The 230686-nt window shown below is 59.1% G+C and carries 170 protein-coding genes, 1 tRNA gene, 1 pseudogene and 1 riboswitch (2 of these 173 cut by a window edge); of the genes and pseudogenes, 93 read left to right on the forward strand and 79 right to left on the reverse strand.

The genetic code is table 11. The features are described 5' to 3' along the window. The 4 genes from bamA to gdhA form a co-directional block, all read right to left on the reverse strand. Nucleotides 1-521: the 5' portion of an outer membrane protein assembly factor BamA gene (gene bamA / locus DSCA_RS23000; RefSeq protein WP_155318676.1), read on the reverse strand. The gene continues 2296 nt to the left of window position 1, outside the view; the window shows 521 of its 2817 coding nt (coding positions 1-521); the start codon lies at nt 519-521; its stop codon lies off the left edge, out of view. After that, nucleotides 518-4735: a translocation/assembly module TamB domain-containing protein gene (locus DSCA_RS23005; RefSeq protein ID WP_155318677.1), complete on the reverse strand. Its 4218-nt coding sequence runs from the start codon at nt 4733-4735 to the stop codon at nt 518-520. Before DSCA_RS23005 ends, bamA begins: the two co-directional genes overlap by 4 nt. An 88-nt stretch (nt 4736-4823) precedes the next feature. Next, nucleotides 4824-5372 (reverse strand): ferritin, encoded by a 549-nt coding sequence (locus DSCA_RS23010; protein ID WP_155318678.1) that lies wholly within the window; start codon nt 5370-5372, stop codon nt 4824-4826. A 270-nt stretch (nt 5373-5642) separates the two neighbouring features. Further along, nucleotides 5643-6992, reverse strand: coding sequence for an NADP-specific glutamate dehydrogenase (gene gdhA / locus DSCA_RS23015; RefSeq protein WP_155318679.1), 1350 nt, complete (start codon nt 6990-6992; stop codon nt 5643-5645). Nucleotides 6993-7245: 253 nt separating this feature from the next. Between gdhA and flgM the strand changes: the two genes are divergently transcribed. Next, on the forward strand, nt 7246-7563 hold the full coding sequence (gene flgM / locus DSCA_RS23020) for a flagellar biosynthesis anti-sigma factor FlgM (protein ID WP_155318680.1): 318 nt from the start codon (nt 7246-7248) through the stop codon (nt 7561-7563). A 263-nt stretch (nt 7564-7826) separates the two neighbouring features. Here flgM and DSCA_RS23025 read toward each other — a convergent pair whose 3' ends face one another. From DSCA_RS23025 to DSCA_RS23045, 5 genes are all read right to left on the reverse strand, one after another. Continuing rightward, the gene (locus DSCA_RS23025) at nt 7827-8183 is read right to left on the reverse strand and encodes a hypothetical protein (protein ID WP_155318681.1); all 357 of its coding nucleotides are present in this window, start codon (nt 8181-8183) and stop codon (nt 7827-7829) included. Beyond that, the gene (locus DSCA_RS23030; RefSeq protein ID WP_155318682.1) at nt 8180-9058 is read right to left on the reverse strand and encodes a mechanosensitive ion channel family protein; all 879 of its coding nucleotides are present in this window, start codon (nt 9056-9058) and stop codon (nt 8180-8182) included. The genes DSCA_RS23025 and DSCA_RS23030 overlap by 4 nt, the downstream gene beginning before the upstream one ends. A gap of 234 nt (nt 9059-9292) precedes the next feature. Next, nucleotides 9293-12235 (reverse strand): PAS domain S-box protein, encoded by a 2943-nt coding sequence (locus tag DSCA_RS23035; RefSeq protein ID WP_155318683.1) that lies wholly within the window; start codon nt 12233-12235, stop codon nt 9293-9295. Between the two features lie 168 nt (nt 12236-12403). Beyond that, the gene (locus DSCA_RS23040; protein ID WP_155318684.1) at nt 12404-15382 is read right to left on the reverse strand and encodes an insulinase family protein; all 2979 of its coding nucleotides are present in this window, start codon (nt 15380-15382) and stop codon (nt 12404-12406) included. Nucleotides 15383-15433: 51 nt separating this feature from the next. After that, a complete protein-coding gene (locus DSCA_RS23045) occupies nt 15434-15802 on the reverse strand; it encodes a hypothetical protein (RefSeq protein ID WP_231716254.1) in 369 nt (122 codons plus the stop codon). A gap of 524 nt (nt 15803-16326) precedes the next feature. Between DSCA_RS23045 and DSCA_RS23050 the strand changes: the two genes are divergently transcribed. From DSCA_RS23050 to DSCA_RS23075, 6 genes are all read left to right on the forward strand, one after another. Further along, nucleotides 16327-17112: a glycyl-radical enzyme activating protein gene (locus DSCA_RS23050; protein WP_155318685.1), complete on the forward strand. Its 786-nt coding sequence runs from the start codon at nt 16327-16329 to the stop codon at nt 17110-17112. A gap of 2 nt (nt 17113-17114) precedes the next feature. Next, a complete protein-coding gene (gene hypD / locus DSCA_RS23055) occupies nt 17115-19478 on the forward strand; it encodes a trans-4-hydroxy-L-proline dehydratase (protein ID WP_155318686.1) in 2364 nt (787 codons plus the stop codon). Between the two features lie 66 nt (nt 19479-19544). After that, nucleotides 19545-20249, forward strand: a complete 705-nt coding sequence (locus DSCA_RS23060; RefSeq protein ID WP_155318687.1) for a FadR/GntR family transcriptional regulator — start codon at nt 19545-19547, stop codon at nt 20247-20249. A gap of 197 nt (nt 20250-20446) precedes the next feature. Continuing rightward, nucleotides 20447-21409, forward strand: a complete 963-nt coding sequence (locus DSCA_RS23065; RefSeq protein WP_155318688.1) for an ornithine cyclodeaminase family protein — start codon at nt 20447-20449, stop codon at nt 21407-21409. Nucleotides 21410-21575: 166 nt separating this feature from the next. After that, on the forward strand, nt 21576-22613 hold the full coding sequence (locus tag DSCA_RS23070) for a proline racemase family protein (protein ID WP_155318689.1): 1038 nt from the start codon (nt 21576-21578) through the stop codon (nt 22611-22613). Nucleotides 22614-22670: 57 nt separating this feature from the next. Further along, nucleotides 22671-25754 carry an aminotransferase class III-fold pyridoxal phosphate-dependent enzyme gene (locus DSCA_RS23075; RefSeq protein WP_155318690.1) on the forward strand — a complete coding sequence of 1028 codons (3084 nt, stop codon included), beginning with the start codon at nt 22671-22673 and terminating at the stop codon, nt 25752-25754. Between the two features lie 23 nt (nt 25755-25777). On the opposite strand, the gene DSCA_RS23080 is transcribed toward DSCA_RS23075, so the two are convergent. Both DSCA_RS23080 and DSCA_RS23085 read right to left on the reverse strand, forming a co-directional pair. Further along, nucleotides 25778-26374: a class I SAM-dependent methyltransferase gene (locus tag DSCA_RS23080; protein WP_155318691.1), complete on the reverse strand. Its 597-nt coding sequence runs from the start codon at nt 26372-26374 to the stop codon at nt 25778-25780. Further along, on the reverse strand, nt 26371-26715 hold the full coding sequence (locus DSCA_RS23085; RefSeq protein WP_155318692.1) for a DUF6951 family protein: 345 nt from the start codon (nt 26713-26715) through the stop codon (nt 26371-26373). The genes DSCA_RS23080 and DSCA_RS23085 overlap by 4 nt, the downstream gene beginning before the upstream one ends. Nucleotides 26716-27024: 309 nt before the next feature. On the opposite strand from DSCA_RS23085, the gene wtpA reads away from it, so the two are divergent. From wtpA to DSCA_RS23105, 4 genes are all read left to right on the forward strand, one after another. Beyond that, entirely contained in the window at nt 27025-28005 is a 981-nt protein-coding gene (gene wtpA, locus DSCA_RS23090) for a tungstate ABC transporter substrate-binding protein WtpA (protein WP_155318693.1), read from the forward strand. Further along, the gene (locus tag DSCA_RS23095; protein ID WP_331457125.1) at nt 27998-28837 is read left to right on the forward strand and encodes an ABC transporter permease; all 840 of its coding nucleotides are present in this window, start codon (nt 27998-28000) and stop codon (nt 28835-28837) included. The genes wtpA and DSCA_RS23095 overlap by 8 nt, the downstream gene beginning before the upstream one ends. Continuing rightward, a complete protein-coding gene (locus tag DSCA_RS23100) occupies nt 28834-29865 on the forward strand; it encodes an ABC transporter ATP-binding protein (protein WP_155318695.1) in 1032 nt (343 codons plus the stop codon). The genes DSCA_RS23095 and DSCA_RS23100 overlap by 4 nt, the downstream gene beginning before the upstream one ends. A 1033-nt stretch (nt 29866-30898) precedes the next feature. Next, complete coding sequence (locus DSCA_RS23105) at nt 30899-31894, forward strand: aldo/keto reductase (protein ID WP_155318696.1); 996 nt, start codon at nt 30899-30901, stop codon at nt 31892-31894. Nucleotides 31895-32179: 285 nt separating this feature from the next. On the opposite strand, the gene DSCA_RS23110 is transcribed toward DSCA_RS23105, so the two are convergent. After that, the gene (locus DSCA_RS23110) at nt 32180-32776 is read right to left on the reverse strand and encodes a carbonic anhydrase (RefSeq protein ID WP_167527923.1); all 597 of its coding nucleotides are present in this window, start codon (nt 32774-32776) and stop codon (nt 32180-32182) included. Between the two features lie 616 nt (nt 32777-33392). On the opposite strand from DSCA_RS23110, the gene DSCA_RS23115 reads away from it, so the two are divergent. The 4 genes from DSCA_RS23115 (at nt 33393) to DSCA_RS32685 (ending at nt 38312) form a co-directional block, all read left to right on the forward strand. After that, on the forward strand, nt 33393-34253 hold the full coding sequence (locus DSCA_RS23115; protein ID WP_155318697.1) for an aldo/keto reductase: 861 nt from the start codon (nt 33393-33395) through the stop codon (nt 34251-34253). Nucleotides 34254-34517: 264 nt separating this feature from the next. Next, nucleotides 34518-37283 (forward strand): phosphoenolpyruvate carboxylase, encoded by a 2766-nt coding sequence (gene ppc / locus DSCA_RS23120; RefSeq protein ID WP_155318698.1) that lies wholly within the window; start codon nt 34518-34520, stop codon nt 37281-37283. A gap of 175 nt (nt 37284-37458) precedes the next feature. After that, the gene (locus tag DSCA_RS23125; protein WP_155318699.1) at nt 37459-37881 is read left to right on the forward strand and encodes a DUF4019 domain-containing protein; all 423 of its coding nucleotides are present in this window, start codon (nt 37459-37461) and stop codon (nt 37879-37881) included. Between the two features lie 203 nt (nt 37882-38084). Continuing rightward, nucleotides 38085-38312 (forward strand): GNAT family N-acetyltransferase, encoded by a 228-nt coding sequence (locus tag DSCA_RS32685; RefSeq protein ID WP_231716255.1) that lies wholly within the window; start codon nt 38085-38087, stop codon nt 38310-38312. Here the strand turns inward: DSCA_RS32685 and DSCA_RS33075 are convergent. Continuing rightward, complete coding sequence (locus tag DSCA_RS33075; protein WP_331457126.1) at nt 38274-38567, reverse strand: hypothetical protein; 294 nt, start codon at nt 38565-38567, stop codon at nt 38274-38276. The two genes, DSCA_RS32685 and DSCA_RS33075, sit on opposite strands and share 39 nt — an antisense overlap. Nucleotides 38568-39467: 900 nt before the next feature. Between DSCA_RS33075 and ltrA the strand changes: the two genes are divergently transcribed. From ltrA to DSCA_RS23150, 4 genes are all read left to right on the forward strand, one after another. After that, nucleotides 39468-40718 (forward strand): group II intron reverse transcriptase/maturase, encoded by a 1251-nt coding sequence (gene ltrA, locus DSCA_RS23135; RefSeq protein WP_197904649.1) that lies wholly within the window; start codon nt 39468-39470, stop codon nt 40716-40718. A gap of 327 nt (nt 40719-41045) precedes the next feature. Next, nucleotides 41046-41636: a LemA family protein gene (locus tag DSCA_RS23140; protein ID WP_155318700.1), complete on the forward strand. Its 591-nt coding sequence runs from the start codon at nt 41046-41048 to the stop codon at nt 41634-41636. Nucleotides 41637-41646: 10 nt separating this feature from the next. Continuing rightward, nucleotides 41647-42546: a TPM domain-containing protein gene (locus DSCA_RS23145; protein WP_155318701.1), complete on the forward strand. Its 900-nt coding sequence runs from the start codon at nt 41647-41649 to the stop codon at nt 42544-42546. 16 nt (nt 42547-42562) lie between these two features. Next, nucleotides 42563-43219 carry a TPM domain-containing protein gene (locus DSCA_RS23150; RefSeq protein WP_155318702.1) on the forward strand — a complete coding sequence of 219 codons (657 nt, stop codon included), beginning with the start codon at nt 42563-42565 and terminating at the stop codon, nt 43217-43219. Between the two features lie 13 nt (nt 43220-43232). Here the strand turns inward: DSCA_RS23150 and DSCA_RS23155 are convergent, their stop codons facing one another. The 8 genes from DSCA_RS23155 to DSCA_RS23190 form a co-directional block, all read right to left on the reverse strand. Then, on the reverse strand, nt 43233-44399 hold the full coding sequence (locus DSCA_RS23155; RefSeq protein ID WP_155318703.1) for a M20 metallopeptidase family protein: 1167 nt from the start codon (nt 44397-44399) through the stop codon (nt 43233-43235). Nucleotides 44400-44468: 69 nt separating this feature from the next. Then, nucleotides 44469-45761, reverse strand: coding sequence for a nucleoside recognition domain-containing protein (locus tag DSCA_RS23160; RefSeq protein WP_155318704.1), 1293 nt, complete (start codon nt 45759-45761; stop codon nt 44469-44471). Further along, complete coding sequence (locus tag DSCA_RS23165) at nt 45758-47926, reverse strand: acetate--CoA ligase family protein (RefSeq protein ID WP_155318705.1); 2169 nt, start codon at nt 47924-47926, stop codon at nt 45758-45760. The genes DSCA_RS23160 and DSCA_RS23165 overlap by 4 nt, the downstream gene beginning before the upstream one ends. Before the next feature lie 198 nt (nt 47927-48124). Then, the gene (locus tag DSCA_RS23170) at nt 48125-48892 is read right to left on the reverse strand and encodes an enoyl-CoA hydratase/isomerase family protein (RefSeq protein WP_155318706.1); all 768 of its coding nucleotides are present in this window, start codon (nt 48890-48892) and stop codon (nt 48125-48127) included. 267 nt (nt 48893-49159) lie between these two features. Continuing rightward, the gene (locus DSCA_RS23175) at nt 49160-50386 is read right to left on the reverse strand and encodes an aldo/keto reductase (protein ID WP_155318707.1); all 1227 of its coding nucleotides are present in this window, start codon (nt 50384-50386) and stop codon (nt 49160-49162) included. A gap of 382 nt (nt 50387-50768) precedes the next feature. Then, nucleotides 50769-52706 (reverse strand): 4Fe-4S binding protein, encoded by a 1938-nt coding sequence (locus tag DSCA_RS23180; RefSeq protein WP_155318708.1) that lies wholly within the window; start codon nt 52704-52706, stop codon nt 50769-50771. 261 nt (nt 52707-52967) lie between these two features. After that, nucleotides 52968-53948: a DUF362 domain-containing protein gene (locus DSCA_RS23185; protein ID WP_167527924.1), complete on the reverse strand. Its 981-nt coding sequence runs from the start codon at nt 53946-53948 to the stop codon at nt 52968-52970. Between the two features lie 161 nt (nt 53949-54109). Continuing rightward, a complete protein-coding gene (locus DSCA_RS23190; RefSeq protein WP_155318709.1) occupies nt 54110-55114 on the reverse strand; it encodes a DUF6599 family protein in 1005 nt (334 codons plus the stop codon). A gap of 379 nt (nt 55115-55493) precedes the next feature. Here DSCA_RS23190 and DSCA_RS23195 point away from each other — a divergent pair, with 379 nt between their 5' ends. Further along, complete coding sequence (locus DSCA_RS23195; RefSeq protein WP_155318710.1) at nt 55494-56546, forward strand: alkene reductase; 1053 nt, start codon at nt 55494-55496, stop codon at nt 56544-56546. A gap of 353 nt (nt 56547-56899) precedes the next feature. On the opposite strand, the gene DSCA_RS23200 is transcribed toward DSCA_RS23195, so the two are convergent. After that, entirely contained in the window at nt 56900-58705 is a 1806-nt protein-coding gene (locus tag DSCA_RS23200; protein ID WP_155318711.1) for a PKD domain-containing protein, read from the reverse strand. 290 nt (nt 58706-58995) lie between these two features. Beyond that, nucleotides 58996-60168: a CAP domain-containing protein gene (locus DSCA_RS23205; protein ID WP_197904650.1), complete on the reverse strand. Its 1173-nt coding sequence runs from the start codon at nt 60166-60168 to the stop codon at nt 58996-58998. A gap of 52 nt (nt 60169-60220) precedes the next feature. Here DSCA_RS23205 and DSCA_RS23210 point away from each other — a divergent pair, with 52 nt between their 5' ends. Together DSCA_RS23210 and DSCA_RS23215 are read left to right on the forward strand one after the other, a co-directional pair. After that, nucleotides 60221-60490, forward strand: coding sequence for a hypothetical protein (locus DSCA_RS23210; protein WP_155318712.1), 270 nt, complete (start codon nt 60221-60223; stop codon nt 60488-60490). 76 nt (nt 60491-60566) lie between these two features. Further along, nucleotides 60567-64166 (forward strand): GEVED domain-containing protein, encoded by a 3600-nt coding sequence (locus DSCA_RS23215; RefSeq protein WP_155318713.1) that lies wholly within the window; start codon nt 60567-60569, stop codon nt 64164-64166. 162 nt (nt 64167-64328) lie between these two features. On the opposite strand, the gene DSCA_RS23220 is transcribed toward DSCA_RS23215, so the two are convergent. The 9 genes from DSCA_RS23220 to DSCA_RS23260 all read right to left on the reverse strand — a co-directional run bounded on the left by DSCA_RS23220 (nt 64329) and on the right by DSCA_RS23260 (nt 75158). After that, nucleotides 64329-65189 (reverse strand): hypothetical protein, encoded by an 861-nt coding sequence (locus tag DSCA_RS23220; protein WP_155318714.1) that lies wholly within the window; start codon nt 65187-65189, stop codon nt 64329-64331. 292 nt (nt 65190-65481) lie between these two features. Beyond that, on the reverse strand, nt 65482-65844 hold the full coding sequence (locus tag DSCA_RS23225; RefSeq protein ID WP_167527925.1) for a PilZ domain-containing protein: 363 nt from the start codon (nt 65842-65844) through the stop codon (nt 65482-65484). 185 nt (nt 65845-66029) lie between these two features. Continuing rightward, the gene (locus DSCA_RS23230; protein WP_155318716.1) at nt 66030-66920 is read right to left on the reverse strand and encodes a hypothetical protein; all 891 of its coding nucleotides are present in this window, start codon (nt 66918-66920) and stop codon (nt 66030-66032) included. 49 nt (nt 66921-66969) lie between these two features. Further along, on the reverse strand, nt 66970-68799 hold the full coding sequence (locus tag DSCA_RS23235; protein WP_155318717.1) for a thrombospondin type 3 repeat-containing protein: 1830 nt from the start codon (nt 68797-68799) through the stop codon (nt 66970-66972). Between the two features lie 96 nt (nt 68800-68895). Continuing rightward, nucleotides 68896-70587 carry a hypothetical protein gene (locus DSCA_RS23240; protein WP_155318718.1) on the reverse strand — a complete coding sequence of 564 codons (1692 nt, stop codon included), beginning with the start codon at nt 70585-70587 and terminating at the stop codon, nt 68896-68898. 56 nt (nt 70588-70643) lie between these two features. Beyond that, entirely contained in the window at nt 70644-71510 is an 867-nt protein-coding gene (locus DSCA_RS23245; RefSeq protein ID WP_155318719.1) for a peptidylprolyl isomerase, read from the reverse strand. 15 nt (nt 71511-71525) lie between these two features. Further along, nucleotides 71526-72929 carry a HEAT repeat domain-containing protein gene (locus tag DSCA_RS23250; RefSeq protein WP_155318720.1) on the reverse strand — a complete coding sequence of 468 codons (1404 nt, stop codon included), beginning with the start codon at nt 72927-72929 and terminating at the stop codon, nt 71526-71528. A gap of 216 nt (nt 72930-73145) precedes the next feature. After that, nucleotides 73146-74000 carry a hypothetical protein gene (locus DSCA_RS23255; protein ID WP_155318721.1) on the reverse strand — a complete coding sequence of 285 codons (855 nt, stop codon included), beginning with the start codon at nt 73998-74000 and terminating at the stop codon, nt 73146-73148. 408 nt (nt 74001-74408) lie between these two features. Further along, nucleotides 74409-75158 carry an AfsR/SARP family transcriptional regulator gene (locus DSCA_RS23260; RefSeq protein ID WP_155318722.1) on the reverse strand — a complete coding sequence of 250 codons (750 nt, stop codon included), beginning with the start codon at nt 75156-75158 and terminating at the stop codon, nt 74409-74411. 1567 nt (nt 75159-76725) lie between these two features. On the opposite strand from DSCA_RS23260, the gene DSCA_RS23265 reads away from it, so the two are divergent. Beyond that, nucleotides 76726-77535, forward strand: coding sequence for a PEP-CTERM sorting domain-containing protein (locus DSCA_RS23265; protein WP_155318723.1), 810 nt, complete (start codon nt 76726-76728; stop codon nt 77533-77535). A gap of 91 nt (nt 77536-77626) precedes the next feature. On the opposite strand, the gene DSCA_RS23270 is transcribed toward DSCA_RS23265, so the two are convergent. Together DSCA_RS23270 and DSCA_RS23275 are read right to left on the reverse strand one after the other, a co-directional pair. After that, nucleotides 77627-78364, reverse strand: coding sequence for a rhomboid family intramembrane serine protease (locus DSCA_RS23270; RefSeq protein WP_167527926.1), 738 nt, complete (start codon nt 78362-78364; stop codon nt 77627-77629). 87 nt (nt 78365-78451) lie between these two features. After that, nucleotides 78452-80323 carry a bifunctional acetyl-CoA hydrolase/transferase family protein/GNAT family N-acetyltransferase gene (locus DSCA_RS23275; protein WP_155318725.1) on the reverse strand — a complete coding sequence of 624 codons (1872 nt, stop codon included), beginning with the start codon at nt 80321-80323 and terminating at the stop codon, nt 78452-78454. 268 nt (nt 80324-80591) lie between these two features. Between DSCA_RS23275 and DSCA_RS23280 the strand changes: the two genes are divergently transcribed. Next, complete coding sequence (locus DSCA_RS23280) at nt 80592-81803, forward strand: MalY/PatB family protein (RefSeq protein WP_155318726.1); 1212 nt, start codon at nt 80592-80594, stop codon at nt 81801-81803. Here the strand turns inward: DSCA_RS23280 and DSCA_RS23285 are convergent. After that, nucleotides 81793-82680: a DMT family transporter gene (locus tag DSCA_RS23285; RefSeq protein WP_155318727.1), complete on the reverse strand. Its 888-nt coding sequence runs from the start codon at nt 82678-82680 to the stop codon at nt 81793-81795. The genes DSCA_RS23280 and DSCA_RS23285 overlap by 11 nt on opposite strands. A 548-nt stretch (nt 82681-83228) precedes the next feature. Here DSCA_RS23285 and prxU point away from each other — a divergent pair. The 4 genes from prxU to DSCA_RS23310 all read left to right on the forward strand — a co-directional run bounded on the left by prxU (nt 83229) and on the right by DSCA_RS23310 (nt 86954). Beyond that, on the forward strand, nt 83229-83951 hold the full coding sequence (prxU, locus tag DSCA_RS32695; protein ID WP_231716257.1) for a thioredoxin-dependent peroxiredoxin: 723 nt from the start codon (nt 83229-83231) through the stop codon (nt 83949-83951). 331 nt (nt 83952-84282) lie between these two features. Next, nucleotides 84283-84528, forward strand: a complete 246-nt coding sequence (locus tag DSCA_RS23300) for a hypothetical protein (RefSeq protein WP_155318730.1) — start codon at nt 84283-84285, stop codon at nt 84526-84528. A gap of 205 nt (nt 84529-84733) precedes the next feature. Continuing rightward, nucleotides 84734-86419, forward strand: a complete 1686-nt coding sequence (locus DSCA_RS23305) for an ABC1 kinase family protein (protein ID WP_155318731.1) — start codon at nt 84734-84736, stop codon at nt 86417-86419. A gap of 157 nt (nt 86420-86576) precedes the next feature. After that, nucleotides 86577-86954 (forward strand): response regulator transcription factor, encoded by a 378-nt coding sequence (locus DSCA_RS23310; RefSeq protein ID WP_231716553.1) that lies wholly within the window; start codon nt 86577-86579, stop codon nt 86952-86954. A 66-nt stretch (nt 86955-87020) separates the two neighbouring features. Here DSCA_RS23310 and DSCA_RS23315 read toward each other — a convergent pair whose 3' ends face one another. Together DSCA_RS23315 and DSCA_RS23320 are read right to left on the reverse strand one after the other, a co-directional pair. Then, the gene (locus DSCA_RS23315) at nt 87021-88061 is read right to left on the reverse strand and encodes a fatty acid desaturase (RefSeq protein WP_155318733.1); all 1041 of its coding nucleotides are present in this window, start codon (nt 88059-88061) and stop codon (nt 87021-87023) included. 341 nt (nt 88062-88402) lie between these two features. Further along, nucleotides 88403-90355: a methyl-accepting chemotaxis protein gene (locus tag DSCA_RS23320; protein WP_155318734.1), complete on the reverse strand. Its 1953-nt coding sequence runs from the start codon at nt 90353-90355 to the stop codon at nt 88403-88405. Between the two features lie 274 nt (nt 90356-90629). Here DSCA_RS23320 and DSCA_RS23325 point away from each other — a divergent pair, with 274 nt between their 5' ends. The 5 genes from DSCA_RS23325 (at nt 90630) to DSCA_RS23345 (ending at nt 99232) form a co-directional block, all read left to right on the forward strand. Continuing rightward, entirely contained in the window at nt 90630-92660 is a 2031-nt protein-coding gene (locus DSCA_RS23325; protein ID WP_197904651.1) for a TonB-dependent receptor plug domain-containing protein, read from the forward strand. 98 nt (nt 92661-92758) lie between these two features. Further along, nucleotides 92759-93244, forward strand: coding sequence for a YfiR family protein (locus tag DSCA_RS33335; RefSeq protein ID WP_407924258.1), 486 nt, complete (start codon nt 92759-92761; stop codon nt 93242-93244). After that, a complete protein-coding gene (locus tag DSCA_RS23335; RefSeq protein ID WP_155318736.1) occupies nt 93244-96141 on the forward strand; it encodes a response regulator in 2898 nt (965 codons plus the stop codon). Before DSCA_RS33335 ends, DSCA_RS23335 begins: the two co-directional genes overlap by 1 nt. Further along, the gene (locus tag DSCA_RS23340; protein ID WP_231716259.1) at nt 96120-98261 is read left to right on the forward strand and encodes an EAL domain-containing protein; all 2142 of its coding nucleotides are present in this window, start codon (nt 96120-96122) and stop codon (nt 98259-98261) included. The genes DSCA_RS23335 and DSCA_RS23340 overlap by 22 nt, the downstream gene beginning before the upstream one ends. Before the next feature lie 479 nt (nt 98262-98740). Continuing rightward, a complete protein-coding gene (locus DSCA_RS23345) occupies nt 98741-99232 on the forward strand; it encodes a hypothetical protein (protein WP_155318737.1) in 492 nt (163 codons plus the stop codon). Nucleotides 99233-99369: 137 nt separating this feature from the next. On the opposite strand, the gene DSCA_RS23350 is transcribed toward DSCA_RS23345, so the two are convergent. The 4 genes from DSCA_RS23350 to DSCA_RS23365 form a co-directional block, all read right to left on the reverse strand. After that, nucleotides 99370-100374, reverse strand: a complete 1005-nt coding sequence (locus DSCA_RS23350; protein WP_155318738.1) for a PilZ domain-containing protein — start codon at nt 100372-100374, stop codon at nt 99370-99372. 72 nt (nt 100375-100446) lie between these two features. After that, the gene (locus tag DSCA_RS23355; RefSeq protein WP_155318739.1) at nt 100447-101157 is read right to left on the reverse strand and encodes a hypothetical protein; all 711 of its coding nucleotides are present in this window, start codon (nt 101155-101157) and stop codon (nt 100447-100449) included. Between the two features lie 233 nt (nt 101158-101390). Then, complete coding sequence (locus tag DSCA_RS23360; protein WP_155318740.1) at nt 101391-101927, reverse strand: ferritin-like domain-containing protein; 537 nt, start codon at nt 101925-101927, stop codon at nt 101391-101393. Between the two features lie 44 nt (nt 101928-101971). Further along, nucleotides 101972-102775, reverse strand: coding sequence for a methylenetetrahydrofolate reductase (locus DSCA_RS23365; RefSeq protein ID WP_231716260.1), 804 nt, complete (start codon nt 102773-102775; stop codon nt 101972-101974). 556 nt (nt 102776-103331) lie between these two features. Between DSCA_RS23365 and DSCA_RS23370 the strand changes: the two genes are divergently transcribed. Next, the gene (locus DSCA_RS23370) at nt 103332-103523 is read left to right on the forward strand and encodes a hypothetical protein (RefSeq protein WP_155318742.1); all 192 of its coding nucleotides are present in this window, start codon (nt 103332-103334) and stop codon (nt 103521-103523) included. Between the two features lie 77 nt (nt 103524-103600). Here the strand turns inward: DSCA_RS23370 and DSCA_RS23375 are convergent, their stop codons facing one another. The 5 genes from DSCA_RS23375 to uvrA form a co-directional block, all read right to left on the reverse strand. After that, nucleotides 103601-104071 carry an LEA type 2 family protein gene (locus tag DSCA_RS23375; RefSeq protein WP_155318743.1) on the reverse strand — a complete coding sequence of 157 codons (471 nt, stop codon included), beginning with the start codon at nt 104069-104071 and terminating at the stop codon, nt 103601-103603. Between the two features lie 38 nt (nt 104072-104109). Next, nucleotides 104110-104373, reverse strand: a complete 264-nt coding sequence (locus DSCA_RS23380) for a hypothetical protein (RefSeq protein ID WP_155318744.1) — start codon at nt 104371-104373, stop codon at nt 104110-104112. A gap of 124 nt (nt 104374-104497) precedes the next feature. Continuing rightward, the gene (locus DSCA_RS23385; protein WP_155318745.1) at nt 104498-104854 is read right to left on the reverse strand and encodes a hypothetical protein; all 357 of its coding nucleotides are present in this window, start codon (nt 104852-104854) and stop codon (nt 104498-104500) included. 86 nt (nt 104855-104940) lie between these two features. Next, the gene (gene hrpB / locus DSCA_RS23390; RefSeq protein WP_155318746.1) at nt 104941-107487 is read right to left on the reverse strand and encodes an ATP-dependent helicase HrpB; all 2547 of its coding nucleotides are present in this window, start codon (nt 107485-107487) and stop codon (nt 104941-104943) included. Between the two features lie 105 nt (nt 107488-107592). Beyond that, nucleotides 107593-110523: an excinuclease ABC subunit UvrA gene (gene uvrA, locus DSCA_RS23395; protein ID WP_155318747.1), complete on the reverse strand. Its 2931-nt coding sequence runs from the start codon at nt 110521-110523 to the stop codon at nt 107593-107595. Nucleotides 110524-110695: 172 nt separating this feature from the next. On the opposite strand from uvrA, the gene DSCA_RS23400 reads away from it, so the two are divergent. From DSCA_RS23400 to DSCA_RS23410, 3 genes are all read left to right on the forward strand, one after another. Continuing rightward, entirely contained in the window at nt 110696-111316 is a 621-nt protein-coding gene (locus tag DSCA_RS23400; RefSeq protein WP_155318748.1) for a DUF3786 domain-containing protein, read from the forward strand. A 168-nt stretch (nt 111317-111484) separates the two neighbouring features. Continuing rightward, the gene (locus DSCA_RS23405; protein ID WP_155318749.1) at nt 111485-112378 is read left to right on the forward strand and encodes an AraC family transcriptional regulator; all 894 of its coding nucleotides are present in this window, start codon (nt 111485-111487) and stop codon (nt 112376-112378) included. A 120-nt stretch (nt 112379-112498) separates the two neighbouring features. Then, nucleotides 112499-113377 (forward strand): class I SAM-dependent methyltransferase, encoded by an 879-nt coding sequence (locus DSCA_RS23410; RefSeq protein ID WP_155318750.1) that lies wholly within the window; start codon nt 112499-112501, stop codon nt 113375-113377. Nucleotides 113378-113386: 9 nt separating this feature from the next. On the opposite strand, the gene DSCA_RS23415 is transcribed toward DSCA_RS23410, so the two are convergent. The 6 genes from DSCA_RS23415 to DSCA_RS23440 form a co-directional block, all read right to left on the reverse strand. Continuing rightward, a complete protein-coding gene (locus tag DSCA_RS23415) occupies nt 113387-114289 on the reverse strand; it encodes an ArsA family ATPase (protein ID WP_155318751.1) in 903 nt (300 codons plus the stop codon). Between the two features lie 7 nt (nt 114290-114296). Continuing rightward, a complete protein-coding gene (locus tag DSCA_RS23420; RefSeq protein ID WP_155318752.1) occupies nt 114297-114599 on the reverse strand; it encodes a hypothetical protein in 303 nt (100 codons plus the stop codon). Beyond that, nucleotides 114596-115024 (reverse strand): hypothetical protein, encoded by a 429-nt coding sequence (locus DSCA_RS23425; RefSeq protein WP_155318753.1) that lies wholly within the window; start codon nt 115022-115024, stop codon nt 114596-114598. The genes DSCA_RS23420 and DSCA_RS23425 overlap by 4 nt, the downstream gene beginning before the upstream one ends. A 95-nt stretch (nt 115025-115119) precedes the next feature. Next, nucleotides 115120-116865 carry a carbon starvation CstA family protein gene (locus tag DSCA_RS23430; protein ID WP_155318754.1) on the reverse strand — a complete coding sequence of 582 codons (1746 nt, stop codon included), beginning with the start codon at nt 116863-116865 and terminating at the stop codon, nt 115120-115122. A 143-nt stretch (nt 116866-117008) separates the two neighbouring features. After that, entirely contained in the window at nt 117009-117410 is a 402-nt protein-coding gene (locus tag DSCA_RS23435) for a response regulator (RefSeq protein WP_155318755.1), read from the reverse strand. 357 nt (nt 117411-117767) lie between these two features. Beyond that, nucleotides 117768-118211: an Lrp/AsnC family transcriptional regulator gene (locus DSCA_RS23440; protein ID WP_155318756.1), complete on the reverse strand. Its 444-nt coding sequence runs from the start codon at nt 118209-118211 to the stop codon at nt 117768-117770. A gap of 300 nt (nt 118212-118511) precedes the next feature. Between DSCA_RS23440 and DSCA_RS23445 the strand changes: the two genes are divergently transcribed. After that, nucleotides 118512-119231, forward strand: a complete 720-nt coding sequence (locus DSCA_RS23445) for an AzlC family ABC transporter permease (RefSeq protein ID WP_155318757.1) — start codon at nt 118512-118514, stop codon at nt 119229-119231. After that, a complete protein-coding gene (locus DSCA_RS23450) occupies nt 119224-119565 on the forward strand; it encodes an AzlD domain-containing protein (protein ID WP_155318758.1) in 342 nt (113 codons plus the stop codon). The genes DSCA_RS23445 and DSCA_RS23450 overlap by 8 nt, the downstream gene beginning before the upstream one ends. Before the next feature lie 47 nt (nt 119566-119612). On the opposite strand, the gene DSCA_RS23455 is transcribed toward DSCA_RS23450, so the two are convergent. Both DSCA_RS23455 and DSCA_RS23460 read right to left on the reverse strand, forming a co-directional pair. Beyond that, entirely contained in the window at nt 119613-121007 is a 1395-nt protein-coding gene (locus DSCA_RS23455; protein WP_155318759.1) for a sigma-54-dependent transcriptional regulator, read from the reverse strand. Further along, complete coding sequence (locus DSCA_RS23460; RefSeq protein ID WP_155318760.1) at nt 121004-122488, reverse strand: two-component system sensor histidine kinase NtrB; 1485 nt, start codon at nt 122486-122488, stop codon at nt 121004-121006. Before DSCA_RS23460 ends, DSCA_RS23455 begins: the two co-directional genes overlap by 4 nt. Before the next feature lie 411 nt (nt 122489-122899). Between DSCA_RS23460 and pyk the strand changes: the two genes are divergently transcribed. Together pyk and DSCA_RS23470 are read left to right on the forward strand one after the other, a co-directional pair. Continuing rightward, entirely contained in the window at nt 122900-124324 is a 1425-nt protein-coding gene (gene pyk, locus DSCA_RS23465) for a pyruvate kinase (protein WP_155318761.1), read from the forward strand. Nucleotides 124325-124367: 43 nt separating this feature from the next. Continuing rightward, a complete protein-coding gene (locus DSCA_RS23470; protein WP_155318762.1) occupies nt 124368-125033 on the forward strand; it encodes a hypothetical protein in 666 nt (221 codons plus the stop codon). 152 nt (nt 125034-125185) lie between these two features. Here DSCA_RS23470 and DSCA_RS23475 read toward each other — a convergent pair whose 3' ends face one another. Beyond that, the gene (locus DSCA_RS23475) at nt 125186-125683 is read right to left on the reverse strand and encodes a hypothetical protein (protein WP_155318763.1); all 498 of its coding nucleotides are present in this window, start codon (nt 125681-125683) and stop codon (nt 125186-125188) included. Between the two features lie 122 nt (nt 125684-125805). On the opposite strand from DSCA_RS23475, the gene DSCA_RS23480 reads away from it, so the two are divergent. After that, a complete protein-coding gene (locus DSCA_RS23480) occupies nt 125806-126429 on the forward strand; it encodes a GNAT family N-acetyltransferase (RefSeq protein ID WP_155318764.1) in 624 nt (207 codons plus the stop codon). Between the two features lie 213 nt (nt 126430-126642). Beyond that, nucleotides 126643-128370, forward strand: coding sequence for an FAD-binding oxidoreductase (locus tag DSCA_RS23485; RefSeq protein WP_231716261.1), 1728 nt, complete (start codon nt 126643-126645; stop codon nt 128368-128370). 35 nt (nt 128371-128405) lie between these two features. Here the strand turns inward: DSCA_RS23485 and rbr are convergent, their stop codons facing one another. The 4 genes from rbr to DSCA_RS32035 form a co-directional block, all read right to left on the reverse strand. Further along, nucleotides 128406-128981 carry a rubrerythrin gene (rbr, locus tag DSCA_RS23490; protein ID WP_155318765.1) on the reverse strand — a complete coding sequence of 192 codons (576 nt, stop codon included), beginning with the start codon at nt 128979-128981 and terminating at the stop codon, nt 128406-128408. A 174-nt stretch (nt 128982-129155) separates the two neighbouring features. Continuing rightward, nucleotides 129156-129350, reverse strand: a complete 195-nt coding sequence (locus DSCA_RS23495) for a ferredoxin (RefSeq protein WP_155318766.1) — start codon at nt 129348-129350, stop codon at nt 129156-129158. Between the two features lie 170 nt (nt 129351-129520). Beyond that, the gene (locus DSCA_RS23500; protein WP_167527928.1) at nt 129521-130426 is read right to left on the reverse strand and encodes an adenylate/guanylate cyclase domain-containing protein; all 906 of its coding nucleotides are present in this window, start codon (nt 130424-130426) and stop codon (nt 129521-129523) included. Between the two features lie 193 nt (nt 130427-130619). Further along, nucleotides 130620-131015, reverse strand: coding sequence for a hypothetical protein (locus tag DSCA_RS32035; RefSeq protein ID WP_167527929.1), 396 nt, complete (start codon nt 131013-131015; stop codon nt 130620-130622). Nucleotides 131016-131292: 277 nt separating this feature from the next. Next, nucleotides 131293-131386, forward strand: a riboswitch (cyclic di-GMP riboswitch). A 67-nt stretch (nt 131387-131453) separates the two neighbouring features. On the opposite strand from DSCA_RS32035, the gene DSCA_RS23505 reads away from it, so the two are divergent. Next, nucleotides 131454-134570, forward strand: a complete 3117-nt coding sequence (locus tag DSCA_RS23505; protein WP_155318768.1) for a fibronectin type III domain-containing protein — start codon at nt 131454-131456, stop codon at nt 134568-134570. A gap of 141 nt (nt 134571-134711) precedes the next feature. Here DSCA_RS23505 and DSCA_RS23510 read toward each other — a convergent pair whose 3' ends face one another. Then, nucleotides 134712-135962 carry a thiolase family protein gene (locus tag DSCA_RS23510; RefSeq protein WP_155318769.1) on the reverse strand — a complete coding sequence of 417 codons (1251 nt, stop codon included), beginning with the start codon at nt 135960-135962 and terminating at the stop codon, nt 134712-134714. 293 nt (nt 135963-136255) lie between these two features. Next, the gene (locus DSCA_RS23515; RefSeq protein ID WP_331457127.1) at nt 136256-138289 is read right to left on the reverse strand and encodes an acyl-CoA dehydrogenase; all 2034 of its coding nucleotides are present in this window, start codon (nt 138287-138289) and stop codon (nt 136256-136258) included. A gap of 394 nt (nt 138290-138683) precedes the next feature. On the opposite strand from DSCA_RS23515, the gene DSCA_RS23520 reads away from it, so the two are divergent. The 10 genes and pseudogenes from DSCA_RS23520 to DSCA_RS23565 all read left to right on the forward strand — a co-directional run bounded on the left by DSCA_RS23520 (nt 138684) and on the right by DSCA_RS23565 (nt 152081). Beyond that, nucleotides 138684-139826, forward strand: a complete 1143-nt coding sequence (locus DSCA_RS23520) for an acyl-CoA dehydrogenase family protein (protein ID WP_155318770.1) — start codon at nt 138684-138686, stop codon at nt 139824-139826. Nucleotides 139827-139893: 67 nt separating this feature from the next. Further along, nucleotides 139894-141030 carry an acyl-CoA dehydrogenase family protein gene (locus DSCA_RS23525; protein WP_167527930.1) on the forward strand — a complete coding sequence of 379 codons (1137 nt, stop codon included), beginning with the start codon at nt 139894-139896 and terminating at the stop codon, nt 141028-141030. A 158-nt stretch (nt 141031-141188) separates the two neighbouring features. Next, nucleotides 141189-141854, forward strand: a complete 666-nt coding sequence (locus tag DSCA_RS23530; RefSeq protein ID WP_155318772.1) for a TetR/AcrR family transcriptional regulator — start codon at nt 141189-141191, stop codon at nt 141852-141854. A gap of 5 nt (nt 141855-141859) precedes the next feature. Beyond that, the gene (locus DSCA_RS23535; RefSeq protein WP_155318773.1) at nt 141860-142414 is read left to right on the forward strand and encodes a PHP domain-containing protein; all 555 of its coding nucleotides are present in this window, start codon (nt 141860-141862) and stop codon (nt 142412-142414) included. 205 nt (nt 142415-142619) lie between these two features. After that, nucleotides 142620-143768: a thiolase family protein gene (locus DSCA_RS23540; RefSeq protein WP_155318774.1), complete on the forward strand. Its 1149-nt coding sequence runs from the start codon at nt 142620-142622 to the stop codon at nt 143766-143768. Nucleotides 143769-143780: 12 nt separating this feature from the next. After that, complete coding sequence (locus DSCA_RS23545) at nt 143781-144962, forward strand: thiolase C-terminal domain-containing protein (RefSeq protein WP_155318775.1); 1182 nt, start codon at nt 143781-143783, stop codon at nt 144960-144962. A 117-nt stretch (nt 144963-145079) separates the two neighbouring features. Continuing rightward, nucleotides 145080-147764, forward strand: coding sequence for a long-chain-fatty-acid--CoA ligase (locus tag DSCA_RS23550; protein ID WP_155318776.1), 2685 nt, complete (start codon nt 145080-145082; stop codon nt 147762-147764). A gap of 145 nt (nt 147765-147909) precedes the next feature. Then, nucleotides 147910-148800, forward strand: coding sequence for a MaoC/PaaZ C-terminal domain-containing protein (locus tag DSCA_RS23555; protein ID WP_155318777.1), 891 nt, complete (start codon nt 147910-147912; stop codon nt 148798-148800). Between the two features lie 242 nt (nt 148801-149042). Beyond that, nucleotides 149043-150203: an acyl-CoA dehydrogenase family protein gene (locus DSCA_RS23560; RefSeq protein WP_231716262.1), complete on the forward strand. Its 1161-nt coding sequence runs from the start codon at nt 149043-149045 to the stop codon at nt 150201-150203. Between the two features lie 361 nt (nt 150204-150564). Continuing rightward, nucleotides 150565-152081, forward strand: a pseudogene (locus DSCA_RS23565) (acyl-CoA dehydrogenase). A 35-nt stretch (nt 152082-152116) separates the two neighbouring features. Here DSCA_RS23565 and DSCA_RS33000 read toward each other — a convergent pair. Next, nucleotides 152117-152527: a sigma-54-dependent Fis family transcriptional regulator gene (locus tag DSCA_RS33000; RefSeq protein ID WP_197904652.1), complete on the reverse strand. Its 411-nt coding sequence runs from the start codon at nt 152525-152527 to the stop codon at nt 152117-152119. Between the two features lie 35 nt (nt 152528-152562). Then, nucleotides 152563-153531 (reverse strand): sigma 54-interacting transcriptional regulator, encoded by a 969-nt coding sequence (locus tag DSCA_RS33005; protein ID WP_197904653.1) that lies wholly within the window; start codon nt 153529-153531, stop codon nt 152563-152565. 235 nt (nt 153532-153766) lie between these two features. On the opposite strand from DSCA_RS33005, the gene DSCA_RS23575 reads away from it, so the two are divergent. From DSCA_RS23575 to DSCA_RS23585, 4 genes are all read left to right on the forward strand, one after another. Beyond that, complete coding sequence (locus DSCA_RS23575) at nt 153767-154462, forward strand: cysteine hydrolase (protein WP_155318778.1); 696 nt, start codon at nt 153767-153769, stop codon at nt 154460-154462. A gap of 88 nt (nt 154463-154550) precedes the next feature. Continuing rightward, nucleotides 154551-155066 (forward strand): alpha/beta fold hydrolase, encoded by a 516-nt coding sequence (locus DSCA_RS23580; protein WP_197904655.1) that lies wholly within the window; start codon nt 154551-154553, stop codon nt 155064-155066. Beyond that, entirely contained in the window at nt 155009-155245 is a 237-nt protein-coding gene (locus DSCA_RS33340; protein WP_407924259.1) for an alpha/beta fold hydrolase, read from the forward strand. Before DSCA_RS23580 ends, DSCA_RS33340 begins: the two co-directional genes overlap by 58 nt. Before the next feature lie 379 nt (nt 155246-155624). Next, nucleotides 155625-156479, forward strand: coding sequence for an NAD(P)H-binding protein (locus tag DSCA_RS23585; RefSeq protein ID WP_155318779.1), 855 nt, complete (start codon nt 155625-155627; stop codon nt 156477-156479). A gap of 15 nt (nt 156480-156494) precedes the next feature. On the opposite strand, the gene DSCA_RS23590 is transcribed toward DSCA_RS23585, so the two are convergent. The 5 genes from DSCA_RS23590 to DSCA_RS23610 form a co-directional block, all read right to left on the reverse strand. After that, the gene (locus DSCA_RS23590; RefSeq protein ID WP_155318780.1) at nt 156495-158033 is read right to left on the reverse strand and encodes a class I adenylate-forming enzyme family protein; all 1539 of its coding nucleotides are present in this window, start codon (nt 158031-158033) and stop codon (nt 156495-156497) included. 183 nt (nt 158034-158216) lie between these two features. Then, the gene (locus DSCA_RS23595) at nt 158217-158462 is read right to left on the reverse strand and encodes a hypothetical protein (RefSeq protein WP_155318781.1); all 246 of its coding nucleotides are present in this window, start codon (nt 158460-158462) and stop codon (nt 158217-158219) included. A 240-nt stretch (nt 158463-158702) separates the two neighbouring features. Continuing rightward, nucleotides 158703-158777 (reverse strand) — tRNA-Val (locus DSCA_RS23600). A gap of 41 nt (nt 158778-158818) precedes the next feature. Beyond that, entirely contained in the window at nt 158819-159661 is an 843-nt protein-coding gene (cysQ, locus tag DSCA_RS23605) for a 3'(2'),5'-bisphosphate nucleotidase CysQ (protein WP_155318782.1), read from the reverse strand. Nucleotides 159662-159666: 5 nt separating this feature from the next. Next, the gene (locus DSCA_RS23610) at nt 159667-161403 is read right to left on the reverse strand and encodes an adenylate/guanylate cyclase domain-containing protein (RefSeq protein WP_167527931.1); all 1737 of its coding nucleotides are present in this window, start codon (nt 161401-161403) and stop codon (nt 159667-159669) included. 187 nt (nt 161404-161590) lie between these two features. Here DSCA_RS23610 and DSCA_RS23615 point away from each other — a divergent pair, with 187 nt between their 5' ends. Next, entirely contained in the window at nt 161591-162424 is an 834-nt protein-coding gene (locus DSCA_RS23615) for an AraC family transcriptional regulator (RefSeq protein WP_167527932.1), read from the forward strand. Nucleotides 162425-162537: 113 nt separating this feature from the next. Beyond that, complete coding sequence (locus tag DSCA_RS23620; protein WP_155318785.1) at nt 162538-163461, forward strand: DMT family transporter; 924 nt, start codon at nt 162538-162540, stop codon at nt 163459-163461. Here DSCA_RS23620 and DSCA_RS23625 read toward each other — a convergent pair. Then, nucleotides 163452-164426, reverse strand: coding sequence for a 4Fe-4S binding protein (locus tag DSCA_RS23625; RefSeq protein ID WP_155318786.1), 975 nt, complete (start codon nt 164424-164426; stop codon nt 163452-163454). The genes DSCA_RS23620 and DSCA_RS23625 overlap by 10 nt on opposite strands. Before the next feature lie 139 nt (nt 164427-164565). On the opposite strand from DSCA_RS23625, the gene DSCA_RS23630 reads away from it, so the two are divergent. After that, a complete protein-coding gene (locus DSCA_RS23630; protein WP_155318787.1) occupies nt 164566-165030 on the forward strand; it encodes a GNAT family N-acetyltransferase in 465 nt (154 codons plus the stop codon). A gap of 159 nt (nt 165031-165189) precedes the next feature. Here the strand turns inward: DSCA_RS23630 and DSCA_RS23635 are convergent, their stop codons facing one another. Both DSCA_RS23635 and DSCA_RS23640 read right to left on the reverse strand, forming a co-directional pair. Then, complete coding sequence (locus DSCA_RS23635) at nt 165190-166041, reverse strand: tetratricopeptide repeat protein (RefSeq protein ID WP_155318788.1); 852 nt, start codon at nt 166039-166041, stop codon at nt 165190-165192. A gap of 81 nt (nt 166042-166122) precedes the next feature. Further along, a complete protein-coding gene (locus tag DSCA_RS23640) occupies nt 166123-166935 on the reverse strand; it encodes a GntR family transcriptional regulator (protein ID WP_155318789.1) in 813 nt (270 codons plus the stop codon). Nucleotides 166936-167085: 150 nt separating this feature from the next. On the opposite strand from DSCA_RS23640, the gene DSCA_RS23645 reads away from it, so the two are divergent. From DSCA_RS23645 to DSCA_RS23665, 5 genes are all read left to right on the forward strand, one after another. Then, nucleotides 167086-169119: a urocanate hydratase gene (locus DSCA_RS23645; RefSeq protein ID WP_155318790.1), complete on the forward strand. Its 2034-nt coding sequence runs from the start codon at nt 167086-167088 to the stop codon at nt 169117-169119. 64 nt (nt 169120-169183) lie between these two features. Continuing rightward, nucleotides 169184-170737, forward strand: coding sequence for a histidine ammonia-lyase (hutH, locus tag DSCA_RS23650; protein ID WP_155318791.1), 1554 nt, complete (start codon nt 169184-169186; stop codon nt 170735-170737). Between the two features lie 211 nt (nt 170738-170948). Continuing rightward, a complete protein-coding gene (locus DSCA_RS23655) occupies nt 170949-171350 on the forward strand; it encodes a DUF2177 family protein (RefSeq protein ID WP_231716554.1) in 402 nt (133 codons plus the stop codon). 284 nt (nt 171351-171634) lie between these two features. Continuing rightward, nucleotides 171635-172792 (forward strand): CsgG/HfaB family protein, encoded by a 1158-nt coding sequence (locus DSCA_RS23660; RefSeq protein WP_167527933.1) that lies wholly within the window; start codon nt 171635-171637, stop codon nt 172790-172792. A gap of 89 nt (nt 172793-172881) precedes the next feature. Next, nucleotides 172882-174003: a hypothetical protein gene (locus tag DSCA_RS23665; RefSeq protein ID WP_155318794.1), complete on the forward strand. Its 1122-nt coding sequence runs from the start codon at nt 172882-172884 to the stop codon at nt 174001-174003. Nucleotides 174004-174076: 73 nt separating this feature from the next. Here DSCA_RS23665 and DSCA_RS23670 read toward each other — a convergent pair whose 3' ends face one another. From DSCA_RS23670 to DSCA_RS23680, 3 genes are read right to left on the reverse strand one after another with little or no spacing between them, the layout of a single operon-like run. Continuing rightward, entirely contained in the window at nt 174077-174634 is a 558-nt protein-coding gene (locus DSCA_RS23670; RefSeq protein WP_155318795.1) for a CsgG/HfaB family protein, read from the reverse strand. Beyond that, nucleotides 174600-176549: a redoxin domain-containing protein gene (locus tag DSCA_RS23675; protein ID WP_155318796.1), complete on the reverse strand. Its 1950-nt coding sequence runs from the start codon at nt 176547-176549 to the stop codon at nt 174600-174602. The genes DSCA_RS23670 and DSCA_RS23675 overlap by 35 nt, the downstream gene beginning before the upstream one ends. Before the next feature lie 36 nt (nt 176550-176585). Continuing rightward, nucleotides 176586-177545, reverse strand: coding sequence for a S1 family peptidase (locus DSCA_RS23680; RefSeq protein ID WP_155318797.1), 960 nt, complete (start codon nt 177543-177545; stop codon nt 176586-176588). Nucleotides 177546-178125: 580 nt separating this feature from the next. On the opposite strand from DSCA_RS23680, the gene DSCA_RS23685 reads away from it, so the two are divergent. The 8 genes from DSCA_RS23685 to DSCA_RS23720 all read left to right on the forward strand — a co-directional run bounded on the left by DSCA_RS23685 (nt 178126) and on the right by DSCA_RS23720 (nt 189253). Next, a complete protein-coding gene (locus tag DSCA_RS23685) occupies nt 178126-180021 on the forward strand; it encodes an FHA domain-containing protein (RefSeq protein ID WP_155318798.1) in 1896 nt (631 codons plus the stop codon). Nucleotides 180022-180272: 251 nt separating this feature from the next. After that, complete coding sequence (locus DSCA_RS23690) at nt 180273-182066, forward strand: CPBP family intramembrane glutamic endopeptidase (protein WP_155318799.1); 1794 nt, start codon at nt 180273-180275, stop codon at nt 182064-182066. 96 nt (nt 182067-182162) lie between these two features. Next, nucleotides 182163-184334, forward strand: coding sequence for a penicillin acylase family protein (locus DSCA_RS23695; protein WP_155318800.1), 2172 nt, complete (start codon nt 182163-182165; stop codon nt 184332-184334). Nucleotides 184335-184420: 86 nt separating this feature from the next. Continuing rightward, nucleotides 184421-184918, forward strand: a complete 498-nt coding sequence (locus DSCA_RS23700; protein ID WP_231716263.1) for a shikimate kinase — start codon at nt 184421-184423, stop codon at nt 184916-184918. 793 nt (nt 184919-185711) lie between these two features. Beyond that, nucleotides 185712-186128, forward strand: a complete 417-nt coding sequence (locus tag DSCA_RS23705; protein ID WP_155318801.1) for a secondary thiamine-phosphate synthase enzyme YjbQ — start codon at nt 185712-185714, stop codon at nt 186126-186128. 123 nt (nt 186129-186251) lie between these two features. After that, the gene (locus DSCA_RS23710; protein WP_155318802.1) at nt 186252-186554 is read left to right on the forward strand and encodes a hypothetical protein; all 303 of its coding nucleotides are present in this window, start codon (nt 186252-186254) and stop codon (nt 186552-186554) included. Nucleotides 186555-186596: 42 nt separating this feature from the next. Then, on the forward strand, nt 186597-187493 hold the full coding sequence (locus tag DSCA_RS23715; RefSeq protein ID WP_155318803.1) for a haloalkane dehalogenase: 897 nt from the start codon (nt 186597-186599) through the stop codon (nt 187491-187493). Nucleotides 187494-187594: 101 nt separating this feature from the next. Then, the gene (locus DSCA_RS23720) at nt 187595-189253 is read left to right on the forward strand and encodes a protein adenylyltransferase SelO (RefSeq protein WP_155318804.1); all 1659 of its coding nucleotides are present in this window, start codon (nt 187595-187597) and stop codon (nt 189251-189253) included. A 349-nt stretch (nt 189254-189602) separates the two neighbouring features. On the opposite strand, the gene DSCA_RS23725 is transcribed toward DSCA_RS23720, so the two are convergent. The 4 genes from DSCA_RS23725 to DSCA_RS23740 all read right to left on the reverse strand — a co-directional run bounded on the left by DSCA_RS23725 (nt 189603) and on the right by DSCA_RS23740 (nt 193903). After that, nucleotides 189603-190622 carry a hypothetical protein gene (locus DSCA_RS23725; RefSeq protein WP_155318805.1) on the reverse strand — a complete coding sequence of 340 codons (1020 nt, stop codon included), beginning with the start codon at nt 190620-190622 and terminating at the stop codon, nt 189603-189605. Nucleotides 190623-191034: 412 nt separating this feature from the next. After that, nucleotides 191035-192210, reverse strand: a complete 1176-nt coding sequence (locus tag DSCA_RS23730) for a M20 metallopeptidase family protein (RefSeq protein WP_155318806.1) — start codon at nt 192208-192210, stop codon at nt 191035-191037. Nucleotides 192211-192311: 101 nt separating this feature from the next. Continuing rightward, nucleotides 192312-193769, reverse strand: coding sequence for a sodium:solute symporter family protein (locus DSCA_RS23735; protein WP_155318807.1), 1458 nt, complete (start codon nt 193767-193769; stop codon nt 192312-192314). Beyond that, nucleotides 193766-193903, reverse strand: a complete 138-nt coding sequence (locus DSCA_RS23740; RefSeq protein ID WP_155318808.1) for a hypothetical protein — start codon at nt 193901-193903, stop codon at nt 193766-193768. Before DSCA_RS23740 ends, DSCA_RS23735 begins: the two co-directional genes overlap by 4 nt. On the opposite strand from DSCA_RS23740, the gene DSCA_RS23745 reads away from it, so the two are divergent. After that, complete coding sequence (locus DSCA_RS23745; RefSeq protein ID WP_155318809.1) at nt 193898-194308, forward strand: hypothetical protein; 411 nt, start codon at nt 193898-193900, stop codon at nt 194306-194308. The two genes, DSCA_RS23740 and DSCA_RS23745, sit on opposite strands and share 6 nt — an antisense overlap. Nucleotides 194309-194317: 9 nt before the next feature. On the opposite strand, the gene carB is transcribed toward DSCA_RS23745, so the two are convergent. Further along, nucleotides 194318-197518 (reverse strand): carbamoyl-phosphate synthase large subunit, encoded by a 3201-nt coding sequence (carB, locus tag DSCA_RS23750; RefSeq protein WP_155318810.1) that lies wholly within the window; start codon nt 197516-197518, stop codon nt 194318-194320. A 362-nt stretch (nt 197519-197880) separates the two neighbouring features. Here carB and DSCA_RS23755 point away from each other — a divergent pair, with 362 nt between their 5' ends. The 18 genes from DSCA_RS23755 to DSCA_RS23835 form a co-directional block, all read left to right on the forward strand. After that, complete coding sequence (locus tag DSCA_RS23755) at nt 197881-198495, forward strand: lysophospholipid acyltransferase family protein (protein ID WP_155318811.1); 615 nt, start codon at nt 197881-197883, stop codon at nt 198493-198495. A gap of 196 nt (nt 198496-198691) precedes the next feature. After that, complete coding sequence (locus DSCA_RS32705) at nt 198692-199231, forward strand: DEAD/DEAH box helicase (RefSeq protein ID WP_231716264.1); 540 nt, start codon at nt 198692-198694, stop codon at nt 199229-199231. Nucleotides 199232-199246: 15 nt separating this feature from the next. After that, nucleotides 199247-200383 carry a DEAD/DEAH box helicase gene (locus tag DSCA_RS23760; protein ID WP_231716265.1) on the forward strand — a complete coding sequence of 379 codons (1137 nt, stop codon included), beginning with the start codon at nt 199247-199249 and terminating at the stop codon, nt 200381-200383. A 287-nt stretch (nt 200384-200670) separates the two neighbouring features. Further along, nucleotides 200671-201441, forward strand: a complete 771-nt coding sequence (locus tag DSCA_RS23765; RefSeq protein WP_155318812.1) for an ADP-ribosylglycohydrolase family protein — start codon at nt 200671-200673, stop codon at nt 201439-201441. A 167-nt stretch (nt 201442-201608) separates the two neighbouring features. Then, entirely contained in the window at nt 201609-201851 is a 243-nt protein-coding gene (locus DSCA_RS23770) for a hypothetical protein (RefSeq protein ID WP_155318813.1), read from the forward strand. 24 nt (nt 201852-201875) lie between these two features. After that, nucleotides 201876-202640 carry a TatD family hydrolase gene (locus DSCA_RS23775; RefSeq protein ID WP_155318814.1) on the forward strand — a complete coding sequence of 255 codons (765 nt, stop codon included), beginning with the start codon at nt 201876-201878 and terminating at the stop codon, nt 202638-202640. 580 nt (nt 202641-203220) lie between these two features. Next, nucleotides 203221-204987: an HlyD family efflux transporter periplasmic adaptor subunit gene (locus DSCA_RS23780; RefSeq protein ID WP_155318815.1), complete on the forward strand. Its 1767-nt coding sequence runs from the start codon at nt 203221-203223 to the stop codon at nt 204985-204987. A gap of 211 nt (nt 204988-205198) precedes the next feature. Beyond that, entirely contained in the window at nt 205199-207343 is a 2145-nt protein-coding gene (locus tag DSCA_RS23785; protein WP_155318816.1) for an HlyD family secretion protein, read from the forward strand. 265 nt (nt 207344-207608) lie between these two features. Next, entirely contained in the window at nt 207609-209621 is a 2013-nt protein-coding gene (locus DSCA_RS23790; RefSeq protein ID WP_155318817.1) for a preprotein translocase subunit SecA, read from the forward strand. A 155-nt stretch (nt 209622-209776) separates the two neighbouring features. Continuing rightward, entirely contained in the window at nt 209777-210130 is a 354-nt protein-coding gene (locus DSCA_RS33345; RefSeq protein ID WP_155318818.1) for a four helix bundle protein, read from the forward strand. 103 nt (nt 210131-210233) lie between these two features. After that, the gene (locus tag DSCA_RS23800) at nt 210234-211103 is read left to right on the forward strand and encodes an efflux RND transporter periplasmic adaptor subunit (RefSeq protein WP_155318819.1); all 870 of its coding nucleotides are present in this window, start codon (nt 210234-210236) and stop codon (nt 211101-211103) included. Between the two features lie 72 nt (nt 211104-211175). Then, nucleotides 211176-211532 (forward strand): four helix bundle protein, encoded by a 357-nt coding sequence (locus tag DSCA_RS23805; RefSeq protein ID WP_231716266.1) that lies wholly within the window; start codon nt 211176-211178, stop codon nt 211530-211532. A 101-nt stretch (nt 211533-211633) separates the two neighbouring features. After that, entirely contained in the window at nt 211634-221674 is a 10041-nt protein-coding gene (locus tag DSCA_RS23810; protein ID WP_155318820.1) for a BspA family leucine-rich repeat surface protein, read from the forward strand. Continuing rightward, complete coding sequence (locus tag DSCA_RS23815; protein WP_155318821.1) at nt 221671-224658, forward strand: EAL domain-containing protein; 2988 nt, start codon at nt 221671-221673, stop codon at nt 224656-224658. Before DSCA_RS23810 ends, DSCA_RS23815 begins: the two co-directional genes overlap by 4 nt. Nucleotides 224659-224681: 23 nt before the next feature. Continuing rightward, a complete protein-coding gene (locus tag DSCA_RS23820; RefSeq protein WP_155318822.1) occupies nt 224682-225695 on the forward strand; it encodes an HDOD domain-containing protein in 1014 nt (337 codons plus the stop codon). Between the two features lie 124 nt (nt 225696-225819). Then, nucleotides 225820-227709 carry a TolC family outer membrane protein gene (locus DSCA_RS23825; protein ID WP_167527934.1) on the forward strand — a complete coding sequence of 630 codons (1890 nt, stop codon included), beginning with the start codon at nt 225820-225822 and terminating at the stop codon, nt 227707-227709. 398 nt (nt 227710-228107) lie between these two features. Continuing rightward, the gene (locus tag DSCA_RS23830) at nt 228108-229109 is read left to right on the forward strand and encodes a TAXI family TRAP transporter solute-binding subunit (protein WP_155318824.1); all 1002 of its coding nucleotides are present in this window, start codon (nt 228108-228110) and stop codon (nt 229107-229109) included. A gap of 183 nt (nt 229110-229292) precedes the next feature. After that, on the forward strand, nt 229293-230686 hold the 5' portion of the coding sequence (locus tag DSCA_RS23835) for a M14 family zinc carboxypeptidase (RefSeq protein WP_167527935.1). Its footprint extends 1045 nt past the window's final position; only the first 1394 of its 2439 coding nucleotides appear in the window; it begins with the start codon at nt 229293-229295; the stop codon falls past the right edge of the window.

Below are 230686 nucleotides of genomic sequence, written 5' to 3' on the forward strand. Positions count from 1 at the left end.
TAGCCTTCTCTCCGGTAGCGTTTCACGATGGCTGCCGCCTGGGCGGAAAGTTCCTCACGGGTAAAGGGGTCGCCCGGGTAGAGCGTCATCTGGTTGAGAATATCCCGTTCGAAAAGCGGATATTTGCCCCGGATACGGATATCCCTGACGGTTTGACCGGGCGTCAGGCTGAAGGTCAACGCTTCGCCATCGGGTGCGGTGCTGGAATCCACATGGATGGCCGAAAAACGGTGGCTGGACTTCAGGGCTGCGATCGCGGCCTCGACTGACGTGTCGGTCAGGCGGTCCCCGGGGCGGATGCGGATCAGGTGATTGGCTACGGCGGCATGGGATGCCTGCCGGTCCGGCGATGCATCGATGACCACGCGCACGCTGCTGACCACGGCACCCGTCCGGGCCGGGGCCACCGCCTTTTCTTCGGCAATGCCGTCCGCGGCGGAGGCCGGGGGCATCGGAAAAAAGAGAATGCCGAGAAGAAGTGCCAGCAGGCCGATTTTATTTTTTTTGTGCAATGGCTTCATCTGAACTCAATGCGAAAAACCAGTTCCGACCCGTATATGCCCTTGGTGTCCTGAAACCCACTGACCAGAATGTGTTCCAGCAGTTTATACTCCGTGATGGCCCGCTGGGTGATTTCGCCGTCTTTGGTTTCCACGGCGTACTTGACGGTCATCCGATCGGACAGGTGCTTGCCCACGGTCACTTTCACGCCCTCGGAATCCTGGCTGTCGTCGCTGCCGTTGGTTTCCATCTGCAGAATGTCGACCCCCGTTGCCCGTCTGATATCATCGCCGAGGGTTTCGGCAATCATTTCGGCCATGATCTGACCCGTCGTACGCTGGGCGCCGCCTTCACCGGCGGTCAGTTCCTGGGCGGTTCTGCCGAATAAAATCAACGAAAGAATGTTCGCATCGGTTTCCTCCGGTGTCGATGACAGTGTGATGTCCAGGTTGTCCGGTGTTCCCTTGAGCGCCAGGTTGATTTTCCAGGACCGAATTTGCGTCTGGCTTTCGATGTCGATCTCTGCTTCGGTCCGGTAGGGATTGACGAAATCGATGACGCCCTTTTTGACGTCGAAGGTTTTTTTCTGAAAGGTGACGGTGCCGGTCTTCACCTGGGCCCGGCCACTGACAATGGGGTGGGCAAGGCGGCCGCCGATTTTCAGATCGGGGCTGATTTCAAGCTGGGCCAGGTTGTTCTGCACCATAAAGGGTTCCCGGTGTCCCACGGCGATGTCCAGGCTGATGGTGTCGAAAAAGGGAACGGATGGGGGGCGGGTCGCCGGGGCGACGGCCCGCTGTCGCGTGGCGGCCATCTGCAGCAGGTTGATGTTCACATCCTTGTAGTACACACCCCCCAGCAGGACAATTTCTCCCCTGGCATGGGCAGACCGGTCCCTGCCCGTGATGCTGACATCGCCATTGAGAATAACGGTCAGTGTGTCGGGAACATCCAGCTGAAGGGATCGGGCATCGATGGCCAGATTCATCCGCCTCAGGGTGAATTGCTCATGGCCCAGGGTGCCATCGACGGAGAACGATCCCGGGCCCAATTGGCCGCGCAGGGCCTCGATGCGAATCGTGTCGGCCGTCAGGTGGATGCGGCCGTTGAGATTGTGAAGCTGTTGAACCAATCCGGGCACCGGCATGCCGATATTTTCCAGTTCGATCCGGGCATCGATCAGCGGAGCGTCCGCCCGTCCGTGTACTTCTCCCGCCAGGGCAACCGTACCGGTACTGCCGGCCCATTGATCGCCGAACCCCCTTGCCGCCGACAGGGGGATGCGGCCGTCGACGGTCATGTCGAGGCGGCCGCCGAGGCGGGCGTTGCCCTCCAGCCGAAGCCGGCCTGAATCGAGCAGCGCCATCTCGACCCCGGGAAAGGACAGTTCCCCTTCGGCCAGGCGGGCAACGATCCGGTCGGATCGGACCAGGGAGCTGTCTTCGAACAACAGGTGGAAGGCACTCAGGTCCACGCTGGCCGTCGCGTTGGCGGCGTCATGGATGCTGCCGGCGGCTTCCACCCGGCCGGTCAGGGTGCCGTGAAAGCCCGGTTTTCCCAAGGCCTTGAACCAGCCTGCGGTTTCGGTGCGGTCAAATGCCAGGCGGGCATCGAACGTCCCCTTGTTCAGGTCGCAGGCGGCATCCACGTCAAAATTCAATTTGCCCGTGGTGCGGACCTGCATGTCATGAAGGCTGAAGGAGAGGTGGACGTCATCGATGGGTTCGTCATTGATGAGCATGTCGGATACGGTCAGGCGACCCTCGATGTCCGGGTTGGTCATGTTTCCCTTCCCGGTGGCGTCGATGTGCAGCGTGCCTTCTCCGGGGAAAAAATCATGCAACCGCTGGATGCGGGCGGTGGAGACACCGGTCGATTTGACGTACAGGTCGATGCTTTTATCCAGTCCCACCGATCCGCCACCCGCAATCTTTTCGCCGGGGGCAACCGTCACGATGAACGGGTCCAGCCACAGGCGCCGGTCCTCCATGCGGGCGTCGAGGGCGATGGTTTCGATCGCCTGGCCGGCCAGATCGATCTGCCTGCCTTTGAGGGTCAACCGGCCGCCGGGCGATTCAAGACTGCCGTTCAACAAGGCGCTGAAGGTGAAATCGCCGCTTGCCCCTTCGAAAAAGTCTCCCGGGTCCAGGTGGTCTGATTCGGCGCTGAAGTCAATGGACGGGTCTTCGACCGGGCGCAGGGTTCCGGGGGCCAGCAACTGGATGCCGCCTGCCGCCTCGAGCGTGGAGGCCCGGTTGCGCAAGTGAAGTCGATCCACGTAGACGGTGCCGGCGTTCAATCGCATGCGTGCATCAGCATCGCCGATACGGATACCATCTGTGCCCAGGGCCCTGCCGCTGAGGGAAAGCGCGCCGGTCAGCATGCCCAGCGGGCCGTCCATCTGCAGACGGCCGTCGAGGGTGCCGCTTATCGCCGCGGATTTCAAAAAATCCCCGGGGGACAGGGTCTTCAGGGTGAGGGCCAGCGTATTGGCAAATTGGGGGTCGATGCCGCCGCTGCCGGGCAGCAGTCGAAGACGGCCGTTTCCTTGGATCCGTGAATCTCGATTCTGCAAGTTCAGGGTGGACAGGTTCAACCGGCCCTCATGGTCCATGCTGGCGTTGACCCTCAGATCTCCAATGACAACGGTATCGATGGTCAGGCCTTTCGATTCCAGGTCCACCGAAAACTGTGGCCGGTTCAAGCTGCCGTCCACGGTCAGTTTCGCCTCGCAGGCCCCATTGACGGACGGCATCCCCGCCACGGCCAGCACCCGGGAGAGGTCCTCCGCCGTCAAGGACAGTTTTCCGGCAAGCGTCTTTTCCGCCATCTGAAAGCGGCCCTCGCCGGACAGCTCGATACCGTCGGCAGAGAGGTTGAGGGGGGATATGGAAATCATGCCGCGCGCCACCCGGGCCGACAGGTTCATGTCGGCATCGACCGGGCGTTCCATGCCGGGGGCGAACAGGCCGCGTACCGATTCTGCCATTGTCATCCGGGCAGAGATTTCCGATGGGCGGATGCCGTTTCCGCTCACCAGGAGCCTTCCGGCCATTTTTCCGCCGATGTCGATATACGGTTTCAGCCATGGGTTGAGATCAGGGATGTTCTGGTCCAGTGTGATGGCGTAGGCGACGGCGTTTGCATCTGAGAGCGGCGCCAGGAAGCCGTTGGGAAAGGCTTCGCGCAGGTTTAGCGTTCCATTCAGGTTGACGACACCCTCGGCTAATTTCAGCGCTGCCGGTCCGATGGTTACCTGCCGGTCCTCAATCGCCATGGTCAGCTCAGCGTGCTCCAGCGGCTGACCGGCAATCCGACCGCCGCCAACCGCCAGGACAAGCCTGGCATCAGGATTGGCCACGGCGCCCTTCAATGTGAGTGTGGTGTTCACGGGGCCGCTGTGGTCTCCGGCAAGATTAAAAATGGCCTTTAGCTCCGCCAGGTGGCTTTCAACAGAAAGAAGGCTGTCTATCCGTGGTGTCGTATACAGCCTTTCCGCTGACCCGGATAGCCGCAAGGTGGTCCGGCCGGCAGTGACATCCAGGGCGGGCAGGCTCAGTTTGTCGCCATCCAGATGGGCCCTCAGGACGATGCGGGCCGGTTCCGGACGGATGCCGGCGCTGCTGAACCGGACACGGTCTGCCGCCAGTTCAAGGTTGCCGGACCGGGCCATGAGATTGCCGTCGGCACTGAGGGTGAGCCCGTTGACCTCCAGGTGCATGGCCGTGTCCGGGGAGCTGAATGTGAAGCGGCCATCGCCCAGCCGGGCTGATTCAATAACCACATTGAAGGGCAATCCGGCGCTGTCGGGCGCCGGCACTTCAGTTTTTTTGGCCCGATCGGGTGACACCAGGGCGGCGATCAGATTGACGCCGGTGGCCTCATCGACGGCCAGGTCCGCCCACGGGGCCTGAATCAGGGTGTGTTCCAGCCGGATTTCCCGGCGCCACAGGGACCATCCGTCGAGTTGCACGGCGATGTGGTCAACACCAGCCAGGGCAACCCCCTCTGAATCATGGAGCACAACCCGATACAGGTCCAGGCGTTGGCGGACGGGCGACAGCCGGTGCCTTAGGATGGTAATTGTTCCGGGGATTGCCGTGTTGATGCGCGCCTGCACCCATCGAAGGCCGTGGCTGGATTGGATCCAGAACAGGGCGCTGCAGAAAACAATGGCTGCCCCGGCCACCAGGACGGCGGATATCAGCAGTATGGATTTCAGCCCTGTTTTCATTGGGTAAGGAAATACCGCCTTTGGGCGATAAGGACAACCTCAAAAGGCGGTATGCGGGTATGGCAAAGGCGGTAGATGCACGACCGGACTATGCACCGGATGCGGCCATGGCCGACTCGATGCCCTTGCTGAAATCGGTGGGCATGTTGGCTGCCCGCCCGGCCAGTTCCCGATCCAGCATCATCAATCCCTGGGGGTTGTCCTTGATGAATTTGAGTTGGGCGATGATATCGTTGTCGTTTTCCTCTTCCTCCACCTGCTCGGTCACATACCACTCCAGAAAGATCTGGGACGCATGGTCTTTCTCGGCAATGGCCAGCTCCATGAGGTCGTTGATGGACCGGGTGATGAATTGTTCGTGGGCCAGGGTTTTGGTGAACATGTCCAGCGGGGATTCGAACTCAGCGGGTGGTTCCTTGATGGCGGCGAGTTTAACCCGGGCGCCCTGGCGCTGAATATACTCGTAAAACTTCATGGCATGAAGCATCTCTTCGTGGTACTGGACCATAAACCAGTTGGCAAAGCCCTTGAGCCCTTCCTGGCTGCAGTGAGCCGACATCGCCATGTAAAGGTAGGCCGAATACATCTCCCGGTTGACCTGCTCGTTCAATGCCCGGGTCATTTTATCACTGATCATGGATTCCTCCTTGTACGTTGGTCGTGTTTTTCCACGACCGGACCTGGTCCGGCCGGACTGGTGGGCGGACGTTCGTCCATGCAGGCTTTTCATTCCTGTCAGGTCAGGAGAATGTAATCACCGGGGGCGATCACTTCAAGAGCAGAGGAAGTTGCCGGTCGATCAATGCAAAGAGGAGAGTCATGCCTTTGCCGGCATGCCCCGGTTCCGCCACGGGAATGCCAACGGCAAAACGGAAAGGATTTTCGCGGTGGGGGTGGCGCGTCCCTGTCAGATGACCCCCTGGTCCAGCATGGCATCGGCGACTTTGACGAAGCCGGCGATATTGGCTCCGAGAAAATAGTTGCCCGGCCTGTCGTAGGCCTCGGCAGCGGCCAGGCAGGTGTCATGGATGCCTTTCATGATGATCTTGAGACGATTGTCCACCTCTTCGCCCAGCCAGTTGAGGCGGATGCGGTTCTGGGTCATCTCCAGCCCGGAAACGGCCACGCCGCCGGCATTGGCTGCTTTGCTGGGTGCATAGAGAATCCCCTTGTCCAGGAAAATATCCCGGGCTTCCAGGGTGCAGGGCATGCTGGCACCTTCGCACACCAGCTTGATGTTGTTGTTGATCAGGTGGTAGGCATCCTGTTTGTTGATCTCATTCTGGGTGGCACAGGGGAAAACGCACTGGGCGCGATGCTGCCACAGGGGGTTGGACGGCTGCTCAGGTGCTGCCGGCGTAAACACGGCGTGTGCATATTGGTCGATATATTCGCTGATTCTGCCCCGCCGCACATTTTTCAGGTGTTTGACGAATTCCAGCTTTTCCGCATCGATTCCCTGATCATCGAAGATGTGCCCCGATGAATCGGAGAAGGTGACCACGTGGGCCCCCATCTCGATCAATTTCCGGGCAGTGGCCTGGGCCACATTGCCGGACCCTGAAATCAGGCAGGTCTTTCCGGAGAGGCCGTCACTGCGGGTGGCCAGCATCCGGGCGGCGAAATAGACGCAGCCGAAGCCGGCCGCTTCAGGTCGGATCAGGCTGCCGCCCCAGCCCAGGCCCTTGCCGGTGAGCACGCCGGTGAATTGATTTCTCAATTTCCGATACATGCCGAACAGGTACCCGATTTCACGCGACCCCACGCCGATATCTCCTTCGGGCACATCCGTGTTTGCGCCGATGTGGCGGAACAGTTCGGCCATGAAGCTTTGGCAAAAGCGCATGACTTCTCCATCTGATTTCCCCTTGGGTTCAAAATCCGATCCACCGGCACCCCCACCCAGGGGCAGGGTGGTCAGGGCATTTTTGAAGACATGCTCAAAAGCTAAAAACTTCAAGATACTCTGGTTGACCGAAGGGTGGAACCGGAGTCCGCCTTTGTAGGGACCGATGGCACTGTTCATTTCTATACGGAATCCCCGGTTGACCCGAACCCGGCCCATGTCGTCCATCCAGGGCACCCGAAACGTGATAATGCGCTCAGGCTCCACCAACCGTTCGACAATGCCGTGGCGGCGGTATTCCGGGGCTTTTTCCATTACGGGCGCGACGCTGGTCATCACGTCGCCGACGGCCTGGATGAATTCATTCTCCTGATAATCTCTGGATTGGGTGCTTGGCGGAATGTCGGTCATATCGATACCCTTCGGGCCATAAAATGGTTTGGTCTGCTGAGCCTCGGACTGGCTTTGTTTTAGGCCATTGGTGTTGATTCTGCAAATCTTTTTTGGACCGGTCCGGTGTCGCGCGCACCTTTGAAAAACCAACCAGGTGGAGCTTCAATATCAAATAAATCAATGGGTTGAAACTTTTTTTGAAAAAAAACTATTGTTTTGCGGAAAAGTGGCCAATAATATAGTCATAAAAGTCCAAAAAGGAGTCGACCACATGAACATAAACGGCAGTGATCTTCAATCCAAACTCAACGTTTACCAGACCGCTCAGGTGCAGGGGAAAGAAACGGGCGCGGCTAAATCCGAGAACGCCGAAACGATCGCACCCCAGCATGACCGCGTCGCCTTGAGCACACGGGGCCAGTCTATCGCCGATGCCCAGAGGGCCGTCGCCTCAATCCCGGATGTGCGTGAATCGCTGGTCTCCCGGATCCAGACCGATATGCAAAATGGCACTTACGTTGTTGACAACCAGAAGGCGGCCGAAGGCCTGTTAAGGGAATCCATGGTGAATCAGGCAGCCATGGTGTAATTTTTTCCACCCTGTTCTCCAGCCATTGATAAAGGGAGACGGCCGCCAGGCCGGCTCCCTTTTTTTGGGCCCCGGTCACTTTCTATGTCGTGCCGCGGCTTTCGGGCCCGAAGGTCAGTTTTCTCCGGCCGCTTCAGGTTCATGGGCCGCTCAGGTCAGACACTCTGGAATGAAACCGTCTGCGGGTATCCGCGGCCGGTGCTCCTGCGCATCCGGTGATGACGATTCCTGCCGGCAAGCCGATGGTGTCCAGCGACGGTGCATCAGGCCGCATTGCTATCGCCAGCCGGCGGGTCATCACCGCCATGAAGGCGTTTCGGATTGTAGGTCTCGAAATCACCGGTGCCATAAAACGGGTACGGATGATCCTGGTCGTCCACCACCGTGATGTTGTAAAGGGTGCCTGGCGCTTCCGTTTCCGCCTTTGCCCGGGTGGCCTGCCACAACTTCCAGGCATAACGCCAGGCGGTCACATCCGAGTTCAGCGGAACCGCCTCCAGAGGGGGTGAGTAGACGGACTCGATCCCGGTTTCGGTCTGCCTTTGAAACTTGACACGGAAGCCCCTGGGTTTCCGAATCCATCCGTTCTGGATCACTTTCAGTCCCTCGGTAATTTTCATCTGTTCACCTTGTCAGGATTTTCTTCGTTTCCGGCCAATAAAAAATCGTTCCTCATTTCGTCGGCCGCTGCAATCGGAGCGTTCTCTGGATTGATGTGCAGGTCCAGCTGCGGGAAGGCGAAGCGGATGCCTTCCACGTCAAAGCGCAGCTTGGTTTTTTCCAACAGGTCACAGCGCGCCACCCAGTAATCTTTGTTGGCTACCCAGCAGCGTCCTCCCAGATCCACGCTGCTGTTGTTAAGGTTCATGACATACACCATGGGACCCGGTTTGGTGTTTACCCGTGCATCCTCGGTCATCACGGCTTCCATTACCCGCTTGGCTTTGATCAGATCCTGGTCGTACCGGATACTCACGTCGATTTTCACCCGTCGGGTCTGGGTAAAATGGTAATTGATGACGATGTCGTCGAGAATCTGGCGGTTGGGCACGAAAAAGGTCTTTCCGTCAAAAGTCCTCAAACGCGTATTGAGAAAGGTGATTGCCTCCACTTTCCCCAGCAGGTTGCCTGCCTTGACCGTGTTGCCGACTTTAAAAGGCAGTGCCGGGATGAAAGGCCGCAGAAAGATCGATATACCGGTGATGATGAGGGCGATAATGGTCAGCAGCCGGAGCAGGTTGATCGGTTTGGCCCCGAACTCCACCGCAGCGCCCATGATCACGGTGACGACAATAATGATGTAAAGCAGGTTGCACATCAGCGGTGCAAGCTTGCTTTCCGGGTACCATTTCCGCAACCCCTGACGTAACCGGTTGTGAATCCACCTTGCGGTCAGGAGGCCGAGGATCAGTATCGCCAGCGACAGCGCCATTTGCGTCCCGTGCTGTGTCATTGTTTCGCCGAGCCTCTGGAGTCGGGATAATTCGTTTTCCATAAAGGGTATTCTCCTCGGTGGTTGATGTGCTCTAAAATGCAATGATACGATGGTGGTGGTTCCGGCGGACGCGATTCGGCAGATAATGATGGATCCATTGGTTCGCTGTCAGGGCTATCCCTGGCAAATCTACTCTTTTTTCGATAGTTTAGAGATATTTCAGACGCAGGTCAAGATCTGGCTGAAATATAATGAAGCGGGTGTGCGGGATGGATGAGAACTTCAGCCCCGGTGTCAACCGGCGTCTTTGATGACCGTACGAAGTGTTTTCTGCAGCGCTTTCATTTGGAAGGGCTTGTGAATGAACCCGTCCGGAGGATCGATGTGGGCAAATCGGTCTTCGATATCCTTGCGTGTGTATCCGCTGGAAATGATGATTTTGGCATCCGGACGGATGATTCTGACCTGTTGCATGGTTTCCAGGCCATTCATGCCGGGCAGGGTAAAATCCAGCAGCAGGCAGTCGACGTGATCGGGATCCTTTTTAAGCATCTCCAGTGCTTCACGGCCGCAGGCCGCCTTTTTGACCCGGAATCCCAGGCGCTTGAGAAACTGGCTGCCGATATCCAAAACCATGGCATCGTCATCCACGATCATGACCGTTTTGTCGCCGAGCACCGGCGTTACCCCGGTGGATTCCGGCGCAGACGGCCTCGTGGAAATCCCCTGGATGGGGAACAGGGCCGTGAACACCGACCCTTCATTTTTTACGCTGCTGACCCTGACCGCACCGCTATGGGACCGGATGATGCCCATGACCGCTGCCATGCCCAGCCCGCGGCCGGTGAACTTGGTCGAAAAAAACGGGTCGAAGACGTTGCCCAGGGTTTCCGCGTTCATGCCGCAGCCCGTGTCGGCCACTTCCACATACGCATACATGCCTTCGGGCATCTCTTCCTCCAGGTAGGTGGTGGCCAGATAATCCCGGTCGCAGTGCATGGAACCGGTGGAGATGCGAACCCGGCCTTTTTCTTTTTCCAGCGCTTCGATGGCATTGGTGATGAATCCGGATATCATCTGTCGCATCTGGCCGGCGTCTGCAATCACCAGCGGCATCGGGTCGGCCAGGTCCAGATCCAGTTCCACATTGGCCATGTTGGTTTCGTCCATGTTTTTCAATACCGCATTGACCGTATGGGAAAGGTCCACCGGGCTGCTCTCTTTTTTCAACTGGCCGACATAGGTCAGCATCATGCCGCTCAGATCGGCCGCCCGCTGGGAGGCATTAATGGCCCGCTGGATGTTTTTGACGGAGGGCGACGGATCGGGCAGCTCTTCTTTGGCAAGCTCCAGATTGCCCAATACCACCATCAGCAGGTTGTTGAAGTTGTGGGCAATGGATCCGGCCATGGTCCCGAGGCTTTCCATCTTTCTGGCCTGCTGGAGCTTGTTTTCGATCTGGGCGCGATCCTGCTCGGTTTTTTTCCGTTCCGACAGGTCCCGGGAGATTCCCAAAACGGCGCGTGGACTGCCGTTCTCCTCTGCCATAAAGCCGGCGGTGACCTCCACGGGGATGAGGCTTCCGTTTTTGTGGACCTCTTCCAGTTCAAGGGTCATTGAATAGTTCTCGGGGTCGATGGTGCCGGCCATCACCCCTTCCATCGCCTCGTCCACCGTGCTGACCGCCCGCTGAAAGGCGTCCGGTGTCAGGTGCTGGTCGATGGTCATGGCCATGATTTCTTCGGGTGTATAGCCGGTGACCTTTTCCACGGACGGGCTGATATACTTCATTGCAAAGGTCTGGGCATCCATGATCCAGATTACGTCCATTACGTTTTCCGCCAGCAGGCGGTAGCGTTTTTCGCTTTGTTGTATCTGCTGGTAGGAACGGGCATTGACGATGCCGGTGGCGACCTGTGAGGCGATACCCGTGAGCAGGTTGACATCGCTGGCGGTGTGATTCCTGGCGCTGCCCCTGGCGTCTACAAAAAGAAGGCCCAGCGGTTTCCTTTTATGAATCAGCGGGACACAGATCAGGGAGTCGACCGACAGTTCTTCGATGATGGCGAGGCTGTTGGGCGTCATCTCATCGAATAGTTGACGAATATCGTTGACATAGACAGGCTTTCCCGTGTTCATCGACCTGATGAAGATATCGGACGCGTCGGAAACTTTGATGGGGACATCCAGGTCTTCGAGGAATCGGAGTTCCGCCGGTGAAAACCCATAGCTGTCGACGTAAAAAAGGCGGCTGCGGTCTTCGTTGCACAGGGCGATCAGCCCCCGGGTGAAATCCAGGTTTCGCGTCATGGATGCCAGAACGGTTTCGAGGAAGGTGTGCTCATAAGGGATGTCCGCCCCCGCCTGGCCGATCTCCTGAACGAGCCGGGCCCCCCGGTATCGGGCTTCGACCTCTTCCAGCAGGTGGCCGGCCGAATCACCCTGCTCCTTGAGAATCCCGGCCAGCTCTTTTTTTTCCAGCCGGCTGCCGAACAGGAAGATGGACAGGCACGCCATTGCCATGGCCTGGATCAACAGCGCCCAGGAGACCGTTGGCAGAAATGCAGCGCCTCCGATGGCAAGCAAGACGGAAATTGCCCCGGCATAGGCACCCGCCCGTTTCCAGACGGCTGAAGGCTGCTCCCGCCAGGATATCAGGTATCGGCAGGCGCCATCCCCGCGGTGGATGCATGCCGGATGGGTCACCCGTGCCGGCTGGCCGGTCAGCACCTCGCCCATTCCTTCGAATATGCCCATACGGTTTTCACACTGGAAAGGTTCTTCACGGATACCCGGCTGCACGGTGATGGTCACTTCCGCCTGCCCCTTGCCGGTGATGGTGGTTTTGCCGGAATGGGCTTTGGACCATTTGGGGTAGAGACGGTCGACGGCTTTGTACATGGCTTGGGGGGTAATGAACTGAAGGCCATAGTGCTTCAGCGTTCCCGTCGATTTCACCTGCAGCGCGTGCTGACCGACCTTGTAGGAAATTTTCGGGTCCCCCAGCGTGTCGTCCAGACATCGGTGAAAACGGTTGATCTGTGCCTGGGATAAAAAATGGCCTTCATCGTTGATGTGCAAACGGGTGAGTCCGCTGCAACCCAACAATGCATCGACGTCGACTTCCGCATGATGGGATTCCAGGTAGTGAATATAGTTTCCCAGAACGGCGCTGTTGTAAATGGGGGTCCGGTGGTCGATGCCGGGATGGTGCGGTGATGTGATGGATCCTGTCAAGCTCACATGCTCCCTTGAACGAATACGTCCAGCCGACCGCACCCGAAATGTGCGATCGAACCTCTGTTATCGGCACGGTGGCTGGAATCATGAGGAAAAATGAGGGTCTTCGGTCGAGCGGGAGGGGCCCAACGCGGGCCGCCGGCCGGTGCCGACGGCCTGCCCCGGCTATACGCTGTGAAGGGAAAGCGCCCGGCCCGCCAGCTTCCGGTTGGCGGCTTCAAGCAGGTCCCGGTTTGAAATGACGGCCACCGCCTGGCTGGTCCCGGCGGTGTCGAAATATCGATCGGCGACCGCCATTATCCTTTTGCGCGTCAGTTTCAGCAGCTGTTCCTTGTTGCGCATGCGCGTCTCGTCGGACAGGCCGATGATCCGGCGGTAAAAGGCTTTGCGGGCAGCCGGGCCCGGCGGGTCGGGCCGGTCAATTTCCGAGCAGACCTGCAAAATCGCCTCTTTGACATCCTCTTCGGAGAATTCCCCCGTGCGGATAAAGTCGGCCGCCCCCCGGTAGGCTTTCAGGGTTTCCACGATATGGGGATCCCGGTAGGAGCCGAAGCTGAACAGCCCGTCTTCTGCGTTGTACAGGGCGAATCCGCCGTAAGCGCCCCCTTTTTCCCGGATTTCCCGGTGCAGGTACATGGAACGTAATATCTTGGCAATTACCGACAGGGCGGGGCTGTCCGCATGGTCCAGGCGGACAGTGCGAAACGTCTGGGCCACGAACGAGACGGCCGTCGAGGTGCCCCAGCCTTCATTGGGATGGCCGGCCGCCACGCTCAACCGGGGCGCGGCGGTAAAACCGTCCGTTCCCCCGGCGGCCAGCGACCGGGTCAGGGTGCTGACGGGCTTTACGGCATTGTTCAGCATGGGCGCATTCCCGATCAGGGCGATGCGCACGTTGTCCCGGAAAAAAAGCGCACTGCCGATGGCCTGCAGGTCCGACGCCAGTTTCTGCATGTCGCCGCCGGCTGTGTCTGCCGCCACCTGTTTGATGGTGTGCAGCTGGTGGATGCCGCCCCACATCTCCTGAAGGTGGTTGGCGGGGGAGAAGTTCCGGGAGGCCATGGAGATGGCCAGGCGGTGGCCGTTATGGACCACGGCCGCCTCGAGACCGGCCCGGTACTCCAGGACCAGCTGGTGCAACCGCGTGCGGTCGGAGAAGTCGACCCGGCTCGTCAGTTCCTGAAGGATGTCGAACATGCGGTCCTGGTTGCGCTCCAGGCATTTGCCGGAAAAAGAGACGAAGGGCAGACAGTCGCCGCTGTCGTCAAACCGGGTGCGGGCGTTGGCGGAAAATCCAACGCCGCCGGTATACAGGTCCATGCGTCGGGCGATCCGGGTGTAGTCGCAGTCCCTGGTGCCGACTTTAGAGACGGTGTAGCAGAAAAAGGGCACCAGGGGCATCAATCGGCTGTCAATGTCGCCGGCGCCCAGTCCCCCCGAAAAATAAAAAATGCCCGATGTGGGTTGGTCGTAGGTCCATACCGGCGGCTGAAATGGCCCCGGCGATGGCTGGATGCGCTCCACGGCCGGGGGGATGTCCTCGCGCTGCAGGGTGGGCAGGCAGTCGAGGCTTTCCTGGGTTTCCTGAAGCTTTTCCAGGGCCGCCGCATCGTTCCGGATTCGAGCCAGGTCGGCTTCGTCCATGTCGGCCAGCATGCGGGTCAGTTCAGCCGCCACCCGCTGGTTTTCCCGTTCCGTCATGGACTGGTCCGGCGCCAGGGTGAAGCGGATCCGGTGGGGGTTGTCCAGAAAACTGCGCCGGATGCGATCCTCCAGAAACCGGCCGCCGGCCAGCGCCTGCCGGAGGCGCTTAAAATCCGTATCCAGCTGGAGCATCCGCTCCGGATCACCCCCGTGCATCCAGCCGGCCGATACACCGATCAGCAGTTTAATGCCGTACGGGTACGGGGTGTTGGTGATTTCTTTGCGGTGAAATTCGATCTGGTGGATGGCTGATTCCACCAGTTCCGGGTCGATCCCCTCCTCGGCCAGGGTGGTCAGGACATCCAAGACAATCGCCTCGACTTTTTCGGCGTCCGTTTCGGATACGTCTTTCAGGCCCACCGAAAACATGGTGTCCCGGTTCTCGGCGTCATAACCGGTGCCGTCGGACAGGGCGGTGCCCAGCTGGCTGTCCATCAGGGCCTTGCGCAGCGGCGATGCGGCGTTGCCGATGAGGACCTGCTCCAGCACCGCCGTCACCAGCACCTCGTAGGTGTCCTTGATATCGGCCAGCAGCCATGCCATGCAGGCCTGGTATTTTTTTGCGGGGTCTTCGCTGCGATCCAGCGGATAGGGATAGGTAACGGTCTTCGGTGCCGTCCACCGCGGTTGTGCGGGTACATCCGTTCTCGGATCGATTCGTGAAAACCGGGTCAACACCCGTTTTTCGATGACGGCCAGGTGCGCTTCGAGGGGCAGATTGCCGTAGGTATAGAAAAAGGCGTTGCTCGGGTGGTAGTGGCGCGCATGAAAATCCTTGAGCTGCCGGTAGGTGAGCGTCGGAATGACAGCCGGGTCACCGCCGGAGTTGTTGCTGTAGGTGGTATCCGGATAAAGGGCGTTGAGCATGGCGCGGACCATGACCTGGTCCGGCGACGACATGGCGCCTTTCATTTCGTTGTACACCACACCCTTGTAAACCAGCCGGGCGTCCGCCCCTTCGCCTTCCAGGTCCAGCCGATGCCCCTCCTGCTTGAAACTCAGCTCCTCGATGCTGGGGAAAAATGCCGCGTCCAGGTAGACGTCCATGAGGTTGTAGTAGTCCTTGCGGTTCTGGGTGGCGAACGGATACATGGTCCAGTCCGAGGCGGTGAAGGCATTCATGAACGTCGACAGACTGCGTTTGAGCATGGAAAAGAAGGGATCGCGTACCGGAAACCGTTCGGATCCGCAAAGGACCGTATGCTCCAGAATGTGGGCGACGCCCGTGGCGTCCGACGGAACGGTTTTGAAGGCGACGCCAAAGGTGTTTTCCTGGTCCGTATTGCTGATATGGAGATGCCGGGCGCCGGTAGCTTCGTGCTCCAGCTGGTAGAGCCAGGATTGGATGTCCGTGAGGTAGGCTGCTTTTTTTATCGTATACCCGCCCAGCCGGTCTCCGGCGTCGATGCCGGGGTTGTTCGCGTCCGTTTTGTGGTCCATAGAGATCTCCAGTGCCTGTGTTTGGGTTTTGGCTCGTCGGGGCGGGAACGCCTATTCCACGGCTTTGTAACTGCCGCGGCTGACCCGCGTGATTTTTCCCATTTTGTTCAGTCGGAAAATAATATTGCGCAGCTTTTTGTCATCGTAGCCGGTCTGCTCCCGGATCGCGGCAATGCCGATGCCGTTCTTGCTGCGCCGGATAAGCTCCAGAACGGTTTCGGTGGCGCTTTGGGGTGCTGCGCCGTTGCCTTTTCCCACCGTGCGCCGGTTTCTTGGAGGCAATGCTTTAATGAGCTTTTCCAGCCGGTCGAGTCGACCGTTGAGACGATCGATATCCCGTTTCGTGGGTATGTTGTAGTTGTGCATGAAAAATTTGACCATGGCATCAAAGCTTACCGGTTTTCCTTTTCTTTTGGTCATTGCAACCTCCATGGGCACATCGGGATGGGGACGGTTATCAATTTTATCGACATGGGTTTCCGTGGTTCCGTTTTTTACATCCATCCGCCTTACAGGCGAAACCACGACCGGGCAGATGGTCTGCCTTCCGCAACCCTGAAACCCATTTGGAGACGTGGCGCACAAATGACTGCACGGTCGGATAAGACATGCAGGCAAGCTAAGGGATAACAGCACCAAAGTCAATGGACAGGTCTTTTAATTGGCCGTGAATGCCAGATAATTAATATTATTCCAATATGTTGTCGATATGGTCGTCGGACTGCCGGCGTGGCCGGTTTTTCCGGCAAGCAGGCATCGGACACGCTGTTGTTCCGGACGTCATCCGGGTGGATTCCGGGGAAATCCGCAAGAAGCGGGACCGAAATGATATCAGGTGGTCTGAAGACCTGAATTGATGTTGCCTTTGGCGGCCGTCCTGATATAATGGCGGCCGTCACAGGTGAGGTGGCAGTCCTTCCAGACCCCGCACGCGGAGAAACGGCATGACGGTCGGCACCATTTTTAAAATCAAACGCTACGCCCTGCACGACGGGCCCGGTATCCGCACGACGGTTTTTTTCAAGGGCTGCCCGTTGTCATGCCGGTGGTGCCATAATCCCGAGGGGATCGATCCACAGGCCCAGACGATGTCGCGCCGCACAGCGTCCGGTGACATCGATGAAACCGTGGGAACCGTCATCGGCGTGGAGGCTCTCGTCAACGTGATCGAAAAGGATGTGCTCTTTTACGACGAATCCCGAGGCGGGGTCACCTTTTCCGGCGGAGAGCCGCTCGGCCAGCCCGCCTTTCTGGATGCGCTGCTGGCGGCCTGCAACCACCGGGACATCCATGCCGCGCTGGATACCAGCGGTTTCGCTCCGGCCGCCGTGGTGGACCGGGTCCTTCCCCGGCTCCAGCTGGTGCTTTTCGATCTCAAGATCATGGATCCGGACCGACACCGGCGCTACACCGGCGTATCCAATCGCATCATTCTCGAGAACCTGACGCGCATCGCCGGCAGCGGGACGCCGGTGAGAATCCGGATCCCCGTGATTCCCGGCATGACCGACGGAGACGGTAACCTGACGGCCATCGTGCGATTTGCAAGCACGCTGAAGGCCCTCGACGGCATCGATCTGCTTCCCTTTCATCGGATCGGTGAGGGTAAATACCGGCGCCTGGGGCTGGTGGACCCCATGGCCGGGGCGGCGCCCCCGTCACCGGCCCGGATGGCGGAAATCAAAGATTTTTTTGACCGTGCAGGTGTGGCGGCAACCATCGGAGGATGACCATGAACGAGCGAATCAACCGCCTGAGAACCCGGAGCATCGAGGCCCGACCCAGCCTGTCGGCCGAGCGGGCCCGGCTGCTGACCCGTTTTTACAAAAGCGGCGTTGCCCGGACCGCACCCGTTGCCGTGCAGCGGGCCATGGCCTTTGCCGCGATCATGGACAGCAAGCGGATCTATATCGGACCCGACGAACTGATCGTGGGAGAACGCGGACCGGTGCCCAAGGCCACGCCCACCTATCCGGAGGTGTGCATTCACAGCCAGCAGGATCTGGATATCATCGACGGGCGCCGGAAGGTGGCCTTCGCGGTTGACGATTCCGTTCGCCAAAGCTACCGCGAGGAGATCATCCCCTTCTGGAAGGGCCACTCCATCCGGGAGACGCTTTTCACCCACCTGCCGGAGGACTGGCAGTCCGCCTATGCCGCCGGCATTTTTACCGAGTTCCAGGAACAGCGCTCCCCGGGGCACACGGCCTGCGGGAACAAGATCTACCACAAAGGGATGCTGGACTTGAAGGCCGAGATTCGCGAATCGCTGGGCCGGCTTGATTTTTTCAACGACCCTGACGCGATGGACCGCAAAAACCAGCTGACGGCCATGGCCATGGCCGCCGACGGGCTGATCGGCTTTGCCCGCCGCCATGCCGAAACGCTCGATCAGATGGCCGATTCGGAACCGGACCCGGCGCGTAAAACCGAACTGATGCAGATGGCCGCCATTTGCCGCCGGGTGCCGGCCCATGCCCCGCAGACGTTCTGGGAAGCGCTCCAGGCGTACTGGTTCGTCCATGTGGGGGTCATTACCGAACTCAACCCCTGGGATGCCTTCAACCCCGGACGGCTGGACCAGCATCTCTTTCCGTTTTACGAGAAGGATCTCGCAGAGGGACGGTTGACCCGTGAGCAGGCCAAGGAGCTGCTGTGCGCCTTCTGGATCAAGTTCAACAACCATCCGGCCCCCCCCAAGACCGGTGTCACCGCCAAGGAGAGCAATACCTATGTGGATTTTGCCCTGATCAACATCGGCGGGGTGACGGCCGGCGGCCGTGACGCCGTGAACGAGCTGAGCTACCTGATCCTGGACGTGATCGAGGAAATGCGTCTGCTGCAGCCCTCGTCCATGGTGCAGCTCAGCAAGAAAAACCCGGACCGGTTCATCAAGCGTGCGCTCAGAATTGTGAGAACCGGGTTCGGGCAGCCCTCGATTTTCAACACCGATGCCATTGTCCAGGAACTGGTACGCCAGGGCAAAACCGTGGAGGACGCCAGGGAGGGCGGTGCCAGCGGCTGTGTCGAGGCCGGCGCCTTCGGCCGCGAGGCGTATTTTCTCACCGGTTACTTCAACCTGCCCAAGGTGCTGGAGATTACCCTGAACAACGGGACCGACCCGCGAACCGGCAACCGGATCGGTCCGCTTACCGGGGACCCGCGTGAATTTGAGACTTTCGAGGCGCTGTTCGACGCCTGGACCCGTCAGCTCCGGTATTTCATCGACATCAAGATCCGCGGCAACAACATCATCGAGCAGATCAACGCCCGCCAGATGCCGGTGCCGTTTCTCTCCCTGGCCATCGATGACTGCATCGCGACGGGGCGGGACTACAACGCCGGCGGTGCCCGCTACAACACGTCCTACATTCAGGGGGTCGGCCTGGGATCCGTGACCGATGCCCTCACGGCCCTCAAGGTGCACGTGTTCGACCGGCAGACCATCGGCATGGGTGAATTCCTCAAGATACTCGACGAGAATTTCGACGGCCATGACGATTTCCGTCGTCGGCTGCTTGACGAGACACCCCGTTACGGCAACGATGACGACAGGGCCGACGGCATCATGCAGATGGTCTTCGAGGCCTACTACACGGCGGTCAACGGCCGGCCCAATACCCGGGGCGGGGTGCACCGGGTCAATCTGCTGCCCACCACCTGCCACGTCTATTTCGGCAGCGTCATCGGTGCCCTGCCCGACGGCCGCAAAGCCGGGGCGGCCCTGTCCGAGGGCATATCGCCGGTGCAGGGGGCGGACCGCAACGGTCCCACGGCCGTGACCCGTTCGGCCGCCAAGATAGATCACATCCGCACCGGCGGCACCCTGCTCAACCAGAAGTTTCTGCCCCAGGTGCTGGCCGGCGACACCGGCATCACCAAGCTGGCCCACCTGGTGCGCACCTATTTTCGAATGGACGGCCACCACATCCAGTTCAACGTGGTGGACGGCGAGACCCTCAATCAAGCCAAATTGCATCCGGATGACTACCGGGACCTGATCGTCCGGGTGGCCGGGTACAGCGACTACTTCGTGGATTTGACAGAAGACCTCCAGGATGAGATTATCCGGCGCACCGGACATGAGGTGTTCTGAGAACATTTTTTGTTTGGTTATTGTTTTCTTCCATAAAAACAAACAGTTCAGAGATGAGAAAATAAATTGGCGTTCGAGACTATTCGCAAAAGCAGTGCACCGGAAATGGTGGCCGAACAGATTATCGAAAAAATTACCGCCGGAGAACTGGCGCCCAGCACCCAGCTTCCCTCCCAGCGGGACCTGGCCCGGATGCTGGGGGTGGGTCGGTCGTCGGTTCGCGAGGCCATCAACGCCCTGGTGGTGATGGGGTACCTGGAACCGCTGCAGGGCAAGGGGACCTTCATCAAAAAGGTGCTGCCCGACCATGACCCGGGTATCGAAAAACTCAAGTCCGCTTTTTCCGCCGGTTCCATTTTCGATCTGATGGAGGCGCGTGAACTGCTCGAGTGCCGTTCTGCCGCCCTGGCGGCAGAACGGGCCGATGCCGCCCAGATCCGGAAATTGAAAAAGGCCATGAGACAGGTGGCGGGGACGGAAAAGGATTACGCCATCTTTCTGGATGCGGACATCCGCTTTCACCAGGCCGTGGCCGAGGCGGCCAACAATGTGGTGCTGTGCGAACTGACCAAAGTGGTGCTCGAAAAAGTGGTTGCCCATCACCATCGCTTGAAAACGGCCCTGCTGCCGCCGGCCTACCGAGAGGTTTCCATCCGCACGGCTGCCCGCGTGGTGGACGCCGTGGACGTCGGCGATGCCAGGGGGGCCAGCCGCTGGATGGCCCGGCACCTGGATGCCATCCGGGATGAACTGAAAAACATTATTTCCTGACGGCAGACGGATGCCAGATGACCGATGACGGAAGTCGGAAGACGTCATTTTTAAAGGGGGCATTCAGGAATTGAGGAGTTGTCGGAGCGGCTACCAGCCGCCTTTGTTTTTCCGACATCAGGCATCCGTTTTCTGGCCTGCGACCCAAAAGAACCCGACGAACTTGGTAGTCTCACAAAAAAGGAGAAATTTTTCTCATGAAAATTCGTGTTCTCACGGCCGCGGACGTCCGCGCGGCCCTTCCCATGGAGGCAGCGATCGACGCCGTGGCCTTGGCATACGGACAGCTTTCCGCCGGCAAGGCGACCATGCCCCTGCGGTCCCGGTTTCACACCCAAAAAGGGGTGACGCTGCTCATGCCGGCCCATCTCCACGAGAGCGGCGACTTCGCGGTCAAGATCGTCTCCGTGTACGGGGACAACCCCAGGCTGGGGCTGCCTACGGTGGCGGCGACGGTGCTGGCCCTGGATCCGGAGACCGGCCTGCCCCTGGCCCTGATGGAAGGGGACAGCCTCACCGCCCTTCGCACCGGGGCGGCCGGCGGCGTGGCGGCGCGCTATCTTGCCCGGGCGGATGCCGCGACCGTGGCCCTGTTCGGCGCTGGCGTCCAGGCCCGCGCCCAACTAAAGGCGGCCATGGCCGTGCGTAGCATTGAGCGGGTATTGATTGTCGATCCCTTCGAAACCGCCGCCCGGCGACTGGCCGACGACATCTCCGGATGGACCGATGCACCCGAAGTCATCCTGGCGGAATCTCCCCAGGCGGCCGTGACCCGGGCCGATATGGTGCTGGCCGCCACCACGGCCACCACGCCGCTTTTCGACGGCAATGACCTGAGACCGGGCACCCACGTGACCGGTGTCGGCTCGTTCACCCCCCAGATGCAGGAGATCGACGCGGCCACCATTGGCCGGGCGCGGGTGGTCGTGGACCAGCGGGATGCGGCCATGGCCGAGGCCGGGGACATCATTATCGGCAAGGCGACCATCGATGCGGAGATCGGTGAGATCATCAATGGCGACCGGCCCGGCCGGCAGGACGACCGGGAAATCACCTTCTTCAAGTCCGTGGGACTGGCCGTGCAGGATGCGGTGACCGCTGCCGCGGTGCTGAAGGCGGCGGAGGAGAAGGGGCTGGGGACGGTGATCCAGATGTCGTAAGAACAGAAAGTCGGAAGACAGAAGTCCGTATCCGGAAGAAGATGATGTCGCTGCGCTTATCCTGTTTCAGACCACGGATTGTGCCAAAGGCGAAATCTTCCTTCTGAATTCTGGCTTCTCCCTTTTTCCCTGGGATGAACCCGGAACCCAAAAATGGAAGCAGAACATGCTAGAGAAAATGCAACAATGGAGAGCCCCCGACGACTGGCAGCGGATCACCACCATCGATGCCCACACCGGCGGTGAGCCCTTTCGCATCATCACCGGCGGCCTGCCGGCGCTGGAGGGCGACACCATCCTGCAGCGCCGGCGGTTCATGACCGAGCACCTGGACCACCTGCGAACGGCGCTGATGTGGGAACCTCGGGGCCACGCCGACATGTACGGCTGCATCATCACCCCGCCGGTGTCGCCCGAGGCGGACATCGGCGTGCTGTTCCTGCACAACGAAGGCTACAGCTCCATGTGCGGCCACGGCATCATCGGCGTGGCCACCGTGGCCATCGAGACCGGCATGATCGCTGCGGTCGAACCGGTCACCACCATGCGCATCGACGCCCCGGCCGGCCTGGTGACCGCCCATGCGCGGGTGGAAAAGGGGCGGGTTAAAAGCGTATACTTCCATAACGTACCCGCTTTTGTTATCACCACGGACCGGACCGTGGATGTTCCCGGCCTGGGCCCCGTAAGCTACGATATCGCCTACGGCGGCGCATTCTATGCCTTCGTGAAAGCGGATGACCTGAAGGTCACCACCACACCGAAGGACTTCAATGCCCTCATCGACAGGGGCATGGCGGTCAAGCGGGCCGTCATGGCCGCCGGTCCCATCCGGCATCCTTTCGAGGCCGACCTGAGTTTTCTCTACGGCACCATTGTCATCGGGCCGCCCCACAGCCACGGAGCCCACTCCAGCAACGTGTGCATCTTTGCCGAGGGCGAGGTGGACCGCTGCCCCACCGGTACGGGCGTCAGCGCCCGCCTGGCACTCCACCATGCGCGCGGGGAAATCGGCATCGACGACCCCATCGTCATCGAAAGCATCCTGGGCACCCGGTTTGCCGGACGGGTAGTATCGACGACCACCTTCGGACCCCACGAAGCCGTCATCCCCGAGGTCGAAGGCAGCGCCTGGATCGTGGGACGCAGTGAATTTCTCATGGACCCGGCGGATCCGTTGAAAGATGGTTTTATTTTTCGTTGACATGCAGGCCGTGATCCTAATGGATCACCGTGAACCCCCAAACCAGGAGTCCGTTATATGTCCGATCTGATGGCCCACGCCCCCCGGGTCAGTGAATCAGACGCCGTTGACCTGACCCGGCGGCTGTTCGACGTAAACACGCAGGCGACGGCGCTGCCCAGCGAAAGGGACCAGAACTTCCGGCTGCAGGATGAGAAGGGAGACCGGTTCGTCCTCAAAATTGCCAATGCCACGGAATCCCGTGAGGTGCTGGAACTGCAGAATCTGACCATGGCCCATCTGATCGAAGCCGGCAGCGGCCTGTTCGACGGATTCGATCCCTGTCCGCGGGTCTGCCATGCCCCGGGAGGAGAAGACATTCTCACCATCGACGGGCGCGGCGGGGCCAGCCATTTCGTGAGATTGCTCAGCTACCTGCCGGGCCGACCCTTTGCCGAGGTCAACCCCCACGACGGCGACCTGATGTTCAGCCTCGGTTCCTTCATGGGCCGTATCGACCGGGCCCTCGAGGATTTCGATCACCCGGCCGCCCGGCGGGCGTTTCACTGGGACCTGGCCTGCTGCGGTCGAGTGGTGGCTTCCCGAATGGACGCATTGGAACCCGGGTCGCGGCGGGAACGGGTTCAGGCCCTGCTGGACCGCTACCGGAAGGATACGCAGCCCAGACTGGCCGACCTGCGTACCAGTGTGATCCACAGCGACGGCAACGACCACAACGTGCTGGTGTCGCCCTGGGGCCGCTGGCACAACCGGGTCAGCGGGCTCATCGATTTCGGGGATATGGTCCACTCCCACACGGTCAATGAACTGGCCATCGCCTGCGCCTACGCCCTCATGGGCAAGACGGATCCCCTGGCGGCCGCCGTCCGGGTGATTGCCGGGTACCATAGTGCCCTGGCACTGGAGGAGGCGGAACTGGCGTTACTCTTCGACCTGATCTGCATGCGCCTGTGCACCAGCGTCTGCCACAGTGCGCACCAGATCCGGCTGGCGCCCCGGAACGACTACCTGCTGATTTCCCAGCAGCCGGCATGGGCTCTTCTCGACCGGTTGTCCGGCATCAGCCCCGAGTTTGCCGGAGCCCTGTTCAGGGATGCCTGCGGATTCGACCCGGTGCCCCGGCGGCACACCGTCGTCTCCTGGCTGAATGACCACCGGGACGCGTTCGCCCCGGTGGTGGACCCGTCGCTTTGGGCCGGCGACCCCGTCGTCCTCGACCTGAGTGCGAGTACCCCGCTGCTGGGTGCCGGACCGGAGAAGGACGATGCGGACGCCATGACGACCGTCATCTTCCGGGAGATGGAAGATGCCGGCAGTGCCCTGGGCATCGGCCGCTACGATGAAGCCCGGCTGATCTATACCTCCGAGGCCTTCAGGGTGGAGACGGATACCGCCCCCGAATACCGCACCGTTCACCTGGGCGTGGACCTGTTCGCCCGGCCGGGTGAACCGGTTCATGCCTTCCTGGACGGCCGGGTCCACAGCTTTCAGAACAACAGCGCCCGCCAGGATTACGGCCCCACCATCATCCTGGCCCACCAGACGGATGGCGGGGTTCCTTTTTTTTCCTTATACGGGCACCTGGCGGCCTCGTCGCTGGACTCGCTGGAACCGGGCATGACCATCCGCGCCGGCCAGGCGATCGGCACCGTCGGCGCCCGGGCGGAAAATGGCGGCTGGCCGCCCCACCTGCATTTTCAGCTGACGGTCGACCTGCTGGGACTGGCGGGAAACTTTCCCGGCGTGGCCCGGCCCAGCCAGCGGCGGGTGTGGACCGCCCTGTGCCCGGACCCGGCCGTGGTTCTGGGATTGGCAGCCGCGCCGGCGGCGGCCAACGTCCGCCCGGCCGATGAGATCATGGCCATCCGTCAGCGGCACCTGGGAAAAAACCTCAGTGTGGCCTACGACTCACCGCTCAAGATCGTGCGGGGCATGGGCGGATTTCTCTACACCGAAACAGGGCAGCCCTTCATGGACGGGGTCAACAACGTCTGCCACGTGGGCCACTGCCATCCCCGGGTGGTGGCGGCCGGCCAGCGGCAGATGGCGGTACTCAACACCAACACGCGCTACCTCCATGACCATATCGTGGAGTACGCCCGGCGGCTGCTGGACACCTTTCCCGATCCGCTGAGCGTCTGCTTTTTCGTGTGCAGCGGCAGCGAGGCCAACGAACTGGCCCTGCGCCTGGCGCGAACCTTTACGGGGCAGCGGGATATCATCACCGTGGACGGGGCCTACCACGGCAACACCCAGGGGCTGGTGGACATCAGCCCTTACAAGCACGACGGTCCCGGCGGACGGGGCGCGCCGGACTGGGTGCAGACGGTCGTCATGCCCTGCGGCTACCGGGGGCCCCACAAGGGCACCGGGAGGAAGACCGGCGCTGCCTATGCCCGCTATGTCAAAACGGCCGTCGACTGTATCGAAGCCGGCGGGCGCAGGCCGGCGGCCTTTATCTGCGAGAGCATGCTGGGGTGCGGCGGACAGGTGCTGCTGCCCGACGGCTACCTGTGGGCCGCCTTCGAGCACGTTCGGGCCGCCGGCGGGGTGTGCATCGCCGACGAGGTCCAGGTGGGTTTCGGCCGGGCCGGCACCCATTTCTGGGCCTTCGAGACCCAGGGGGTGGTGCCGGACATCGTCACCCTGGGCAAGCCCATGGGCAACGGCCACCCCCTGGCCGCGGTGGTGACCACGCCCGAGATTGCCGGGGCGTTTCACAACGGCATGGAGTACTTCAACACATACGGGGGCAACCCCGTTTCCTGTGCGGTGGGCATGGCCGTGCTGGATGTGATCCAGAGCGAAGGCCTGCAGGAAAATGCACGAACCGTCGGCGCCTACCTGCTGCAACGGTTGTCGGCCCTGAAGGAAACGTCACCGCTTGTCGGTGATGTGCGCGGGCTCGGGCTTTACCTGGGGGTGGAACTGGTGACCGACCACGAGACCCTGGCGCCGGCCACGGATCATGCCGCCTACATCTGCAACCGCATGAAGGACTACGGATTTCTCATCAGCACGGACGGGCCCCTGCACAACGTACTCAAGCTCAAACCGCCCATCGTTTTTTCCAGAAAGGATGCCGATGCCCTGGTCGATGCGCTGGAAAAGGTGTTTGCGGAAGACTGCCTCCACCGGTAGCCGTTGATGTCATCGCTTGCCAATTACGGGCGGAGGTGCGGCTGCTGCCCCTGCCCGCGCTGGAAGATCGAGAGGTAGGTGGCCGTCCCCAACGCGACGGTGTTGCGGCTCACAAAACCGAAGGGTTCCAGTAAACCGTTCAGTTCTTCCGCGGACAGGCGCACCTTTTCCGGCGGCCCCGGCGGGCCGGGCATCTTCTTGAATTCCACCACGGCCAGCCGGCCGGCCGGCTTCAGGACACGCACCATCTCTTCGAGCGTCTCCCGGTCGGTGCCGTCTTCGACCAGGTCGTGGAGCACCGTGGCCATGAGGCAGATGTCGACGCTGCCATCGTCCAGTGGCATTTTTCGGCTCACGTCACAGACGGCCGCCTCGATGTTGTCCAGGCCCAGCGAGCCGGCCCTGAGCCTGAGTTTGTCGATCCCGGCCTCCCACAGGTCCAGGGCAACCACCCTTCCCGATTCCCTGAGCTGGCGGGCGATTTCGATGGCATAGCTGCCGGCCCCGCAGGCCATGTCCAGAAGGACAATCGGACCGCTTAAATCCAAGGCGTTTACAAAAACAGTAAAATCGATGAGGTCGAAACTGCTCTTGCCGGCGGAAACGGGTTTGCGTGTCATGGTTCTCCTTTCGTTATTTGGACCACCACATCCCTGGGCAGCGCCAGTTTCGCGGCGACCTGCATCGCCTTGCAGATGGCCGCCGGCACCACGCACGCCTCGCAGCACCCTTTTTTCTGCAGGACCGGGCGGCAGACGGACAGGACCACGCTCTCGGCAACCGGCGTGAGTTCCTGGTAGGCGTCGATCGGGTTTCGTGCCTTGAGCAGTCCGGCCAGCTCCTGGATGGTTTCGCAGTCGCTGCCTATCCGGAGTTCGACGTTCATCCCGTCCCGGGTTTCGGCCGTAACCTTGGTTTTAAATCCGCAAACGCCTGCATCTACCTTAGCATGTGCTTTCATCGAAATCTTCCTTCGGTCTTGGGTGGTGAGTGGGGAACCCGTTCATGCCTGGCCTGGATGCACCCTATCGCGCCCGGCTGTCAAGATTATTTTAAACGGCCGCGGATCCTCAGGTGCCGAATACGGATCCGGCCGGCGCGGGTCAATCGAACACCGGTCACTTTTGGTCAGAGATCGTTGCTTTTGGAAAAAGTAACGAAATATAGCCCAAAATAATTTGACTCCCGGGAAGGGGCCCTTTAATGATGACAGTTTAAACGTCGGACCCTTATCCGATAATTTATCGACCTGTCATAAGGAGGAGAATCAATGCATTCGTCTAATTCAACACGCCTGTTCCTGCAAATCCTGACTGCCGTTGTGCTGGTTTTTTCAGTTACTGCCGCCACCGCCGCGGAAAAGGTGATCATCTTTCATGCCGGCAGCCTGACGGTACCCCTGGCCAGGATCGAAAAGGATTTCGAAGCGGCCAACCCGGGCATCGACGTCCTGCGCGAGGCCGGCGGCAGCACCAAAATGGCCCGCATGATTTCCGAACTGGGCAAACCGGCGGACATCATGGCGTCGGCCGACTTCAAGGTGATCGACAAAGCCCTGATTCCGGGTCACGCGGACTGGAACATCCGTTTCGCCACCAACCAGCTGGTGCTGTGCTATACGGACAAGAGCCGTGGCGCCGACCGGATCAACGCCGGGAACTGGACCGACATCCTGCAGAAAAAAGGAGTGGTCTGGGGGCATTCGGACCCCAACCTGGATCCCTGCGGGTACCGCAGCCTGATGGTCCTGCAGCTGGCCGAAAAATATTACAACGACGCCGGATTGTACGACCGGCTGATCGCCAACCGTCCCCAGAAAAACGTGCGGCCCAAATCCGTCGAACTGGTGTCGCTGCTCAAGACCGGCAACATGGACTACGCCTGGGAATACCTCAGCGTGGCCGTTCAGCACGAACTGAAATACGTTCAGCTGGACGACCACATCAACCTGGGCAACTACAAATATGACCCGTTCTACGCCCAGGCCCAGGTCAAGGTCACCGGCAAGAAGCCCGGCACCTGGATCACCCGCACCGGCAAGTCCTGCACCTACGGCATCACCCAGGTCAAGGACGCCCCCAATGCCGCCGGCGCCACCCGTTTCCTGGAGTACATGCTCTCCGCCGACGGCGGCCTGAAGGTGCTCGAGGAGATGGGCCAGCCGCCGTTCGTTCCCTGCCGGGTGACCACCCCGGCCGTGCGGGATGCCCTGCCCGGCAGCCTTGGCAAGCTGGTGGAGGTCCGTGAGTAGTCCGGTCCACAGCGCAGCCCTGCCCGGAAGCCGGCCCCGTCGCCAGCGGGGCCGGCGGGACCCGTTTCTCTGGCTGGCGGTCGCCAGCAGTGCCGTCATCGTGGCCTTCATCCTGGTTCCCCTGGTAGAGATGATGACCCAGCCGACCCTGGCTTCCCTCAAGGAATCCCTGATGGACCGGGATGTGGTCCGGTCCATCCGCCTCAGCATCGTCACCTCCGGGTCCGCGGCCCTCATCGCCCTGGTGTTCGGCACGCCCCTGGCCTACCTGCTGGCCCGGCGCCGGTTCCCGGGCAAGAAGATTCTGGAAAGCGTGATCGACCTGCCCATCATGATTCCCCACCCGGTGGTGGGCATCGCCCTTTTGAGCATCGCCGGCCGCAACCATCCCATCGGCCGGGTGATGCAGTCGGTGGGCATCGAGATCATGGGGACCGTCACCGGACTGATCGCCGTGCTGACCTTCGTGGGCCTGCCCTTTTACATCAACACGGTCAAGGCCGGCTTCGAGGAGATTTCGCCGCGGCTGGAGCATGTCTCCCGCAGCCTGGGGGCCTCGGCCGGCGGCACCTTCTTCCGGGTGACCCTGCCGCTGGCCTGGCGGCACATGGTGGTGGGCGTCATCATGTGCACGGCCCGGGCGGTCAGCGAGTTCGGCGCCGTGGTGATCGTGGCCTACCACCCCATGACGGCGCCGGTGATGATCTACGAACGCTTCACCGCATACGGCCTGAAGTACTCCCAGCCCGTGGCCGTGTGGCTGATCCTGGTCTGCCTGGTGCTTTTTCTGCTGCTGAGAATCTTCTCTCTGAAAGCCAGGAGGGGATCATGATCCGGATCGAGCGTCTCAGCGTCCGGTTGCCGGGCTTCTCTCTGGGGCCGGTGGATCTGGATGTCCGGCAGGGGGAGTTCTTCTGCCTGCTGGGGCCCACCGGATCGGGCAAGACGCTCATCCTGGAGTCGGTGATCGGCATCGTTGCGATTTCCGGAGGACGCATCCGGGTTTCGGACCGCGACGTCACCGGACTGCCCCCGGAACAGCGCGGCGTGGGCATTGTCTACCAGGACTGCGCCCTGTTCCCCCACCTGAGCGTGGAAAAAAACATCCATTACGGCCTGCGCTATCACAACGGTTCCAATTCGGACGGGCATGCCCGCTGCCGCGATCTGGTCGAGCGCCTGGGGCTGGCCGGTCTGCTGGACCGCTCGGTGACGACCCTCAGCGGCGGAGAAAAACAGCGGGTAGCCCTGGCCCGGGCCCTGGCCACGGCCCCCTCGGTCCTGCTGCTGGACGAACCCCTGGCATCCCTGGACCCCTGCTTCCGGGAGGAGATCCGCGACCTGTTCCGCAGCCTGCACCGGGAAACCGGGATCACTGTATTGATGGTGACCCACGACTTCACCGATGCCCACACCCTGGCCGAGCGGGTGGCCATCCTCCACGACGGCCGCATCGAACAGACCGGAACGGCGGACGCGGTGTTCCGGCGGCCGGCCACCGTCTTCGTTGCCGATTTCGTGGGCATGCGCAATGTCCTTCCGGCCCGCCGGCAAAACGGCGTCCTGACCGTCGACGGCCTGAACCTGGCCCTGCCCGCCCCAAACGGCAGTCATTGCTATGCCGCCATCCGGCCCGAGCATGTCCACCTGCAGCCGGAGAACCATGAAAACGGAGAAGCGGGGATTGCGGGCCGCATCCGTTCCATCGTCAACCAGGGCCTGTTTGCCGAACTGGCCGTGGATGCCTCCGGTGTGACCGTAAAAGCGGTCATGCTGACCAGTTCCCTCATGGAATTGGGATTCCGCCAGGGAGCGCGCGTCCATCTGCGCATCGATCCGGCGGATGTTCATTTGATCTGAAAACGGTTTCCCGCCGGAAAAGATAGCACACCAACAGGTACCACCAACTCATTCGAGATATACGCAGCTTTATTTTCCTTGCGCTGTCGCCGTATAGTTGTATTCTGTCGTCATCTGGACAAACTCGTGTTCATAATATCATATGGCACTGGGGGTGATAATATCACAAGCAATATCGGTGAAACCAAAGATTATCGATCAGTACAGGAACTCAGTCTCAAATTGATCGCAGCTGGTCTCAATAAGATGTCTATGGCTGATATCAAACTCTGGAATTGCAGTAGCGGGGCAGATTCAGGACCGAACATTTCCTACGCAAAGAAATTTGCCAATGATATGAGAAGTCGAGGTTATAATCTCTGCAAATTTTATGGGTACACTCAATCCATTTCTAGCTTTTATGAAGAAGGGCACAAGCGTGCGATTGGCCATAGATCAGGCGTGCTCAACTGGTTGTTGGGCCGGGGGGGACGATATTCTATGGGTCGCGCCAGCGATTACCGGGTAGAGGTATAGAAAGGTACTTCGATACAGGATGGCTATTAAAGTTTTGGGAGATTTTGCGGGACGGTCATGAAATTATGCGTTTCCATAGATTGCGCCCTGTACGGCAGTCGCAAACGGCTACAAGATCACCACATCGAAAACGACCCATATGTCCAGGTCAACGTCCTGATGGTCTGCGCTCATATTGGAGATTGAATCTTGAATCGGGTCGTGCTTAACTGAACACCTCTATTTATAAAAACGATGGCATTCGATCGCCGATGCACCCCGACGCGCTGCGATGATCGGGCGCCCCAACAGCGCAGCGATTATCGCTTCTCCCTCCTTGTCCGGGCTGTGGCCGATACCCGGACGGTCCGCAATGACGCCCGGTGGAGATGAAGCGGTCCATGAGGTGTTTCGCATACCATTTTAATTCGATCAGCAATCCATATCATTCTTCCGACGGCCTGCCCGCGCACCCGTTGCTGTCGATGGTCAATGGGGGACTATGGATCCAGTAACGGTTCAGAGTAAAGGAGGCGTTATGTTGTCACGAAATCTCGGACAATCAGGAATTTCAGTATCCGCCATTGGACTTGGATGCATGGGGCTTTCCGAGTTTTACGGGAAACCCACGCAAGCGTCGGAGGCCATCACACTGCTCCACCGGGCCGTCGATCTGGGCGTCACTCATTTTGATACGGCGGAAATCTACGGCCAAGGACACAATGAGCAACTACTGGGCAAGGCTTTTGCCGGACGTTGGGACCAAATTGTTCTGGCGACCAAGTTTGGTCCCCAACGGGACCCGGCCACGGGCGCCTTCGTGGGGGTGGACGGCTCTCCGGCCAATGTCCGGAACGCCTGCGAAAAAAGTCTTAAGCGTCTGGGTACCGAAAAGATTGACCTGTATTATCTCCACCGTGTTGATCCGGCCACGCAGATCGAGGATACAGTGGGTGAGATGGCCAGGTTGGTTCAAGAGGGCAAGATCGGGGCTGTTGGCCTGTCAGAGGCTTCAGCCAAGACGATTGAGCGGGCACATGCGGTTCATCCCATTGCCGCCCTTCAGACCGAGTACTCGATTTTCAGCCGTGATATTGAAAAGGACATACTCCCCACATGCGTGGCGCTTGGCATCAGCCTGGTGGCTTACTCCCCCTTAGGCAGGGGAATGCTGACCGGCCGCTACACCTCGGCCGGCGATCGACCCACCGGCGAGGATGATTTCCGGGCCCGGATGCAGCCTCGGTTCCAGCCGGGAAATATCGAGTCTAACCTCAAACTGGTGGCGGCGATCAAGGGGATTGCTGCCCAAAGAAGGTGCGTGGCCGCCCAGGTTGCCTTGTCCTGGGTGTTGGACCAAGGAGATCATGTTGTCGCCATTCCGGGCACGACCAAGCTCGCCAATCTCCAGACCAACCTGGGGGCACTTGAGTGTCGCCTCACAGAGGAGAATCGAAACACGCTCAATGAATTGGCAGATCAGGTGCTCGGGGATCGATATTCAGCTGAAGGAATGGCGTCGGTCAACCAGTAACGGTTGTCGGGAAAAAGTGGATCGGGCCATGGCAAAAAAAAGGGGGCAGGTCTTAACATCTTATCTCGCAGGCGTCGATAGCATTAAACCGATCGTCCGGAATAGGGCAAATCGCCGTGGTTGGCTGCTGCATGCGGCTTTTGAAAAAGAGAAGCACCGGCACGAAAGGCTATCGGTTTCGTGCCGGGGCAGATGTAGGAAGGTACTAACAGAACGGAAGCCGTAAGTTGCTTTTATTTTACACAAGCGGCATGCCAATTTTTATTACCGAAAGAGCCACATCGATTAAAGATAAATCACTTCTCCGGTATGAAAGTCGTAGAAAGCGGCAACAATTTTAACTTTATTATCCTTGACCCGGTCTGCTATTATTGGTTCCGAAGTTTCTATTTTCTTCGCCATTTGCCTGGCTAATTCTTTTGATGCGTTGTCAATGTCATTTCCTTCGGATTCCTTGACATGCTTTATGGCAGATTGAATTGCGGGAGTCAGCGTGGCAATATGTCCTTCCAGGGCAACCCCGCTGGCGACTGCCCCGACTGCGCCGCAACTGGCATGTCCCATAACGACAACAAGTGGTGTATGCAGATGAGAAACCGCGTATTCTATGCTTCCGAGCGTGTGATCACCAATTATGTTGCCCGCAACACGAACGACAAACAGATCCCCTAACCCCTGGTCAAAGATATCTACGGGGGGGACCCGGGAATCAGCACAGGTGAGCACTGTAGCGATGGGTTCCTGATGTGACAACAGTCTTTCCCGACTCTCCTTGCAGTGATTGGGATGTTCCAATTCTTCATTAACGAATCTTTCGTTTCCCCTCTTCAGTGTTTTGAGTACTTCATCTGCATTCATTCTTTTGGTTTGGAAGTCAGTCATTTTATACTCCATCGGATAAGCTGTAAAAGGATTGCAGCGCCAGAAGATCGTTATCGAGTCGAGTGTCATCACGTGGAAAATATTTAATAAAAACAAGGTATGGCATTCTTGAAAAAATGCAATTTTTTATTTTTTCCCGGCAATAACAGGGACGATTGTGCTTTCATGCCTGCGGCTGGACGGGGTTCGACCCGGCTCGATGACAATTGGTAAGGGGTTAGGTCAAAAACCGGGGTGTTTTTCGGCCTTAAATCGTTTTTAGGGTCGAAAATGAGCGGTTTAAGAAATCAGCGGCTAAAAGTCCGAATAAAGGGGTCTCGACATTTGACATTTTTAACTGTGGGGTAGTAGTTTGCAACTACTTGCCGCAATTGAAAGATGTGCCGGTGGATAGAACCCAAAAACAGATCAAAAACGGGTCATGTTGAGACCGGATTCCGTGGAGCATGTAAAATCTGCCCGTGGACCGGCCCAAAGCCCCCTGAGTCTATCCGGCGCGATAATAATTTTTCGCCCGCAAAAATTTTAAGATATAATCAGGCGGAATTGATTTTTGAAAATGTAAAGGGCTGCCCAAATAAGCAGTGCCATTTAAATTCTTCAGAAGGTGCTGAATATGAGCGAAAACATACCGACCTCCGTTAAACGATTCTCTCATACAATGCTGCCGGTCGTGGAAAAAACGGTATTTCGCATGGGCGTCGCCGGTTCCTACGGCATTGATTCCACGGATATCCGGTGGGCCGCCGAACATGGTGCCAATTACTGGGTCTGGGGACGGGGGTTCGGCAGGGTTACAGACGGAATCAGGGAGGTCATCCGGCATGATCGGGAAAACCACGTGGTCAGTATGCTGGGGTGGGGCTTTTTCGGATGGCAGGTGCGGCGGAGCGTGGAAAATGCCCTGCGAAAGCTGGATACAGACTACCTGGATGTCTTCAAACTGGGGTGGCTTGGGAGAACATCGATCTACAGCCAGGGAATCATCGATACCTTGTTGAAGCTCAAACGCGAGAAGAAGATATTGAGCATCGGTACCAGCATCCATGATCGGAAGCGGGCCGGAAGGCTGGCGCTGGACTCGGAGATCGATCTGTTCATGATCCGCTACAATGCCAAGCATCCTGGCGCCGAACAGGATATCTTCCCTCACCTGTCCAAGCGAAATCCAGCCGTCGTCGGCTATACCGCATTGGCCTGGGGACAGCTGATCAAACCGTTAAAAGGCACCGCCATGCCTTCCTGGCCGGGCAGGGTGGACTTCAATGGGCCGCCTCTTTCACCGGACCTTTGTTACCGGTTCGTGCTGTCCAGTCCACATGTCCACGTGGTGCTGACCGGACCGCAGAACCGGGAGCAGCTCCGCCGGAATCTGGATGCCATGGAGCAGGGACCATTGGCGCCGGATGAAATGGACTGGATCCGGCAGTACGGTCAATTGGTCAAATCGAAGAAAAGGCTCGATTACGTGAAATAGTCACAGCTTCATTATGTTCGATACCGATACCGATACCGATGCTGGGGTACACAGGGGGCATGAAGTTGTGCGTTCCCATCGATGGTGCCCTTTCCGGCAGTCGCCAACGGCTGCAGGATCACCCAATCGAAAAACGATCCATTCCTTATCGAAAAAAGTTTCATATCGACGCGACGCGATCCCGTGAAAAGTTGCCGATGTCCGGACCAAAACCCGTTCGTCAGCCCCTTCCAACCCTTATCATGAGCTGTGGGAAGAATGAGCATGGCCGAGAAAAAGACCACTACAGGCAAAAAACGGTCGCGGGGCATCACCGAGCCCCTGCAATACAAGATTGATCTCATCGGCCGTCTCGTGCGGCAGGTGGTGCGCCGGCAGGCCGGCGCCGACACCGCCCGAACGATCGAGGACCTGATGGATCTGTGCGAGGCCGCCGCCCGCTCGGATCAGTGGCGGACCCACACCGGCCTGCAGCCGCGCATCCAGGCCCTGGACCTGGATCAACTGGTCTGGATCTGCCGCGCCTTCACCACCTTTTTCCACCTGATCAACGAGGCCGAGCGTCAGGAGATCACCCGCATCAACCGCCTGGCGGCACAAAAGGAGACCCCGGAGCGCCCGCGCAAGGGGTCGATTCTCGAAGCGGTCCATCACCTCAAACAGCAGGGGATATCCGAACCGGACATGGATCTGCTGGTCCGCGAACTGGATATCGAACCGACCCTCACCGCCCATCCCACCGAGGTCCGCCGCGGGACGATCCTGTTCAAGCAGAACCGCATCGCCGGGTTGCTGGCGCGCCTTTCCCCGGACCGCGTCCTGTCCGGGCGGGACAGGGCCGACACCATCGACCGCATCGCCCACGAGGTGGCCCTGCTGCTGGTGACGGACGACGTGCGCCCGGATCGGCTGCGCGTGCAGGACGAGGTGAAAAACGGCATCTACTACCAGACCCATGCCATCTGGGAAACCCTGCCGCGCATCATCGGCGATCTGCGCGAGGCGCTGGGCACCTATTTCGACATCAGCGACCAGGCCCCGCCCTTTCTGCGTTTTCGGTCCTGGATCGGCGGCGACCGGGACGGCAACCCCTTCGTGACCCCCGCCATCACGGCCCGGACGCTGGATGCCCACCGCAATGCGGCCCTGGACAACCACCGCAAGGCCCTGGAGGCGTTATGGCAGGAGATGAGCATTTCATCGCTGCGGGTGGCCGTGCCCCACGCCCTGATGGAAGATATTCAGCACGAGGCCGATACAATCGCGCTGGATCCGGATGAGGTGCACCGGTACCGCTTCGAACCCTTCCGGCTCAAAATCGCCTGCATGCTGGAACGCCTAAAACAATTCAAAACCGACCCGGCCGGCGGTGCCTACAGCGTATCGCAATTCCAGGACGATCTCGCGCTGTTGAAAAACAGCCTGACCCACAGCGGGCTCGGGGCGCTTTCCGCCTACCGGAGCCTCTCCGATCTGATGGTCCGCAGCCGGGTGTTCGGTTTTCATCTGGCCGCGCTGGACATCCGGCAGCACAGCCGCGTCCATGAAGCCGTGATCGCGGAGCTGTTGAGGCTGTCCGGCGTCAGCGAGAACTACCCGGCCCTCGCGGAGTCGGAAAAAGTCGCCCTCCTGGAAAAAGAGCTGGCCAACCCGCGGCCGCTCTACCGCAATCGGGAAGACCTGTCGGATCAGACCGTCGAGCTGCTGGATGTGTTCAACCTGATGCGCCGGGAGATGCGCAGGGATGAAAAGGCCGTCGGTGCCTACATCGTCAGCATGACCCATACGGTGAGCGATCTGCTGGAAGTGCTGCTGCTGGCCAAAGAGGTCGGCCTGTGGCGTATGAAGGGCGGCGTGGTCACCACGCCGCTGGATGTGGTGCCGCTGTTTGAAACCATCGACGATCTTGAAGGGGCCGCGCCGCTGATGGCGTCCCTATACAACCATGCGCTCTACCGGCGTCATCTCAAGGCTCGCGGCGACTTCCAGGAGATCATGCTCGGCTACTCGGACAGCAACAAGGACGGCGGCTTCTGGATGGCCAACTGGGCGCTGCACAAGGGCCAGGAACGCCTGTCGGACGTCTGCCTGCAGAACAACATCAGGTTCCGCTTCTTCCACGGCCGGGGCGGCAGCGTGGGACGCGGCGGCGGTCGCGCCAACCAGGCCATTTTCGCCAACCCCGTCCAGAGCCGCAACGGCCGCATGCGCTTTACCGAACAGGGGGAAGTGATCTCCTTCCGCTACGCCCGGCCCTTCATCGCCCGCCGCCACCTGGAGCAGATCGTCAATGCCGTGCTGCAGACCGCCTACGACACCGAGTGCGACGTGGGCTGCAGCCCGCCCATGCAGGCCCTGATGGCGCGCATCGCCAGCCAGTCGATGCAGGCCTACCGCCGGCTCATCGACGATGCTCAGCTGTGGCAGTGGTACAAACAGATCACGCCCATCGAGCACATCGGCAGCCTGCCCATTGCCTCCCGGCCGGTCTCCAGGGTATCGGCCAGCGAGGTGCAGTTCGACGACCTGCGGGCCATCCCCTGGGTCTTCTCCTGGACCCAGACCCGTTATAACCTGCCGGGCTGGTACGGCGCCGGCACGGCCATCGCGGAGGAAATCGCCCACGACCCGAAAACCCTGGCACTGTTGCAGGAGATGTGGCAGAGCTGGCCCTTCTTCCGCACGGTGGTGGAAAACGTGCAGCTGGAACTGGCCCGCACCCGCATGGAGATCGCCCGGGCCTACAGCGGCCTTTCGGAGAAGCCGTTCCACGACATCATCGCAGCGGAATTTGAAAAGACCCGGGCGGCCGTGTTGAAGATCACCGGCCAGGAAAGGCTGCTGGACAACCACATGGCCATTCAGCAGTCCATCGTCCTGCGCAACCCGTACACCGACGTGCTCAACCTGATCCAGATCGAACTGCTCAAGCGCTGGGCCGCCAGTTCCGACAAGCCATCCATCCCCCTGCGCCAGGCCCTGTTTCTCAGCATCAACGGCATCGCGGCGGCCATGCAGAGCACGGGGTGAGGCCTGAAGGCGAACGGGGAATGCTGAAATGGCGTCGAGCCGCGGCAACTCCGAAACAGGCAAGAATACAAAAACCAGACGGTCAAGGGGGCTTCGGGTGTCCCGACGTTTCTTTCGGGCTTCAGTTCACAACCCCCTCGCTTGTCCGTTGGATGCAAGAAAGGAGTTCATACCGATGATCCGAAGATTGGCATATCTGGTTGCCATCGGGTTGATTCTCTCGGGCAGTAATACCTTGGCGGCAGATTCAAACAAGGAACTGCTCGCTCTTTCCGCCGCGGAACAATGGCTCACCATGGTTGACAGTGGAAAATATGACGACAGTTGGAAAGAAACCTCAGATTTATTCAGAAATGCGGTTCAGCTCGATCAGTGGGTGCAATCGATGCAGGCGATCCGAAAGCCGTTGGGTAAGCGTATTTCAAGAATGATGAAGACAACCGTCTACCAGTCCACTTTGCCCGGTGCGCCTGACGGTGATTACGTTGTCATCCAGTTCGATACCTCGTTTGAGAACAAAAAAGCAGCAGTTGAAACGATTACCCCGATGCTGGAAACGGATGGGGCCTGGCGAGTATCGGGATACTACATAAAATAAAAACCCAACCGGCCATTGCTGCGTATAGACGTTATTGGCGTCGTTTGAATTCGGTTACCACCCATGAAACGTTCAGCGTTGAGTCGCAATTGAATACCCAATCTTTTTATCTGGCATTGAAAAATTGCCGGGCTGGAATAACAACCTCGAACCTGTCGACCGGGTCAACGTCTTGATCGTCCACGTTTGTTTCGGAGATTGAATTGATCATAAGAAAAGATACCATTGCGGATAGTGAAGCCATTACCAGCGTCACCATCGCGGCGTTCAAAAACCATCCGGTCAGCAATCAGACCGAGCAATACATCGTCCATGCGCTGCGTGCCGCCGATGCCCTGACCGTATCGCTTGTGGCGGAGATCGATGGGCGGGTCGTCGGGCATATCGCTTTTTCACCGGTCGTCATTACCGACGGCACAGCCGAATGGTAAGGCCTGGGGCCGGTTTCCGTCCTGCCTGAACGACAGAAGCAGGGCATCGGCAAAGCCCTGATCAACGAAGGATTGTCCCGGTTGAAACAAATGGGCGGGCAGGGATGTGCGCTGGTCGGTGATCCGAACTACCATAATCGGTTCGGCTTCCGGAATTTCCCGGAACTTGTCTATGGGGGCGTTCCCCGGGAGGTTTTCCTGGCCCTGCCGTTCAACAAAGCGGTGCCCGAGGCGCAAGGCGCGGTCGTGTTCCATGAAGGGTTTTCGGCAACCGGCTTCCATTCACGGAAATGTTAGGTCGTGTTCATCCAGAAATAGGCAAATTGGGTCGAGATCTCCCGCTGGAAACCAGACGGGACAGGAACGCGCGCGAAAAATTTTACCGCCCCGTATAGATCACGGGATGCCCCACAGGCATATGGCTGATATTCCGAGGACAAAATTTTGAGCGCAACGCAGATATCGGACAAATTGGCCATTTATGGATGGGCACCAGGTAACCGTTACGCATTCCGTCTCCTAATCCAACCCATTCGGTCGAGGTGACACGATGTTCGCTGCAGTCGCTATTTCCATCGTGTGTGTTCTGTGCGCGATCATCCCATTGCATCGCGGCCGGAAGCCGCTCCCAGTGCGCCCGTGAGCGCACGATGTCAAAGAGGTGCAAGTCCTCTTCAGGCCTATCGCTCTCCGGGCCTGTAACCGAAGGTAACTGCGTCGCCGTGAGGCGGGGTGGGAAGCAACCGGAGGTGAACGACCAGTCCGTAGGATGACGAACTCGATTCGGCCGGGCGTTGCCGGCGAGCCTGCTTGGAGAATGGCGAAGCCTCTACCCGAAGAAAGGGGACCTGCCGAGCTAAGGGGTAGCGTGTTAAAGCTGGGACAGGGGGACGTCAGGTGGTTGGAGATGGAATGGTCGGAAGGCGTCGTGGGTAAAGCGGGGAGACCTGTCTGTGGGGTGATGTGGACAGGAGTCAGAGCCTTCATAGTACTGCAGCGGCGACTGTCGTGAGAAGCGCGGAGAGCAAACCCGTGCCGAGGGAAGGGAGGCAGGAAGGTGGATGTGTGAAATCCAGTAACAGGCAATGCACAAGCTACGTGTCGCCAGTGTCCCGTCGCGGCGGGACTAAACAAGGCACAGAAACCCGAAGTTGGGTGGAAGCCTCGATCTGGACAGAGCGCATGTTGGCGGCGCTGGAAAACGGCGTCAAAGGAGGCACATGGTTCAGCCTGATCGACAAGGTTGCCCGTCAGCGAACCCTTGAAATCGCGTGGCAGAAGGTCGCCGCAAACAAGGGGGCGGCAGGTGTGGACGGCCAGAGTATCGAACGGTTTGGGTACAAGGCGTCGGCTTACCTTGAGGAATTGTCGGAGTCGTTGAAACCGGGAACCTATCGCCCCCAGCCGGTCAAGCGCGTGGAGATCCCCAAGGGACCGGGTAAGACCCGCCCACTGGGAATTCCGGTGGTCAAGGACCGCATCGTGCAGACGGCGTTGAAGTTGGTGATAGAACCGATTTTCGAAAAGGAATTCGAGGAGACGAGCTTTGGCTTCCGACCGGGGCGCGGTTGCAAGAGCGCCCTTCGAGAGGTGGACCGCCTGATTAAGAATGGCTGCACCCATGTCGTGGATGCGGACCTGGCGAGCTACTTCGACACCATTGCCCATGACCGGTTGATGGCGCTGGTGGAAACGCGCATCAGCGACGGGCGGGTTCTCGACCTGATTCACGGGTATCTCAAACAGGATATCATCAGCGAGCTCAAGCGATGGACGCCGATTGGTGGCACGCCGCAAGGTGCGGTTATCAGCCCGCTGTTGGCGAACCTGTACCTGCATCCGCTGGACCGTCTGATGCGGTCCAAAGGGTACCGCATGGTGCGTTATGCCGATGACTTTGTCGTGATGTGCCCGAGCCCGGAGACGGCTCAATCGGCGCTGGCCGTTATAAACGCCTGGGTAGCGGCAAACGGTCTGACCTTGCATCCGGACAAAACCCACGTGGGGGATTGCACGGTACCGGGGCAAGGCTTCGAGTTTCTGGGATATCGGTTCGAGGCTGGAAGACGATGGGTCCGCCGCAAAAGTTTGAACGCCTTGCGGGATCGCATTCGGACCAAGACCCGGCGCACGCGAGGAAACAGCCTCAAACACATTATTGAGGACCTGAACCCGATGCTGCGTGGGTGGTTTGGTTATTTCAAACATGCGAATTCCAATGAGTTCAAATCGGTCGATGGATTTATCCGTCGTCGGCTTCGATCGGTGCTACGGAAACAGCAGAAGCGTCCTGGAATGGGTCAATGCCGTAAAGACCATACCCGCTGGCCGAATGCTTTCTTTGCTGAGCGTGGGCTTTTCACCATGACCGAAGCCCATGCACTGGCAAGCCAATCACGATGTTGAAACCACCGACTGGAGAGCCGTGTGCGGGAGAACCGCACGCACGGTTCGGAGGGCGGGGAGGGCGACGGCCCTTCCCGACCCCTATCGAATAACCGACCTGATTGAAAGATGTTTTCCCAGACGTTGAAATTTCCCTTTTCTGTTGTCGCCCACGTGACGTTATCCTGCCGTTTACCATGGCAAACCGGTTGTCTGCGAGATTCCCATGCTGACCTTTCGGGGTTGCCAAAACCGGCGATCTGTCGCACTATAAGGTCATCTTGTGCCGTGGGGAGGATTTCCCCGCGGTCTGACCGACAGTCCCATGCAATCCTCAAAGGAAATTCAATGCGCACATACATCAAATGGCTGATGATGGGGATCCTGTTCGCGCTGGTTGTCAGTGGCTGCGGCTACAATGCGCTGCAGCAGATGGAGGAACAGGTCTTCCGGTCCTGGTCGGACGTGGAGAGCAACCTGCAGCGGCGGGCCGACCTGATTCCCAACCTGGTGGCCACCGTCAAGGGATTCGCCGCCCATGAACGAGAGACCCTCCAGGCGGTGGTCGAGGCGCGGGCCAGGGCCACCAGCGTCCAGCTGTCGCCCAAGGATCTGGGCAATGCCCAGGCCATGCAGCAGATGCTGGATGCCCAGGGCGGGCTCTCTTCGGCCCTGTCGCGCCTGATGGTGGTCGTGGAGCGGTACCCGGACCTCAAGGCCAACCAGAATTTCATGGACCTGCAGAACCAGCTGGAAGGTACGGAAAACCGGATCAACGTGGCCCGCCAGCGCTACAACCAGGCGGTCGAGGCATTCAACGGCAAGATCCGCAGCCTGCCATACAGCCTTACCAACAGCCTGATCCTGCACCTCGAGCGCAAGGAATACTTCAAGGCCGAAACCGGTGCCGCCCAGGCGCCCAAGATCAATTTCGAGTAACCCCAGCGCCATGAACGCTCACAGGCTCCTGAAAACATGTGCTGCGGCGCTGCTCGCTGTGCTGCTGGCGTTCCTCACGGCCATTTCCGCCACGGCCCTTGACGTCCCCCGCCTCGAGGGACACGTCAACGACTACGCCGGCATGCTCAGCCCGGCCAGCGTACGGCAGCTGGAGGCGCTGCTGACCGACTTCGAGCAAAAGGAGTCGACCCAGATTGCGCTCCTGACCATTCCTTCCCTCAAAGGCGATTCGCTGGCGGATTTCTCCATCCGGGTGGCCGAGGCCTGGAAAATCGGCCAGGAGGGCCTGGACAACGGCGCCATCCTGCTGATCGCCAAGGCCGACCGCAAGATCCGCATCGAGGTCGGATACGGGCTGGAAGGCCGTCTGACCGATCTTCTCGCCGGGAGAATCATCCGCAATGTGATCGCCCCGCACTTTAAGGCGGGCGCCTTTGACCAGGGGATCGCCGCGGGCATCTCCGCCATGATCGATGTCGTGCGCGGAGAATTCTCAGCAGCCGAAAGCCCACCGCCGTCCCGTCCGAAGCGGACGGGCATTCCCCTTTTGCCCCTGTTGGCGATCTTCTTTCTGCTCAATGCCCTGGGCCGCGCCAGCCGAACGTTAGGGGCCGTGGCCGGCGGCGTCCTGGCACCGGTTGCCGGCGGGCTGTTCTTCGGCCTCGGCCCCCTGTTTCTTCTGGCGCTGATCCCCGTGGGTATCGCTGCCGGCCTGCTGGTCAGCCTGATCGGCGGACCGCTGTCCATGGGCCACGGCGGCATCCGCCGCGGCGGCGGGTACTGGGGAGGCGGGTTCGGCGGTGGCGGCGGGTTCTCCTCCGGCGGGTTTGGCGGTTTCTCGGGCGGCGGCGGGGGGTTCGGCGGCGGGGGCGCATCGGGCGGATGGTAGCCGGAGGAGAGTAAAAATGAAAAACCTGGCCGACATATTTTTATCCGAAGCGGATCACGGTCGCATCCGCACCGCGGTGGCGGCGGCCGAGAAGAAGACGGCCGGCGAGATCGTCTGCATGGTCGCTTCTTCCAGCTACCACTATCCCCTGGCCAACGTGCTCGGGGCCACGGCGACCGCCCTGCCCGTGTCGCTGCTGGGCACCCATTTCCTGGGGGCCTGGCTGTGGATCGGCAGCCAGAACATGTGGCTCTTTCTGGGCCTGTTCACCATCTGCTTCGCGCTCTTTCACTGGACGGTCGAACGACTCCCCGGCCTCAAGCGCCGGTTCATATCCCGGCGAGAGATCGACGAAGAAGTCGAAGAGGCCGCCATCAACGCCTTTTTCCGGCAGGGCCTCTACCGCACCCGCGATGCCAGCGGCGTGCTCCTGTTCATCTCCGTTTTCGAACACAAGGTGTGGCTGCTGGCCGACCGGGGCATTCACCAGAAGGTGCCCCAGGCCGAATGGGATGACCTGGTGGCCCAGGTCACCCGCGGCATTCGTGAGGGCCACCGCACGGATGCCATCTGCAGCGCAATCGAGGCCATCGGGCAGCGTCTCGAAGCCCATTTTCCCGTCAAGCCGGACGACGTCGACGAGCTGAAAAACCTGATTGTCGAAAAGCGGTGAAGCTGGACCCGATTTAGGGGTTTTCGAGCAGATCCAGCGCCGCCCGGCAATACGTCTCCACACCGGTGATCAGGATATCTTCGCTGAAGTCGAACCGCGGACTGTGGATGCCGGCATAGGCGTCGTTGCCGGCACCGAGGCAAAAATAGCAGCCTGCGGCTTTTTCCAGGAAAAACGACATGTCTTCGCCGCCCAGTGTCGGGTCCGGCACGACCACCCGGTCAAGGCCGACGACTTCGCCGGCGATCCGCGTCATCCGCTCCGCCATCCCGGCATCATTGATGGTCGGCGGGTAGCCCTGCTCGAATGTCGCTTCGTACCCGGCCCCCATTGAATCGCAGACCCCCTTGACCACCGTTTCGATGATATCGGGCCAGCGCCGCCAGGTGTCCGGCTCGAAGGTTCTGGCCGTCCCGGACAGGCGGGCCGTCTCGGGGATGACGTTGAAGGCGGTGCCCGCCCGAAAGCGCCCGACGGTGACCACCGTGGGCCGCAATGGATTCATCTGCCGGCTGACGATGCGCTGCAGGGCCGCCACCACCTGGCAGCCGACGTCCAGGGCGTCCACGCACTGGTGGGGCAGGGCACCGTGGCCGCCCCGGCCCTTGATGGTGATGTCAAAACTGAACATGGCCGCCATCAGGGCGCCGGCCCGGATGCCGATGGTGCCTTCGGGGATATCGGGCCAGATGTGGCAGCCCAGGGCGTAATCCACCCGGGGGTCGTCCATGACGCCGGCGTCGATCATGGGTTTCGCCCCGCCGGGCCCTTCTTCCGCCGGCTGGAAGACAAACTTGATATTGCCGCCGATCCGGTCCTTCAGCCGGTTCATGACCGAGGCGGTGACCAGCGCCATGGCCGTGTGACCGTCGTGCCCGCAGGCGTGCATGACCCCGGGGTGCTCGGACGCGAACGGCAGGCCCGTTGCTTCGTGGATGGGCAGGGCGTCCATGTCCGCCCGCACCAGCAGTGTCGGGCCGGGGCGGCCGGTTTCCAGGGTTGCCGTCACGCCGGTGCGGGCGATGCCGGTGGCGACCCGCAGGCCTTCTTTTTTAAGGTAGTCGGCCACATAAGTGCCGGTCTTCTTTTCCCTGAATCCCAGTTCCGGGATGCGGTGCAGGTCGCGGCGGGTGGTGACGATCCGCTCCCTGTACGAGTTAACCTGATCGGTGATGTTCATGGCAATGGGTTCCGTTTCCGAATATGGCGGTTGAAGGATGGCACGGGGCGTTTTCAGGTTGCGACAGGTCTAATTCAGAAACAACCAGCAGGCCAGGACGGCGAAGATCACCCCGGCCGCATCCGCCGTCAGGGCGGCGGCCATGGCGTGCCGGATCCTTCGCACCTGCACCGCGCCGAAGTAGACCGCCATGACGTAGAAGGTGGTTTCCGTGGATCCCTGCAGGGTGGAGACCAGGACACCCGTATAGCTGTCCGGACCGATGGCCGGGTCGTTGATGATCGATGCGAGGATGCCGTAGGCGCCGGATCCGCTCAGGGGCCGCATCAGGGCCATGGGCAGGGCCTCGGCCGGCAGGCCGAACCGCCCGGTGACCGGCGACAGGGCGCCCACCAGCAGATCCATGGCCCCGCTGGCCCGCAGCATGCCCACGGCCACCAGGATGGCCACCAGGTAGGGAATGATGCGCAGGGCCACCTGAAAGCCTTCCTTGGCCCCGTCCACGAACACCTCGTAGACCTTGACCCGCCGCACCGCGCCGAAGACGAGAAATCCTGCCATCAACCCCGGCAGGATCCATGGGGAGAGGGCCTTGCCGAAAAGGATGGCGCCGGGAATCAGCGACGCCAGGGCGACCAGCGCGACGATGCTGACCCAGAGCGGGTAGGCGCCCTCCGCCGCCGCCAGCGTGGATGCTTCCCCGGAATCGGTCACGGTGGATGTTTTTACCGAATCCGTTGCCCGCGATCGCTCCATGGGCACCAGCCGCTGGTAGAGTTTGGCGGCCACGATGGCCACCGCGGTGGAACCGATGGTGGCCAGCAGGGTGGTGGGCAGGATGATGGCCGGGTCGGCGCTGCCCGCCGCGGCCCGCAGGGCGATCACACCCGTGGGCAGCAGGGTCACACTGGAGGTGTTGACGGCCAGGAACAGGGCCATGGCGTTGGTGGCCGTTCCCGGCTGCGTGTTGAGGCGTTCCAGTTCCTGCATGGCCCGGATGCCGAAGGGCGTGGCGGCGTTGCCCAGCCCCAGGGCATTGGCGGAGAGGTTGAGAATCATGGCCCCCATGGCCGGGTGCTCGGCGGGCACCTCGGGAAAGAGCCGCACCATCAGCGGCCGGATCAGCCGTGCCAGGATGACCAGCATGCCCCCCGCCTCGGCGACCTTCATCAGGCCCAGAAACAAGGTCATGACGCCCACCAGGCCGATGGCCAGGTCGACCGCGCCGGCGGCCGATTCCACCATGGCGGTGGAGAGGGCCTCCATGGGCGAGGTCAGGTCCGCCGCCGGCTGGAAGGAGAACTGCTTCCAGCCGGCGAAGAGCACGGCGGCGAGGACGATGACCAGGAAGATCCGGTTCACGCGGCCGGACCGCCCTTTTCCGCATCACCTGACGGTTTGAGCAGAATCCGGGCGTCGACGACGCTCAGTCCCTCATGGTGAACGATGACCGGATTGAGATCCATCTCTTCGATCTGGGGATAGGCTTCGATGATTTCCGAGCAGGTCAACAGCAGGTTGATCAGGGCTTTTTTGTCGTGGGGGGTGTCGCCCCGAACGCCGTCGAGGATCGGGTGGGACTTGGTGTCCTCGATCATCATGCGTGCGGTCAGGCGGGTGATGGGCAGTACGCGAAAGGAGACATCCTTCAGTATCTCCACCATGACCCCGCCCAGTCCGTACATGATGACCGGGCCGAACTGGTCGTCGATCTTGGTGCCGATGATGACCTCTACGCCCGTCTGGACCATCGGGCAGACCAGCACGCCCTCGATGCGGGCGTCGGCCTTGAACGTCCTGGCATTCTTGATGATTTCCCGGAAGGCCTTTTTGACTTTTTCCTTGCCCGACAGGTTCAGCAGGACCCCTTTGGCGTCGCTTTTATGCAGGATGTCCGGCGAGGCGATCTTCAAGGCCACTTTGCCGCCCATGACCGCTGCCGCATCCGCTGCCTCCTGGGCCGTTCCGGCCAGTACATCCCGGGTGACCGCCGCCCCGTGAAGCCCGAGCAGCCGCTTGGCTTCGGGTTCGAGCAGGGCGGTGCGGCCCTGCCGGTAAACCGTATCGATGATCTTCCGGCCATCGGGCTTGGCTTTGGCGCCCCAGTTGAATACGAAGTTGGTTTTGGCGTGGTAGCCTTTCAGGTATCTGCCGTATTGGGCCAGCACGCCGATGGACTTGCAGGCCACATCCAGGCTGCCGAAAACGGGAATGTCATAGTAGCGCAGCAGGTCCAGGCTGTGGGGTTTTTCCGAATTGTAGAGGCTGTGCACCACGATGGCTTTTTTATAACGCCTGACCATTTTTCCCATCTGGTGGGCGGCATCTTCCTCCATCATGGCCAGGCTGGCGGCAAAGCGGATGCCGTAGCCGCCGAACAGGCCGACGATCAGCAGGCCGCCCACGTTGGGGTCGTTGAGGATGATCCGGGCGCAATCGGCGAAGATGGCCGGATTGTCGTCGGTGCCGCCGGCCACGTCGATGGGATTTCTCACCGCGGCGCCGCCGGGGAGAATGGCCCGCAGCTTGTCCTGGGTCTTTTTCTCCAGCTCTGGAATCTGGACTCCCAGGTCGGTGAGGGTGTCCGCCGCGATGGTGGCGTGTCCCCCGCCGTCGGCCAGGATGGCGATCCGGTTGTTTCTGATGGGCGGCAGACTGGAAAGGGATTCGGCGGCCGGGAAGAGTTCGTCCGAGTTCTCAATGACGATGATCCCGGCCCGCTCGAAGGCGCCCTTGGCCACCCGGGACATGCCCGCCAGGGCCCCGGTGTGGGAACCGGCGGAACGTTTTCCGGTGGAGGATCGCCCGCTTTTGAGCAGGACCACCGGCTTTTTTTCGGTGGTTTTGTAGGCCGTCTGCAGAAACTTGCGGCCATCGCGCATGCCTTCCACATACATCAGGATGGCCCGGGTGTCGGGATCATTTCTGAAAAACTCCAGATACTCGTGGAAGCGGATGTCCGCCTCGTTGCCCACGCCAACGTAGTAGGTGAATCCCTTGCGGCTTTTCAGTTTGGCTTCGGTGATCAGGGTCAATGCCATGTTGCCGCTCTGGGTCAGCAGGGCGATATCCCCCCTGGGGGAATCTTTCAACCCCACCAGGTTGAGGTTGTCTTTGAGGTTCATCATGCCGGAGGTGTTGGGGCCGATCAGGCGGATGTGATTGCTCCCGGCCGCCTCCAATACCCGGTTTTCCAGGGCTTTTCCCGTTGCCCCGGTCTCGCCGAATCCGGTGGCCAGGATGACGGCGCCCTTGACCCCCTTCTTGCCGCAATCCTCCAGGATCGCCGGAACGGTCCGCGCCGGGGTGGCAATGAGGGCCACATCCACATCACCCGGGATCTTTGAGACGGCGGTGTGGCACGCCAGTCCCATGATGCGGCTTTCCTTGGGGTTGACCGGGTAGATGGCGCCTTCGTAGCCCTCGTCCAGCAGGGTTCGAATGGTCTGGTAACCGCGTTTGGTGGGCACCTTGGATGCACCCACGACGGCGACGGATCGGGCGTTGAGGACATGTTCGAGAGACATCGTATACTCCTTTTGCAAGTGCCGTTTCACAGCAGGCATCTTTTGGCCCAGGTTGGGGAGAAATGGAAAGAATTCAGAAGTCAGGAGTCAGAATCCAGAATAAGGATTCCGCCGTTGGCTCAATCCTTATTTTTGATACGAAGAAGCGAAGCGACCGCAACATTCTTCTGGCTCCTGTTTTCTGACTTCTGAATTCTGTTATTCTTTCTTACGGTCTTCGAATTCTTTCAGCGACGACTGCCGCTCCTTGGTGGAAACGCAGGCCAGGCAGGCCTCCACCTCGAAGTCCATCAGGGCTTCCAGGCTGGTTTCGCCCATTGCCATGTTCAATCCCTTCTTGATCATCTTCAGGGAAAAGGCCGAGTTGGCGGCAATTTTGGCGGCCATCTCCATGACGGTTTCCATGAGCTCTTCCGCCGGCACGGCCCGGTTGACCAGCCCGATGCGCTGGGCCTCCGTGCCGTCGATATACTCACCGGTGAAGAGCAGTTCGCGTGCTTTCCCGGGCCCGATCAGATCCTGGACCAGGCGAAACGCCCCGCCGGTGACCGACGAGGTGACCTTGGCCTCGGGGCTGCCGATCTTGGCCGCTTCGGCGGCGATGCGGATATCGCAGGCCAGGGCCAGTTCATACCCGGACCCGATGGCATAGCCGTTGATGGCGGCGATGGTGGGTTTTTCAAACCGGATGATGGCCCGGGACGCCTCCTGGAGCGACACCAGGTAATCCCGGTAGTCCTCGATGGAGCGGGTTTTGGACTCCTTGAGGTCGGCGCCGGTGGAGAAGGCGCGCCCCTCTCCGGTGACGACCACCACCTTGATCCCGTCGTCGGCACGGGCATCGTCCAGGGCGGCCTGCATATCCAGCCATAGCCGCTTGTTCATGGCGTTGAGCACCTGGGGCCGGTTGAGCCGGATGACGGCCACGCCTTCCTGTTTGTGGTAAATGATACATTCGAGATCCATGGGTTACCCTCGGGTTGATATTGCTGTAAAAAAAAAGAGTTTCCGTTCATGGAACGTTGAAACTATAAATTAGAAATTTGGTCTTCATGCATTTTTTTTACTATTAGTTCCTGAACTCGTTTCATCTCTCCCCAATTTCTACTTTCCCATTTCAAGTTTCAATCCATGAACAGTTATAAAAAGGATTACAAGATGCGGTCTCCCTTTGCGCAAAAACACCCAAGGGTCAAGAGAAATCCATACCCTGGCATGAAAAAAACAGGTTGTTCAGGCCAATTCGCCGATTGCTTCTTTCATCAGCCGGGCGATGGGCAGCCGGCGGGGGCACCTGGCCTCGGCAACCGAGAAATCCGCCTGCGCCAGCTGCCGCCGGACGCTGTCGGGGATGGCGGCGAACCGTCTCCGGGCGTCATGGCTGTTCCCGTAACTGCGGGCATACATGAGACAGCGCATGACGTCGCCCACGGGAATATGGCCGGCGACGGCATTTTCGCAAATCCGGGTGCAGCCCGCGCAGTAGTGTGAGAAGGTCTCCCGGGCATAGCGCTCCAGGAAGTGGCGGTCGCTGCCGGTGAGCGAGGTGCGGTCCACGGCCGCGGCGATATTGGCCATGAGGATCGGCATGGTGGGCATCTGTGAACAGATGGCTGAAATCCTGGGATTTTCCCAGATCGCCTTGAGTTTGGCCTGCTTGTCGGTAAAGCCGCGGGTAACGAAGCGGCCGGCCAGTTCCAGATCCCGGGATGTGGCCGTGCCCACGGCGCCGCCGCCCTGGGTTTTCATGGCGGTCAGTCCGATGCCGGCGTCGGCGCAGGCCTCGACCGCGGAAATCATCTTTTTTTCATGCATCAGCCTGAAGTTGTAGGTCATCATGATGCCGTCGATCCAGTCCAGGCGGGCGGCGTCCAGCAGGCAGTTCTCCATGTTGGAATGGGTGGAAAAACCGAACAGCCGGATCCGGCCTTCCGCTTTCTGCTCCCTGGCCCACGCCTGCATGCTTTTGTCCATGGTGTCGGCGTCACGGATCGCGTGGACGAAGAACAGGTCGACATAATCCGTGTTCATCCGTTTCAGGGAGGTGGCCAGGTCCCGGCTCATGCCCTTTGGGTTGCGGGCGGTGGATTTGGTGACCAGGAAGATCTTCTCCCGGTGTCGGGGGTAGGCCTTGAAATACTGCCCGATCCCCTCCTCGCTGCGCCCGCCGCTGTAGATGTGGGCCGTGTCCCAGTAGGTGACCCCCCAGCGAATGGCCTGCTTGAGCATGGTCTGGTTGGAGGGGATGTCGAACATGCCCCCCAGGGACAGAATGGGGACCTCGACGCCGGAACGGCCGAAGGGCCGCGTGGGCATGCCGGCGGGCGCGGCGGCTTCGGCCGGGGCAGCGGCCCGGGAGTCGTTTCCCGGGACCAGGGGGGCCAGTGCGGCTCCCAGTCCGGCGGCGCCTGCGGACTTGATAAAGGATCGTCGGGAGAAACAATTCGGTTTGTTTTTCATGGTGTTACCTCCATGGATCAGCTTATCGCCATAAGGATTGGCAGTATTTTTCCTGCCAAGTCCGGACAAAAAGGAAAAACAAGCTCCAAATTTCAAATAAATCACAAGATAAAAATCTCAATTAAGATACAAAGCAACTGTTGTTTGCCATCATCGATAGTCGAATTTGTATCTGGCAATGGTGTAATGAAAATCCAAACCCCTATGGCGAATTGGAATGACCTTTCTTCAAGATCACAGGTTTAGGAATTTTGAATTTGGTCATTGTTATTTATTGGTGGCTTGTTTTTTGGGTATTGTAATTTGATCACCTGAACGTTTTCAAGCTGTTCACCGGTCATTGTTTTTCATATTCCTTCTCTCGTTCGTTGACCTTCGGTTATCACAGCAGCAGGCGATGGCGCCTCTGGCGGGTCTCGTTCTCCGCCGTCACCCGGATGGCCCGGCGGCCCTTGACCGGGCATTCGTGTTCGCAAACCCCGCAGCCGATACATTGGGCCGGGTCCACGTAGGGCAGCTGCAGGCGAACCAGCAGGGTCACAGGGTCTCCCCGGTTGGCCGTCTCTGCCGGCGGGGTGTCCGCCAGGGTGAGGCCGCCGGGACCAATTTCCGTGATTCTTGCAGGCGGCGTTCCGTGGCGTTTGCCCATGGAAATGAAGTAATCCCCGGTCGCAAACCGCTCGGCCGGCAGCGCCGGGCCGTCGACCATCAGCCGGCTGCCCGTCATGCCCAGGAAGCGCAATTTTCCGTCCAGGCGAACCGGCCGGAATGTTTCACGGGTGAAGATCGCCTTGGGGCTCACCGGGCAGTTTTCCTGGCAGACGATGCAGGGGCGGTCCATGGCCCAGGGCAGGCAGCGGCCCCGGTCGACAAAGGCCATGCCGATGCGGATGGGTCCCCGGGATGTGAAGTCGCCTTTTCCCAGCCGTTCGTCCAGGGAGATCGGCCGGATGGCGGCGGTGGGGCAAAGGTTGCCGCAGGCGATGCAGCCCTGCTGGCAGCCGCTGGTGCCCATGCGAAAGTCGAGCATCGGCGTCCAGAAGCCTTCCACCCCGGCTTGAAGGCCTGCCGGGTGGATCACGTTGGTGGGACAGACGCGCATGCACTGGCCGCACTTGATGCAGCGTTGGAGAAATTCCGTTTCCGGCAGGGATCCCGGGGGACGGATTACCGCCGGGTTCCAGGCCTCGCCGGTCATGCCCTCCAGCCGGGCCAGGGGCGCGGCAGCCAGGCCGGCCGCCAGGGCGGCCACAAATTCTCTTCGGTTGAGGTCCGGCACGGCCACTTCGCCGGCAGCCGATGGATACGGGTGATACCCCATCACGTCGTGACGGCAGCTGTCCATACAGTTCATGCACAGCACGCACTCGGCGGAGCGCATCACAGTCGCCGGTTCACACCCGCCTTCGCAGTGCCGGTCGCAGGCGCCGCAGGCCGTACATCCCTTGGCCCGCTGCCCGACCCGCCACAAGGCGTTTTTCCCCAGCAGCCCGAACAGGGCCCCCAGCGGACAGACGAAGCGGCAGTAAAAGCGGGGAACCGCCAGGTTGAGAAAAATCGTCGTCCAGAAGAGGGCACCCATGACGACGGCACCGGGGTAAATCCGGCTGGTGGTGGAGAGGGAGACCAGGCGCCCGTCCACCAGCGGCAGCAGGGTCAGGTTCACCGACCGGCAGAACAGGGGGACGGGATCCAGCAGGCCGGTCTGCAGGGATGCGGCCAGCCAGCGGGAGCCGTCGGTGAAAAAACCCAGAACCAGCCAGACCGCGGCGGCAACGGCAACACCGGTCACCCACCGAACCCCGGATATGGTTCTCAAAAAATGGACAACGGTGCCCACCAGCAGCAGGGCGGCAACGATTACGACAACCACCCATGGTGCGCCCACGGACAGGCGCAGCAACCGGCCGATCAGGTCTCCGGACGCGGCCCCGAGCAGAAAGACGAGAATTGCGTATTTGATGCCCTGGGCACGACGATACCGGTTGGCCGCAATCATTGCAGCGGTCCTGTGACCCCGGTTGGCCAGCCATCCCACGGCCTGGTGCAGGGCCCCGAAGGGGCAGAGCCAGCCGCAGAAAAAGCGGCCCAGCACGATGGTCAGGACCACGGTCAAAAGGCCCCACAGCAAACCGGCGTAAAGGGTGCCGGTGGCCAGCAGGGTGCCCAGGCCCACCAGGGGATCCAATTGGATCAGCCAGCCCACCGGCCATCCGCGCAGCTGCCACCATGCTTCCCCCAGGGTGGAGACGATGCAGAACCACAGGAAGAGGATGAAGAAGAAGATCTGGCTGATTCGTCTGGCGGTGACTATTCTCATAATAATGGTTCTACTATCATGAATGGAGTCATAAACGGGTTAGAGCGAAGATCCAATGTCGACCAAGGAACCGCAGAATGTTGAAGGAAGGAATTCTGTCTTCTCAAAAAACGATATCGCGAAACGATTCATTCCTTTAAAATTCGATATTCTGCGGTTCTTTTTTTGTAACTAAGTTGAGTTGTATACTCCCCGTCGGGGATTCAATCTTAATCGACAGCATTCCTTTATTTGACATTTTTCATTCGGCCTTTGTCATTGCTATACCTGTATCTCCTTTAGCGTCAGCGACCGGTAGTCGGCCGTGCCGGCGCCGATGCGTTCCGCCTTGGCGATAAAGGGCAGGTCCGCCGCCGTCCGGCCCAGGAGTCCCGCGCCGACGGCGTCGGCAGCCACCGGATCGGTGCTCACGATCAGGGTGCCGGTGGGTTTGAGGTCGGACAGGGATCCGCCGGTGGGCCCGTTGGTGGTCATGGATTGGATGCCGTCCAGCACCACCACCGTGGGCCTGATCATCATGGCCAGTTCCTGGATGACGGTGTGGACATCCTGGTGAAAGATGTTGCGTCGTCCGCCCAGCAGGCCGTACCAGTTTTTCAGGGTCATGGATGCACCGCTGCGATGGTGGTCTTTGACCGGGGCCATACCAATGAGGCGGTCCACCCGGGCCAGCGGTGCGTACAGCACCGGCCAGTCCCGGATCAGGCGGCCGCCTTCCAGGCTGAAGCGCCGAAACAGGGATTCACGGGGAAGCACGACCTCGGCCCCGGCCCGTCGTGCCGCCGCATCGATCCCGGTGAGGGCGAAGCAGGAGGTCGGGTCATTGATGGGATTGTCCGTCACGGTCACCGCGGACGCACCGGCATTCAGACAAAGCCTCACCAATGCTGCGACCAGGTCCGGATGGGAGGTGGCGCCCAGGCTTGGCGGCGAGGCAAAGGCGGCGTTAACCTTGAGCAGGACGCGTTCGCCGGGTTTGACAAACGCCTGCATGCCGCCCAGGGCCGCGAAGGCCTGCTCCACGGCGGCCGCTCTATCCGCCCCGCGGGCGATGCAGAGCCTGCCTTTCCCTTCGGCGATGGAGAAATCGGGGATCTGTACCGAAGACCGGTCGCCGGGAACCATTTCGGGTGCCCTGGCGTCATAAAAACCAATACCCAGGGCTCCGGCGGCAGCCACGGAGAGCCCCGCCCGGGTGCAGCGCCCGATGAACTCGCGGCGGTTGATCGTCGGCTCGGTCAAGATCGTCGCCCTCCCCCAGTGGCAGCGTCGGTATCGAAAATCACGTTTATATGCCGGGTGACACGGTTGTTGGGTATCTGGAAAGCAGGAATCATTAAATTCTATGTGTCAGGGACCTGCTGGTTTGGCGATCCCGATTCCGACCCGGTTTCCGTTTATCGTTACAACTTTTCCAGATGCGCAGCCAATCGTTCGGCCAGCGTTATGGCCGCTTCCAGGCTGCCGGCCTCGTGAACCCCAGCCAGGTAGCGGCCCCGGCTGAAGACGATTTCATGGGTATCGAAAAACTGCATGGCGGCGGCACCCTCGATGGGCACGGGGCCGGCAACGGCGATGGCGCCATAGGACAGTAATGTTTGCGAGTAGTCGGCCGCCAGGGCGGACGCGGCGTCACCGTCTTCCCGTTCGGAAACGAAGGCCGTCAATCGTATTCCGTCGATCAGGTAGTCACACCTGTAAATTCGGTTCAACTGCCCGTACCCGAAGGCATTGGCCGCAATCAGCCGGAGGCTGTCCGCTGCGAGGCCCGCTTCGGGGAACAGGCCGGCACCGGGTGCACGTGCCGTCGCCGCCCCGCCGTGAGATTCGGCGAAAGCCCCGGCCAGCCAGTTGACGGCCCGTTGAAGATCTTCGGATGCGTCCGTGCCGATCAATTCCAGGTAGAAGCGCGCGTGGGCCATGAACACGGCGTTGTCCGTTCGGTAACCATTGGGGATCCCGTCGGTGGCCCGGGCGCCCGTCCGGCGCTGCATGCTGAAAACGGAAAAAGCGTTTTCCGGCGTGCCCATGTCGTAGATGAACACTTCCACCCAGGCGCTGGCGGCGTCGTTTTTCAGGGCAAACCGCTGGGTATTCAGGGATACGAACCCTGAAGAGAGGTAGAGATCCGCACGTCCGTTGATTTTTTCGTACAGCGTGTCCGCATTGAACCGTTCCGGGGGAGAAAAGGGGGTGATTTCCGAGCCGGTGGTGTCGATGAGTGCCGGTTCATCCCGGACCCGGGACGGTTCGCGTCCATGGGATTCCGGTCGGAGGGCGACCACCGCCGGATTGATCTCAGACTGGCGCATCAGTACACCGGCGCCCACCACCACGAGAAGGGCCAGGACAGCCATGGAAATCCGGGTTTCCATTTTTCCCGGTTTTTTGTGTGCAGCGGTTTTCATGGGAATTACCAGGGTGGCAGACAGAAGCTTGCCGACGCCGTTCACCCTCCAATAGAAAGATTTTCAGGGCGTTTGTCAATGCAAGAAAAAAATAAGATTTGGAATGCCTTAAAATGGTCTTATTTTTTCGATTCAAGCAGTAAACCACGCACACTGGAGCACGGGCGAATCGGCTGGCGTCAACGCACTTGAAAAGGGGAACACCGGCCTTAAGCGCGGTGCGCGCCTAAAAGGGCACGGGGTCCTGCTGAAAAAGACAGCCGGCCCGCAACCGATCGCCGTGAGAGCGTCCATACCCGGAAAACCGACGGCGCTGATCCGGGCAACCTGAGGGATCGTGTTGCCGGTTGGCCTGGCATCCGGTTGACTCGGAGGTGAGATGACCCGCTTATTCGATCCGGTTCAGTTGGGAGAATTGTCACTGCCCAACCGTATTGTCATGGCCCCGCTTACCCGCTGCCGCGCCGGTGAAGGGCGGGTGCCGAACGACCTGATGGCCCGCTATTACACCCAGCGTGCCACAGCCGGGTTGATCGTCAGCGAAGCCACCTCGGTGGCACCGATGGGCGTGGGCTATCCCGACACGCCCGGGATCTGGTCGGCGGAACAGGTCGAGGGGTGGACGCGGGTGACGGATGCGGTGCACCAGGCGGGTGGCCGGATGGTCCTTCAATTGTGGCATGTGGGGCGCATTTCCGATCCGCTTTACCTCGGCGGAAGGCGGCCGGTCGCCCCAAGCGCCATTGCGGCCAAAGGGCATGTCAGCCTGGTACGTCCGCAAAAGCCCTATGTCGCGCCCCGTCCGCTGGAGGCCAATGAGATTCCCGGCATCATCGAGGCGTATCGCAGGGGTGCGGAAAATGCCCAAAAAGCCGGTTTCGACGGCGTGGAAATACATGGCGCCAATGGTTATCTGCTGGATCAGTTCCTGCAAAGTTCCACCAACCGGCGAACGGACGATTATGGCGGCAGTGTCGAGAATCGGGCCCGTCTGCTGCTGGCGGTCACCGATGCGGCCATTTCCGTCTGGGGTGCCGGCCGGGTCGGTGTGCATCTGGCGCCGCGGGGGGATGCCCATGACATGGGTGACGACGATCCGGCCGCCACCTTTGGTTACGTTGCCCGCGCTCTGGGGACCCGCGGCATCGCCTTCATTTTTACGCGTGAACACTTAAATGCACCCACCTTGACCCCCGCGTTGAAAAAGGCTTTCGGCGGCGGCCTCATCGCCAATGAACAGCTCACCAGGGAGACAGCGACGGACCTGCTGCGAAAGGGCGTTGCCGATGCTGCCGCCTTCGGCAGGGCCCACATCGCCAACCCGGATCTGGTTGCCCGTTTTCAGCAGAATGCGCCCCTGAATCGACTGGATACGGGGACCCTGTATGCATCGGGTCCCGAAGGGTACAGTGACTATCCGTTCCTGGAATAATTTTTGGGTCTCCCATGAAGACGCTTGCCCGGGGCCGACCCCGCTGTTTCGGGGCCGCGCGGTAAGACGCGGCACGCCGATCCTTGCGCAGGCTCCCGGAAAAATACGCGGTGTTGAATAAAACGCTCCTCCCCTGAAGCTGCCGGCGGTTGGAGATGCTTTCCGCTGCCGTTGGTGGGGGTGCGCCGCCTCAAAACCAGGCCCTGCCAGGAAGTCAAACCGGCTGCCTGATACGCAGTTGTCGTGTGGAAGGCGGATGCAAACAGGCTCCGGAACGACAACATCTCTGTCATTGCGGAGCCTGCATGAACCTGAAGACGATCACCGTGACGGGGTGGTTGTTTCGTCAGGCCTTAATAAGAATAGCGTATCACATACAAGACGCGTTTCGTCGTGTTTCCGGCAGTATCTTCGGCAGTGAGGGAAATGGCATTATAGCCGACGGCAACCGGCAGGGAGCCGACCGACCAGGAGGAAGTGCCGATGGCCGTTCCGGAACCGCCCCGTGAGTTGCTCCAGGATATGCTTTTGACGCCAACGTTATCGGAGGCGGTTCCCCGCAAGTCGATGGCGGAAGCTCTCGTGTAGATGGCATAGGACGTTGCGGGTGACGTGACGCTGATCACAGGCGGCGTGGTGTCGTCTGTATCCTGGTCATAGGCCAGCACCGTTACATCCACCGTGTCCGAATCGGTCGCCCCTTGTCTGTCCGTGACCGTTAAACGAAAGGTGAGTGTTTCGCTGCCGTTCACCCGGGGGGCTCTGACAACAGGGGTGGGTGAGGTGGATGAACTCGAGTTGTAAAGCGTCACAGGGCTTCCGGCGATTTGAGTCCATTTGCACCCGGCAAGTCCATCATCGTTGTCGAAAGACCCTCTGGCATCGAGGGTGAAAAGGGAATACTGCAGCACCTGCTGGTCTTCTCCGGCGTCCGCGTGGGGAGGCTCATTGCCCGAAGCGACATAGACGCTTACGTCAACGGTATCTCTTGCACCGTCATGGTCGGTGACGGTGAGGGTGAAGTTCAGCTCATCGCCTGCTGCGGTATCCGTTGGGGCCTGAAATCTCGCCCGTGACGAGGACGCATCCGACAGGGTGACCGGTGGGCCAAAGGTCTGACGCCAGTGATAGGCAGCGATGCCGCCATCGGTGTCGTATGACGATGCCCCATCCAGGACGACCTCGGTTCCGGCAGTGGCATCCAGACTTTCTTGATCCGCTGCGGCAACCGGCGGCCGGTTCACCCCGCGGATATTCACGATGCAGGCATCGGTCGCGGTTAACCCCCCATTATCGGTCACGGTCAATTCGAATTGGAGCGATACGCCGTCGACGCCGGCGGAAGGAACCTGGAAGGTGGGCCGGGCAGCGGACGGGTTGGGCGACGTTACCCTGGGGCCGTCAATCTGCTTCCATTGATAGGTGGCGATGCTGCCATCGGGATCAAATGAGTCATCGCCGTTTAACACCGCAGTCGCGCCCGCGCTGATGTTTTGATCCTCACCGGCGAATGCCTGTGGCGGTTCATTGTTCCAGGAGACATTGACCGTGCAGGTGTCCGTAGCGCGCATCCCTTCCTGGTCGGCCACCGTCAATTGGAAGACCAGGGTGGCGCCGGAGGACGATACCTCTGGTGCGGTAAACGTGGTCTCCTCGGCATTGGAATCCAGCAACGCCACGGCGGGGCCTCCAATCTGTTTCCAGTAAAAGGCGGAAACAGCACCGTCCGAATCGGTCGATCCGCACCCGGAGAGTGTTACCACGGCATTCTGCCCCACCGATTGATCAGGACCGGCGTCTGCCTGCGGTGCGATGTTCAGGGGATTGGATTCCGGGTCCCATCGGACTTCATCGGAGTCGGCGCTTTCGGCGCCCTGGGTATCGAACGCACGGACAACAAAGTAATGGGTCTTCTGCTCATCCAGACCGGGCAGGGTGCACGTCGTGTTCGTGCCTTCCCAGCACGGCTGCCTGTAGTCATAGGCGCTGCCGGCTTCACGCGTGAAAACCCGGTAGCCGGCAAGCAGGCGTTCAGAATTGGCATCCCAGGCCAGGCTGACATCGATCGATGCCCAAAGGCTCATCGGAAGAAGAAAAAGGGTTATTCCCAGGGCGAGACAAAACCAGGTACAACGGAATGCAGAAAAGAATCGTGACATGTTTTCCTTTTGTATTTGCAGGCAATTGGATTATGGGTTTCAACTGGTGACTGCACAAAGCAAGTGGCATACCAGTTTTCTGCCTGGTAGAAAAAGGGGCGCAGGAAAACAAGAACCTGTCGACATCATACTGCAATTCGCTGAATACGTTTCCCGGCGGGAAAACGCTTCCGGTCCATCATCGCCTTCGCCGGCACAAAAATGTAATCATCTCCGAACGGTGGGAAAAAATCGTAACCGCCGGTGCTGAATCGTCATGCTTTGAAAACCGGTTGTTTTTTGGGCTGACCTCAGTCGTTCAGCAGCAGGGGAAGCCAGGGCAAAGTACTGCCTTTCCGTGCCGGCGGCAGCTTTTCAAAAAGGGCCTCAATGGTATGATCCCGTTCAATATGGTCCAGCGTGCAGTTTTCGATCGGACCCGCGGATTGGCCATCGACCAGCACGTCCGCGATCCGGTATCCCGGGTCGGCCACGATGGTAAATACTGCCCTGGCGCCTGATTCAACGGTCACGATGCCCGAGGGTGATATGCGGCCATGGGGCCCCGCAACGGCCGAAATGGAATATCGCTGAACCGCATCACAGGCAACCACTCCCTGTCTGCGCCCGAAATCCTGGGTCCAGTAGTATCCATACCTGCTTGCCGCCGAATAGGCCAAGCCGACACCGATGTCACAAAAACTGCTGCTCAGGATGTTGGCCCGATGGCCTGCGCTGTTCATCCACCCTTCAACAACGGCGGCCGGGGTTGAATAGCCGGCCGCTATGTTCTCACCATAGGTGTACAAGGAATAGCCGGCCTGCGTAATTCGCTGCCCGGCGCTGCGCCCGTCCAGGCTCGTATGGCTGAAGTAGTCGTTCCGGGCCATGTCTTCCGAATGCCCGAGGGCGGCCGCATGCAGGCTGCTGTCCCACTGCAGCGGGCCGAGGTTGTAGATCTGGCGTTCGAGATTGACACCGGCCAGCACTTCTTCTTCCTCGCTCGAAGACCCTGCCAGCGCAGTCATGGCGCGAAATTCGATTTGCGGCGTGAGGATTTCCCTGACCAGATGCAGATCGCCCTCGATGTGGCGTACCTGATAGGCCAGGTTTTCCAGTTGAACCGTGCCTGTCAGCCGATTGTCCTGCAACACCAGTGTGGCTGTACCGCTCCCACCGGATGCAACAGATCCCATCCAGGCAAATCCATCGGCGCCATCGGCCTCGACACGATCCAGCATGACGGTCACCCCCACGTCCTCAAAAAAATTGAGTGACAGTGAACCGTATTGATCCGGGGCGAGCTTTTCGAATTGGATCCGCACCGGTCGCTGGCGGGCGACGATAGTGGGGTTTGCTGTTTCCCATGCGAAAGGGATCGGGATGGTGCTGTCGACGAAAAGATCCGCATCGCCGGCCGGCACCACGATTGGAAGACTGATCAGAAGCACCGGCAGAAGAATACACACTAATTTTTTTTTCATGGGTAGCGTCGCACTCCGGTTAATTGAATGGTCGCCGTTCTGAAGGCGATAAATGAACGCAGACAGAACACGTGAAAGCAAAAAATGCGCCTTTCCTGTGCTTGAAGGACAGGCCGGTGCGACGTCATGCATGACCCCGGAAAAAAGAAAGCTTGCAGAAAATGATTGTTGCCTTGTAGACTCCTATCCATTCGAATCGACCATCCGGGTGAAAACTGAACCGAATCGACCTGAACGTCAGCCGTGCCATCTCCTGTGCACTGAATCTCTTTTCCGCCTGGCCGGTATCTGCGATGCGCTTGCCGTAATACGTAAAAAATAAAAAATAGTACGATACTTGGTTCCGGTGCTGTCTGGCCTTTGACGACTCATCCAATCCGGTTTCGACGGGGGATCCCATGAAAAGGAAGCTGTCCTGCGGCATTCTCGTTGTTGGTATTCTTTTTTTGTCCAGTTCATGGAGCCTGGGTGCAAAAAAGCATTATTTACCCCATATGGAATCCGCCCGGTTACGGTTCAGCGCGCCGCAATCCGTTTCTTCTGCGGACCTGAGAGACGTTCTTGGCCTGTCTGCAAAAGGGCGCCTGGAATTACTGCAACAGATCGAAGATCGACGCGGCCGCTCCCACATGCGATATCAGCAGCTGTATAATGGAGTACCCGTATGGGGGCATCATATTCTTGTGACCGAAGATTCCGGCCGGCGGGTCAACAGCCTGCACGGCACCCTGGTCACCGGGATTGCCGATGATGTCGATCATCATTTCCTGCAGTCCATGCCATTCACCGCGCAGGAAGCCCTGGCGGAGATGAAAACCAGGCACGCGCAGCACCATTTGAAGGCAGGGGCGTCATGGCAGTTCAAGAATGAATCCAGCGAGAAAATGATCTTTGTCGATGACTCCGGTGATGCGCGTATCTGCTACGTCATTTCTTTCTTCGCCGATGTCCCGGAAGGAGGCAGTCCTGCCCGTCCGACCATTATCATGGATGCCATGACCGGAGAAATTGTCAAGGCGTTTGATGCCCTGGCCTATGCTGCCGCCGGCGGCCCGGGAGGAAACCTGAAAACAGGAAGATACGTCTACGGACAGGATTTTCCCCATTTTGAGGTCTCGTCGTCAGGCTCTCAATGCACCATGGAGACCGACGATGTGAAGACATGGGATATGAACCACGGCAATTCTGCACCCATCGTCCATTCATTCCAATGCTACGAAAACACGTACAAAGAAATAAACGGTGCCTTTTGTCCTTTGAACGATGCCCATTATTTCGGAGGCCTTACCCATGACCTGTGGGTCGAATGGTTCGGAAATCCCCCACTGCCTTTTCAGATGGTGCTGGGCGTTCATTACGGGAACGACTTTGAAAACGCTTTCTGGGGGGGAGACGCGGCTGTTTTTGGAGACGGCGCCACTTTTTTTCATCCCCTGGTCGGATTGAATGTCGTCGCCCATGAAATCGCTCATGGGTTCACGGAGCATCATTCCAACCTGATATACGACGGCGAATCCGGGGCCATCAACGAGGCGTTTTCAGATATGGCCGGCGAGGCCGCTGAATATTATCATCAGGGGGTGAATGATTTTTGGGTCGGTCATGATATCTGGAAGGGACCCGGGGCCTTTCGATACATGGATGACCCGCCAAAGGACGGGTGGTCCATCGACAGTCTCTATGATTATTATGACGGGCTGGCCATTCACTACGCCAGCGGATTGTTCAACAAAGCCTTCTACATCCTGGCGACCATGCCGGGATGGAGCACCCGGATGGCCTTCGAAATTTTTGCCGAGGCCAATCAATTCTACTGGGAACCCCTGACCGATTTTCATCAGGGGGCCCAGGGCGCAGTCGATGCGGCAGCTGCTCGGGGATATTCTGTCCAGGCGGTGAAAGACGCATTCGCGGCCGTCGATCTCTTCATCGATGCGCCGGCCCGGCCGCATGCTGATTTTTCATATGAACTCGACGAATTGACTGCCGCGTTTACCGACACGAGCACCTGCACCGGCTGTTCGATCCTCAACTGGCAGTGGGATTTCGGCGACGGCCGCAGCGCCTCGGTGCAGCACCCCGAGCACGTGTATGCGTCGGCCGGGACCTACACGGTAACGCTGACCGTCACCGACGGCAACGGGCAGCGGGACAGCATCTCCCGGGTTCTGAGCGTGTCGGACGACAGCGCGGATTACTGCCCCGCCGCCGGCCAGATGTACCAGATCCAGTGGATCGCCAATGTCCAGGTGGGCGGTTTTGAACGGGCGTCCCAGGCCAGCGGCTACTCGGACTTTACCGCCGATGTCATCGCTGTCCCGGCATCCGCATCCATACCGGTTGTGCTTTCCCATGGTCCTGCCGGATCGCTGTATTTCAGATCCTGGCGGATATGGGCGGACCTCAACCGTGACGGGGATTTCGATGACGCGGGCGAGCAGCTTTTCGAGGGGGCCGGCACCGGCCGGATCACCGGATCGATCACCCTTCCGGCCTGGGCGGCCGACGGGCGCACCCGCCTGCGGGTGGCCATGAAGCTCGGCGGGTTTCCCGACGCCTGCGGCACGTTCAACGCCGGCGAGGTGGAAGATTACACCCTGGCGATATCATCAACGGGTCCCGTGCCCACAGGACCGACGGCCGCGTTCGCTTACACGACGGCGGGCCTGTCCGCCGCCTTCACGGATCAGAGTACGGCCGTGGACGCCGGCATCACCGGCTGGCAGTGGGATTTCGGCGACGGCCGCAGCGCCTCGGTGCAGCACCCCGAGCACGTGTACGCGTCGGCCGGGACCTACACGGTAACGCTGACCGTCACCGACGGCAACGGGCAGCAGGACAGCATCTCCCGGGTTCTGAGCGTGTCGGACGACAGCGCGGATTACTGCCCCGCCGCCGGCCAGATGTACCAGATCCAGTGGATCGCCAATGTGCAGGTGGGCGGTTTTGAACGGGCGTCCCAGGCCAGCGGCTACTCGGACTTTACCGCCGATGTCATCGCTGTCCCGGCATCCGCATCCATACCGGTTGTGCTTTCCCATGGTCCTGCCGGATCGCTGTATTTCAGATCCTGGCGGATATGGGCGGACCTCAACCGTGACGGGGATTTCGATGACGCGGGCGAGCAGCTTTTCGAGGGAGCCGGCACCGGCCGGATCACCGGAGCGGTCACCCTTCCGGCCTGGACGGCCGACGGCCGCACCCGCCTGCGGGTGGCCATGAAGCTCGGGGGGTTTCCCGACGCCTGCGGCACGTTCAACGCCGGCGAGGTGGAAGATTACACCCTGGCGATATCATCAACGGGTCCCGTGCCCACAGGACCGACGGCCGCGTTCGCTTACACGACGGCGGGCCTGTCCGCCGCCTTCACGGATCAGAGTACGGCCGTGGACGCCGGCATCACCGGCTGGCAGTGGGATTTCGGCGACGGGCGCAGCGCTTCGGTGCAGCACCCCGAGCACGTGTATGCGGCCGCCGGGACCTACACGGTTACGCTGACCGTCACCGACGGCAACGGGCTTCGCGACACGATCTCCCAGGTTCTGAGCGTGTCCGACGATATCACCGGTTACTGCCCTGCCGCCGGGCAGATGTACCAGATCCAGTGGATCGCCAATGTGCAGGTGGGCGGTTTTGAACGGGCGTCCCAGGCCAGCGGCTACTCGGACTTTACCGCCGACGTCATCGATATCCCGGCATCCGCATCCATACCGGTTGTGCTTTCAGCGGGCCCCGCCAATTTCCTGTATTTCAAATCCTGGCGGGTGTGGGCGGATTTCAACCGGGACGGGGATTTCGACGACGCGGGCGAGCAGCTTTTCGAGGGGGCCGGCACCGGCCGGATCACCGGATCGATCACCCTTCCGGCCTGGGCGGCCGACGGGCGCACACGCCTGCGGGTGGCCATGAAGCTCGGCGGGTTTCCCGACGCCTGCGGCACGTTCAACGCCGGCGAGGTGGAAGACTACACCCTGGCGGTATCTGCTGCGGGCCCCTGACCGTCAGCGCACCGGGAGACGGTGCATTCAGCCGGGGGCCATTAAAGAAGAATCCTGTGCTTCGTTGCATCAGTGAAGGGATGTGCCTGCGAGGGGAAGGGAAGAAACGATTTCCCCTCGCAGGCGTTGCCGGCAGAATGGCAATCAGCCATCAATTGCTTCTCAGCTGCCGGTCTGGAGGCAGAAGTTGCCATAGTAATAGGTTCCGACGATGCCGATGTACTTCAGGATGATGTTGTCCGGACCATAGAAAATGTCGGTCGGGTTGGGGTTGACATAGATCTTCACCTGCATGATGTCACCCTGTTTGAGGGCGTACATGGTCTCACCCTGGGTGTTTTTCACACCGGTCTCGGGCATGACCATGATGACTCCCTCGCTCCACAGGGCCTTGGAGGTATAGAAGGCCTCGATCAGCGGAACGGGCGGATCCAGTCCGGGAAGCGGACGGGCATCCATGGTGAAGGGGGCGGTGAACCCCGGGGTGGGGTATTCGCCCGGCCAAGCGCTGACGCTGATGACGGGGTTCTGGTTGGGGGTGAAGAAGAGCTGTCCCCAGGGCGCCCGGTAGCGGCCGGTCTGCTCGGCGCTTTCCCACACGTCAAAGGTGTTGTGTTTCAGAACGCAGTCGTAGATGTTGAGGTTGATGTCGCTCTCGGGCTTCATCTGCAGGACGATCCGCCACTCGTAGGTGGCTTCGTTCCAGGCATCCGTCAGGGCGCTCAGGTAACCGAATTCACCGAAGCACGGATCCGGAAACCCCTGGCCGGCGCTGGTGAAAAACATTTCGCTGGCGCAGTAGGGGCCAAGGCAGGCAAATCTGAAATCACTGTAATCGTTGATCGGTCCGTACGGGCCAATATTGTTGTTGATGACCTGGCCGTACTGAATCGGGTTGTTAATGGCAAATACGTTCAGGGAATCGCAGCCGACAGCATCGAATTCGGGAACGTTCCCCGCCCACGCCGGCATGCTCAGTGCCAGTGCAGCAATTAATAATATGGTTAACTTGGCAACCTTCATCTTGTTCCTCCTTCTGGTAGACAGTTACGTGCTCACAAATTAAATGGTACAGCCCATTTGGCCTCTTACAGTTGGTTTACCACCTCCTTTCTTCACCTGAAAACGCTGCCGCTCACCTGGGTGACCGGCAACCGCTCAAATTTCCAGATACCCACCTCCTGTTATTTTTGAAATTCGGACCCGGCGGATGTCTACCGGTTCACCGGATGCCGAAAACGCCCGTGATTGCGTTCACGTCCTTACCTGTCTTTAACAGACTGAAAGTTACCAATAGATTACTTAACGGTAAAAATTAATTGACTACCAGGTATTTATTAAGCAGCAGATCCAGTTGGTCCCGCTGGTGTTCGTTGAGAGTCTTGAATGCCAATCCACAGCATCTTGTTTTCCGGCCCCCTTTTCGTTCCTCCCCATCAATTTCAAAAATTTTCCGGCAGGGCAGACCGGACAGATAATACCGGTCGTATTCGTATGAAAAAAGATCGATGACTTCCGGATCAACGACGGCGCCTTCCTTGTAGAGAAATTCAAAAGACACCCCGCCTTCGCTCAGGTCTTTTATCCAGCCGACCTTGGCTGAAAAGTGGTTGAAGAGGAATACTTTTCCTCCCGGCACGTTGAATCTTTTGAATTTTCGCTTTTCTTTCACTGTCAATATTTAAAAATGGCTTCGTGATTTTTAGGGATTGCTTTTAATTTTACCTGCAGGGCCGATGAACCGGCTGTGCAGGTAAAACGCGATAAGGATAAATAGAGAATCCGTCACATAAGCGCCGATGCTGAACGCCGGGCCTGGCTATAGTTTCAGCCGTGCTGTTCTGTGGTCGGACAGGGGGTGGTTCATTCGTCCAGCAATAGCAGGTGCAGCCACGGGGCCGCCCGACGCTCGGATATTGTCGCTTGCAGGGTGAACGGGAGGTTTTCCGTCCCCAGTTGAAAACTGCCGTCGATCACCCCCTGGACCTCGCCGTCAGCGAGGGTGAAATTGACGATGTCGCTTTCGAGGTTCAGCGTGATCTTGAGCTGGTAGCTGACCGATTGCTGGATTTCATTTTCAGGCCTGAGCATAACATTTTTGAGGACATTGGCATTGGAGGGGGTTAACGAGAGCGGGAAACCAGGCATCATCTGAATAATCCCATCGGCGATCTCCTCGAGCGTCACTTCGCCGTAAACGGTGTAGCTGGCCTTGTGGTAAGGGCCACTCTCAAAGTCATCAAATTCGACCTCCCCGTCAAGAACAGCGCCGAGTGAACGCTGTCCTTCCCGGTCAACACTGAAATGCCGGGAGACCCAGACCACGACCTTCTGTTCGGCGATTACCCCGTGATCCTCCGATAAATTAACCGGAGTGGCCTCTAAATAGCCCTGGACCTTCAACCCGTCCGATGGACTTACGCCATCGTCCGGACCCATTGCCATGGCGTCCAGAAACAGATTGCCCGGAGCGGAAATGGCAAATGCTCCCAGCTCGCCGACCGCCACGCAGTCATAAGCGTCGAGAATGCTCTGGGTCGGGCTGTACCGGCATTCGTCGGTATCCGATAAAGAGGGCTTAAAATAACCTTCCGGTTCGTAAAGGAACGTCCCGCCGTTTTTTTCGATGGCAAACCGGAATTCATCGAACTCGCCATCCCAGAGAATCCCAGCGGCACAGATGGCGGGAAGGCTCACCGACAATAGAAACACGAGGGAACAAAGGGATCGAAGAAATATGTTTTTTCTGGTCATGTTTGTGGCATTTCCTTTGCGCTGGCATCAACATCTCGAGGGCAACCGGTCAGAATGCAAATTCAAAAGATTCTTCCACGCTCCACGCGCCCCTCGAGACCGGAATTTCGGAACAGCCTGCCGTTACGGTCCAGTAAAACGTCCCCGCTTCAGCCGCCGAGAAATCCGCCCGAAAGGCGTTTGAACTTGCCGTCACTTCCGCATAAGTGAGGTCTCCTGGCGGCAGATCCTTTACGTTCTCGACGGTTCCAACCCTTATGACATAGTAGGGTGCGCATTCGACCGACGACCAGGTGAAATCGACATACGTGTTGCCAAAATCGTCCTCTTCGATGGCGAAGGCGAGGTCCTCCGGTGCGGCCAGGTTGCAATCGTCGGCAATCAGTTCGTCGCAGTCTGTCGGCTCTGTGACCGGATCGTCATCTGAAAGAAGAAGAAGGGGGATCCAGGGCATGGACATCCGTTTTACAGCCGGAAAATCATCGGGGTCTGTGGGGTCGGTCTCCCCCCTGTATTCTTGGAGGTTGGTCCAGCCGTCGCTATCGGCGTCGAGGTCGGCATCGTCGGCCAGGTATGGGTCGAGCCCGTATGTGGTTTCCCACTCATCGGGCATGCCGTCATTATCATCGTCCGGGTCACTGTTGTCACCCTCTCCGTCCCCGTCGAAATCGGCCCACTCGTCGGGGTCGTCCGGAAACGCATCCAGACAGTCGATGACGCCATCCGTGTCGGTGTCGGTGTCCGAATCGACAACCCCGCAGCCGCACAGTCCGGGCTCCGTTTTCTCAGGATCGTTGGGGCAGTTGTCTATGCAATCCGGCGTGCCGTCCGTATCCGAATCCGTGTCGGGCACACCGCACCCGCACGCTCCGGGGTCCGATTTGTCCGGATCCTGGGGGCAGCCGTCGCAGGCATCGCCGACGCCATCGCCATCCTCATCCGCCTGGTCGGGATTGGGCTCGTCCGGGCAGTTGTCCAGGCTGTCGGGCACCCCGTCTTCATCGCTGTCCTGACCATTGGGATCGGTGAAAACCGCACGCAGTTCGATGGGCGCATCCGACGTCCCCACCTGGTAGTGATCATCCAGAACGCCCTGGATGGAATAATCGCGTCCTAAGAAATTGTCGACTTCCGCTTCCATGGCTAACGTGACTCTTAACTGGTAGCCCACGGCCTTGAAAAGGTCGGTCTGAGTGGCCAGGGCCACCTCGATCGTCTGGCTGGGATTGCCCAGGCTCAGTTGAACCGGAAATCCCGGCATCATTTCATAAAGGTTGTCGTCGTAGACCACCCGCTCAAGGGATACGGCTGCGCTGATGGAATAGAACGCGCGATGGTCGGCCTGGTTGTAAAAGGTGTTGAAACTGTCCGGCAGGCCGGACAGGCCGGACAGAAGCGTTTCCAGGGAGTAGACCCCATCGATATCCACTTCGAATTTACGGGTGACGAATGTCAGCACCCGCTGTTGAATATCCACCCCATGCTGAAGCTGCCCCCCGGGGTTCAGGTCGGCCGATGAAATCTCCAGAAAACCCTGAACCGAAATGCCATTGGGCGGGTTCTGGCCGTTGTCGGGCCCTTTGGCCATCGCGTCCAGCTGAATCTGGCCGGGCACCGTCTCAAACTCCAGCAGGGTTCCCCGGGCAACCGAATCGTAGCTGTCATTCAGGCTCTGGGTCGGGTTATAGGCAAATTCAGCTTTCGCCTGGGCGTTGGTTTTAAAGTACAGCCCGTCCGGATAGTAAAATGCCCCTCCGTTCTGCTCTATCGCAAAACGGAATTGTTCGAAGTCCTCGCCCAGCCAGTCGATCCCCGCAGAAACCGGCTGCGTCGATAGGACCATGATGGCCACAACCGCCAACGTAATGAGTCGTTTCATCGTGATTTCCTTTCCGATTAAACCAGAATCCTTGCCGTCTCATCGAGAGAAACCCTCCCTCCAGAGGATTTCCTGGTGGAACCGAGCGGTCGCCGGTCAGTTGCCGGCGCTGAATTCCGTTCCCACAATCCCCAGGTATCGGAGCAGAACGCTGTCCTGGCCGAATCGGATGTCGGCAGTGTTGTTGGGAGGAATGTGGACAGTGATTCGGATCCGGTCTCCGGAATGGAGGGTGTACATGGTTTCACCGGCACTGTTGCTGGCCCCCTGTCTGGGATTGACCATCAGGATTCCATGGTTGATAAAGGCCTGAACGGGAAACGGGCTTTCGACAAGCGACACCAGTTCGAGACCCGGAAGCTGGCGGGCGTCAAGGGAGAACCCGCCCACTGGAAACCCCTGTTCCGCGTTGGGCCCGGGCAGGGCCCGGACCGTGATCTTCGGGTTGGCTTCCATGAGAAAAACCAGCTGATTGGGCGCCCATGGTGTCCGGTACATGCCGGTCTGGCGGCCATCTTCAAGGATGTCGGATGCCCCGCTGGACAGAACACAGCCGTAGGCGGCCAGCCAGATATCATTGGCCGGCTGCATCTGTAAAACGATCTCCCATTCATAGGTGGCTTCGGACCAGCTGGTGGTCAGTGCCGAAAAGAAGGTGTCCGAACCGGTCGAATAGCAGGGGTCCGGAACCACGTCGCCGGCATTGGTGGAAAAGTATTCCGTGGATGAGAAATCACTGTCGTCGTTGATGCGGGCATAGGTGCTGTCGCGGCTGAAATCGATAATCCGTCCCATCAACGCGTCCCGGAAGAAATTTTCGCTGTCATCCCCCGCCGCGTCGAATTCCGGGCGGTTGATATCATATACGATCTGGGGGTAGCGGCAACGGGACGCATTGTCCTGGAAGTCCGTGGCTTCAATCGCCGCGCTGAACTGAAGGCTCGTGTTGATCTGGGTGACGGTAATGCCGACAGGATCGATCGTGCCGGGCACGAAAGGCGTGATGGACACCGTTGCATTGGATACCTCCGTCACGTCAACCGACGCGAGTCCGCTCTCCAGGTCCTGCACTTCGAACAGGACCTGCGTGGGGGGGCCGGGGATCGTTGACACGATGCCGCACACCGGTGGGGTTTCGTCCAGGGCCGCGTTGACGGAGTAATTGCAGGCGGACTCCGCTCCGGCCGTGTCCGTGGCCAGGAGAACCACGCGCATGTCCGCATTTTCGTTCACCCGGGTCGCCGTTCCCTGAACCGGACCGGTATATCCCACCGAAAAATCGGGGATGTCGACATCGGCGTTGGACGCCTCCAGGACGGTGATCGACTGCAGGCCGGTGTCGCTGTCCCTGACGGTGAAAACAACACTGAGCGGCGGTCCCGGGTTTTCACTCGACACCGAACATACCGGCGGCTCATTGGTGGGTGTGGCGGGCCTGGAATAGGAACACCGGTCCGAATTGCCCAGGGTGTTGGTGTACTCAAGAACCACCCGGAAGTCCATGTTGGGGTTGATGCGGGTGGCCGTGACGGTCACGGCGAAGGGCGTGCCGATCGGAAAGGTCGGTATATTGACGGATGCGTTGACGGCTTCGACAACACCGATCCCCTCCAGCCCATATATCGTGCCGCCATTTTCCTGGATACGGAACTGGACCCGGAGCGGCGGACCTTCGCTGACGTCGGCGATTTCGCACCCGGCCTCCACCTGCGCGATGCCCAGGAGAAAAAAGGAGCCAACGACCCCAAGGATTAAAAAGCTGGCAAGTCGCATTGCGGTTTTCATCATCCCCCTCCTTTGGGTTTGACAGTCGGCTCCGGTCGGCAGTGGCAGATCCATCAAAATCAGAGCCGGTTTTTATAGATTTCTATTTGTGCGTCCTTTTCTATGACTCCAACCATATCCTGGTACGCCTGGGCGTCCTTTTCCTTTGTCAGGGCGCCCTTTATCTGTTCGCGCACTTCTTCATAGGGGCGGTGTCTGTTCCTGAAAATCTTATCGACCTGCAAAATATGATAACCGTATCGTGATTTGACGATGTCGCTGTGTTCGCCCTCATCGAGTACGAACAAGACCTTTTCCAGTTGAGGAAGGCTCTTTCCCTTTTCGATGGTTCCCATGCTGCCCCCCTCGAGTGCCATGGGCAGATCGATGGAGTAGGTTTTGGCCAGTTCGGTAAAATTGCCGCCGTTTTTAAGCTTGCCCAAAACCATCCGGGCATCCTCCTGGCTTCTCAGAAGGATGTGACTGGCCTCGACCGTGGGAGGTGCCATGAACTGGTTGATATGGGCCTGGTAGTACTTTTTCATCTCATGATCGGTGATTTTTAGTTTGCTGCCGATCTTTTCGTTCAGATAATACTGAAGCACCATCTGGTCCTCAAATGCCTTCACCCGCTGCCGGATGATGGGCGTTTTGCGGATTTCGGCAATTTCACTCTGGCTCAGTATCAATTTGCGGCGAATAATACCGTTGAGCAATTCCAGCTTTTCATTGTCATCGATGCTGAGCTGGTGGGTTTTCTTTTTGTACTGCTCGATGAGGGCCAGCAGTTCGGATTGCTGGATGGGTATGTCGTTGACCACGGCAACCACGGTGTCAACGGGTTCATCCGCCACCGATCCGGAGACGGGTCCAAACAGCATCAGCAGTAAAATCGAACTGGACGAAAGAATGAACAGGGGGAGTATCGCTTTGGAAATTGGTTTCATGGGCACACTTTCTTTCTATGACTGAGGAATTCGTTGATTGATGAACTTTATGGAAATTTCCGCTTGCTGGCTGATGAACTGGTCCTCGTGTTCCGTGGCCTTCTGCAGGTCCGCCAAGTCTGATTCGTCAACGAAGATCGAGGAAAAAAAGAAGGCTGTCCTTCTGATTTTTTCGTCTTCACTGTACCAGAGCTCCTTGAGGGGTTTGTAGGTGTCCGGTGTGGCGTACTGGGCAAACGCATACAGCGCCGCCTCCTGGACCAGGATGTCGCTGGAGTGCAGTTTGGGCTCCAGCGCTTCGGCCAGGTTCTCTTTGGCGCCGACGTCTTTCAGGGTGTCGATGGCCGCTTTCTGGATTTCGGGGTCGCTGCTGTCCAGCAGGGGCAGGACACTGGCGGCCACGCTGCTGCGGACGCTGCCGCTTGCATTCACGGTGTTGGTCGCCAGGATGCTCAACATGTTGATCTTATCTTCTTTGGGAATGGCTTCGTTTTGCAGTGTGCTGCCATAGATCTCGCTGGCCGCGGGGCTCTGGGCCAGGACGGCCAGGGCGGCGCCGGACAGCTTTCCTTCCAGCAGTGCATTGGCCAGCAGTTCATTCTGGCGGGGATCATTCTGGCGGGACAATGCCCACACCCCTGCGGCCTGGGTTTCCTCTGCCGGCGCGTCCAGGCTCTGGGCCAGGATCTGGAACGCTTCAGGGGTATCAATGGTGGAAAGAATGGCCAGCGCGTTTTTCTGGGTTTTGGGGTCCTGGGACGTTTTAACGATGTCGTCCAGCAGCGAAACACTTTCGGGTGTGGCGGCAAAAGACAGGGCCCGGGCCGCCATGGCCTTGCTTTCCTCGTAGGGTTCCGCGATGAACTCGGCGATGAGGGGCAGCAGCTTCTCTTCGTCGCCGATCATGGCGGCGGTCACCAGGGCACTTCCTTTCTGGTTAAAATCGGGATCCCGGGCTTTTTCGGCCAGAATCCGGAAAATCTCTTCTTTCAGTTCATCATCGCCGAGCGCGATGGTCCCCAAGGCATCGATGGCCTCGGACAGGAGGGCCGGGTCGTCACCGTCCAGGAACGTGGCCAGCCGGGCAACACTCTCTTCGGTCGCCTGTTTGCGAAGACTCAATATGGTTTCAATGCCGGCCGCGGTCGTATCCTCGGCTGCCGGGCCGGTGTCCCGGGTGTGAGAACCGTGCTGGTCTCCCTTGGCGGTCTTCGCCATGGATGGCTTCACAACGGCGGGTGGTTCTTTAGTTTCCGCGGTCTGCCTGTCGGCCCCTTGCGCCGGTGACGCATCCGATGAGGCGGCCGACTGTTCGTTGTTTTGAGAGGATTGATTGTGGGCCCAGAGGCCGACACCGAGTAACAGGCAGATACTAAGAACTGCGAACACACCGAATTTAAGAGTCTTTTTGTCGCTCATGGTCAATCCTCCAAACTGTCGTCCACCTGGGTATGAATCAACGAACGCTCTTTTATAAAGGTCGGGTGAATACCCAGGATGAGAAAACCTTTGAAAACCGGCTCAGGTCGTCTGTAAAACTGAACCCCACCATCGCAAAGAAGCGATGTGCCCGCGAAGGGAAACAACCATTTCCCTTCGCGGGCCTTGCCGGTTGGCAATCAACGGTCAGTATAACTATAAGAAGTTATAGTAGTAAGTTCCGACGATGCCGATGTACTTCAGGATGACGTTGTCCGGACCGTAGAAAATGTCGGTCGGGTTGGGGTTGACATAGACCTGCACCTGCATGATGTCACCCTGTTTGAGGGCGTACATGGTTTCACCCTGGGTGTTTTTCACACCGGTCTCGGGCATGACCATGATGATTCCCTCGCTCCACAGGGCCTTGGAGGTATAGAAGGCCTCGATCAGCGGAACGGGCGGATCCAGTCCGGGAAGCGGACGGGCATCCATGGTGAAGGGGGCGGTGAACCCCGGGGTGGGGTATTCTCCCGGCCAGGCGGTGACGCTGATGACGGGGTTCTGGTTGGGGGTGAAGAAGAGCTGTCCCCAGGGCGCCCGGTAGCGGCCGGTCTGCTCGGCGCTTTCCCACACGTCAAAGGTGTTGTGTTTCAGAACGCAGTCGTAGATGTTGAGGTTGATGTCGCTCTCGGGCTTCATCTGCAGGACGATCCGCCATTCGTAGGTGGCTTCGTTCCAGGCATCTGTCATGGCGCTCAGGTAGGGACCTTCGTAACCGAATTCACCGAAACACGGATCCGGAAACCCCTGGCCGGCGCTGGTGTCGAACAGCTCGCTCAGGCAGTAGGGGCCGAGGCAAAAGCCTCTGAAGTCACTGTAAAAATTGATCGGTCCGTACGGGCCGACATTGTTGTTGATGACCTGGCCGTACTGGATCGGGTTGTTAATGGCGAATACGTTGAAGGAATCGTCGCCGACGGCGTCAAACTCCGGAACGTTTCCCGCCCACGCCGGCATGCTCAGTGCCAGTGCAGCAATTAAAAGAATGGTAAATTTGGCAATCTTCATTTTGTTCCTCCTTCTGGTAGACAGTTACGTGCTCACAGATCAGAATATCCAATCAATTTGCCTCTTACCGTTTGGTTTACCACCTCCCTTCTCCACTTAAACCGTGGCCAACCACTTGGGTTTACAACAACCGGTTGAATTTCCTGCCCATTGCCTCGTTGTTGAGCAGGAATTCATCCATTCTTCGTGAAACAAAACATATGTCGGCGTTCTCTTTTCAATTTTTCATGTATCCCTGAATATGACGGGGAAACATCTTTGACGCCTTATATGCATTCTTAACAGACCGGGTATTACAAATAGATTACAAAACCTGTTTTTTCTCAACATTGTCCCTGCAAGTACTCTCCACTGGCTGCGAAGGCATGGCCCGTTGCCATTTCGCCCAGGCCCCCGAAGTAACTGACGCTACAGGGGTGCTTCCATGATGCAATTTTTCAAGACCTCGGTTTCTTTCGAAGGCCGCAGTCCATATCCATATGACAGAACCGTTTTGCACCGCCTGTAGGTGGAAAGCGCTTCGGATTTAAGGCCCAGCCTGAAGTAGCAGGCCATCAGCCGCCTGTAGGCTTCTTCATCCATCCCGTCTATTTCCAGGCTTCTCTGATAGCATTCCACGGCCATTTTAAGATCATCCGCTTCTTCAAGATAATGGCCGAGCTTGCCGACACATCGCATGTACTTGCTTCTTATCCTTTCGCGCAGCACCACGGTCCATGGTTCCTGACTGTCTTCTTCCAGAAAATTTCCTTTGAAGAGGTCAATGGCTCTTCGCGACGTCTCGATGGCGTGTTCCCTCTTTCCCAGCTCCCAAAACCGGTCGGCATTTCCACACAGTCGTTCAAACTGCCAGACATCGACGGCGCAAAGATCCTGGTTCAGGGCCAGACAGCCACGCTCAAGCAGGATTACTTCCGCCTTCCCCAAAAGCTTGCGAAGCCGGTGAAGGGTCGTTGCCAGGTTTTGCAGCGCCTTGTCCCCCTCCGAGTCCGGCCAGAGCGCATCGGCGATGGTTTCTTTCGGAACGCCGCGGCCGCCCATGGAAATAAGGGCCTTGGCCAGGAGTATGGGCTGGTTCCTGGCTTTTCTGGCAAAACTGACCGGCGTGCCATTTTTCACCAGAGAGAATCGGCCTAATGTGAAAATTTGTATGTACATGTTGCTTTCATCCGAGCCATTCGTAGCTGTTAGAATCGTCGGTGCATCGCTTCAGAAAACCGTCCTCGCGGGACCTGTGAAACAGTTAAAAGGTCCGTGAAGCAATGGCCTGCGGTTAATTTCCAGTGGTTCCGCGAAAGGAAAAATAAAAAGAAGATGCCTCATTGCCATTAATGGCGCGCAACAGTTCCGGTCCTAACAAGCTGCACAACTTGAATCACGCACCTTGCGGAGACATCCAGGCACAACGCAACGGCCAGAGGGCGCTGGTGAAGTTGATCGACATACTTAAAACCGGAGGAGGGGTCGCTTATTGGAAAACAACGGTCGCATCAGTGCAGACAGAATCATCAACTTCCCCAAACGGCTTAGCGGTCTCGCTGGCCGAAAGGTTCTATGGATCATCACACCATTTTTGCCCAGCACAACCGGCAGTCGCGGGGCTGGTTTAATAAATTGAACAAGTAATAGAAGTATTGTTTTTCATCTGTTGTACCAAAATTGAAACGGGAGAACTGCCGTCGGTGGGATCTGGGAGCTGTCACGCAAGATGCTCCAACTTTGGTAGGAAGTGTTATAGCATAGTATATGCCAATAGAGAAGATTAATTGGTATGGTGCCTTGATTCTGGCTCGTCTTGAAAAAACCGTGCTTGAAAAATAAAAAATTTCAAAACAATACAGTATGTTGAAAATCAGATGCAGAGGGGGAAGGAGCCGTCGTCCGGAAGCCGGGCAATGGAATTGATCTCTGATCGAATAAAAATATATGAAAACTATGTAATAAAAATGAAAAAATATACATAGTTTCTGTAACCTTTTTGTAATATCACTCTCCTCCCGGCCACTGCTCTGACATGGCCTTTGATTTTTTTTTGTCATCGCGGATTATATTGCTCAGTCCATTTTTTTACCGGACCTTCTGCAATCGCAACGCATGGTTTTCCGTTGCCTCCGCCTTCCCGGGAAGACGTCCGGCCAAAGACCTGCTGCCTGTTCGATTTGCTTGCAACATCTGATAATTAAATTGAAATATCGCCAAAAAAGAACGAAAGGGGGCGTTTTGTGGTCCCTGCCTGCACCCCATGGACCTGATGGCCGGCCTTCCGCCGGACGAGAAAAACTCAAACGAATCACTGAAAACCTTAAACCGTTTTTCTTTTTGGGCCCGTCACCTCCGCAGGTTCTCACCAATAGGGTTTGCACATTTTTTGCTTCCCTATTCAGTATTCATGCTCGCAAATAACCTGCACGCACTTTTTCCTGGCTGGTCACCGTAAAATCACACTGTTGCTGTCTCCGTTCCCTGAAGGATTGCGAGTACCCTGCGACATCAAGGACCCCAACCGGTTACCATGATAGAACTGGCTGAGATATTGTAAAGGAATCAGGCCCCCGCAAGCTGGAAAGACTTCGGCCCTGCTTCTTCGGGTTTTTTTGCTCCAGCAGGGTCTCGCTGGCAGCTCCGACACCGTGGCACGGTTTATCCTTCATCTGCGTACGACGGATGGAAGATTATTGAAGGTAATTGATTTAAAGCGAATCTGTCTTTGCGAGAGGATGATACAATGAAAATGACCTTAAGCCGTATCTTGCTGTCGACGGTTATTATTCTTGTCCTGGCGACAAACGGACTGGCCGTCTCCTTTTTTCTTGATGATGACATTTCAGACAATCGTCTGGTATCCAATCGGGAATCCCTATCCGGATCATTCGGGATTCCATCGTCATGGTCGCAATTTGCACGCCCGGACGCCAGAAAAAATTTGACGGGGGGGACCCTGCATTTTTCATTTACGGACAACGACGACTTGATTAACGCCGGGTTTTTCCCTCAACAATGGGAAAGAACCGTCGAGGAAGACACCGTCCTTTTTGGAAGGAATTGTTTCGAGACGTTCAGGGACAGTTTTGAAATGGTGCGGGTTGACGCGCTGGGGAAAAGGGTATCCAGGCAAACCGGTTACCGAACTCAAATCACCAACAGCGACCGGCCGGATGACATTTTGGTCTATGAAACCCGGGGCCCCTTCGACTATGTGTATCAAACGCAATATTTCAACCGGACCATGGGCTGGGGCGGTGATATCGATTTTTCCATGAACGTTGACAGCTACTGGTTGGGACAACTCCTTGACAACGGATTTTTACAATACAACCTGAGCGCTTATATGGGCGACCTCATTTTCAAGTCCGCCCGCCTGGAACTCGACTTCGCATCAGACCCGTCTCCCGTTCCGGAGCCATCGACATTCCTTCTTCTCTCTGCCGGGTTCCTGCTGCTTGGAAAGGTCCGGGCCGGGGTTCGCCGAATTCCAGGAAAGCGGGGTTGTAGGCGTTCACAGGGTGCCGCATCCGCTTCGTTTCCGGCCATTTGAAGTCCCATTCGTACGTCTGCATGCCTGAAGCCTTGCCTCTACGGCACCCTGGTCGGCCCCCGTCCGCCTTCCTTTGAGATCGATCCCAGTATCAATGAATGGTCGGTTTGTCGCCATCATCGTTGTTCTTGCCGTTGATGACGGTGAACCTGCCACGCTGTTTTTTCTGGCGGTGCCGGACCCATTTCCAGCGCCACCAGCCGGCGTCCAGCCATCGGGTCGGCGCACGGAAGTAAAGCCAGGCCAGGCCGATGCCGCCCAGGTGATAGGCCCCGTGGACATTGGTCCGGGCCAGGAAGGTCAACGCGGTGACGACCAGGGTGCCGTAGCTGAGATACTTGGCTTTGACGGGCAGCACGAACATCAGCAGGATGGTGGACTCGGGCCGCAGCAACCCGAAGACAACGATCAGTGCCAGCAGGCTGGGCATCATGCCGGCGTATGGGGCGCCAAAGGCGGTCAGCCCGCTGAAGGCCAGGCCGGCTGCTGCGCCGCCCACGGCGGCGATGATATACAGCCGCAGAAATCCGCGGGTTCCCAGTGCCGATTCGATGGTGCCGGCAAAGAAATAGAAGACCAGGCAGTTGATCAGAAAACCGATGGGCGCCCCGGGGTCGTGGATGACCGGGTGGGTAACCGGTTGCCAGATGTGGAAAAAACCGCTTTTAAGCGGGCTGAGCGCCAGCCACTGATAAACCGGTATGCCCATCCAGTGTTCGCCGATCAACTCCAGAACATAAATTGCCGCATAGACGATCAGCATGATTTTGCCGACCGGTGTCAGTGAACTGCCGAACCCGATTGTCTTTCGATGGTCGTGTGCAAACATGATTGGTGATGCCTGTCTCTTAATGGTTGAATGGAACGAAAACTTCATGAGCCGTCGAGCTGCGACTCTCGGGCGGATTATCTTCTCTCAGTCTTCTGTGTCCTTATCAAAAGAAACGGTCAGCGCATAGGCGCCGTCCTCGAAACGGCTGTGGACCGGATAGCCGCCCCTTTCAAATACCTTGATCATGGCCTGGTTGGTGGCCAGCACGTCGGCCGTCATGCCCCGGGCACCGCGCTGACGGGCCAGGCGGGCCAGCATCCGGTAAAGATAGGTGGCAATGCCCAGCCCCTGGTAATCCTCATCCACGACAAAGGCCACATCCACGTACGGCTTGTCCTTGTGGCGGGCAAAGCGGGCTTCGGCGATGATCTGCCCCTGGCCCGGCGGCCCCACCAGGCCGACCACGGAGAGCACATCCCGGTAGTCCACATTGACGTAGGCCTGCATTTTGGCGTGGGGCATGGTTTTTATGGGGGTGAAGTAGCGGTAGTAGATGGCCTTGTCGGAAAAGCGGTAAAAGAGTCGGCGCATCCCTTCCTCATCGGACGGCTTGAGGGCCCGGAAACGGACTGCAGTGCCATTTTTGAACGTGTGGCGCTCGGTAATCTGCGAGGGATAGAGATGGGCGCTTTCCGCCAGAAAAATCTGGTCCCGGTAGATGATGTTTTCCGCCTTGGCCTCGTCCACCAGACCCGACCGGTCGTCCGGGTGGGCAATCTCGATCAGGGCCTGGGCCCGCTCCCGCAGGGTCCTGCCGGACAGGGAGGCGATGCCGTATTCGGTGGCGATCATGTTGACCGAATCGGGCAGATTCAACTGGTTGGGCATTCCCTCGATGGAGATGCGGATATTGTTTTCTCCCTCGAGGTTGCGGCTGGGCAGGGCGAAGATGGTATACCCCCCCGGCGATATCTCGGCACCGTTTAAAAAATCCATGGCCTGGCCCGGCCCGGAAGTGACCTGACCCTTGCCGGCGTACATGGCGATGCGTCCGGACAGGTCCACCTTGCGGGCCGGGAAAATGGCCACGAATCGTGGATTCCTGCCGATTTCCATCGGATTGAAAACGTTCTCGATGCTCTGGAATTCAACCAGGGGGTTGCAGTCCAGCCAGCGCATCAGTTCCATCGAGCCCATGGCGTAGCAGGAGAGCGATTTGCCGCGGAAGGTGCTTTTGCGGCGGTTGGTGACCGCCCCGCTTTTAACCAGGGCCATGACCGCATCGGTGATAAAGGGCGTGTGGACGCCCAGGTCTTTTTTACCGGACAGGTGCCGGGGCAGGGCTTCGAACAGGGGGCCGAAGGTGAACCCCAGGCAACTGCCGTCCTCGATCACCGAGGCCACGTTGGCCGCCACCCGGTCGTAGACGTCGTCCACCGGCCAGCAGGGAAACACGGGTGCCGGCTCGCTGCTTTCCACCAGCAGGTCGAATTCATCCACGGAAACGAAGGTATCGCCGTAGGTGCGGGGGATGTTGGCGTTGACCTCCCCGATGACCACGGATGCCTGGGCCATGACCCGCCGCCCCACATCCACGGCAATGCCCAGGGAACAGAGCCCGTCGGCGTCCGGAGGGGTGACCTGGATGATGGCCACATCCACCGGCAGCTGCCGGCCTTTGATCAGCCACGGAATGGCGGAGAACCGGCTGGGAATCAGATCGACCCGGCCGGCGGTGATGGCCTCGCTGGCCACCCAGCCGGAAAAGAAGGTTTTCAGCCGGTACTTGTTGGACCGCAACTCCTCCAGGGAAATGGCGTCCCCGAAGCTCAGGAGCTGGATCAGGGTCAGGTCCTGGAGGTTCAGGGCGTCCGAGGCCATCAGGCGTTTGACCAGGGTGCGGGGTTCGGCCGCACCGGTGCCCAGGAAAATGTTCATTCCGGGTTCGATGCGGGCCAGGGCCTGGTCCGGCGTAACCCGTTTTCCCTGCCAGTCGGTTTTTGGGGTTGCGGTCATCGCTGCTCCACTGGTTGGACGCTGAAAGGGTTTACGTTTCGGGCGTCGCCGGTTTGTCGTTACAAGGATCCGGGGATTGCAGGGGGCAAGAGGCCGAGTCTTGCGAATCGTATTCCTGATCATTGCGGCGCACTTCCCTTGACCCCTGAAACACTCCGAATGTAACCATCAACATTGAGAAAACAATCGACGCCGGGCGGATCGGGTGTTATGAGACCCCCTGCTGGCTGTTGAACCTTAAATTTCCAGATCAATGAGGAACCGCACCATGAAATATGATTTTGACCGGGAGATCAACCGTAAAGACACGCAAAGCGCCAAATGGGGCGTGATCCAAAACCCCGATAACCCGTCTCGCTGGCATGCCACCGATGCCTATTTCGGTGAAAACCGGATTCTGCCCCTGTGGGTGGCGGACATGGATTTTCCTGCGCCCCGGCCGGTGGTGGATGCCCTGGTCCGGCGGGCGCAGCACGGCATTTACGGATACACGATTCGAACGGACAGTTACGACCGGGCCGTGGCGGCATGGATGAAACGGCGGCACGGCTGGGAGATCGATACCGGGTGGATCGTCTCCACGCCCGGGGTGGTCCCGGCGGTCAATTTTCTGGTCCAGACCTTCGTGGAACCGGGTGAACGGGTGCTGCTCCAGCGGCCCGTCTACTATCCTTTTTTCAATGCCATCGAAAACAACGGTGCTGAAATTGTTTCCAGCAGCCTGATCCTCAAGGATGGGCGCTACGAGATGGATTTTGACGATTTCGAGAAAAAGGCCTCGGATCCGGCCGTCACCTTCTTCATCCTCTGCAGCCCCCACAATCCGGTGGGCCGGGTGTGGACCCGTGAAGAACTGACCCGCGTCGGGGAGATCTGTCTGAAGCACCGGGTGCTGGTGGTGGCCGACGAAATTCATGCCGATCTGATTTACCGGGGGGTCACCTTCACGCCCTTTGCCGGCATCAGCGAGGCCATGGCCCAGAATACGGTGGTTTGCACGGCTCCCAGCAAAACCTTCAACCTGGCCGGCCTGCACACCTCCAATATCATCATCCCCAACACCACCCTCAGGCGACGTTTCCAGCGGACCCTGGACCGTTGCGGTATGGGCAAATGGGCCAATCCTTTCGGTGTGCTGGCCTGCGAGACCGCTTATCGGGAAGGGGAGCCGTGGCTGGAACAGGTCATGGCCTATATCGAGGGAAACCTGGATTTCCTGCAGGCGTTCATCGACACCCAACTTCCGGGCGTCCGGGTCATCCGGCCCGAGGGCACCTACCTGGTGTGGCTGGACTGCCGGGAACTGGGGCTTGACAACCGTGCACTCAAGCGCCTGATGCTGGAAAAATCGCGGATCTTTCCGGATGAGGGCTTCATCTTCGGTCCCGAAGGGGACGGGTTCGAGCGGATCAACATCGCCTGTCCGCGGTCGATTCTCAAAGATGCGCTGACGCGGGTCCGGAAGGCGGTTACCGGTTGAACATCACAAACCCCGCCACAATCAGGGCCATGCCCGCCAGGTGGAAGGCCTTCAGGGATTCCCCCAGAAAAATGACTGCCAGGGCGGCCGCGAAGACGGGAATCAGGTTGATGAACAGGCCGGTTCGGTTGGCCCCGATGACCGCCACCCCCCGGTTCCAGCAAAAATAGGCCACGATGGACGGGAAAATGGCCACGTAGCCGATGCTGCCGGCAACGCCGGGCGTCAGCACGAAGGTTCCCACGGCCGACATCTCCCACAGGTAGAACGGCAGCAGGCCCAGGCACCCGAGACCAAAGGTGTAAGTCAGAAAACTCATGGGATGCATGTTCGGCCGTTTGGGCAAAAGGGCCGAATAGAGGGCATACAGGACTACCGCCACGACCATGATCAGGTCTCCCTGCACCAGCGCCATGTCGACCAGCGCCTGCCAGCGGCCCTTGAGGACCACCACGCCGGCGCCCACCACGCACAGGGTTACGCCGGCGGCCTGAATCCAGGAAACCCGCTCGCCGTATAGGATCATGGAAATGACGATAATGACCGCCGGCATGCTGGTCTGGATCAGGGCGCCGTTGATGGCCGTGGTGGTGTGCATGGCCATGTAGAGCAGGGTGTTGAAGCTGGTGACGCCGAAAAGGGCGAGCAGGGCCAGGATTCGCCACCCGGCCTTGGCCGTTTTCCAATCCCGTCTGACGTAGGGCCAGGTCAGCGGCAGGAGAATCAAAAAGGCCACGGCCCACCGCCAGAAGGCCAGTGCTGCCGGGGGAATCAACGTGGCCACCCCCTTGGCCAGGACGATGTTGCCCGCCCAGCACATCGGTGCCACGGCCACCATGAGAAAAGCGGGCAGGGTCGATTTGGACGTTGCATTCATGGTGGCTGCCGATCTCCGTAGAAACGGGGTATGGGGAATCGCCAGTCGATACCCGGTAACGGTCACGCCGTTGTACCCGAAGCCCCCCCGTTTTGCAAGGTGGCGGAGCGCCGTACCCTGTCCTGGCCGCGGGTCTTCCTGTCCAATCCAGTTTGCCGGTCATCCGGTGATGGACGGCCGGAAATACCGGTGCCCGCCTGATAGACGGAATGCCCCTGCCTGTCAGTCGAAGCCAGTTGCTGCGCGTACGGCTGGACCGCCGGACGTGATCCATTCGACCGACTCTGGACCAAATAGAGGATAAGAATTATTTTTTAGTTTAGACTCTTTGATAAAAAAAAGTTGCACAACCACCATTTATCATTTTATTTTTTGGTCTTATGCGCTTTAACCTGGGTCGGCCACCGCCGGTTTGTGCCTGTGTCAACGCTTGACAGGGGGTGGGTCCTTTCCTAAATTTATAGACAATCTCTATCTGCCACCATCCGTTGATTGACAATCACGATGATTCCCAGACCCATGCCACCATTATAACAAAGGAGGATCTTATGACTGAAGAGATGGCGGTCGGCTGTTCAAGGCCGACCGGTGGACCCGTTGGCGAAGAACCCGATCAGGAACCTGAAACCGCCGCGCCGCAGGCGCCCAAGGAGGTGAACTCAATGATTCATGTCGGCCAGAAAGCACCGGATTTCGTAGCCTCCGGCTATCAGCAGGGAAAATTCATCAACACCAAACTTTCCGATCACCTGGGCAAATGGGTGCTGGTCTGCTTCTACCCCGGTGATTTCACCTTTGTCTGAGCGACGGAAATTTCGGCAGTTGCCGAAAAATACGCTGATTTCAAGAAACTGGGAGTCGAGGTCATGTCCATGAGCATCGACAGTGTGTTTGTCCACAAGATGTGGGACGACCACGAACTCTCCAAAATGGTTGAAGGCGGCGTGCCCTTTCCCATGCTCTCCGATACGGGCGGCAAGGTGGGCAAGCTTTACGGTGTGTTCAACGAAGAGGCCGGTGTGGAAAACCGCGGCCGGTTCATCATCGACCCCGACGGTGTGATCCAGGGCTACGAAGTCCTCACCCCACCGGTCGGGCGCAACGTCGAGGAGACCTTCCGCCAGGTCCAGGCCTTCCAACTGGTCCGGGAGACCAAGGGCGCCGAGGCCACACCGTCCGGCTGGCGGCCCGGAAAAGAGACGCTCAAGCCCGGTCCCGACCTGGTGGGGAAGGTGTGGGAAGTGTGGAAGACGAGTATGGCCTTTGATTGAATCCGGTAACTGAATCGATTCTTTTGCCGTGGTGGGTGATACTCCGCTGTCCGCCGTGGGGTATCGCCCATCCGGTCAGAGGATGCTCCCTTTGTCGTTTTTCCTCACATCCGCCCATTTTTAACCCGTTACCATCCAAAATACCGGATCCTGGAGAAAAGAGAACCCGCGTAATTTCGAAAAAGGAATGCCGCCGGTGGAAAGTCAGCATCGCTGTTCCGGTATCCTATTGTTGCCCGGCGATGTGCGTTGACACCGAACCGGGATTACGGCATAACACCGTGAGTGCCATCCTTTTTGCAACCAGCCACCAATCAAGGGAGGAAATATCATGAAGCAGGGCAAATGCCCCAAGTGCGGGTCCGCGAATATTTACGCTTCCGAGGACCTGCCCCTGAAAAGCGGTCCCTTCGGCAGCAATTCCATTCCCGTCAGCCTGACGGCCATGGCTGCGCTGGACAATTTTGTCTGTGTGGACTGCGGACTGGTGGAAAGTTATGTGGCCGACAGGTACATGTTAGAGAAAATTGCCAAGAAATGGAAGCCGGTCAACGAAAAGGCGGATGACGAAGAGTAGCGTCTTTCAAGAGAATACATAATACAGGCGTCGGGATATAGAAGCAGGAGTCGCCTCGGGCTCAGTCATTCTTAAAAAACAGCCGGCGCGAAGCGACATCAATTCTTCCTTGCTTCTGGCTTCTGTTTACTGAATTACTGGACACACCACATACAATTGCCCATTGTCCTTTGGGCCAGGCGTCTTTATTAAAAAAGGTAATCCCATGTCGTTTCCCTTTTCCAGCAATCGCATCCGCGGTATTCGCCATTTCGGCCTGATCTCGCGTGTGCTCATCAAACACGGCATGGGTGAGATCGCCGATCGGCTGAAAGGACGAACCGGCACCAAGATCAAGTCCGGACTCCCCGATCCGGTCCGTATCCGGAAAACCCTGGAGGAGCTGGGCCCCAGTTTTATCAAACTGGGCCAACTGATGAGCACCCGCGCCGACCTGTTTCCCCCGGAGTATATCGACGAATTCACCAAGCTGCAGGACCAGGTGCCGCCGGTTCCCTTCGACGGGATTCGGCGCCTGATCGAGGCCGAACTGGGCCAGTCTCCTGACCAGCTTTTTGACAGCATCGACGAGACAGCCATGGCGGCCGCTTCGGTGGCCCAGGTGCACACCGCCCGCTTGAACACCGGGGAGAAGGTGGCGGTGAAGGTGATCCGTCCGGGGATCGAAAAGCGCATCCGCAAAGACATCCAGCTCATGTACTACTTTGCCGCCCGGTTCGAACGGGCCTTCGACCTGGGCCGCATCGTGGGGGCCGTCAACCTGGTCAAGGAGTTCGAACGCACAATTTTCCGCGAACTGGACATGCTGATCGAGGCCGGCAACATCGAGCGCTTCACCCGCAGCTTCAAGGATATCGACGAGATCTATATTCCCAAGGTGTATTGGGATTACACGGCCAAATCGGTGCTGGTGATGGAGCATATCGAGGGGGTCAAGATGGACCGCGTGGACGACATCCGGCGCCAGGGCATCGACCCCCAGGACGTGGCCATGATCGGCCTGCGCTCATTTTCCCGCCAGCTCATGGCCGCCGGCATCTTCCATGCCGACCCCCATCCGGGCAATACCCTTGTCATGCCCGACGGCCGGGTGAGCCTGGTGGATTTCGGCATCGTGGGGTACCTGGACGAAGAGACCATGATGCAGATCGCCCACCTGTTCCTGGGCTTTGCCGAACACGATTACGACATGGTCATGGAGGCCTTCGAGGCGGCCGGTCTGGTGGATCCCCGGACCATGGACCTGAAACACTTTCGGGTGGACCTCAAGGATATGGCCGAGCCCTTCTACGGCCGCTCCCTGAAGACCATTTCGGTAAAGGACGTCTATGATCAGACCATGCGGCTGGTGTTCAAGTATCGCATCCGCATGCCCCGCAACCTGCTGCTGCTTTTTAAAACCTTCATCCAGACCGAGGCCCTGGGAAAAATTCTGGGATCGGACGCCAGCCTGCTGGAGGTAACCCGGCCTTACGCCAAGCGCCTGCTGCAGCAGGGCTACGAGGCCCACAAGGTACTGAAGAACATGGGCCGGGACATGAAGCTGTTCGGCGGCTACCTGCGCCAGATGCCCCACCTGGCCCACGGCCTGTTCAAACGCCTGGCCACGGACCCCCCCCGCATCGAGTTGCGCCACACCGGTCTGGATGACTCCTCCAAAAAATTCGAAAACGGCATCAATCGACTCACCCTCGGGCTGGTGACCGCCGCCTCGCTGATCGCCGCCTCCCTGATTCTCAACTCCACCCGTAAAGTGCTGCTCTTCGAAGTTGATTTTTTTGGCGTGCAGACCCTTTCGATGACCGATGTGCTCGGATTTACGGGCTACGTCATCGCCACCCTGCTGGGTCTGTGGCTGGTATATTCGATTGTGCGATCGGGGAAGTTATAAACTGGCGACTGGCGGGGCTTTCCGCCTGCGGGTATAAAATGCCGCGACCATTCCCCGCAACTTCAGACCGTTTCTCCTGATGGGCCTGCCGGGACAATGACCCCGGCCTGGCCGGCAGTTGGCTTCAGCGACCCGGATTTCAGGAATGGGGGTGACCATGCTGCTCCGCAAGAATGTGATGATTGTGGACCCGTCTCCGATTTTTCGTCGCAGTCTGAAAGCCGTCATCGAGACGAATGAAACCCTGGTGAACGTTTCCGAAGCTGAAAACGCCGACCAGGCCAGAGACATCCTCGGCAGTCAGCCGCCCGATGTGGTTTTTCTCGATATGTTGCTTCCGCTGGAGACGGGCCTCGGCTTGATCGCTTCCGTCAAGGCGGTGGCTGCGGATATCCGTCTTGTCGTGCTGACCGGTCTGGACGCGCCGCAGGTCAAAGCGGCCGCCTTGGAACAGGGGGCGGACTATTTTCTTTCCAAGGAACACGCCACCGGGTTGCGCCTGATCGATGTGATTCATGAAACCATCCGGCGATAATGATCGCCATGATCGCTGAAAATCCGTCGCCACCGTCGGTTTTTCTCCCAAAAGGCCGAATAGCTGTCAAACCGCCTGCGGCAGCGACTTCAACGTGCGAAAACTCACCAGCCGCTGCTTTGCTTCATCCCAGAGGTTCAGCTTCAGGCACTTGAGGCTGCCGCGCAGGGTCAGTGGTTGGACGGCCTTAAGGGCCGGGATGCCATCGCAGCATTGCTGCAGATGGTAATTGGGAATCCGGGGCCGTACGTGATGAACGTGGTGCAGTCCGATATTGCCGGTGAACCACTGCAGCACCTTCGGAAGCCGGTAATAGGAACTGCCCTCAAGGGCCACGCGCATGGGGTCCCAGTTCTCATGGCGCGCCCAGTACACCCCTTCGAACTGGTGTTGGACGTAAAACAGCCACATGCCGGCACAACTGGCAACCAGGATGATGGGCAACTGGATCAGAAGGTAGGTGCGCAAGCCGATGGTCAGCCCCGCCAGGAGCAAAACCGCCAGGATGGCCAGGTCCGTGAGGAGTACGCTGATGCGGTCGCGCCGCCTGGCGCCGGCGGTGGGGAAACGGTTGAGGACCAGGAACAGGATGAGTGGCCCCGGTCCGAACAGGACCAGGGGATTGCGGAAAAAGCGGTAGGCGAACCGCTTTCGCAGGGATGCTGCCCGGTATTCCGCCACCGTCATCGTCCAGATATCGCCGGTGCCACGGCGATCCAGGTCGCCGAAGGTGGCGTGATGCCTCCCGTGGGCGCGTCGCCAGTCCTCGAATGCGGTGAAGACCAGGATGCCGGTGACAAACCCCATCAGGGTATTGGCTCGCCGTGAGGCGAAAAAGGAGCCGTGGCAGCAGTCATGGAAAAGGATGAAAATGCGCACCAGCAGGCCCCCGGCCAACACGGCCAATGCCAGCGTCATCCAGTAGGGGGAGCCGTTTCGAATCATCAGGATCATCAGGGCCCATAGGCCGGCATAGGGCACCATGGTGTCGATGATCTGCCACGTTGCCCGGCGGATATCGGGCTTGCCGTATTTCGCAGTTGCCGGGTACCAGTCAGGCTTGGCCCTGGCGGGGCCGCGGGCGGGGGCATGGGGGATGGGGTGCATTGCGTCCTCCTATCGGCTTGATCAAGGGCCTCAAAGCATATCAATGCGCCTGCGCTGTCGAAGAAAGGGGGGAGTCAGATCAGAAGAAAACCGGCGGTCATGCCGGGGCCGGTCAGAGCGGGTAAGCCACCCTTGAAAAAATCATCACAAGCCTTAAACCTCAGTATACGCTTTCCCACCGGATCTGTCCACAGGACCGCTTCTTCTTTCCCGCTCAAACAGGAGGGCCTGAAGGCGGGGGCCTGAGTCGGTGGGGCGGCATGCCCGCCAGTGCCATGGAACCCGCCAACGACGACCGGTTGGCTGGTAGATCTTCAGCAGGTTCCATGGTGAAAAGACGGCTAAACCTTGAAACGTGAGACCCGTGCGTCGAGCTGTTTGGCCAGATCGGCGAGGCCGGCGGCGCTTTGCTGAATATGGTCGCTGCTGGCGGACATCTCCTTGGAAGCGATGTTAACCGTCTGGATCTCCTCGGCGATCCGGGTGGAGACCGCTGAACTCTGGGCAATGCTGCGGGTGACATCCTGAAGGCCGGCGTCGGATTGGGCCACATTCTTCGCAATCGACCGGGTTGTCGCCGCCTGTTCTTCCACCGATGCCGCTATGGAACCCACCAGATCGTTGACGGAGCCGATCACGCCGGCGATCTTTTTTATTTCTTCCACGGTGCTTGTGGTTGAATTCTGAATCCCTTCGATGTTGGTTTTGATCTCCCGGGTGGCACCGGCCGTCTGGTTGGCCAGGTCTTTGATTTCGTTGGCAACGACGGCGAACCCTTTGCCCGCCTCGCCTGCACGGGCCGCTTCGATCGTGGCGTTGAGGGCCAGCAGGTTGGTCTGTTCCGAAATCTCGGTAATCACTTCGGTGACTTTGCTGATCTGGGCGGCGGCAGCGCCCAGTTCGTTTACCTCGCGGGATGTCGCCGTGACCTTGTTGACGGCATCGCCGGAAACAGCGCTGGCTTTACCGGCGTTCCGGGCGATTTCGGATACGCTTGCGGACATTTCCTCGACGGATGCCGCCAGCATGCTGATGGCTTCCGCGGCTTCCCGGGTGGCGGCCGTCACCGTATCCATGTTGGCACTCATTTCGCTGGCTGCCCGGGATACCCGGCGAGCCTTCTCCCGGGTCCCGGTGGATCCGCCGGACATCTGGTCCGCCGTATTGGACATTTCGTCGGCCGCGCCGGTCAGGCTGGCAGCCTGGGCGCTCATGTCCCTGATAATGCCGCGCTGCTGCTCCACGAATGCGTTAAAGCAGGTGGCCAGTTCGGCAATTTCATCCTTGCCGACCACCGCCAGGCGCCGGGTCAGGTCGCCTTCGCCGCTGACGATATCCTTGAGGCCGGCCGAAACGCGGCGTACCGGGGCGACCACCAGCCGCTGGACCAGGACCCATACACCGGCGCACAGGATCACCAGCACCACTGCCGTCATGCCGATCAGTTCGTTGCGAAGGGTCCGCACCGGTGCATAGACTTCATCCATGGGGGCCGTGACGCCCATGCGCCATCCCGAATCTCCGATAGGGGCCACTCCGGTGATTTTCTCCGTTCCCTCGTAATGGTATGAGAAGGCTCCCAGGTTGGTGTCGAGCATCCGGCGGCCAAAATCGAATTCTTTCAAGTCAAACTTCATCAATTGGCTTTTATCCGGATAAGCGAAGATGATGCCCTCCTCGTTGAACATGAATCCGTAGCCGGTTTCCCCCACCTTGATGGGATCCACAAAATTGGCGCTGATGTCCGCCAGATTGATCACTGCATAAAATACCCCTTCAATCTTCCCGTTTTGTATCACAGGCGCAGCGGTCGTGAAGATCGGCTGTCCACTGGTTTTGCTGATCAACAGGCCTGAGCGGTTTGGCTGGCCCAGCAAGGCTTTTTGAAAATACCCCCGTTGGGCCACATTGGTGCTGCCGATGGTCTCGGGATGCGACGATGCGATCACCAGGCCTTCGCTGTTGGTCAGGCGGACGCCGGCGATGTGGGGGTAGTCCTGTAAAATTTCCGTCATTTTCCTGCTTGCACTTTTACGGGCGCCCTTGGCCAGCATGTCAGCCCCCAGGGCGATGCGGTAGATGCTGTCCTGGCTCCAGCTATGCAGGTCCGCATCGTTTCGTTGCAGCCAGCTTTCAATAAACGCCGATTGGTTTTTAGCAATCGCGATCAGTTCGTCATGAACCTCATGTTCCAGGGCCGACGAGGCGCTCATGATGGAAACGGTCAGGGAAACGATCATACTGATCATGACCAGAAGCAGCGTGGGGATCAGGAACTTGGTGCGAAGTTTCATATAACGTGCATACTCCTTCAATGGTAAATTCGGGTTGGCGTCGCTGTTCGGAACCCTGTTATCGAACCGGCGTCACCAAACTTTAGCCGTTATCCGGCGTCGCAGGAAAAATGGGCCCGCCCCCCGTTACCCCCCAAAAAAAACAAATTATCCTTTTGAGCACGGCTGACGCCTCAAGTTTCCGCTTATGGGGGCGATCTATCTACATAGATCATGGAAATGCCGGTTAAATGGTCTGCGAAGGGTTTGTTTAAATCAACCTTGAGGAAATGAAATGATTGACGTCTCAGTCGATGGAAAACACAAAAACACATGGATTCATCTTGTGATGTCTCTTCTTGCCGCTGCCGTGCTGCTCTGCCTTTCCACACCCGCTGGCGCCGAAGAATTGGACCTGACCGGAATGAGTCTCGAAGCGTTGATGGACGTCAAGGTCACGTCGGTCAGCAAGAAGGAGCAGCATCTTTCGGACAGTGCCGCGGCCATTTTTGTCATCACCAATGACGATCTGCGCCGCTCCGGCGTTACCACCATTCCCGATGCCCTGCGCATGGTGCCGGGGTTGAACGTGGCCCGTATCGACGCGAATAAATGGGCGGTCAACAGCCGGGGTTCAAACAGCCGATTTTCTGAAAAACTCCTGGTGTTGATCGATGGGCGCAGTGTCTACACGCCCTTTTTCTCAGGCGTTTACTGGGAAGTGCAGGACGTCATGCTGGAAGATGTGGAACGCATCGAGGTGATTCGCGGTCCCGGCGCCACCCTCTGGGGAGCCAATGCGGTCAACGGGGTGATCAACATCATCACCAGAACGGCGGCGGATACCCAGGGCGGCTTGGTGTCGCTGGGCGGGGGCAGCTTTGAAAACGCCTTTGCCGCCGCCCGCTATGGCGGCTCAATGGGGGAGAACACCCATGCCCGCCTGTACGCCAAAGGCTTCGATCGGGATGCCTACGAGTATCCGGACGGCAGCGATGCAGGCGACGACTGGTCGATGCGCCAGGGCGGATTCCGCATCGATTCCGAACTGACCGCCGGTGACAGCCTGACGGTTCAAGGCGACATCTACCAGGGGGATATCAACCAGCAGCTTGAGCTGCCCTCACCGGAGATGCCCTACCTGTCGCCGGTGGACGATTCGGCCGAGGTGGCCGGCGGCAATCTGGTGGCACGCTGGCAGCGCATCCTGTCATCGACGTCCGAGTTGACCTTTCAGGCCTACTATGATCGCAACGACCGCCGGGAGGCATGGACCGACCAGGAGCTGCACAGTTACGATATTGACCTGCAGCACCATTTCAGGGCGGGAGATCGACACGATCTCGTCTGGGGCGCGCGGTACCACGGTACCCGGGACGATTTCAACAACACATCCATTGTCAGCCTTGATCCGACCCATCGCAGCGACGATTTGTTCAGCGCTTTTTTTCAGGATGAAATCACCATGATAAAAGAGCGCCTGTGGCTCACCCTGGGCACCAAACTGGAGCATAACGATTACACCGGAAATGAATTCCAGCCCAGCACCCGGCTGTTCTGGGCGGTGGATGCGACCCACAAGGTCTGGGCCGCCGTGTCCCGTGCCGTGCGGACCCCCTCGCGAGTGGAGACCGACGGCCAGGTGGTCAACGCGGTCATCCCTCCCGCCAACATGTTCATGCCGCCGATCCTCCTGGCGGCAACGGGAGACGGCAACTTTGATTCGGAACGCCTGACCGCATACGAACTGGGCTACCGATTCATTCCGGATCACGCCATTTCCCTTGATATCGCAGCCTTCTACAATGACTATGAAAACCTGCGCACCATCGAGGACGGCCCACCCGTTTTTCAGGGAACCCACATCCTGCAGCCCCTGGTATTCACCAACGACTATTCAGCCCACACATACGGGGTTGAACTGGCATTGGCCTGGCAGGCATGCGACTGGGCGAGGATGGATCTGGCCTACAGCTATCTGGACAGCGATCTGGAAGCGTCCCAACTGCTGGGAACGGCACCCCGGCACCAGGCTTCCCTTCGCTCGGCCATCTCACTCCGGGACGGTCTCGACCTCGATATCTGGTTCCGCTATGTGGACGAGGCGACGACGGTGTATGCTGATTCCGCCAATCCCTTCTATCCTATTGACGACCATATCTCCCTCGATCTTCGCCTGGCCTGGCGACCCATTCCGGACCTCGAACTGTCCGTGGCCGGCCAGAATCTGCTGGACAGCAGTCACCTGGAATTTGTCCAGGAGGCCTATACCCGGCCCACGGAGGTTCAACGCAGCGTATACGGGAAGATCACCTTTCGTTTTTAGGGATATCGATGCAGGGACGCCCGCATAAAATAAAACGATGCAGCCGGATCTGCCGTTTCTGCACCATTCTGGTGTTGCTGGGGCTATGCCTCCCGAGGATGGGAGCGGCCGGCGCCCCAAGTTTGAAGGCGGATAGCGTCAAAGCGGCCTTCGTATTGAACTTTGCCAGGTATACCCAGTGGCCCGATCATTCGTTCTCCAGTCCAACGGCCCCCATTGAACTTATGGTTATTGGCGGCGACGCTACGCATCAGGCATTCGCCGCCATCAACGGAAAAGTCATCGGCTCACGGAAACTTCGTCTCCGATTTATGAAAACCGCGGAAGTGGCCGATAGTTGCCATATGATGTTTATCAGCCGGGATGTGGATCGATCGATGCTGTCCGGTGCGCTGGCTGCTGCCGCGAACCGGCCGATCTTGACCGTTGGCGACATACCGAATTTTATCCGGGATGGCGGCATCATCAATATCTTCAACAAAAATAACCGTTTTCATTTTGAAATACAACCGGAAGCGGCACGACGGCAAGGCCTGAAGCTCAGTTCCCGGCTGTTGAAACTTGCCATCATTGTCGGTGATTGATGAACAAGGTATCCATGCTGCCCAACCCAAAAAATTTCTCCATCAGGAAAAAGCTGTTTATTCTGTTGAGCCTGACAGCGGTGGTGACACTGCTTCTGGTCACCACCGCCCTGATTTTCAACGAAAAATGGAGTACCCGTGAAAACCTCGTGCGGGAACTGCGGTCCATGGCCGATGTGGTTGCCCTGAACATCGGTGCCGCCCTGTTGTTCAACGATGAACAGACGGCCAGGGAAGATCTGGCCTCCCTGGCTGCCAAACCCGAGATCGTCGCGGCCACGTTGTTCGATAAGGACGGGAATGTTTTCAGCCGGTTCGGCAAGGGAGCCGGTGATGGGGCCGCCCCGGTGGCCGCCCTGAGAGAACGCTTCCCCGACCCGGAGCTCTTTTTCAGAAAGATGGTGGCCGATGGGGGAACCTTTTTTTTCTCAGGAGGCCAACTGCATGTGCTCCGGCCGGTGATGGTCGACCGTACGATGGTCGGGGCCATACTACTGGTCGACTCCATGCGGCAGACGCATGAACGGCTGAAAACGTTCTACATGGTCGTGTCTTCGACGGTCTTCATTACGCTCATCATTGTCCTTTTTTTATCCGCCCGGCTGCAGAAAATATTTACCGCCCCCCTGTTTGGCCTGATGCAGTCCATCGATGCGGTCATACGGGAGAAGAATTATGCGGTGCGGGTCCGGAAACAGAGCAATGACGAGTTTGGCATCCTGATCGATCGTTTCAACGGCATGATCGACGAGATTCAACACCGTGATGACGACCTCAAGGCCTACAGCGCCGACCTTGAAAAACGCGTCGAATTGCGCACGGCGGACCTTTCCGCAGCGAAAGGCGAACTGGAAGCCGTGGTCGTTTCATTAGAAGCCGCTAAAGCGGCGGCTGAAGATGCCAGCAGGGCCAAATCCCAGTTTCTGGCCAACATGAGCCATGAAATCCGCACGCCCATGAATGGCGTGCTGGGCATGGCGGGGCTGCTGCTCCAGACAGACCTGACCGCCGAACAGCAGCGCTTTGGGACGACCATCCAGAATTCGGGTGAGTCGCTTCTGGCAATCATCAACGATATCCTCGATTTTTCAAAAATCGAAGCCGGAAAACTCGAGCTGGAAAATATCAATTTCGATCTGCGGATGCTGGTGGATGATGTAATTCAACTACTGGCTTCCAGGGCGCACAAAAAGCGGCTCGAATTGGCCGCATTTATCCCCGAGGGTACCGATATCTATTTGAAAGGCGACCCCACCCGGCTTCGGCAGGTGCTGACCAACCTGGTCGCCAACGCCGTGAAGTTCACGGAACAGGGGGAGGTCGTTGTCAAGGTTTCGACCACCCGCCGCTCGGGAAATTTCGTGACCCTGAAGGTTTCCACCCGGGATACCGGCATCGGGATCAGCCCGGCCGACCGTCAGCGGCTATTCAACCCATTTTCCCAGGCCGATGGCTCCACCACCCGCAAATATGGCGGCACCGGTCTCGGTCTGGCTATCTCCGCAGAACTGATCGTCTTGATGGGAGGCGTTCTGGATTGTGAAAGCGAGCCCGGGAAAGGATCCAACTTCTTTTTTTCCCTTGAACTGGAGCGGAGCCTGGAAACGGAACATAAAAAAAACATTTCCGATAGGACCGGGCTGGATGGACGGCGGGTGCTGATCGTCGACGACAATGCAACCAACCGGGAGATCCTCGTGCGCCAGACCGCTTCATGGGGGATGGACAGTGACAGTGCGAGCCGGGGGGAGCAGGGGATAGAAAAACTGTCCGCAGCGAGCCGGAAGGCACAGCCTTTCGACCTGGTTATCCTTGACAGGGATATGCCCGGAATGGATGGGATCGCGGTTGCCCGATGCATCAAAAACGTTCCGGCCATTGCCGACACGCCAATGATCATGTTGACCTCGGTGGGGTTGCACGGTGATGCCCAAACGGCACAAGCGTGCGGCATATCCGCCTGTCTGACGAAGCCGGTCTGTCAGTCCGAGCTTCAGGCCACCTTGCTGAATGTCATCGGCGAGGGGGGGGGCGAGCCGCAGCAGTTCGATACCTGCTGCCGTCCGGCAGAAGCGATGGGACAATTTGACCGCCATGTGCTGGTGGCCGAAGACAACCCGACCAACCAGGACGTCGCCCAGGGCATGCTCAGAAAATTCGGTTGCCGGGTCGATGTGGTTTCAAACGGCCACGAGGCGGTCCAGGCTTTTTCCAAACGCACCTACGACCTTGTTTTCATGGACTGCCAGATGCCGATTCTGGACGGTTATCAGGCAACTGCCGGTATCCGCCGTCAGGAACGGGAAAACGGCGCGGTCACCCGCACACCCATCGTCGCCTTGACCGCACATGCCCTTGAGGGAGACAAAGAAAGATGCCTGTCGGCGGGGATGGATGATTACATGAGCAAACCGTTCAAGGCCGAGCAGATAGCGGCGGTGATCCGGCGATGGACCGGCCACCGGTTCCCCGGGAATGAAAAACAGCCCGGACCGGTGCACGAAACGCCCCCGGACAAGGATCGGGGGGCATCCGAAAAGCACCCTGCGCCCATAGACAAAAGTGTTCTTTATACGCTCAAGGAGCTTCAGGTCGAAGGAGAACCCGACTTTCTTAAACGGGTGGTCATGACTTACCTGGATGGCTCCCGCCCCATGATCGGGGAACTGGAAACGGCGTATGCAATAAAAGATGCCGACAGCATGCGGCATATTGCCCATCGGCTGAAATCAAGCAGCGCCAATGTGGGCGCCCTGCGGCTGTCCGAATTTTGCCGAATGCTGGAAATAGACTGTAAAAACAATTCCGGTGAAGATGCTGAAATGATGGTTTCCGCCATTGTCAGCGAATTTGAAGCCGCAAAGAAGGTATTGGAATGGGAGATAAGCAACGGATGACGGGAAACGATGAATCCGGGGTGAGGCCGTTGGCGCTGGTGGTTGACGATGACCCCTCCCTGCGGCTCTACATGAGCGCGGCCTTGAAAAAATCGGGTTTTAATGTGCTGGAGGCGGAAAGCGGAGAGGCGGCGCTGGGTCTTTTCACAACCGGCCGGCCGGATCTGATATTGCTTGACCTGGTGATGCCGGGGATGGACGGGTTCGAGACCTGTCGGGCCGTTCGCAGGCTGCCCGGGGGGCGCTACACGCAAATCCTCATGGTGACCGGATTGGATGACAACGATTCCATCGAGACGGCCTTTGACGCCGGTGCCAATGATTTCGTATCCAAACCGATCAATTGGACGATCCTCGGCCACAAGGGGAAATACCTGCTGCGGGCCGGACAGGCCTTTAAGGAACTGGACCGCAATCGCAGGCGTCTGGCCAAAACACAGGAACTGGCACGGTTGGGGAACTGGCAGATCGACCTGGTCAGTTTCGAGTTCAGCTGTTCGTCCAAAGCATCCCGGCTTCTCGGATTCGATGGCTGGGGGCAGATTTCCTACGATGATTTTCTGTCGGCGATAATTGCCCGCGAGCGGGATATGGTGAAGGAAAAGATCGATCAGGCCGTTCAGTCCAACCAGAATATTGTCCTCAATTATCCTGTCATTCTTCCCGATGGTACGCAGAAGCATATTTTGAATCAGGGTGAGATTCTATACAAAAAAAATGGCGAGCCGGAACTGATGCTGGGGGTGATTCAGGATGTTTCCCGGCTGAAACAGGCGGAGGAAGAAATCCGTTTGCTCGCGTTCTATGACAGTTTGACGGGGCTGGCCAACCGTGCACTGTTTATGGACCGGCTCGAGCAGGCCATTGCCAGTGCAGGCCGCACCCGCCAAAAATTTGCCCTGCTGTTTCTGGACCTCGATCAGTTCAAGCTGATCAATGATACCCTCGGGCACCAGATCGGTGATCTGCTTTTAAAACAAGTGGCCGCCAGGCTTAAAACCAATATCCGAAAAAGTGACACCGCCGCCGCCCCCGGCATGGATTCCCCGGACTCCGTCATTGCCAGGCTCGGTGGTGATGAATTCACGGTTTTACTCTCCAATATCGATGAGCCGGAATCCGCCGCCAGGGTGGCTGCCCGCCTGATCAGGGAAATCGCCGACACCTATCACCTCGAAGGGCATGATGTGGCAATGACCACGAGCGTCGGCATCAGTGTTTTCCCGGCAGACGGGACGGAATCCAGCACCCTTTTAAAAAACGCGGATTCCGCAATGTACCATGCCAAAAAAAACGGGCGCAACAATTACCAGTTCTACATGGAATCCCTCAATCGGGCGGCGACAGAACGTTTTTCCATGGAGCGGGACCTTAACAAAGCGCTGGAAAACGAAGAATTTGTCCTTTTTTATCAACCGCAGGTCGATCTTGCCTCCCGCCGAATCGTGGGAGCCGAGGCATTGATCAGATGGATTCACCCGCTCAAAGGAATGATTGCACCGGACACGTTCATTCCCATTGCCGAGGAATCCGGCCAGATCATCGATATCAACCGCTGGGTGCTGCAGGCGGCATGCAACCAAAAGCGCGATTGGCTCCATGCCGGCCTGAAAGCGATCCGTGTTGCGGTCAATCTCTCGGGCTACAAACTTTCCAGTCAGAATATCATCGGCACCATCAAAGAAGCCCTTGGTAAAGACAGCGCCGACTACCAGAACCTCGAGCTCGAAATTACCGAAAATGTGCTGATGCAGGAAACCAGGGAGACCTTGTCCACGCTCAAGCAGATCAAAGCCCTGAAACTCAGAATCGCATTGGACGACTTCGGGACGGGATACTCCTCACTCAGTTACCTGACGTCGTTTCCCGTGGATGTTATCAAAATCGATCGCTCTTTTGTGATGGGATGCATCACCGAACCCAAAAATCTGATCATCATCAAAGCGATCATCGCCATGGGGCACAGCATGGACAAACGGATCGTCGCCGAAGGAATCGAGACTGAAGAACAGTTTTCACTGATGAAAGCACTCGACTGCGACGAGGGGCAGGGCTATTTTTTTAAACATCCGGTTCCCGCAGCGGATTTCGCGGAGTTCCTGGCAAAAGAAAAATTATAACGCCCGGTCCTTACAGGATCGATACTGAAAACCCTTTAATTCTCCCCGGCCTATGGATGTCCTGACCATTTACCTGATACCGCCGATTCCGTCCCTGTGGTTCAGCCTGACACTGGCCGGCATCGCGGTCCGTTCCAGACCAAGGACGACGGAGCGAAAGCTGTTTTCGGTCCTTCGCCTCTGGTAGGGCCTTCTGGCACCCGCTTTCATCAGCCTTCACCTCCTGGACCGCACCGCACAGATTCTGGCCATCGAACGGACGATTCATTTTTTTATGTTTTCCTGCCGGCCTTGAACATCCTGTTCGTGCACCATCTCCTGTGCATCCGGAACAGTCCAGTCGTTCCCTGGGCGTTTCTGTTGAGCGGGTTGCTGGCCGCCACGACACCTTCGGACCTGCATATCCACGGGTTGCACCACGATGACCGGGGGGGGCATCGCCAAGGGGGGCGTCTTTTCAGGCCTTCGGCCACTATGGCATGGCAACGCTGGTATATCTGGTCTTCCGAATGGTGCGACGGATAAGGATGGCGGACAATCTCGTCCGCATCAGGAAGCGGACCTACCTTATTTTTTCTTTCTGCATGTCGGGTTTCCTGACGATTCTGAATATTCCGTCAATGCATGGATACGATCTGTATCCGGCGGGCAACTTCCTGTTTCTGCCCCTGCCCGGCCATGGCGCCGACCTGTCGCCGGACGAAATGCTGCTGCTGGACCGGTTGTCGGTGGCCGGGCTGGCCTTCTCCAATTCGGCCACCTACAAGAACATTGCCGACCTCAAAACCAATCTCGAACAGCGTACCGCCGAATTGACCCGGGACGTGGAGGCGCGGCAGCGAATCGAGGAGGTCCTTCGAGCCAGCGAGGAAAAGCACCGGCTCATGGCCGAGAATCTCAAGGATGTGCTGTGGACCCTACCGTATGCCATCGAAAAATTGGGGCATGCGGTGATGTGCGCCCTGGCGTGAACACGTTTCGCAGAAAAAAGATCCCCATGCGGCGTGATCGGCAACCTCTCCGAGAGCCCAACAGGGACCATTTTGGCCCGGTTGGATACAGGTCCGGGCGGTTTGGACCGGGTCCGTTTCCCTGCGCCTCGCCGTGTTTATTGGGAGGGGCCGGAGATGGGTGAGCAGCGGGTCTCCATGAGCGACCGAATCACCTGCTTTTGCTGCAGGGTCAACTCTTCGAAACGGAGCCCGATTCCCTTGGGGTCCCGGCGGACCACCGTCCCGCTGATGGCGCAGGTTTGCTCCAGCACGGGGGATGAAAGGGACATGGTGAGCCGCTGGCCCACTTTGACGGGCTGTTCGGTCTCGATGTAGGCGCCCCCTTCGCTGATGTCACGCATATAGCACTGGTAGGTCCAGTCGCTGATGTCGTAATCCACGCCAACCAGGCAGTCGTATCGGCTGTGTTTCCTGAAATTGGGCCGCTGACTCTGTTTTTCGTCGACAATCCGGCCGCTTTCCAGCAGCAGGTTCATCAGGGGCGTGTCCATCTCGCGGGTGATCTGGCCCGGGGAATAGTCGATGTCGATCAGTACATTTTCCCACGTGAGGATGTGCAGGGCGGCCGCCTTGCCTGCGAGCAGTCCCATTTTGGCTGCCACGGGTTTGCCGTTGGCGATAAAGATGGTTCCCTGCTTCCCTTTGGCGGTGACGCGCAGGGCGCAGGAGCGCCCCTCCAGTTCCAGCATCTGGAGAAATGAGGAGAGTGTGATTCCGCGGACTTGCCCACCGTAGTCAATTTGCAGCTCGGTAAAGATCCGCTTGGTGAGCATGCTGATATCCAGGGCCTGGTCGAAATGGATGACCGATGCCATCTGCTTGATTTTGGCGCGGAACATGGCGGAGGCATTGTTGGTCATGACGATGACGCGGGTTTGCGGGTATTTTGCCCGCAGCAGCGACAACAGTTCAAAGGCTTCCATTTCCGACATGTGCATGCCGGTGATCAGGATGTGGACCTCCTCTCCGGCAAGGGTTTCCATGGCCGCCTGGATATTGGCAGCGGAGAGGATGCGCAAAAAGCCGCCTTGGCTTTTCAGCAGTCCCACGAACGTGTGCAGCAAAATGGGATCGTCGTCGACGACCAGGATGTTCTTCATCGGATGCGGCCCTTGTCGGTACTATCGGTCGTTGGTGTTTATTCGGGATGCGCGCTTCGTCGTCATCTGCTGTCAGGGTCTCTGTGTCAGGTTGAAGGAAATGGTTCCCGGGTATGGGAATCGATCCGTTTTGCGGATGCCGAGATCCGCCATCTCCGGGTAAAAAGAGCATTTTTCTGCGGGAAAAACAAACAGTTTTTCAAAACCAGCGAAGGTGGCCTCATAACCAAGCGGGGCAAAGGCCCGGGTGACGGCCGAAAAAACGCCGGCCGCTTTCCAGCGCTCCCGGACGATGTCGTAAATCCGTTGCTGGCTGAACCCACCGGGGTTCTTGACATAGTCCTCCCAGGGGGCGTAACCGCTGAAGGCCAGGATGCTTTTTTTCTCAACCGCCTTGATTCCCATGAAACGGCCGGCCCCAAGGCTTTCCAGTTTGAGATCGGGCCCCAGTCGGCCATAGAGCGCGTTGATCATATCGGCCAGCAGGGATTCGAACATGGGTGTCGTCAGTAGCGGTTTGCCCACCACCGTGCCGGGGTGAAAGGTCAGGTGGGCGCTGAGAATGCACACCGACCCTTCTGCTTCACGTCGCTGGCTCAATCGCAGGGAGACCCGGCGAAATCCCTTTTTAACCGAAACGGTGTGTTCGATCAATGTCCCGGAATCAAATGTTTTTTCTATTTCTGCAGGCATGTCGGTCGAGGCCAGGGCGGCGGGACCGTTTGGCTGGGCCGGAAACAGAAAAATAACTGCAGCCAGGGAGGCAATCAATTTGAGGATCATGGCGACCTCCATCTTTGGTTATCGGTCCGGCGAGGGGAGATGGATTTCAATGCCCGGCACGGGAAACGAACGCCCGATCCGATTGGGTCCGACGGGCAAGGTTTGGATGCCGGTTCCCGATAACGGCATTTTTCGGCCGGCAGGAACACCACCACGGAGGCCGCCGTCCGTGCCTCCGTGGGTGATCCTTTCGATGGGTGTCTGCAAAGGCCAGTAGGGTTTCATTCAACAGATCAGGCATCACCCCCGACGGCAAAACCGCTGGGGCCGATACCTGTTGAGGACGGCGTGCCGGCGATTTTTGCCAGGTACACGTTGCCCAGTTTTTCGATGTGGTCCTTGATGCTGTCAAAATAGTTGAAATGCATCTGCTCCTCATCGATAATCTGCTCGAAGATTTTCATGCTGACGCTGTCCCCGTTATCCCGGCAAACGAGCAGGAACTGGTTGTAGATATCGATGGTGTTGTCCTCGAGGCCGGCATCGAAGGGGTAGATGGCTTCGACCGCCTGACCTTTCTGGACTTTCTGATCGGGTTCCGAGGTGGGTTCGCCCCCCAGTTCCTTGATCCGTTCGGCAAAGGCTTCCGCGTGGCGCATCTCGTCGATGCCGATGAGCTTCATCTTGGCTGCCAGTTCTCCATAGTCCATGTCATCCAGATTGTAATGCTGGTTCATGTACTGTGAGATGGCCGCCAGTTCCATGGAACGGGCCCTGTTCAGTACGTCGATGACCTTTGCTTTTTTCTCTTCTCTTTCTGTTTGAGCCATATGGTCCTCCTTGGTTTGAATGTCTCGTAAGGCAGCTGCCTTTTTTAAAGAATATGAAACATGACTTCATAATGGTCAAAGGGCGGCATGATGCAGGCACCGGCAAATCGATGCCGGGCAGCGGCCAGCATTTCCCGGGCATTGGCGGCCCCTTCGGCAACCGGGTCGGCCGCATCGTGCATGCGCTGCCGCAGCAGCTCCGGCACGGCGATGCCGGCCACTCTGGTGTGCAGGAATTCCGCGTGCCGGGGGGTGCGCAGGGGCAGAATGCCCATGATTACGGGGATGCCGATATCCCGGGTGGCGCCCGCAATCTCATCGGCGCCCGCTTCGTCATATAGGGGTTGCGTGACGGCGAACTGAGCGCCGGCATCCACCTTTCGCTTCAGGTGGTCGGCCGCCCTGTTCAGCCCGTCACTCTCGGGGTGGGAGTCGAAGACCACGCCGGTGTGCAATCCTGCCTCGCGGGCCATGCCGACCAGGCTGTAGATGTCGGCATCGCGAACGGTGGTGGTGTGGCCCCGGTCCTTCAGGGCCACGAAATCACCGGTGGCCACCAGGACGGTTTCGATTCCCATGGCCCGGGCACCCCACAATTCCCCCTGCAGACTCAACCGGTTGTGGTCCCGGGTGGTGAGGTGCAAGATGGCGGGTTTCATCGTTCGCTGCTGGATCATGGCGCACAGGGCCATGGCGCTCATTCGGGGTTTGGCCACGGGGTTGCTGGCGACGCTGAAACCGAAGAACGGAAGCCGGGCCACGGATTCCAGGGCCGCCAATACCTTCGCCGGATCCGGCCCTTCCGGGGGGACGACCTCGATGGTGACCGTGAACGGTTCGTTAAGCATGTTCATTCCTCGATCGATTGAAAACCACCGCCTCTGCAACCGGACACGGGAAACACTGCTTCCGCTTTCCAACGGCTAACTCGGCAGAACGAAGAAAACGGCGGTGCCCCTTTTTGGGGATGTGGTGGCAATCACCCTTTCACCCGGGGAATGTCCCGCCAGAGCACTTTATGGAGCCGCTTCCAACTTTACCGGATGCTGATGTTGCGCCTTAAAATTGCGGTCAGGATCCGTTCAATTTATCGTCTCCACGATTTCAGGTCAAGAACGGATGCATTCTATCGCAGTATGCCTTCCGACAGGTGAAGTTGCCTGTATTTAAGGCGGATGGAGACAGGCGGCCCCATTTACACCATTGAAAACACCGGCGCCCTTGAAAAGACAAAAATGGTATATATTTCTATTTTTAATTCAAAAATGTACTTTGCGTGTCTTAATCGGTTTATGCATGAAATAATGGATAAATATGTTATGTCAGATGGTTAGATGGCTCTTTCTGATGATGGCACACGGTTTGAAGATACTTATTTCAGATTGAAAAAAAAGAGGTTAAAATATGATATCGATCAACAGCATCAATCGGAATGGAGAAATCTGGCGAAAAATTCTCAACAGTGTCGCCGGAAAATATGACTGCGGCGTTAATTTTACAATCAGTTGCGGCCAATTGAAATACGAAGGCGACCGGGATTGTGCCGAAGAGATCGTCCGGGAGGCGATGGCGCTGTTTAACGGCAGCGGCAGTTGACCCGGTTTGGCAACGAACCAGGCCGTTCCGATGGCGCCGCGCGGTTCGTTTGCGTGCCCCAGCGGCCTGGTTCCGGATCAGCGCGATGGGCCGGCAAGGTCGATTTCCCCTTTTTCGCTCACATGGATATTGGGCCGAAACCCGCCCAGGTCCAGTTTGGCTTCCAGGTCATAGGCGATGGCGTCCGGCTGCGCGCTCATCAGGTCGGCGAAAAAACGGATGCCGCTCAGCAGGCTCGTGGAAGCGATCAGCGTGACATCGCCTTCTCCATAGCCGTCAATGGTTGGCAGTTCGTTGGCCACGCCCGTCAATATTTTGTGCCCGTCGAGCTTCAGGCTGTAGGCGATACCCTGTAGCGTCAGTGCGGCCCGATTGGGGTTGATGATGTGAAGACCGATTTCGAACCGTGGCGTGATGCTTTCGGAGGGCAGGGCCCGGATGGCGGTGACGGTCACCGTTGGCGTCTCGAACTCCGGGTGCAGGGTGGCGCAGCCGGTTATCCATGCAACCGCAACAAAGATGATCAGGGTATAGGTGCGTCGGGCCATGGGCGTGAGCCTTTCGTATCGTGGGATTGGAAGTCGGATTACCTGCCCAGTATCATGATCAACGGAATGAATACCAGCCCGGCCAGGGCCAGGTACAGGCCGTTCAATACCCGTTGATATTTGTAACGGAGCGTTTCATCCGTCTCTTCGCGGGTCAGTTTTTTATACCTGCGGTAGTCGTCGAGCCATCCCGTCATCATATCCACATGATGGCCTTTGTCCTTCAGGGTCATTTTGATCTGCTGGAAGGAGTGCAGGGTGAAAACGATGGCACCGATCAATCCAATGTGCAGCCAGCTCATACGCGTCGCCTCCCGAAGTAACTTATTCCTTGCTGTTATGGGTTGCCTGGGGCCGGGCTGACGGCCCGGATGAAACCCGCAGGTCATACTTTCCTTTGGTTGCTGCCAGTTCCCCGGCTTCCCCCTATTCGCGGATGCCTTCGTCCACGATCTGTTTCAGTTCGAGTCCCCGCTCGTTTTTGGTAAGCATCATGTGAAACGGTTCGGCGGGCTCCTCCGGAATGCCCTGACAGGCCAGATCCGGAGGGTTGATAAAGGCCTTGCCGATGACCTTGAACCCCATCAGAATTTCCAGGCGGTCGATGGAGAGATCGCAGCGGCCGGTGAGCAGCTTTTTCACCAGGCTGTCGTAATCCCGGGCGCCGGTGTCGATCTGGTCTGCCGCCAGCCCGAAAACAATGTCGTTGTCGCCGAGGATTCCGCAGACCCGGTGTGCGGCCAGAAGAATAAAAATCAGAAAAAAGGACCTTGCTGCAGTCATCGGTTCGGCCTCCCATCACATGCCGGCCGGAAAGATGGGATAACGTAAAGCGTTTATTACCACACATTCATTCATCGGGCTACCGTTCAGTTCGACTTTCTCGGTCGGGCCCGGGAGGTGGGGGTGCTGCCCAGGGGGTCCTCCGGCCAGGCGTGCCGCGGGTAGCGGCCCTTGAGTTCTTTTTTCACCTCGGGGTAGCCGTTGTGCCAGAAGCCGGCCAGGTCCCGGGTAATCTGGGCGGGCCGGCCGGCCGGCGACAGCAGGTGCAGCATGACCGGCATGCGGCCATTGGCGATGGCCGGGGTGGCGGCCGAACCGAACATTTCCTGGATGCGTACGGCCAGCACGGGAATCGGTTCGCTGTAGTCGACGGGCAGGCGTGAGCCGCTGGGGACCCTGATATGTGTGGGTGCCAGTGCTTGCATCCGCCGCTGTTGTTTCCAGGAGAGGCGATTTCGAATCGCGTTGGAAAAATCCGCTGCCCCCAGATCCTTCAATCGTTTCATGCCGGAAAGATAGGGCGCCAGCCAATCCTCCAGGGTGGCTTCGAGAGCGGTGTCGGAGATGTCCGGCCAGGGACCGCCCTCCGCCTGGATGGATCGCAGCAGCATGACCCGTGCCTGCCAGACGCGCAAGCGCCGCGTCCAGGGCAGGATGGCGATACCGGCGCTGCGGATGCCGGCGATCATGGCGGCCAATACGGCTTCCGGGGCAGGGGTGCCCAGCGGTTCGGTTTCCAGGGTAAGCGCCCCCAGAACCAGCTGGCGATCCGCCGATACGGCCTTTCGCCTGTCGTCCCAGGACACGGTTTCCCGCCATCGCATCCGGTGGGCGAACTGGTCCATGAGATGTTCTTTATCGATGGCCGCCGCCATGAAGATGCGCGCCTCCCGCCGGTCGCCGTCCAGATGGGCCGCGACCAGGAAGTCACAGGCGCTCAAGGGCTCGGGCGTGTCGAAAAAGGCCCCGCGGCCGCTGGTCAGTAAAAAACGGCCCGGACGGCCGGGGCGCTGCCGGGCAATGCGGTCGGGGTAGGCCCAGGCCAGCAGGCGGCCCGGTTCAGGCGGCACATTGCTGTTGCGGTGGGGGGCCGACTGCTTTTCGAGCACGGCCGACACCTTTATGAGGTGGTGCATGGCAGACCGGTCGACCTGGCAGCCTTGATGTCGAAACGGACGTCCGGCCTTGAGGGCCTGCAGGGCATCCAGCCGAAGCCTGAGATCGGCATCCCGTTCCCGGCCGGTAAAATGCAGAGGATCGCGTTCACTCAAAATGGCGGCCATTTCACAGGCCGTGACCCCCATATCCATCTCCCGGGCGGCCAGTATCATGTGGGCCAGGCGGGGGTGCAGCGGCAGGTCCGCCATAAGGCGGCCGTGCACGGTAATTTTACCCCCTTCATCCAGGCCGCCCAGATCCAGGAGCAGCCGGCGGGCGAGGGAGAATGCGGCGGCCGGCGGCCCGTCCAGCCAGCCCAGGGCATCGGGGGCGTCAAGGCCCCAAACCGCCAGTTCCAGAGCCAGTCCGGTCAGGTCGGAGTCCAGGATTTCCGGCCGGTTGTAGGGCACAAGGGCATGGTGCGCGGCTTCGTGCCAGAGCCGGTAGCAGATGCCCGGCTCCAGGCGCCCGGCCCGCCCCCGGCGCTGGTCGGCCGAGGCCTGGGACACCGGCAGGGTCACCAGCCGGGTCATGCCGCTGACCGGATCGAAGCGCGGCGCGCGCTGCAGGCCGCTGTCGACGACCACGCGGATTTGTTCTATGGTCAGGCTGGTTTCGGCGATTGCGGTGGCCAGGACAATCTTGTGCCGGCCGGCGGGAGGGGGTGCAATGGCCGCATCCTGGAGATTTCGCGGCAGGCTGCCATACAGGGGCGCAACCATCCATTCCTTCGGCAGACGCCCGTCATCAAGCAGCCGTGCCACGCGCCTGATTTCCGGTGCACCCGGCAGAAAGACGAGCAGATTGCCCTCATCGGCGGCCGCCGACTGCCGGATCACCCCGGCCACGGCCCGCTCCACGGGGCGGGACGGCGGCCGGTCCACATGGCGGGTCTCAACCGGAAAGGTCCGGCCCTTGCAGCGGATCAGCGGCGCATCGCCCAAAAGGGCGGTCACCGCTGCCGGGTCCAGGGTGGCCGACATCACCAGCAGTCGAAGATCTTCATTGAGCACCCCCTGGATGTCCCGGCACAGGGCAAGGCCCAGGTCGGCATCCAGGCTGCGCTCATGAAACTCATCGAAAATCACCAGCCCCACCCCTGCCAGTGACGGATCGTGCTGGAGCATGCGGGTGAGCACGCCCTCGGTGATCACCTCGATGCGGGTCTCCGGCCCCACCCGGCTTTCCATGCGCACCCGGTAGCCAACGGTGCGGCCGACCCTCTGGTCGAGAAGGTCCGCCATACGGTGGGCCGCCGCCCGGGCGGCCAGGCGGCGGGGGGCCAGGAGCAGCATGCGCCGGCCGGACAGCCAGCCTTCGTTCAGCAGCACCAACGGCACGGCGGTGGTCTTGCCGGCCCCCGGCGGTGCCACCAGCACGGTTGAAGGATGACGACCGAGGGCCGTTTTCAGATCGTCGAAAATGGCGGCCACCGGGAGACGGCCGATGGGGTCAGCAGGGGTTCCGGAGTTCATGATACCCGCAGGCATACCATACTTCACCGTCAAGTTCATCAGGTGAACGGCGAGTCGGCGGGGTCCTGTCGGCGGCGATTGCCGGTGGGTGGACGGGGGCCGCCCTCAACAGGTGCCCCCGATCGACAGTATCTGTTCGAGAAACCGGCCGGTGTGGCTGTCTTTTTCTTCGGCGACGGCTTCCGGCGTTCCCTGGGCCACGACACGGCCGCCGCCCTTGCCCCCTTCGGGGCCCAGGTCGATGATCCAGTCGGCCGTTTTGATCACATCCAGATTGTGCTCGATGACCACCACGGTGTTGCCGCCGTCCACGAGACGCTGGAGGACGGCCAGCAGCATTTGGATGTCCTGGAAATGAAGGCCCGTGGTGGGCTCGTCCAGGATATAGAGCGTGCGGCCCGTGGCCCGTTTGGCCAGTTCGCGGGCCAGTTTGATGCGCTGGGCCTCGCCGCCGGACAGGGTGGTGGCGGCCTGGCCCAGCTTGATGTAGGAGAGTCCCACGTCCATGAGGGTGTCCAGGATGCGCCGGATGCGCGGGTGGTTTTTAAACAGTTCCCGGGCCTGAACCACCGAAAGGTCCAGCACGTCGGCGATGGTGTGATCCTTGTACCGGATTTCCAGGGTGGCGTCGTTGAAGCGCTTGCCGCGGCAGGTTTCGCAGGGCACGTAGACGTCGGCCAGAAAATGCATTTCCACCTTGATGTAGCCGTCGCCGTGGCAGGCTTCGCAACGGCCGCCCTTGACGTTGAACGAGTAGCGCCCCTTTTTATATCCGCGCATGTTGGATTCGGGCAGCTGGGCGAAGAAATCGCGGATGTGGTCGAAGACCTTGGTGTAGGTGGCCGGGTTGCTGCGGGGGGTGCGGCCGATGGCCTTCTGGTCGATGTTGATTACCTTGTCCAGGTGGGTTAACCCGCGAATGGCTTTGTGACTGCCGGTTTCCAGCAGGGCGTTGTGCAGTTTGCCTGCCAGGGCCGGGTAGAGGATCTGGTTGATCAGGGTGGATTTGCCCGCACCGGAGACGCCGGTTACCGCCACCAGCAGCCCCAGGGGAATGTCCACGCTGAGGTGATCCAGGTTGTTTTCGGTGGCATCGATGATGGATATGCTTCGTTTGCCCGCCGTCGCGGGGCGTCGGCGGGTGGTCGGTGTTTCGATCTCCTCCCGTCCGCTCAGGTAGCGGCCGGTGACGGACGTCCTGCGGCGCATGATCTGCCTGGGGGTGCCCTGGGCCACGATGTCGCCCCCCAGGTGACCGGCGCCGGGGCCGAAGTCGACGATCCAGTCCGACGACGCCATGGTCTCCCGGTCGTGTTCGACCACGATGAGGGTGTTGCCGATGTCACGCAGGTGGCACAGGGTGTCCAGCAGTTTGATGTTGTCCCGCTGGTGCAGGCCGATGGAGGGCTCGTCGAGGATATAGAGCACGCCGGTAAGTTCCGATCCCACCTGGGAGGCCAGGCGGATGCGCTGGGATTCGCCGCCGGACAGGGTGGGGCCCTTGCGGCTGAGCGACAGGTAGTCCAGTCCCACATTGACCAGAAAGCCCAACCGGCCGGTGATCTCTTTCAGCAGTTCATCGGCGATGATCCTGCGGTTGCCCGCCAGCTTCAATCCGGTGAGAAAATCCCGGGCTTCCCGGATGGTCATTTCGGTGACGTCGATGATGGATCGGCCGCCGACCTTCACGGCCAGCACTTCGGGCTTGAGGCGCCGTCCGTTGCAGGACGGGCAGGGCCGGGTGGAGAGGAAACGCCCGTAATACCGCTTGGCGTTTTCCGATTCGGTCTGCTTGTAGCGGCGCATGAGCGTGTTGAGCAGGCCCTCGAAGGTCGTGGTATACGATCCCTGGACCTTATCCGCGCTCCAGCTGACCGTCAGTTCACGTCCGCGGGAACCATACAGAATCAGGTTTTTCTGCCGTTTGGGCAGCCGGTTCCAGGGCCGGTCAAGATCGATTCCCCACTGGGATTCCATGGCCCGGAGCTGTTCGGCGGTCCAGGATCCGTTTAACTTGCCCTTGCCGGTAAAGTGTCCCTGCCAGGGGATGACCGCGCCCTGCCGGATGGTGAGCTTGCCGTCGGCAATGACTTTGTCCGCGTCCATGGCCAGGCGTGAGCCGATGCCGTTGCAGTCCGGGCACATGCCCAGGGGAGAATTGAAGGAGAAGAGGGGCGGGTCCAGTTCCGGATAGGCGATGCCGCAACAGGAGCGGGCCTCGCTCATGGGGATGTCGCCCTGGTCCATGCGGTGGACAATGATGCGGCCCTCTCCCAGCTTGAGGGCGGTTTCCACCGAATCGGTGAGCCGTTTTCTAAAACTGCGATTGCTGGATATCTTGAGCCGGTCAACGACTGCCTCGATGCTGTGCTTCTTGTACCGGGCAAGGGCCTGGACGGCTTCGATCTCCTGCACGACCCCATCCACCCTGACCCGGGCGTATCCCTGCGCCTGAAGCCGGGCCATGACTTCCCGGTGTTCTCCTTTGCGGTTGTCGACGACCGGGGCCAAAACGAGGATTTTGGTGCCCTCGGGCATATCCAGGATGCGGGAGACCATGCTCTGGGCGTCTCCCTGACCCACGGGCCGGTTGCATGAAATGCAGGTTTGCTGGCCGATGCGGGCAAAGAGCACCCGCAGGTAGTCGTAGATTTCAGTGATGGTGCCCACCGTGGAGCGGGGGTTCTTGCTGGCCGACTTCTGTTCGATGGAGATGGTGGGCGACAGCCCCCGGATGGTTTCATACCGTGGCTTTTCCATCTGGCCGATGAACTGGCGGGCATAGGCGGACAGGGACTCCACGTAGCGGCGCTGGCCCTCGGCGAAAATGGTGTCGAAGGCCAGGCTGGACTTGCCCGAGCCGGACACGCCGGTGAAGACGATCAGCTTCTTCTTGGGCAGGCTGAGATCGATGGATTTCAGGTTATGCTCCCGGGCGCCTTTGACCTCGATGGTATCCAGTTCAATGGTCTTTTTTTTCTTTTTCGGGGACCGGGTGGAGGCCACCGGCGCGATTCCGTTGGGGCGGTTTTTCATCTGTGCATTCCATTTCCATTTTGATTTCAGTTGGTTTGACCGCATCATGCGAAAAACCGGTTGCCAAAGGGCTGCCGGCTGTCATAGGATCCGGAAAAAATAAGTATGGAACCCCTCCTTGTCCACGCAGACGAACCCAAAGTGAAACAACCGCAGCCAAGAGGATACGACAATGCCTGCAAACGACACCGATTCGGTCTACGATGCCACCTATCAACACTATCTTGAACAATTGAAAACCATGCGGTTCGAGGGCAGGGAAGCGGTGCTGGGCATCCGACGGGACGGCGATGCGGTGGTGATTCCCTATTTCGGCCGGCCGATCCGATACACCGGTGACGGACTGGCGGATGAGGGCGGGCGCCGGCCGGCGTTTTCCGACTGCGTCGTGCTGTGCCGCTATCTGATCATGTGCCCGCGGGTTGCGCCTGCGCAGAGGGAATGGATGGCCTTCCGGGATTTCCCTGACGCCGGACCGCTGACGGTTTTCTGGGCCGACACGGTGGAGGGGCCGCTGGTCAGTGCGTTTTCAGGGGCTGTCGGCAAGCTTGAAAAGGCCTGCGATGCCCTGGGCGGCGCCATGCCGGAAATGGAAATTGCCTGCGACCTGTGCCGGCAGTTCACCCCATTGCCCCGAATGCCCCTGCTGCTGGTGTTCAACGATGCCGACGACGATTTTCCGGCCTCGGCCTCCCTGCTGTTCGAACGGCGGGCCTCCGCCTACCTGGACGCCGAGAGCCAGGCCATTTTGGGCCATGCCCTGTCGGATCGGCTGCTCAAGGCCCGATGGTGACGGCGTTGTACAAAGCCCGATATCTGCGTTACGCTTCACCCCTCGTCACTGCGGCGTACCATCAGTACGCCTCATTTCTCGGGATTTGCAAGCCTTGATCTCGGGCTTTGTACGACGCCGTCTGAAATAAGAATTTTACCCGCTGTATCAAATGGTGACTTGTCGACCATGCCGACCGCCGCCACCGTCATTGATTACCGCCGGCGCATCAACCGGGTGATGCTGCACGTGGACCGGCACCTGGACCGGCGTTGTCGGCTCCATGATCTGGCCGACGTGGCCTGCTTTTCCCCGTTTCATTTCAACCGGGTGTTCGAGACCTGCATGGGGGAAACGCCCCACCGGTATGTTCATCGTAAACGCATGGAGCGGGCCGGGTTCCTGCTGTTGACCGACCGCCGGCGCATCATTGATATCGCACTGGATGTCGGCTATGAAACCGCCAGTGCGTTCTGCAAGGGGTTTAAAACGTTTTCCGGACGCTCCCCCCGTCGGTTCAGGGATACGGTCCCGACGCACTGGTTTAAAAAAACCAACCGCCCGTTTCACCCCGCTGCCCATCGCCGAAACCGATCCGGGCCGCGGCTCACAGCGCGGATCCGGACACTCCCCCCGTTGATGGTGGTGTACCGGGAAAACCGCGGCATCGTAAACGGCAGTTTTCTCGAGACCGGCCTCAGGTCCTTCAGGCGGCTGACGGCCAGCCTGGTGGAAAATGGCCTGGATTCAGGGGTGCAGGCCTATGTGGGCATCTATCCGTTCCGATTCTTCAGCCTCGAAGATCTAACGGCGCTGAGCTACACCGGGGCGGTGGTCGATGACCGTTTTCCCGTTCCTTCCCACATGGCCACCGTCGTGCTGCCCGGGGGGCGCTATGCGGTGTTCAGCCACCATGGCCCCTATGCGTTTCTGATGCAGACCTGGAACGCGATTTACCTGAAATGGCTGCCCTGGAGCGGGAACACCCTTCGGGATGCGCCGCCGTTTGAAACCTACCTGAGCGCCGAATCGCCGGCCGACCCGCTTCAGGCCAGTGCGTGGGTCTTTATTCCCATTCACTGAATCGCCTGCCAACCGCACCTCTTAATCCGCAACATCGGACAAGTTTTCACGGCGTGCCCGTGATAGGGATGGCAGACAGCACAGCCACTTCCAACTTATTCCGCAGACAAGGAGGTCGCCATGAACACCCCACAGCCGAGCGCAACGGCAATCATCATGGCCTTTCACCGGGCCCTGGAGATGCTCTTCCCGGAAGCTGAGCGGGTGTGCCGGGACCCCCTGGCCGTCAAATTTCTTCCTCCGGACTGGGCGGGGGTGCTCGAGGATCGGGACCGGTTGACGGCCTTGATGGGTGAAAAGGCCCAGCAATTTCCCGGTGTAAACGGTGCCATCGTCAGCCGCGTCCGGTTCATCGATGACGTGGTGAAACAGGCACTTTCGGATGGTATGCGACAACTGGTGATAATCGGTGCCGGATACGACTCCCGGGCCTACCGCATGGATGGCATCGGCGGCCGGGTGACCGTGTTCGAACTGGATGACCCGGCCACCCAACAGGACAAACGGGGCAAACTCGAAGCGGCCATCGGTGCGCCTTTGGACCATGTGAGATACATTGCCATGGATGTCGGGAGGGATTCAATCAAAGAACGGCTGGCGGATAATGGCTACGATGCGGATAAAAAGAGCCTTTTCATACTAGAGGGGCTGGTTCCTTATATTTCCGCCGAGGCATTGGCCGGACTGCTCGGGTTCATCGCTGCCGGCCGGCGACATGCCGTGGTTTTCGACTACCTGCCCCCGTCGGTGGTTGACGGCACCTGCCGGTGGGTGGAGGGGCGCAACATGCACCGGGAGGTTCTCTCCCACGGTGAGGCCTTCCGCCTGGGATTCAGCCATGATGAACTGGATCGGCTGCTTCGGGACCGGGGATTTGATGTCGTTGAAAATGTAAATGCCCCCGACCTGAAAACGCGCTATTTCCACGGGGCCAGTGCCCGGCGGCCGGTTACACCGGTGTTCTGGTTTGCCCATGCGGTGGCATCCGGCAGCACATGAGACGTGACCTCAGCCCGTTTCCGAAAAGGCCTCCGGGTGACTGGCCACGACCTCCTGGAGTGCGGGCAGGCCGAGGATGCCGCCGGGAATCAGGGGCAGCCGGGAAAACGATTGTTCGGGAAAGGCGCGGGCAATGTCGTCCCCCGTCTCTTCCGGCGCGACTTTATTGACAACGATTCGGGCGATCTCGATGGGGATGGCGGCAAGGTGCTTGTGGATGCGCAGGGCTTCGGAGCGGCTCAGCCGGTCGCCGTTGACCACCAGGTGGATGCGGGTATCCGGGGACATGAAGTGGGCTTTCAGGTGGGTGTGCGTGCGGATCAGCTCCTTGAGCCGCCCCTTGACGCGATCGGTTTCGAATTCCTTTTTGCCGAATTTGATCTTGGAGATGATCTCCTTTTTCTCACAGATTGATTTTCTCAATTTCATGAGCTCATCGAGCCAGACCAGGGTGATGGTCGGCAGGGAGAAAAATCGGAGCGACAGGGCCGTGGGGGCCATGTCGAAGACGATGGCATCATGGCCGTTGGACCCGTGGACCACATTTTCAAAGGCGAGCAGCAGGGCATACTCTTCCAGGCCCGGGGAAAACTGCAGGATTTTGAAATGATCCTGCAGGTTGAAGGCGCTCTGGTAGGTATAGGTGCGCTGGATCTGGTCGCGGGTCTGCTTCAGGTATCGCTTGATCCAATAGTCGGTGTCGATTTCCTTGACCGACAGTCCCTCGGCCACGGGCCTGGGTTTTTCGGAAAAGGGCGTGTCGAAGATGTCGCGCTGATTGTGGGCCGGATCCATGGAAACGAGCAGGGTCCGACGGCCCGCGGCTGCCAGGTGAACGGCTGTCAGGGCCGATGTGGTGGATTTCCCCACGCCCCCTTTGCCGATAAAAAAGTATAGTTGCGGTGTGGTCATGGATCTCCTAGTCGATGTCGAGAACGGAAAACAACTCGCCCAGCGGGTCGTGGGCTGTGCCGACCTTGTCCAGCATCACGCAAAATTCATGTTCCATGTCGGGCATCAGCTCCAGGGTGATCTGGACCGGCGGGGAGGGAATACCCACGAAGGCCCCCAGGACCAGCAGGGCAAAGATGTTGTCCAGCTCCCTGACCTCGTATTCGATGGTATCCACGGCCTTGTCCCGGGCCACTTCATCCATGCTCGCCCAGAGCTGGCGGATCCGGTGGCCGATGGCGGCGATGATGGATGGCGGGGCCGGTATCATCGCACCCTGAAAATCCGCCGGTCGAAAACCAGCCGCCGGGCTGTCGGGAAATGGTAGTACAGGGCATAGAGCATGGCCAGACCGGTGCCCGCCAGGTAAAACCTGGGAACGGCCAGGATATAGGCCGCCAGGGCCAGGTACGGGGTTGCCATGACCACCAGAAGCTGAAGCCGCTGGAACCGGAGAAACGCTGCTTCCGAGACGTGGTGCCGATGCCGCATCCGGTGGGCGAAGAGGGTCCGGATCAGGATGGGGGCTGCCGCGGCGCTGACCACGGAAAGGACAAACAGCACCGGTGCCCAGCGATCACCCGCCGGTCGGATGGGGCCGAACAGCCCCAGCATTCTTGAACACCACACCCCGGCGAGGCCGACCAGGGCAGGGGCCAGCATGAGGGTAAACCGTTTTTGCATGGTTGTTGTCATCAGGCTCACTTTTTTCCGTCCGTTTTATGTGAGAATCCGTTCCCCGTGTCCGGCCCCGGGTGATTTCTGCCAATGCCCGGGACCGGACATGGATTTTAGGATGAGCTCACCGGTTGGGCATCATCCAGGGGGACGTCATCGTCCGAGAAGAACTTGATCAAGCCTTCGATCACGATCCACACGGCGATGATGATAATCACGAAATTGATGGTCTGCAGGAGCATGTTGTGCTGGGTGCCGAATTTGAATTGGTTCATCACCGCGGCCCACAGGGTCATGACGGACATGAAAACGGCGGGAATGCCGCCGACGAGCCATTTCAGGCCGCCCTTGGTTTTCAGGTACAAGGTGATGACGATCAGCGCCAGGGCTGCCAGGGTCTGGTTGACCGCGCCGAACAGGGGCCAGAGCTTGAGGGCGCCCTTGCCGCCGGCGCCGGTGGCGAAGGCCAGGATGCAGGCGGTGCTCACGGCGAGGAACGTGGCGGCATACTTGCCGGTCAGAAAGTCCAGCTTCAGGCTGGTGAACAGCTCGGACAGGACGTATCGCTGGATCCGGGTCGCCGTGTCCAGGGTCGTACCGGCGAAGGAGGCCACGAAGACCGCCATGATGGCCAGGGTGAACTGTTTGGGGATGCCCAGCATGTTGATCATGTTGGCGGCACCGTCGACAAAGGCGCTGATCTTGGAGCCCAGACCGGCTGCGGCGGCCCATGATGAATAGTGGGTGGTCCAGGCGGCAACCCCGGTCAGGGTCTCACCGGACTTGGTGGTGTATCCCATGCCGATGCCCGCGGCCACGGCGATGATCACCAGGGTGGCCAGGGCGCCTTCCATGAGCATGGAGCCGTAACCGACGAACAGGGAATCGTCCTCGCTGCGCACCTGTTTGGCCGAGGTGCCCGACGACACCAGTGAATGAAATCCGGAGATGGCTCCGCAGGCGATGGTGATGAAGAGGAAGGGCCACATGGGCGGTGCCTGGGCCGGTGCCGACTGGACGGCCGGGGCGACGATTTCCAGATTGCCGCTGAAGCTGGCCGCCAGAACGCCGAGAATCAACAGCGCCATGGCGATGACCAGCTGGTGGGAGTTGATGAAATCACGGGGCTGCAGCAGTGTGGTGACCGGCAGGACGGATGCGAAAAAAGCGTAGACGAGCAGGATGATGGTCCATACGCCGGTGGCCGGAATACCGGCAACTGCCGGCATCTTCATGGGAATGTACGGCCCGAGGAACACGAAGACGTACATGAGCAAAATGGCCCAGATGGAAAGCGCCATGACGCTCTTGCCCTTGCGATAGACGAGGTAGCCGAGCATCATGGCGATGGGGACTTCCACCCATACGGCGGCCACCGACTGGGGGTACATGGCGAAGATGATGGCGATGACCAGTCCGAATATGGCGATAACGATCCACAGTTCCAGAAAGACAATCAGAAAAAACAGGAACCGCGTGCGGCTGTTGATATACTTGGAGGTGTAATCCGAGATGGATTTGCCCTGGTTGCGCATGGAGATGATCAGGGCGCCGAAATCGTGAACCGCCCCCATGACGATACTGCCGAGGAACACCCATACCAGAGCAGGCACCCATCCCCAGATGATGGCGATGGCCGGGCCGACGATGGGGCCGGTGCCGGCGATCGAGGTGAAATGGTGGCCGAAAATGACCTCTTTTTTGGTGGGTACATAATCGACCCCGTCTTCAAGGGCAACCGACGGGGTCTGTGCTTCCCCCGAAAGGGCGAAGATTCTCTTCCCGATATACTGCCCGTAAACCTTGTACATGATGAGGTATCCGGCAAACGCCAGAATCATGATTACCAGTGCGTCCATTACGTCCTCCTTTTGCGCTGACTTCCATTAGTAGAGTTATGCCGGCATTCCGGCGATGGCCTCACGACCGTGGCTGCCTGTTTCCAGAACGGTTGCCCGTCGGGTCCTTGTCGCTGTGTCTGTTCCTCCTTTCCATTTCAGAATCACGGTTGGTTTCCGCCTTGTCCCTCCATCAGGCGAGAGAGCGCATCTTCAATGTCCCGCATGTCGAAGGGTTTCTGGATATAGTCGTTTATGCCCGCCTCGGCGGATTTATCCGCCAGGGCGTCGTCGCCGTAGGCGGTGATCAGGATTTTGATGGCTGTGTGGCGGGCGTCCCGAATCCGGTTGAAAAAGGCCAGACCATCCATTCCCGGCAGTCGATAGTCGCTGATAATGATGTCATAATCCCGGATCCGAACGAGGTCGATTCCCGCTTCGGCGGTTTCCACTGCCTCGAACAGGCATCCCTCGCTGTCGAAAAAAGATCCCATGGAATCCCGGATCCATTCGTCGTCGTCGATTAACAGTATTTTTTTATGTTTCAGCCGGGTGAGCAGATCCATATCCAATCCTCAGCGAAAAGCGATGATGCCGGCCAATCAACCGGTCTGCAAAAGGCATAAGCAGCATCTATTCCAATGGTGGATAAAAATAAAATTAATAAAAACAAATAGTTCCATGTATGCTCGGGGGCGTGGCGGCCAGGTGTTAGAAAAAGTTAGAATCCGTTTTCGAAAAATTGCGAAAACGGCGTCTGGCGGCATCGTGTGAATAGAGCGTCCAACGTTCGGATGGCGTTTTATTGTTCTTTGCTTCCTTGGGGAAAGGAATCAGCCTGTTGGGGGGACTTCAGGTGTGTTGGCACTCCTGCCGGGTCACCTTTCCACTCCAATCACACCCGAGGAAGGGAAAGCGAAGGCTCAATAGATCGATTTTACTTCCTCAAGGACAAAGGAACTGCGCGTGGCGTTCACGCCCGTCGCGTTGAACACCTCCTGCAGAACGACTTGAGCGTAGTGCTGCATGTCCCGGGCAACAATTTCGAGCATCAAGTCAACTTCGCCGGACACCGCAAATACACTGACGACGCCCTCTATTTCTGCCAGCTCGTGGGCGACCGTTTCCCAACCCACATTCGCTTCACGGATGACACCGCAATAGGCGCGAACGGAAAGCCCGAGTTTCTGACGATCCGTCAGGGCGCGGTAGCCGACGATGACCCCCTCCCTTTCAAGCCGCGCGATACGGCGTGAACAGCTTGAGTGGGACAGGTTGACCCGTTTGGCAACATCAATGTTGGAAAGTCGTCCGTTGGTTTGTAAAGCGGCAACGATCTTCCGGTCGTAGTCGTCTAATTTTGTCATTTGCAAAACCTTTGCATTCGTATTCCTGATATTGACCGGGTTTGGTAGACTGCGGCATTATTTGTAAATATTTGCAAATATATTGCGTTTTGAGTCATTTATAATAAATATTATTGCAAAAAATGAACAAAATGTCTATTTCTAAGCGCGTGGCGCGATCATTTTCCTGCGCCCCGTAAGACGCATGGAAAAAACGTCAACTTCACTCAGGAGACAGATGGTGCCGAGGACAGGCTTTTACAGGAAACAGGGCGTTGGTCACCGGGTCGCCCGGTTCATCATCGTCAGGGGATCAGAGCCATGACACCCCCTTCATCCCCTGCCGGATCAACCATCCTTAAAGACGGGTTGAATGCCGGATGGCCCATCTGCCTGGGCTACCTGCCTATCGGTATGGCATTCGGGGTGTTGGCCCAGAAGGCGGGGCTCACCCCCCTCCAGATCGGCCTGATGTCGATCATGGTCTTTGCCGGCAGTGCCCAATTCATTGCCGTCTCCATGATCGCCGGCGGTGCCTCGGCCCCGGCCATCATCACCACGACCTTCGTGGTCAATTTGCGCCATGTACTGATGAGTTCCGCCCTGGCTGTCTATCTGCGGGCCGCCCACCGGGGAGCGCTCGCCCTGTTTGCCTACGGGGTGACGGACGAGAGCTTTGCCGTCAACCTGCCCCGGTTCAATGCCCGCAGCTGGAGCCTGCCCCGGGCGCTGGTGGTCAACCACGCGGCCAACCTGACCTGGTTCGTCAGTACCGTCGCCGGCGGCATCGGCGGCCGGTTCATCCCCGAAGGCGCGCTGGGCATTGATTATGCCCTCGTTGCCATGTTTATCTGCCTGCTGGTCTTCCAGATCAGGAAACTGATTCACCTGCTGACGGCCCTGGTCGCCGGTATCGTCGCCGTGGGGCTGGCCCTGATGATTCCCGGCAATTCCTACATCGTCATCGCTTCCATTGTTGCCGCCACCATCGGGGTGATCGTCCAGCGGCGGTTGTTGCGGAGCAATTCCAATCATGGCTGATTATCTGCTGCTGCTCATGGGGATGGGCCTGGCGACCTACCTGCCCCGCTGGCTGCCCCTGCACTATCTCTCCCGGCGGTCGCTTCCGGAATGGTTCATCCAGTGGCTGGAACTGATACCGGCTGCCATTCTCAGCGCGCTGCTGCTGCCGGCACTGATCCTCGACGGGGATTCCGGACATCTCGACTTCCTGCGGCCTGAATTGTGGGTGGCCCTGCCGACCCTTGCTTTTGCCTGGTGGACGCGATCCCTGGGAGGCACGGTGGTCGTGGGGATGCTGCTTTTCTGGTTGGCGGGACAGCTGGACCCCCGGTGGTTGGTATGGCCGGGATGAAACACAGACAGAAAATGTGCGGCCAACGGGGATCGCGTGTCGGGGGGTCAAGGGGGGGCGGCCAGATACTTTTTGCGGCGGTAGCGGAAGGTGTGGTGGTTGAGGTGAAGCAGGCGCGCCGCCCGGCTCTCGTTGCCGCCGGCCATTTTAAGGGCCGCTTCGAGGTAGAAGCGTTCCATGGCCTTTTCCAAGGCGGTCAGGTCCATCCCTTCCGGGGGGATGGGGGCAAACGGTGCGGGGGCGTCCGCTGCATCCGCCGCCGGTTTTCCGGCGGGGCGGTCCAGCTCCAGGTCCTCGGGGGTCAATAGCGGCTGGCTGCCGACCAGCATGCCCCGTTCAATCACATTTTTCAGTTCGCGGACATTTCCTGTCCAGCGGTGGGCGACCAGTGCCTTCTCCGCCGCCGGCGTGAAACCGGTGACGGGTTTGCCGAATTTGTCTGCAAATTCCATCAGGAAATGTCGCGCCAGGGGAAGGATGTCCGCCGTGCGTGCGTTCAATGCGGGTATTTTTACTTTCACCACGCCCAGCCGGAAGTAGAGGTCCTTGCGGAAGCGGCCATCCGCGATCATCAGATCCAGGTCCTTGTTGGTGGCCGAAATGACGCGGGTTTCGATGATTTGCTTCCGGGTTCCCCCCACCCGGTAGAATTCTCCCTGTTCGAGAAAACGCAGCAGTTTGGCCTGGGCATTCGGGCTGAGGTCCCCGACTTCATCCAGGAACAGGGTGCCACCGCCGGCAGCCTCCAGAAGGCCGCGCTTGCCAGCGGCGCCGGCACCGCTGTATGCGCCCTTTTCATATCCGAACAATTCGCTTTCCACGAGGTCCGTGGGAATGGCCGCACAGTTGATGGTGAGAAACGGCCCCTGAAAATTCGGGCTCTGGTAGTGAATCGCACTGGCGATCAGTTCCTTGCCCGTGCCGGTTTCTCCCTGGATCAGCACCGGGGTGTCGGGGCTTTGGGCGACCTGCCCGACGAAGACCATGACATCCTGGATGACATCGCTGTGGGCGATGAAGCAGGGGATGTTGTCCTTCAGGACCTGTTGCTGGAGCGAACGGACCTCCTTGCGCAGCCGGATGGTCTCCAGGGCATTGCGAATGGTGGCTTCCAGCCCGTCCATCCGCAGCGGTTTGACCACGTAGTCGTAGGCACCCCGCCGCATGGCCGCAATCACCGTATCGAGGTCCTCGAAGGCCGTGATCATCACGGTCAACAGACCGGGATGGCGCCTTTGCATTTCCTCGAGGGCCTGGATACCATCCATACCCGGCAGGCCGATATCCAGCAGGACCAGGTCCGGCGGCTTCGTTTCCATGGCGGATATGGCCGGCTCGGCCGCGTCAAAGGTCTCGATCCGGTAGACGTCTGCCAGCGCCATGGCGATGCTTTCACGGATGACGGTTTCATCGTCGATGACATAGATGCGGTAGTCGGTCATCTTACGGCGCGCTCCCCGGGTATCGGCAGATCGATGACAAATTCCGCTCCGCTGTCGATGCCCTCCGGGTTGATGTACAACCGGCCGCCATGATCGGCGACGATACGCTGGCCCATGCTCAACCCGATGCCGGTGTTGCCGTTCTTGGTGGTGTAAAAGGGGTCGAAAATGACGGCGCCCATGGACTTGGGGATACCCGGGCCTGAGTCGGACACGGTGATTCTGACGCTGTCGGGCTGCAAGGCCGAGGTGATACGGATTATTTTGTCGCCATCCGTTGTTTTCATGGCCTCGGCCGCATTGGTGATCAGGTTGAGCATGACCTCTTCGATCAGTGTCGGGTCGATCAGGCATTCCGGCAGCGCTTCAGCGGCCTGGATCTGGAGCTGGATGCCGCTTTTTTTGAGGGTGACCTGGGAAAGGCTGACGGCTTCCCGGATCGGCCGGTTGGGGTCGCAGGGGGCGAGTTGCGGGGCGCTCGGCTTGGAAAAATCCATGACCCGTTTGATCACCGATTCGATTTTTCCGGAGGCGGATTGCAACTGGCTGAGGATCTTCACGACTTTTTCGTCGGGATCCCCCCGGTATTCTATTTTTTCCAGCGTGTTGAGATAAATATTGATCCCCGACAGGGGGTTGCGGATTTCGTGGGCAATCCCTGCCGCCACCCGGCCCAGGGAAGACATCTTGTCCCGGACGCGCAGCATGTGTTCCATTTCCTTGGCCGAGGTGATGTCCATCATGTTGACCAGCAGGGCAGGTCTGCCCCGGTATCCGGTGGTCACGGCCCGGCAGTGAACCCATTTGATGCTGCCATGGGCCTGATCGGGGTCGTGGGGGAAGAAGCGGAAATCAATGTCTATCGGAACCGAAAAGCCCTGCAGGGCCTGGCGGTAGTAGGCGTCGACCTTGCCGGCGTCTTCCGGGTGAATGCTGTCCCGGTCCAGCAGTTTGTTGGACCGCGGCAGGGGGCCGAGCAGTCGTTCCTGCTCCGGGTTCTGGTAAACCACCTGGTCGTCCTGCACAATGGAAATGCCGGTCAACGAGCCCTCCACCAGGGATTGGAAGCGGTTTTCGCTTTCCAGGTAGGCGGCTTCGGCCTGCTGCCGCTCGATCATCCGTCCGACCAGTCCGGCGACGACGCCGATGAGCTGGCGTTCCTCCTCAAGGAAATGGTTCGATCCGGATGCACAGGGCGCTTCCACATAGCCGAGTTCCAACAGGCCGACATGGTGCTGGTAGACCGTAATGTCGTCGCGGATCATCCATGGGGTCGACAGGAAATTGTCGGTGGCGTGCAGGGCTGACTCGAGGCGGATGCCGGCACAGGCGATTTTCGGGAATCGAAGGGCCGCCGGCAGTTCACGGACCACCTGGTCGAGCAGGCGCCCCAGGGGAAGCTGGCTCTGGTTGGCCATCTTAGATAGGGTGAACAGGCAGTCCAGTCCCCGGTTCAACCATTCGCGTCGGGATGTGTCCATCCGTTTTTTTACTCTCCCTGGAATAATAGGCCGCCAAATGGGCTTGTGAGCGCCTGCATGTCAGCTATCCTCTGGCGGGCCGGATGTCAACGCATGTTTTCAATGTCCTTCGCTGCAGGACCGGTCTTCCCGCCGCCCGAAAGCGCCTCTTTCTGGCGCCAGGGTGATTGCTGCCGTCCTGTCACGACCGTCATCTCGGAGGGAGTGGTCGTGTTGACGTTATTTTTGCCCTTGATTCTTTTCCTGAGTCTGTTTAACATCCGTTAAAAAGATAGTAAACTGCCTTGCCTGCGTGACCTTGCCGAACGTTTCCGTTTTTTGGGAACCCAGTTTCTCTTCATCTCGATAGGCCCGATAGTTACCCCGACGCGCTGTCTGCCGGAACCCGCTGCAGGCAGGAAAGGGTTGCACATGACCATCCGAACCAAAATCGTGGCCACCATCGGCCCGGCTTCGAATTCCCCGGAAATGCTACATAAGCTGGTTTCAGCCGGTATGAATGTGGCTCGGTTGAATTTTTCTCACGGCAATTACGAAGCGCATTCCGAGGCCATCCGCCATATTCGGTCCATCTCCCGTGTGCTGAACCGTCCGGTGGGCATCCTGCTGGATCTCCAGGGCCCCAAGATTCGTGTGGGCAAGCTGGTAAACGGCGAACCGGTGCGGTTGAAGCGCAATGCCCGATTTTCCATCACCTCTTCACCCGTCTCGGGTACCGCTGAGATGGTTTCCACCACCTACCGGAATTTGCCTTCCGACGTGCACTCAGGAGACACGATCCTGCTGGACGACGGCCTGATCCGGCTGCAGGTGGAATCCAAGACCCGGGACACCGTGACCTGCAAAGTGATCAATGGCGGCATGCTGAAGGAAAACAAGGGGATCAACCTGCCGGGCGTCAAGGTCTCCGCACCGTCGCTGACGGAAAAGGATGTCCGTGACGTGAACTTCGGCATCAAAAACGGGGTGGATTTTTTTGCCCTCTCCTTCGTGCGGACGGCCGACGATCTGGCGACCATCAAATCCATCATGAAAAAGCAGGGGGTGGCCATCCCCGTGATTGCCAAGATCGAAAAACCGGAGGCCGTGGCGAATCTGGATGCCATTCTGGATATTGCTGACGGGATCATGGTGGCCCGCGGCGACCTGGGGGTGGAAATGCAGCCCGAACTCGTGCCCATCATCCAGAAACAGACGATCTTTGCGACGGTCCGGAAAAACAAGCCGGTGATCACGGCGACCCAGATGCTGGAATCAATGACCGTCAACCCCATACCGACGCGCGCCGAAGCATCGGATGTGGCCAATGCGATTTTCGACGGCACCGACGCGGTGATGCTTTCCGGAGAAACCGCTTCCGGCAGGTATCCGGTTAAGGCCGTTCGGATGATGGATAAAATCGCCCAGGCGGCCGAGGGCTCTCCATTCCTCAAAGTCAATGTGCTTCACGATTCGGATCCGGTGGACCCGGTGACCCACGCCGTGGCCCGCAACGCCGTGAACATTCTCCAGGAGGTTGATGCCCGGTGCATTATCGCTTTCTCCGTTTCCGGCAGTACGTCCAAGCAGATCTCCAAGCAGCGCCCCTCAAAACCCGTATACGCGTTCACATCGCGGATGGATACCTACAACCGGCTGAGCCTGCTGTGGGGAATCACCCCCATGTTTATTGCCGATATCGAGAACGCCGCCCGTCTGGTGGAATCCAGCGAAAGGCTGCTGATGGGAAAAAACTGCGTCCGGCAGGACGATCTGGTGGTGCTGGTGATCGGCATGGGACTCAAGTCCGGTTCAACCAATATCATCAAGCTCCACCGTGTGGGGCATGAGGACTGATTCCTGAAAACAGGAATCCATTTGAAGAAGGGAGGAAGGGCAGATGACCATTGAAAGAAAGGATTACAGTGAAGTCCGCACGATGATGAAACCCGGGGACGTGATCGCTTTCGGCGGTAAAGGACACTTCTCGGAACTGATCAAGTTTGCCACCCGTTCCGATGTTTCCCACGTGGGCGTGATTCTCCAGACCCGGGTGGTGGATGACACGACCGGGCGGTTTTTCAACCAGATCATCGAATCCACCTCGCTGAACGACTACAGCGGTGTGGTGATATCACGGCTCAGCGACCGCCTGAACACCTACGACGGAGAGATGTGGTGGCTGCCCCTGAACGAGAGCCTGCGAAGCAAAAAGTTCGATTCGGAGCGGTTTTACAACTTTCTTTTCAACCAGGCCCGGGAGCGCAAAGGGTATGACGTGCCCCAGGCCCTTCAATCGGCCGTCGATGTTCTGGATGACCTGCCGTTCGGCCTTCACGGCCCGGGATACAACCGTGAGGATTTCAGCCGGTTTTTCTGCTCGGAACTGGTGGCGGCCGGCCTGGAAAAAGCCGGCACGGTCGGACCGGTGAACGCATCGGAGGTCACTCCCATCGACCTGTGTCGATGGAATATCTACGCCGGCACCTATTACCAGCTCAAAGGGCAGGCCGAGAAGCAGATCTCACGCTATAATGCCCTGGATCCGGCGGCCTGGAACGTATAGGCGAACCGGCCTGAAAAAATGCGGAGGACCCGCTTGAATGGTCATTTCTGAACGGTTTTCCATGGATGGCATCAAGCGGTCCCCGTCGCCGGCGCACGCTTGATGCGGGGTGGGCCCCGTTGGGGCAGCGCTCCGGCCCTGCGGTTCGGTGCTCAGGATTCGGTGATGCGGGCCCGAATTTTGTTTTTGAGCCGCTGGAACCAGCTTTCTTCAGCGGGCGGTTGGCTGTCCGGTGCAATACAGGCCCGTTCGAGGAAGCGACCGAATTCCGGATTGATTTTTCCGAACTGGACAATCCTGTCAATGGACAGCAGGTTCTCCAGGGTCGGTGGCGTCATTTCAATGTCCGATTCCCGGCGGATGCTTTCCATGGTAATGGACAGGGCGTAAATGGTGACGCTCTCGGCCAATTCGCCGGAAGATAATTCCGTGCCGTTGCCGCGGTTGTACCGGAGTATTTCATGGACGCACGACACCAGCACGGGGTCTCCCATTTCCAGCGTTTCGGTGCATTGGTCGATGGCAAAATTGTTGTCGAGAAAATCCTCGGAAAGTTTCTGGAGCCTTCTCAGCCAGTCGATGCTCAAATTCTGGGGCAGAACGGCGCCGGAACCTCTGGACAGCACTTCATTTGAAAACCTGGACAGCATGTACAAACTCCTTGTGGTTGAAGGTCGGCCATTTTTAACATACTTCAGCACTCCTGCCCACCCCAATTTCAGCGGTGAGCGCTGATGGCAACCTTCCATGATTGCACCTGACGTTGATCTCCATGACACCGACACGGGTTTCAGGCACATTCCCCGGGGGGGCTTCCCCCAGGCTGCTCGGCCATCTGCCCAGGCATCTGTCTCAAAGTGCGGCGGCGCTGGTCCTCTCCGTCCTGGCTGACCAACTTGTTCCGATATACGGGCAAGGGGGCCGGTCACGACAGGCCCTGGCGGCTGGCTTCAATCGGCGGATGTGCATTTGCGCCGTCGATGACGATCGCATCGTCGGCATCCTGGGCATCCAGACCGAAGCGGCGGGATTCATGGATATGCGCTTTTCCACCCTGCAGCGATTCTACGGCATCTTCGGCAGCCTCTGGCGGTTGGCCCTTCTGGCCTTTTTGCATCATTCCCCCATGGCCGGCGAAGCCCATATCGACGGGGTGGCCGTCGCACCCGCCTACCGCGGGCGGGGAATCGGCACCGCCATGATCACCGCCCTGGCGGCATGGGCCGCAGGGCAGGGGCTGTCGATGGTGTCCCTGGAAGTGGTGGACACCAACCCGCGGGCGCAAACCCTCTATCGGCATCTGGGTTTTCGTGTCGTCCGGGAACAGACCGTGTGGCCTGTGGGCAACCTGTCCGGATTCCGATCCTCCACCGTGATGATCAAACCCCTGGCGTGATCCCTCTGCCTCCCCGTCCCGGAGCAGGCGTTGACATGGGGTGGACCAACTGGTAAGACCTCTTACCAGAAGGCTGGCATCAGGCGATTGTGCCGGCAGACATTCCCCTGCGCATCCGGGGGCTGCGGCCCTGATTGACCATGTGTCGTGGAAAACCGCCGGTGATGTGCTTGTTGTCTCGGATCAATGGTTTTGGATAAATGCTGGGAGACGATGATGGGCGCCAGTAAAGGGGCTGCACCCAACTGGATTGAAACGGCGCCGGCAAAGGGGTCTTACCGTTCCATTTTCAAATGGGGCGATCCGCATGCATACAAACACCCCAATGCCAAGCTGGTTCAGTTGCTCAAGGAGACCTTCGGGCTGGGGGATGATCATTTCAAGGTGCCGGTGAGCCACGGGAACCGGCCGGTTGCCCACGGTCAGCCATCCCGGGTGATCACCCGGGATCACGCCGCGGCCATCGCCCGGATCGTCGGTGATGAAAACGTGTCGGTCGACGACTACGACCGGTTGAAATTTGCTACGGGAAAGACGCTCGAGGAGTCCCTCAGACTGAGGCAGGGGGAGGTTCGGGCAGTGGCCGACCTGGTGGTCCACCCCCGCCACAAAGACGATGTCCGCCGGTTGGTCGGCTACTGCGACCGCGAGCAGATCCCCGTTTATGTATACGGGGGCGGCAGTTCTGTAAATTTCGGTTTGTGGCCCTCCAGGGGGGGCGTCACCCTGGTGATGGGCACCCATATGAACCGGGTGGTCCGCCTGAACGAAACCAATCAGACGGTGACGGTTCAAGCGGGAATCATGGGCCCGGACTACGAAGGCGCGTTAAACGACGCTCCCCGGCGATACCATTCCCGGCACCGCTATACCGGCGGCCATTTTCCCCAATCCTTCGAATTCTCCTCGGTTGGCGGCTGGGTGGTCACCCTGGGCTCCGGCCAGTTGAGCTCCTATTACGGTGACGCCTGCGACCTGGTGGTCAGCCAGGAGGTCGTCACGCCGGTCGGTGACCTGAAAACCCTTGATTTCCCGGCAACGGCCAACGGCCCGTCCGTGAACCGCATGATGATCGGCAGTGAAGGATGTTTCGGTGTTCTGGTCGAGGTCACCCTGAAAATCTTTCGCTGTCTGCCCGAAAATCGACGCTATTTCAGCTTTGTTTTTCCATCCTGGACCAAGGCCGTGGAGGCGGGGCGCGAGATCGCCCAGGGCCAGTTCGGCATGCCGGCCGTATTCCGCATTTCCGACGAAGAGGAAACCCATATCGGATTGAAGCTGTACGGCATTGACGGCACCCTGATGGACCGGCTCATGCGTCTGCGGGGATTCCAGCCCATGCGGCGCTGTCTGATGATTGCCTCGTCGGAAGGGGAGAAACGCTTTGCCGGGAACGTCAAAAGGTGCGCCAAGCGAATCTGCCGACGGTTCGGGGGCATGTCCCTGACCGGCTACCCCGTCCGGCAGTGGGAGCCGGGCCGGTTCACGGATCCCTATCTTCGGGATGACCTGAACGACTACGGCATCCTCATCGAAACCCTGGATACAGCCGTCACCTGGGACCGTCTTCACCCGCTGCACCAGGGGGTCAGACGGCTGATCAAGGCGCGGCCGGAAACCCTGTGCATGACCCATGCGTCCCATTTTTATGCCCAGGGAACCAATCTGTATTTTATCTTTATCACCCGGGCAGCGGATATCGATGATTTCGTGGCCTTCCAGGAAAAGATCCTGCACGCCTTCGAGCAGTTCGGCGGCTCACCCACCCATCACCATGGTATCGGCAAGCTCTTCAGTCCCTGGTTGCAGCCCCACCTGGGCGACGCCCAGATGGCAGTGCTCAGGGCGCTCAAAGGCCATTTTGATCCCAACACCATCATGAACCCCGGTGGACAACTGGGACTGGACACCGGCGGCAGGCACTGGCGTGACATCTGCTGATGGGACCCGTGCATGCCTGGTGACCCCAACCGCTTTTACCAGTTGGGGGCGAAGAGTTCGAAATAGTTCGAAGGGCGTACGCAGGCCGGACATTTTTCCGGTGCCCGCCGGCCTTCGTGGATGTATCCGCAGTTCATGCAGCGCCACACCTTACCGGTTTCCCGGCTGAAGGCCCGGTCGGTTTCCACGTTGTGGGCCAGTGCCCGGAATGTCTTCTCGTGCTGCACCTCGGCAACCGAGATGGCGTCCCAGACCTCCGCCGCGCGATTGAATCCCTCCTTGCGACCGATTCTGGCGAACCCGGCGTACAACTCGCTGTGTACGTATTTTTCCAGATCCGCAGCAGCCATCAGGTTGTCCCGGGTGGCCCTGACCACGCCAGTGAGAAAACTGGCGGTCACTTCCAGTTCGCCGCCGTTGAAAAATTTGAAAAAACGCAGGGCATGCTCGCATTCCTGATCGGCGGTTTCCTTGAAGATGGACGCCACCTGGATGTATCCATCGCGTTTGGCCTGATCCGCGAAAAATGTGTAGCGGGTCGTTGCCTGGGATTCGAATGCATAGGAAATCAACAGATTTTTTGCGGTTCGACTTTCTCTGAATGTGCCCATTCACGCGCCTCCGACGGTTAACATCCGTGGATGTCAAAAAATCACTTCACGAATGCGCTGGCTGCTCAATCCACCAAAAAAGCAGGAGCGGCGCTTCGCCATGCCGGGAATGGATGGCGGAGCCGCTCCCCCGGATCAGGACAGCTATCGTAAGAAAAATGAGGTGGCCGCGTATCAGCCTTCAATCACCTCGATGGCGTCCGCGCCGCACTCGCTGGCCGCCTGGCGGACCAGGTCTTCGAATTTTTCGGGGATGACATCGAATTTGACCGTGGATTGCAGCTGGTCCTCGTCATATTCGAAGACCTCGGGGCAAAGGTTGTTGCAATTCCGGTCTCCCATGCACTGGCTGGTGATTTTGACTTTCATGCGAATACCTCCTTCTCGATTTGGATGTGGGTGCCTTGCCAAGGCGGTGGGGTGGCTGAGACTGCTGCCTGCCGGGTGAGGGCCCCGATCGGTCAGGGCAAAATTCCAGACCCGGCGGGCTGATCCAATCCTACCGGTCGATGTGACCGGCTGCGGTCAACGCGCTGGTGCTACAAAATCCGATAGCGTACCGCCAGGGGATGGTCCGGGTCGACTTTCTGCCCCAGGCCGATCAGGCCTTCTCCTTCCAGCTCGATGGCATCCCGTCGCAGCAGCTTGGGATCTTCGTCCCGTGTTTTCAAGAAGGTGCCATTGGTGCTCTGGTCGATCAGCATGAACCGGTTTCGCTGCAGTTCGATACGGGCATGCATGCGGGAAACCAAAGGGTCGTTGATGACCAGATGGTTGGCGACCCCCCGGCCCATGGTCAGAATGGGGCGTTCGTGATCGACCAGAATGCGGTTCTGCAGGTGACGAATCTGGAGGAAATCCTTTTCCGACGTCAGCGACGCGATCATCTCTTCGGTGAAAGAGTTGGACATGGTCATCTGTTCGGGCTTTCCCCAGATTAACTCATGGATCTCCATGACATCGTCTTTGCCTCGAACCCGCGTTCGGTCCACGATGCGTGCCCGGCGTTTCAGGGGGAGCTTCAGCAGCTTCAAGGTTTCCTTGTTGGTGATGATCTGATCGCTTTTGGCCAGGGCCACCATTCGTGCAGCCACATTGACGGCATCACCGAAGACGTCTTCGGGTTCACAGATCACCTCTCCGTGGTGGAATCCGATTCTCAGGTGAATGTTGGCCTGGACCATTTTCGGGTCAAAAGAGATTTCTTCATGCATTTGCCGGGCAGTTTCGGCGGCGTCGTTGGGGTTCAAAAAGGTGCAGAGCACCTCGTCGCCAATGGTTTTGATGACAGACCCGTCGTTCTCCACCACCAGTTCTTTCAACTGGGACAGGCAATCTGAAATCAGTTCCCTGGCTTTGAAATCACCAAACGTGTCGTACAGGCGGGTGCTTCCCGCAATATCGGCAAAAAGAATGGTGGTCAGGTTGGTGGGGAGGGCGCTCATGCAAAGAATCCGTTCTACGGGTAAAGGTTGCCAGAACCCCTGCGGCGACACCCTCGCATGGCCGCCATCGGTTGTCACGGTGTTGACGTTCTGACAATAGAGAAAAAAATGGGGTTGCGGGCGTTTTTTCCGCCGGAACAGTACTGCCACCATCTTTTTATACCACCGGCCTTCTGTATGGCAACTCCTTATTTTACCGATTGCCCTTAAGGGCGCTGTCGGGAATGGAGATGATTTCGCTGCAGCCGGGGCATTTCCCGGTGAACATGAATTCCTTGTCGACCAGCCTGGCATGGAAGGTTCGCGCAATTTCATTCAGGTTGATGAAAAACCGGCAATGTTCGCAGGCATAGCCAACCCGGGATGGGGATTGAAATAGATTGCGCTGGTGTGCCAGTACCAGCAGAAACAGGAGTTTGAATCCGATCAGGCCGGCCAATGCGCCTTTTACCAGCCAGCCCGGCATTGGTCCGCGGGTCGAGATGGAAGCCGCCTGTTTGACCATGGCGGTCCCGGCGGTCTTGGATGTTCCGGCCTTTCCCGCCATGAGCGCCAGCTTTGCCAGGGGTAAGAGATGAATGGCCATCATGACTCTCCTTTATCCGGTTTGCGTTTAATTCCGACACCGGGACGTCTTTTTCAGCCGGTCTTCATGTTGAGTGCAACAATTGAACTTTCATTTACTGCTGCTGTTCTTTTTTTTGCACACAACCGATTTTCCATTTACTTCCATGCGCGCCTTGATCCGGAAAACAGATGTCCCCAAAAATAAATAAATTATAAGGTGTTGAACGCTCAATGATACATTGTCTCGATAGTTGGCACTTTCTTTGCTGAAGGACAGTTAAGATAGATGATGCCGAACTGCTCGATAATGGCAAACCGCCCGAAAGAGTGGGACGCAAAGCCACTGGCCTAAATCTTCTGGATCGCAGAGGACAAGGTAGCAGGGCCGCCGAAGGCAAACGGTTGCATCCTCCAGGGATTCACCGGTTGTCAACAAATAAGAATCACGGAGGATGGTCGTATGTCATCATGGTTGTATAACCCCATCAGGACCCTCATCGTTTCAGCGCTGGCCGTCAGTGCCCTGTTTCTAACCCCGACCCTGCTGATCGCTGCCCAGGCAACGCTGGCCTGGGATCCCAACGATCCCGCACCGGAAGGCTACTGCATATATCAACGCACCGAAGGGGCTGCCTATGACTACAGCCAGCCCTGCTGGACCGGTGCCGACACCACCGGTACCGTCCATGATCTGGCCGATGACACCACCTATTATTTTGTCGTGCGAGCCTATGCCGGTGCAGAGGAGAGTGCGGACTCCAATGAGGTTTCATATTATTCCCCGCCGCCGGTAATGCCAACCTATATTATTTCTTCCACCGCCGGCGAAAACGGGAGGATTTCCCCCGAAAACACGGTTGCCGTGGAAGAAGGCGCCGATCAAACGTTCCTCATTTACCCGGATGCCGGTTACCATGTGGCCGATGTCCGGGTGGACGGCGTCTCCAAGGGGGCGCTGGCCTCCTATACATTCGACCAGGTCTCGGCCAACCACACCATCGATGCCGATTTTGCCATCAAGACCTACACCATCTCCGCATCTGCGGGTGCAAACGGCAGCATCTCTCCGGAAGGAAATGTCAGCATTGATCATGGCGGCAGTCTAAGCTATTCAATTACCCCTGATGCCGGCTACCATGTCGCGGATGTAAAGGTGGACGGCATATCCAAAGGATCGCTCACCGCTTATACCTTCAGTCAGGTCTCGGCCAACCGTTCCATCGAGGCCCTTTTCTCCAAAGACACATACACCATACCGCAAACTGCCGAGGCAACCCTGGCCTGGGATCCCAACGATCCCGCGCCGGACGGCTACCGCATCTACCAGCGCACCGACGGCCAGGCCTATGACTACAGCCAGCCCGTCTGGACGGGCGCCGGTACGACCGGCACGGTCTACAACCTGGATTATGACACCACCTACTACTTTGTCGTGCGCGCGTTTGCCAGCGGGGAAGAGAGTGCCGACTCCAATGAAGTCTCCTTCTCTGCGTCATCTCCACCACCGGCCACTCACACCATCACAGTGGTGGCGGGCAGCAACGGCGCCGTTTCTCCGGGAAGCACGGTCACCGTCGCCAGCGGTGCCGATCAACAGTTCATTATGTCTCCCGACGCCGGGTACCATGTGGCGGACGTACAAGTGGACGGCGTTTCCCAGGGGGCACTGTCATCTTATACTTTCAGCCAGGTCTCTGCCGATCATACCCTTTCGGTTGCCTTTGCCATTGACACCCATACCATTTCCGCTTCTGCCGGGGCCAACGGTACCATCTCCCCTTCGGGAAGCGCTGTCGTGAACCACGGTGCGGGGCAAACCTACGCCATTGCAGCAGATGCCGGCTACCGGGTGGCGGATGTCCGGGTTGACGGGGTGTCGAAGGGAGCCCTAAAGACCTACACGTTCGACAATGTCGTCAAAGACCACACCATCAGCGCGGTGTTTGCCGCCAAGACCCATACCATCGATGCCACTGCCGGCGCCAACGGCACCATCAGTCCTGCCGGTTCCACTACCGTTGCCGATGGCGGCAGCCAAGTATACACCATGACGCCCGATGCCGGCTACCATATCGCCCGGGTGACGGTCGACGGCGAGACGGTCGGGACGGCAGCGACCTATGTGTTCTCCGATGTTACCGGGGACCATGAGATCGTCGTCAATTTCGAGATGGATGTTTTCACGCTGACTGCTGTTGCCGGCGAGGGCGGGTCCATCTCTCCGGCCGGCACGATCACGGTCAACAGCGGGGCCAGTCAGACCTACGTGCTCACGCCGGATGAAGGTTGCGAAATCCAGGACCTGCTGATCGACGGACAGTCTCAGGGGGCCAAGGACAGGTATACCCTTGAAAACATCTGCGCCGATTGTACCATCGAGGCGCGTTTTAGCCCCGTGAATCAAATCCCGACGGCAGACGCCGGGCCGGACCAGACGGTGGATGAAGGCCTGGCGGTTACCCTCAGCGGACTCAACTCCATTGACCTCGACGATGGCATCGCCGCATTCCGGTGGCGCCAGGTTCAGGGCCCGGAGGTGCAATTGAACGCCGCGGACCAACCGGAAGCCACGTTTACGGCACCGGACGTGGATGCATCGGGAACCGCACTGGTTTTTGAATTGAGCGTGACCGACTACAGCGACCAGACGGCCCTAGACACCTGTATTGTCAATGTGACCTGGGTGAACCTGCCGCCCACCGCCGATGCGGGCGAATCCCAGACCGTCAGCGAAGGGACCACTGTCGTTCTTGACGCGGGCAATTCCATCGATCCGGATGACGGCATCGCCGGATACCATTGGCAGCAAATGCAGGGTCCTGCCGTCGCTCTCATCGGAGACCGGTCGTCGGTTGCATCTTTTAATACACCCGATATCGGGCCTGAAGGGGCTTCCCTGATCTTTCAGCTCACGGTTACCGATGCCGGTGGACTGCAGGATACCCACACCTGCCTGGTCACGGTTGCATGGGTCAATACGCCGCCACTGGCAGACGCCGGACCGGACCTCCAGGTGCATGCCGGTGACGAGGTTACACTGGACGGTTCCCTTTCAACCGATTCCGATGGAGACACCATCGTCGCTTATCGCTGGCGCCAAACCGACGGCACCCCTGTGGAATTGTCCGACGCCACCGCCCGGCAGCCCATTTTCGAGGCCCCGGTGGCGGGCAGCGAGGGGGAGACCCTCGTCTTTGAGCTTACCGTTACGGACAGCGGGGGAATGCTGGACATGGATACGTGCCAGGTCGTCGTGACCGGGCAGGTTGAGGCGGAAGACACGACGGCCCCCGCACTGGCCATCGAAGATCCGATGGGCGAAATCGTTACCCTGAGAACCTTCAGAATCAATATGTCCGGCAGTTCCTGGGACGATCGGGGGGTGGAGACGGTCGTCTGGAAAAATAACCGCGGCGGCAGCGGTGTGGCCGACGGAACCACCCAGTGGCAGGCCGACAACATCCGGTTGTCCTATGGCACCAATATCATTACGATTACCGCCACCGATGCGGCCGGCAACACCACCACCGTTTCCAAGACCGTCGTCGTGCAGTTCAGGTGGTGGTCCTGGTGGTAAGCCCCAGACCGGCATTCGTTAACCCGGATACCGCCGGTTAGCGGTCAGCCGGGGGCAAGGCGATAGATAAGCGGCCGGGGAGGCACCTCCCCGGCCGTCTTTTTTCGGGACGCCACGTCATGCGCTATTTCGCCGGAACGTCTATATCATCTCCAGTGCACAGGCCATCGACACGCCGCCACCGCCGCACAGGGTGGCCAGACCCAGAGATTTTTCCCGGTTTTTCATGGCGTAAAGCAGGGACACCATGATCCGGCAGCCGGTGGCGCCCACCGGATGCCCCAGGCCGATACCGGAACCGTTGACGTTGGTGATGTCGCGGTTCAGGTTCAGGTCGCGTTCGCAACCGATATACTGGGCGGCGAAGGCCTCGTTCAATTCCACCAGTTCGAAATCGCCGATCGACATGCCGTGCCGGTCCATCAGATTCCTGACCGCCGGTACCGGCGACAGTCCCATCACCGACGGGTGGCAGGCACCGCGGCCGGTCGCCACGATCCTGGCCAGCGGGGTCAGTCCCAGTGCCCTGGCCTTGTCGGCAGACATGATTATCATGGCGGCCGAGCCGTCGTTGATGCCCGAGGCATTGCCGGCGGTCACCTTGCCGATTTTGGGTACGAAGGCTGGGGGCAGTTTTTCCAGCTGTTCCATGGTCAGGCCGGGACGGAAATGTTCGTCCCGGGTGAAGACGATGGGGTCTTTTTTCCGCCGGGGGATCTCCATGGGCACGATCTCGTCCCTGAACGAACCGTCGTCATTGGCCCGCTCTGCGTTGTTCTGGCTTCTCAGTGCCACCTCGTCCATCTCCCGCCGGGAGATGTCCATGTGCTGGGCAATGAACTCGGCGGTCTGGCCCATGATGTAGGGCTTGCCAACGGACATGCTCAATGGCGGCTGGGTGGCATCCACCGGGCCATCTTCCGGGTGGGGGATGATGTGAGAACCGCAATGAAGGGCATGGATCATGGCATCCACGAAAACGGTGTCCTGAAGGCGGCAGCCCCAGCGTGCATTGGGCACCTGGTAGGCCACCCCGCTCATGTGTTCCATCCCGCCGGCCAGGATCACGTCGGCCATGCCGGCCTGGATCATGGCCATGCCCGAGATGACCGCCTCCATACCCGAGATGCACACCCGGTTGATGGTGACGGCCGTAACGGATTCGGGAATGCCTGCCAGCAGGGCCGAAACGCGTGCCACGTTGAGCGCGTCAGCCGGCTCCATACAACAGCCGTAGCGCACATCGTCGATGATATCCGGGTCAATGCCGGCACGGTTGATGGCTTCTTTCATGGTCACGCTGCCGATGACCGCCGCGTTGGAATCTCTGAGCGTTCCGCCGAAGGCCCCGATGGCGGTTCGGCAGGCGGATACGATGACGACCTCTTTCATATTCCTCTCCTGTTTGGTGGGTAGTTTCGCTGACTCATGCGTCGATAAGATAATTCCCGACCCCTGATGGTTAATTTACTGGACCGACCATTGACTACTAAAAGACTGAAATCAGAATTCAGGGGCAGGTGTCGCCTGCGGCTAAGTCTTTCATCTAATGCGCCGGCGCAAAGCGCCACCGTTTTTCTTCCGGACCCTGGCGCCTGGCTCCTGAATATTTCATCCTGTGCAGAAGAAGGTGGTTCAAGCCGGGCCTTCTGATTCGGTTAACCAGACGGCTGTGCAGATTGCCCTTACAATCCGCCAAACCCCCTTTCGGTAATTTCCAGTACGGCATCGTCGCCCGTGCGAATGGCCGCCAAACGACCCAGCGTGATCGGCAGGACCGAATTGATGAAATAACGGGCACTCTGGATCTGGCCGCTGTAGAAGGCCGCATCTTTGTCTTTTTCGAGCTTATCGATCTTTTTCCTTTCCTCCAGGCCGCCAACCCGTTTTTCAAGCCTGGGGGCCGATATCGCCGCCCGCCACAGCAGCATCCATCCCATGATCACGTCGCCCATGGCCATCATGAACGGATGCGCATGGGCGAATGCGGTTTTAAATGCCGGGCTCATGGCCTGCCTGCCGATACCCATGGCTGTTTCTGCCAGTTGATCGACGGCCGTCTCCAGAGCCCTGGACAACGGCTTGAGACTGTCGATGCCGTTGGCCTGTTCGATGGTCTTTTTTATTTCGTCCAAAACGTCCATGAACACGGCGCCCTTTTTCATGCCCAGCTTGCGTCCCAGCAGATCCATGGCCTGGATGCCGTCGGTGCCCTCAAAAATGGAGGCGATCTTGCAATCCCTGGCCAGCTGTTCGACCGGGTAGTCCATGGTATAGCCGCAGCCTCCGTGCACCTGCATGGCCTCCGTACAGACCTCGAACCCGCGTCCGGCGCAGTAGGCCTTGATCAGCGGGGTGAGCAGGGCGATACGGTCGTCATTGCGCTCCCGCTCCCCTTCATCGGCGGAGCATTCGGCCAGGTCGAAGCAGCGGGCCACATAATAGATGAAGCTCCTCATGCCTTCGACATGGGATTTCATCCACAACAGCATGCGGCGAACGTCCGGATGCCGGATGATGGGAACGGAGGGCGCATCGGCATTTTTGCCGTCGGCCAAATCCCTTCCCTGGATGCGCTCCCGGGCAAAGTTGACTGCGTAAAGGAAGGCCGCCGTGGCATTGCAGAACCCCATGAAACCGACATCCAGCCGCGCCTCGTTCATCATGTGGAACATGATTTTCATGCCCGAGTTTTCTTCTCCGAGCAACAGCCCCCGGCACACCCCTTTGCTGCCCATGGACATGGCGCAGGTGGCGCTGCCGTGGAGGCCCATTTTCTCTTCGGTCCCCGTGCAGACGATATCGTTGCGTTCGCCCAGGCTGCCGTCGTCATTGACCCATATCTTGGGAACGATGAAAATGGAAATGCCCCTGGTCCCCGCCGGTGCGCCTTCGATACGCGCCAGTACCGGGTGGATGATATTTTCGGTGAGGTCGTGTTCTCCGTTGGTAATGTAGATTTTGTTGCCCGTGATGGCATAGGTGCCGTCGTCCAGGCGCCTGGCCGAAGTGGTCAGGGCACCGACGTCCGACCCGGCTTCGGGTTCGGTGAGATCCATGGTCCCGCCCCATTCGGCAGTGTAGAGTTTTTTGAGGAACAGTTCTTTTTGTTGCTCGGTGCCGAACAATTCGATCATCTTGCCGGTGCCGTGGCCTTCCATGGCATAGATCACCATGGCATAATTGGCCCCGATGAAGTACTCGCCTGCAGCGCGCATCACCATGTGCGGCAGCCCCTGTCCGCCTGCAGCAGGATCCTCGGTGAGAGATGTCCAGCCGTTTTCAACCATCAGCCGGTAGGGGCGGCGATAGCACTCGGGAACAAAAACCTTCCCGTTTTCAAAAGAAACACCGGTCGTGTCGCCTTCACCATGGGTGGGCAGAACCTCTTTAATGCCGAACGACCGGGCTTCGGTAACCACCATGTCCACCATTTTTTTGTTCAGGTCCCGGTGCTTTTCGGTTTTAAACAGCTGTTGGACATCCAATTGTTCATAAAGGACAAAGTCGATATCCCGGCGGTCTGCGATTTGCTGCGTCATGTTTCCGCTCTCCCGTTGCTTGAAAATGAATTCATCGTTTTCTGCCGTGTGTTTTTCGGGGCCGGCGATGGCGCTGCAGGCAGGTGTGTCCCATGCATCGCCCCTCACCCGAGTCGCACCGGCAACCCGGTCCGGAACAACCGGGACGGGGTCCTGCGCGATAGTGAAAAATGTCATAACGACTTATGGTTGATGGAAAGGATGTGGCGAACCCCATTTTTGTTAGTATAGGCATGGGACCTTGTCAAGCAGCGCTGGCCGTGAATTGCAAGTAGTTGTTGAACCTTGTTCAACTCCCGATTGCCGGAGCGATGCGAAAAGCGGCAGGGCGGGAAGACCGACCGTTTTTTTCCATGAACAGGGCCGTTGCAGCGAGTGCATTTTAATTGCACTCTTAATATGAATCATATTCGAATAAATAATTAAGTTCATATAATTCTTGACAAGGGGTGTGCGATCTTTGTATTGCTATGTTCAGTGATTGAATTAGATTCGAATAAATAATTGAATTCAAGTTGCACCAGCGGTTGCCAGCGCCGGGCAATTATCCACCGGGTGAAGGGGGGCGAAGATGGATTTCGCGTTCACCAGAGAACAGCTCATGTTCAAAAAAGAGGTGATCCGGTTCGCCAAAAAGGAAATCGTTCCCCGAGTGCGGGAGCACGATCTCCAGGAGGCGTTCGATTTCGAATCCTTTCGAAAAATGGGGGATTTCGGGCTCCTGGGGCTTCATTTCCCCACGGAATATGGGGGGGAGGGCGCGGACGTCGTCACCACGGTACTGGCAGGAGAAGCCCTGGGCGAGGCGGGTGTGGATGGCGGCCTGACGCTTGCTTATGGCGCCCACACCTTTCTTTGCGCGGACACCCTGTTTCGCAACGGCACGGAAGCGCAACGCCAGCGATATATTCCCAAATTGGCCTCCGGCCGGTGGATCGGCTGCATGGGGTTGTCCGAGCCGGATGCCGGGTCCGATGTGGCCGCCATGGCCACCACGGCAGAAAAATGCGGTGACCATTATGTGCTCAACGGCACGAAAATGTGGATCACCAACGGTCCCATCTCCGATGTGGCCGTGGTTTACGCCAAGACCGATCCGGAACAGGCCCATGCCGGTATCAGCGCCTTCATTGTCGAAAAAGGCACCCCCGGTTTTTCACCCGGACCGCCGTTGATCAAGATGGGGGTGCGAACCTCCCAGACCAGCGAACTGGTCTTCAAGGACTGTAAAATTCCTGCCCGGAATCTGCTGGGCAGGGAGGGCGATGGCTTTTTGTACGCCATGCAGACCGTGGAATGGGATCGCAGCGCCCTGCTGGCGCCCTTTGTGGGGGTCACCACCTACATGTTGAAAAAATGTGCCGATTACGCCAAGGGGCGCATCCAGTTCGGCCGGCCCATCGGAAAATTCCAGGCCATCAAGCACAAGTTGGCCGACATGCGGATTTTCGGCGAGGCGGCCCGGACCCTGGTCTACCGGATTGCCTGGTGCAAGGACCAGGGTCGCCCGCTCAACCATCTGGAGGCGGCGGTTGCCAAACTGTTCATCGGCGACTGGAGCCTGGCCGTTACCAACGATGCGGTCACCCTGCACGGCGGCTATGGCTACACCCATGAGTTCGACATGGAACGTATTTTCAGGGATACGCGGCTGGCCCCGATCGGCGGCGGTACTTCCGAAATTCAGAAAATGATCATTTCGAAGCTGATGTGAGACTGGGTTGAGCATATCATGCATGGGGGGATTGGGGCTTGCGGTTTCCCGGTGCGAGGAGAACGGCATGAACTTTGATTTTTCTGACCGAGAAAAGGCGTTTTTTTCTCAGGTTAACGACGCGATGATCGACTATGCCGGCAGCCGCGACCTGGAATCCGGTGATCTTTCGACGATTCACGGTCACCTGGACGGGGCGCTGTCAAGGCTCGGCCCCATGGGATACCTGAAACTCGGTATCAGCGCCGAAGGACAGGCGGTTTCGGGATCCCTGGCCATGATGGCCGCCATGGAGACGCTGTCCGGTGTTTCTGCTTCCATTTTTCTTTCGGTGGAGATGGCTGCCCGTTTTTTTGGAAGAATCCTGACGTTATGGGATTTGAAGGAAGATAAGAAGGCGTTGTTGAAGCGGCTGACGGACGGCGGCCTCATCGGAGCCGTCGCCCTTTCCGAGTCGGCCATGAATGTCGAAAACGAACCGCTGGCAACGGTGGGCGTTCGGGACGGCAGCCGCATCGCGGTCAGCGGGGCCAAAGGGTATGTGGTCAACGGCCCCGTGGCGGACTGGTATGCGGTGGTGGGATGCCTTGATGGACGGGTGGTGGCCTTCCTCATCGAAAAAACAGCGCCGGGGCTGACCCTCACCGGTCGGATCGCCACCATGGGGTATAATGGGGTGGCCATCTGCGGTCTGGAACTGGACGCCGTAAGGGTGCCGCAAAGCCGCGTTATCGGACCTTTTGAAACCCGTCATTGGCTGGATACGCTCAAGATGTGGGAAAACCAGATCCTGATCGTTGCCGCTCTGGGTATGATGAATCGCAGTTTTGAGACGGCGCGGGATTTTGCCAAAACCCACCACTCCGGCGGAAAGCCGGTAATTGCCTACCAGGAGGTGGGGTTCAAGCTGTCGGAGATGCTGACCCTCTACCAGACGGCTCAGTTGTACGCATACCGGGCGGCCTGGATGGCCGACGACGATCCCAAGGCGGCCGGCGTGATGACCCTGTGCGCCAAAGTGTTCTGCACGGAAGCGGCTGAAACCGTCGCGGGTAAGGCGCTGCAGGTTCTGTCCGGCGACGGATACCGGTCCGGCAGCGCCGCGGAGCAGGCATACCGGTGTGCCAAGTACGGTCAGATTGCCGGCATCTCATCGGAAATTGCCCGGGTGAAGATCGGGGACGCGGCCCTGGGCCGGCTTTAATCGGAAGAAAAGCGTTTGTGCCCATATGGAATTTCAGATACAGAGTCCATGCGGCACTGGCTGTTCCGGGCACGCGTTGCCCGGTTCATGGCGTCCCTTCGTTGAGGGGCATTTTTGGGCAGGACGCGGTTCAAGGGCCCCGAAATATTGGAGAGGAGATGAGTAAAAAGAAAGACAGGCGGGAAACGACGCCCCCATTATCCAAAAGCGCACTCCGGCGGCAGCGGGAGCGTGAACAGCGCCTGGAAACCATTCTGGGCGCGGCACAGACCCTGTTCGCCGCCGATGGCTACCACAAAGCCAGTATGGAGAAGATTGCCGATACGGCGGAAGTCTCGGTGGGGACCCTTTATTTTTACTTCAAGAATAAAGAAGATCTGCTGGTCAAACTGCTTGGCCAGATCGGATTTGATCTGCGCAACATGCTGGGCTCGGCTTTTAAGAACGCGGACCTTTCCCTGGCGGGCATCCGTGAAGCCGGCCGGATTTTTTTCGAGGACTTTTGTCCCAACCATCCCGAAAACATCGCCATTTTCTTCAGAGAATCCGTGGGGCAGGGAGAGGTGGTGGAGGCCCACCGGAAAAAAATTTTCGACAAACTGATCGATGATGTCTGCCAGGCCCTGATGCGGGTTTGCGAAAACCAGGGGGGCCGGTTCCAAAGTGATCTGTCGGCCGAGGTCATGGCCACGAGTATCATGGGCATGTTCGAGCGTCTTGCCTACCACAACCTGATCTGGCAGGACCGCTCAGCGGAACTGAAGACCATCGGCCAGGATGCGATCGATTTCATCATCGGCGGTATCGAACGCCTGGTCAGGTAGCCGTCATGCATCTCAAGGGCGCATTGCATGTGCACACCACCTGTTCAGACGGCACCTTGTCCATCGACCAGGTGGTTTCCGTCTATACCGGGCTGGGCTTCGATTTCATCGCGCTGACCGACCATGACTACCTGGTCCGAGGCGGCTGTTACGACCGGGTGGAACGCCTGGATACCGAGATGATCGTTTTCACCGGGTTGGAGATGACCGTTTTTGAAAAGGGTTACCTGCATGTCAACCGCATCGACGGGGATCGGGAAACCCTGCACATCTTCAACCATCCTGCGGAACTGGATCTTCCCCTGGCCAAAGTGATCGCGCGCATCAATGCCGTGGCCCGGCGATTGCCCATTGATGCGGTTGAGGTCACAACCAAAGGTTTCCGGACCCCCGAGTACGAGACCGGCGCGATTCCTTTTCCCAAGGTTGCCACGGATGATGCCCATACCCGCCAGGGGTGCGGGCGGGCCTGGATTGAAATGGACTGTGCCCGGGACAAGGACAGCATCATCCGGGCCGTCCGGAACAACGCATTCTGGAATTGTTACGCCGGCAACTGACGGCGTGTGCCGGAACGACGCGTATAACGAACAGACGGGATGCCGGTGCCGCGACCCATCCTATCTTCTCATACAATTCTCACAACTTTTTTGATTGTGTTTCTTTCTTCCGGAAGTATTCGGATTGAGGTGCGGCTGGTCAAGGCGCGTTAATTCCCCAACGCCTCAATTCCCCCAAAATTATATTCCAAGGAGGATCGTGGCTATGGCAAGACGAGTGGGCATCTGTGCGGTGGCGCAAACCACCTATGAACCGGACAAATGGAACGAGCGGTTCCAGGGCATGGCCCTGGAAGTGCTCGAATCAATCCAGGCGCAAACCGGTGTAGATTTCTCAAAAGGTCGGGGCATCGACATGTCCATCAACGTGTCGGATGACATTTTCGATGCCCGTACCATTTCGGACAACGCCATGACCGACGTCCTCGGGGCCCATATGGGATGTGAGGAGAAGGTGGCACAGGAAGGCATTCAGGCCCTTTACTACGGCCTTGCCGCCATCCAGTCGGGACACGTGGACGTGGTCCTGGTTGTCGGTCACTGCAAGGAATCCCAGTGCAGAAGCCGCAACATGGTGACCCATGTCGCTTTCGATCCCTTCTATACCCGACCGGTGGGGCTGGATTTTTGCGCCGCGGCCGGACTCCAGGCCCAGGCGTATATCGACCACTCGGGCATCACCGAGGAGCAGCTGGCCGCCGTGGTGGTCCGATCCCGCCGGAACGCGTTGAAAAACGACCGGCTGCCTGCCATCGAGGCGGTGACGGCCGAACAGGTCATGACCTCGCCCATGCTCGCCGACCCGATCCGCCAGCTGCATGCTTACCCGGTTTCCGACGGTGCCGTGGGCATGCTGCTGGCGGCTGAAGAGCGGGTGGGCGCGTTTACCGATACACCGGTGTGGATTACCGGTGTGGGCAACTGCATGGATTCCTTTTTTCTGGGAGACCGGGATCTGGCGTCCAGCTTTGCCCTGAAGGAGGCGGCCCGGCGGGCCTACATGCGGGCCGGTATCAGCGACCCCAAAACCGCTTTTGACCTGGTGGAGGTGTCTGATCTGTTCGCCTACCAGCAGCCCATGTGGCTTGAGGGGCTGGGCATCTGCGATGAGGGAACCGGCGGTCTGGCCGTGTGTGCGACCGGCAGCGATTCGACGGCGGTCAACCCCTCCGGGGGGACCCTGGCCGGGAACCCCATGATACTCGGGGGGCTGGTCCGGGCGGCGGAAGCCTCCCTGCAGCTCATGGGGAAGGCCCATGGCCACCAGGTCGACGATGCGTCCACCGCCCTGGCCCATGGGGTCATGGGGCCGGCCGGACAGTTTCATTCCGTGGTCACACTGGCGCGGGCATAAAGGAGGAAACCCATGAAGAAAAACAGAAATGTCGGCATCATCGGCGTCGGGCAGTCGGTATACTCCAGCCACCGCGAAGAGGTGAACCAGCCGGAGATGATTCAGGAGGCGGTGGCCGAGGCATTGGCCCATGCCGGAATTACGCTGGACGATGTGGACTGTATCGTTCACGGCAACATGGAGCTTTTCGAGATGGTCCATCAGCCGGATCTGTGGCACACCATCGGCACGGGTGCGTTCGGCAAGGAGTGCCTGCGGGTGACCACCGGCGGCACGACCGGTGCGACCCTGGTGTGCGCGGCGGATCATCTGGTGGCGTCCGGCCTTCACGACGTGGTGATGGCCATCGGTTTTGAAAAACTCCAGGAGGGACATACCACCGGCGGAATTACCAATATGGCCGATCCCCTGTGGGGCCGGCAGTTGCAGACCGGCGCACTCACCGGGATGACCGCTACCCAGATGATCGATGAATTCGGTGAAGATCGGGCCAAGCGGGCGGCCATGAAATACCGTATTCTCATGGACAAGCACGCCATGAAAAACGAAAAGGCCCACCGTCGGCTGGGCCTGGAGTTCGACCAGGCCGATGACCTGGCCGTCAATTCCCCCGCCCTGGTGGGCGAACTGCGTATGATCCATATGTGCTCCCAGAGCGACGGTGCCTGTGTCATGATTTTCGCCTCTGAGAAAAAGGCAAAACAGTTGTGCGATCAGCCCGCATGGATCAAGGACCACGTGACCGCCCACCGGGAAGAGATGTTCTGCATCTTCGGCGATGCGCCGGTGCTCACCACACACCGGTATGCGGCCGAAAAACTGTTCGAACGATGCGGTATCACCCATCCGCGCGAAGAGATCGACCTGTTCGAGATGTACGATCCATCCAGCTGGTGGGGGCCGGACTGGCTGCGGGAATTTCTTCTTCTCGATGGCGACGAACACCTGAAGATGATCGAGAACGACGAGATTGCCATCGACGGCGCCTTTCCCGTCAATCCTTCCGGCGGCGTCATCGCCTCCAACCCCATCGGGGCCACGGCCATGGTTCGTGTGGCCGAAGCGGCGCTGCAGATCATGGGCCGGGCCGGCGGACACCAGGTTCCCAAGACCGTCAATCAGGCCCTGGCTTCCGGCTTCGGCGGCACCATGTGGACGGTGCTGACGTTGCTGACACGGGCGGTGCCCTGGTGATGACGGGGGGCGGATGCCGGAGAACCGAGGTCGGAAGGCGGAAGACACAAGACGGATTCAGGAGCGGCTTTCAGCCGCGATCCATACACAGATAATAACCGTTGGAGGAATATCATCATGAACCTGGGAACCTATCTGGATACGGCCGTGGAACGCTACACGGACCTTCCCTATCTCCAATTCTATGACCAGACGGTAACCTACGGCGACTTCGGCCGTCAGGTCAACATTCTGGCCAATGCCCTGAAAGGCCGGGGCTTTGAAAAAGGCGATTTTATACATGTGCTGGTGCAGAACAGCCCCCAGACCCTGGTGGCCTATTTCGCCATCCAGAAGATCGGGGCCGTGGCCGGGCCGGTGAACGGCTGGTGGAAGGCGCCCGAGGTGCAGTATCTGCTCAACGATTCCAGGGGGCGGGGATTGATCATCGAGGACCAGTACCTGCCCATTCTGGATGAAATCAAAGGCCGTTGCCCTCACCTGGAAAAGATTATCGAGGTGGGCGAAAAACCCCGCCCTGAACACATCGACTTCGCGGCCCTATTGGCCGAAGGCACCGAAACGCCGGTGGCTTGCGAAAGTGAAGATGCGGACACCGCCTATATTTTCTATACTTCCGGTACCACCGGCAACCCCAAGGGGGTGCTGCTCTCCCACCGGAACGTGCTGGCCGACGTAGACGGGGTGACCCGTGCGCTGAACCTGGAAGAGAAGATGACGGCGTTGATATGTCTGCCCCTGTTCCACGTCAACGCCATGCTGTCGTGTACCTTTTCCCTGGGCATCGGGCTGCAGATTGTGCTGCGCCGGCAGTTTTCGGCCAGTGAATTCTGGGAAGTGGTCGACCGCCACAAGGTCAATTTTTGGTCGGCCGTTCCGGCGGTTTACCAGATTCTGCTGTCCGACCCCACCCGACAGAAATACGACCTCAGCAGCCTGCAGTTCGGCATCTGCGGCGCGGCGCCGTTGACCGAAGAGACCATGAAGAATTTCCAGGAGGCATTCGGTATCCCCATCGTGGAAGGCTACGGGCTCACCGAGGCCACCTGCGTGAGCACCATCAACCCCCGTGACAGGGTGAGAAAAATCGGATCCATCGGTTTGCCGCTGCCCGGCCAGGACGTCAAGATCCTGGCCGAAGACGGCAGTGAATGCCCCCGGGGCGAGTCCGGAGAGATCTGCATCGGCGGCGACGTGGTCATGAAGGGCTACTTCAACCGCCCCGGGGAAACCTCGGAAACCCTTGCGGAGGGCTACCTGCACACCGGCGACGTGGGGATCATGGATGAAGACGGATACATCTTTATCGTCGACCGTATCAAGGACATGATCATCCGCGGCGGTGAGAACATCTACCCCAAGGAGATCGACAACCTGCTGGCCACCCACCCCATGATTCAGGAGGCGGCCACGGTCGGCGTGCCGGATGACACCATGGGCGAGGAAGTCAAGGTGTTCGTCATCCCCCTGGACGACGGCCTCACCGAGCAGGACGTGATCGACTTCTGCAAAAAGCACCTGGCCACTTTCAAGGTGCCCAGATACGTCGAGATCCTGGAAGACGATTTTCCCCGCAGTCCCATTGGAAAAGTACTCAAAAAAGAATTGCGCAAGTGGGGCCTGACCCCGCGACCCAAGAAGGCCAGGGCGTCCCAGGCCACCGTGGCGGACATTTTCGGCACCATGGAGAGCCGGGTCAACTCGGAGGGGGTGGCCGGCGTCACCGCCAATTACGGCTACATCCTCACCGGTTCGGGCGGCGGGGAGTGGACCGTGTGCGTGGCCGACGGGGATGTGCAGGTCAGGGACGGCCTTCACGATCCGGCCGTGACCACCACCTGCGCGGCCAAGGACTGGATCGCCATCACCTTGGGCAAGCTGGACGGCATGACCGCCTTTACCTCGGGCAAGCTCAAGGTGGCGGGTGATATGGGGCTGCTGACCAAGGCAACCCGGTTTTTCAAGAAGTACACGCCCCCGCAGCCCGCCCCGGCGGTGACCGTGGCCGATATTTTCGGCACCATGGAGAGCCGGGTCAACCCGGAGGGTGTGGCCGGGATAACGGCCGACTACGGGTACATCATTACCGGCTCAGGCGGCGGAGCGTACACCGTGTGCGTGGCCGACGGCGATGTCAAGGTCCGGGACGGTCTTCACGATCCCGCGGTGACCACCACCTGCAGCGCCAAGGACTGGATTGCCATCACACTGGGCAAGCTGGACGGCATGACGGCTTTTACATCCGGGCGCCTCAAGGTGGAAGGGGACATGGGCTTGCTGACCAAGGCGACCCGCTTCTTCAAAAAATACACGCCGCCCGGGCCCGCCGGACCGGAGGAAGAGAAGGAAGAACTGCTCCGGCTCAGCCAGGTCCTCTCCATCCCCCAGCGGTTTGCCACCGGGCCGGTGATGGGAAAATTTCTCAAAGCATTCAAAGAGAAAAAGATACTGGCCAACCGGTGCCCGGCATGCGGCCGGCTCCAGCTGCCCCCGAGAGAGGTATGTGCCGAGTGCAAGGTCCGCGCGGACCAGTGGGTGGAAGTGGGGCCGGAAGGCGTCATCGCCACGCCGGACATCACCTATTATGCCAGTCCCGATCCGCTCACCGGGGAGAGCCGCGAGACACCGTATATCTCGGCCCATTTTCTCCTGGACGGCTGCAAGGGGCATGAAACCCTCTGGCACGAACTGGTCACCGATGATTTCTCCAAGGTCAGACGCGGGGTGCGGGTTCGACCGGTATGGAACCAGAAACGCATCGGTGCCATTACGGATATCAGGTATTTCGAGATTGTGGAGTGAGGTGGTGTGCTTGCCCACTCGACAAACAGCAGGAGACGCATACACGTTTGAAAAGGGTTCAAGGGGTCGAGACGTCAAGGCGTCAAGGATTCAAGGGATTGGTTAAGGATGTTTCACTTGACCCCTTCCTCCCAAAGGAGATCACATGGATACCCGATACAATGACAGCTTTGTGGTGGAGGGCAAACTGGCCCTTCCCTACCAGTACTTTGCCGGTAAAACGGGCAGCCGGTTTATCACGACCATCAGGGATAAACAAAAGATCATGGGGCTCAAGTGCGACAGCTGCGGCAAGGTTTTCGTGCCTCCCCGCTCCACCTGTGAGCGCTGCTTCGTGGATATTTCCGACAACTGGGTGGATGTGAAGCACTCGGGAACGGTGACCGGTTTTACGGTGATTCGCTACAAGGAGCCCCACCAGCCCCTGGACCCGCCCTATATCCAGGCACTGATTCAGCTCGACGGCGCCGATACCCCGCTGGTCCACATCGTCAGGGGCGTTCCGGTCAGTCAGATGAAAAAAGGTCTGCGGGTCAAGGCGGTGTTCGCCAAAAAGACCACCGCCACCATCATGGACATCGACCATTTCCGACCCGAAGTGAAGGACGCCGTTCAACTGGGATACACCTATGAAGAACTGGAAATCGGCATGACGGCTTCGTTCACCAAGACCATCACTGAGACGGATGTCTATCTCTTTGCCGGCATCTCGGGGGATTTCAATCCCATGCACATGAACGAGGAATTCGCAAAAAAGACGCCTTTCGGCACCCGCATCGCCCACGGGGCCCTGCCCCAGTGCCTGTGCGCCCCGGTGCTGGGCATGAAACTGCCGGGCCTGGGCACCGTGGCTTTGGAAATCACTACCCGCTTCAAGGCGCCCACCTACTTCGGAGACACCATTACCTGCGTGGGCGAGGTCATCAAGAAGTTGGAAGACCGCAAGTGGGTACGCATGTCGCTGACCTGGACCAATCAGGATCAGAAGCTGGTGGCGGAAGGAAAAGCCCTCGTTATGCCTCCTCAATCTTCGTGATTGAGAAACCGAGGAATATAATACCAGATCTTTCCGGCAAAAAATTCCAAATCCCAAATGACAAATAACAAACAAATAACAATATCAAAATTTCAAACCATCGGCTTTGGTGCTGTTTGAAATTTGAGCATTGAGCATTGAACTTTGGAATTTATTTGGGATTTGGTGCTTGGAAGTTGGTTTTTTCGACCAGCAGCGTCTGTGATTGGTCTTTTGCCACCCTTGTAATGGAGTAGATACCAATGACCATGGAATTTTCGGAAAAGGCCGCCTGCCAGCAGTATTTTACCAAGGCCCACGACATGGTGCGCCGGTCGGTGAAGGAATTCATCGACAAGGAGGTCAAGCCCTTTGTCGACGAGTGGGAGGAGGCGGGCGGTTTCCCAAAAGAGATTTATAAGAAGGCTGGTGACGTGGGCGTCCTGGGAATCGGCTATCCCGAGGATTGCGGCGGCACCCCCGGCGACATCTTTTTCACCGTTGCCGCCAGCGAGGAACTGATGCGCTCGGGGTCCGGCGGGTTTGTAGCCGGTCTGGGATCGCTGAACATCGCCCTGCCGCCCATCGTCTGCCGGGGAACCGATGCGCAGAAAGAGAAATTCGTCAAACCGGTGATCGCCGGCGACCGCATTGCCGCTCTGGCCATCACCGAGCCGGGCGGCGGATCGGATGTCTCCAACCTGGCCACCACGGCCGTACGCGCCGGCGACCACTACATCGTCAACGGCAGCAAGACCTTCATCACCAGCGGCACCCGGGCCGATCAGGTTACCTGCGCCGTACGTACCGGCGACCCCGGCGCCCACGGGATCAGCATGTTGGTGATCGAGTCCGGGACCCCGGGTTATTCGGTCTCCACGCCGCTCAAGAAAACCGGCTGGTGGGCCTCGGACACGGCCGAAATCTATTTCGATGACTGCCGGGTGCCGGTGGCCAACCGGATCGGTGAGGAAAATCAGGGATTTTACGCCATCATGGAGAATTTCCAGGGCGAGCGGCTCTCCCTGGCGATCATGGCATACATGACCGCCCAGATGGCCCTGGAAGCGGCCCAGGGCTATGTCAAGGCGCGGCAGACCTTCGGCAAGCCGCTGATCGGGTTCCAGGTGACGCGGCACAAACTGGTGGATATGGCCACCCTGGTGGAAGTTGCCCGGGAGTTCACCTGGCGGGTGGCCGCCAGGATCGATGCCGGCATCGACCAGATCAAGGCGGTCTCCATGGCCAAGAATTTTGCCTGCAGCGTCAGCGACCGGGTGACCTACGATGCGGTGCAGCTGTTCGGCGGGTATGGTTACATGCGCGGCCATTTAGTGGAGCGGCTCTACCGGGACAACCGGATTCTGTCCATCGGCGGCGGGACGACGGAAGTTATGAAGGAGATTATCTCAAAACTGATGTGACTTCCACTCACAAACGGCATCTTTCGGCCCAAGCCGGCGTTCTCGCTCGTCTGAAATCCTCAACGTAGCGCTGCTACGCCTGCGGTTTCAACCTCGCTGCGGCCTTGGCCTGAACCAAAATCTACCATTTGTGAATGGAAGCAAGATCGATTTGGGATTCGGGGGGTTAGGAATTGAGAAGACTTAAAATTACAATGCTAACAACACAAATTACAAATAAATCCCAATAATTCAAATCTCAATCCCTCAAACCGTTGCGATTCGGAGTTGTTTTGTATTTTGAGTATTGTCATTTGAGATTTGGTGCTTGTTATTTGTAATTTTCGGTTTATCCGGTATGAGAAATGGGAGCTAAACAAAAATGGCATTGGAACTGGCGGAACGCCGCGACGTGGATTTCGTATTATACGAACAATTGGGACTGGACGAACTGATCAAACATGAACGCTTTGCAGCGTTCAACAAGAAGACCCTGGACCTGATTATCACCGAGGCCCGCAGGCTGGCTGTCAAGGAACTGCTGCCCGCCAACGGTCCCGGAGACAAGGAGGGCTGCACATTTTCCGGCGGCACGGTGAAGGTGCCCGAAGCCTACCGCCGCATCTTCGAACTCTACCGAGAGGGGAGAAGGACCTGACCGAGAACATCATCCATCCGGTGCTGGCCCGCACCAAGGGGGCGCCGGAAGGCACCAAGGGAATTTCCCTGTTTCTGGTTCCCAAGATTCGCGTCAATGCCGACGGCAGCCTGGGCGAATCCAACGACGTGGTCTGCACGGGCATCGAAGAGAAACTGGGCATCCACGGCAGCGCCACCTGTTCGCTTACCCTGGGCGGCAAGGGCCGGTGCATCGGTACCCTTTTGGGTGAGGAAAACAAGGGCATGATGGTGATGTTCCACATGATGAACGAGGCCCGGCTGGGTGCGGGCATCCAGGGGTTCGCCATGGCCAGCGCCGCTTATGCCTATGCCCTGAGTTATGCCCGCGAGCGCAAGCAGGGGAGAAATTTGATGCAGATGATGAACCCCGAGGCCCCTTCGGTACCCATCATCCAGCACCCGGACGTGCGGCGAATGCTCATGTGGATGAAGGCGTATGTGGAGGGCATGCGCAGTTTCGTCTACTATCTGGGCAGTTGCTTCGACCGGGTGGCCCTCGCCGGGGATCACGTCGATCGGGATCGCTGGCAGGAGCTGATCGAACTGCTCACTCCGGTGGTCAAGGCCTATTGCTCGGACAAGGCCTTCGAGGTGTGCACCCAGGCGGTGCAGATCTACGGCGGATACGGCTACATCATGGAGTACCCGGTGGAGCAGTACCTGCGGGATGCCAAGATCACCAGCATCTACGAAGGCACCAACGGCATCCAGGCCATGGATTTTCTCGGCCGCAAGCTGGGGATGAAGCAGGGCAAGTATTTCATGGAGCTGCTGGGCGAAATGCGAAAAACCGTGGCAACGGCCAGGCAGGCGGAGACTTTGAAGGGCATTGCCGTCAAACTTGAAAAAGCGGTCAGCCGGCTGGGGGAAACCGCCCTGACATTTGGCGCCACGGCCATGAGTCCGAAGGTGATGACGGCCTTCGCTTTTGCCCAACCGCTGCTGGAGGCCACCGGTGATGTGATCATGGGCTGGATGCACTTGTGGCGGGCAGTGGCCGCTGTACCGGGTCTGGAGAAGCATGCCGGCAGCCTCGATCCGGCCACCCGCATGAAAAGGGTGGAGAAGAATAAACATGCCGCCTTTTACGAGGGCAAGCTGCGGACGGCCGAATTTTTCATCCACACCCTGCTGCCGGCCACCAACGGCAAGATGGACGCCATCAACAGCACCTGCGATGCGGCGGCTGAGATGCCGGAGCGTTCTTTCTGGCTGTAGATCCCGAATGTGTTGCGTATTGGTGGCTTCAGGGATTAGGCGCTTTTCCGGTATACTTCCAAAACAGTTTTGGTCTTTTCATTCATTGGGGTAGGAGAATCAGGCGGCCTTCCTTGATCAACCTTTGGGAGTTCCCTCACGTTTCCGGGCCAGTAATAACTTTGGAGTTGCTTCAGGTTTGCGGAAGACAACCTCGGCAGGGTGCGATTTTCCCGCTTTTGAAGCAACATTAGAAAATATCCGGCCAGCAGGGGGATATCTCCTTTTCGAAACCACAACGGAGCGACCTCGATGGGAAACACATTCAGGCGGCAGAAGAGGTCCTGGCGGAAATGTCCCCTGGCGACTTCCTTTTTCAGATTCCGATTGGTTGCAGCGATAATGCGCACATCCACCTGCCGGGTCACATCTTCGCCGACGCGTTCGTACTGGCCTTCCTGAAGCACCCGCAGGAGTTTCCTTGCAGATCGATCGGTATTTCTCAGACCTCATCAAGGAAAAGGGGCCCACCGTCGGCAGCTTCGAACCGACCGGCGCGATCCGTTAGCGCCCCGCTGAAAGCCCCTTTTGCATGACCGAAGAATTCACTTTCGTACAGCTCCCTGCTGATGGAGGCGCAGTTGACTTTTATCATCGGCCGCTCATGGCGCCCGCTGCGATTGTGAATTTCACGGGCTACAAGCTCCTTGCCCGTTCCGGATTCACCGAGAACGATCACGTTGGCATCTGTGGGCGCCACCAGGTTCACTTGCCTCAGAACATTTTTCAAGGCTTCGCTCTGACCGACAATCGATCCGAAGGCGTGGGCTTCCTGTACCTCCTCCCGCAGGTAGGAGCACTCCAGTTCCAGCTGCTCCCGAAGCTGTTGGATTTCCTCATAGGCCCGTGCATTGACGATGGCGGTGGCGGCGTGATCGGCGATCATACGCAGCCAGATGATTTCTTCATGCATCATCGGAATGCGGGTGAAAACAGCCAGGACTCCCAATACCTCCCCCTTATACAGCAAGGGTTGGCCGCCGAAACCGATAATCCCTTCCCGTCGCGCCCATTCGGGCCTGGCGATCCATTTGTCATCCATTCCGATGTCATTCACATCAACCGCCTTGCCGGTGGCTGCGATCCATCCGACCTTTCGTGACCCCAGCGGAAACCGGCTGAATTCTCCATCGAGGCGGGACCAGTCAGCACGGGTGTCTACTGTCGAATGCCCTTGGCTGGCTGCCAGATGAAGGCAGGCCGCCTGATCGTCGCAGGCCAATCCTTCGGCCGGGCAGGGACAGTTGCCTTTCCGGAGCAACCAGATGCGTGCCAAGGCCACATGCGGACGCTGGGCGAACTGCCGTACGATCATCTTCAGAAGTGGTGCAACGGCGTGCTCCTGTGCCATTTCCAAGAGCAGCATCTTCAGGGACGCGTCGTCCAGTCCGTATTCGCGGTCATTGTTCATGGGGAAAAATAAGCGAAGTTTCGTGGTTTGGCAACGAAATATCGTAAATAACGAAATATCGTTGGTAACGAAGTATGCTCAAATGAATAATAATTCAATTGATAACAAGTTGTTATGGTTTTTTTAACCAATTGGAACGGACTTTGTAGTGGTCTTGGACAACGTCAGCGCAATCAACATGACGTTTCGATAATGAGGAAAATTGGAAAACACGCAAACCATAAAGGAGGTCGCCATGGCTCTTCCAAATCCCGGCATGACAATCGACATCAATCATACGGCACTGGTCATTACCGACCCTCAGAACGACTTTTTGAGCCCCGAAGGCGTCACCTGGGGCGTGGTCGGAGAGAGTGTTGAAGAAAACGACACGGTGGATAATATCGAAACCCTTTTCCGTACCGCCAAGGCGGTCGGATTGCCCGTCTTCGTATCGCCCCATTACTACTACCCTTCCGACCACGGCTGGCAGTTCGAGGGAACCCTGGAGGCTTTGATGCACAACATCGGCATGTTTGATCGTAAAGGGCCCCTGAATCTCGAGAATTTCAAGGGCTCCGGGGCCGACTGGCTCGATCGCTACAAACCGTTCATCGAAGATGGCGCAACCGTGGTGGCCAGCCCCCACAAGGTATACGGCCCCGAGTCCAACGATCTTGTCCTGCAACTTCGCAAACGAAGTGTGGACAAGGTTGTTCTGGCCGGCATGTCAGCGAATCTGTGCGTGGAATCCCACATGCGCGAACTTTTAGAGCAGGGGTTCGAAGTGGCTGTCGTAAAAGATGCCACCGCCGCGGCAAAACTGCCCGAGGGGGACGGCTATCGGGCTGCGATGGTCAACTTCCGGTATATGGCCAATACGGTCTGGACCACGACCGAAGCCGTTGAGGCCATCCGGAGGAGTGGCGGAGCCTTACAACCAGCCGCTTAGACAACAAAGTTGAAAGCGTCCGGGCCGAAGCCGCGGGCGGTCGGGCCGGACGATCAGGCAGGCAATGTTACCAAGAAGGAGACGTCCAATGAAAAAATTGATTACCGTCATAACCGTTTTTACCCTCATGCTTTTCGATTACACCTTCGACCGCCTGGCCGATGTGATGAATGCCTTTATAGAGAAATTGAACCTGCAGCGGTATAGCCTATACGTCATGCACTACGGCGCCCCTATCGGCTTCCGGCTGGCGATGCGGCATCCGGAGCGGGTCGAATCGCTCATCATCCAAAATGGCAATGCCTACGTAGAAGGCCTGCGTGAATTCTGGGATCCCGTTCGTAAATACTGGAATGACCGTTCGCCTGAAAATGCGAAGCCGTTGGCCCGCTTCATTTCACCGGAAGGCGTAAAGTGGCAATACACCCATGGCGTGAGAAACACGGCTTCCATCAGCCCGGACAATTGGAACGTGGACCTGCGCCACCTCACCAAAAAGGGCAACCCTGCCATCCAGCTGGCCCTGTTTATGACTACCAAAACAATATCTCCCACTATCCGGCCTGGCAGGCCTATTTCCGCCAATATCAACCACCGACGCTGATCGTCTGGGGGAAGAACGATCATATCTTTCCTGCTGAAGGCGGCCATCCGTACAAGCAGGACCTGACGAATATGGACTTTCATCTGCTGGAAACCGGTCATTTTGCGCTGGAGGAGGATGGCGTTCTGATCGCCGATTTGATGTGTAAATTTCTCAATCTGCAACTCGCCTCAAAATAGGTGCAGGCATCTGCAGGACACAGGTAAATCGAGCGTGAAGGCTGTCTTTGCCTTCTGTGACAGCCCTCATACTCGCTGCAGCAGAGCGGTGAGGAAAGCCTGCAACCGATCGAACGTATCCAATTCAGCCGAGGAGGGTAACATGCAAATCGAGATTCCTAAGAGACGATTGACGGGCTGCGTAAGATTATCGTGGAAAACGAGAGCGCCTTCATGGCGCAATTTTCCCCCCGATACTCAGAACTGTCCGATCGTCATCGAGGCTTGACTGGAGATTGAAAACGGCGGCATCACCGGCTTGATGGCCGGCGGGAACGCCCGCGTCGGCAAGATAAAGACGATCGAGGTATAAAACCATACTTGGACCAAGGAGCAACCAATGAACCATACACATCCACTTTCAGGAAATATTCCATTGATTTTAGGCGGTACCGGCAAGACCGGCCGGAGGGTGGTGGAGCGGCTTCGAGCGCTCAATTTACCCGTTCGGATCGGTTCCCGTTCCGGCGATCCCGCGTTCGTATGGGAAGAGCCGTCGACCTGGCCGGCCGTATTGAAGAACGTATCCGCCGTCTATGTGGTCTACTATCCGGACCTGGCTGTAACGGGAGCGCCCGATGCCATTCGTGCTTTCACGGATTTGGCAGTGCAAAATGGCGTTCGCCGGATAGTGCTGCTTTCCGGTCGGGGGGAGGAGGAGGCCCAGCGCTGCGAACGCATCGTACAAAATGCCGGTATCGACTGGACCATCGTACGAGCGAGCTGGTTCCACCAGAATTTCAGCGAGGGGGCCTTTCGAGAGATGGTTCTCGCCGGGGAAATCGCCCTTCCGGCGGGCAATGTCGGTGAGCCGTTCATCGACACCGATGATATTGCCGATGTGGTCGTGGCAGCCTTGACGAAGGAAGGGCACTCCGGCCAGGTGTATGAGGTGACCGGACCGAGGCTGCTGACATTTGCCGAAGCAACGGAGGAGATCGCCAAGGCTGCGGGCCGCAGCGTCGTGTATCGTCAGATTTCAAATGCGTCATTTGCTGCCGGGCTGGCTTCACGGGGGGGGGCGCCGGAAGCGATAGCCCTGATGCGCTATCTTTTTGGTACGGTCCTCGATGGCCGCAATGCCCATCTCAACGACGGTGTTGAGCGTGCGTTGGGGCGTCAACCGAAAGATTTCACCGCATATGCGCAGCAGGCCGCTGCCGCCGGTGCCTGGGGGGCGGAATTCGCGGCCTGAAACCGTCTTCCGGCCTCAGCCCTCCGAATTCCGTTCCGTGTACGCCGCACGCATCTCCCGCTTGAGCATTTTGCCGGCCACGTTGCGCGGAAAGGTATCCATGACGACCACGTCCCGGATGCGCTGGAACTTGGCGTCCACGCGGCTGTTGGTCCACGCGACCAGATCCGAAGCGTCGATTTCCGCACCGGGCAGGGGCACCACGGCGGCAATGGGCACTTCGCCCCACTTCTCATCGGGGACGCCGAAAACGGCCACTTCGCTGATGTCCGGATACTGGATGACGATCTCCTCGATATCCTTGGGATAGACGTTGACGCCGCCGGAGATGATCATGTCCTTGATGCGGTCCACCAGAAACAAAAACCCGTCCTCGTCCACGTAGCCGGCGTCCCCCGTGTGCAGCCAGCCGTCGACGATGGCCTTTTCGGTCAGGTCGGGCCGCTTGTAGTAGCCGGGCATCATCATGGGGCTCTTGCCGCAGATTTCGCCGATCTCTCCCGGCGCACATTCCTTGCCCCCGGCATCCAGGATGCGCATCTCCATGAAGGGGGCCGGTACGCCCACGGAGCCGACCTTGCGGATGGCGTCGTGCTTGTCGAGCACGGTCATGAAGCCTTCGGTGAGCCCGTACAGTTCGTAAAAGCGGCCGGGCAGGGCCTCGTTGAGGCGGTGCTTGTACTCCAACAGCAGCGGGGCGCCGACGTTGTGGATCATCTCCAACGAGGCCAGCTTTTTGGGGTCGAAGGACGGGCTGTTCAGGATCGCCACGATCTGGGCCGGCACCATGACGATGTGGGTCACCTTCTCCTTTTCGATGTCGGCGATGACCGCCTCCGGATCGAATTTCTCATGCAGGATGTATTTTGCGCCCAGATACATCCATGGCATCAGGTCGAGCATGGCGCCGTTGAAGACGATGGCGCCGGAGTGCAGGCACACGCTCTCGGGGGTCATGCGCCAGCAGGTGGCGTAAATGGTGCAGTACATGGCCCGCACGTAATGGGTGTGAACAATCCCCTTGGGCGCGCCGGTGGTGCCGGAAGAGTACATGATGTTGTACATGTCGTGGTCGTCGATGGAGACCTCGGGCGGGTTCTCCTCGCCGGTCGGGCCGACGAAGTCATCGTAGCTGACAAAGCCCCGGCGCTCTTGCTCCAATCCCACCAGAACGTACCGATCATCGGCGATACCGGGCAGATTCGCGCGCAGCCGGTCAAGGACATCGGCGAAACCGGCCTCGGCGATCACCAGCGCGGTATCGGAATTTTCCAGCAAGGTGGCCAGACCGCCTTCGTTGAGCATGGTGCTGCTGGGCACGATGACCAGTCCGGTTTTGGCGGCGGCCCAATAGGCCGCCATGAGCTGGGTGCAGTTGGGCAGGACCGTGGCGAACTTGTCCCCTTTGGTCAGCCCGCGGGCCAGCAGTGCGTTGGCCAGTTGGTTCACATAGGCGTTGAACTCCCGGTAGGTGAACCGCTTTTCACCGCAGACGAAGGCCGGATGGTCGGGGCGGTAGCGGGCATGGTGAGGTAGCAGGATGCCGATGTCCATGGATCTTCCCTTTCGTGTGCTGAGGCTGAAAAAAGAAATGGGGCTTCCCATTCCTTTTGAATCATATTCAGGGAAAAATCAACTGCGGAGAATCATGGACCGGCCATTAGATTTGGACCGTGACGCCTGCCGCCCCATCGTCAGTACTGAAAACCGGCCGGATAACATTCTGGCGCGCCTTTTTCAGCGCCCTTTGATCTGCTCGAACGGCTTGCCCTCATCATTGCCGACCCACTTCACTGCACCGGTCGCCGTGTCGATCACGAACAGGTCGGGGAAGTTGCCCCTGACCACGGCCGTCAGTCGGTATCGACCGATTTGGGTGGTGTGATCGATCGTGGCGGCTCCGGTCAGCATCAGGATCGCGAGGACAATGGATATGCCCAAAAAGAGGTAACTCATTTTCTGCCGGGTGTCCTGGGTTTTCATGTCGTCTCCTTTATCGGTAATGATGCGGGCAAAGCGTGTTGCGCGATGAAACCGGCAGACCAACCGATTGAGCAGTTGCTCAGACTGATTCCCCGAATCGCTAAGCAAGCCGGTCCGTCTGGCTGTCCCGTGTTTGAATGGCTCGCGGCTGATCAATACAGATTGAATCGGATGGTACGCTGAAGGTAGGCAATAAAAAAGGATTTACAAGCCATGATGCCTGTAAATCCTATATTGTCGTGGTGGGCGATACAGGATTTGAACCTGTGACTTCCACCGTGTGAAGGTGGCACTCTCCCGCTGAGTTAATCGCCCCGAAAAGTGACCCTACATATAGAAGGGGAGGGTGTTTGAAGTCAAGGGTTTTTTCTTTGGACAATGAACCATGGGTTGAGCAGGTTCTCCTTGTTGTAGGCCAGGGGCCTGCCGTCATCATGGCGGATCACCCGGGCACCGGCGGCCACGGCGATGGCCTGGCCGGCTGCCGTATCCCATTCCATGGTGGGACCCAGGCGCGGGTAGACGTCCGCACGGCCTTCGGCCACCCGGCAGATCTTCAGGGAACTGCCCGATGAGATGAACGCCACACGGCCATGGCTGCGCCGCATGGCGTCCACGTAGGCTTCCAGTTCGGGTGTGGCGTGGGAGCGGCTGCCCATGATCGTGAAGGGGCGGTCCCTGTCCTGTTCAAGAGGCAACCGGGACGCGTTTGCCACCAGCGATGCCAGGCGATTCTTCCCGTCACCGGTTTTTCTGTCGATGCCGACCGTCAGACCGTCATCGATCCTGAACGCGCCCATTTCGAGATCGGCGAAATACAGGGTGTCGGCCACGGGGACATAAATGACGCCCATGGTGGGGATGCCCGCTTCCGCCAGGGCGATGTTCACCGTAAATTCCCCGTTGCGCTTGATAAACTCCTTGGTGCCGTCCAGCGGATCGACGATCCACATGCGCGGCCACCGGCTGCGCTCGGCGAAGGGGATCTCCCGGCCTTCCTCGCTGAGAATCGGGATGCCGAAGCTGCCAATGCCGGCCATGATGATGTCATGGGCGCGCCGGTCGGCGCGGGTCAGGGGGGAGTCGTCCGCTTTTTTCTCCACCTCAATGTCCGGTGATTCATATACGTCGAGGATGGCCCCGCCTGCCGACATGGCACTGGCGATGGCGGCAACCAGGCCGTCCGATCGGTTCTGCATGAGGTTTAATCCTTTATCCGAGTGGGTTTCGGTTGGGCCGGTGCAATGGCATAGAGCCGAACCGGCGATGGCGCCCCTTTGAGGGATGCCGTGAACCTGCGGGTGACGGTGATACGTGAGGTGACCATGTCGAAAACCGACCTGGAGACCACCACCTCCCCGGCATCGGATTGCCCCTGGATGCGCTGGGTGGTGTTCACGGCAGAGCCGACGATGCCGTACTTTTTCCGTTTTTCCGATCCGATATTGCCCACCACCACCGGACCGCTGTTGACGCCGATGCCCATATTCAAAACCGGCAGATCGAGGGCCTCCAGCTGCCGGTTGAGAATTCCCATGGCCGCATGCATGTCGAAGGCGCAGCGGACACACCGGTGTGCGGTGGCCGGCAGGGCGTCGTCAATGGGTTCGAAAAAAACCAGGATGGCGTCTCCGACAAAATCGACGATAATCCCCCCGTGTTTCTGGACCAGCGGGATGATGGCGGAAAAATAGCGGTTGAGGACGTCGATGGTTTTTTCCGGCGACAGGAATTCCGCCATGGGGGTGAAACCGCGGATGTCGGCCATGAGGATGGCCACCTCCTGCCGCCGGCCGCCCAGTCGCCCCGTTTCGGGCTTTTTGAGCAGGGCCCGGGCAAAAGCCGGGTCCACATACAGACCGAAGGTATTGCGAATGGCGTCCCGTTCTCTCAGCCCGTCCACCATGGTGTTGAAGCTCTCCGCCAGCCGGCCGATTTCGTCATGTGCATGAACCGGTATTTTTTCCCCGTAACCGCCTGCGGCCAGCATTTCGGCCTGGCGGGAGAGGCTGCGGATGGTTCCGGACATGCGGTCAACGTTAAGCCGAATGATCCCGTAGACCAAAAGAATCAGGATGGTCGCGCCGATGATGAATCCGTTTCTGAAGTTGATGATGGGGGCCAGGATGCTTTTGCCGTCGGCGAATACCACCAGCGACCAGGGAAAGACCTCCAGCCGGTGATAACCCGCCACCCGCTCCGGGGGCAGGCCCGGACCCAGGATCGTGCCAGCGGATTTCCGGTCGATCTCTTCCAGCAGCCGGGCCTCCAATGGATCGTCGGTTTCACCCAGCGTCTCCCTGCCCTGCATGGGGGCGCTGGTCAGAATTATTTTGCCGGTTGTCCGGTCGGCGATACAGGCCACGGCGGTTTGCCACCAGACGTTGGTGGTGATGTCGGCAACCAGGTAGTCGAATTTCAGGACGATTTCGAGATTGCCCACGGGCGTGTCGTAGGTATCCAGGAGCACCATGGTGATGGATACGGTCATTTCGTCAATGGTGCTGTCCACCTTGGGCGGTGAGATTTTCGTAAAGGCGCCCCGTTGAAAGCGTATGAACCGGCCCCTGTCCGTGGCGGCGTTCCGGTTTTCCCGACCCCGTCCGCCGGTTGCCGAGAAATGCCAGTTCACGTTGGTGCGAACGACGCCCTGCAGCGTTTCCATCTCCCGGACGATCGCTTCCAGAAGACTGGCATCCGGCCTGTCCGCGCCGCTTTTTGAGAACATCTCCATCAACTCAACGGGCCTTGCCAGCCGCATGTCGATTTCGTGGGTCGCCCGTTCCAGCTTGAGCATGACCCCCTGGTTCCATTGATCCAAAAGGATATCGCGGACATACAAAAAACCGGAAATGCCGGCAACCATCAGGATAAGCACCACAGGCGTTACCAGCAGGACCGTCAGCCGGGCACGCAGGGTTTTGAAATGATATGGGTTCATAGTCGCCGTCAGCCTTGAATGGTGCACTTTATCCATCCGGCGGGTGAAGGTCAATTGGTAATGGTGATTTCAACACCATGAATTGGCCGGGGCCGCAATTTTTTACAAGAAAAGAAGGCGGTCTCATGATACAAAGGTCGGCATCACCGATCGAAGTTGCTTTATACGCGTAAGGTGGATGATCGCCATGAATCCCAGGGAAAAGGTTGCCTTCTGGCGGGACATGAAGGTTGAGGGCGTCGAGATATGCCGGGTTGACGGAAGCCGGCACGTTTTCCCGGCCCATGCCCATGACGGTATTTATGCCATCGGCATGATGCTGTCCGGGGGCAGCTATTGTCTTGGACCGGAGAACGCCTCTTCTCTGGTATCCCCGGGGCAGATCGCCCTGATCAACCCGAGCCAGGTGCACTCCGGCGTTCCGGTTTCCGGCAAACGGATTTCCTACCGGATGGTCTATTTCGACCAGAACCTGATGGCGGCGGCGGCCGCCGAAATGGCCGGGAAAGACCGGGCGTTCCCTGAATTTGCCTCCATGGTGGTGGGGGATGCGGTCCTGTGGCGTCGCATGCAGCGGTTCTGCAGGGTGATCCAGGGACCGGGCGGTCGGCTGGAAAAGGAGTCCGCCATCCTGGATGTCCTGGCGCATCTCATTTCCCTGTGCGGCAACGTGACGCGGGGGCGATACTGCCGGCGACGCGGCGGCCAATCGATCCGATACGCCACGCAGTTCCTTTCGGAAAACCTCGACCGCAAAATTACGCTCGAAGATGTCGCCCGGGAAGCCGGATTGAGCCGCTATCATTTTCTACGGATGTTCAAACGGGAGACCGGCCTGCCGCCGCACCTGTTTCGCATCATGCGGCGGATCGACCGGGGCAAGCAACTCCTGCGCGGCGGTCTGCCGCCGGCCCAGACCGCACTGGCGGTGGGCTTTTCGGATCAAAGCCATTTCGCCAACACCTTCCGCAAGTACACCGGAGCAACCCCGGGGCAGTACCTCTCCGAATCGCCCCGGTAGCCCGCCGCAATTTCCTGCAATACCTTTTCAGTCCAACCGGGTAAACCGTTGACCGAAATGAAACCGACACCATGTCCCAATCGTGAAAGCGGGGTAGGATGAAAATTGCTCAGATGGCTCGGAGCCTGAACCGGCCCGGCGGCGGGGTCGTGATCCATTCAGGTGGAATTCTCCCGGTCGCCGCCCTTTTTGCCGCCGTCCTGCTGTGGGGCGGCTCATTTGCCGCCATGCGGCTGTCGGTCCAGGCCATGAGCCCCTGGTCCGTCATGTGGCTGCGCATGGCCATTGCCCTTGCGGTGATCCTGCCGTTTGCCGGCCGATTGAAAATCGATGCCTATCGCCGGGGGGACTGGAAGCTGATCGGCCCCATGGTCCTTTTCCAACCCTGTTTCTATTTCCTGCTGGAATCCAACGCCCTGTGCTACACCACCTCTTCCCAGGCCGGTGTCATCAGTGCGTTCGTACCCATTCTGGTGGCCGTCGGCGCATGGGCGATTCTTGCCGAACCCCTGGGCAGAAGGACCCTTGCGGGGCTTTTTCTGTCCGTGGCCGGCGTGGCGATCCTGAGCCTTTCCGGCCGGCCGGGTGCGGCCGCGGCCAACCCGCTGCTGGGCAACGTCCTGGAACTGGGCGCCATGGCCTGCGCCGCGGTGAATATCATCATGGTCAAGCGGCTGTGCGAGCGCTACAGCCCCTGGCTGCTCACGGCCTTCCAGGTGGCTGCCGGCACCCTGTTTTTTTCTCCGGGCCTGGTGTTGCTGTGGCGTCAGCCGGGTGTCGTGTGGACGGTCCCGCTGATTTTTTCCATCGTTTTCCTGGGGGCACTGGTGACCTTGGGGGCCTTTGGCCTTTACAACTGGGCCATGAGCCGCATTCCGGCATCCAGGGCCTCGATGTTTATCAACCTGGTACCGGTGACGGCCGTGGCCATCGGCTGGATGGTCATGGGTGAGTCGTTGAGCGGGGTCCAGTGCGTGGCCGCCGCTGCCGTGGTTGTTGGCGTCGGGATCAGCCAGAAGGGCAGCCGTCAGGCGTAATACGCCTCGAGCACCGATTCCCTGATCTTTCGCATGCCGATGGCCTCCTGGGGACAGCCGGTGGCACAGAGCCCGCAGCCCCTGCACAGGGCGGTGTCGATGACCGGTGTCGATGGCGGCAGGCCTTTTTTCTTTTTCTCCTGGGAGATGGCGCCGAAGGGGCAGCGGCGAACACATCGACCGCAGCCGTTGCATGGCTCCGATGCCAGTTCGGCCAGGTAGCGGCTCAGGGGCCAGATCTTCTCGGCCTGGCGTTCTCTGGCCAGCTGGTGGGGAAAACAGCAGTCGTTGCAGCAGTTGCACAGGGCGCCGTCGAACCGACCCTGGCTGTCTACTCCCAGTTCGGCGCTTTGCATGAGGCCCTGGCGATTGGCTTCACGAACGATGGACAGGGCCCGTTCCCGGGAGATCTCCCATCCGATGCCGCGGTCGTTGGAAAACCGGATGCAGGTCAGCCGGGGCAGTCGGCATCCCCGGACCATGGCGCGGCAGTTGCACGGCCAGAGGTAGAAGTGGGGGATGCGGTCGAACAGCCGGGCGACTTCCTCCAGCAGCAGGTATTCGGGGCAGACTTCGGACGCCCGCCTCTGTCCGCCGGCCTTGAGCGATTCCACTGCTTCACGGTGGCCGGCCTCATAGTGGTCCAGTTCCCATCGGTTCAGCCGGTTTTTGATCTCCTCCGGCAGGTCCTGCCACCCTTCGAACAGGGCCCAGCTTTCAAAGCGCACATGAAAATTCGCCGGGGCGATCCGGCCGTCTTCCAGACGGCGTACCACGCCCCGCCGCCAGGCACGGTCGATCAGCCCGTCGGTTATTTCCCCCCCCAGGGTTCCAATGATGTCGGACGGCGTCATCGCACCGCGTTCCAGGGCCGTCAGCAGGTCGATCTCCAGCGGCGTGTAGAACCGTGCGATCCATGGTTCGAGAAAGGCCGGCATGCCACAGATGTCAAACAGATGGGTCATGATCGTTGGTGTCCTGTGTCAGATGATGTTGGTCGTCCGGCCCGCCATCGAAAGGGCCCCTGATCCGGTGAATTCAAATCGTGCTTGAAAAAACCAGGTGACCGGATGTACCATTCCCCACCCATAGTGGAAAGCAAAAATGAACGAAATTTTTCCCGCTGCAACCCCTTCTCACATCCGGATCATTGGCGACCTGTTCCGTGAGTACGAACAGGTTTTGCAGGTGGACCTCTGCTTTCAAGGCTTTGAGGAGGAACTGGCCGGCCTGCCCGGCAAGTACGCCCCCCCGCAGGGGGCCCTGCTGCTGGCATTCGCGGCCGGCCGTCCGGCAGGGTGCGTGGCCATGCGGCCATTGTCGCCGGGGGTGTGTGAGATGAAACGGCTTTATGTCCGGCCCGCCCATGCAGGCCGGGGCCTGGGCAGACAGCTGGCCCTGGCCGTGATCGAGCGGGCCGTGGCCGCCGGCTATACGCGCATGCGTCTGGATACCCTGGAACGGTTGCGGCCGGCCCTTGGCCTGTATGCCGGCCTCGGCTTCCGCAGATGTGCGCCCTACTATCAAAATCCGCTTCCCGGGGTGGTGTACCTGGAGCGGGATCTATAGGCGGTATTGGCCTTCAATCGGCTTTTCCCGGCCCGGAGCGGTGTTCCCGCTGTGTCGAAATCCGCCATGTGGCGCTGCTGCCCCGGCCGGAGTCCCGATCGGCCGCCGTCTGACAGGAACAAGCGCTGCCGCATTGGATGGCAATGGGGGGGCAGCCGGCTACGGGTTGGCCTTGAGGTACCTTTGGCGACCGGCCTCCCGGGCCGCCTGAACATCCTGGCGAAGGACGTCGGCCTTGCGGCCGGACCAGAACATGGCTTCTTCCCTATCCTTGCCGTAAACCCCGCACCACATCATGCCGGACATGGCCCCGGCACCCGCCGGGTTGATGCTCAGCGAGGTGAGAAATGCGCCCCGTGCGGCCTGATAATCCCGGTTGCGGTAGCGCGCCCAGCCGTAAAGATCCTGAGCCATGAACGATTCGGGTGCGGCGGCGATCGCCTTTTTGAAGGCTGACCCATCCAGCGGCCCCTGGCCGCCATAGGCCGAGTAGACGTAGAACACTTCCAGGGCCCGGCCCACGGCATCCAGGCCATCGCGGCTGATTTTTTCGGGCCACAGGGCCGCCTGGACCTGCTCTTCCGGCAGGGGGAACCCCCTGGCCGCCAGCCACTCGACAAACCGGGTGCGGAACCCGATCAGGTGGTCATCGCCGTAGATGGCCAGATTTTCCGGCGGATGCACGGCGTCCGGCATGCGGGCGTCGTAAAGGGAGAGCATGAGTGTCTGATCCGAACAGTTGCCATACAGCCACAGACGCACCTTCTGTTCACGGCTGACCGCGGTCAGGTCCAGGGTGCTGGCCGCATCGCGGCAGTAATCCTGAAACGACTGCCTGTCCGCAAAGATTTTTTTCACCCGCCAGCCGAACCACATCTCCTTCAGCCCGGTATGCAGCACCAGCACATTGCCCAACAGGAAATGCAGGGCCAGGCCGGTGCCGTTGAACGGCTGGTGCCTGTCGGTGTGAAAGGGAAGGACGATGCACTGGTCTTTGGGCGCAGACGCCATGGGATACCTCCGGTGTGGTTGGGATCAGAAGGAAACGCCGGAATGATTACCACATCCGGCGGGCCAATGAAACACCGGCGGTCAATGGCCGAAGCCGAGGCCGGGGGGCGGCTCGGTGCGGCCCGGGGCGAAGGTGTCCTCGAAGGCCAGTTCCCCCCGGATGAAGTACTCCACGAAGGTGACGGGGGTCTCATGGGTGAAGGTGGTGCGGAAGATATGAAACGCCGGATGGCCGACCGGTTCCCCGAAAACGGCGGCGGTTGCGGTGTCGAGGGTTACGGCGGTGATATGCTGCCATACCCGCGTCAACGGCAGGTCGAGCCGGTCAACCAGCAGTTCGTGGATGGACACCGCCTCCAGGTCTTCAAAAAGGACGCTTGCGCACAGGTCGCCGCGCAGGTGGCGGATCTCGTAGCGTACCGGCTTGCCGTCGAAGCAGTGCAGGCGCCGGGCCAGAATCGTCATTCCATCGTAGCCCAGGTGTTCGGCAACCATCGGCGGTGGTTTTTCCAGTGATCGCAGTTCGATAACCCGGCTGGTGTAGCTGACCCCGAGCGTTTCCGCATGCCGCCGGGAGGGTTGAACGATAAAGTAACCCATGGCCGGATCGGGCTTTTTGACATAGGTGCCTTTTCCGCGGATTCGTTCCACCAGCCCTTCTGCTTCCAGTTCCACCAGCGCCCGGCGGGCCGTCATCCGGCTCACCCCGAACGCCGCGGCCAGCTGGTTTTCCGACGGGAGCCGGTCGGTGAAGCGTTTGGTCCGCATGCCCTGGATCATCTGCTGTTTGATGAACAGGCATTTGGAGGTGGCCGGCGGGCAGGAGGATGATGGCTTGGATGTCAATGTTGTATAGTGAACGCGCTCAGGGTTTAAATTCCGGGGTCGGCCCATGCCCCATTTCATCCATGGATGAATGACCGTTTATCACATTCCTGATGCGGATTGTCCATATTTTTCTTGACAGGCGAATCACTTCCTTTTATGGCTCAATACATAAATGTATATACAAGCTTTCCGTGACCTGCAAAAAAGGATCATGCCATGCTGACCGATACGGATATTTCCGAGGCCATGCCCATCCATCTGGACGGCCCTCTGCCGCCGATGCCTGAGTGTAAATCCGGTGTCCGCCGCGCCCCGGACCGGGGCTTCCGGCTCAGCCGCAGCCAGACTGCCGTGGCCCTTAAAAACGCCCTGCGCTACGTGCCTGCCCGGCATCACGCCGCCCTGATTCCCGAATTTCTGAAGGAACTGAAAACCCGCGGGCGCATCTACGGGTATCGTTTCCGGCCCCGGGGCGGAATCCGGGCCCTGCCCATTGACCGGTATCGGGGCAACTGTCTGGCCGGGCGGGCGTTTCAGCTGATGATGGACAACAACCTGGATGTCGACGTGGCCCTCTACCCCTACGAACTGGTCACCTACGGCGAAACCGGCAGTGTCTGCCAGAACTGGATGCAGTTCCGGCTGATCAAAAAATACCTTGAACGGCTGACCGACGACCAGACCCTGGTGGTGCAGTCCGGCCATCCCCTGGGGCTTTTCCGTTCCGGGCCGGACGCCCCCCGGGCCGTCATCACCAACGGCCTGATGGTGGGGCTGTTCGACAATCCGGAGGACTGGGAAGTCGCCGCCCAGATGGGGGTTTCCTCCTACGGCCAGATGACGGCCGGCGGCTGGATGTACATCGGTCCCCAGGGCATCGTCCACGGCACCTATAATACCCTGCTGGGGGCCGGTCGCAAGATGTGCGGGGTGCCGGCCGACGGCGACCTGGCCGGCCTGCTCTTCGTTTCCTCGGGCCTGGGCGGCATGAGCGGCGCCCAGCCCAAGGCCGCCGACATTTCCGGTGCCGTGTCCGTCATCGCCGAAGTGGACGGTTCGCGTATCGATACCCGTCACCGCCAGGGGTGGGTCAACATGGTCTCGGCCGACCTCGACGAGATTTTCAGGGCCGCCCTGGCGGCCAGGGATGACAAGCGGGCCCTGTCCATCGCCTACCACGGCAACGTCGTGGACCTGCTGCAGTATATGGTCGACCGGAACATTCCCGTGGACCTGCTGTCGGACCAGACCTCCTGCCATGTGGTCTATGACGGCGGCTATTGTCCCCAGGGGCTCAGTTTCGAGGCCCGTACCCGGATGCTGGCCGAGGATCGGCAGGAGTTCCGCCAACGGGTGGATGCCAGCCTCAGGACCCACATCGGCCTGATCCGGACGTTGACCGACCGGGGCACGTATTTTTTCGATTACGGCAACGCTTTCCTGAAGGCTGTCTTCGACGCCGGGGTAACTGAGGTGGCCAGAAACGGGCGGGACGTGAAGGACGGTTTTGTATTCCCCTCCTATTTCGAAGACATCATGGGGCCCATCTTCGACTATGGATACGGACCCTTTCGCTGGGTGTGCCTGAGCGGCGATCCCCGGGACCTGGAAAAGACCGACCGGGCGGCCATGGCCTGCATCGACCCCGACCGGCGTCCCGAGGACCGCGACAATTACGTGTGGATCCGCGATGCCGGCAAGAACCGCCTGGTGGTCGGCAGCCAGGCGCGGATTCTCTATCAGGATGCCCAGGGGCGCATGCGCATTGCCCTGGCCTTCAACGCCATGGTGAGAAACAAGGAAGTGGGACCCATCATGCTGGGCCGTGACCACCACGACCCCGGGGGCACCGATTCACCCTTTCGCGAGACGGCCAACATCGCCGACGGCAGCAACGTGACCGCGGACATGGCCACCCACTGCTTTGCCGGGAACGCCGCCCGGGGCATGTCCCTGGTGGCGCTGCACAACGGTGGCGGCACCGGCATCGGAAAGGCCATCAACGGTGGCTTCGGCCTGGTGCTGGACGGCAGTCGGCGGGTGGATGCCATCGTCCGCTCCGCCATGAACTGGGATGTCATGGGCGGGGTCGCCCGGCGCAACTGGGCCAGAAACCCCAACGCCATGGAGGTGGCCGCCGCCTATAACCGGGACAATGACAACGGCGACCAGATTACGCTTCCCTTTGTCGCCGACGGCAGCACCGTGGATGCGGCGGTGGCGGCCTTATTTGCCGACGACAAGGCGTAAACCCCGGCGGGGTGCCGGATTCAATTTCATGACCAATCATGACCAGGATATGCGGAGAAGATCTATGTCCACCCAACCATTGCTGCTGGATAAAGAAAAAATTACGGTCGATGACCTGGTGGCGGTTGCCCGATCCAATCGTGAGGTTGCGGTCTCCGCCGCCGGAGAAGGGCGGGTGGCCACAACCAGTGCCCTCATCGAGCGCTGGGTCAAGGAAAAACGGGTGATATACGGCATCACCACCGGGTTCGGCGCACTGTGCAACGTCACGATTTCCGAAAAGGATACCCAGCGGCTTCAGGAGAATATTCTCATGAGTCATGCCGCGGGGGTCGGCGACCCGCTGCCCGAAGCCGTCGTCCGGGCCATCATGGCCCTTCGTGTCCACGACCTGTGCCTGGGCTATTCCGGCTGCCGCATGGAGACCATTCGATACCTGCTCGCTTTTCTCAATCACGGGGTGGCGCCAGTGGTGCCGGAGAAAGGCTCGGTCGGTGCCAGCGGCGACCTGGCGCCCACGGCTCACCTGGGGCTGGTGCTCATCGGCAAAGGCGAGGCGTTTTTCGGTGGCAGCCGCATTTCCGGGGCCGAGGCATTGGGACGGATCGGGCTTGCACCGCTGGCCCTGGCCGCGGGAGAAGGGCTGGCCCTGATCAACGGCACCCAGGTGATGACCGCCATCGGCGCTCTGGTGGTGCACGATGCCCTGCGCCTGTCCAAGATGGCCGACATCGCCTGTGCCATGACCCTGGAAGTGCTCATGGGGTCCAACAGCGAATTCGATCCGCGCATCCACCAGGTGCGTCCCCACCCGGGGCAACTGGCGACCGCGGACAACATGCTCCGGCTTACCGAGGCCAGTGAGATCATCTCCTCCCATGAAGGATGCGCCCGGGTCCAGGACGCATACACCCTGCGATGCGCCCCCCAGATCCACGGGGCCAGCAAGGATGCGATCGCCCATGCCCGCCGGGTCATCGACATTGAAATCAATTCGACCACCACCAACCCGCTGATTTTTCCGGATACCGAGGAGGTGCGGCTGGGCGGCAATTTCCACGGCCAGCCGGTGGCCATGGCCGCCGACTACCTTTCCATGGGGCTGGCGGAACTGGGCAGCGTGTCCGAGCGGCGAATCGAGCGCCTGGTCAACCCGCAGCTCAGCGAACTGCCTGCTTTCCTGGTGAAGCAGGGCGGGATCAACTCCGGATTCATGATCGGCCAGTACGCCGCCGCCGCCCTGGTGTCGGAAAACAAGGTGCTGGCCCATCCGGCCTGCGTGGATTCGATCCCCACCTCCGCCAACAAGGAGGATCACGTCAGCATGGGCACCATCGGTATCCGACAGAGCCGTGAAATTCTCACCAACGTGGAAAACGTCATCGCCATCGAACTCCTCTGTGCCGCCCAGGCCTATGATCTGCTCACCGAAACCCATCCGCTGACGGCCGGCAGGGGCACCCGCGAGGCCTACCGGGTGATTCGTCGTCATGTGCCTTACCTGGAATCGGACCGGGAACTGCACAAGGACATGGAAACCATGGTAAGCGTGCTGCGATCCGGGGAAATCCTCGACGCGGTGGAGGCGGCGGTGGGGAGGGTCAAGGTGGAAATATAGGTCGGGGCCATCCTTTTTCCACCGTTGATATGCCCCGGCCCGGGGTGACAAAGCCGCTTGCCTGTTTTATGGTTGCCACAGCGTCGACCTCGCGCGCGTTTCCATGGGGGGCCGCATGTCGATCCGTCAAGGTCGGCGTCAGCGCCGGTTTCCCTGACGCATGCGATATTGCACCGTCACCAGAAAACTCCGGGAGGCAACTGTGAACAGCATGTTTTATATCAAGTTGTATCTGCTGACCGTCCCCGTTTTTTTTCTCATCGATATTCTCTGGCTGGGTTGGCTGGGGCGAGGTTTTTACAAAAAACAGATCGGCTTCATTCTCAGCGACCAGGTCAACTGGCCGGCGGCCATCGCTTTCTACCTGATTTATATTGCCGGCATTTTGATTTTTGCCGTGGTTCCCGCTCTGGAAAAAGGGCTGGTCGCAAAGGCCGTCCTGTGGGGTGCCCTGTTCGGCTTTTTCACCTATGCCACCTATGATCTGACCAACATGGCCACCATCCGGGGCTGGCCGATTGCCATGGTGGCCGTGGACATCCTGTGGGGAACCCTTTTGTGTGCCCTTGTGGCCACCGGCAGCTTCTATGCGGGGCGTTGGCTCATGGGTTGACGGACTGCCCCTTTCCCTCATGGTCGACCACGACCATCCGGCTGCATCAGCGATTTCTCCTTTGTTTTTCTTTTTCCAAAGGGACGCCGCCACGGCCGCTTCTCTGCCTGACCCTCGCCAATTCCGTTGACAGCCTTCGAATCAGCAGCTATATCAAGGCGGGCTGTCCGTGCTCCACTTCTCGTATCCAGAAAAACATGGTCATGGGGACACCCATTGCAGGGGGTTTCAACTCCGGCCATGTCTCAGATCCGGTATTCGACAATGCCAAAGGAGTCGTTGAAATGAAGAGCCAATGGTTGCGCATGGTAATGGGCGGGGTGCTGCTCTGTTTGATGGCGGTTGCCTCCGCCTCGGCCGGGCAGGTGGTCACCGAGAAGGAAAGACGCTGGGCCCGTCAGGCGCTGGCGCAGGAAGTGGCACTCGAGGCCGCACGGATGCCCGAAAACAGTGTTTCCGTGCTCTATTTCTCCAATTCGACGGGGAGGCCGGACCTTGACGCGCTGCAAAAGGGGCTCGCCTACATGCTGGCCACCGACCTGTCATCGATCAAAAGCCTTCTGGTGGTGGAGCGGGTCAAGCTGCAGGCCCTGGTCGAAGAAATGGACCTGGGTGTCTCCGGCCTGGTTGCGGCGGACTCGGCACCCCGGGTGGGGCGTCTGCTGGGCGCCCGGTTCCTGGTGAGTGGCGATCTGTCCAATCCTGCCGGGACAGGGGGGGCGGGCGCCGCTTTGGATGAAGGCGGCATTTTCCGGGCACTGGAAGCCCGAATCCGGATCAATCCCCGCCTGTTGAATGTTCCCGCCGGGCAAGGCACAGCGGTGGCGGCGGCAGATGGCCTGGTCAGCGCCTTATTCCAGCTCGAGAAAAAAATTCTCTTTTCTATCGTCGAGCAACTTGAAATTTCCCTGAGTGAGAAAGAAAAAGCGTCCCTGAAGGTCCCCATGACGCTTAACGGCCGTGCCCTCTTCTATTTTTTCATGGGTCTTAACTACAGTGATATGGGCAGGTATGACCAGGCCGGCAGTTTCTATAAAAAAGCCAGTCAGGCCGACCCGGGTCTGCAGCCGGCAGTGCACGCCTTGAAGGAGCTCCGGCAACTGGGGCTCTATAGCTCCCCCAAAAAAACCATGTCGCTGCTTCGTTCCGTTCGCAACCGGACGTCGCTGACCAGCAGCATCGCGCCGGCCGAAACGGTCAAACGGGTCCGGACGCCCGCCGATGTCAGTCTTCGCCAGAGCCGCAATCAAACCCGCCCGGATCCCATAGACCCGCAACCCGTCGACCCCGATGATATCGATAACGACGGCGACGGTTTTACCGAAAACGGGGGGGACTGTGACGACACCGATTACTCGATCAACCCATACGCCGTGGAGGACTGCTCCGATATCGACAGAAACTGCAACGGCTACCCATACGACGCACCTGACGGGTGTTGAGACATGGTGTTCCCACAATGCCCTGCGGCCGTTCTGCATGAGAAGAACATCCCACAGGATAACAATCCAATGGCGAAAGGACTGTTTTGATGAAACCCCTCAGATGGATAATGCTGACGACCCTGATGGTCAGCATGGGAAGCGTGGCGCCGGCCATGGACGTCAGCGTGCAGACCGGTATGAACACCAACTTCTGGGACAGCGATTCCAATGACCGGGGCAGCCAGACCTACGTGCCGGTGACCATCGATGCCGCCCATGGGGATTTTTCCGCACGCGTGCTCTCCGCCTTTGTCAGCACCCGGATCGACCCATCGGATGCCTCGAAAAACAGCATGACCACGGCCATCGACACCAAGGTGAACCTTTCCTACGCGGTGCTGGAAAAATTTCCCGTGGATATTCTCTTCGGTCTCGACCTCAACCTGCCCACCGGCCGGACCGACCTGGACAGCGAAGAACGCCGCATGCTCCTGGATCCAGATCTGGTGACCATCTCCCGATATGGGGAGGGGTTTAACGTCAATCCCACCATCACCATGGCCAAACAGGTTGACCGGTGGGGCGTCGGGATCGGAGCGGGCTATCTGTGGCGGGGCGAGTATGACTTCAGCGACAGCGCCGAAGATTTCAATCCGGGGGATATTTTCAATGTCACCGCGGAAGGCATCTACGCATTCACCGATAGATGGCAGGGCCGGCTTTTTGGAGAAATGGCCTGGTACGGTACCGATGAAATCGACGACCGCGATTACTACCGGGAAGGCGACTACATTTTAGCGGGCATCGGTGTGGATTATGCCCGCACCCGGTGGGAAGCCGCGCTCGGCGCACAGCGTATATACAGGGGGAAATGCGAATTCCCGGCGGACAGCCAGCAACTGGCCACCGAGGACCGGGCCGGTTACGGCGATGAGTATCTGGCCGATCTGACCCTGCGATACCTGATGAACACGGAAACGACCCTCAGTTCCCGGTTGTACTACCTGATGGTGACGGAAAACGACTACGATGCGGACGATCCCGCCTTTATCGATGAAAAACAGAAAATATCACTGTCGCTGTCGCTGAAGCACCGGTTTTCCGCCCGGACCGCCGGCCGAATCGGCCTGGAGGGGTACCTGCTGGAGCAGGGCCGCAACTGGTATGTCGACGAAGACCGGGATTATCGCGGTTTTATCGTTGATTTTTCCCTGACCCGGGCGTTCTGACAAGGATCTGTTTCCCACACAGGCACAAGGCTCGGGGGCAGGGGGATCCGGCGACACCGCCTTCCGGCACCGATCAGCTGGGGGACAGCAGATCCCGCGTGGCCGCCTCAGCAGCCCGGAGCCATGCAGACAGGTTGCCGGCGGGAACGGTTTTCTGTGAGGCCCTGACCAGCCTGCCGGTCTCCACCTCCACCAGCCGAAGGTCGACCCGCACCTGGGAGGCCACCACCTGATAGGCGCCGAACAGCATCATGCGGGCGCCCAGCATCCGCCCGACGCGCAGGCCGGTGGCATCCTCGGCCAGACTGCCGGATCCCAGGTTCAGTTCCTGCAGGATGGCCAGCAGCTGCTCCCTTTCCACCAGGGCGTAGCCCTTAGAAGCCTCGACGGTTTCCATGACACGGGCCGTCATCAATTCCGCCAGATCGACCCCGGTGGTTCCGGGCAGGCTGAGATCTTCCAATGTCCAGACCGCCAGAGCCGGCGGCCCGGCCGGCGCGGGAACCGGCGCGGTGGCGCATCCGGTCGCCAGTGCGCCCAGGAGCAGAAGCAGCCCCCATGTGCCGGTCACCACTCCGGCCAGCCGCCTGACCTGATCAAATCGGTGACGAATTTTCCCTGACTTTGTCATCTGTTTTCAAATCCCGTTCTTTTTTGATGATTCGGGCGTGGCACAGGTCGGTCTCCACGCTCACCACTTCCAGCCGGGCCACGACCTTGGGCAGCCCCTTCAGCGTGCGGCCCTTGTAGACGATCGGCTTGGTCATTTCGATCACATCCAGCCGGGTGCCCTCCACCATGCCCTGGTCGGCACCCAGGTTGATCAGGGCCTGGTCCCCTGTGGCCTGCACAACGTAGCCCTGCAGGGGGTAGCCGTCCACGAGGGCGGCCAGAACCTCCCGGTTCAGGCGCAGCAACGCCTTGTTCCAGCCTGACTCGGGCCCCAGTTCGCGGGTGAGGGTTTTGGCGATGGCCGACGTTTCCGTGTCCACCAGGCGCAGACTCACCAGCGTGTCGCCGGGCATGGTAAACAGGGTGCCGGTGGCCATGATCCGGGCGGCCATGACGCGCCCCAGCCGCAGGGTGGTGTTGGGATCCGCCAGTTCCGAAGACCCCAGGTTGAGTTCCGACAGCAGCCGGTCCAGCACCACCCGGTCGACGACCTTGACCCGGCCCGAGGCGTTGAGGTGATCGGCCAGCTGGGCGGTGAGGATGGTTGACATGCCGTCCCGGTCCGCCAGTCCGCCTTTTTCCTGAACGTCAACGAAGGCAAAGACCAGGGGCCGGGAGGTCCATTCATCCGTATCGGCCGAAGGGGCGGCCTGCTGTTTCCGGTAGCGCTCGGCCAGGTCCTTGACCAGCCTGTCGATCTGCCGGCGTTGGTCGGCATCCTTTTGCAGTTCGATCATCTGCTGGGCTTTTTTGGCCAGCAGGGCGGTAAATGCCTCTCCGGCGCCGATCCCGGACGCCTTCGAGTAGGCGTCCAACGCCTGATCCCACCGGCCTTCGCGCTGGTAGGACATGCCTTTGTTGGATGTGGCTTCAACGAAGTAGGGATCCACCGCCACGGCCTGGTCGTATAATTCACGGGCTTTTTCATGCTTGCCGACGCTGGCGTAAAAACGGCCGTATTTGTTCAGAGCGACGGCTTGCTGGTGGGGTGAGGACGCCGTTTTGCCCACGGCTTTTTTTAACTCGTTCCCGGCTGCCGTTTTCTGGTTCCGGCGATAGAGCACGTTGGCCTTCACCACGTGGGCGAACCCCCGTTTGGGCGCTTTGCGGGTCACCTGGTCGGCCAGGGCCAGGGCTTTGTCATCTTCCCCCTTCTGGGCGTAGACCGCGCTCAGTCCCTCCTGCCCGACGACTTCGCCCGGTCCGGGGCTGGCGGCCACCTCCTCGAAGATGGCTTCGGCTTTTTCGAGGTGGCCCGATTTGATTTCCGCGTATCCCTTTACCGCCCGGGCCTCGATGTTTTCCGGGTTTTTGGCGATAACGGTATCGGCCATGGCTTTGGCCATGTCGTGTTTTTTGCGGCTCAGGGTCCGCTCGGCAAGGCGAACCAGAAGCACCTCCGTGGTTTTTCCGCCACCCTGGAACACATCCAGGACGTTTTGGTCCGGACCCATCACGAAGACGGTGGGAAGAATTGCCGTGGCGCCGTATTGGTCGCTGACGTCGCCGGGGTCCAGCAGGATCGGAAAAGCCGGTGCGGCTTGTTGGGTATAGCGGGCCACTGCATCGGCGGGGCTCCTGCTGATGGCCCAGACCACCAGACTGTCGTCGGAGAATCGTTTTTTCAGGCTGTCGAGGTAGGCCAGCCCTTCCTGGCTCGGACGGGATGCCGCATCGAAAAAGTAGAGCACCGCCATCTGGTGATTCTTCACCTCGGACAATACATAGGTGGTCCCTTTGGCGTCCTTAAGGGTAAAATCAGGCCCCGGCTGGCCCGCGGATGGCGGTGCGCCGGCTGAAGCGATGGTTGACCAGACAAGGGCGATGACCAGACCGGTCACCCCTTTCGGTAACATGGTGTTCGCGTACCGCATGATGCTCCTCCTTTTCGTTGTGCCTGGGGGCCGATATTATCGTTCGTTTTCGTCCAGTAAAAAGGCAATCATGGTTTCCAGCGGCGTCAGAAAACCCACCGTCGTGGTTCCGCGGTAGCGCCCCTTGACCATGGCCACCAGCCGGCCCCGGTCGTCGAAAACCGGGCTGCCGCTGCTGCCGGGGTAGATGTCCAGTTCCACCTGCCACATGGGCTGGTCGCCGACCAGCCGGGGGGGGCCGCTGATGGTGCCCGCCGCCAGGGTGCCCCGCAGGTTGTTGGGGCATCCGATGGAAAATATGCGCTCGCCCATTCCCAGGAGGTTTCGTCCTGCGGAGATGGAGACATGCGCCTGTGTATCCCGGGAATATTCGACCAGTGCCAGGTCCCGGTGGAGATCAAGCCGGGCAACGACACCCGGTACGCTGGTTCCGTCATAGAAGGTCACGGTGACGCCCTGAAGACCCGTCAGATCGTGGGCCGTGCAGAGCACCAGACCGTTCGGATCGACCACGAAACCCGAAAACTGGACCTCCTGGCGATCTGAGCGGGCACGGATGCAGACCACGGTTTCGATTTGGTCCAGCACCACCGTTGGGATCGACCGGCGTCGGGCCTTTGTGCGTAAGGGGGGACGGACCTCGGCCCCGAGCAGGTTGCCATCGATATAATCCCGCAGCCTGCTGCAGGCCTGCCGGGGCGGCATCGTCCCCGCATAGACCATCGTGGCCGTCGAGGCCAGGGCGGACCGGGGGCTGACGGTGACCTCCCATTCATCCTGCGCCTTCCAGGCCGCCAGATGAATGGTTCCGGGCCGCGGTGAATCCCGTTGGACCGCATATCCCTGGCCGGTCAGCCACTCGGCGATAATTTCCACCACTTCACTGGCCGGTGCGGGGAACGGTTTTTCCCCATCGGGACAGCCGCTGCCGGCCCAGGCACCGGTGGCGCCTGCCAGAAGCAGGGTCAGGTAGCACACCATGATCAGGCGGTTCATGATCCCCCGATGCTCGCCATGGCTCCGGTCTCCAGTTCATTTTCGGGATTGGCGGGTAACGATCGATTGGGGCGGAATATCGGCTTTCTACGGGCCGGGCAATCGCGATTGCCAACGGCCGCGTGAATGCACACCAGAAACGATCTATCCGAAATTACATAGAAAATCAAATGAAAAGAGAAGTTATGTGAGAAAATTCACCTTTTCGGCCGGTGGCGCCCCCCGCAGTCCCCGCGGTCATCGATCCAATTGCTCTTCTCCATCGTCAGGACCGAAAGACAGGCCGGTCGGCGATGTTCCTGCCGGCTGTCGCGCCGTCAGGGGGCACGGGACAAAGAGGCTCGATGCGCCGGTCTTCGCGGCAATATTGACATTCTTCCCGCCTTTCGCTATCTGAACGGTGGTATCCGGCGGCCATTCTGCGGGTGTCCCAGCCGTGGAAACAGTGATTGCATGAGGTTTTGCAGACCGGTCACCCTGTCCTGCCCACTTGGCCGCGATCGTCGATGTCCCATCAAGCCTGCATCATTGCAAACCGGTGGACCGGTTCATCTTGGACCCGCCGCCAGGAAGGGCAACCATGCGTTTGGTCACCAGGTGTGTTTTTTTCGTGTTGGTATGGCTGACGGCGCTCAGCCCCATTTCGGGAGAGCTATTGCGGGCGGACGTTTCGGCGCCATTGCCGGACGACGGCCTGGTGGACGTGATGTTTGTCATCGACAATTCCGGCAGCATGCGTAAAAATGACCCCGCGTTTCTCATGCCGGAGACGGTGCGCACGTTTTTGGAGCGGTTGCCCGACACCACCCGCGCGGGCATGGTGCTCTTCGACGAGCGGGCCCGCATGCTCCAGGCCCTGTCCGACCTGTCCCTTCCCGAATCAAGGCGACGGCTCACGGGCAGCCTGGACAAGGTGGATTACCGGGGGAAATTGACCGACAGTGCCGCCGGTATCGAGCGGGCGGCCTATGAACTCAAAACCGGCGGGCGAAACGAGGCCCGCAAGAGCATCATTTTTTTGACCGACGGCATCGTGGACACTGGCGACCGGCAAAAAGACATGCAGCGGACCCAGTGGCTGAAGACGGACCTGGCCACCGACTGCAGCGCTTCCGGCATTCGCATTCTGGGCATCGCCTTTACCGAAAACGCCGATTTTCCGCTTATCCAGGCCCTGGCATCGCGCACCGGGGGGACCTATTTCCGGGCTGCCCGGGCCGAGGACCTTGCCGACGTGCTGGACCGGATCCAGGCCCTGCTGCCACCCCCGCCTGACCCGGTGACGGCGGCGCCGGCGCCGCTGGCGGCCGTTCCATCGTCCGGACCGGCGGCCACCCCGGCGGCGGCCGAGGCCCCTGACCCGGCCAGGCCGGCCGGTGAGACGGCGGCGGCGCCGGCCACCGGGGCCATGGCGGAACCGGACGGTTCGGGAAGCGCCTGGACGTTTTATCTGCCCCTGATTTTGATTATTTTTGTTCTCATGGGGCTGGTGGCCATGCTGGTGTTCAAACTTTTCAGCCTGCCGGCCTGGCTGGGCGGCCGCAAAACCAGCACGGCCCCAATGGCGGCCATGAACCTTCCCGCACCGCCGGAATGGGAATTGCGGGACCAGAATGAAGGCGGCGGAAACATCCATCGTTTCGTCAAGGCCCGGGCAACGGTGGGCCGGGATGGCAAGAATGACCTGATGCTCGCCACGCCGACGGTATCCAACCTGCACGCCATCATCGAATACCGCGAAGGGGCCTTTTTCCTCGAGGACCAGCGCAGCACCAACGGCACCCGCCTCAACGATCATCAGGTGCCGGCCGATAAGCCCATGCGACTGAAGAGCGGGGACCGGATCCGTTTCGCCAACCTGGCGTTCAAGTTCGTCCGGTTGGACCAGATTGTCAGCGGCGATACGGTGATGCTTGAAATCACCACCATCGACACCCTGCCGGACGAGGCGGACGACCTGACCCGCGACCAGGCCTCGGAAAAAAGCCTGCAGCGATGCCTTGAAGGGCACGTGGACCAGATCCGGCTGCTGGGAGAGAAATTCAAGGCCTTTGCCGATGCCTGTTTCCCCGGTGAGATGTGTTCGGCCATCGCCATTCAGGCCTGCGAGAACATGGAACACAGCCGCGCGGACCAGGGACAGCATTGCTCCCCGCTGATCAAGGGCAATGCCTTTTATGTCATCTGCACGCTGCCGGTGGCCGCTTCTGCGGCCGTCGGCTGGTTCGGAGAGCACCACGGCGGGTTCAGCCGGTTCATCCTTTCGTGGATCAGGTCCGACGGATACGACGTGACGGCCTGTGATCAGTTTTGTGTCATCACCTTCGGTACCGATATACAGCCATGGGTCAGCATGACCGTGGTACCTACCCATGAAGACCCGGATCCGGTGGAGATCATGTCCGTCAATTTTCTTACGGATGAAGAGAAAGCGGACCTGGGACTGGCATTCGACGACCATGGACGGGTGCTCTGAGGCGGATGACGCACCGCCGGCCCTGCCCCGGAATCCCCGGGTTCCCGCTCCCCCCCTTGCGATCGCCCCTCCTGGCGAAAGGCTTTATTTTTAAAATATTTTAAATAGATAGAGCCGTCCTGCGGGGACTTTTCGCCGGAGCGATGAACCATTAACCTGTTGACCCCCCCCGCAGTGATTGTTATGGATAGTTAATTGATTTTCGTTCGCACCAGTTGGCTTTATTCATAGCTCAGGATAATTCTCCGGACATGGAAGACACCGACCATTCCCCTTTCGTGCTGCAAAATGAGACCCCCAAGCCAGTTACGACCGAAAACGGATTCCCGGATCGCTATTCGGTCAAATCGGTGGGAGCGGATCGGGTCCTGACCTGCCTGGAAACCCCCAATCTGCAGGTGATCATCAAGGCCGGCCTGACCGTCAGCGCATCTGCCGCCCGCAAAGCGCCTCCGGGAACGATCTACCTGGACGGGGTTGCCCAGACCGAGCCCTTCCTGGATCATGACAAGAAAGTTTACAATCTGGACCACCACGAGGGGTGTGTCCGTACCTTCACCCTGGCGACCTGTGAGCAGGCCCTGGTCATGTGCGTGAAGGGGCTGGATCTGCGGGACCGGGAATGGAAAATTTTCGCCAACGAACCGGACCTGGACACGATCCTGTCCATCTGGATTCTCCTTAATCACCAGCGGATCAACAACCGGGAGGCCATCAATCGGCGCTCCCTTTTCGCCCTGGTCCGGCTGGAGGGGATCATCGATGCCCTGGGGCTGGAACTTCGGGAGCTGAGCGGCCTGCCGCTGGAGTTGCTCCAGAAGCTGATGCGGGTCATCGACCGCCTGCGTTCCGAAGAACTGGAACTGAAGAAAGCCGGCGAGTGGACCCGGACCGATTACCTGGACTATACCATCGGTGTGCTCCGGAAATTGGACCAGTTCCTGATTAAACTGGGCGAACTGGATGACTTCAAGGGGATCGAGGAACTGGCCCGCATCGAGTTGACCAACAATCGGATCGCCGTGGTGGTGGCATCGGATCTGGGCATTTACGAACTGGAACCCCACCTGGCAAAGCTCTACGGCAACCGGTTGGGCTGGGTGTCCTTGCGCCGCGGGGAAAAGGACTACACCCTGAGGCAGATGGACCTGTTCATGCCGGTGAACCTGGAAGATGTGTATCAGCGCTTGAATTTCATGGACCCGGCGGTCAAGGGGCGCATGGGGGTCAGTCGCTGGGGCGGCTCCGGGGATATCGGCGGCTCGCCCAGAGACCGCGGGACCGCGCTTTCTCCGGCAGAAATTGTTTCGGCCTGCCGCGATGTCATCGAAAAACGCAGCGACATTCGCCATGTGAAACGTTTTTTAACCAGTGCCGCATTGTCCATGTGCATCGTTATCGCCGCCATCGCCACCGGTCAGAACTGGCCGACGGCTCCATGGCCGGGCGGTGAGGACCTGGGCGTATATGCCCAAAGCCCGATTTTTGGATTTCACACAGCGCTTCTGATTTTTTCCCTGATCGTGCTCGGCGTCGTGGCCTTCCGCCGGCCATGGCAGTTCGGGATTATGCTGCCCGCCGGCAAGGATTGGTGGCGCCTTCTGCCTTTTGCCATCGTCTGCGGATTCACCGGGGATCTGCTGGTGCCCGATACCAGGGTGTTTGCCGCCGATCCCGTGGTTGCCTGGACCATTGCCCTGGTTCTGATTCCGCTCTCCCTGGAATTGCTTTTCAGAGGCCTGATACACGGCATGATGGCCCAGTTGGCCTCCATTCAGGACTGTGAAAGCCGATGGTTTTTTTCCGGGCCCACCATTGGCTCATCCCTGCTCTACGCGGCCACCATCGGTTTTCAGATGGCAATGCTGTCCGGCGACCCCATGGCGACCCTGATCAGCGGCACGCCGATAAAATATACAGTGGTTGCCGTCATTTTCGGACTCGGTGCCGGCATGATCCGCGAGCGGTCGCACAGCCTGCTACCGGCCTGGCTGTTCCATGCGGCGGCCGTGGCCACGTCCGTGATTGCCTTCGGACCGAGTTGAGGACTGCCGACCGTTTACCGCCACCCCCGGGCCCCGGCGGCCCATGCGATTACACCTTTTTTTCTTAAGCCTTCAACCTGACCGGGAGTCGCGTCGATGAAATTGAAAACGACCCCCGTTGTCCTCCACGGCAACGATGGAGATATCCGGATCCTGAGAAACGAGCACGGTATCCCCGACATCACCGCGGCGACGACAGCGGATTTGATGCGGGGCCTGGGTTGGGTTCATGCCAATGACCGCCAGTTGCAGACCCTGCTCACCCGCATTCTTCTTCAGGGCCGTGCCGCTGAACTGCTCAAGGCCGATGAGGCCCTGGTCGCCATCGACACCTACATGCGGCGGATGAACTTTCTTCCGGATCCCCAGGCGCAGCTCGACCGGCTGGAACCCGCCACGCTCCTGGCGGTGAACGCCTACGTCGGCGGATTCAACGACTGGATGCAGGACAACGGACCGGTTTTTGAATTCAAGCTGGCAGGATACCGCCATCCGGAACCCTACCGGGTGACCGATTGCCTGCGGCTGGGCAAGGTGTTCGGCTTTCTGGGGTTGGCCGACATCCAGGCCAATATGGAGAAATTTCTCGTCCAGCTGATCCAGAAGGGGGTGCCCGAAGAGAAGTTATCGGAGCTGTTTCCCTACCTCACCGACCCCGTCGATGCGGATCTGATCGGCAGGATCCGGCTTTCTCCGCCACTCGTTCCGGCGGCAATTGAATGGCTGAACCGGCTCCCCCGGTTCAATGCCTCCAACAACTGGGCCGTCTCCGGTCGCCATACCCGTTCGGGGTTTCCCATCCTGTGCGGCGATCCGCACCTGGAGGTCAACCGGCTCCCCAATGTGTGGCAGGAGGTCGTCCTCCGCCTTCCCGGCAACACCCTGATGGGTGTCAGTATTCCCGGTGTCCCCGGACTGATTATCGGACGAAACCGCTACCTGGCGTGGAGCGCCACCTATGCCTACATGGACATGCTGGACTACCGCATCGAACGATGCCGGGACGGCAGCTATTATCGCCGGGACGGCTGGAAGCCCTTTGCGGTTCGTGATGAGGAGATCAAGGTGAAGAACCGGCCTTCGGTCCGGATCCGGGTCTACGAGAATGAGAACGGCCTGCTGGAAGGCGATCCCCACGCAGAGGGCCACTATCTGGCGCTGGGGTGGTCCGGCGCCAGCGGATGCGGGGCCGGCATCTTCAATACCATGGTCAGGATGCTCGATACCCGGAATGTGGAGACGGCCATGGCGCTGTTCCGCCAGGTGGAAGCCGTTGCCATGAACTGGGTGTTGGCCGACACCCGGGGAAACATCGGCTACCAGATGAGTGGCCGCCATTTCCAGCGGCCCGAGGGGGTCAGCGGACTGCTGCCCCACGCCGGATGGGATGAACGGTTCGATCATAAAGGATTTAACGATCCCGCTGCGCTGCCTCATGTGCTCAATCCTCCCGAGGGGTTGATTGCTACGGCCAACCAGGATCTCAACTACCTGGGACGGTCCAACCCCATCAACCTGTGTATGGGGCCGTACCGGGCCGACCGCATCGTTCAGCTCCTGGAAAGCGGCAGCGATCTGGACGTGGCCTACATGAAGGACATGCACTACGATCTCTATTCGCTGCAGGCCGAGCGCCTGATGAAAATCATCGGACCGCTGCTGCCGGACACCGACAACGGCCGCACCTTGAAGGTATGGGACCTGCGCTATCACGCCGATTCCACCGGGGCCATGCTTTTCGAATCGGTGTACCGCGGCATTATCGATGTGGTGTTCGGGGACCACGGGTTCGGGCGCGATGTGCTGGACCACGTTTTTTCGGAAACCAGCCTCTTCAACGATTACTACGCCAACCTGGACCGCATTCTGGAAAACGAATCATCGGCCTGGTTCCAGGGGCACTCGCGGGATGCGTTGTTTGCGCTGGGCATCGACGCCGGTCTCGATGTCAAGCCGGTTCCCTACGGACGATCCCGGACCGTCACCCTGGCCCATCTGCTGTTCGGCGGCCAGCTGCCCAAATTCCTGGGATTCGATTACGGGCCCCTCGCCCTTCCGGGATGCCGGGCCACGATCACCCAGGGACAGATCTTTAAAAATGCCGGCCGGTTGACCACCTTCAGCCCGACTTACCGCTTCATCACCGATCTGTCCACCGATGAAATTCACTCCAACCTGGCCGGCGGGCCATCGGACCGGCGTTTTTCCAAATGGTATGTCAGCGACCTGAAAAACTGGTATGAGGGCAATTACAAGGTGTTGAAATGAGACCATTGAAACCGCTCTCCGGCAAAAGAGGGGACGGTTTCATCAGATTCGGCAACGATTGATTCACAAGGAACGGGTGGCCATCGGTGAGAAAAACCAATCTGATTCTGATCGGCATGCCCGGCGCCGGTAAAAGCACCGTCGGCGTGCTTCTGGCCAAGCGCCTGGGGGTTTCTTTTATCGATACGGACATCCTGATGCAGACGGGCGAGGGGTGCTACCTGCAGGAAACCATTGCCGAGCACGGCATCGACGGATTCCGCCGCATCGAGGCGCGCTATCTGCTCAGCGTGCCGCCGGACTGCGGCGTTGTGGCTACCGGCGGCAGCGCCGTTTACAGCCGGAAAGCCATGACCCACCTCAAATCCCTGGGGCCGGCGGTCTACCTTAAAATCGGCCTGGAGGCCCTGAAAAAAAGGCTGGGGAACCTGGACAAAAGGGGGGTGTTGAGAATGCCCGGCCAGACCATCGACATGATCTATGAGGAGCGCCGCGCCCTTTACGGCGCCTATGCCGACATTATCGTTTCCACGGTTGGTGTGACCCCGGACCAGGTGGTGACGGCGGTGCTGCGTCAGCTGTAGGCGGTAACGGCGGCACGTGATCGGTAGAAATAACCGATTCACGACAGTCGGTCCGGTGATAGATAGTGCCCATCCATAAATGACCAATTTGTCCGATATCTGCGTTGCGCTCAAAATTTTATCCTCGGAATATCAGCCATATGCCTGCGGTAAAATTTTTCGCGCGCCTTGATCTCGACCCAATTTTCCTATTTCTGGATGAACACTAGATAAAAACGATGGCATGAAATTTTATCGCCGAGGAATTGTACCGGACCACAATTGAGTCCATACGGATATATCAGAAGCTTGCAATTCACTATCTCGTAATTAAGTTATTCCAATATCTGTTTTGTACTGAACATATGGCCCAAGGTGTTGATTTACCAGATAGAATACCTTCTATGGCTTGAATTCATCCTGCTATTTTTCCATCTCCCCAATCGCCTTGAGTGAACATGGACTGGTATTCTCCAATGATGAACAACCAGCGCCATCAACGACGAAAGCATAGTAAGACCCAATGAAAGCACGATCCCGGTTCCTGTTTTTAGGTGCTGTATTACTGATTTTTTCTGCCTGCGCAACAACGCAGCCGGAACCCGTCGCTACGGGAAAAGCCGGGCAGCCGGCCGGCCAGGAAGTTTATGAGAGCTCAACTGAGAACTTGAATCCTTCAACAAGCGACAACCAGCCGCAACCTTCCAAAAAACGACAATTCGAGCATCTTGGCCGGTACCCGAACCAATGGTAAAATCGTTGTCGCCGGGAACGATGAAACCCGTGTTTATCCTCTGTTCATAGGGAGTAACCAATGAGAAGCTACCGAAAAGAACTCTGGTTCGAAGTGCCTACCCGTCGGGCATTCGTCAACATCACATCCGACGTGCAGCAGTGCATCGACGACAGCGGGATCAGGGAAGGGCTGGTGCTGGTCAACGCCATGCACATCACCGCCTCGGTCTTTATCAACGACGACGAAAGCGGCCTGCACCACGACTACGATGTCTGGCTTGAAAAGCTGGCGCCCCATGCCCCGGTATCCCAGTACCGGCACAACGTGGGCGAGGACAACGCCGATGCCCACATGAAGCGCCAGATCATGGGCCGGGAGGTCGTGGTGGCCATAACGGACGGGCGTCTGGATTTCGGCACCTGGGAACGGATTTTTTACGGTGAATTCGACGGGCGGCGTAAAAAACGGGTGCTCGTAAAAATCATCGGGGTTTGAGCGGCAACGACGGGTACCCCTGAAACCGGGGTCGTGGCCCGCCGGCCGACTTTGTTCCTGCAGCAGGTGATTTTCTGATTTGCGGCATTATTATATTGGGACATAACGATGCCGGAGGTGCGCATGGACGATGGGTTCGTCTTTCAATGGCCGATGCTGGTGGCTATCCTGGCCGCGCTGATCTATTTCGAGGTGATGCGCCGGCTGGACAGATACTGGGCCAACCGAACCCCCCTGACGGATGAAGAGCGCCTGTGGAATCATGCCCGGACCATCGGGGTCAGCGAGCATGAAATATTCAAACGGGCGGCTGCCAACTGGTCGCTGTCTGTCGACCATGCCGAAGCGGATTTCAAGGCGTACCTGAAAAAGGAAATCCTGCCGCACTACGTCCGCGATTACCTGCGCAGGCTGAACGCCTCTTAGACCTGGCGGTTTACCCGCCGCAAACGACAGGAGACGCACCACATGGCCGGTGTATTGAGAACACCCGATGAAAGCTTTGACGCGTTGCCCGATTTTCCGTTTGCCCCCAATTACGTGGACAACCTGGACGGTTTCGAGGGGCTTCGCCTGCACTACCTCGACCAGGGTCCTGAAGCGGCTGACGCCACCTTTCTGTGCCTGCATGGCGAACCGACCTGGAGCTACCTTTACCGCCATATGATCCCGGTCTTCACCCGTGCCGGGGGGCGGGTCGTCGCACCGGATTTTTTCGGCTTCGGCCGGTCGGACAAACCGGTCGACCCGACGGTATACCATTTTGATTTCCATCGCAACGCCGTGCTGGCGCTGATCGCGCATCTGGACCTGACACGCATCACCCTCGTCTGCCAGGACTGGGGCGGCATTGTCGGTCTGACCCTGCCCATGGCCATGCCCGAGCGGTTTTCACACCTGCTGGTCATGAATACCACCCTGGGCACCGGTGATTATCAGCTCTCGGAGGGGTTTCTGGCATGGCGGTCCTGGGCGAGGAAGAATCCCGATATGCGTCCGGGCAGGCTGCTCCAGCTGACCTGCCCCCACCTTTCCGCGGCCGAATGCAGGGCCTACGATGCCCCCTTTCCGGAGGCGTCCTACAAGGTGGGTGTCCGGCGATTTCCGGAAATGGTGCCCGACCACCCCGATGCGCCCGGTGCCCGATTGTCCCGCGATGCCCGCAAATGGCTCGGCCAATCGTGGCAGGGCCGGTCGTTCATGGCCATCGGGATGCAGGACCCGGTGCTGGGTCCTCCGGTGATGCGGGCATTGAAAAACGATATCCGCAATTGCCCCGACCCGTTGGAAGTCGAAGAAGCGGGACACTTTGTCCCTGAATGGGGCGAGGGCATCGCCCGGCGGGCACTGGCCGCATTCAATTAGCGCAATACAACGACCGATAACCACCACCGGCCATCGCCGGCGCCCGGCCGGGCCGCCCGATGGCCGTGATCCATATGCCGTCAGGCGAAGGGACGCCAAGGATGAACCTTCTCGATTCAACGGATTTTATCGCACCCGGCCAGGCCGCCGCAACAAGGCGGGGAAGCCTGGGAGGCCTGCATTTTGACAACCGTTTCACCCGTGAGCTGCCTGGCGACCCGATCACCCTGAACCGTCGCCGCCAGGTGTCGGGGGCCTGTTATTCCCTGGTCACGCCGACGGTGGTCGCGGCGCCGCAGCGGGTGGCGTATTCCCGGGAGGTGGCCGATCTGCTGGGACTTTCAGTCCATACCTGCGAATCTGAGAATTTTGCCCGGGTGTTCACCGGCAACCGCCTGTTGCCCGGCATGCAGCCCTATGCCATGTGCTATGGCGGTCATCAGTTCGGCAACTGGGCCGGGCAGTTGGGCGACGGGCGGGCCATCAACCTCGGTGAGGTGGTCAACCGGGATGGAGCGCGCTGGGTGCTGCAACTCAAGGGTGCCGGGCCCACGCCCTACTCACGAACGGCCGACGGCCTGGCGGTGCTGCGTTCGTCAGTGCGCGAGTTTTTGTGCAGCGAGGCCATGTTCCACCTGGGGGTGCCCACCACCCGGGCCCTGAGCCTGACCCTGACCGGCGAGCAGGTGGAGCGGGACATGTTTTACGACGGCCATCCCCGACTGGAACCCGGTGCCGTGGTCTGCCGGGTTGCCCCGTCATTCATCCGATTCGGCAGTTTCCAGATTTTTGCGGCACGCGGTGAAATGGATGTGCTCAAGCAGCTGGCGGACTACGCGGTCCGCACCGACTTTCCCCATCTGGGCGAGCCCTCGCCGGACGTCTACCTGCAGTGGTTCGAGGAGGTCTGCCGGCGCACCGCCGATATGGTCGTGCACTGGATGCGCGTGGGGTTCGTTCATGGGGTGATGAACACCGACAACATGTCCATCCTGGGGCTGACCATCGATTACGGCCCCTATGGCTGGCTGGAAAATTACGACCCCGACTGGACGCCCAACACCACCGACGCCGCCGGTCGGCGTTACCGTTTTGGCCACCAGCCGGCCATTTGCCAGTGGAACCTGGCCCAGCTGGCCAATGCCATCTATCCGCTGATCGGCCAGGCCGAGCCCCTGCAGGCGGTGCTGGACGGCTACGCGACCGTCTACCGGGAGGGGTGGCAGCGCATGATGGCCCGCAAGCTGGGCCTTGCCGCGTTCGATCCGCATACGGACGACCTGCTGATTGCCGAACTGCTGGCCATCCTGCCCCTGGCCGAGACCGACATGACCATTTTCTTCCGTCGCCTGGCCCGGCTCGGGGCCAATGATCCCTCTGCGCCGGCCGCCGGGGAGGACGCGCTCATGGCTCCCCTGATGGACGCCTATTACGTCCCCGGGCAGCTGACCCCGGCACTGCGCCGCCGAACCGTCAGCTGGCTGCGACGGTATCTGGAACGGGCCGGCCGGGACGACATACCCCACGAGATCCGGGTTCGGCGAATGAATGCCGTCAACCCCAAATACGTGCTGCGCAACTACATGGCCCAACTGGCCATCGACAAGGCCGAACAGGGCGATTTCACATTGATTCATGACCTGCTCGAACTGCTTCGCCGCCCCTATGACAAACAGCCTGAGAGCGAGATCTATGCCGCCAAACGGCCCGACTGGGCCCGCCACCGGCCGGGTTGTTCGATGCTGTCGTGCAGCTCATGAGGCGGTGAACCCTACTGTCCTGATGTCATTCCCATACAGGAGAGGGGACCGCAGTCGATTGCATCGCTTTGGCGACGCATACGTTGTCGGCATTCGATTCCCATCTGAAGGAGCGCTATATGAACCAGTCAACCGAAACCACCACTCCTTCCGCGGATTTGAAATGCCCGACTTGCCGAGCTCAGCTGAAACGCCGCCGGTCCCGCCATGCCGATGACTGTGAGAGGGTTTGCGGCGGATGCGGGCAGACATTCGATGTGTGCGATAGGGATACCCTGTCCGAGCTGAAGAAAAAGGCGCCCTGAACGCCCCATCTCCTGTGTGACGGATATCGGCAGGCGCAGACGGCTTATTGAGCGGGAAGGTCCAGGTCCGGATAGTGGGTCCGGGCGCAGTCATTGCAGATGCCGTGGCTGAATTCGGCGTCGGAATGCGCCATGATATAGGCCTCGATCTGGTTCCAGCACCCCCTGTCATCCCTGATTTTTTTGCATACGCTGCAGATCGGCAAAAATCCGCGCAGGGTTTTGACCTCCGAAAGGGACTTCTCAAGCGCGTCGATCACGCGGTCGCGCTCTTTTTCGGCCTGCTTGCGCATTTCGATTTCCTGCTGGGCGAGTGACAGCTCAACCTTGATTTCGGCCACCTGCTTCAAAATGGCCAGCACCGGCCGCTGGCCGATTTCAATGCCTTTCTTTCCGCTTTGCCACTGCAGGTAGGCATACAGAAAGGGCAGGGCGAAAATGGAAACAACCAGTCGGCTGACCAGCGTTCCCTTCATGATGCCCAGGTAGTCGGGCGTTCCCCAGAAGGCGCCGGTGGAAAAAAGGATCACGTCCAGCCACATCACGCCCAACAGCGTCAGGAAGGCCCGTATCCACAATTTTAAATTCAGGTTCGGTTTGCCCAGATACTCCCATGCGATGGCCAGGAAAACCAGATCGACCATCGTGACCATCACCGAGGCGGCGTTGATCCGCAGGCTGGGCAGGGGCACGAAGGCAATGCGGGCCGTGCCGATCATATCCATCTGCATGTGAAGGGCGGCGGCGACAGCGGGCATCATCGCGGAAACGCCCACGATGGTGGATATGGCGATTCGCGTGGCCCGTGGCCCGTCGAACACATAAACGACGAACACGCCCAGCAGCAATGACGTGTAGAACACCGTCGAGCCGACGACAAAGGTGATGCCGCTCACATCAACGGCCACACCGGCGTCGGTGACCCATGACATGATCGCCGTGATACCGCCGATCAGCGCATAGAAATGAACCGGTCCGAACCGGTGGCGCAGGGAATGCGCCCCCAGAACCAGAAAATAGACCACCATGGCTTCCACTATCAAAATCAAGGCATCGTTGCCCATGGCCAGGCACCTGCAACCAGACGGTAAAGGGTTAGTCCCGGTCCTCACTACAGTGAATCGGGAGAGACGGTTTCAATCCTTTCACTATCGCCCTTTTTCAGTATTCCATTAGCCGGCGGAACCCGAAACGTTAAACGGTGTCCCCACACCCGGGCTGGCCGCCGCCGCATCGCTGCGCCACCCGCTTGCACGCGTTTGGAAAAGATAGCGCGCCGTGGAGCCAGGATGTTTACCGATAGGCGACGGTTCAGGTGCCGAGCGGAACGCGGGCACCGGGCCGGTTGGCCTTGGGGGCTGGTCATCAGGTCAGGGCCGACCATGGGCGGCCGCCGGCATCGAAGGGGAAGGCGCCATGCCTGCGCTCCGGTGAAACCGGCAGGCGGCAGGCACAGCGGGGGTGACGTGATTCAGATCATCCCAACAGTTCCAGAACCATTCGGCAGTAGGCCTCCACGCCGGTGAGCAGCACGTCTTCATTGAAATCGAAACGGCAATTGTGCAGCGGTGCGGACCCTTCCCGTCCGGTGCCCAGGAAGAGGTAGCAGCCCTTGGATGCCTCCAGGAAAAAAGACATGTCTTCCCCGCCCATGGTGGCTTCCGGAACCACCACCTTGTCTTCGCCGACCACCTCAATGGCGCAGCGCCTGGCCATTTCGGCCATTTCGGCATCGTTGATGGTTGGCGGATATCCCTGCTGGTAGTCCAGTTCATAGGCGGCGCCCATGGATTCGCAGACGCCGCGGACCACCGTTTCCATTCGCTCGGGCCACGACATCCATACGTCCCGGTCAAAGGTCCGGGTCGTACCGCTCAGTTTGACCGTATCCGGGATAATATTGAACGTGCTGCCGCCATGAAAGGTGCCAACGGTCACCACCGTCGGATTCAGGGGGTTCATCCGGCGGCTGACGATCCGCTGCAGGGCGTTGACCACCTGGACCCCGGTATCGATGGGATCGATGCACAGGTGGGGCATGGCACCGTGGCCGCCCTTTCCCGAGATGGTCAGGTCAAAACGATCCATGGCCGCCATCAGCGGGCCCGCCTTGACGCCCACGGTTCCCTCCGGCAGGGCCGGCCAGAGGTGGCCGCCGATGGAATAATCCACGTGGGGATTCTCCATCACGCCCTCCTCGATCATGGGCTTGGCGCCTCCCGGGCCCTCCTCGGCGGGTTGAAAGAGAAACTTCACCTGCCCGTTAATCTTCTCCTTGAGCGTGCTCAGCACCCGTGCCGCGCCCAGGACCATGGCCATGTGCCCGTCATGGCCGCAGGCATGCATGGCGCCGTCGTGGGTGGAGGCAAAGGGCAGCCCGGTTTCTTCTTTAACGGGCAGGGCATCCATATCCGATCGCACCAGAACGGTTTTCCCGTTGGTCGCTTCCGGTGTGTCCCCGGACATGAGTCCCACCACCCCGGTCCGGGCAATGCCGGTGGTAACGTCCAGTCCGAGACCGGACAGTTGCTCGGCGATGAACGCCGACGTTTTTTTCTCGGTGTAGCCGGTTTCCGGTATCCGGTGCAGGCTGCGGCGCCAGTCGACGATGGCCGCCTTTTGGGCTGCAACGAGGCGTTTAATATCTGTCATGATGGTATCCCATTGGGTTGACTCGGGTTTTCAGTTGACGGGGCGGCCGGGACAGGCCCTGCAAACTGCGGCCGGTCCCGGTTCTTACATCCGTGTGTCCGCTATAACTCGACGAACTGACGCACATGTTTTTTATCCATGGGTTTGGTCAGCAGCGAGACAATCACCAATACGACAAGATTGAGCAGCAGTCCCTGAAGGCCGGCGTGGATGCCGGCGAATTTGGGGATCAGCTTCAATACGATGGCGTAGTTGAAGATCACACCGGTGAGCACACCGCAGATGGCGCCGGCCCGGGTGGCCCGGGGCCAGAAAAACGTGGCGATGGCAAGGGGCAGCAGCTGAACAATCGAACCATAGGCGCCCAGCAGCAGGGAAACGAGGGTCTGGCCGCCGAATACGGCCACCAGGTAGGAGACCAGACCGAAACCCACCACCGAGACCCGTATCCACATGGTGGCTTCCGCTTCGGTGTGTTTTTCTTTTTTGAGCGCTTCCACCAGGTCCTGGGCAAATATGGATCCGGCCGCATGGGTGATGGTGTCCTGGGTGGACATGGCTGCGGCCAGGGCAGCCGCCAGGACCAGGCCGATGGCCAGCGGCCCGAATTCCATGTTGGCAAACATCCACGGCAGAATACGATCGGGCGCGCCGAGGACGTCCGGGTCCACCTGCATGATACCGGCAAACCCGATAAAGAGCACCGGCACCAGAAAGATGGCAAAGGACGGGTACCAGACGATCGTACGCTTGAGGACGCGTTCACTCTCCGCGGTATAGGCCTTCATGAACAGGTGCGGCCACATGGAGAAGCCCAGCACGGAAACCAGCAGGGCCGAGGCATAGGTCATGTACACCATTTTGGTGCCGGGTCCCACCAGCAGGTGGGTGGGCATCTTGGCGGCGATCTGGGTGAACATGTTGGTCGGTCCCCCGTACAGGGAGAAGGCGAAGTAAAGACCCAGCACCCAGGCCGTGACCACCATGAAAACGCCCTGAAACACATTGGTCCAGGCCACGGCGCGCACACCGCCGAACAGCACGTACCCGACCACCACCACGTAAGCGATCAATGCCCCGGCCCAGAAGGGGATGCGTCCCTCGGACGCGATCTCGAATACATAGGCGCTGCCCTTCATCTGCAGGGTGATATACTGGATGAACGCCAGGATCGACACCACGGCGATGATAACGGAAAGCGCTTTGGACTGGAACCGGTCGGCGAAGAGCTGGGCCTGGGTGACGTATTTGAATTTTGCACCGGCACGGGCTGCCCGCGGCCCCCAGATCCACCAGGGCACCAGGCCCAGGGCGCAGTAACCCAGAATGTAAAATGCCGCCGCACCCTTGGAATATGCCCAGCCCGGTCCGCCCAGGTAGGCAAAGGCACTGAATATGGCGCCGCCCATCAAAAAATAAAGCACCACAAAACCCAGGTTCCGGTTGGCGGCAATGTATTCCTGTACGGAGCTTTCTCGCCCGCGACCGGCAAACGAACCGATGCAAAACACGATAAACAGGTACACCACGATAACCGACAAGGTGATCATCCAGCTCATGCGGCACCCCCTTTCCCGGCATCCGCTTTGCCCTCGGTCAGGTAGAGCGCCGCCAGCACGACGAACTGAACGAAGCCGTCGGCAGGGAGAGAAAACGCAACCTGATCAACCAGCTGGGCCGCTATGACATGCATCACTACATCAGCAGACGCGCCCTGGAAGATTATGTGCTTGCCTGCCGGGATCCCGAAGAGCGCCGCTGGAAGGTCCGCCATCTCAGGGAAATAATCGGATTTGTCCATAAATATGAGAAGTTCCGGTACTACCTGACGGATGTGGACAACGGATTCAATTTCCTGCTTAAATTTTCGAAGGCCGGTAACGCCGCAGAATGGGTTTTCTTCTACTCACATGATCTGTTTCTCATGCAGGGGCAGCTGAGCGACCAGCTCATCGGGTTTTATACCGGAAACAAGGTCCTTGTCGAGCAGTTTAAAAAAGATACCGATATCGTAAAATCCCATGTCCTGGATGAATACCGGGACCCGGCCAGCCTGGAGCGGTTCATCCTCGAACTGGCCGAAAAAGCCGCCGGTTGACCCTGAGTCTCAGTCGATTACCGCGTGGTAGCGCTGGAGGGACCGCACTTTCGGGGCGCCCTGCCGCCGGGCGGCAATCCCCTTGGCCGCGGCAATGGCCGCCGCGGTGGTGGTGATGTAGGGAATCTTGTACTTGATGGCGGTTTTGCGGATGTTCGAGCTGTCACGGGAGCTTTTGCCGCCGCCGGGTGTGTTGACCAGCAGCTGGACGTCGCCGCATTTGACGGCATCCACCAGGTTGGGCCGCCCCAGGTCGAGCTTGGAGACGGGCGACGTGTCGATGCCATGCGCCTTCAGGAAACGGTGGGTGCCTTCGGTGGCCAGGATCCTGAAGCCCAGCTCCCGGAAGCGGCGCACGGGTTCCAGCGCGGCCGTCTTGTCCCGGTCCGCCACGGTAAACAGCACGGTTCCCTCCAGGGGCAGGACGGACTGGGTGGCTTCCTGGGCTTTGAAAAACGCCCGCCCGAACGAGTGGGACAGGCCCAGCACCTCGCCGGTGGAGCGCATCTCCGGCCCGAGCACCGGATCCACTTCGGGGAACATGTTGAAGGGGAACACCGCCTCCTTGACGCCATAGTGGTGAAATTGCCGCTCTTTGAGATCCAGTTGCGCGATGGATCGTCCCAGCACCACCCGGGTGGCTTCGCGGGCCATGGAGAGGCCGCAGACCTTGGAGACGATGGGCACGGTGCGTGATGCCCGGGGGTTGGCCTCCAGCACGTATACCGTATTGTCGTAGATGGCGTACTGGATGTTCATCAGCCCCACCACATTCAGCGCCGTGGCGATCCGGCGGGTATACTCCCGGATCGTGTCGATGTGCCTGGGCGCCAGGCTGATGGGCGGGATGACGCAGGCCGAGTCCCCGGAGTGGATGCCGGCCAGTTCGATGTGTTCCATCACCGCGGGAACAAAGGCATCCCGGCCGTCGGCAATGGCATCGGCCTCGGCCTCGATGGCATTGTCCAGGAATTTGTCAATCAGGATCGGCCGTTCGGGAGAAAGCTCCACGGCGGCATTGACATAGCGTTCCAGCATGGCGTCATCGTGTACGATTTCCATGCCCCGGCCGCCCAGGACGTAAGACGGGCGGACCATCAGCGGGTAGCCGATGCGCCCGGCAATGGTGCGGGCTTTCTCCAGACTGGCGGCCATGCCCGATTCGGGCTGCAGGATGCCCAGTTCCTGCATGATCCGCCGGAAGCGGTCCCGGTCTTCGGCCAGGTCGATGGTGTCCGGGGGGGTGCCCAGGATGGGCACGCCGGCCTCGGCCAGTTCACGGGCGATATTGAGCGGCGTCTGTCCGCCGAACTGGATGATGACCCCCTCGGGTTTTTCCTTGGCGTAAATGCTCAGGACATCTTCCACGGTCAGGGGCTCGAAGTAGAGCTTGTCCGAGGTGTCGTAATCCGTGGAGACCGTTTCCGGGTTGCAGTTGACCATGATGGATTCATAGCCCGCTTCCCGGATGGCCATGGCGGCGTGGACGCAGCAGTAGTCGAATTCGATGCCCTGGCCGATGCGGTTGGGCCCGCCCCCCAGCACCATGATTTTGGGCCTGTCGCTGACCGTGACCTGGTCGGCGGCGTTGTAGGTGGAGAAGTAATAGGCCGCATCGTCGACCCCGCTCACCGGCACCGGCTCCCAGGCTTCCACCACGCCCATGGCCGTTCGCCGGTCGCGGATGGCGGCCTCGGGAACGCCGAGCAGGCCGGCCAGGTACCGGTCGGCAAAGCCGTCCTGCTTGGCGCGCTTCAACAGGTCCCCGGGGAGTGTCTGGCCCCGGTACGCCAGGATCGTTTCCTCCAGTGATACCAGCTCCTGCATCTGTTCGATGAACCAGGGCTTGATGCGGGTGAGGCGGTGGAGTTCGTCCACGCCGGCGCCCTTGCGCAGCGCCTCGTACATCAGAAACTGGCGTTCGCTGGTGGCCACGGCCAGCCGTTTCATCAGGGTCTCCAGGGGAAGGTCGTGAAAATCCCGCGCAAACCCCAGGCCGTATCGGTTGATTTCAAGGCTTCGGATGGCTTTCTGGAAGGCTTCCTTATAGGTCTTGCCGATGCTCATCACTTCGCCCACGGCACGCATCTGGGTGCCCAGCTGGTCGTCGATGCCGGCAAACTTCTCGAAGGCCCAGCGCGGGAACTTGACGACCACGTAGTCTCCCGAGGGCGTGTATTTTTCCAGGGTGCCGTCTCGCCAGTAGGGAATCTCGTCCATGGTCAGTCCGCCGGCGAGCAGCGAGGAGACCCTGGCGATGGGAAACCCGGTGGCCTTGGATGCCAGGGCCGAGGAGCGGGATGTGCGCGGGTTGATCTCGATGACCACCACCCGGCCGGTATCAGGGTCGTGGGCGAACTGGACGTTGGTGCCGCCGATGACCTCGATGGCCTCGACAATGGCGTAGGAATAATCCTGCAGGCGTTTCTGCAGGGCGGGGGCGATGGTCAGCATGGGTGCCGTGCAGTAGCTGTCTCCCGTGTGGACCCCCATGGCGTCGACGTTTTCAATGAAGCACACCGTAATCATCCGGTTGTTGGCATCCCGGACCACCTCCAGTTCCAGCTCTTCCCATCCCAGGACCGATTCCTCCACCAGCACCTGGCCGATCAGGCTGGCGGCCAGCCCCCGGCCGGCAACCACGTGCAGTTCCTCCACGTTGAACACCAGCCCGCCGCCGGTGCCGCCCATGGTGTATGCCGGACGGATTACCACCGGATAGCCCAGCCGCCGGGCCACGCGCTCGGCGTCGGCCACACTGTCCACGGCCTCGCTGCGGGGCATGTCGATGCCCAGTCGGGTCATGGTCTCCTTGAAGGCGGTGCGGTCCTCGCCGCGCTCGATGGCTTCCAGGCTGACGCCGATCACCCGGATGCCGTATTCCTCCAGCACCCCCTGGCGGTGCAGTTCGGAGGTGAGGTTCAGGGCGGACTGGCCGCCCAGGTTGGGCAGCACGGCGTCCGGACGTTCTGCGGCGATGATTTCGGTAAGGACTTTGACGTTGAGGGGCTCCACGTAGGTCACGTCCGCCAGCCCCGGGTCGGTCATGATGGTGGCCGGATTGGAGTTGACCAGCACGATTTCGTAGCCCAGCGCCCGCAGGGCCTTGCAGGCCTGGGTTCCGGAATAGTCGAATTCACAGGCCTGGCCGATGACGATGGGACCGGAACCGATAATCAGAATTTTGTGGACATCCTCGCGCTTGGGCATTTCCCCTCCCGGGTTGGTGGTTGGCGGTGGCCGATCATGGGCGGTCATGGGGTCATTGAAAATGAACAATGATAGCTAAATTAAGTCGGGATAAAAATCAAGTGGCGGTTGCCGTTGCCAGGACAGTCGGCGGATCGACCGACGGGGCAGACGGGGAAAGACCGTGTAAAATATTTGTAAAAACAACAATATACTTTGTGCCTCCGTCATCGATGACCTATACTCCATCGAATTTAACAGAACAAGTCTCAAAGCCAACACAAACGATCGACGGCCAACCCGCATGGTGCGGACATTCGGCGCCCCTACGCCCCCGATGGCATGGTTTTGAAAGGTGTTCAAACTTTCGGAAGGTGAAAACCATGACTATCCATGAGACGGTTCTCGTCCGCTCCCTGGTGCGCTGGCTGGCCCTGATGTTCTTCAAATTTACGGGATGGCGAACCGAGGGCCGGCGGCCGGCGCTTTCCCGCTATGTCATTATCGCGGCCCCGCATACCTCCAACTGGGATTTTATCTACACCCTCTGTGTGGCCTTCATCTACCGACTCAATCCGGTTATCATGATGAAAGACGCCTGGTTCCGCTGGCCGTTGGGACCTGTGTTCCGCTGGCTGGGGGCGCAGCCCATCGATCGGTCCCGCGCGAATAATGTCGTGGGCCAGTCCATCGCCAGATTTGCCCGGTGCGACCGTCTGGCGCTCGTGGTGCCGCCATCGGGCACCCGCAAGCGTGTGCTGTACTGGAAGACGGGTTTCTATCACATTGCCAACGGTGCCGGTGTGCCCATTGCGCTCGGTTTTCTGGACTACCGGCGCAAAGTCGGCGGTTTCGGCCCCATCGTGCACCCCACCGGTGACATTGACGCCGACATGGCCGTGATCCGCGATTTCTACCGTGATATCTCGGGCAAATACCCCCTCCAGGAAAGCCGGCAGTGTTTCGCCCCGTCAGTGTCGCCGCCGGCTTCCGGTTGAAGCCCGTCCCGGGGAATGCCTATAAAATGATTGCCAAAGCCATTTGACAAGGCTATAAGCCGCTTCAACGGTAAACCGGAACACATGTCGGCCACGGATCCCGTCCGGCCGGCAACCGGTTGCCATACTGAACATGTGACGCCGTCCGGATTCACTCGGGCGGCGTTTTTTATGCTGCCTAAAAGGAAAACGACAAATGAATTTCAAGGAAATCGGCCTGGGTGCCGAACTGCTGCGGGCCCTCGATGATCTGGGGTTCGACTCACCGATGCCGATCCAGACCGCAGCCCTGCCCGAACTGCTCGATGGCCGCCGGGATTTTATCGGCCTGGCCCAGACCGGCACCGGAAAAACCGCCGCCTTCGGCCTGCCCCTGCTCGATCGGGTCGACCTGGCCCGGGCCCGTCCCCAGGGCGTGATCCTGTGCCCCACCCGGGAGCTTTGCCTGCAGATCACCGACGACCTCAAGGGCTATGCCCGCTACCTGCGCAAGATTCGCGTGGCAGCGGTTTACGGCGGGGCCAGTATCGCCCACCAGATCCGCCAGCTGCGCAGCGGCGCCCAGATCATCGTGGCCACCCCCGGCCGCCTGATCGATCTGATGCAGCGCCGGGCCGCGGATTTGTCCGCCGTGGCCACCTGCGTGCTGGACGAGGCCGATGAAATGCTCAACATGGGCTTCCAGGAGGATATCGACCGGATCCTGGCGCGGATGCCGGCCGATCGTCGAACCTGACTGTTTTCAGCGACCATGCCCCCGGGCGTTGCAGCCATTGCCCGCAATTATCTCGACGATCCGTGCAAGGTGTCGGTGGGCGGACGCCGGCGCATGGCCCCCAATATCACCCATTCATGCTACCTGATGAACGAGCGCCACCGCTACCAGGGCCTGAAACGCATCATCGACGCAGCGCCCGGGATTTTCGGCCTGGTGTTCTGCCGCACCCGCAGGGACACCCAGACCGTGGCGGAGGCCTTGATCCGGGAAGGATACCGGGCCGATGCCCTGCACGGCGACCTGAGCCAGGCCCAGCGCGACCATGTGATGCGCAAATTCCGCTGCCGGTCGGTCCGGATCCTGGTGGCTACCGACGTGGCGGCCCGCGGGCTGGATGTGGACGCCATCTCCCATATCATCCACTACAACCTGCCCGATGATCCCGAGACCTATACCCACCGCAGCGGCCGGACCGCGCGGGCCGGCCGTTCGGGCGTTTCCATGGCCCTGGCCACCCCCCGCGAAGTCGGCCGGCTGCGCCACATCGAACGCACCAATGCCATGCGTTTCGAATTTGCCAGATTCCCGGATGGCCGGGCGATCTGCAAGCAACAGCTCGACGATTTTGTCAATCGGATCGTGGAGACCCCGGTGGACCGGGAGGCCTTTGCCGACTTCCTGCCCGCGGTCAGCAAAGCCCTGGCCGGCCTGGACCGGGAGGAATTGATCCTGCGATTCATGGCTCCGGACTTCAGCCGTTTTGTGGACCATTACCGACAGGCAGGTGACATCAATGCGGTCGCCCGTCCGCCCAGGGCCGGCGGGGCCGGGAAAAACCGTCCGGAACGCCCGGGTTCACCGGCAGGAAAGCGCCCGGTTCGCCTCAATGCCAAGGGGTCCCGACGGTTTTTCATCAATGTCGGTCGCCTGGACAACATCAATGAAGGGGCCATTGTCCGCCTGGTATGTGACCATTCCGGCATCCGTTCCCACCAGATCGGCCGGATCGAACTCAAGCGTGAATTCTCTTTTTTCGAAGTGGCCCGCAGTTCCGCCGACAAGGTCCGGCGCAGCCTGAAAGACGTCCAGCTCGATGGCCGGCGGGTGCGGGTCAGCGATGCCGGATACAAGAAAAAAAACGGTAACGGGGTCCGGCGTGCCGCCGGTTGATTTCCCGGCGCTGCAGAAATTCGAATGTCGACTTGCCGTCGGGATCAATTTTGATTAAAATAAACAATCAGGATGCAGGTCTTCTGCCATGCCCGTCGGTGTTGCCCGACACGTTGACGTGCCTGTTCTAATCCCCCCTCGATGGAACCCATCTTGCTGCCGGATCTGTTCAGCGATCATGCTGCCCCATCGGTTCGCACAAACGGCCTGACACGACCTCCATACCTTTCGTTTCAGCGATCCCATACCCTGGGTGGCCCTTTCGACAGCCAAAGGAGGAACTCAAAATGATCGGCGCAATAGCGGGCGACATGATCGGCTCTCCCTATGAGAGCTGCCCGATCAAGACCGTTTCGTTTCCCATGACGGTGGATGCCTTTACCGATGACACCGTCCTCACCGTCGCGGTGGCCAATGCCATTCTCACCGGTACGGACTACCGGACCTCGATCAAGACCTATGCCCAGCGATACCCCAACCTGCCTTACGGGGGGTCATTCTGGCACTGGATCTGGGACCCGAACAGCATTCCATACAACAGCTACGGCAACGGATCGGCCATGCGGGTGTCTCCCGTGGGGTTCGCTTTCGAAACCATCGAAGCGGTTATGCTGCAGGCCCGCCGGTCGGCTGAATTGAGCCACAATCACCCGGAAGGCATCAAGGGGGCCCAGGCGACGGCCCTGGCCGTTTTCCTGGCCCGCAAAAACGAGGATAAAGCGACCATCCGCAGGCAGATCGAAACCCGGTTCGCATACAACCTCGGCTGCTCGATAGATGATATCCGGGCCGGTTACTGTTTCGATGTCACCTGCCAGGGCTCCGTTCCCGAGTCCATCATCGCCTTCCTGGACGCCAGCGATTACGAAACCGCCGTGAAAAACGCCATTTCCCTTGGCGGCGACGCGGACACCATGGCCTGCATCGCCGGCGGCATCGCCCAGGCCTTTTACAAAACCATCCCGGCCGGTATCGTGTTGCAGGTCAGGGAAAAACTGCCCGAAGCCCTGCTGGCCGTGCTGGACCGATTCTGCGATAAATTCAAATGCATCTATTGACGGGATGCTTCCCGCATGGACTTGACATCCGATCTCCAATGGCAAAAATATGGCTTGTACGGCTACAGAAAAAATTCCTTGATTGGATGTTAACATTCCGTGATAATTAGTGAATGTGCTTTCCTACGGTTCTTGCGCAGATAACTGCCACAGCAGGATGACCAAACATGACCCACAATAGAATCAAATTGATGCCCAAGCCCTCTGAAAAAAAGCGGAAACGGCCTGAAAAACTGTCCTATTGGCGTTCGTCGCATCAATGCTTTTCAATCGATTACAAGGGGATCATCACCGAGATCTGCAAAGGTGACCTTGGTTATGGAGAGATGGACCGCCTGGATGGCGTCTTCCATGCCGCCATCGGGTGCAAACAAAAAGGACGCAACGCCTGCCACCTGCAGGAAGCCTAAAAGGATCGATCAACGGTATCGTCGATGACCCGCTCTAATCTGACCGACGCCCATGCCCACCTCTGCGACGCCGTGTTTGACACCGACAGGGATCGGGTACTGGCGCGTGCGCAGGCAGCCGGTGTCGGGGCGGTCGTCACGGTGGGCGAAACCCTTGCCGATGCCCGCAGGAATTTAGATCTGGCCGCCGCCTTCCCGATGCTCAAGGCGGCGGCCGGACTTTATCCGACAATCCTCGACCCGGATCAGGCGGACGAGATGATGGCCTTCATCCGCCACAATCGCCGACACCTGGTGGCCATCGGCGAAGTGGGGCTGGATTACTGGGTGGTGAAAGCAGATTCGGAAAAAGCGCTGCAGAGGGAAATATTCACACGGTTTGTCGCCTTATCGCGGGAACTGGATCTGCCGCTGAACGTTCACTCCCGTTCGGCAGGACGCCACGCGGTGGCCCTGCTGCTGGACAACGATGCCACCCGGGTCCAGATGCATGCCTTTGACGGCAAGGCCGGCGCCGCCCTGCCCGCGGTGGAAGCCGGCTACTTTTTTTCCATTCCCCCCTCCATTGTCCGCTCCCGCCAGAAACAAAAACTGGTCAAACAGCTGCCCCTGTCCTGCCTGCTGGTCGAAACCGACAGCCCGGTGCTGGGGCCCGAGGGGCAAACGCGCAACGAACCGGCCAACCTGACGGTTTCCATAGGGGCGATTGCGCAGATCAAAGCCGTTTCTGAGGCGGCGGTCGTGGAAGCGGTCGTGGAAAATACCCGGCGCCTGTATGGAAAATTCTGACCGGGCATTGAAAACCGGCTGTGCATGGCACAGGGGGTGAGCCGCGGGTTGCCCTGCGGTTGATCATCCTTGGTTTCCTTTCGTTGGACATGCATCAACCAGGCATTGGCCAATTTTATCCACCGGCCCCGTCGTCGTTTTTACGGTTACCATGTTCCTTTGTCGTTCCCGCCTTTCAATCTAACTTTCTTAATTTACAACTATTTTTAATTTATGCCACTCCGTTGCCGATGCCGGGACGCTGGCCGGTCAGGTGCGCGGCCTCGTGGTTAAACAAAGCGGCCCAATGAACAGATCGGCGGCAGCACCCTTCATCCGCTCACTACAGGCAGTTGAAGGTCCGTCGGCAGATGGAATCGCCTGCTGCCTATGCAATAAAAATATCCTTTGGTTTTTTGGAATAAGGCCGATAGCAGTTTTGCGAGTAGATTCGAACAGGCGAACGCGGACTCACTCGTCTGAACCGATGCCGTCAGTCCTTTTGCCACTGTGATGGATTTGGGTCCGCTTGGTTTTCGATAGGTGTACACTTTTCAAGGTGTCACTTTTTTTGCCGGTTTTATGCTAACAAGTTGTATTTATGAAAAAAGTGCTACAGGCGTGGTTGTCTCGCCAGTGCCGGATGGTGCCCGGATCGCTGCATGGTATCCTGCTGTCGGGGCCTCCCGACGAGGGGCCCTATGACCGGATCCTTTCCTGGCCGGAAGAGGGGGGTAATCATGCCCCACTATCACAGGTGGTCCGGGCTGCACTGCGCAGCCGGCAGGCAGTGATAAAGGGCCGCAGCAACACGGTTTCCAAGACGGGCGAGCCGCTGGATGCACTGGCCTGTCCGCTGTTCTTAAGCGACCGGCTGATCGGCGTTGTCGCCATCGAGATGACCCATCGCTCCCAGCCGATGCAGCGGGCAACGGTACAGCAGATTCAGGCAGGGGCCAAGTGGCTGGAAACCATGGTCCTGCTGAACGGGGCAACCGCCAGGGATCAACTGGTCAATCTTGTCGACCTGGTTGCCGCCGGACTGGAAAATGAGCGCTTCAGGGTCGCCGCCACCGAGGTGACCAACGAACTTGCCGCGCGCTTTGCCTGTCACCGGGTGAGTATCGGCTTTATGCGTTACCACCGGATAAGGGTCGAGGCGTTGTCCCACAGCTCCCGGATCGATCAGCATTCGAACCTGGTTCGCGCCATCAGGGATGCCATGGGCGAATCCCTGGATCAGGCCGCCACCGTCGTTTACCCGGCGGCATCCGACGATACCGCTTTGGTTACCCGTTTTCACGAGCATCTGGGCCATTCCCAGCAAGGGGCGGCGATCTGCACCCTGCCGCTGGTAAAAAACGGCAAAGCGGTCGGCGCCCTGTTGCTCGAGCGTGCTGCGGACAACCCCTTTGACGCGGAAACCGTGGCTCAGTGCGAGCAGATCGGGCTGCTGCTCGGACCGGTGCTGGAAAACCGAAGACGGGAAGAACGCAGTTTGCCCGCCAGGGCGCTGGACGCCCTGCAATGCGGATGTGCCCGATTGCTGGGCCCCCGTCACCTGGCCTTGAAAGCGGGTTTTTCGTTGACGGCCGCCCTTCTGGCCTGGCTTTGCCTGGCAAGTGGTGCCTTCCGCATTTCCTGCGATTCCGTGCTGGAGGCAGGCGTCTGCCGGGCCGTGGTGGCGCCGCAGCAGGGCTATATCGCCCAGGCCCACGTCCGTGCCGGGGACCGGGTTCGTTCCGGGGACGTGCTGGCTACCCTGGATGACCAGGAGCTGCGGCTCGAACAGCGCAAATGGCAGAGTCAGCGAGCCCAGCTGATCAAGGAATACCGCAAGGCGTTGTCCGGAGTCGACCGTGCCGAGGTCGCCATACTGAAAGCCAAGCGCGCTCAGGCCGAAGCGCAGCTGAGCCTGGTCGAGCAGCAGATGAAACGCACCACACTGACCGCTCCCTTTTCCGGACTGGTGGTCAAGGGGGACCTCAGCCAGGCCCTGGGTTCACCGGTAACAACGGGCGACGTGCTGTATGAAGTGGCGCCGACCGATGAATACCGGGTGATCATGAAGATCGACGACCGTGATATCGGCCTGATTGCTATGGGGCAGCGGGGGCATTTGAAATTGTCCGGCATGCCCGATCAGGCCATCGCCCTGACCGTCGATCGTCTGACGCCCGTCGCCATCAGCGAAGGCGGGCGCAACTATTTCAGGGTCGAAGCGGTCATGGCGGACCATTCCGACCTGATGCGCCCCGGCATGGAAGGCATCGCCAGGATTGAAATCGGCCGGGAAAAGCTGTTCAGGATCTGGACCCGACGGCTGGTTGACTGGCTGCGATTATTTGTCTGGCAGCGGATGCCGTGATGAAGGGCGAGGAAATACCAATTTAAAAACTCAAAGCGTAATCGTTATCGGTTTACAGTTTTAGGTTCACGGTAAAAAAAACAGAAGGTAGAGGATAACTAGGGCTCTTCTTTTGAGGATTTAAATGTTTGAAAAAACTTTGAACTGTAAACAGATAACCGTGAACAGATACCTAAAAAACCCATAACGCAACCCTCAACACTGACAACCAATGACCGAATCCTTGTTCAGCACATACTGGTACCGCGTCGCCAAGCTCAAACCGGTGCTGCGCGATGCCGTCAGCATTTCCCGGCATGTCTACCGGGGGGCGCCCTGGTATGTGCTGAAAAACCGGTTGAACGGCCGCAGCCACCGGTTCAATGCGAGCGCCTACCTCCTGATCGGCCAGATGGACGGAGGGCGCACGGTGGAAGCCATCTGGGAGAACGCCGGTGGCCAGTCCGACGATGCCGCTCCCACCCAGGACGAATTCATTCGTCTGCTCGGCCGGCTGCACGACGCCGAGCTGATTCAAAGCGACATCCTGCCCAGCACGGTGGAACTGGTCAGGCAGTTTCGCGGCAGCCCCAGCGGCTGGAAACAGCGCGCCGCCAACCCCTTTTCGCTGCGTTTCCCGCTTTTCGACCCGGACCGTTTCCTCGATAGATGGCGTTTTCTGACATCGCCGCTGTTTACGCGAGGGGTTTTTTTTCTCTGGCTGCTGATTGTGCTGACGGCCATGGTCCTCGCCGGCCTTCACTGGCCGGAGTTGGCCGGCAGCCTGTCCGACCAGCTGTTTTCACCGCGCAATCTGGTGCTGCTCTGGCTGGTCTATCCGCTGGTCAAAACCCTCCACGAATTCGGGCATGCCTTCGCCGTGAAGAAGTGGGGCGGCGAGGTTCACGAGATGGGAATCATCCTGCTCGCCCTGACCCCTATTCCGTACCTTGATGCCTCCACCTCCGCCTCTTTTACCGATAAACAGCACCGCATCGCCGTGGCCGCCATGGGAATGGCGGTCGAAATGCTCTTGGCCTCCCTGGCGCTGTTCGTCTGGTTGAACGTGGAAACCGGCCTGATCAGTGCGATGGCCTACAACGTCATGCTGATCGGCGGGGTGTCGACCGTATTGTTCAACGGCAATCCCCTGCTGCGCTACGACGGATACTACATCCTCTCAGATCTGATTGAAATTCCCAACCTGGGGAAACGATCCACCCGCTATCTCGGTTATCTCCTGCAGCGCTACCTGCTGGGGATGGAAGCGACAGCATCACCGGTTACCGCCCCTGGAGAAAAAGGCTGGTTTCTGGCCTATGGGCCGGTTTCCTTCTGCTACCGGATCGCCGTCCTGGTCGGTCTGGTGATGCTGGTGAGCAGCCGCTTCTTTATCGTCGGTATCCTGATCGCCCTGTGGGGGGCCGTCAGTTTGTTGATCCTTCCGGCCATCCGCACCGTGACGCAGTTTCTGAACAGCCCGGCGGCACGCAGCCGGCGGGCTCGCCTGACGCTGGTCGGAGGTACATTGGCGCTGGTTGCCGTCCTGTCGCTTTTCATTCTTCCGATTCCGCTGTGGACCGCCACGCAGGGGGTGGTCTGGCTGCCGGAAAAATCGGCGATCCGCGCCGGGACCGATTGCGAGGTGGTCGATCTGTTGGTGCCCGTGGAGCAGTGGGTAGCCAAGGACAGACCCCTGATCCGCGGGGTCGACCCCCTTCTGGAAACCCAGATCGACATTTACCAGGCGCGCCTGGCGGAACTTTATGCCAGCTACCATGCCCAGCCGTTGCACAAGCGGGTCGAACGCAATCTGTTCATGGAAGAAATCGATCGGGTCAAGGGAGATCTGCAGGACGCCGAACAGAAACAGGAGAAACTGACGGTGCGCAGTCCGGCGCAGGGCAATTTTATTCTGATCGATGAACGCAACCTGCCCGGTCGTTTCGTCAAAAAGGGGGAGCTGCTGGGCTATATCATCGCCGATCACCGTCCCACGGTGCGGGCCGTGGTGCGCCAGGCCGAGATCGGCCTGGTTCGTGAGCACATCACCGGGGTGGCGGTGCGCCTGGCCGAGCAATCGGCAACCGCACTACCGGCAGAGATCGAACGGGTGGTCCCGGCGGCAAGCCTCGATCTGCCGTCGGCCGCCCTGGGAACCGGCGGCGGCGGCGCTATTCCGGTCGACCCCACCGACCCCGACGGCCTGCGGGCGCTGGATACGATTTTTCAGCTCGATATCCGTCTGCCCGAACAGGTGAAAAACCCGCATATCGGCGGCCGGGTCTACGTTCGGCTCGAACACGGCACCATGCCGCTGGCCATGCAGTGGTATCGCAGTCTTCGGCAGCTATTTATACGGAAATTTTTTGTGTGACGGTTGGAAAATGGAAAGTAGAAAATAGAAATTGGAAATTGGAAATTAGGGAAGAACATGCGTTTACGAATGGATGCCTGTAAATTGGCAGAAGCGCTGACAGGCAGGGTCTGTAACACGTTAATTGGTAGGATTAAAAAGACAGTTGGAAATTAGAAAGCGGAAAATTGAAATTAGAAACTGGGGGATGACGACACGCGTTTACGAATTGGATGTCTGCCAAATTTCTATTTTCTAATTTCCAATTTCTCCTCCAGGTACCTTTATGTTTACCAACTCAATAGCAACAGGCGCGCACACCCTGCGCCCCGGCCTGATCGCCGGATGCTACCCCGAACGGGGCGATCGCGAAAACGGATGGCTGGAGAACGCCTTCGCTGCCGTGCGTGGCAGGCTGATGCGATTGACCATCCAACGTCAGGGCGGGTTGCGCAGGATTGCCGCGGCGATCGGACGCCAGGAAGCGGCGTTGACCAAACTTGACCGCACAGGGATAGACCGGCAACGGGTTGACCTGCGTCGACGCTTCCGCAGCCACGGGTTGAGTGACGCGCTGTGCATCCGGGCTTTCGCCCTGATCCGCGAGCTGTCCTCCCGCACGCTGGGCCTGCGTCATTACGATTCACAGCTGATGGGCGGCTGGACCCTGCTGCGGGGACAGCTGGCGGAGATGGAAACCGGTGAAGGCAAAACCCTGACGGCGACCCTGGCCGCAGCCACCGCAGCCCTGGCGGGAATTCCGGTGCACGTGCTGACCGTCAACGATTACCTGGTGGAACGCGATGCAGCATCCATGGGGCTGCTTTACCGGGCGCTCGGTTTGTCGGTCGGCACCGTCACCCAGCGCATGGACCTGGAGCAGCGCCGCGCCGGCTATGCCAGCGACATTACCTACTGCACCAACAAGCAGGTGGCCTTCGATTATCTGCGGGACCGATTACTGCGGGGCAACGACCGCAACCGGCTGCGCCTTCAGTTGAACGCCTCATCTGCGGACGACACACGACAGGAGCGGTTTTTGCTGCGCGGGCTCTGTTTCGCCATTGTCGACGAAGCGGACAGCGTCCTGATTGACGAGGCCCGCACCCCGCTGATCCTGACCCGCGCCGTCGACAGCACCGACGAGCACGCGGTTTATCGACAGGCCCTGGCGTCGGCCCGGCAGCTGGAAGCGGGGCGTGATTTTTTTATCGATGCCGCCTGTCACGGCATCCAGCTCAGCCGGGCCGGGCAGCGCCGGCTGGCCGGTCTCCGGCCCGGCGCCAGGGGACTCTGGCAAAATGCCCGGCGTCGTGAGGAACTGGTCGGCCAGGCCCTGCGCGCCCTGCACCTGCTGCACAGGGACCGCGATTACCTTGTCCAGGATGACAAGGTGCTGATCGTCGATACCAACACCGGCCGGACAATGCCGGACCGCTCCTGGGAACGCGGCCTGCACCAGCTGGTCGAAGCCAAGGAGGGTTGCGCCCTTACCGATGCCCGCGAGCAACTGGGGCGCTTGACCTATCAGCGCTTTTTCAGCCGCTATCTGCGCCTGGGCGGCATGACCGGCACGGCCCGCGAGGTGGCTGCCGAGATCTGGTCGGTATACGGGCTTCGTGTGCAGCGGATTCCCCTGCATCGGCCCGGCCGGCGACAGGGACGTACCCCGCGGTTCTTTTCAGGAACCCGCCAGAAATGGGACGTTCTGGCCACCGAAGTGAAACGCCTGCAGGCCAGGGGGCAGCCGGTGCTGATCGGCACCGGATCGGTGGCGGACTCCGAGACGATCAGCCGTTGCCTGACGGCTGCGGGGATCGCTCATCAGGTGTTAAATGCCCGTCAGGACAAGGCCGAGGCTGAGATTGTCGCTGGCGCCGGCCAAAAGGGACAGGTGACCGTGGCCACCAATATGGCCGGGCGCGGCACCGACATCCCCCTGGGCCAAGGCGTCGCCGAAATGGGGGGCCTGCATGTCATTGCCGCCTGCTGCAACGATGCCAGACGGATCGACCGCCAGCTGATCGGTCGCTGCGCCCGGCAGGGGGAACCCGGCAGCTACCAGGTGCTGCTGTCACTGGACGATGCGTGGGTCCGGCTGAACTGCCGACCGATACTTATCAAATTGCTGCGCCGCTTTACGACAACGGACAGTCTGCTGCAGCGCCGGCTATGTCGAGCGATCATCAGGCGCGCCCAGCGGAGCGTCGAGCGCCGGCATCGGGAAGCACGCCGGGCGTTGCTGCAGCAGGAGCGCCAGACGGACCGGATGTTGGGGTTTAGTGGGAATAGGGAATGACCAGGAAAGATAAATAACAATAATCAAAACCCAAATAACAAATAAATTACAATAACCAAAAGACAAATCACAATGGTCAAAAATCAAATGACAACAAAATATCAAAAACCGTAACCATCAGCGGTTTGAAATTTGAAATTAGAAATTGGGCATAGATGAAAAGGGTTTACGAGTTGGATGTATACAAATTAGCAGAATCGTTATCAGATATGATCTGGCACGATTTTGATAAGTGGAACAAGAAAGTTCAATACACGGTGGGCTATCAAATAATTCGATCATCCGACAGCATCGCTGCCAATATAGCGGAAGGGTATGGTCGGTATACTCCCGCTGACAGGAAAAAATTTTATCTGTATTCCAGAGGTTCACTTGAAGAGACCAAAACGTGGTTGCGAAAACTCATCCGAAGAAACGTTTTATCCGAGTCAACCGCGAAAGAATACAAAACAATAATTGATAAACTTGGCCCAAAATTGAATGCATTCATCAATAGTACAAAAGCATGAAAACCAAATTTCTAATTTCAACTTTCCACAAACGTGTGCATTTGGAAATTGTTTTTTGTAATTTGTTAATTCCGTTTCATCCGGAATAGGAGATAGTACGATTATGTTCATTCTAAATAAGAAAACCCTTTTTATTCTGACGCTGTCCATCTTCTTCCTCTCCGCCACCCCCGCCTGGTCCGAAACCGCCGAATACGACGGCCTGATCGAACCCTGCGAGGTCGTCGAGATCGGCGCCCCGGCGGAGGGGATTGTCGCCAGGGTGATGGTGGAGCGCAGCAGCCTGATCAAGCAGGGGCAGGTGCTGGTGGAGCTGGAGTCCTCCGTGGAGCGCGCCGCGCTGGCCAAGGCCCGCACCATGGCGACCTTCGACGGGGAAATCGACCTGCAGCAGGCCCAGCAGGCCTTTGCCCGGCGGGTTCATCAGCGCGTCCGGCAGCTATCGGTGATTTCGCCCCAGGAAAAGGACCAGGCGGCCACCGAGATCATTCTGACCGGCCATCGTCTTCAAAAGGCCCGCGAGAATCGGATCCTGGCCGAGCTCGATCTGCAGAAAGCACGGGCCGCGCTGGCCCGGCGCTCGATCAAAAGCCCGATTTCAGGGGTGGTGGTGGATCGCTACGTGTCGCCCGGTGAATATGTCAACAACCAGCCCCTGCTGCGGATCGCCCAGATCGATCCCCTGCGGGTCGAGGTGATCGTCCCGGCCCGCATGTTCGGCCGCATCAATCCGGGAATGGTCGCGACCATCATTCCCGAGTTGCCGAAATACGGGGAACTGACCGCCACCGTGACCATCGTCGACAGGGTCATCGATTCGGCCAGCAGCACTTTCGGGGTGCGCCTGGAACTGCCCAATGCCGACCAGCAGATGCCCAGCGGGTTGAAGTGCCTGGTGCGGTTTGAGATTGAGGAGGGGGAGGGGATGAAAATGGCCGCAGCTGGAGAAGGGGTTGATCAGACAAAAAATTGAAATCAATTAGTAAAATAGCGGTTTGCGGTTCACAGTTTTCGGTTCACGGTGAAGAAAAACAGAAGATAGAGGATGACGATGGGATCTTCTTTTGAGGATTTAGAAGTATGGAAAAAAGCCTGCAGGTTATCTGTACGTCTTTACAAATTATTAGGAAACTGCCGCGATTATGGGATGAAGGACCAAATGCTGCGCTCATCTGTATCGATTCCGTCGAATATTGCAGAAGGAAGCGAAAGGAAAAGTTCTCCGTATTTCCAAAGCTTTATCAATATTGCACAAGGATCGGCTGCAGAACTGAGAACACAGGTTTATATCTCACGCGAAGTCGATATCTTGTCTGATTCAGATGCGAAAGAATTAATAACGGAATTGAAATCAATCTCCAAAATGCTTCAATCATTGCATCGTTCATTGAACCGGCCGTGAACTGTAAACTGACAACCGTGAACAATTAGCGTTTTTGCCATTTGTAATTTATTTTTTCCGTTTTATCCGGATTAAGCAATACCGTTCAAAGGGAGCTACCCATGTTAACCAAACTCACCAACCTGTTCGGCCGGCGCAACGCCAGGAAGCATCCTGAAACGCTCCGCTACGAAGAGCTGGAACCGCGGGTGCTGTTTTCCGCCGACCTTGCCCCCGGGCCGGATACGCTGGCTGTTGAGGAACAAGTGGTAGCCGCAGAGGTAACCGAAGATACCCCCATCGAGAATCCCGCTGAGACGGAAACGGCCGAGCCGTCGGCTTTGCAGGCGGGCCTGGAGCTGGTTTTCGTCAACGATAACGTAGCCGGGTACGAGCAGTTGATTGCCAACCTGCAGCAAAGCGACGACACGCGGATCATTGATGTCGTCAAGCTCGACGCCGACCGCGACGGCATCGGGCAGGTCAGCGATATCCTGTCCGGCTATTCCGACCTGGCTGCCGTGCATTTCATCACCTATGGGGCCGACGGGCAGATCCAGTTGGGCAGCACCTGGTTGGACGGCACCGGCCTGAATCAAAACAGCGATGCCGTTGCCGGTTGGGGCGACGCTATGACCGACACCGGGGATATCCTCTTTTACGGCTGCAATTTCGCCGCCGGCAGTGATGGGCAGGGCCTGCTGAACACCATTGGTGCACTTAGCGGTGCTGATGTTGCCGCTTCGGACGACCTCACCGGCCATGCCTCCTTGGGAGGAGACTGGGATTTGGAATCCAAGGTCGGTGACGTGGAGACCGGGGTCATTGTCACCGACATTGCCCAGGACCAATGGGTGGGTGCTTTGGATACCACCACGATTACCGTGACCAATTTCGGTTTCGAACAGCCCAACACCGCTAAACAGAACGACTGGGAAAGCGTTCCCGGTTGGAGCAGCGATTCGGTGGCTTCCGCTTCGGGCGTGGAGGCCGTGGCTACCACCGAGGGAACCTGGCGAGGATACCTATGGAGCACCGATCCTTCCGTTTGGCAGTTGACCGACCATGACATTCTTGCCGGCAAGACCTATGAGCTGAACGTCGATTCAAAAATCAGCAGTGTGGCGGGCGAACTGACCATGCGCCTTTACTACGACGACGGCGGCACAAGAACCGAGATTGCCAGTCAAACGATCGACACCCTGGCAACCGACATCATGAACACCTGCACGATCTCTTTCGATTCGGATGATGTACCCGCCGCCATTGGGCAAAAACTCGGGATTGAATTCGAAAATACGGTTGGCACAAGCGGGTGGATCGGGCTGGACAATGTGCAGCTTGCTTATTCGGCAGCCAACAATGCCCCGGTACTGTCTGGCGCCAACAACCTGACGACCATCGACGAAGACGATTTCACCAACAGCGGCACCCTGGTTTCCGATCTTATCAGCGACCAGGTGACCGATGCAGACAGTGGTGCGTCCTTGGGCATTGCCGTGATCGCGGTCGACGACACCAACGGCACCTGGCAGTATACCACCGATGGCGGCAGCAACTGGTATGCCTTTGGTACGGTGGACGATGCTAACGCTCGCCTTCTCGCCGCCGATGCCAATACCTCTGTCCGTTTTGTTCCCGATGCCGACTGGAACGGCACAGTGACAAATGGCATCACATTCCACGCCTGGGACCAGACCAGCGGAACAGCCGGCGGCACGGCCGATCTCACCATGACCTACACGGTGCGCGACGAGTTTTCGACGGCTTCATACAGCAACAATGACGGTTCGGCCAGCTGGGCGTCCAGTTGGATCGAGGGTAATGATGACAATGTGGCCACGAGCGGGCTAGTTCGGATTACCGGTGACGCACTGCGTTTAGAAAGTGACGTCATCGATGCTGGCTCGGAGAGCGCACAACGTGCAGCGGACTTGTCCACAGCGACAAACGCCACCCTGACTTTCGACTTTGAAACAAATTTAAGTGTTGATCCCTCCGATTCGATCGTGCTCGAGATTTCGGACAACGGCGGTTCGAGTTGGTCCACTCTGGAGATCTTCACTGGTATCTCCGGCAGAAGTACCGGGTCACGCAGTTACGATATCAGCGCCTATGCCACGGCCGACACCCAGATCCGCCTGCGAATCGATAGCGGCTATAGGGGCTTTGCAGAATACTTCTTTGTGGATAACGTCCAGGTCGAATACACCGTTGTCATCAATGTTGGCGGCACGAGCGCCTTCAGCACGGCTACTGCCAGCAGCAGCGTCACCGTCAATTCTGTCAACGACGCGCCCGTTCTTCTCACCGGCAGTGTCGACAACCTGACCGTCAACGAGGATTCCGGATTGACCTCCCTCGGCCTTGGAAGCGTCACCTATGGCCCCGGTGGGGGCGGCAACGAAAGCAGCCAAACCCTGAGCTACGCGGTGACCGTCATCCCGCCGCCCAGCTTTGGCGATATTTTTCTTGCTGATGGTACCACGCGCGTAACGACCGGTTCCTATACCCTGGCCCAGATTCAGGGCATGCAGTTCAAACCGGCTGACGAGCAGAGCGGGTCGTCAGCCTTTCAGTTCAACGTAACCGACTCGGGCGGCACCACCAATGGCGGATCGGACAGCATATCCCAGTTCATGACCATTACGGTGGATGGGGTCAACGATGCGCCGACGTTTGACATGGGCACCTTTGATATTTCTTCGGCGACCGTTGCAGAGTCCTTCTCGGTCGGGGGGGAAGACGGGTTGCCGTATGGCCTGTCATTCAGCCCGGACGGGTCAACCCTGTTTGTGCTGGGCAACAGCAGCGACGCAATTTATGCCTATTCCCTGCCGGCGCCGTTTCAGCTGGTTGTGGCCGGTATGTCGGCCACCCATACGCAGACGCTGTCCATTGGAAGTGAAGAAGCCACACCTTTGGATTTCGCGTTCAACAACGATGGCAGCAAACTTTTCCTGATCGGCAATACGGATGATGCCGTTGTCGAGTATTCGCTTTCGGCCGCATTCGACCTGACAACAGCGACATACAGTGGGGCATTGGAAGAGTTCAACGTGGCGGCGCAAACCGGTTCACCGCAAACGGTCACTTTCAATGATGACGGCACCAAATTACTCATCTCCAACAGCAATGACGGTGTGTTTGGATATGATCTGTCCGTAGCATTCGATGTCTCCACAGCGGCTTACTCCGGTGAGACGACAACCCTGTCGGGTCCCACCGGCATTCGCGATATACAATTCAATTCGGATGGTACAAAATTATATGCCGTCGATTCCGGCCTCGCAACAATCTTTGAATATGATTTGAGCATTGCCTTTGATGTGTCGACGGCCGTTTATGCCGGCGTCGGTGAGGCCCTGAATGTCAGCGCTGCTGCAACGAATCCCCGGGCAATGGCCTTCAGTGATGATGGGTCACGTTTGTTCGTTGCGGACAGTGATGCCGAGGCCATCATCGCTTATGACCTGGCCACGATGAGTTCCTTAAACGGCAATGTATCTTTTACCGAAGGCGGGGCCGCAGTGGTGCTGGATGTGGATGCCCATATCAGCGACGCCGAGCTCGACGCCCTCAGCGGTGGCCTCGGCAACTATGCGGGTGCCAGCCTGACGCTGGTTCGCAACGGCGGGGCTTCGTCGGAGGATGTGTTCGCGTTCAACGACGGCAACGGTATTACCCTTAGCGGCGGCAACCTGAGCAACGCTTCCGGGATCATCGGCACCTTCGACATCACCACCACACCGGGTCAGCTGGTCATCAGCTTCTCCGACGCGGCCGAGATCCCGACCTCTGCGGACGTGGACAAGGTGCTCCAGCAGATAACCTATGCCAACAGTTCCGATGTACCACCGGTTTCAGTGCAGATCGACTGGACCTTTACTGATGGTAACACGGGCAGTCAGGGAACCGGCGGGGCGCAGCAGGCGACGGGCAGCACCGCCGTCACCATTACTGCCGTTGATGGTCATGCACCGGTTGCTGTCGATGATGCATTCACCATCTCAGCAGGTGTACCGATTACCGTTGACCCGCTTGCCAATGACAGCGATGTGGATGGCGATATCCTGACCGTCACCCAGATCATCGATACCACCAATGGCAATGCCGCAACCAATCTGGTCAATTCCGGCGATACGGCCACACTCGCATCTGGTACGGTTATCGAACTGCGCGCCGATGGCCGCCTCAAGGTAACTGCAACCAGCGCGGGCAGTGAAAGTTTTGACTATGTGGTGACAGACGATAAAGGCAACAGCGATACGGGAACTGTCGATCTGACAGTGGGCGATGACCAAGCGACGGCAGAAACGATTGGTTTTGTTACGACTTGGAATACCGAAAATTCCGGTGCATCTGATAACACTACGATTACCATTCCAATTGGCTCCGGCGATACAAACTTCATCGTTTATTGGGGGGATGGTTCTTCATCAACCCACAGCGCAGGGCCGGTCAGTCACACCTATGGCTCAGCAGGTGAATATACGGTAGCCATTGTGGGTGACTTGCCTGGTATCAACTTCGACGGCGGCGGTGATGGGGATAAGTTAACGTCGATCGAGCAATGGGGCAACATCGCGTGGCAGGATCTTGACGATGCCTTCGACGGGGCGAGTAATCTCGTTATCAATGCGACGGATGCCCCCGATCTATCCGGAATAACAGATCTCTCTGAAATGTTTAAGAACGCGACCAGCATCAATACAGATCTGAGCAATTGGGATACGTCCACTATTACCAATATGCAGAATATGTTCTATGGTGCCTCATCGTTTAATCAGAACATCAGCACATGGGATACGTCAAATGTCACTGATATGAGTGGCATGTTCTATGGTGCTTCATCCTTTAATCAAGACATCGGAGGGTGGGACACCTCCAGCGTTACAGATATGGACTTGCTGTTTCGTGACGCCAGTGCCTTCAACCAGGATATTGGCGGCTGGGACACCTCAAATGTCACCAGCATGGTACAGATGTTTATGGAGGCAACGACCTTTAATGCTGACATCAGCGGCTGGAATACCTCCAATGTCACGACTATGGAATCTATGTTCGAAAACGCCCAGGCTTTTAATCAGACCATCGGCGGCTGGGATACCTCCAGTGTCACGACTATGAGTAGAATTTTTGCGCTTGCTGATTCCTTCAATCAGAATATTGGGGCGTGGGATACCTCCAGTGTCACCGATATGCGGGATATGTTCTTGGATGCCGATGTATTTAACCAGGATATTGGGGCGTGGGATACTTCCAGTGTCACCAGTATGCATGGCATGTTTGCCCGTGCCTATGCCTTTAACCAGGATATTGGCGCCTGGGATACCTCCAATGTTACGACGATGCAGTCTACATTCTGGGCTGCCATTGCTTTTAACCAGGATATTGGGGGGTGGGACACCTCTAGTGTTACGACGATGAGAAATATGTTCCGGTCCGCCTATGCCTTTGATCAGGACATTGGCAGCTGGGTTGTCAATAACGTAACGGATATGAACTACATGTTGAGGTCTTCAGGTTTGTCGATCGCTAATTATGATGCAACCTTGATCGGTTGGGCGAGTCAAGATGTGCAGACCGGTGTGACGCTGGGCGCGACCGGCCTGGAATACAGTGGAAACGGTATCGCGGCCGTCAACACCTTAACCACTACTTATGGCTGGTCCATTATCGGCCACACGTTGACGAACACTGCGCCAACATACGATGGCACCCTCGATGGCAATCCAAACTATGTCGAAAATGGCGCTGCGGTGGCGCTGGATGCAGACATCAACATCAGCGACGCCGAACTCGATGCCTTCAACGGCGGCCTGGGCAACTATGCCGGTTCCAGCCTGACCCTATTGCGCAACGGCGGCGCCAGCAGCGATGATGTCTTCAGCTTCAACGATGGCAACGGCATTACCTTGAGCGGCGGCAACCTGATCAAGAACAGCCAGGTTATTGCCAGTTTCGACGTCACCACCACCGCCGGAGAAGTGGTGATCACCTTTACCGATGCCAACGTCGAAATTCCCACCTCGGCAGATGTGGACAATATTCTGCGCCAGGTCACCTATGCCAACAGTTCCGATGCACCACCGGCTTCAGTGCAGATCGATTGGACCTTTACCGATGGCAACACAGGCAGTCAGGGCACTGGCGGTGCGCTGCAGGCTGTCGGCAGCACCACGGTGAGCATTACCCCCGTCAACGATCCGCCGGTGATTGGCGGAGTCGATACCGGCAGCGTCACCGAGGACGTGGATCCGGACGCGGATGGCCTGCTGGAGAGCGGCGCCGCCCTTACCATTGCCGACCCGGATACCGGCCAATCCAGCTTCGTGGCCGAAACCGTCTCCGGCGCCTACGGCAGCCTGACCATCGATGCCGCCGGCAACTGGCGCTACGCGGCGGACAACACCCAGGCCGCCATCCAGCAGTTGGATGCCGGCCAGAGCGTCACCGACACCCTGACCGTGACCACGGCCGACGGCACCACCCAGACCGTCACCATCACCATCAGCGGGGCCGAAGATTCGCCTTTCGTTGCCAATGTCATTGCCGACCAGAGTGCGGCCGAAGGCGTCGCTTTCAACTTCACTTTTGCGGCCGACACATACAATGATGTCGATGTGTCGGACAGCCTGACATACACGGCCACCCTGGACGACGACTCCGTCCTTCCTGCCTGGCTGGGCTTCGATGGGACCACGCGCACCTTTTCCGGTACACCGGCCGGTACGGATGTCGGAACGATCAGCGTCAAGGTGACGGCAGACGACGGAAGCAGCGCGGCTTTTGATATCTTTGACATCGTCGTCAATCCCAATAATGTGCCCGTGATCGGCGGCCTCGACACCGGCAGTGTCACCGAGGACGTCGATCCCGATGCCGACAGCCTGCTGGAGGCTGCCGGTGCCCTGACCATCGCCGATGCGGATGCGGGCGAATCCAGCTTCGTTGCCGAAACCATCACCGGCGCCTACGGCGATCTGACCATCGACGCGGCCGGCAACTGGAGTTACCGTGCCGACAACTCACAGGCGGCCATTCAGCAGCTGGATGCCGGCGAAAGCGTCAGCGACACCCTGACGGTGATCACCGCCGACGGATCGACCCATGATGTCACCATCACAATCAACGGCACCGAAGATGCGCCCATTGCCCGGCCCGAGGGTGTTTATCTTACCTTCGACGGCGACGATTTCATCCAGGTTGCCGACGACCCCAGCCTGCAGATGACCGACAATGTCACCATGGAGGCCTGGATCAATCACAGCGGCAGCGGCACGGGCACCCAGATCATCGTCAACAAGGAAGGGGAGTATGAGATGGGGGTTGTCGCCGATACGGGTGAGATCATCCATGCCATCGCCGACGCCTCATCGAACTGGACATGGCACTATACCGGCCACTTCGTGACAGCGGGGGAATGGACCCATGTCGCCGTCACCTTCGATGGACCGGCCGGCGAGATCAATACCTATGTCAACGGCGCACTGGTGGATACCTGCAGCCAGCCCGGCCCCATGGGTGATGTCTATACAGCATACAACGATCTTTTTATCGGTGGTCGTGAAAATGCTACCACCCAGCGGTTTCAGGGTCAGATCGATGACGTCCGGATCTGGGGGACCACCCGGTCCCAGGCAGAGATCCAGGCGACCATGAACGGGCCTTTGACGGGTCTGGAAGCCGGTCTGGCCGGCAACTGGCGGTTAAACGAAGGCAGCGGGGGAATCGTCGTCGACGGGTCAACCAACGGCAACAACGGCGTCCCCGGCGGAATGGAGGGGCTTGCTGCCACCCCGACCTATCAAGGCTATATCACGAACGAAGATACACGGCTCACCATTCCCGCAGGGTCGGGGGTGCTGGCCAATGATGTCGATGCCGATGGTGATTCCCTGTCCGTGACCAACCTGAATACCACGAGAATGCGGGGAACCCTGATTTTGAACGCCGCCGACGGCAGCTTTACCTATGACCCGCGCGGTGTATTCGATTCGCTGCGCGCCGGCGAGCATCTGGTCGAGACCTTCACCTACACGGCCAACGACGGTTCCGCCGACAGCATCCCGGTCACGGTGAGCATCACCGTAACGGGGGTCAACGATGCACCGGTGGCAGTGGCCAACAGTTTCACGGTGGGTGAGGGTGGCACCACCAACCTGAACCTGGCCGGCAACGACAGCGATGCCGACAACGGCCTGGACCTGACGCGTATCACCATCGTCTCCGGTCCCGCCAATGGCACCATCGACGCCATCAACGCCGACGGCACCGTCGATTATACCCACAATGGCAGTGAAACGGCGGTCGACAGCTTTACCTACACGATCGATGATGGCAGTGGTGTGGTTTCCAACACGGTCACCGTTACATTGACCATCACGCCCCAAAATGACCCGCCGGTGGTCAGCGCCCCGGCAAGCGCGCTGAGCGCCACCGAACATGTCAACCTGTCCATTCACGGAACAGGCTTCGGCGTCACCGACGCCGATGACGCCGGCAGCGGTGGTACGGCCACACTTAGGGTTGGCGAGGGCGCCCTGACCGTTTCAGCAGGTGATTCGGGCGTGACCATCGACAGCGGTAACGACACGGCAACGGTTGTGCTCAGCGGTACCATTGCCCGGATCAACAACCTGCTCTCCGGCGGCGGTACCGGCACCATCTCCTATCTGAACAGCAGCGGCACCCCCTCGGCCTCGACCACCATCATTGTGACGGTCAACGACCAGGGTAGCACCGGCACCGATCCGGGGACCAGCGGCGACGGCAGTTCAGAAGAAGGCCGCGCCAGCCAGACCATCAATATCACGGCGGTCAATGACCCCGCCACGGTCAGCAGCGCCAGTCAGGCCCTGACCGAGACCGATGCGGCGCTTACTGCCAGCGGAACCCTCACCAGCACGGACGTGGATAACCCGGACGATGCCTTTACGGCCGACACCATTGTGGGCACCATCGGTACTTGCACCATCGATTCGGCCGGGGTCTGGTCCTTTACCGCCAACAGCGCCTTCGACAGCCTGAACGTCGGGGACAACGTCAGCGAGACATTCACCGTCACCAGTATTGACGGCACCGCCAGCACGGTCACGGTTCAGATCAACGGCACCAACGATGTGCCAGCCTTTGATTCAGCCGCGATTACCGGCGCCACCCAGGACCTGCCATACAGCGACACAATTGCAACCAGCGATGTGGACGGCGACGACCTGACCATCAGCGCCACCACCCTGCCGGCCTGGCTGACCATGGTGGACAACGGAGACGGTACCGCCACCCTGTCGGGTACTCCGTCCCAGGCGGAGATCGGCAATCACGACGTGGAGCTGGCCGTCTCCGACGGCTTTCTCGCCGGTACGCAGCGTTTTTCCGTCCAGGTGGCCGGCACGAGTGAGCCAGACCCAGACCAGGACGCCAACAGTGGTTCCGGGCAGGATTTCGAAGATTCCGACACAGATGAAGAAGATGGCCCGGTCATCCAGGATCCGTCAGACCAGGCGCCTGTCGATCCCCAGATTGAAGATGATCCGGTTTTGCCGACTGACGACAATTTGACGCCCGATGATTCTTCAGACGTGGCCAATCCGTCGCCGGGAACGCCGGGTCCGAAAGCTGAAAACCCGGAGAAAATTATTTTCCTGACCGATGAAAACGATTCGGGCCAACGGTCTGAAAGCCGCAGGGACGATCGTGCCTTCACCTATTTCGACAACGATCTGTACAAAGATATCGCTGCTGAAAATTATTTGCCTTTCAATGACCAGGCGGCTGAACATACCCCGGTGAACTATGAACTGGCAGATATGGACGGCATAGATTTTGCTGATAACGCTTGGGAGCAGTTTGTTGACAATCCGGATTACGATCTGCTGCGAGAGGAAATCGACGGGACATTCAGATCGGAGCAAGAGGCCAATGCGTTAAAAACGAAAATCGTCACCGCATCCATGACGACCTTCACCGTCGGTATCGTCAGTTACCTGTTGCGGGCCGGATCCATGGTTGCCAGCATGATGTCGACACTGCCGCTCTGGCGCGGCTTTGACCCGATTATCATTCTGTCCGGGAAGAAAAAAGATAAAAAAGGCAAGGATGAGATGGCCGAGGGCACGGAACAGCGACCGGAAACCATTTTCGACAGCGAAACGGAATGATTTTTAAATCGCCCGCCATACGGCTCAGCTTCGCACTGGCGATACTGACGGTCAACCTGCTGTTTCTGGCCGATCTGATCGGACTCGTTCCCGACGGGACCGATTCGGCCTTGGAACTGCGCAAGGGGCTCAGCGAGTCCCTGGCATTCCAATTTGCTGCCGCCGCCCGGAAAAATGATTTTCAAACCATCCGGAACACGCTTCGGGGGGTGGTGGAACGTAACGATGACATCCGCTCTGCTGCCATTCGCACCGAAGATGGCGAGTTGATCGCCCTTGCGGGTGAGCACCTGGGCCACTGGATGCCTCCGGCCGACGGCAAATCGACGCCCACCCACATCAACGTGCCCGTGTATCGAAATGATGCCAAATGGGCAACGGTGGAAATCCGCTTTGCCCCGTTCTGGGCGGGCAGCCTGGCATCCGGGTTTGGCGGTTCTTTCGCCTGGCTGCTGGTGTTCGTCGGGCTGAGCTGTTTTCTCTGCTATTTTTTAGTGATCAAACGGACCCTGCGCGAACTCGATCCGACCGCGGTGATTCCCCGACGGGTGCAAAAAGCCTTCGATGTGCTTCACGAAGGGGTAATGATGCTGGACAGAAAGGAACAAATCGTGATGGCGAATGCATCCTTTGCGAGTCTGTTCGGCAAATTCCCCACGGAACTGGTCGGCCTGAAAGGGTCGGAACTGGGCTGGCTGGATTGCCGAACTCCGAGGCAGGTCAGCCAACTGCCCTGGTTCAAGGTGCTGAAAGAGAATCAGGACCACCAGGGCGCCCTGTTGAGCCTTAAGAACAATAAAGGCACCACTACCAAGCTGGCGGTCGCTGCCGCCATGGTAACCGACAATGGCGGCAAGTGTCGCGGCGCCCTGGTCACCTTTGACGATATCACCCAATTGGAGGAAAAAAATTTCGAGCTGAGCGCCATGCTTGAAAATCTTCAGCTGGCCAACGATGAAATCAAATCCAAAAGCCAGGAACTGGAAATTCTGGCCAATTGCGATCCCCTGACCCTGTGCCTGAACCGACGCTCGCTGGCGTCTAAATTTGACGGACTGTTTGCCCGGGCCAAGGCAAGCGAGGCCAATCTGTCCTGCATCATGGTGGATATCGATTTTTTCAAATCGGTCAATGACAATTATGGTCATTCAACCGGGGATCAGGTGATCAAGGCAGTTGCCGATGTTCTGAAAACCGGAACCCGTGATAACGACCTGGTCGGGCGCTATGGCGGCGAAGAGTTCTGCGTGGTCCTGCCCAGCCTGAACCTCGACATGGCCGTCAAGATTGCCGAGCGGATTCGTCAGACCCTTGAAAAGCGATCCTGTTCGGGGGTCAACATTACCATCAGCCTGGGCGTTTCTTCCCTGGGTTCAGACACCAACAAACCGGACGAGTTGATCGACCAGGCTGACAAAGCCCTTTATGCAGCAAAAAAAAGCGGAAGGAATCGGGTTGTCGCCTGGGGGAAAGACTTAAACCTGGGTGCCGCAGGTCATGGCGGGGCGCAGAACCGGCAACCGATGCCTCAGTCGAGCCTGCCGGCAGGGGCCGAACCCGATCCTGATCACAGCCGGCTGCAGCAACGGGTGCAGGAGCTCGAGGGCCTGCTGGAAAAACGCACCCTCGAGCTGGAACACTATGACATGTACGATTTCAAAACCGGTTTGCCGACCCGTTCCCTGTTCGATGATCGGATCGGCCATGAGATCGCCAGGGCCAGGCGGGCGAACTATCTGGTTGCGGTATTGTCAATGACCATCGACACGATCAAACGGGTTCACGAAACACTCGGATACAGGGCTGCCGAACAATTGGTGAAAGCCTGCGGCCAACGCTTGAATGATGTCTTACGTGAGAATATCGACACGGTTGCCGTCATCGATAATTACAACGGCATGTCGACGGTCTCGCTGGTCAACCAGACGGATTTCGGTATCCTGCTGACCGATATCAGGCAGGTCGACCATGTGACCTGGGTGATGAAACGCCTGCTGGACACCTTTGAAAAACCGTTCACGATCAAGGGGAACGAAATTTATGCATCCGTCTATTTCGGGGTCAGTATTTTTCCCCACGATGGACGGACGGTGGACCAGTTGTACAGCAGTGCGACCAATGCCTGCAGTTATGCAAAAAAACTCAATGGCAAGGACCGTTATCTGTTTGCTTCGCAGAACCTGAACGATATGGCGGCCAGCCAGCTGAAGATTGAAAACCGACTGCATGAAGCCATCGCTAACGATGAACTGCGGCTGCACTACCAGCCAAAGATCGAATCGGCAACAGGGCGGATCGCCGGTTTCGAGGCGCTGCTGCGCTGGCAGAGTGCCGAACTGGGGGCTGTCCCTCCGGATCAATTCATTCCGGTCGCCGAACAGTCCGGCCAGATTGACAGGATCGGCGACTGGGTGATCCACAGGGTTTGCCGGCAGCTTCGAACGTGGATGGATATGGGGCTGGCGGTCAGTCCGGTCGCGGTCAACATTTCGGGGGTTCAATTGCGCCGGATGAATCTGGTCGGTCGGATCCGGAACATTCTGGATGAATTCAACATCGACACCGGTCTGCTTGAAATCGAACTGACGGAAAGCTCGTTGGTCAATACCACTGACCAGTCGATTGCCGTTTTGAAAAAGATCAGGGAGATGGGACTTCGGGTAAGCATGGACGATTTTGGAACCGGGTACTCTTCGCTCGCCTATCTGAAGAATATCCCCCTGTCCTGCCTGAAAATAGACAGGGCCTTTATATCCGATATCAACAAAAATGAAACCGCCGACAAGCTGATCGCATCGATCGTTTCCATGGCTCATGGGCTGGGGCTCGAGGTCGTCGCGGAGGGGGTTGAAGAAAAACATCAGGCTGACCACCTGACAGCCCTGGGCTGTGAATACCTGCAGGGCTATTATTTCGGCCGTGCGGTGCCTCACCATGAGGCTGCGGGCCTGTTACAAAAACAACCGATGACGATGACGGGGTAGTGCTGTAAAGCTGAGACTTGAAATTGGAAAATAGAAATTGGGGAGAAATAAAACGCTTTTACGCATTGGATGCTAACAAAATGGCCATGGGGCCACAGGAAATTGATTGCGTTCATCTATCTTACAGAAGCATGACAGTCAAATTTCCAATTTCTAATTTCATTTCCCGGTTTAACCGGGTTCGTTCGCAAGAAAGGCAGGCCGTGTTCAAAAAAGTTGCACAATCCGCACAACTGGTGTCCTTGCCGGACATCTATCTGAAGTTGAAAGAACTGATCGACGACCCGGATTATACCATGGCGGAAGTCGCCCTTCTGGTAGGGCGTGATCCGGGTATGGCCGCGCGCTTTCTGCGGGTCGTCAACAGTCCCCTGAACCGAAGGGCGGTCAAAATCGAAACCGTCAGTCATGCCGTCAGTCTGCTGGGAATTCGCCAGGTGCATGATATTGTTCTTACTGCTTCGGTCGCCGAAGCTTTTTCCGGCATCCAGACGGATGTGATGAATATGAAAAAATTCTGGCAGGGTAGTTTTTACTGTGCCGTGATGACCAAACGACTTGCTCTTGAATGCGGGATAATGGACACTGACCGGCTGTTCGTGATAGGTCTGTTGCACGACATCGGCCATTTGTTCATGTACTTGTCGATTCCTGAAGCGGCTCAGCAGGCTGTATTGACCGCCAGAGATCTGGATCGTCCGCTGTACCAGGTGGAAAGGGAACAACTCGGGTTCGATTACGCCAGATTGGGGGGCGTGGTCATGAAGCAGTGGGATCTGCCCAAAATCTTTCAGGTCATCACCTTCTTTCACCCTGAACCGGGCCAAGCCGATCGGTTCACCGAGGAAACTGCGTTGCTGCATCTCAGCGCTCTGCTGGTGATGTCCGACCTGGAAAACGGTGACTTCGGGAAGGGCGCATTTTCTGTCGACCCTTCGGCCATGCAGACAGCCGGTCTGACTGAAGAACAGTGTCTTGATCTGAGGCGCACGGCGGCAAGTGAGTTTGCTGAAGTTTCAGACAGCCTTTTTCTATAGCAGCGAATAGATCGTATTTTGTCTGGTTGTGATAGGCCTTGCCATGACAGTAGCAAAACTTATATTCTTCCTGACTTTTTTTTCCTGTTGGATTGCGCCTGTTCCGTCAATTGCATCCGCTCGGGTGACAACGCTATTCCAGTCGGTTGAGCAGGCGCTCAAATTCAGCCCGCAGCTGCAGGCAGTGGCCCATTACCATGATGCGGCCGAGTACGACCTTAAAAAAGCCCGGGCACGGTATCGCCCTTCCGTTGATCTCATGCTCGGTTATGGCCTGGAGCAGCACAGTGACAGCGTTACCCGGCTGCCCGAGGCCGATCCCTCCGACAGCGATTGGGATTCCCGGGGAGACGCCTCGCTCCGGTTGACCCAGAATGTGTGGGACGGGGGAGAAACCCGCCATCAGGTTTCCATCCAGAAGGCACTGCTGGATTCAGCCGATTTCGACGTTCTTGAATCCACCCAGTCCATTGCTCTGGATGCGATCAATGCTCACCTCGAGGTTTACCTGCAGCGGGAGCTGGTCGCCCTTGCAGAAAATGATCTCGAGGTTCACCAGGACATTTACCGGGGGCTTTCCGAGATCGAGCGGGCGGGGACCGGGAACATTGCCGATGTTACCCAGACCCGGGCCCGTCTGGCGCGCGCCCGGTCAATCCTGATCATCAGCAAGGGCGATCTCGACAGTGCTGTGGCCAACTATGAGCGCGTGACGGGCACGAAACCGGGAACGGTGGCATTTGCCGATGTACCGGATACGATGCCGATTTCCCTGAAGGAGGCATTGACGTGGACGGAAGAGAAAAATCCAGGGCTGCTGGCCATTAACGCCAGTCTCAAGGAGGCCGAAGCAAGAGTGGGCCTGGCCCGCTCCGCATACAAACCCAAACTCAATGTCGAGTTGAGCAGCCGATACTACGATCAGCTGGATGGGGATCCCTCCTGGCAGCACACCAACGATGCCATGCTGGTTCTGCGGTGGAACCTGTTTAACGGGGGGCAGGACCGGGAAGCGGCCAACGCGGCCCTGTCGAGGAAGTATCAACGCCGCTCGACCCGGGATGACAGGCTGATTGAATTGAAAGAATCGACCGCTGCCGCCTGGGCCGAATACCTTTCCCTGAAAAGCCAGAAGACGGCCTACCGGGAAGCGGTGGCCTCGAGCGAAAAGACCTTCGATGCCTACCTGCAGCAATACAGCGTGTCGCGGCGAAGTCTTCTCGATGTGTTGAATGCCGAGAAAGAATACTTCCAGTCTGCCCGTCAACTGGTTTCCGTCATTGTCCGTGAAATCCTTACGGCTTATCGCATTTTGAATCTGGGCGGGTCACTGCAGGTCGTTGAGCATCCGGGAGATCCGGACACGGCTGCCGAACTCAGCCGACTGTCCCAGGCCATCGGTTTTCCCGATGCGGCGCAATCGACGCCCTTCCAGCCCCGGTCGCAAGCCTTTACCGCCATTGACACAACGCCTTCCGACCGGCCCGATGCAGCCACTGAAAAAGACCCTTTCGCCATGCAGGAAGAGGCGGCAACAACTTCTTCAGCCGACCGCGATACCCTTTTTTCGATAGCGATCGGTCCCTGCACCAATGAGCGGTTGGTGGAACAGGTCAGCGAGATGCTGCACAACCGTGGGTTGGAGGCCCGGCAGACTCCGGGAACCGGCACCGTGAGGTTCACGCGACTGCTGGAGGGCGTGTACTTTCCTGAAGCGGCCTACGCACGCCTGGAAGCGGTTAAACAAGTGGCCGATGCCTTTGTCCTGCCGGAAGCCGGCAAGCTTGCCATCTATGTCGGTTCCTTTCAGAATCACGAAGCGGCCATTCGCCATGCGCAGGTGCTTGCCGGGAAAAATATCGCGGTGACCCCGGTTGCGGCCCAAATCGAAAGACAGGGCACGATGCTGGTTGTCCGGCGGGTTGACCGGGAAACCGCCGAGTCCATTTCCAGACAGGTGTCGCGCATCGGGCTGAGCGCAACCGTCACCGGGCCGGATTTTATCGAGGACTGATTCGCTCCCTTGCCGGGCTTTTCCACAGCCGGCGGGCAACCTTTTCCCTGGCCCAGGTGCCACCGCCGGTATCCTTAACTCACCGTTAAATTTCTCACCCGGGGGCGCCCACCAAAGGGTGGGGCATAAAAAGGTGATCGTGAGCGGGCGGGCGCCGGGTTTTGAACCTGCCTTGACAACCCCGTCTGACCTGAACTAATAATCATCAGTTGCTCAGTTTTGATTCGTTCCCCCCCCGTATCCCGAATTGCACCTGACCGCTCCGGACTGTCCAAGTCGTTTCTACCCGCGGCATTGATAACCGGACGCAAATCAAATCTGAGCCTAATCTCGCCCCTTTTCCATTTTCCCTACATAATGTTCCGAAAACATTTTCGCCTGTCGAGGAAAACAGTGCGATGCGAATCACGTTAATGATCAAACGGCTGTTTATCACGTGCCTGGCTGTTCTTGCCGGCCTGCCTGTGCTGCCGGCTAACGCTGAATCCACCCATGTAACCATGGGCGGCAAGGGTATTTCCGACCCCTATTTCCCGACTGCCGGCACCATAGCAACATCGGTCAATCAGACACGCACCATTCATGGGTTCCGTGTCACGGTGAAATCGAGACGCGAATCGATTTCCGTCATCAATGCCGTCATTTCCGGTGACCTCGACTTTGGCGTGGTCCACGGGCGGCGGATATTCCAGGCCTGCAACGGCCTGGTGGGATGGGAAGGGCGGCCCCAGAGCGAGCTGCGCAGTGTCTTCACCGTTCAAGCGGAACAGGTTGCGCTGATTACCCTGGCTGGATCGGGCATCCGGACGATCAAAGACCTCGAGGGCCGGCGTGTGTTCACCGGCGGTGTGCGCTCCGACCTGCGTGATACCGTCATGGATATTCTCAAGGCGGCCGGAATTGACCCCCATCGTGGGATAAGGGCGACCGGTGCTGCGGCCGAAGAAGCACCCGGACTGATGATGGATGCTTCAATCGACGCTTTTTTTTATCTGATGGGAACCACGAACAGGGCCTTTTGGGAATTGGTCTCGACGGCTGAGGCCGTGCGCCTGGTTCCCGTCTCCGGTTCGGGCATCGACGAAATGACGGAAGCGGATCCGTTCTATGAAAAGTCGATCATCCGACTGAAGCACTTTCCGTATTTTGCGAATACATCCGATGTTGACACCATCGGCGTCAAAGCTGGGCTGGTAACCGCGGCCCGGGTCCCTGACAAGATTGTCCATACCCTTATCCGGGAGGTGTTCAACCGTGTTGATGAAGTTAAAAAAAGGCAACCGGCGGCGGTGGTGATGACAAGAGCGGCGATGGCTGAGGGTATGGTTGCGCCGGTCCACCCGGGCGCCGAAACGTTTTATCGGCAGTCGGGTATCGCCCATAGCCTTCTACGCCCGTAATACCCTGCGCCGCGGACATTTCGGGTGCGCAGGAGATCATCGCATGGATGTATAGATAAGAGCGGTTGGAAAGGAGGTGAACAAGGCATCATGCAACAGTGACTGGGGAATTGCCATTCGTTTTTGAATCGGCCTGTCTGCCTTGCACACTAAGGTGACCCGCGGAAAAGGAGGAGCATGACGATGAACGTTTTTAAATTCAAGCGGCCATTTTTATTCTGCTGTCTGCTGGCCATTACCCTGCTGGCCATGCCTGCCACGGCCATGGCCAAACACAACCACCAGGACAAAACCCCCGACTGGTGTTTTGTCGATCCGGAAGAGGAGGTTCCCTCCGAGTCATATGATTCGATACTCTATTCGGATATCGCACCGCGCCTGTGTGAAATTCAACGGACCAGCGACCGGGTCAGGGTCGAGGTCATCGGCCAGTCGGCCGGCGGCCGCAACCTGTTCCTGGCCACGGTTACCGACCCGATGGATAAAAAGAGAAAAAGGCACAAGGACAAGGGGCGCCACAAGGACCTGCGCAAGTTGATGATCAGGGATCCCGAAAAGGCCCTGGCCCTGATCGAGGAGTACGACGATTTCAACGTCCCGGTGTTCATCAACTGCAGCATTCACGGCGATGAGTATCCTGGTACCGACGCATGCATGCGGTTGATCGAAACCCTGGCCTACGACGATTCCGAAGAGGTCCAGGCCATCCTCGACAATACCATTTTATTGTTCAACGTGGTGCAGAATCCCGACGGACGGGTAATGGGCACCCGCAGGAATGCCAACGACATCGACATCAACCGGGATATGATCACTCAGAGCCAGCCGGAAACCCGGGCCACGGTGAGCGTGATTACCGAGTGGAATCCCATGGTCTTCCTGGATCTGCACGACGATGTCCAGCCCATGCTGATCGAACCCTGCACCCCGCCGCACAACCCCAACTATGAATACGACCTCTACCTGACCTGGTCCTGGGAACTGGCCCTGGCCATGGAGGCCGAACTGCTCTTGCAAAAAGAGCTCGACAATCTCTACTATCCCTACGACACCGCCCGCATCCCCTACCGCGACTGGGACCTCGGCTGGGATGACTGGCCGCCGATCTACGCGGCCATGTACCCGATCTACCACGGCGCCTACGGCCACACCATCGAGACCTGGTCGGAAGCGATCCACGGTGTAGACGCTGACTACGCGGTGGTCTGGGGCGCCCTCAACTACACGGTCGCCAACAAAAAAGAGATGGTCGCAGACCAGATCGAAGTCTTCCGGCGCGGTGCATTGGACCTGCCCCAGATGTTGATTCCCGATTACTTGCTGGAGGAGACCCCCTGGGATCAGTACAACGAACTGACCATCCAGGAGTTTCCGGCGGCCTATGTGATCCCCGCCGGTCCGCCATACCAACCCAGCACGCATCAGGCGGCACGCCTGGTTGACTTCCTGCTGTTCAACGATGTCCAGGTGGAGGCGGCCCAGCGAAGTTTCTGGTTGAAAGGCGAGAAATATCCCAAAGGCACTTACGTCGTCTGGATGGATCAGCCCAAGCGCGGCATGGCCAACACCATCCTGGA

The organism is Desulfosarcina alkanivorans (genome assembly GCF_009688945.1).
GTDB classification, from domain to species: Bacteria; Desulfobacterota; Desulfobacteria; order Desulfobacterales; family Desulfosarcinaceae; genus Desulfosarcina; species Desulfosarcina alkanivorans.

Bases quoted from the DNA above. Each gene is read 5' to 3' on its own strand.
- DSCA_RS23005 (WP_155318677.1), bottom strand. From the start codon at position 4,735: ATGAAAACAGGGCTGAAATCCATACTGCTGATATCCGCCGTCCTGGTG.
- DSCA_RS23010 (WP_155318678.1), bottom strand. From the start codon at position 5,372: ATGATCAGTGATAAAATGACCCGGGCATTGAACGAGCAGGTCAACCGG.
- gdhA (WP_155318679.1), bottom strand. From the start codon at position 6,992: ATGACCGACATTCCGCCAAGCACCCAATCCAGAGATTATCAGGAGAAT.
- flgM (WP_155318680.1), top strand. From the start codon at position 7,246: ATGAACATAAACGGCAGTGATCTTCAATCCAAACTCAACGTTTACCAG.
- DSCA_RS23025 (WP_155318681.1), bottom strand. From the start codon at position 8,183: ATGAAAATTACCGAGGGACTGAAAGTGATCCAGAACGGATGGATTCGG.
- DSCA_RS23030 (WP_155318682.1), bottom strand. From the start codon at position 9,058: ATGGAAAACGAATTATCCCGACTCCAGAGGCTCGGCGAAACAATGACA.
- DSCA_RS23040 (WP_155318684.1), bottom strand. From the start codon at position 15,382: ATGGACCACAAAACGGACGCGAACAACCCCGGCATCGACGCCGGAGAC.
- DSCA_RS23045 (WP_231716254.1), bottom strand. From the start codon at position 15,802: ATGACCAAAAGAAAAGGAAAACCGGTAAGCTTTGATGCCATGGTCAAA.
- DSCA_RS23050 (WP_155318685.1), top strand. From the start codon at position 16,327: ATGACGGTCGGCACCATTTTTAAAATCAAACGCTACGCCCTGCACGAC.
- hypD (WP_155318686.1), top strand. From the start codon at position 17,115: ATGAACGAGCGAATCAACCGCCTGAGAACCCGGAGCATCGAGGCCCGA.
- DSCA_RS23065 (WP_155318688.1), top strand. From the start codon at position 20,447: ATGAAAATTCGTGTTCTCACGGCCGCGGACGTCCGCGCGGCCCTTCCC.
- DSCA_RS23070 (WP_155318689.1), top strand. From the start codon at position 21,576: ATGCTAGAGAAAATGCAACAATGGAGAGCCCCCGACGACTGGCAGCGG.
- DSCA_RS23075 (WP_155318690.1), top strand. From the start codon at position 22,671: ATGTCCGATCTGATGGCCCACGCCCCCCGGGTCAGTGAATCAGACGCC.
- DSCA_RS23080 (WP_155318691.1), bottom strand. From the start codon at position 26,374: ATGACACGCAAACCCGTTTCCGCCGGCAAGAGCAGTTTCGACCTCATC.
- DSCA_RS23085 (WP_155318692.1), bottom strand. From the start codon at position 26,715: ATGAAAGCACATGCTAAGGTAGATGCAGGCGTTTGCGGATTTAAAACC.
- wtpA (WP_155318693.1), top strand. From the start codon at position 27,025: ATGCATTCGTCTAATTCAACACGCCTGTTCCTGCAAATCCTGACTGCC.
- DSCA_RS23100 (WP_155318695.1), top strand. From the start codon at position 28,834: ATGATCCGGATCGAGCGTCTCAGCGTCCGGTTGCCGGGCTTCTCTCTG.
- DSCA_RS23105 (WP_155318696.1), top strand. From the start codon at position 30,899: ATGTTGTCACGAAATCTCGGACAATCAGGAATTTCAGTATCCGCCATT.
- DSCA_RS23110 (WP_167527923.1), bottom strand. From the start codon at position 32,776: ATGACTGACTTCCAAACCAAAAGAATGAATGCAGATGAAGTACTCAAA.
- DSCA_RS23115 (WP_155318697.1), top strand. From the start codon at position 33,393: ATGAGCGAAAACATACCGACCTCCGTTAAACGATTCTCTCATACAATG.
- ppc (WP_155318698.1), top strand. From the start codon at position 34,518: ATGGCCGAGAAAAAGACCACTACAGGCAAAAAACGGTCGCGGGGCATC.
- DSCA_RS23125 (WP_155318699.1), top strand. From the start codon at position 37,459: ATGATCCGAAGATTGGCATATCTGGTTGCCATCGGGTTGATTCTCTCG.
- DSCA_RS33075 (WP_331457126.1), bottom strand. From the start codon at position 38,567: ATGGAACACGACCGCGCCTTGCGCCTCGGGCACCGCTTTGTTGAACGG.
- DSCA_RS23140 (WP_155318700.1), top strand. From the start codon at position 41,046: ATGCGCACATACATCAAATGGCTGATGATGGGGATCCTGTTCGCGCTG.
- DSCA_RS23145 (WP_155318701.1), top strand. From the start codon at position 41,647: ATGAACGCTCACAGGCTCCTGAAAACATGTGCTGCGGCGCTGCTCGCT.
- DSCA_RS23150 (WP_155318702.1), top strand. From the start codon at position 42,563: ATGAAAAACCTGGCCGACATATTTTTATCCGAAGCGGATCACGGTCGC.
- DSCA_RS23155 (WP_155318703.1), bottom strand. From the start codon at position 44,399: ATGAACATCACCGATCAGGTTAACTCGTACAGGGAGCGGATCGTCACC.
- DSCA_RS23165 (WP_155318705.1), bottom strand. From the start codon at position 47,926: ATGTCTCTCGAACATGTCCTCAACGCCCGATCCGTCGCCGTCGTGGGT.
- DSCA_RS23170 (WP_155318706.1), bottom strand. From the start codon at position 48,892: ATGGATCTCGAATGTATCATTTACCACAAACAGGAAGGCGTGGCCGTC.
- DSCA_RS23175 (WP_155318707.1), bottom strand. From the start codon at position 50,386: ATGAAAAACAAACCGAATTGTTTCTCCCGACGATCCTTTATCAAGTCC.
- DSCA_RS23180 (WP_155318708.1), bottom strand. From the start codon at position 52,706: ATGAGAATAGTCACCGCCAGACGAATCAGCCAGATCTTCTTCTTCATC.
- DSCA_RS23190 (WP_155318709.1), bottom strand. From the start codon at position 55,114: ATGAAAACCGCTGCACACAAAAAACCGGGAAAAATGGAAACCCGGATT.
- DSCA_RS23195 (WP_155318710.1), top strand. From the start codon at position 55,494: ATGACCCGCTTATTCGATCCGGTTCAGTTGGGAGAATTGTCACTGCCC.
- DSCA_RS23200 (WP_155318711.1), bottom strand. From the start codon at position 58,705: ATGTCACGATTCTTTTCTGCATTCCGTTGTACCTGGTTTTGTCTCGCC.
- DSCA_RS23205 (WP_197904650.1), bottom strand. From the start codon at position 60,168: ATGAAAAAAAAATTAGTGTGTATTCTTCTGCCGGTGCTTCTGATCAGT.
- DSCA_RS23210 (WP_155318712.1), top strand. From the start codon at position 60,221: ATGAACGCAGACAGAACACGTGAAAGCAAAAAATGCGCCTTTCCTGTG.
- DSCA_RS23215 (WP_155318713.1), top strand. From the start codon at position 60,567: ATGAAAAGGAAGCTGTCCTGCGGCATTCTCGTTGTTGGTATTCTTTTT.
- DSCA_RS23220 (WP_155318714.1), bottom strand. From the start codon at position 65,189: ATGAAGGTTGCCAAGTTAACCATATTATTAATTGCTGCACTGGCACTG.
- DSCA_RS23230 (WP_155318716.1), bottom strand. From the start codon at position 66,920: ATGACCAGAAAAAACATATTTCTTCGATCCCTTTGTTCCCTCGTGTTT.
- DSCA_RS23235 (WP_155318717.1), bottom strand. From the start codon at position 68,799: ATGAAACGACTCATTACGTTGGCGGTTGTGGCCATCATGGTCCTATCG.
- DSCA_RS23240 (WP_155318718.1), bottom strand. From the start codon at position 70,587: ATGATGAAAACCGCAATGCGACTTGCCAGCTTTTTAATCCTTGGGGTC.
- DSCA_RS23245 (WP_155318719.1), bottom strand. From the start codon at position 71,510: ATGAAACCAATTTCCAAAGCGATACTCCCCCTGTTCATTCTTTCGTCC.
- DSCA_RS23250 (WP_155318720.1), bottom strand. From the start codon at position 72,929: ATGAGCGACAAAAAGACTCTTAAATTCGGTGTGTTCGCAGTTCTTAGT.
- DSCA_RS23255 (WP_155318721.1), bottom strand. From the start codon at position 74,000: ATGAAGATTGCCAAATTTACCATTCTTTTAATTGCTGCACTGGCACTG.
- DSCA_RS23260 (WP_155318722.1), bottom strand. From the start codon at position 75,158: ATGTACATACAAATTTTCACATTAGGCCGATTCTCTCTGGTGAAAAAT.
- DSCA_RS23265 (WP_155318723.1), top strand. From the start codon at position 76,726: ATGAAAATGACCTTAAGCCGTATCTTGCTGTCGACGGTTATTATTCTT.
- DSCA_RS23270 (WP_167527926.1), bottom strand. From the start codon at position 78,364: ATGTTTGCACACGACCATCGAAAGACAATCGGGTTCGGCAGTTCACTG.
- DSCA_RS23275 (WP_155318725.1), bottom strand. From the start codon at position 80,323: ATGACCGCAACCCCAAAAACCGACTGGCAGGGAAAACGGGTTACGCCG.
- DSCA_RS23280 (WP_155318726.1), top strand. From the start codon at position 80,592: ATGAAATATGATTTTGACCGGGAGATCAACCGTAAAGACACGCAAAGC.
- DSCA_RS23285 (WP_155318727.1), bottom strand. From the start codon at position 82,680: ATGAATGCAACGTCCAAATCGACCCTGCCCGCTTTTCTCATGGTGGCC.
- DSCA_RS23300 (WP_155318730.1), top strand. From the start codon at position 84,283: ATGAAGCAGGGCAAATGCCCCAAGTGCGGGTCCGCGAATATTTACGCT.
- DSCA_RS23305 (WP_155318731.1), top strand. From the start codon at position 84,734: ATGTCGTTTCCCTTTTCCAGCAATCGCATCCGCGGTATTCGCCATTTC.
- DSCA_RS23310 (WP_231716553.1), top strand. From the start codon at position 86,577: ATGCTGCTCCGCAAGAATGTGATGATTGTGGACCCGTCTCCGATTTTT.
- DSCA_RS23315 (WP_155318733.1), bottom strand. From the start codon at position 88,061: ATGCACCCCATCCCCCATGCCCCCGCCCGCGGCCCCGCCAGGGCCAAG.
- DSCA_RS23320 (WP_155318734.1), bottom strand. From the start codon at position 90,355: ATGAAACTTCGCACCAAGTTCCTGATCCCCACGCTGCTTCTGGTCATG.
- DSCA_RS23325 (WP_197904651.1), top strand. From the start codon at position 90,630: ATGATTGACGTCTCAGTCGATGGAAAACACAAAAACACATGGATTCAT.
- DSCA_RS33335 (WP_407924258.1), top strand. From the start codon at position 92,759: ATGGGAGCGGCCGGCGCCCCAAGTTTGAAGGCGGATAGCGTCAAAGCG.
- DSCA_RS23335 (WP_155318736.1), top strand. From the start codon at position 93,244: ATGAACAAGGTATCCATGCTGCCCAACCCAAAAAATTTCTCCATCAGG.
- DSCA_RS23340 (WP_231716259.1), top strand. From the start codon at position 96,120: ATGGGAGATAAGCAACGGATGACGGGAAACGATGAATCCGGGGTGAGG.
- DSCA_RS23345 (WP_155318737.1), top strand. From the start codon at position 98,741: ATGGCAACGCTGGTATATCTGGTCTTCCGAATGGTGCGACGGATAAGG.
- DSCA_RS23350 (WP_155318738.1), bottom strand. From the start codon at position 100,374: ATGAAGAACATCCTGGTCGTCGACGACGATCCCATTTTGCTGCACACG.
- DSCA_RS23355 (WP_155318739.1), bottom strand. From the start codon at position 101,157: ATGATCCTCAAATTGATTGCCTCCCTGGCTGCAGTTATTTTTCTGTTT.
- DSCA_RS23360 (WP_155318740.1), bottom strand. From the start codon at position 101,927: ATGGCTCAAACAGAAAGAGAAGAGAAAAAAGCAAAGGTCATCGACGTA.
- DSCA_RS23365 (WP_231716260.1), bottom strand. From the start codon at position 102,775: ATGCTTAACGAACCGTTCACGGTCACCATCGAGGTCGTCCCCCCGGAA.
- DSCA_RS23370 (WP_155318742.1), top strand. From the start codon at position 103,332: ATGATATCGATCAACAGCATCAATCGGAATGGAGAAATCTGGCGAAAA.
- DSCA_RS23375 (WP_155318743.1), bottom strand. From the start codon at position 104,071: ATGGCCCGACGCACCTATACCCTGATCATCTTTGTTGCGGTTGCATGG.
- DSCA_RS23380 (WP_155318744.1), bottom strand. From the start codon at position 104,373: ATGAGCTGGCTGCACATTGGATTGATCGGTGCCATCGTTTTCACCCTG.
- DSCA_RS23385 (WP_155318745.1), bottom strand. From the start codon at position 104,854: ATGACTGCAGCAAGGTCCTTTTTTCTGATTTTTATTCTTCTGGCCGCA.
- hrpB (WP_155318746.1), bottom strand. From the start codon at position 107,487: ATGAACTCCGGAACCCCTGCTGACCCCATCGGCCGTCTCCCGGTGGCC.
- uvrA (WP_155318747.1), bottom strand. From the start codon at position 110,523: ATGAAAAACCGCCCCAACGGAATCGCGCCGGTGGCCTCCACCCGGTCC.
- DSCA_RS23400 (WP_155318748.1), top strand. From the start codon at position 110,696: ATGCCTGCAAACGACACCGATTCGGTCTACGATGCCACCTATCAACAC.
- DSCA_RS23405 (WP_155318749.1), top strand. From the start codon at position 111,485: ATGCCGACCGCCGCCACCGTCATTGATTACCGCCGGCGCATCAACCGG.
- DSCA_RS23410 (WP_155318750.1), top strand. From the start codon at position 112,499: ATGAACACCCCACAGCCGAGCGCAACGGCAATCATCATGGCCTTTCAC.
- DSCA_RS23415 (WP_155318751.1), bottom strand. From the start codon at position 114,289: ATGACCACACCGCAACTATACTTTTTTATCGGCAAAGGGGGCGTGGGG.
- DSCA_RS23420 (WP_155318752.1), bottom strand. From the start codon at position 114,599: ATGATACCGGCCCCGCCATCCATCATCGCCGCCATCGGCCACCGGATC.
- DSCA_RS23425 (WP_155318753.1), bottom strand. From the start codon at position 115,024: ATGACAACAACCATGCAAAAACGGTTTACCCTCATGCTGGCCCCTGCC.
- DSCA_RS23430 (WP_155318754.1), bottom strand. From the start codon at position 116,865: ATGGACGCACTGGTAATCATGATTCTGGCGTTTGCCGGATACCTCATC.
- DSCA_RS23435 (WP_155318755.1), bottom strand. From the start codon at position 117,410: ATGGATCTGCTCACCCGGCTGAAACATAAAAAAATACTGTTAATCGAC.
- DSCA_RS23440 (WP_155318756.1), bottom strand. From the start codon at position 118,211: ATGACAAAATTAGACGACTACGACCGGAAGATCGTTGCCGCTTTACAA.
- DSCA_RS23445 (WP_155318757.1), top strand. From the start codon at position 118,512: ATGACACCCCCTTCATCCCCTGCCGGATCAACCATCCTTAAAGACGGG.
- DSCA_RS23450 (WP_155318758.1), top strand. From the start codon at position 119,224: ATGGCTGATTATCTGCTGCTGCTCATGGGGATGGGCCTGGCGACCTAC.
- DSCA_RS23455 (WP_155318759.1), bottom strand. From the start codon at position 121,007: ATGACCGACTACCGCATCTATGTCATCGACGATGAAACCGTCATCCGT.
- DSCA_RS23460 (WP_155318760.1), bottom strand. From the start codon at position 122,488: ATGGACACATCCCGACGCGAATGGTTGAACCGGGGACTGGACTGCCTG.
- pyk (WP_155318761.1), top strand. From the start codon at position 122,900: ATGACCATCCGAACCAAAATCGTGGCCACCATCGGCCCGGCTTCGAAT.
- DSCA_RS23470 (WP_155318762.1), top strand. From the start codon at position 124,368: ATGACCATTGAAAGAAAGGATTACAGTGAAGTCCGCACGATGATGAAA.
- DSCA_RS23475 (WP_155318763.1), bottom strand. From the start codon at position 125,683: ATGCTGTCCAGGTTTTCAAATGAAGTGCTGTCCAGAGGTTCCGGCGCC.
- DSCA_RS23480 (WP_155318764.1), top strand. From the start codon at position 125,806: ATGACACCGACACGGGTTTCAGGCACATTCCCCGGGGGGGCTTCCCCC.
- DSCA_RS23485 (WP_231716261.1), top strand. From the start codon at position 126,643: ATGATGGGCGCCAGTAAAGGGGCTGCACCCAACTGGATTGAAACGGCG.
- rbr (WP_155318765.1), bottom strand. From the start codon at position 128,981: ATGGGCACATTCAGAGAAAGTCGAACCGCAAAAAATCTGTTGATTTCC.
- DSCA_RS23495 (WP_155318766.1), bottom strand. From the start codon at position 129,350: ATGAAAGTCAAAATCACCAGCCAGTGCATGGGAGACCGGAATTGCAAC.
- DSCA_RS23500 (WP_167527928.1), bottom strand. From the start codon at position 130,426: ATGAGCGCCCTCCCCACCAACCTGACCACCATTCTTTTTGCCGATATT.
- DSCA_RS32035 (WP_167527929.1), bottom strand. From the start codon at position 131,015: ATGATGGCCATTCATCTCTTACCCCTGGCAAAGCTGGCGCTCATGGCG.
- DSCA_RS23505 (WP_155318768.1), top strand. From the start codon at position 131,454: ATGTCATCATGGTTGTATAACCCCATCAGGACCCTCATCGTTTCAGCG.
- DSCA_RS23510 (WP_155318769.1), bottom strand. From the start codon at position 135,962: ATGAAAGAGGTCGTCATCGTATCCGCCTGCCGAACCGCCATCGGGGCC.
- DSCA_RS23515 (WP_331457127.1), bottom strand. From the start codon at position 138,289: ATGACATTTTTCACTATCGCGCAGGACCCCGTCCCGGTTGTTCCGGAC.
- DSCA_RS23520 (WP_155318770.1), top strand. From the start codon at position 138,684: ATGGATTTCGCGTTCACCAGAGAACAGCTCATGTTCAAAAAAGAGGTG.
- DSCA_RS23525 (WP_167527930.1), top strand. From the start codon at position 139,894: ATGAACTTTGATTTTTCTGACCGAGAAAAGGCGTTTTTTTCTCAGGTT.
- DSCA_RS23530 (WP_155318772.1), top strand. From the start codon at position 141,189: ATGAGTAAAAAGAAAGACAGGCGGGAAACGACGCCCCCATTATCCAAA.
- DSCA_RS23535 (WP_155318773.1), top strand. From the start codon at position 141,860: ATGCATCTCAAGGGCGCATTGCATGTGCACACCACCTGTTCAGACGGC.
- DSCA_RS23540 (WP_155318774.1), top strand. From the start codon at position 142,620: ATGGCAAGACGAGTGGGCATCTGTGCGGTGGCGCAAACCACCTATGAA.
- DSCA_RS23545 (WP_155318775.1), top strand. From the start codon at position 143,781: ATGAAGAAAAACAGAAATGTCGGCATCATCGGCGTCGGGCAGTCGGTA.
- DSCA_RS23550 (WP_155318776.1), top strand. From the start codon at position 145,080: ATGAACCTGGGAACCTATCTGGATACGGCCGTGGAACGCTACACGGAC.
- DSCA_RS23555 (WP_155318777.1), top strand. From the start codon at position 147,910: ATGGATACCCGATACAATGACAGCTTTGTGGTGGAGGGCAAACTGGCC.
- DSCA_RS23560 (WP_231716262.1), top strand. From the start codon at position 149,043: ATGACCATGGAATTTTCGGAAAAGGCCGCCTGCCAGCAGTATTTTACC.
- DSCA_RS33005 (WP_197904653.1), bottom strand. From the start codon at position 153,531: ATGAACAATGACCGCGAATACGGACTGGACGACGCGTCCCTGAAGATG.
- DSCA_RS23575 (WP_155318778.1), top strand. From the start codon at position 153,767: ATGGCTCTTCCAAATCCCGGCATGACAATCGACATCAATCATACGGCA.
- DSCA_RS23580 (WP_197904655.1), top strand. From the start codon at position 154,551: ATGAAAAAATTGATTACCGTCATAACCGTTTTTACCCTCATGCTTTTC.
- DSCA_RS23585 (WP_155318779.1), top strand. From the start codon at position 155,625: ATGAACCATACACATCCACTTTCAGGAAATATTCCATTGATTTTAGGC.
- DSCA_RS23590 (WP_155318780.1), bottom strand. From the start codon at position 158,033: ATGGACATCGGCATCCTGCTACCTCACCATGCCCGCTACCGCCCCGAC.
- DSCA_RS23595 (WP_155318781.1), bottom strand. From the start codon at position 158,462: ATGAAAACCCAGGACACCCGGCAGAAAATGAGTTACCTCTTTTTGGGC.
- cysQ (WP_155318782.1), bottom strand. From the start codon at position 159,661: ATGCAGAACCGATCGGACGGCCTGGTTGCCGCCATCGCCAGTGCCATG.
- DSCA_RS23610 (WP_167527931.1), bottom strand. From the start codon at position 161,403: ATGAACCCATATCATTTCAAAACCCTGCGTGCCCGGCTGACGGTCCTG.
- DSCA_RS23615 (WP_167527932.1), top strand. From the start codon at position 161,591: ATGAATCCCAGGGAAAAGGTTGCCTTCTGGCGGGACATGAAGGTTGAG.
- DSCA_RS23620 (WP_155318785.1), top strand. From the start codon at position 162,538: ATGGCTCGGAGCCTGAACCGGCCCGGCGGCGGGGTCGTGATCCATTCA.
- DSCA_RS23625 (WP_155318786.1), bottom strand. From the start codon at position 164,426: ATGACCCATCTGTTTGACATCTGTGGCATGCCGGCCTTTCTCGAACCA.
- DSCA_RS23630 (WP_155318787.1), top strand. From the start codon at position 164,566: ATGAACGAAATTTTTCCCGCTGCAACCCCTTCTCACATCCGGATCATT.
- DSCA_RS23635 (WP_155318788.1), bottom strand. From the start codon at position 166,041: ATGGCGTCTGCGCCCAAAGACCAGTGCATCGTCCTTCCCTTTCACACC.
- DSCA_RS23640 (WP_155318789.1), bottom strand. From the start codon at position 166,935: ATGGGCCGACCCCGGAATTTAAACCCTGAGCGCGTTCACTATACAACA.
- DSCA_RS23645 (WP_155318790.1), top strand. From the start codon at position 167,086: ATGCTGACCGATACGGATATTTCCGAGGCCATGCCCATCCATCTGGAC.
- hutH (WP_155318791.1), top strand. From the start codon at position 169,184: ATGTCCACCCAACCATTGCTGCTGGATAAAGAAAAAATTACGGTCGAT.
- DSCA_RS23655 (WP_231716554.1), top strand. From the start codon at position 170,949: ATGTTTTATATCAAGTTGTATCTGCTGACCGTCCCCGTTTTTTTTCTC.
- DSCA_RS23660 (WP_167527933.1), top strand. From the start codon at position 171,635: ATGAAGAGCCAATGGTTGCGCATGGTAATGGGCGGGGTGCTGCTCTGT.
- DSCA_RS23665 (WP_155318794.1), top strand. From the start codon at position 172,882: ATGAAACCCCTCAGATGGATAATGCTGACGACCCTGATGGTCAGCATG.
- DSCA_RS23670 (WP_155318795.1), bottom strand. From the start codon at position 174,634: ATGACAAAGTCAGGGAAAATTCGTCACCGATTTGATCAGGTCAGGCGG.
- DSCA_RS23675 (WP_155318796.1), bottom strand. From the start codon at position 176,549: ATGCGGTACGCGAACACCATGTTACCGAAAGGGGTGACCGGTCTGGTC.
- DSCA_RS23680 (WP_155318797.1), bottom strand. From the start codon at position 177,545: ATGAACCGCCTGATCATGGTGTGCTACCTGACCCTGCTTCTGGCAGGC.
- DSCA_RS23685 (WP_155318798.1), top strand. From the start codon at position 178,126: ATGCGTTTGGTCACCAGGTGTGTTTTTTTCGTGTTGGTATGGCTGACG.
- DSCA_RS23690 (WP_155318799.1), top strand. From the start codon at position 180,273: ATGGAAGACACCGACCATTCCCCTTTCGTGCTGCAAAATGAGACCCCC.
- DSCA_RS23695 (WP_155318800.1), top strand. From the start codon at position 182,163: ATGAAATTGAAAACGACCCCCGTTGTCCTCCACGGCAACGATGGAGAT.
- DSCA_RS23705 (WP_155318801.1), top strand. From the start codon at position 185,712: ATGAGAAGCTACCGAAAAGAACTCTGGTTCGAAGTGCCTACCCGTCGG.
- DSCA_RS23710 (WP_155318802.1), top strand. From the start codon at position 186,252: ATGGACGATGGGTTCGTCTTTCAATGGCCGATGCTGGTGGCTATCCTG.
- DSCA_RS23715 (WP_155318803.1), top strand. From the start codon at position 186,597: ATGGCCGGTGTATTGAGAACACCCGATGAAAGCTTTGACGCGTTGCCC.
- DSCA_RS23720 (WP_155318804.1), top strand. From the start codon at position 187,595: ATGAACCTTCTCGATTCAACGGATTTTATCGCACCCGGCCAGGCCGCC.
- DSCA_RS23725 (WP_155318805.1), bottom strand. From the start codon at position 190,622: ATGGGCAACGATGCCTTGATTTTGATAGTGGAAGCCATGGTGGTCTAT.
- DSCA_RS23730 (WP_155318806.1), bottom strand. From the start codon at position 192,210: ATGACAGATATTAAACGCCTCGTTGCAGCCCAAAAGGCGGCCATCGTC.
- DSCA_RS23735 (WP_155318807.1), bottom strand. From the start codon at position 193,769: ATGAGCTGGATGATCACCTTGTCGGTTATCGTGGTGTACCTGTTTATC.
- DSCA_RS23745 (WP_155318809.1), top strand. From the start codon at position 193,898: ATGCATCACTACATCAGCAGACGCGCCCTGGAAGATTATGTGCTTGCC.
- DSCA_RS23740 (WP_155318808.1), bottom strand. From the start codon at position 193,903: ATGCATGTCATAGCGGCCCAGCTGGTTGATCAGGTTGCGTTTTCTCTC.
- carB (WP_155318810.1), bottom strand. From the start codon at position 197,518: ATGCCCAAGCGCGAGGATGTCCACAAAATTCTGATTATCGGTTCCGGT.
- DSCA_RS23755 (WP_155318811.1), top strand. From the start codon at position 197,881: ATGACTATCCATGAGACGGTTCTCGTCCGCTCCCTGGTGCGCTGGCTG.
- DSCA_RS32705 (WP_231716264.1), top strand. From the start codon at position 198,692: ATGAATTTCAAGGAAATCGGCCTGGGTGCCGAACTGCTGCGGGCCCTC.
- DSCA_RS23760 (WP_231716265.1), top strand. From the start codon at position 199,247: ATGCCCCCGGGCGTTGCAGCCATTGCCCGCAATTATCTCGACGATCCG.
- DSCA_RS23765 (WP_155318812.1), top strand. From the start codon at position 200,671: ATGATCGGCGCAATAGCGGGCGACATGATCGGCTCTCCCTATGAGAGC.
- DSCA_RS23770 (WP_155318813.1), top strand. From the start codon at position 201,609: ATGACCCACAATAGAATCAAATTGATGCCCAAGCCCTCTGAAAAAAAG.
- DSCA_RS23775 (WP_155318814.1), top strand. From the start codon at position 201,876: ATGACCCGCTCTAATCTGACCGACGCCCATGCCCACCTCTGCGACGCC.
- DSCA_RS23780 (WP_155318815.1), top strand. From the start codon at position 203,221: ATGAAAAAAGTGCTACAGGCGTGGTTGTCTCGCCAGTGCCGGATGGTG.
- DSCA_RS23785 (WP_155318816.1), top strand. From the start codon at position 205,199: ATGACCGAATCCTTGTTCAGCACATACTGGTACCGCGTCGCCAAGCTC.
- DSCA_RS23790 (WP_155318817.1), top strand. From the start codon at position 207,609: ATGTTTACCAACTCAATAGCAACAGGCGCGCACACCCTGCGCCCCGGC.
- DSCA_RS33345 (WP_155318818.1), top strand. From the start codon at position 209,777: ATGAAAAGGGTTTACGAGTTGGATGTATACAAATTAGCAGAATCGTTA.
- DSCA_RS23800 (WP_155318819.1), top strand. From the start codon at position 210,234: ATGTTCATTCTAAATAAGAAAACCCTTTTTATTCTGACGCTGTCCATC.
- DSCA_RS23805 (WP_231716266.1), top strand. From the start codon at position 211,176: ATGACGATGGGATCTTCTTTTGAGGATTTAGAAGTATGGAAAAAAGCC.
- DSCA_RS23810 (WP_155318820.1), top strand. From the start codon at position 211,634: ATGTTAACCAAACTCACCAACCTGTTCGGCCGGCGCAACGCCAGGAAG.
- DSCA_RS23815 (WP_155318821.1), top strand. From the start codon at position 221,671: ATGATTTTTAAATCGCCCGCCATACGGCTCAGCTTCGCACTGGCGATA.
- DSCA_RS23830 (WP_155318824.1), top strand. From the start codon at position 228,108: ATGCGAATCACGTTAATGATCAAACGGCTGTTTATCACGTGCCTGGCT.